We start from the raw sequence: 230,686 nt of genomic DNA on the forward strand, positions 1-230,686 counted from the left end.
GCTCTGAGGAGAGTTTTGACGATTCTATCGGCGGCGACAAGGAATATCACGATTCCCTGTATGATCGTTACGATGTGTTTTGGAACGCCCACAAACTGCATGTTGCTGGAACCCGTCCTGAGTGAAGCAATCAGGAAAGAGGCGAAAATGATTCCTATCGGATGATTCTGACCGATCAGGGCGATCGATATACCGTCGAAGCCTTTTCCCCCCGAGAGGGTTCCGAGGAATCGATGATGAAGCCCCATGACCTCAAGGGCTCCTGCAAGTCCGGCCAGTGCACCGCTTATTGCCATGGACATAACGATATTCTTCGAAATGCTTATTCCACCGTATTCAGCAGCGTATGGGTTGAATCCGGTCGCTTTCACTTCGTAACCGGTCCTGGTTTTTTCAAGGACGATGTATATGACAACGGCTGTGATGATCGAAATCACAATACCTGATGTCATCTCGAGTGCCCCAACGGTGACGATGGGAGGAAGTTTTGCAGAAGGAGCGATCTCCGGACTTTTCGGTGTACCGGAACCAACAGCCAGTGGTCCTGTGATGAGATAAGAAGAGATGTAAGTGGCTATCCAGTTCAGCATTATGGTGGTGACAACTTCATGGGCACCCGTCTTTGCCTTCAGATATCCTGCTATGGACGCCCACACTGCTCCGCCCAGCATTCCAGCGATCATCGTCAATGGAATGGCAAGTGATGGTGGAACACCCCTCATGTTCATTCCAACCACCGTAGCAAGGATGGCGCCCATTATCATCTGACCCTCTGCTCCTATGTTGAAGATGCCTGCCCTGAAACCGAATCCAACCGCAAGTCCAGTCAGTATCAGCGGAGTGGTCTTTATGATCGTGTCTGCAAGGGCCTGAAGATTTCCAAAAGCCCCTTCGATCATAGCTTTGTAGGCTATCACAGGATTTTGTCCTATTAAAACGATCACAACGGCCGCAATCAGAAGAGCTATGACAACCGAGAAGAACGGGACAAGAAATGCCCAGATTCTTCCTTTCATTTCCTGATCTCCTCCAGTCTGTGCCCCGCCATCATCAAACCAACTTCTTCTCTGGTCGTTTCCTCCGGCCTTACCTCACCCATTATCTGACCTTCGTACATCACAAGGATTCGGTCACTCAGGGAAAAGATCTCGTCCAGTTCCATGGAGATGAGAAGGATTCCAACGCCTCTGTCCCGCATAGATACGAGTGTTTTATGGATGAACTCTATAGCTCCCACATCGAGTCCCCGTGTCGGCTGAGCCACTACGAGGAGTTCTGGTGAGAAACTCAGTTCACGGGCAACTATTATCTTTTGCTGATTGCCCCCTGAAAAACTTCCGGCGAGAAGTTCGATGTTCCTTGGCCTTATATCGAACTCCTCGAAGAGTTTTCTGGAAAAAGACTTTATTTCTCTGAAGTTGAGGAAACCGTTCTTTACAAAGGGTTCTATCATGTGCCTTCCGAGGATGGTGTTGAAGTAGGCGGGGAAGTCAACTATGAGGCCTCTTTTCAAACGATCTTCGGGAACGTGATAGATACCAAGGTCTCTCAGACGTTTTGGATCGTATCCTGTTATGTCTTTTCCTTTGAAAAGCACCTTTCCCTTTTCCACTCTCCTCAAACCGGTGATTGCTTCTACCAGTTCAGACTGGCCGTTGCCAGCAACACCCGCTATGCCCACTATTTCTCCTTTTTTCACCTCGAGCGAGATACCTTTCACCGCATCAAGACCCCGGTTATCCTTGACCCACAGATCTTTCACTTCAAGGAGGGTCTCTCCAGGCTTTTTCGGTTTTTTCTCAACGGTCAGAACCACATCCCTTCCCACCATGAGTCTTGCTATTTCCTGGGGGGTCGTCTGAGAGGTGATGAGATTTCCGGTTACTTTTCCCTGTCTCATCACGGTGATTCTGTCGGAGATGGCCATGACTTCGTTCAGTTTATGTGAAATGAAGATGATCGTTTTTCCATTTTTCTTCAACCTTCTCAGAATGTCGAACAGTTCTTCTGTTTCCTGTGGCGTCAGGACCGCTGTTGGCTCGTCGAGGATGAGGATGTCCGCACCTCTGTAGAGGGTTTTTATGATCTCCACTCTCTGTTGCAGACCGACAGGCATGTCTTCTATTTTCATGTCGACATCCACCATGAGACCGTACTCTTCTGAAAGTTTCTTCACTTCATTCCTTGCCTTTTTCCTGTCCAGAATCAATCCTTTTTTTGGTTCCATGCCGATTATCACGTTTTCGTAGGCGGTCAGGTTCTCCACCAGCATGAAATGCTGATGCACCATGCCTATTCCGTGTTTTATGGCATCTGCAGGTCCGGAGAACTCCACCTTCGTCCCGTTTATGTATATCTCTCCTTCATCGGGTTTCAAAAGGCCGTAGAGTTGTTTCATCAGAGTGGTCTTTCCCGCCCCGTTTTCACCCACGATGGCATGTATCTCTCCCTTTTCCACGAAGAGATCAACATGGTTGTTCGCCAGAACCCCGGGAAATCTTTTGACGATACCTTTCATCACAACCGCGTATTCCACCGAATCACCCCTGAGAAATGGAGGGGGGAACACCCCCTCCTCAGAACGGGAATTCTATCTTTGGTACCTCGAATGCGTCGAGTTCCTCCTGTGTTTCAGGAACCTTGAGCGTACCTTCTTTCATAAGTTTTTCGAGGTACAGAAGCTCCGCTATGACTCTGTTTGGCACGATCCCCTTCGTGTACTTCATCGGACTTATTCCAACTGCGTCCTCAGAGATACCAAGGACCCTGTGTCCACCTTCGAACGTTCCTTCGTAGGCCCAGACAACACCGTAGTAAGCGGCAACATCGACCCTCTTCATCGCACTCGCAAGAACGGCACCGGGGGCCATGTAATCCTGATCCATATCAACACCTATGGCGAAGAAGCCTTTTTTGTTCTCCACGTAGTAATCTATCAGATCGACAAGATCGCTGGATCCAGCAAGAGAAGAAAATTTCTCTCTGGCGGCTTCTATGACGCCGTTTCCACAGGCACCGGAGGCATGGAACACGATGTCAGCACCCTCTGCGAACTGTGACATGGCAAGGTCCTTGCCCTTCTTGGGATCTTCGAAGTCCTGTGTGTAACCTCTCAATATCTTCACGTTTTTCCTGTGGAGGACAGAGTAGGTCTTTATTCCCGCTTCGTACCCGTACCTGAACCTTTCCACGGGTGGGATGGGGATGCCTCCAACGAAGCCAACTGTTCCCGTCTGTGTCATGGCGGCTGCAACGTATCCAACGAGGAAAGCGGCTTCCTGTTCCTTGAACGTGAAGGTGATCACGTTGGGAAGGATCTGTCCCTCAGGTGGTGTGATGTCGATTCCCACAAAGTACGTGTCCGGATACTGCTTTGCAACCTTGAAGAGGGCATCCGTCATCATGAAACCCACCGCGAAGACCAAGTCTGCTTCTTCTGCTGCCTTGCTGAGGTTTGGAACGTAGTCAGATTGTTCGTAGGACTGTATAACCTTTGCTTCGATTCCCAGTTCATCTGCTGCCTTCTTTATACCCGCCCAGGTTCCATCGTTGAAGGACTTGTCGCCGAGGCCACCGACGTCCGTCACCATGACAACTTTGAACCCAAACAACGCGATAGCAAATACCAGAAAAGCCACCATGAAAACCTTCCTCATGGTTTCACCCTCCCTTTAACAAGATTTCTGTACAGTATGATTGTGGAAAAAGCGATCAAAAGTATCTCCATGTGGAAAGTGTGTGCGGCAGAGGTTTCAAAAGATATCGGAAAGATCCCACTTTCCACGAACACTTCCAGGTGTTTCCAGTTGATCGCAGTTGAGAGAGCGGCAAACAGAGTTGCTCCGGCCGGTATCAGAACGTACTTTCCCCCCAAAAGTGCGGAAAAGAACAACAGAAAGAACCAGAAGATTTCCTTCAACCCGGAGATCGTCTGGTAGGGTTTCAGCGAGGGGTTTTTCTTCTCTCCGGTGAAAGAAAAAGTTACGTCGGTTATCAGTGGATACCTGTCTAGAGAGGCTTTCAGATCCTTTTCAAGATCCTCCACGAACCTGTTTGAGGTGTACGCCGAGATTTTCTTCACCAGATGTTCCAGGCTTTCAAGCGCATTTCTGTAACGCCTGTATCTGGACTTTTCCTTTGAGAGGTAGTCCTCCAGACTGGTGTTCATCTCTCTTGCGATTTCCAGGCGCCTTTCGAAATTTGAGGTGGAGAAGAATTGAGATCGTTCGTCGATCAGAAGAAAGATGCCGTTCGGGGTTGGCTCGAATTCCTTTAAAGCACCTTCTTTCAAAAACTTTTCTGGAGCAAGACTAAGGTGTTCCACAAGCTGCTTTGTGTGCTCTTTGCTTGCGAGTGACACCGCTGACATTTCCCTGAGCATCTCCTTCACCCTGGAGTTGCTACCTTCAAAAACTTCCGATTTCAACTGATCGTAGTAGGGAGACCTTTCGAACTCTCTGTCCATTCCAAGTTCACGAACGAAGATGTATGATGGAACAAACAGGAGTATCATGAAAACGATGGTGAACAAGGTGTATCCATACTTTCTCTTTCTGATGAGCAAAAGATTGAAGAAGATGAAAGCAAAGACCAGAACGCTTGAAAAGAGCATATTTTCAATCGTGTTCAGATGAACTGTGTTTGAACCCCATACAAACAGAATCTCGGAGGAGAGAATCAGCTGAAGGATCAGCTGATAATTCCTTCTAAAGGCAATCAAAAGGAAACCATAAATAAGGTATCTGATCCACAGAAGACGAATCTTTTTGGGGGTGGTTTTTTCAAAAAGGTCTGCGATGTTGTTTTGAATGATGGAGATTCTGTTTTCTATCTCTTTCCACAGAAGACTGGCACTTCTGTTCACGTTTCTTCTGTACTCGGATTGATCTTTCGAAATGAGAACAGCATCGATTGCGCTTTTTACCTTCTCTTCGAGATCTTCCGGAAGAAGCGCGAGGATATCCTGTGGTACGTCTTGTTTCACCTCAAAGGAAAATCCCAAGTTTTTGATTTCAAGATCGAGTTTGACGGGGGGAGGAGTGCTTGTGCCACCGGTGTAGTAGGCCAGGATCCATCTCAGCAGGTTCAGAGCGTTTGACCGAACGTACATCTTGTAATCACCGAAAAAGGAATTGAACGAAGGAGAGTTTTTCAAAGTGCTTTTGGAAGGCTCAGATCCGGACATTTCAGACTGAAGGAAAGCGAGAAAAAGAGCGTTTGCCAGTTTTTTCTCCCAGCTCTTTTCCTTCCAGTTCTGGTACATTACGAAGAGGTAATCTCCTGCCGTCTTTGCGAACTCTGTCTTCTCCACTCCACCAGCAAGAAGTCTTCGAAAGAACCTGTACTTTTGAAGCTGGAGGAGATTTTCATGGACGAACCTCACAAACGGATCCTGATAGGAACCGTTTCTGTACTCATCCAGCATCTGTTTGTACATCGAAACAACTTTCTCCACGTCGAGAGAAAAGGCAAGGAGAGGAATGATTATCAAAATCAGAACGATCTTTTTCATCCTCTCAGCTCCCTAATCGGGATTATACCAGACAGGATTATAATGTTTAGAGGGGGTGAAAAAATGAGACAGATTCCAAAAGAGGTAATAGAGGAAGTGGAAAGACTGCGCGAGGAAATAGAATACCACAACTACAGATATTACGTTTTGAACGACCCAGTTATAACCGATGAGGAATACGATAGATTGATGAGAAGACTCATAGAACTGGAAAGAATGTACCCAGAACTGGTTACTCCAGACTCGCCGACTCAGAGGGTCGGGGGGAAGGTTCTCGAGGGATTCAAAACCGTCAAACACTCCGTACCCATGTTGAGTCTGGACAACACCTACAACGAAGAGGAGATCATTGAGTTCGACAAACGTGTCAAGAAGACGCTTCAGGAGTCGGAAGTGGAATACGTTGCCGAACTGAAGATAGACGGTGTTTCGATCGCTCTCAGGTACGAAAACGGTCGCTTCGTTCTGGGAGCAACGCGTGGGGACGGAGTGGAGGGTGAAGACGTTTCCGAGAATGTGAAAACCATTCGAAGTGTTCCACTGAGGTTGAGAAAACCCCTCACCATTGAGGTGAGAGGGGAGATTTACATGCCGGTGGATGAGTTCAAAAGACTGAACGAGGAGAGAGAAGAAGAAGGACTTCCTCCCTTTGCCAACCCAAGAAACGCGGCGGCGGGGACTCTCCGTCAGCTGAACACCGCTCTCGTGGCTTCGAGAAGACTCGATTCTTTCATCTATTACGTTGTTCATCCCGAAAATTACGGCCTCAAAACTCAGTGGGAAGCGCTCCAGTTTTTGAAAGAGATAGGATTTAAAGTGAACCCGCATTCAAGACTGTGCAAGAACATACAGGAGGTGATCGAGTACTGGAGAGAGTGGAAAGAAAGAAAGAGGGAACTGGACTACTGGGTTGATGGAGTTGTGGTGAAGGTGAACAGGTTCGATTTCCAGAAAGTTCTGGGGGAGACTTCCAAGGCACCAAGGTGGGCGATCGCTTTCAAATTCCCTGCGGAGCAGGCCAGAACGAGGATCCTCGATGTCACGATACAGGTTGGTCGAACGGGTGTTCTGACACCGGTGGCAGAACTCGAACCCGTCCAACTTGCAGGAACTATCGTGAAAAGGGCCTCCCTTCACAATTTCGAGTATATAAGAGAAAAGGACATACGAATAGGTGACTACGTATTCGTTGAAAAGGCAGGGGGAATCATTCCCCAAATAGTGAAATCAATACCAGAGTTGCGAACTGGCAGCGAAAAGGAGATAAAGCCTCCCCAGAGTTGTCCGGTTTGTGGTGGAAAAGTGGGAAAACTCTCTCCTGATGAGGTTGCAATCAGATGTCTGAATCCTCACTGCCCGGCGAAGCTGAAGAGGGCACTGAGGACGTTTGTGTCCCGGGAGGCGCTGGATATCGAAGGGCTTGGTGAAAAGATCATAGACAGACTGGTGGATTCAGGTCTGGTTAAGGACATAGCGGACATCTTCTATCTCACACCCTTTGATCTTGCCCAGCTTGGCCCCGGTATTGGCCAGAGAACGATCGCGAAGATTCTGCAGGAGATAGAAGAAGCAAAGAAAAGACCCCTGCACAAGCTCATAACCGGTCTTGGAATACCGATGGTGGGGCAAAAAACGGCGAAGATTCTTGCAGAACACTTCAAATCTCTTGAAGCAATAGCCGAGGCTTCCTACGAAACGTTGAAGGACATTCCAGGAATCGGACCGGAAATAGCAAGGAGCATTGTAGAGTACTTCAGAAATCCGAAGACAAGGGAGATTATAGAAAAACTGAAAAAGGCAGGAGTGAAACTTGAAGAGAAAACCGTAAAGTACGATGTGCTGAAAGGACTGACGTTTGCCGTGACCGGCACGCTGAAAAACTTCACAAGAGAGGAGATCATCGAATTTCTGGAGAGACTGGGAGCCAGAGTGGTCAACTCGGTGAGTAAGAACACCGACTATCTCATCGTTGGGGAAAATCCAGGTTCCAAGTACGAAAAGGCAAAGGCGTTGAAGGTGAAGACGATGAGCGAGGAAGAGTTTCTGAGATTTGTGGAAAATAGAGCAAAACTGAAAGGTTACAACTTCGATGAGATCATGAGGGGATGGAAAGAATGGAGCTGATATTTGAAGGGAAACCCGCAAAAAGCTTCTGTTTCTCCCTGGTTTTTGGTGCTGGGTGGAGAAACGAACCCCCACACCTGAAAAACTCTCTTTCGAGGATGCTGGAAGAGTTGACAAAAACCGTGAAAGAGAAGGTTCCGGAGTACTTCGAGGTGTCCAGGCACATCGATGCGGAATTTTCAGAGCTCAGGATATGGGGAACTTCAGACGATGTGGAGGTCCTGCTGGATGCTGTTCAGAGTGTTCTTCTTCTTCCACATCAGACGCTTCTGGAGCTGGGAGGAGGGGTTTTGTTTGGAGTTGCGGCCGGTGCTATAAAATCGGAAGTGTTGAAAGAAATGGAGAAGATGAAAGTCCCGAAATCGCCGAAGAATCCGAAACTGTACATCAAACCAAGAAACTTCTTCAAAACCTTTGATCTGAGCAGAATTGAAGAGTTGTTTCTCTACAGCCTGCTGAAAGAATCTTCTCAGGAAATTTACCTTGAACTCTCCCCTTTTGGAGACAGAATACACTATGGCAAGAACTTTCAATTGCCATCTCTTCATTCAATTCCTGAGAACAGGAAGAAATTCGTGGCTTTGATAGCCAGAAAAGTGGAGACAACCTGTGGAACTGTGGATTTACTCGTCAAACTGAACATATTCAGGAAAGAAAGAGTCTTGATAAGGGAACTTTTCGAGAAGATTCAGGATATGGATCTTCTGAAAAAACTCGATGTGATAGAAAAGATGTTCAGGAGGGTTTTGAGTTGAACATAAAGAGTGCAGAATTTGTTGATCGTGTGAAGATCTTTGTGAAGGCAGGAGACGGCGGAAACGGTTGTGTGAGTTTCAGAAGGGAAAAATATGTCCCAAAGGGCGGGCCTGACGGTGGTGATGGAGGAGACGGAGGGTTTGTGTTCCTCAGGGCCAATCCCTCTCTTTCAACGCTGATCGAGTTTGTGAATAAAAGAAAATTTTTTGCAGAAAATGGGAAGCACGGTATGGGAAAGAAGATGAAGGGAAGAAACGGAAGAGATCTTTACATAGATGTTCCGGTTGGAACGGTGGTAAAGGATGCCTCCACCGGTCAGATCATTGCAGACCTGGACGAACCTGGAAAGGTAGTGTGTGTCGCACGCGGAGGCAGAGGAGGAAGGGGAAATGCTCACTTTTCGACTCCCACAAGACAGGCTCCTTTGATCGCAGAAAAGGGTGAAAAGGGTGAAGCCAGGTGGCTGGAACTTGAACTCAAGATCTTGGCGGATGTGGGGCTTGTGGGGTATCCGAACGTTGGAAAATCTTCTCTGATAGCACGCATCAGCAACGCAAGACCGAAGATAGCAAACTACCCCTTCACCACACTTGTTCCCAACCTGGGGGTTGTCAAATACGGTGATTTCAGTTTCGTGGTCGCTGACATTCCCGGCCTCATCGAGGGAGCGAGCGAAGGAGTAGGCCTCGGAAACGTCTTTTTGAGGCATGTTGAAAGGTGTTTTGTGATAGTTCACATGCTCGATGTGAGTGGCTTTGAAAGGGAAGATCCAGCAAGAGACTATTTCATCATAAGAGAGGAGATGAAGAAGTACTCTCCGTTCCTCCTGGAAAAGCCAGAGATAGTGGTCGCAAACAAGATAGATCTTCTGGAAAGAGAAAAACTTCCCCAGAGAATAAAGGAGATCGAAAGTTCAATAGGAAAGGAAGTTATTCCGATTTCTGCCGTAACGGGCGAAGGAGTTGATCTTCTCCTTGACAGGGTGGCTTCCATAGTTCGAAAGGAGAGAATAGAGAGGGAAGAGAGAAAAGAAAAGAAAGATCACCCAATGGAAAAACCTGCTCCCGTTTGGAGAAAACTTCCTGAGAGATTTGAAGTAGAGGTTGTGAAGGAAGAAGACGGACAATGGGTGGTCGAAGGAGAAGGCCTCAGGGTGTGGATGGAAAGGTTTGATCTGAACCAGAGAGATGCAAGGCTTCTGATTCTTCAGATTCTTGAAAAAAACGGCCTGGAAGAGAAATTGAAAGAGGCAGGGGTGAAAGAAGGGGATGTTGTCAGGATCGGAAATTTTGAGTTCGAGTACAGGGAGTAAGGTGGGAATATTCGGTGGAGCCTTCGATCCTGTGCATGTCGGTCATATCATTGTGTGTCTGTACACTCTGGAGATCCTGGAACTGGACAGACTGGTCGTGGTTCCCGCTTACAATCCTCCCCACAAAAAAACGTCCATTCCTTTTGAAAAGAGGTTCGAATGGCTGAAGAAAGTCTTCGGTGGCATCGAAAAGATAGAAGTGAGCGATTATGAAAGGCAGCGGGGAGGTGTTTCGTACTCGATCTTCACCATAGAGCATTTTTCCAATCTGTACAAGACCAAACCATTCTTCATCGTCGGAGAGGACGCTCTGTCTTATTTCGAGAAGTGGTACAGGTACCGCGATATCCTCGAAAAGGCGAACTTGGTTGTTTATCCGCGTTACTGTGGGAAGCCTTATCATGAACATGCCAGAAAAGTGCTGGGGGATCTGAGCAAGATCATCTTCCTGGATATGCCCATAATTCAGATCTCCTCCACTGAGATTCGAAAAAGGGCTCTTGCCGGAAAGACTTTGAAGGGATTTGTCCCGGAGGAAATCAGGGAAGAGGTGGAGGCCTTCTATGGTCAAAGTGGGACTTGCACCGATGGCGGGATACACTGACAGGGCTTTCCGTACGGTGTGCTTTAAATGGGGAGCAGATTTTGCGTTCTCTGAAATGGTGAGTGCAAAGGGTTTTCTCATGAATTCGGAGAAAACAAGAGAACTGCTTCCCTCTCCTGAGGAAAAGAACGTGGCCGTTCAGATATTTGGAAGCGATCCTGAGGAGCTTTCCAGAGCAGCCGATGTGCTCTCTGATGAGTACCCATGGATAGATCTGAACGCAGGGTGTCCCGTGAGAAAGGTGGTTAAAAAGGGAGCAGGCGGTGGTCTTTTGAGGGATCTGGATCTTTTCAGGGCAGTTGTGAAAGAACTCAGAAAGCATGTGAAAGGAAAATTCACAGTTAAAACGCGTCTTGGCTGGAATGAAAATCAGATTTCGAAGATATACGAGATCCTTGTGGAAGAAGGTGTTGACGAAGTGTTCATTCACACAAGAACAGTTGCTCAGGCTTTCACTGGAAAAGCCGACTGGAAGAGCCTTTCTGTTCTGGACAAGAAAATTCCCACCTTCGTGAGTGGAGACATATTCTCTCCAGAGGATGCCAAACGGGCCCTCGAAGAAAGTGGTTGTCATGGGGTCCTTGTTGCCCGTGGTGCAATTGGAAGACCCTGGCTGTTCAAACAGATAAAGGACTTCCTAGAACGTGGGAAATATTCTGAACCTTCCACGGACGAGATTTTGAGGTCTTTTGAGATGCACCTGAGTCTTCTGGTGGAAGACAAGGGAGAGGAAAAAGCCATCAAAGAGATCAAAAAATTTGTAGCGGGATACACGAAAAATCTGAAAGGAGCGAGAAGATTCAGGGATGAGATGATGAAAATAAAAAATCTTCAAACTTTGAAAGAGATGTTTTATAATTTTCTCAAGGAGGTGTAAACATGTTCTCGGCAAAGGAGCTGTTGAGCATTGCTGTAAGGGTAGAAAAGGATGGGGAAGAATTCTACAGGAAGTTGGCGGAACGTTTCGAGAAACCAGATATAAAGGAGTTCTTCTCTTACATGGCCCGTCAGGAAGCAGAGCATGCCCGAACGTTTGAGAGCATAGGAGAAGAGCTGGGAGTAGATGAGGAAACGTACCTGAATCTCGAAGACGCAGAAGAATATCTGAAGAGTTTCGTAGAAGGAAGGTTCTTCCCCGATGCTGCCACGATGGAAAAATATTTGAAAGAAAGATCCGTCGAGGAGGCGATCGATTTTTCCATATCTGTGGAAAAAGAGACCATAATCTTTTACTACGAAATCCTCGAACTTCTGAAAAACGAGAGAGCAAAGGATCTTGTCAGGAGCATAATAAATCAGGAAAAGCAACACGTGGTGAAACTCTTGAGGATAAAGGGGATGATCTCTTAGGATGCCTTTTTACAAATACGTTGCCGTGGAGGGGAGTGGAAAGAAAGTAACGGGGGTTATAGAAGCGGAAAACAAGTTGAAGGCGATCTCACTTCTCGCCGAAAGAGGTTTGATGGTCGTTCGTGTCGAAGAACGCAAAGGTCCAAAGAAGAGCACTCCATTCTTTCAGATCTCCATCAGCGAAATCGCCACCTTCTGTCGTCAGCTTTCCATAATGATATCGGCCGGTATAAGGATAAAAGAGGCGTTGAACATACTCGCTCGTCAGGAGGTCTTCTCGAAACGATTCAGAAAGATCATACTGGAAATAGCCATCAACGTGGAAACCGGTGATACTCTAGCCGATGCCTTTCGAAAGGTGGGGGTTTTCGACAACGTGTTGATCAGCATGTTGGAAGCAGGTGAAGAGGGGGGTGTCCTGGACAGAACCCTGAGGAGGGCAGCGGATTTCTACGAGAGTGTGAAGAGGCTCCAGGATGAAGTTAAATCCGCGATGGCCTATCCTCTTTTTGTCCTCTTCTTTGCCGTTGTGATCGTTCTTGTGATCAGTTTCTACATTCTTCCCAATCTCGTTCGAGCCTTTGGAACTTCTATTCCTTTATCACCCACGATCCAATCCCTTTTGAAGGTGAACGAATTCCTCAGTGAGAACTGGCCATGGTTTTCTGTCGTTATGGCGGGTGCTGTCTTTGGGTTCTTCGTCCTCATGAAATCAAGGTACGGAACTTACATAAAAGAGTACCTTTCTTTCCTGTTTCCTCCAGTCAGAAAGCTCAGACGAAACATGGGACTTGAGCGCTTCGCCAGAACTCTTGGAATCCTCGTGAGCAGTGGTGTGAGGATAACGGACGCGATCAGAATGGCAGCCCAGGCTTCCAACTCACCTTCTATCATAGGAAAGAGTGAGGAAATGGTGCAGAGAGTATCGGAAGGAAAGACGTTAAGAGATACATTTGCAGAGAGTGGTGTGTTTCCTCAACTCATTTACGAGATGATAGGGACAGGCGAAGAAACAGGAAAGGTCGACGAAGTGATGGAAAGGGTGGCAGATTTCTATGAGGACATCGTGCGAAACAGTGTGAAGCAACTGGTTTCACTGGTGGAGCCACTTTTGATAGCTGGAGTTGGCGGATTTGTGGCTTTTCTTGCGTATTCTATCTACACCACCGTCTTCCAGCTTCAAAGGAGCATTGGAGGATGAGTACAGTCGAAATCCTTGTGGTTCTTGCTGTTTCACTTATGATAATGGGCTTTTTCATCCCCATTCTCTGGAAAGAATCAGAAGAGGATGTTCAATCGATCGTTGTCAAGATAAAGGCCATGAAATCTCTAGAATTGGCTTCTAGAAATGGTATCCTAACAATAGTAGACACTGGAAGAATAACAGTTTACGATCCACTCAAAAAGGAAAAGACGGTCTATAGATTCCCGTTTTCTTTTCAATCTGAAGGATCAAACGCCGGTGAAGACGTCACTTTCATGAACGGATTTGTATCGACGGCCGGCACGGTCTACGGTGAAGGATGGAGAATAACGGTTGAGCCTGTCACCGGAAGAATGAGGATATACAGGGGGAGATAGCTTGCAGATCTTCTACAACGATATCCTGGCGTTGAATCTGTGCTCTCACTGTGTGGAGATCGTTCGTGCCAGAAAACGAGGTTCAAAGCTCAGGGTTTTAAAAAAGGTGTCCAGCGTGGTGGATACTCTCGACAGCGAAAAAAGAAAGGGAGTGGTTTCCAGCCTGATGAAGGGCATGGAGAAAGACCTTGAAGACATCGTAGTTGCGAACATGCCCATGGAGAACGTTCTGATCATGAGAATAAAGGTCCCACCATCTCTGAACAGGCAGAACGCTATAGAATACGCCACCATGGAGATATCCAGGAACCTCGGAATAGTTCCCGAACAGCTGATCGTTGCTCCCCTTGAAATACACGAGGGGGAAGGGTTGTTCTTCGTGTCGAAAGTGAACCAGGTGAAAGCGTTCGTTTCGGAGTTGATGGAAGCGGGCTTTCCTGAAACGGATGTGGTGATACCGGATGTTGTGAAGTACCTGGAATTCTTCGATTTTTATTTCAATAGGCGCTTAAAGGGCATCACCGTTCTCGTTGTGGCTTCGTTTTTCAACGACTACTACTCCATTGTGGTTCTGAAAGACGATCATTATAGATCCTGCAGGATGGTCTTTTCCATTTTCTGGGATTACATGGACGTTGTGGCAGAAAACACAGGTATACAACCGAAAGAACTGTTCGAGGGAATGGTGGAGGTTTCTCTGGACTTTCTCCAGCCGTACTTCGGAGATTTTCTTTTGGAGCTGGACAGAGAGGTGAAGATATCACTCGATGAAGTCTCGCTTGATAGGGCAGATCGGTTCTTTTACATCATAGATCCGCCTGTTTTCTTCCAGTCTTTCATGCAGGCCCTGCAGAAGTTCGAAGGCACGGTCTTGAAAGAAGGACCTGTTCCTTTCGTGAAGTCCGGTGTGTCGATGGGGGGACTGGGGTTGTTGTTGAGAGGGGGTAGGGAAATTGGAAAGGTTAAACATCTATCCGTATAAGAAACGTAAGGTGAAGTTAACCACCTTCGTTGTTCTTCTTGCTGTAATGCTGCTTCCACCTGTTTCGTTCAACGTTTATTTCAGATACGTCAAAGAACAGATGGTGGAAAATCTGGAAAACAGATACGCGGAGATCCTCAATGCTTATTCAATAGATCTTTCCATCGATTCGTCCAGGAATCTGGCAGAGATGTCCCGAATCGAGGACGTGCTGTTGAATCAGATAAGAACCCTGGAGTCTAAGGTGAATTCTTTGAATTCATATCTTGAAAAGAGAAAGAAATGGGAGGATTTTTCTGATTTGTTCACGGAGATTTTCAAAAAGCAAGGCAGGACGTTGAGTTATCTGAGCTTTTCTCCGGAGAGCGTGATCCTGGAGTTTTATGAGGTTTCCAGAGAAACTCAGGAGGTTTTGCCAGAGAGTTTTCTGAAGGACGGGAGAATAAATCTGAAACTTCTGTTCGAAGAGCATCTTCCAGAAGGATACACCATGAAAAAATACAGGCTGGAGTATGGGGTGGCGAAAAAATGAGAGGAATCAGCCGGAAGTTTGCCATCTGGTTTTCTGTTCTGACTCTCCTGGTACTGGTTTTTGGCCTGGTTGTTCCGGACTTTGTGATCTTCATGTCCAATACCAGAAAGGTTGAAAAAAAGCTTGAAAACCTTGCACCCGCATACAGAATATTCCGTGAAAAACAAAAGGAGTACATGGAGGTTCTGAAAGCTATAGAGAGTACTCCTGATTTCGATGGCATGGTGGGAAACGGAGAGATCAGCGTGATAGAAGTAGAAACCCTTCTCAGAAACCTCATATCGACAAGGAAGGTGACGGTGAAACAGATGGTGATCGATGCAAATGAAGTGATACCTGTTGACTTTCTGGGACTGTCAATATCTCAGCCGAAGGTAAAGATCTCTCTGGATGTGGAAGAGGTGAAACGGTGAGTCGGCGAACGATTGTTTTACTGGTAGTGATGGGTGCAGTCTGGGTGGTGGCGTTCTTCTATCTCTTCAGAGGAAGTTCAGGTGTGACGACTATTCAGCAGGAAAATACGGTGGACTTTGTTTCTCTTGTGAGCAGGATACACATCGATCCAGATTTGAAAAAAATGGTGATTGAAAACACCCCTGAAGATCTGCCGAGGGTCTTCAGTCCTGTCAAACTTGCTTTTGGAAAAGAAGCGGCCGATACCCTCATAGTGACTCTTCCAGCGCTGAACTACAGTTTCCTTGGTTTCATCAAAACGGATGATGGTGTGAGGATCTTTCTTTCCGACGGCAAAAAGCGCTTTGAGATATCAGGAGAAAATCCTGTTTTTGAAAAGTACGTTGTCACCTACGTTTCCAGTTTAGGAGTACTGGTACTGGATGTTGAAAATGGAAGATTTTTTTCAATAAGGTGAAAAGGGGTGTTGACCATGAAAAGAGTTTTTGCTGGTCTTTTCCTTCTAATTGTTGGTGCGCTGTTTTCCGTTGAACTTGTGGGAGTGCTGCCGCGGATAGAGGAGGATCAGGTGCTCATAGAGGTCCAGACTTCCTCCCCCGTGGAGGATGTCTCAGCAGAGATGAATTCTTCCAGGACCGTGTTCTCTGTGTTTCTGAAAGGAGTCCAAATGAAGATAAGCAGGTTCATGGTTCCAGTTGGCGTCGGTCCCGTCGAAGGTGTCCGTGTTGTGAATGTTGGAAACGGTGTTATGGTATCTGCGAGTTTATTGGTTCCTTTCCCGGGAAATTATGAAGTAGAGGGAAACAAAGTGATCATGAAATTTCCAAGAAGCAAAGAAAGAATAGACGTGTCCTTTGAGAACATGCCCTTTGAAGACATGGTGAAGTATCTTGCTGAAAGGTTGGACCTCAACGTGATAGTTTCGGAAAGTGTGAAAAACGCAACGACGAGTTTGAAATTGAACGACGTAACACCGGAGGATGCCTTGAGAGATCTTCTTGTGACCTTTGGGGAGGTTGCCTACGCTTACTTTCCCGATGGAACGATGTTCATAGGAAAGTACGAAGAGGTTTCTGGAAGGTTTCAGAGGTTTTGGGGGATATACAGAGTGGAAAACCAGAGCGTGGCAGACAGAATAAAGAGCCTAATTTCACAGGAGGCCATGATAGACTACCTTCCATCGAAATCAGTACTCTTTGTCTACGGAACATCAGAAGAGCACGATCTTGTGGCGAGTCTTCTTTCCGTCTCTCCTCCTCTTCAGCAGAAAGAAGTCTCCTTCTCGGTGGAGGTAAATAAGGTAGAAGAACTCCTGTCTGCACTGAAAAACGTCTATCAATTCGAATATCATCTTCTGAAACCTGTGTCCAGAGTGATTCTTGTGGGAGATTCGGAGACCATCGCGAAGGTTGAAAGGTATCTGAAGATTCTGGAAACTGGTGTAGAACAGATCGAGCCCCAGACCGTTCCCACGAAGAAATTCGTCTTTTACGCTTATGACCCAAAGACTGCAGCCAGTTTGATCAAGTTGATTCTCGGAATAGATGCTCAGGCCTACGAAGAGATGAACCTTGTCATCTGTCAGGTGCCTGTGGATAGAGAAAAAGATCTGGTGGACTTTATAGCACAGAACAACCTGGAACTTGGCACCACGTACTACTTCGATGTGAAAAAGAGCGAAGAGAGTTTCTTGAAAGAAGCGCTTCAGTTTCTCGGCGTTCCCGATTCTAGAATGAAACTTCTCAACATCGATGGAGAGAATGTGAAGGTGTCTCTTTCTGTTCCCAAAAGTGTGTATGAGAAGATCTCTCCTGTTCTGGAAAAACTCCTGAAACTCAGAAGGAAAAACTTCACCGCGAGAACTTTTGAGTTGAAGCAAGATGTTCAATCGGAACTGCTCGAGGCTGTCTCAAGAATGTACGGTGTCTCGGTGAACAAAGTGGGAAGGTTCGTCTTCATCGAAGGACCTCTGGGTTCTGTCGATAGCGCTGTGGAGTATCTGAACAAACTTCAGACCAGACACACTCAATTTTTGAGGATTTCTTTGAAGGAAGAAAGTCTGGAGGATTTGAAAAAGTTTGTCTCGGCAAAGTACAATGTGGAGATCGACTACTTCTCTGCATTGAAAATGCTCATGCTCAGCGGTTCGGATGAAAAGAAGCTTCAGGAAGCAGCCGAAGAACTGAAAGCCATCGTTTCGGAAGAGAAAACGGTGCGGTTTGTGAAAAAAGTTGAAACCGTTCCTCTCGACAGGTTAAAGGCGGTGCTCAGTCAACTCTACGATGTCTCTGTGGAAGAGCTGGGAAATGAGATAGCTGTTATCGGAAGCGAACTTGAAGTCAAAAGTGCCATGGATCTTCTTCAAAAGATACTGAGTTCAAAAGAGACAGTCCAGGTGTTCGTTGAACTTCCAAAATGGCTGGAAAATCCCGCAAAAGTGCTCGATGTGGTTGGAAGAAACACAGGAGTTGTTTATGAGGTGATGGATGGTGTTGTTTTGCTCGAAGGACCAGAAGAAAGTGTGAAAAAGGCCCAGGAGCAGTTCAAGGCGGTTCTGGAAAAACTGGGAGAAGTTCGGGCAGAAGAGACAGTGAAATTTCTTGAAATAGATTCTTCTTTCCCAGTCGATGAGTTTGTGGCTTTTTCAGAGAAATTGTATCCGGATGTTCTGTGTATTACCCTCAACGAGTTGAAACTTCTTGTTCTCAAAGGACCTTCAGAGTCTGTGGAGAAACTCTCAGACATATATCGTTCCTTCTATGAAAGACATAAGAAGGTGCTGGAGGAAAACGTTTTAGACCGTCTCACGTTCGAGGTACCCACCGGTTTTCCGTTCGACCAGTTCAAAACGTTCCTTGAAGTGCTCATACCGGAGGTCAAGCAGGTTGTTTACCTTGACAGGCTCAATCTGGTGCTGGTGGAAGTTCCGGTTTCTCAATCTGAGAAAGTGAAAAAGCTCCTCGATTCGTTCCTAGAAAAAGAGCAGGAAGCATCGAAAAAGAAAGCAAAAAGAAATGTGTCCATACCCTCCGATGTCGATCCCGCAGAACTCTCCGCTTATCTGAAAAGACTCTTCGATGGTCTCGAAATCACGGTCTTTCCGAAGATGGGCCAGATGGTCATTGAAGGTCCAGAAGACATCGTTGAAAAGGCAGCAGAACTCATCGAGGAAGAGAGAGAAAAATCTCTGGCAAGGACAAAGAAAGATTATGTGACCGTATCAGATGGAAAACTGAGCATAAGAGCAGAGAACGTCTCGCTTTACGATCTCATCAAAGAAGCCGCTTCTGAAATCGGTGTTTCGATGATGTTCGTGGATTCTCCTTCAGAGACGGTCACCATGAGAGTGGATGGAATCACGTGGGAGAAGTTTCTTGATCTTGTTTCTCAGAACTATGGGTATCTGTTCGACTTGAAAAACGGTGTGTACGTCGTTTCCAGGCCCAAACAGGACCTTGCAAAGCGCTACTTCTACGATATCCCTCACAACTTTGATCAGATAAAGGCACTCATAGAGTTCTACGGTGGAACAGTCTACGTGGATTCTCTAAACAACTTCATGGTGGTGACGGGAATCTCTGAGACAATAAAGAAAGAACTGGATAGGATTGTAGAAAATCTGAAGAAACCAACAAAACAGGTGGAAATTTCTGCAAAGATAGTGGACAAGTCGCTCATAGATATGGTGACCAAAGAAATGGGGCTGCAACTGAGCGGTACGGGGGTGGGCCTGAGTTCTTCTGGAGCGAGTATATCTTTCTCTGTGACAGATTATCTTGATTTTGAGAAAGTCATTAATGAAATTCTGAATTCCCCTCTGTCTCTTCAGTTTTCAGATCAGAAGAGCAACACCCTGGATGACATCCTTGCAAGCCCCAGGATCGTCACCACCAGCGGAAAAGAGGCAAAGATCCTCATAGGAGACAGAATACCGTACGTTACAGACACAAACGGTGATGGAACACCGGAAGTGCAATTCCTTGAGACCGGAATAGAACTCTCAATAACTCCGTTTGTGAGAAGCGACGATACGATAGAACTGGATCTCTTCGTCAAGGCGAGCGAACCTGGAAACTACATAAACGAGGTTCCGGGAGAAAGAACAAGAGAGGCAACGACGCACCTCATCGTAAAGAACAACAGTACCATCGTGATAGGGGGCCTCATCAGAGAGGTGACGAACATGAGCGAGAGTAAGCTACCCTTCTTTGGAGATCTTCCAGTGATAGGTCAGTTCTTCAGGACAAAATCTGAAAGCAAAGAAAAACGTGATCTCATGATATTCGTCACCGTCAGGGTGGTGGAACCATGATCAGAGAGCCTGTTGTGGCGGGTCTCTTTTATCCATCCCGCAAAGATGAGTTGATCGAGCAGATAAGAATATGCTTTCTCGACAGGAGAATAGGACCAGGTGAGTTGCCCGGTCCTGTTGAAAAGAATCTCCAGAATCCTGTTGGTCTTGTCTCTCCCCACGCAGGTTACATCTACAGCGGGCCGGTTGCAGCCTGGGGATTTCTCGAAGTGGCGAGGATTGGGAAGCCCTCACTTGTCGTCATCATCGGTCCGAACCACACAGGTCTTGGAAAGCCTGTTGGGATCTGGCCGGAAGGGTTCTGGGAGACTCCACTTGGAAGAGTTCCTGTGAACGAAGAAGCGGTAGAGATCCTGCTGAACAGTTCCAGATACGCTGAAGAGGATACCCTTTCGCACCTGAAGGAGCATTCCATTGAAGTCCAGCTTCCCTTTCTGCAGTTTGTCTTCGGTGATTTTTCCATAGTTCCAGTATGTTTGATGGATCAGAGTCCAACGGTTGCTGAAGATCTTGCCTTCGCCGTTCGTGAGTTGATGAAAAGTTTCAGAAACGTCCTGATAATAGCCTCCACCGATCTGAACCATTACGAGGATCAGAAGACCACCTTGAAGAAAGACTACCTCGTTGTAGAGGCGATAGAAAAACGTGATTCCAGGTTGCTGTACGAATACCTTGTGAAAGAGGACATAAGCATGTGCGGTTATGGAGGAGTTGCGGTTCTTCTGAACCTTGGCTTTTCCAGTGTCAGAATTTTGAAGCATGCTACGAGTGGAGATGTATCTGGGGACACGCTTGAGGTAGTGGGTTATCTCAGTGCGATCCTGTCGTGAAAATTTCCTTTATTTCCTTTATTCTCAGTATTTTTCCGGCAGCAAAATATACCGCTATTCCAAGAAGTACAAGAACAATGGTTCCTGCTCTGCCTGGAAGAAATCCTTTTGCAAAAGATAGTGTTGTTCCCATAACGGTCGACGCAGCGATTATTTTGAGGATCTGCACATCGAAAGACAACCTGGTTTTGAAAAACAAAAAGAAAAACCCTGTCATATAGGAAAGACTGGTGGCAAGTGCGATACCCTTTGCCCCCATGGTGAAACCGAGTACGATGTCCAGTACAATGTTCATGAAAGAGACAAGCAGGGTGGCTTTGAAAGGAAGTTTGACTTTTTTCTGGGCGTGGTGGGCACGTGAGAGAAGTTGAAACATTGAAACAAAGCACAGTCCCACAGCGTACATCGAGAGGATTTCGGCCGCCCTTTTTGCAGCTTCTGTGGTGAATGCTCCGTATCCGAACAGAAGGGAGATGAGTCTTTCAGAAAGTACGAAGAGACCTATAGACGATGGAAGGGTGAGAAACAGGTTCTTCATGACGAAGTCTTTCAGGTCTTTGTCGTAATCCTCTGTCTGGCTGAGTGTCGAGAGAGCAACGGTGGAGACGGCAACACCGAAGATACCCAACGGAAGCTGATAAAGACGGCTGGAAAGCTGTATCAGTGAAAGGGAACCCGGATCCAGGAAAGAGGCCACGTTAACATCCACGATCGTTGTGATCTGAGAAACTGCCATGGTCAAAAAGGTGGCAAAGAAGAGCTTGTAAAAGTACGACAGACCTTTGAAACTCGGTCTGTATCTGAACTCTTCTTTCCAAGGTAGGAGAACGATCAACCCTGTAAGGCCACCCAGTGTGAAACCAGTGGCGGCCCATTTTACACTGCCGGTGAGGCTGCCCAGGATCACACCGAGATTTGAAAACATCGGTGTCAAAGCAGGCAGAAAGTATCTGTGTGAAGAGTTGTGAATCGAGTAAAAAACCGCCCAGACGAAAACGATAGTGATGAAGGGAGATGTTATTCGGAGAAGACTCGCAGCGAGGGTTTTTGTGTTCTCTTCTGCTCCTGTTGCAAAAAGAGTTACCATGAGATAGGGGAACACTTCGGAGAAGGCGACTATTGCAACGGTGACCAGCCCTAGAGATGTGAGGACGGCGGATGCAAAGTTTTCTTTTTCTTCTTTAGTTTTCAACCGGTTATAGATCGGAAGAAAAGCAGAGCTCATCGCTCCCTCGGCGAAGGTCCTTCTCAGAAAAAAAGGGAAAATGATGGCAATATAGTAGGCATCGAGAGCAGATGAGGCACCAAAGGTTCCCGCGAGTATCATATCTCGAAACAAGCCCGTGATCCTGGATAAGAAGGTTCCCAATGAAAAAGAAAGAGTTTTTTTCAGATTGGACACTTCGATTCCTCCCGGTTCAAATCTGAAGAGAATCAACCGATAATATTATACGGAAGGGGGTGAAGATGGTGATAGATGGCGTGAACGGGCCAAGAGAAGTGAATCCTCTCGAAGGAATAAAGGGACCTTCCGTAGAAAAATCAAAGGAGAAGAAAAAGAGCGAGCAGGGAGACAGAATCGAACTTCGCCACACCTGGAGTGTGGAAGAACTTACCAAAGAAGCAAAGAACATTTCTTCCATTAGAGAAGAACTCGTAGAAGAGCTGAGAAAAGCCATAGAGAGTGGAAATTACTTCGTTGATACGGAAAGGCTTGCACGGAAGATACTGGAGGAACTGTCTGAATGAAAAAAGAAAAGCTGAAGAACGTTCTAACAGAAAAAATCAACCTTATGGAAAAACTGAGAGAGCTTCTTCAGGAAAAACTCGAAGCTATTGTGATGAAGGATTTCAAAAAACTGGAAGATGTTATTGGACGCGTTGAGGAAATGTCTTTCCAGATGGAAGCGGTTAACGAAGAGCTGAGAAAAGCCCTTGATTTGCATGGTCAAGGATTGAAACTAGTTGATCTTCTAGAGATTTACAGAGATGACGAGGAAATGATGCTGATCTTGAAGGATTTCTTCGAATCTCTGAACAGGATTACGTTCGAGGTGGAAAAACTGAAACAGGCCATAGATTTTCATCTGAAATACATAGATCTCGTTTTCGGACTTCAGAGAAACAGCGTCACGTACAGAAAGGATGGCTCTTTCGATGAGGCTGGGCCGTCCACTTTCCTTGGGAGGTCCTGAACATGCCTGATATGTCCATGTTCGGCATTCTCAACACGGCACTCACTGGAATATACACTCACAAACTGGCGATGAACGTGGTCGGCCACAATATAGCAAACGCCAACACACCGGGATATTCCAGGCAAAGACCCGTTATAGAGGCCACTCCTCCCATTCCACTGACCACTCTGACCCAGCCCTCCATTCCTCTCCAGATGGGGACTGGCTCCAGGGTCAGAACGATAGTGAGATTGAGAGATGCATTTCTCGATATTCAGTACAGACAGGTGAACAACAGGTACAACTACTGGGATACCACACTGTCCAACCTCCACTTCATAGAACAGCTTCTGTCAGAGCCAGGAGAGAACGGCATTAGAAGCCTTGTGGACAGTTTCTGGAACGCCTTTCAGGAGGTCATGTCCGATCCTTCCAACACCGCTTCCAAGGCAGAAGTTGTCTCAAGGGCACAGCAGATGGTATCCCAGATAAAGGATCTCTATGGAAGGCTGGAACAGCTCAGGGAAGACATAGACAACGAGATCGTGCAGAGGGTTTCTGAGATAAACCAGATGATAAAAAGACTCGCTGATCTGAACAACAAGATTCGAATAGGAATGACGTTGAAATCTCCTCCCAACGATCTTCTCGACGAAAGGGACAGGATCCTGGACGAACTGTCGGACCTTGTGAACATAAATTACACGGAAGCAGAGGACGGACAGATCACACTGAGAATAGGAAATCAAATCGTTCTGAACGGTTCCACCTACAACGAAGTTCGGGCCCTGGAAAGACCGTACGGGAGAGGCTACCATGAGCTCTTCGTGGGTAACGCAAAGTTGATTCTCAGCGATGGAAAATTGAAAGCGCTTTTAGATCTGAGGGACTCAACCATTGTGAAGTATATGAGAAAGCTCGATGAATTCGTTCTTTTCACAACGGATGCGATCAACCTCATTCACAGAGACGGGTTCGAGTCAGGTGGTGTGACAACAAATCTAGATTTTTTCAAAAAGATCGAGTCTTTCTCGGATGATCCTGCGATATTCAGGATCAAGGGAAACAGAAAACTTGAGATGGGACCTTACCATACGGTCACGGGAATTCATTCCGCAACCAGCGTTTCAGAAATAACTGGAAAAACATTCACTTCCGATGACCTGATCCTCTCTTTTGGAGGAGGAACATCATCAGCTCTGGCCGTTTCTTCCGGATCAACCATAAATGACCTCATTTCCTCCTGGAACTTGCTTGGGACAACCCTGAGCACAGGACAGCACGCAGGAGGGTACAGGCTGTATCTGGAGGACACTTCTGGAGATCTCAGAAACAAGATTTTCTTTTCTCTGGGAGATTCACTTTCGAAGATGGGTTTTGAGACAGAAACAAGAGGTTTTCTCACCATAAAAGAGTCCGATTTTTCTTCACTTTCTCCTGGTATCTACAAAGTGAGTGTTGAGTACACTCTCAAAGATGGATCGAAACAGAGTGAGACGATCCCTATCGATCTTTCATCCGGTGTGAGTCTGTCGAACATTGCATCTTCCATAAATTCCTCCTTACATCTGAGGGCACAGGTCTACACCGATCCAGCTACGGGAGAGAACATGTTGGTGATCGTTCCCGACGAGTTTCTGAACTTCGATCCATCGGCGGTGAACGTTCTGAGCGATGACAGTTTCTTCACAGAGGCGAACGCTTTTGTTAGGAACTACGAGGTTTTGAAGTACAGGGACACACTGGAGAACGTTTTCTATGGACAGACGGGATTCGATCCCACCAGGGCTTTCACGATCACGATAAACTCTACCGACATAGAGATCGATCCGGTTGTGGATACTCTGGAGACACTCGTTGAAAAGATCAACGAGAAGGGCACAGGGGTTCTTGCCGATCTCACACCTCACAACTCTTTTGTTCTCAGGGCCACTTCACTCTACGATTTCGATCTCAGAATGATGGAAATAAAAGGTCCACAGGGATTCTTCGAAGCTCTGGGACTCATCGATCCAGACAACGATCCAACCACGTTCGACTGGACAAATTCCTATACGCTGGTATCGAAAAATGACGATTTTGATACACTGAGAGACAGGTTCAGGGTGTCGGACATTCTGACCTTCGACAGAGCACCACACGACGAACCTCTGAACATAGTCAACCAGTTTGAAGTGAGTTCTTCTTTGGCGTCTAATCCGAACAACCTTGCTGTTGACATTGGGTACGCTCTTGAGAACTCCGACTGGAACGCTGTGGATATAAGGCCTACCGGAGCTGCCAACCCGAAGCTTCTCGAGATGGTCCAGAATCTCTACACCAGAAAGATGCTGTCGAATGGAAAGGAGAGTTTCTACGAATTCTTCGGAGGTGTTGTTGCAGAACTTGGTGTCGAAGCGGAAACTGCCAGCAGTTTGAAGACCAACACAGAAATCCTCAGGCAGGAGATAGACAACGAGCGTGAAAGAGTGAAGGGTGTCTCTCTAGACGAGGAGATGGCGAACATGATAGAGTATCAGCACGCGTTCAGCGCTGCCGCCAAGGTCATCAGCACAGTGGATGAGATGATACAGACCGTGATAAACATGGTGAGGTGATAGAATGCGTGTAACGAACAAAATGATAAGCGACAGAGTACTGTTCAATGTACAGACGAGTTTAAAAAGGATCGCAAAACTCCACGATCAGCTTTCTTCGGGTTACAGAGTAAGGTACCCGAGTGATGACGCAGTCGTTGCCAAAAGGGCGAGCGATATCATGACGAGAAGAAGGGAACTCAAGCAATTCCAGAGGAACATAGATCATGTTCAGACTTATGTGAACGCGTACGACAGTGCTTTACAGACCGTTTCTGCGATTTCTCAGAGACTGAGAGAGTTGCTTGTGAGGGCCGCAAACGGAACGCTCTCGAAGGCAGAGCGAGAGGCGATAGCGGAGGAGATCGACAGGATAAGGGACAACCTGGTTGAGATAGCAAACACCAGGATTGGAAACGAATACATCTTCTCCGGCTACGATGTTTTCAGTGAGCCTGTAAAGTACGAAAACAACGCCTGGAAGATAGTAACCTCCCCTTCTGCGAACAGAAGCCGTTCTGTGTCGGTTCTGGGACGTTCCATAGAATACGGTGTCACGGCGGGTGAGATTTTCAAACTGGGCGATGGAAGAAATGTATTCCAGGTGCTGGACGAGGTGTCTGGCCTTCTGCGCTCAAACCTCGATGACAGTGCGATATCTTCTCACATATCGAACATCTCTCTGAAGGATCTTTCCTTCTTCGAAGAGAACATCACGAAAGTGACAGGAAAGGTAGGGGGAGTGAGCAGGTTCATAGAAATGGTCGAGAAGAGGATCGAAGATCTCGATTATTTCTTTACCGAGTACCTTTCCAAGGAAAGAGATGCCGATATAACAGAACTTGTGACAGATCTTGCGATGCAGCAATCTGTTCTGGAAGCCGCTTTGAAATCGGCAAGCAGGGTTCTTCAGGCTACTCTGGTGGATTTTGTGAGGTGATATCGTGGTTTACAGCACAAAACTCGGAGAGATAGAAATAACCGATGATCAGATCTTTGTATTCGAGGAAGGAATACCAGGATTTGAGCATCTGAAAAAGTTCGCACTGATCTTTCCAGAAGAGACCTTTCCCATAGGGTGGTTGCTTTCCCTGGAAGACAGCCATGTTGGCCTTCCTGTTGTGGATCCAAAGCTTGTAAGACCCGATTACGACCCCGTGGTACCGTCTGAAGACCTTGAAAAACTCGGGGTATCGAATCAAGATGAACTGCTCTTTTTCTGCGTCCTGACAATACCTCCTGGAAAACCAGAAGAGGCAACGATAAATCTCCGTGCCCCGATCATCATCAGGCAAAACACGAAGAAAGGAATGCAGGTGATACTGGAGAATGCAGATTATCACTTGAAGCACCTTCTCTCCGAAGAGATGGAACGGGCAAAATCTATGGTATGATTCTTTGAGAAAACCTCCCTCACCGTGAGGTACCCTTTTGGGTTCAAAGGGGAAGCCGGTGAGAATCCGGCGCGGGGCCGCCACCGTGACCGGGGACGAACCCCGCACGATGCCACTGGGGCTTTTGCCCTGGGAAGGCGCGGGGAGTAGGATGATCCGGAAGCCGGGAAACCCGCCCGCGGTGAAGGGAACCACCTTCCTCGAAGCCAGGAAGGTGGGAATATTTCGTTTTGGGAGGGATAGCCGTGTTCAGGAAACTGGGAGTTCTTCTGTTCGTTCTGATGTCCACCCTCACACTCGCCGTGGTCGTTGTTGACGATGCAGGAAGGGTGGTTGAGTTTTCGGCCGTTCCAGAGAGGGTGGTCAGCCTCTCTCCTGCCGCGACAAGGTTTCTGATCTTTCTGGGGCTGGAAGATAGGATCGTCGGTGTGACGGATTACGACAGTTACGAAGCAGAAAGAGTCGGTGCGATGGTTCCGGTGAACGTCGAAAAAGTGGTGGCACTGAATCCGGATCTTGTTCTGATGTTCGGTGGGTTTCAGCTTCCTGAGGTTGCAAAACTTGAGAGGGTTGGACTGAAGGTTCTGGTGATCAACCCCACTTCTCTCGATGACATCATAAGGGACGTGGTGCTTCTTGGAACGATCTTTGGTGAAAGGAAGCTTGCAGTTGAAAAGGCAGAGGAACTGAAGAATAAGATGCTGGAGATAGGAAAAAAAGCCTACAACATTCCTCCCTCGAAGCGTCCGAAGGTTCTGTATCTGATCTCCGCTCCGGGACCCGACGTGAAGGAAATATGGACCTGTGGAGAAGGATCTTATCTGGATGAGATCATCTCCCTCGCCGGTGGAATAAACATCGCTTCGGGTATTGCAGGTCCAAACGGCTGGCCACAGCTGTCTCTCGAGTACATTGTGGCACAGAATCCCGACGTGATCATCGTGGGAGTTTACGTTCCGGGAACGGAGGACGAGGAAGTGAAAAAGATCCTCGAATTCGACCCGTTCAGAGATGTAAACGCCGTGAAAAACAAGAGAGTCTTCACTGTGGACGGCAACCTTGCTTCTCAACCATCTCCAGATGTCTTCAAACTCCTCGACATTCTGTACGACTACTTCTACGGAGGAAATAACAGGTGAAGAAATTTATTCTTCCGATTCTGATGATCAGTTTTCTTTTTGGAATACTTTTCGGTGGTGTGTCACTGGACCCCCTCGAGATACTGGGGGTCCTCTTCGGTTTAAAAGAAAACCCACTGGTCGAGAGAATACTGTCCCTGAGAATTCCCAGGGTCTTTGCAAGTTTCGTCGTGGGAGCGGGACTTTCTCTGGTGGGGAACGCCTTTCAGAATCTTCTGAAAAACCCCCTCGTTGATCCGTATCTTCTTGGAATTTCCTCGGGGGCTTCCTTCGGAACTGTTCTTTCGCTCTACCTTGCGGAAGTCATCGGTGTTTCCTGGATATACCGTATTCCGCTTCTCAGTTTTGGCTTCTCAGTGATTGCCTCACTTCTCACCCTTTTCATTGCAAGGAGGGAAGGTCGTTTCCCTGTGACCTCCATCATCCTCGCAGGGGTTGTGATCAGCACCCTTTTCAGCTCCCTCACTTACGTGACGATCGTTCTTCTCAAAAGAAACGTGACCACCATATCCCTATGGCTCTTCGGGAGTTTTTCGGGAACTGTCTGGAGAGACGTAGTTTTCTACTCTGTAGTTGTCATACCCTTTCTTCTCTACTCCATAGTTTTTTCAAAACATCTCAACGCCATGGCGCTTGGTGAGGAAGAGGCCTTCGTTCTGGGAATCAACGTGGAGGCCCTGAAAGTGATCACGTTTCTTTTTGGAAATCTCACCACCGCTTTCCTCGTTTCCAGAAGCGGTGTGATAGGTTTCGTTGGTCTCATCGTTCCTCACATCGCCAGGTACCTTGTGGGTCCTGGTTTTTTAAGATCTGCACTGGCGAGCGTGATCGTGGGTGGTGTTCTTCTTACCCTCTGCGACACAGCTTCGAGATCCTTCTTTTCTCCAACAGAACTTCCTGTTGGAGTTGTAACCGCGCTGGTGGGTGCTCCTTTTCTCGCCTTTCTCATGAAAAGGGGTGTGTGAGTTGAAGGCGGTGAAGGTGGAGAATCTGTATTTTCGATACAGGACGGGTTTTTCTCTGGAGAATATTGAATTCTCTGTAGAAGAAGGAGAGTTTTTTGGGATAATAGGTCCCAACGGATCCGGTAAGACCACCCTTTTGAAGATACTATCAGGACTTCTGAAGCCTCAGAAAGGAATGGTGCTTCTCTTCGGGAAGGTTCCCTGGGAAGTTTCCAGAAAAGAGATGGCAAAGACCGTAACCCTCGTTTCTCAGGATTTCTTTCCCTCGTACGATTTCACCGTGAAAGAGATCGTTGAAATGGGGAGACTTCCACATCAGCGTCTTCTGAATGGAGCGAGCAAAAGAGACGAGGAGATCGTTTCAAAGAGCCTGGAACTGACCGACACCTTGAAATTCTCCTCCAGAACTTTCTGGACGCTGAGTGCCGGTGAACGAAGAAAGGTTGTGCTTTCAAAGGCAATCGCCCAGGACACGAAGATTCTCCTTGTGGACGAACTTACCGCTCACCTTGATTACAACAACGTGAGTCTTGTGGGCAACGTGATGAGAAAGTTAAAAGAATCCGGAAAGACCATCGTGGCGGTTTTTCACGATATAAACATGGCATCGCTTCTGTGTGACAGACTGGCTGTGATGAAAAACGGCAGGATCATAAAAATCGGAGCACCCACCGAGGTCCTCGACGAAGGAGTGCTCCGAAATGTTTTTGAAACGGAATTTGTCGTACTGACGCATCCTGTGACAAAAAAGCCTTTAGCCTTCCTCAAATAGCCTCTTCAAGAACCTCACCTGCTCAATTGCCTGGAAAGAACCTCCACCTTCGTGGTTGTTGTACGGATAGATCCTGATCTCCTTTGGACCGGCGTAGTGATTGTAAGCGGCGAAGACCGTAGAGGGAGGACAGATGGTGTCCATGAGTCCAACGGAAAACAGAGCGGGCACCTTTGCCCTTGCTGCGAAGTTCACACCATCGAAATAGGAAAGCGTTCTGAAAACAATCTCCTCTTTGTCCCTGTGGGTTTTGAGAAAGTTGGTGATCTCCACGTATGGGTGTGTGTCGACAAGTTGCACGGCCCTTCTGAAATGGCACAGAAACGGCACATCACAGAGCAGAGCCTTCACCTTGTTTGACAGAGCGCTCACTGCAAGGGCGATTCCCCCACCCTGACTGCCTCCGGCCACCACCACCTTCCTGGAATCCACTTTCGGGAAGGAAATGGCCGCTTCCACCGCCCTGACCGCATCTGCAAAGACCCGCCTGTAGTAATAGGTTCCCGGATCCAGAATGCCCCTCGTCATGAATCCGGGGTACTGTGGATCGACTGGACCCTCAGGGTAATCCGGTGTGTCTCCCTTCATCCAGCCGCTTCCCTGCCCCCTGGTGTCCATGACAAAACAGATGTAACCCATTGACGGCCAGAACAGCCAGTCGTGTGGAAAACCCCTTCCACCATTGTAACCTATGTACTGCACGACGCATGGAAGCTTTTCTTCCGCCAACTTCGGAACAAGAAGCCAGCCCTTTATTCTCTGCCCCCTGTATCCAGAGAAAGTAACATCGTACGTTTCAACCGTTTTGAGATGAAAGTCCACCTTTTCAAAGACGGGATCCAGAGGGAATCCTTCGCTTTCTTTAAGTGTTTCCCTCCAGAACTCGTCGAAATCTTTCTCCTCGTACCTTTCAGGCCGGTACTTTTTCAGTTCCTCAAGGGGCATATCGAAGAAGGCCACTTTTCATCACTCCTCGTAGACCTCTGTGAAAAACTTTCTCTTTCCTACGACTTCTCTTTTGCTTCCGGTGACGGAGAAAGAACCGGTGAGTCTGATGTCCTCAGAGGAACTACCCACCATCACCCTGAACTCACCGGGTTCCACAACAAGCTTCATGTCCCTGTCGTAATATGCGAGAACATCCGTGTGAAGTCTGAACACAACCGTCTTCTTCTCTTTTGCCTTCAAAGAAACCCTCTTGAAGCCCTTCAACTCCTTCACAGGCCTTGTGACACTTGCAAACTCACGACCAATGTAAAGTTGGACCACCTCGTCCCCATCCATGTCTCCCACGTTTTCCACATCGACCTTTATCACGACCTCCCCTGCAGATGGTACCTCCTTCGGCTCTATCCTCAGGTTGCTGTACTCAAACCTCGTGTAGGACAGACCGTGTCCGAAAGGAAAGAGGGGCTTTGTGCTCTCATCCACATAGTCTCCATGCCAGTGAGACCTTCCTCCAGAGGGTTTGACGTAGTGAAAGACGGGGATCTGACCTGCACTCCTTGGGAAACTGATCGGGAGCTTCCCGGAGGGATTCACCTTTCCGTAGATGACATCGACGATCGCTCTTCCACCTGCCTCTCCAGGGAGCCACACCTGAAGGATGGCGTTCACTCTGTCGACCAGGTTTTTGAGTGAGTAGGGTCTTCCTGTGATGAGGACAAGAACGACAGGTTTTCCTGTTTTTGCGACTTCGAGGACGAGTTCTTCCTGTACGCCGGGGAGTTTCAGGTTTGCCATGTCTCTGGATTCACCCGTTGTGCAGTCGAGGGTGAGGCCGGATCTGTCTCCGACCACAACGATGGCAACGTCTGACCTTTTTGCAACCTCAATCGCTTCTTTGAACCCGCTTCTGTCTTCTCCTGTTACTTCGCATCCCTTCGCATACTCGAAATCAATACCCTCTTCTTTGAAGGCATCGAGAACGCTTGGAATGCTCTTCATGTGCTCTTCTATACTCTTTTTCAATCTTTCGTAGTTTTCCCTTGGAATCTGCGGATTTCCAAAGACATCGTCTATGTTGTCGAGGAGTGCCCTTATGTGGGCAAGGTACATGTAGTCGCCAAGAAGGTTCCTCACCTCACCCGCGTTCGGTCCTATCAGAGCGACTTTTTTGTTTTTCTGGAGGGGCAGCGTTCCGTCGTTTTTGAGGAGGATGATGGATTTTCTTGCGATTTCGAGGGCAAGGTCTCTGTGGCTTTCTATCTTCGCCTTTTCCACATCGACGTACGGATTCTCGAAGAGACCGAGCATGAACTTGAGTTTCAGTACCCTGGAAACGGCCTCGTCGATCAGCGATTCGGGCACAATTCCCTTTTCGACGAGATCCTTAAGGTGCTGATAACAGTCTGTCTTTGGAAGTTCAACGTCTATTCCCGCTTCGAGGGCGAGTCTTGCAGATTCAGATTTGTCTTTCGCTATCCTGTGGTATTCTCCGAGCATGTTCACCGCAAAGTAGTCGGAAACAACGATACCCTCGAATCCCCAGTCTTTTCTCAGAATATCGGTGAGAAGCCTTCTGTTTGCTGCACAGGGCACACCGTCTATTTCACTGTAGGAGTTCATCACAGAAAGCACTCTTGCTTCTTTGACCGCAGCTTCAAATGGGAAAAGAAAGACTTCTCTGAACTCTCTTTCAGGAATGTTCGTCGGTGCCCAGTTCTTTCCGCCTTCAGAAGCGCTGTATCCTGCAAAGTGTTTCACCGTAGCGACAACGCCTTCTTTTATGTTTTCACCCTGGAGTCCTCTCACGTAGGAAACACCCATCCTTGCGACAAGGTAAGGAGACTCCCCGAACGTTTCCTCCGTTCTTCCCCACCTTGGATCTCTTGCCACGTCCAGAACGGGAGCAAGTCCCTGGTGCGCTCCTACCTTCCTCATGTCCTCTCTGATGGCCGCTGTCATCTTCTCTATGAGATCTGGATCCCAGGTGCTCGCCATCGCTATTGCCTGTGGGAAGTTGGTTCCACCAAGACCCATGTATCCGGTGAGACACTCTTCGTGTATCATCGCAGGTATTCCAAGACGTGTTTCCTCCACAAGAAAGCGCTGTATTTCGTTCACAAGTTCTGCAGCTTCTTGTGGCTCAAGGTTCGTGGAGCCTCCAGGACGCGTGATCTGGCCGATGCCGTTTTTTAGAAGATCTTTTGCCTTTTCTCTTTTGAACTTTCCTCTCTCATCTATCAACTCGTATCCCCAGACAGAACCGAGTTGAGCAATTTTCTCTTCCAGAGTCATCCTCGAAAGAAGATCTTTCACCCTCACCTCGACTGGTTGTGATGGGTCCCTGTACAGTTCCATAACTTTCCCTCCTCATTCGCCGTGTTCCCATATGGATTTTTTGATTTCCTTCAGCCACAGGTTTCTGATGATGGGATTGACCTGAACCCTGCTGTCTCCCCAGTATCCGTTCGCTTGACGAACTTCCGATCTCCTAAAGGGAATGTGCTTTATTTTCTGTAAAGGAAACACTTCACCTGGACACCATCGACTTCGAAGTATGGAGGTGGTTCTTTTTTGCAGATGTCCATCACCTTCGGACATCTTCCGGCGAACTTGCAGCCCTGCCTGAGGTATTCTGTTTGTTCTGTCTCAGACAACTTTATTCTGATGTTCCATTTCTTCTTCGGATCAGGCTCAGGAACGGACTCTCTCAGAAGCTGGGTGTAAGGGTGTTTTGGCTCCATGAGAACCTTCTCTGCCGGTCCCAGTTCCACTATGTTCCCTCTGAACATGACAGCGATTCTGTCTGAGACATAATACGCTGTTGTGAGGTCGTGTGTGATGTACAGAACACTCACACCGTACTGTTCTTTGAGGTCCTTGAATAGGTTCACGATGGACATCCTCAGGGATGCGTCCACCATGGAAACGGGTTCGTCTGCCACAAGAAGCGATGGATTTGTAAGAAGCGCCCTTGCTATGGAGATCCTCTGAAGCTGCCCACCCGAGAACTCACTCGGATACTTTTCTGAGAACTCCTCAAAGGAGATTCCAACGGCGGAGAGTTTTTCCCTGATGATCTCTTCTGCCTTCTCTTTTGTATCTGCTATTCCCAGATTGAAAAGTGTCTCGTAGAAGTACCTGTCCACCTTCCTGAGGGGGTTGAACGTGGAAAACGGATTCTGGAAGACCGCCTGTATCTCCCTCAAGAGTTCTTTCCTCTCTTTTTCATGCACCCTTTCTATCCTCTTTCCTTTGTAGACGATCTCTCCGGAGGTGGGCTCTTCGAATCCAAGGATGATCTTTGCCGTGGTGGTCTTTCCACAGCCACTCTCTCCAGCCAGTGTGAAGATCTCCGCCTCTTTTATGTCGAAGTTCACCCTGTCCACGGCCACTATCTTCGTTCTGGAAAAGATGCTCCCTATGGTGAAGATCTTCGTCAGGTTTTTTATCTCAAGAAGTGGCATTCTTTCCCTCCTCTACCAGCCAGCATGCGACTTTGTGTCCTGGCAGGTACTCTTTGAGAGGTGGTATCTCCTTTTTGCACCTGTCGAACGCATGAGGACATCTTGGATGGAAACTGCATCCTGGTGGAAGGTCTGCAAGGGAAGGAGGACTTCCAGGGGCACTCTCTCTTCTTCCCTTGTCTCCGAACTTCGGAAGTGAGAATATCAGGTATTTCGTGTAGGGATGCATGGGGTTTTCAAAGATCTCTTCGGTCTTTGCTTCCTCTATGATCTTTCCAGCGTACATGATCGCTATCCTGTCTGCCACGTTTGCATGAACTCCCATGTCGTGTGTGACCAGAATGATGGTGTTCTGTCTTGAGGACTGTACCTCTTTGAGAAGCTGTATTACACCTCTCTGTGTCACAACGTCGAGGGCCGTTGTGGGCTCGTCTGCGATGATCACCTTCGGTGATAGAACGGTCGCAAGGGCGATCGTCACCCTCTGTCTCATTCCACCGGACAGCTGGTGTGGATAGGCGTTGAGAATCTCTATCGGAAGGCCAAGTTCTTTTATGTGTTCTTTTGCCATCTCGTAGGCCTCTTCCTTTGTCTTTCCAGTTGTGTGACTCTCTATGAAGTCCTTGAAGGTCTCTTTTATCTTCACCACAGGATTCAACACGCTCATCGATCCCTGTGGAACGTAAGAGATGAAACTCCACCTAAGTTTCCTTCGTTCTTCTTCACTGAGAGAGTAAACATCTATTTCTCTTCCGTTCTCTCTGTACAGTACCTTTCCTCCCACGATCCTCTGAGGTGGCTCTATCGCAGCAAAGAGTGCTTTAAGAAGCGTGCTCTTTCCACAGCCGCTCTCTCCTGCTATGCCGTATATCTCGTTCTCTCTTATCGAGATGTTCACATCGTCCACCGCTTTTACCACTCTCTTTTTGCCGAATATGTCCAGAATGTAGTAAGATTTGAGATTCTCTGTCCTCAACACTTCCACCGCTATCACCTCATGCCTGTCCTATTCTCTGTATCCTCATCCTCGGATCAAGATACTCACTGATGCTGACCGAGATGAGATACAGCGCTATGAACAGAAAGATTGATGTTATGACCGGTGTCAATACCCACCACCAGTATCCCAGAAGAAGTGCCTGGTAGTTTATCGACCACTGGAGCATGGTGCCAAGGGTTGGAATATCGAGGTTGGAAACACCCAGGATTGCGAGTGTGATCTCCATTCCGATCGCCCAGGACATGTTACCGATGAGCGTTGCGAAGATGAGAGGGATCAAAAACGGCAGATACTCTTTGAAGACGATGGCCAGCGCCTTCGAACCTGAAAGGAGGGCGGTGTAGGTGAAATCCCTCTCTCTCAGACTCAAAACCTGGGATCTTATGACCCTCGCGTCCCATGCCCAGCCGAAGACGCCAAGAAGAAGTCCCAGCATAGGTAGACTGAGTCGAGCCTTCACCATCGTGGCGATGAGAACGATTATGATGAAAAGGGGTATCACAAGGAAAGAGTCACTCAGAAACATGAGAACCCTGTCAGCAGCTCCTCCCTTGTATCCGGCGATCATTCCCACGATCATCGCTATGACCCTTGAGACAAGGCCTGCTATGAGCGACATGATGAGTGAGTTCCTCACGGCAAAGGTGAGTTTCCAGAAGATATCTTGTCCCATGGAGTTTGTACCCAGTATGTGAGGCCACTGGGGAGGAAGGTCCCTTGGAACCTGGTTCCACAGGTAAGGGTTGTAGGGTGAAAAGAAAGATAGAACAGAAAGTCCCGCAAGAACCAGAAACACTATAAAGCCGAATCTGAAGCGTGTATCTCTCAACAGATCCTTCAACACCTGCATTCTTTCCACTCCCTTTTCATCTGTATCTCACTCTCGGATCGAACAGAGGATAAAGCAGATCTATCAAAAGAATACTCGTTGTGATCAGAAGGATGGAAAGTGTGCTGACGCCCATCAAGAGGTTGTAGTCACCCGTGAATATGGCGTTGTAAAGGAGTGTTCCAATGCCGGGGTAGGAGAACACGATCTCCGTGATCAGGGCACCTCCAAAGATCTGACCTAAAGATAGAGCAAGTCCTGTTATCTGTGGCAACATGGCGTTCCTTATAACGTATCTTCGGACGATTCTCTTCTCTTCTATTCCTCCCATCTTGGCGTATTTGACGTAGTCTTCTGATTTCACACTCTGAACGACAAGTTTCATCGCCTGAAACCAGATGAACACACCGATCAGTATCAGAGACAGAGCTGGCAAAAACGCGTGCTTCAACAGGATCAGAAGATTTTCCCAGCTGAAGGTGAACTGCATTCCTATCGCAAAGCCGCCTCCAATTGGGAAAATGGGAATGATGTATGCAAGAAGTATCAGGAGCCCAAGGGCAAGGATATAGTACGGCATCGGTCTTATCACCATCGCGATGGCATCGAGTATCTTCACCCATCTTCTGTTCGAAAAGTACCCCGCAAGACCTCCAAGGATGTTTCCTATGATCCAGGAAAGAACAGTTGTCACCAGAAGAAGCCATGCAGTCCAGGGCAAAGACTGTTTTATCAGTTTTATCACGGGTGTTGGAAACTGATAGTAGGAGGGACCGAAATCTCCCTTTAAAAAGCGTTTCCAGAAGTTTATGTACTGTTCCCACAGACTTCCCTTCAGTCCATAAAGTTCTTTCAGGGTTTCTGTCATCTCTTCTATCGCCTTCGGATCCATGTACGTTCCCTGTGCCACAAGACGATTTATGAACTGCTGTACCGGATCTGTTGGCAGAAACCTTGGTATGAAAAAGATCATCGTGATTCCTACCCAGATAACAAGAAAGTACGTTACCAGTCTTGGGAGGAGATACCTTCTCACGAAGTTCAAGATCTCTGACCTCCTTTTCTCTTTAAAGGACCGGGGGTTATCCCCCCCCGGCCCCCGTTTGAAAGATATTTTACATCATTTTCTACCGGTTGGTTTCAAGAACGGGAGCATGTACTTGAAGTTGGGCCAGTGATGGTACGGCTGTGCATACATGTTCTCCGCACCAGGATAGTTCGTCCAGTAGTATTCATCCCATGCGATGACACCCGGGTAGTTGAACGTTGGTATCGTCGGCATCTCTTTGACAAGAAGCTTCAAACCTTCAACTCCAAGTTCGATGAGCCTCTTTGTGTCTCCCCAGGCTGTCTTCTGTATCTCGTCTATGATCTTGTCCATCTCAGGATTGCTCCATCTTGCGTAGTTGCCCCATGGGGCGTTTTCTCCAATGGGTCTGATGTATTTGGAGTGGAACGGCTCGAGTGTTCTGAACAGATCTGGATGTCCTCCCCATGGCTCCGCCGCTGGCCAGTCTGTTGAGACTTCGAATTCTCCTCTCTGATCAAGAGTTGCCGCTGCATCCGTTGTCTGGACCGTTACATCGATACCGAATTTCTTCCACGCCTGAGCGGCTGCAAAGGCGTTTCTGTAACCCGGGTGAGCCGGATTGGTTCCCGTGGTGATGGTAATTTTCCAGAGTTCACCGTTGGGCAGGTGCCATTTTCCATCTTTGTCTCTGTAGAATCCGTTCTTTTCAAGAAGTTTTGCTGCAACATCGGGTGCGTACTTCCACCATCCGGGTCCAAAGATCCTCTTGATCAGTTCTGGATTGTCAGGCACAGGATATCCTCTCTTCTTTGCGTATTCGGCCAGTCTGAATCCTGCTGTTGGATCATAAGGTTTGAACTTTTCTCCGTTTCCAAGGTCGAGTTCGAAGTTCTTCAGCCAGTCTTCGAGTTTTGTGAAGTACCAGTTGTAGTATGCGGTTGTGAGAGGAATGTGAATGGGACTCAGGGTGACCGCTCCATCGAACGCGTTGGCGGCATATTCAACGATGTCGATCGCAAGTGTGAGTGCCCATCTCACATCAGGATTGTTGAAGGGTTCTCTGGCTGTGTTGAAGTGAAGCCCTGTCACACATGGGTCGATGTTGACGGTCCACGGGAAGTTTCTTCTCCAGGCCCTTGCAGTTTTGACTCTGCTGAGAACGGCTTTGAGGGCTTCAAGTGTGAGGTCAGCTGCATCGAGCTGGTGCTGTGCCATGGCGAGAACCTGCTTTTCGGGACCACCATACGTGATGAAGAGCACGTATTTTGGTTGTGGCATGCCATATAGCATTCCTGTTGGTGTTCTGTCCCAGTCTTCTCTTCTTTCCCAGAGCGTCCAGTATCCTCCGGGATCGTATCCTTTGAGAACGTAAGGTCCTGTTCCAACGGGCGGATTGAAATCGAACGTGAGAGGATCTTCCACTTTCTCAAATATGTGCTTTGGAAGAGGTCTCAGAGCGCCCCATCTGTCGAGGAAGTAGGTGTGGAATCTGGAATTAGGCTCTTTAAGCTTGATCACGACCGTGTAATCGTCCACCTTCACGATCTCTTTTACCTGCTGCATCTGGGAGTTGTACCCCATTCCCGGTGTGTTTTTGACGAGCTCGATGGTATAAATTAGGTCATCTGCTGTAAACGGTACACCATCACTCCAGTAGACACCTTTTCTGAGTTTTATGGTGAGTTCTGTGAAGTCGGAGTTGTACTTTGGAGGTTCAGCGGCAAGAGCGTTGATGATCTCTCCGGTGGCGTACTCAACGCACCAGAGTGGTTCCAGAAGGAGATTCTGGATACCCCTGTCGTTCCAGACCCAAGTAGCCCAGATGTTGAAGTTACCGGGGTTGGCAGCTCTACCCGTTAGGTTGTCGGCTATGAACGTCTCGTTTCTGGGAATCCCTGGTGGAAGCTGCTGTGCAAAGAACAGGGTGAAGATGGAAACAACGAACAGGATCACAAGAAACTTCCTCATGAAAACTCACCTCCCTTGATTGTATGTATATTTTTTCCTTTCGGGAAATATTTTAATGTAAATCTCCCTGAAAAATCAAGATCCATTTTTCATGAATAACGGAAATTGTTGAGGGTTGCAAAGAATTATTTCAAAATATTGTCGTTTTTCTCCATTTTTCTCTTTTTTTCTTTCTGGTATCATATTTCCGTACACAAATGAAAAAGGAGGTTTCATGTTATGAAAGGGTTGACTGCTCTGTTGTTACTTCTGATCGGGTGTGTTTCGTCCTTTGGCTCACAGGATGTACCCTTGAGAGTGCTCGCAGAGAAGTTGAACATTCACATCGGATTTGCAGCAAGGAACAATTTCTGGTCTCTTCCCGACGCAGAAAAGTACATGGAAGTTGCAAAAAGAGAGTTCAACATCCTCACGCCCGAAAACCAGATGAAGTGGGACACCATACACCCGGAAAGAAACAGATACAACTTTGAACCTGCCGAAAGACACGTCGAATTTGCCCTGGAAAACGACATGATCGTGCACGGTCACACCTTAGTCTGGCACAACCAGCTTCCTGGATGGCTCACAGACCAGGAGTGGTCGAAGGAAGAACTCTTGAACGTTCTTGAAGATCACATAAAGACGGTGGTGTCTCACTTCAGGGGCAGAGTGAAGATCTGGGATGTTGTGAACGAAGCGGTGAGTGACTCTGGAACCTACAGAGAAAGCATATGGTACAGAACGATCGGTCCTGAGTACATTGAAAAGGCCTTCATCTGGGCAAAGGAAGCAGATCCGGATGCGATTCTCATCTACAACGATTACAACATCGAAGAGATCAACGCCAAGTCCAACTTCGTCTACAACATGATAAAGAACCTGAGGGAAAAAGGAGTTCCCATAGATGGAATAGGGTTTCAGATGCATATAGATTACAGGGGAATCAACTACGAGAGTTTCAAGAAAAACCTGGAAAGATTCGCAGAGCTTGGACTTCAGATCTACATCACGGAGATGGACGTGAGGATTCCCCTTGGTGGATCGGTAGAGTACTATCTGAAAAAACAGGCGGAAGTCTACAGGAGGATCTTCGAGATCTGTCTGGACAACCCCGCTGTCAGGGCGATCCAGTTCTGGGGATTCACGGACAAGTACTCTTGGGTTCCAGGTTTCTTCAAAGGTTACGGCAAGGCGTTGATCTTCGATGAAAACTACAACCCCAAACCATGCTATTTTGCAATAAGGGAAGTCATGGAGGAAAAGCTGAAAGAAAGATAAAAGGGGGCAGCGCCCCCTTTCTTCTCAGCAGTACCTTTCTTTCATCTTGTCTATCGCTTCCCAAAGACCGAGGATGTAGGTGGCACCGAGTGCTCTGTCGTAGAGACCGTAGCCAGGCCGTGCTTTTTCTCCCCAGATCAGCCTTCCGTGGTCCGGACGGATGTATCCTTCGTAACCTATATCATGAAACGCCTTCATCACCTCGAATAGATCGTGCGAGCCACAGAAGGATGGATGGGCCGTTTCGTAGAAGCTTTTTTCGCCGGTGAACTTCAGGTTTCTCACGTGTGCAAAGTGAATCCTTCCCATCTTTCCGAAATACCTGATCATCTCAGGGATGTTGTTTTCCGGGTTCGCACCGAGTGAGCCCATGCACAGCGTGATACCGTTGTATGGACTGTCGACTGCTTTGAGGAGTCTTTCAATGTTCTCTTTGTTGGTGATGATCCTTGGAAGGCCGAAGATGCTCCATGGTGGATCGTCCGGGTGTATGGCAAGTTTCACGTCGCATTCTTCACAGACGGGAATGACCCTCTCGAGGAAATAAACGAGGTTTTCAAAAAGCTTTTCTTCATCAACGTTTTTGTAGAGTTCAAACGTTTCTCTCAATTTTTCCAGTCTGTCCCACTCCCATCCAGGAAGGACGAATCCCTCAGATCCTTCCTTCACACGTTCTATCAGTTCGTCTGGAGTGACTCCTTCGATGAGACTGTGCTCGTACTCCATCGTTTCAGAGCCGTCCGGGAGTTTTTTGTGAAGATCCGTTCTCATCCAGTCAAAGACAGGCATGAAGTTGTAGCAAACTACCTTTACACCAGCCTTTGCCAGATTTCTGATCGTTTCCTTGTAGTTCTCTATATACCTGTCTCTTGTTGGAAGTCCCAGTTTTATGTCTTCGTGGACGTTCACACTCTCGATAACCTCCAGCTTAAGGCCAGCCCTTTCAACGGTTTCCTTGAGTTTCATGATCTCTTCAAGGGGCCAGACTTCTCCCACAGGGATGTCAAAGAGTGCACCGACCACTCCCTCCACACCCGGGATCTGGCGTATCTGTTCCAGGGTTACTGTGTCGTGTTTTTCTCCGAACCATCTGAAGACAAGTTTCATTCATCTTCCCTCCCGATGACTTCTTCGAGTGTTTTTCTCACCGCGCCAGGTCCTGTGATCATCTTTTTGAACAGTCCTTCCACCTTTTCTCCAAGTCCAACTTCGTACAGGTTCACTCTGAAAAGCTGCTGGCTGGAAAGGATCGGTTTCAGATGATCATTCACAGAGTCGGGATCACCGAACTTTATCTTCGAAACGTAAGATCTGAGGTTTTCGAGCAGAGGGTCTGGGCTCAACTGCATCTCTTTTCCTTCATCGTCGATTCCCATGAGATATCTGCACCATCCCGCTATCACAAGGGGAATGTACTTCAAATTCCTCGGATCCAAATCGGGCCTTTCGTGGTATGCCTTTATGGTTTCGCCGAATCTGATCGGCATCTTCTGAGAGGTGTCCGTTGCTATTCTCTGAGGCGTGTCTGGCAGGTAAGGATTGGGCAGTCGGATGTTTATTACCTCGTTCAGAAACTCCCTCGGGTTGATGATACCGGGATCCACCACGACCTTTATACCTTCTTCTCCCACACCTTCTACGAGTCTTCTCAGAAGAGGATCTTTCATCTCATCTGCTATCTTTTTGTAGCCCAGAAGACATCCGAATACCGCCAGTGCGGTGTGGAGTGGATTGAGACAGGTTGTCACCTTCATTCTTTCTGCCTTTTCAACGGTCTCTCTGTCTGTCAGGAAGACGTTTCTGTCTGCACCTTCGAGTTTTGGCCTGCCGTTCGGGAAGGTGTCCTCTATCACCAGATACTGTGCCCACTCCATGTTCACAAACGGTGCGATGTGTGTCTTTTTAGATGTCACAAAGATCTCCATTCCTTCGATGCCGAGTTCTTCCAGGTGCTTCTTGATGAACTCGGATGGTCCCGGAACGATCTTGTCTATCATACTCCAGGGGAAGGCAACATCTTTTTCCAGATAATCCAGAAACTCTCTCTCCACAAGATCGTTCTTCACCCACTCTTGTGAGATCTTCTTCACAGAACTGTAGAGTTTTTCACCGTTTCTGGAGAAGTTGTCAAGACTGAGAAGTGCGATGGGGAGTCTTCCTGCTTTGAACCTTTCATAGAGCAGCGCAGCGACTTTTCCCATCGATGTCTGGGGTGAGGCTGGTCCGTTTTTCATGTCTTCTATCACCTGGGGAAAGAGGTTTCCGGCCTGATCTTCGATGTTGTATCCCTTTTCGGTGATGGTGAGGGATGCAAGCTGAAGTGAAGGGCTCCTGAAGATCTCCTTTGCTCTTTCCCAGTCAGAATGCACGGGATCTCCTTTGAGGGCTTCCATTACACTCGCTATGATTCTTTTTTCAAAGTTTCCGTCTGGTTTTATGGTGACCGCTATGGAAAGGTTATCGTAGGGTGTGTAGACCCTGTCAATGACTTCGTAGTCGAAGAGTTCTATCACGTTTATGCCGGTGTCTTCCTTTCCCTCTTCCAGGAGGTTTTGAAGAACGGCGGCAACGAACCCTCTGAAGATGTTCCCCCCACCGAAATGAACCCATTTCGGTCGCTCTTTCGTGTTCTTCTCCACGCTATCAAGGTCGAAGTATGGAGGCCTGACACCTATTCTTTCCCAGGCCTGTTTTTCATTCACCGTTTCTCTACTGAGACGCACATTTTCACCTCCTCATCTTTCTACTCGGCCCGAGGTGGCTCCGGAGGCGAGTTTTTCGATCTCTTCCACACTTAGAACTGCAAAGTCACCGGGTATCGTGTGTTTGAGGCAGGATGCGGCGGCTGCAAACTCTGCCTTCTTCTGTGGCTCAAATCCCATCAGGCTTCCGTAGATGAGAGCACCGGCGAAGCTGTCTCCTGCACCGACCCTGTCGACTATGTGTATCTCATACCTTGTTGAGAAGTGCGGCTTTCCGTTTTCGTAGACCATGACGGACCAGTAATTGACAGTTGCAGAGACGCTCTCTCTCAGTGTTATTCCTACCGTTTTGAAGCTGTACTTCTTCGAGATCTCTTCGGCAACCTTTACATATGCTTCTCTGTTGAGCTTCCCCGTTTTCAGGTCAAGCCCTTCAACGGGTATTCCCAGAACTTTCTCTATATCTTCCTCGTTTGCTATCAGAACGTCCACGTACTCCATGAATGGGATCATCACCTTCTGGGCTTCCTCTTTCGACCAGAGCCTTGCCCTGTAGTTCAGATCACAGCTCACGGTCACATTTTTCTCCTTGGCAACCTTCAGAGCATCTTCGAGGATGAGAGGGAGCTCCTTTCCAAGGGGAGGAGTGATTCCGGAAAAGTGAAACCATCTGGCACCGTCCAGTATTTTCTCCCAGTCAAAATCCTCTCTTCCAGCTTCTGAAATGGCAGAGTGAGCCCTGTCATAGACGACTTTACTGGGCCTCTGGGAAGCTCCTATTTCTAGAAAGTATATACCAATTCTGTTTCCGCCCCTTGCTATGTAATCCGTTTTCACACCGAACTTTCTCAAGTGACCAATTGCGGCATCTCCCAGCGGGTTATTTGGAAGTTTCGTTACAAAGTACGCATCAACTCCCATCTGTGCAAGAAAGGCAGCCACGTTCGCTTCAGCACCGCCGTAGGTAACATCGAAGCTTTCCGCCTGAAAGATCCTCCTGTGATTTGGTGGAGAGAGTCTCAGCATGATCTCTCCGAACGTCACTACCTTCATTCTGTGCACCCCCTGATCTTCTCAACAAACGCTCTTGCCTTTTCTTTTACCTCGTCCGGGGTTCCTTTCACAAGGGCGCTTCCAACCCCCACAGCGAGAACTCCCGCCTTGAACCACTCGCACACGTTGTCCAGATTCACTCCTCCCGTCGGGACGAACTTCACATTCGGGAAGGGTCCTTTCATCGCTTTTACAAAGGTGGGGCCCAGCACTTCTCCAGGGAAGAGCTTCAAAATCGTGTGTCCAAGCTTCATGGCCCTCATGAGTTCAGTCGGTGTCATGACCCCAGGCATATAGAAAATGCCCTTTTCCTTGCAGAATCTGGAGATCTCCTCATCCAGATGAGGACTGACTATGAACTCTGCTCCGCTTTCTATGGCTTTTTTACACTGTTCTACGCTTGTGACGGTACCCGCTCCCACAACTGCTCCTTTTTCTTTCAGGAAGGAGATCTCCCTGATGACCTTGTCCGCATCCGGAACCGTGAAGGTGATTTCGATCATGCGGACTCCGCCCTCAAAAACGGCCAGTGCTTTCTCTTTTGCTTCTTCCACGCTACTTGCTCTCATCACGGCCACGATCTGGTGTTTCTTGAAGAGTTCTTCCATCTTCATCCCTCCTGATATTTGATGTTTAATTGATGGTCATAGAAAAAGATACCAGAAAAACTTCACGCTTCAATATCCAAGTTTTTTCGAGATTTTTTCTGCAATTTCCACGAGAAGATTCGCGTACTCCTCTATCTTTTCTTTTGTGAATTTCCGTGCTGCTCCTGAGATGCTCATGGCGGCGATGGGATACTCTCTGTGGTCGAAGATGGGAACACCCACACACATGATACCTATCTCGTTCTCTTCGTTGTCCACCGCGTATCCTCTCCTTCTGATCTTTTCGAGTTCTCTTTTCAACATCCTGGGATCTGTTATGGTGTTTGGGGTTTTTGGCTTCATCTCAACGAGTTTGAGATACTCTTCGAGTTCTTCATTCGGCAGAAAGGCAAGTATTGCCTTTCCAGAGGCTGTGGAGTAAAGGTCTATCTTCATTCCCACCCTTGAGACCATTGGAAGGCTGTGTTCTCCTTCCACCTTGTCGATGTACACTCCTTCGAAGCCATCTTTCAGGATGAGGTGAACGGTCTCTCCGGTTTTCTTCATCGCCTCAACCAGATGATCGTGTGCAATATCCCTCAGATCGATCCTCCTTAAAACAAGAGAACCATACTCCACCAGCTTGTATCCCGGGATGTATCTTTTGTCCCTCTTTCTGAGAACAAGACCTTTTTCTTCAAGAACGACGAGATACTTGTACGCGTTCGAAACGCTCATGCCGAATCTATCCGCCACTTCTGTGACACTCACATCACCGGGATTTTTCACGATGAAATCGAGTATTTCCAGGGCTTTCCTGAGAGTGTTCAACTTTTCGCCTCCCTGGTTTCGTTCACACAGCACAATCAATTATAATAATACCATGAAGATTTTCTTTTTGAGAAAATCATTTTCACAGTGGAGGTGGATCTATGTTCCTTGGAGAGGACTACCTTTTGACGAACAGGGCAGCGGTGAGGCTTTTCAGCGAGGTGAAAGATCTTCCCATCGTGGATCCGCACAACCATCTGGATGCAAAGGACATCGTCGAAAACAAACCCTGGAACGACATCTGGGAGGTTGAGGGTGCAACGGATCACTACGTCTGGGAACTCATGAGAAGGTGTGGGGTTCCGGAAGAGTACATAACGGGCTCCAGAAGCAACAAAGAAAAGTGGCTTGCGCTTGCAAAGGTGTTTCCAAAATTTGCGGGGAATCCAACCTACGAGTGGATTCACCTCGATCTGTGGAGAAGGTTCAACGTAAAGAAGGTGATCTCAGAAGAGACGGCAGAGGAGATCTGGGAGGAAACAAAGAGAATGCTTCCCGAAATGCCCCCCCAGAAACTTCTCAAGGATATGAAGGTGGAGATCCTCTGCACAACGGATGATCCCATCTCGACTCTGGAGTATCACAGAAAGGCCAGAGAGACGATAAAGGACGTGACGATACTTCCCACCTGGCGTCCCGACAGGGCGATGAACGTGGAAAAGAGCGACTGGAAAGATTACGTGAAGAAGATCGGTGAAATATACAACGAAGACACCTCCACACTCGAAGGTTTCCTGAGTGCTCTCTGGAAGTCGCACGAACATTTCAAAGAGCACGGATGTGTGGCGAGTGACCACGCCCTTCTGGAACCATCGATACATTTTGTTGGCGAAAAGACCGCCAGAAAAATCCACGAAAAGGTGTTCAGAGGAAAAGAACTCGATCCTGAGGAAATCAGAGACTACAAGGCGTTCATGATGGTTCAGTTCGGGAAGATGAACCAGGAGACCGGCTGGGTGACACAGCTTCACATCGGTGCACTGAGAGATTACAGGGACAGTCTCCTCAAAACGCTCGGGCCGGATTCAGGCGGAGATATCTCAACGAACTTTCTGAAGATCGCAGAAGGACTGAGGTACTTCCTGAACGAGTTCGATGGAAAACTCAAGATCGTCCTCTACGTACTTGATCCCACGCATCTTCCAACGATAGCGACCATCGCCCGTGCCTTTCCGAACGTCTACATAGGGGCTCCCTGGTGGTTCAACGACAGCCCGTTCGGTATGGAGATGCACCTGAAGTACGTTGCCTCGGTTGATCTTTTGTACAACCTGGCGGGAATGGTGACGGATTCGAGAAAACTTCTCTCTTTTGGCTCCAGAACGGAGATGTTCAGAAGGGTTCTTTCGAGTGTTGTCGGTGAGATGGTCGAAAGGGGCCAGATTCCCATCAGGGAAGCGAAGGAACTGGTGAAACACGTCTGTTACGACGGTCCGAAGGCTCTCTTCTTCGGATGAGGAGGGAAAACATGAGAAAGATCCTTAATTACGTTTTCGCCTATCTCTTCCTCGCGGTGACGGGGGCTTTTGGATTCTATGTGATCTTCCTGGAGGGAAGGAGGTTCTTCTTCACAGTTCTTGGGCTCACAAACGCTCGTGTTCAGACCATAAATGCCGTGGACAAATTCGTGGTGATCGTTCTGGGGATTGTCTTTCTGGGGGTTTTCATGTTCAGTGAGGATTATTTCAGAAAGAAGGCGAAAGACGGTGTAAGAGATCTTCTGAGGGCGTTTCTCATGGTCTCCGGGATGCTCATGCTCGTCTGGTCTGGTTTTCAGTCACCGTTCTTCTTCTCCGTTGGCTACAGACTGGGAGCATCGGAGATTATAGGTTACTTCTCAAAGCTCATTACAGGTGGTCTTCTTCTTGTCTCCTCCAGGTATCTGAGAAGTGAGCGTCTCCATACCATATAAAAACCCCCGCAGAGCGGGGGTTTTGTTCACAATCGCACACAACTAGGGGATATCACTTGATGAGCCTGAGATTTCCGAACTTTGAAGGATCTCTCCAGCTGTTGTTCGTTGGATCACTCCAGGAGATGATACCAACCCTCTGACCCTTCTCGTTCGCATCGTTCACCTGAACGTTGAAACCTATCACCGTGTTCGAACTCGCCTCGCCGCACTCGCTCCCGTCCCAAACGACTGCTCGTTCATGTAGTTCACCCTAAACTGCGCATCATCGTCTTCGTAGTAGCTTGTCTTGTGGTTGTTCTCGTCTATGAAGATCTCCACCGAATCCTGCTCCCAAGGATTGCTGTTGTCTTTGTTCAAAACCGGATCCTTCACTATCGCAAGAACGTACAGGTTCTCCTCGTCCCACAGCACCCTCACCTTAGCCGTTGCGTTCTTCTCCAGTGATCCCATCGCAACCGATTTCGTCTCTATCTCCTCCGTCGTGTTCCAAATATCGTCGATCTCTCCATCGATGACTGGTGTTCCATATTTCGCCGTTGCCACCATCACTCCCTCAAGTTTCAGCGTTCCGTAGTTCATCGTGTTCGTCTTCTGGCTGTTCGTCGTGTCGCTCCAGCTGTACCACTTCCCGTCGTCTATCACCGCTACATCGAACCCTATGTAACTGTCTTTCTTGAACTCCACACCAGGTATCGTGATCGACATCTCAAAACTGTACCTTCTGAATCCAGGCCCAACGAATTTCTTCACCTCTACGTCTTCCCTGTTGACCTCCGTCTTCCAGTTCGTCCACAGCACAACGTAGGTGTCATCCGGCTGCAGGTATGGTGTTCTTTCGTTGTTCGGGTTGATGAAGATTGCGACTCCATCCTCTGCTGGCTTCTTCGTCGCATCCTGAACTTCTCCGTATACATAGATCGTGCTGTCTTTCCATACCGCCCTGATCGTTGCCTTCACGTTCCCTTCTTCGTCAAGGATCTCTATCGGCTTCGACATCATGTAGGAATCGTCCATCATTCCCACCACCACTGCTTCTCCTTCGGAGATCTTGCTCTCTTTTGGAAGGGGTGGAAGTACTTCGGGAGCCACAATCGCCCAGTAAGCGAGTTTCGCCTGGTGATCTTTGTCGAAGATGAGCGGCCAGTCGTTTCTTCTTGTTGCTCTCCAGGAGTAATCGTCCTTGAGACCCCAGAATGTGACGTTCGTGATCACGTTGCTGTACTTCTTGAAGATCTCAAAGAGCTGCATCATTTTGTGAGCCTGTTCGATGAGTGCCGTCCTCGGTGCCTCTGGGTAGTTGGAACTGGAATCTCTGTAGACACTCATATCGAGTTCTGTGATGTGAATTTCTATACCGGGTATGGTGCTGAACTTTTTGATGGCCTCTTCGATCTGCCTGATGTCCGTTGCAAGACTGATGTGACACTGCATGCCTATTCCATCGATGAGTCCTTTCTCCTTGAGACTCTTCACAAGGTTGTAGATGATGTCTCTCTTTTTGGGTTCGAAGGTGTTGTAGTCGTTGTAGAAGAGTTTCGCATTGGGATCTGCTTCCCTTGCAAACCTGAACGCAAGTTCTATGTAGTCAGGCCCCATGATCTGATACCACGTCGATCTTCTCAGCCCATCCGGCTGGTTCGGATCGACCGCTTCGTTCACAACGTCCCATGCGTAGACCTTCCCCTTGAAGTGTCCAACAACGGTGTGTATGTATTCTCTGAGCCTTTCTGTCATCTCTTCTTTGCTCAGAAGGTTTCCATTTTCGTCTTTGAAGAACCACTCGGGTGTCTGATTGTGCCATACCAGTGTGTGGCCCCTCACAACCATGCCGTTTTGCTGTGCGAATTCGATGTACTTGTCGGCTGTCTCAAACCTGAATTTGAGTTTGCCGTTTTCGATACCTGCAAGCAAACTGTCTGGTTTCATTTCGTTCTCGGCGGTGATGCTGTTGAAGTGTTTGGAGATGAGCGCTATGTCCTTCTGGTTGATGAAGACCTTGGACGGAAGTGCAACACCCACTCTGAAGTAATCCTTGAGAACGTCCTTGAGAGCGGGTATCTCTTCTTCCGGATTCATCTCGAGCTTTATCTCGGCAGAAGTGGTGTCCACTACTTTCACATCGTCCACGTAGAACTCAAGGGTCGGATTCTGAGACTCAAAGTAGAGCGTGAGGTCTTCCACGGTCACACCGGCAGGGATTGTGTACGTTCCAGACAGTTGAACCCACTGTCTTGAAGGAACAGTTGCCGCTTTGATCCACTCATATTTTGTGCTTGAATCGGACGAGTACTTTCTCTGCATCGTCATGATGATCGTCTGATCCTGACCGGATTCCTGATAGACCCATGCTTCGAAGGCGTAAGTCTTTCCGGTTTTCAGGATTCCCTTCAAACTGATTTGAGCTCCGTGCCAGCCTTTTTGTCTGTTGGAAACGAAGAGTGATTTCTTTCCAGAGTGTGCCACTTTTGGAGAAATGGAAATCTTCACGTCACTGCCTCTTGGCTGCCAGTCTCCAATGCCCTTTTCAAAGGAGGTTTCGTAAACAACCTTCGGGCCTGCTTCCTTTGGCGTGAGGACCTGGACGTTGTCCACGTAGAAGACGAAATCTGTCTTCTTGGGTGAGGTGATGATCAGAGAGAACTTCGCTGGAGTACCTTCGAAGGTTGGCGAGAATGGAACAAGGATCTCCTTCCAGTAATTCGGTACCACGACCTTGTCGGCCAGTATCTTGTACCTTTCACCCTTTTCGTCTTCCGTTCTTGCAAGAACGCTGAAAAGTTGCGGAGAATCGGAAGTCTGATAGACATGGAAGGAAAGCAGATAATCGGTTCCTGTGTTGACCTTTCCGGTCAAATCGATCTCTACTCCATCCCATACGGAAGTTCTGTTTTCCACTTTCAGTGAGTATTCTCCATCTGCTGCAACATCCTGTGAAGCGGTGACAACCACGTCTTTTCCAAAGGGGGAAGCACCGTCTGTGTTCCCTTCAAAACTCAGGACAAGAACTGTTTCAAAAGGAGAGACTCCCTTACCGCCGAATCCCAGAGCTCCTGTGGCTGCAAGGACCACTCCGAGAAAACCTGCAAGGATACCTACCAGCACTGCGGTTGAAGCATTCAAAAATCCCCGTCTTTTCTTTCGCATGAACCCACACACCTCCTTCTTAATTGTTAAGTTATTTCTTACGGAGAAAAAATAACGTTCTCCGATGAAGAATTATACCATAATTGTGAAAAAGGCTTTCAAATTAGAAAAGCGATGATATTTTCAAATAATTGGTATTTTTCGCTGATAATCTCTGATAACCAATGATAATCGCACTTGAAATTTTTAGATGAGATGATATAGAATTTATTACAAGAAAGAAAGGATAGTGCTTGCGACTGTAATTTTTCAGTCCTGATCTTCCCCTGAGGAGGTGTACTGGGTGCTTACCTACATAGTCAAGCGAGTTCTCTACGCCATTCCGCTACTGTTCATCATCTCAATCGTTTCGTTCATCATCATCGAACTTCCTCCAGGAGACTATCTCACCACCTACGTCATGACACTCAGGCAAAGTGGAGAAACGATCGACCAGGCGGCTCTGGAAGTTCTGAAGAAAAGGTATGGTCTGGACAAACCGGTGATAGTTCGTTACTTTTACTGGATCGGTGGTATCCTGAGAGGAGATTTCGGCTATTCCTTCATGTGGGAAAAACCCGTCAGCGAACTTCTGAATCAGAGGGTCTGGTGGACAATACTGATCTCCATCCTCTCAACCGCCTTCGCCTGGGTCTTTGGATTTCTCATAGGTGTCTACTCTGGAACACATCAGTACTCCATGGGTGATTACATCTTCACGGTGTTGGGTTACATAGGGCTTGCCACACCGAACTTCCTGCTCGCTTTGATCCTCCTGTGGGTGGTGTTCGTGACAACAGGTGTGAGCCTGGGAGGTTTGTTCTCTGCTGAGTTCGCACATGCTCCCTGGTCCTGGGCAAAGTTCGTTGATCTTTTGAAGCACATATGGATCCCTGTTGTTGTCATAGGTACAGGAAGTATGGCGGGTCTCATAAGGGTTCTGAGGGCAAATCTTTTAGATGAGATAAACAAGCCCTATGTGGTTGCTGCGAGGGCCAGGGGTGTTCCTGAGAGGGAACTCGTCTGGAAGTATCCTCTGAGGGTGGCGGTTATTCCATTTGCTTCCACCGCAGGTTGGGCGCTTCCACAGATAGTCTCGGGAGCGGTGGTGACCGGTATTGTGCTGAACCTTCCCACTGTGGGGACGCTCCTTCTCGATGCGCTCACGTCCCAGGACATGTACCTTGCCGGTAGTCTCGTTCTGATTTTGAGTGTGTTCACGATCATAGGTACTCTCATATCCGACATCCTGCTTGCCTGGCTCGATCCCAGAATAAGATTCGAATGAGGTGATAGGTGTGTGGAAGAAGCGGAAGAACAAGGAAAAGGTGGAGGAGTTGTATCTTGCGTCCGAGTGGAAGTTGATGTGGTGGAGGTTCAAGAAAAATAAACTCGCGATCATTGGTCTGATCATCTTAGGGATTCTCTACGTGCTGGGAATTTTCTGTGAGTTCTTCTCCCCATACGACCCGAACAGAATCTTCGCAAGATACGTGTACGCTCCTCCTCAGAGGATACACTTTTTCCACGAGGGAAAATTCATAGGCCCGTTCGTTTATGGTTACAAGATGGAAAGAGATCCGGAGACTTTCAGAAGGATCTACAAAGAAGACAGAACGAAGATATATAGAATTAAATTCTTCGTCCATGGTGACAAGTACAAACTCTGGAACGTCTGGGAGTCAAATATTCATTTCTTCGGAGTGGAAGATGGTGTGGTCTTTCTCTTTGGAACGGACAGACTCGGAAGGGATGTTTTCTCCAGAATCCTGTACGGTGCGAGAATCTCCACCACGATCGGGCTGGTCGGGGTGTTCATCAGCATGGTTCTGGGGATCGTCATAGGGGGCATCTCCGGATACTACGGAGGCAAGGTTGACAACTTCATACAGAGGGTAATAGAGTTCATCATCAGTATTCCGACCATTCCTCTCTGGATGGCGCTCGCTGCTGCTCTTCCAAGGTACTGGTCTCAGATAAAGGTTTACTTCGCTATCACGGTGATTCTCTCGCTGATAGGCTGGACTGGACTTGCAAGGGTTGTGAGGAGTAAGTTTCTCTCTCTCAAAGAAGAGGATTTCGTTGTTGCGGCAAGACTCGCTGGAGCCTCCGAATGGAGAATCATATTCAAACACATGCTGCCATCTCTGACCAGTCATCTCATAGCATCTGCCACGCTCGCTGTTCCTGGAATGATACTGGGTGAGACGGGGCTCAGTTTCCTTGGTCTGGGGTTGAGGCCACCTGCTATTAGCTGGGGAGTTCTCCTTCAGGAAGCTCAGAACATCAGGACCGTTGCACTCTACCCGTGGCTTTTGATACCCGGTCTGTTTGTGATCGTCACCGTTTTGTGCTTCAACTTCGTCGGAGACGGGCTGAGGGACGCCGCCGATCCATACAAGACGTGAAGGGAGGAGAGTCATGGAAAAGGTTCTTGAAATAAGAAACCTGAGGGTCTACTTCTACTTGACAGAAGGAACGGTGAAGGCCGTCGATGGTGTATCGTTTGACATTCGAAGAGGAGAGATCCTGGGGTTGGTTGGAGAGAGTGGTTGTGGAAAGAGTGTCACCGCTCAGTCCATTCTGAGGATTCTTCCGGAGAGCGCTCGAATAGTATCCGGTGAAATCGTGTTCTCCAGGAATGGAAAAGCGATAGATCTGGCAAAACTGGATCCTGAGGGTGAAGAAATAAGAGACATTAGGGGAAAGAATATATCCATGATCTTTCAGGAACCAATGGCGTCCTTTTCACCGGTTTACACGGTCGGTGCTCAGATGATGGAAGCAATCCTGCTGCACGAAAACGTTTCAAAGGAAGAGGCCCGACGACGGGTTGTTGAGATGCTCAAAAAGGTGAAGATTCCAAACGCTGAAAAGGTGGTGGACATGTATCCCTTTGAACTCTCCGGTGGAATGCTCCAGCGCTGTATGATAGCGATGGCCATGTCTTTGAATCCTACTTTGCTTCTAGCTGACGAACCCACAACCGCTCTGGACGTGACCATACAGGCTCAGATACTGTATCTCATGAAAGAACTGCAGAAAGAATACAAATCTTCGATCCTTCTTATCACGCACGACATGGGTGTTGTGGCTCAGATGGCGGACAGAGTAGCTGTGATGTACCTTGGAAACATCGTGGAGACAGCTGAAGTCTTCGAACTTTTCAAGAATCCGCTTCATCCCTACACTCAGGCTCTGCTGAGATCCATTCCGAAGATCGGAGTGAGAAAGACCAGGCTCGAAACCATAAGAGGTATGGTGCCAGATCCGTATAATCTTCCAACTGGTTGTAAGTTCCACAACAGATGTGAAAGGTTCATGAAGGGTCTGTGTGATGTGAAAGAACCTCCTGAGGTAGAAGTAATGCCTGGACACAAAGTCAAGTGTTTCCTTTATGGAGGGGAAAAAGAATGAAACTACTCGAAGTGAAAGGACTGAAGAAATACTTTCCGTTGACAAAGGGGTTTTTCAAGAAGGTCGTGGGATACGTCAAAGCGGTCGATGATATCAGTTTCGATATAAAAGAGGGTGAGACCCTGGCACTCGTTGGTGAGAGTGGATGTGGAAAAACAACTACCGCCAAAAGCATACTCAGGGCGATAGATCCCACGGATGGAGATGTCATCCTCCACGTGGATGGAAAATCTGTGAACCTTGCAAAACTTCACAAGGATGAGTTGAAGCCTTACAGAAGGTACATGCAGATGATTTTCCAGAATCCGTACACTTCACTGAATCCCAGGATGAAGGTCAAAGAGATCATCGGAGAGCCACTTCTGGTGAATGGGATCGCGAAGGGAAAGGAACTGGAAGATCGGGTAGCGGAACTTCTGAAGGCAGTTGGTTTGAGACCAGAGTACATGATAAGGTACCCACACGCCTTCTCTGGTGGACAGAGACAGAGAATCGTCATAGCAAGAGCCATCGCACTGAGACCGAAACTGGTCGTCTGTGACGAGCCGACCTCTGCTCTGGACGTCTCTATCAGAGCGCAGATACTGAACCTTCTGATGGATCTTCAGGAGCAGTTCAGTCTCACCTATCTTTTCATTACACACGACCTGAGTGTGGTGGAACACATTTCCGACAGGGTTGCTGTGATGTACCTGGGAAAGATCGTGGAACTCTCGAGTACAGAAGAGGTCTTCGAAAATCCCAAACATCCTTACACGGAAACCCTTCTGAGATCTGTGCCAAAGCCCGATCCAGATTTCAGGGAAGAACTCGTACCGATAGAAGGAGAAGTACCTAATCCAGCAAATCCTCCGTCCGGCTGCTACTTCCATCCAAGGTGTCCTTACGCGAAGAGCATTTGCAAAGAAGAGTACCCGGAGTTCAGAAATCTTGGAACCGAGGAAACCCCGCATTACGTGGCGTGTCATTTTGCTGAGAGTCTGAAATTGAGAGGTGTGAAAATCACTCTGTGAGGGGGTGCTAGCTGTGAGAAGGTTTTCTGTCTTGTTGTCGCTTGTGTTCCTTGTTGTCTTCGCTCTTGCTGCCAACGACACCTGGGTCTTCTACGCAACACCGGAGGACTACTACAAGGCTACGGGAAAGAGGATCACGGAGTATCACGAAGCACCCATGTTGGCAAAACTCGTTGAGGAAGGGAAGCTCCCACCCGTTGAGCAGAGACTCCCGGAGGAACCGCTCGTGGTTCAGCCAGTGGAAAAGATCGGACAGTACGGCGGAACATGGAGAAGAGTCTGGAAAGGGCCGTCCGACAGGTGGGGTATCTCGAAACTCATCGAGGTGAAACTCGCATTCTGGGACAAAGAAGGAGGAAAACTCGTACCGGGTCTTGCGAAAAGCTGGGAGGTTCTTGAAAACGGAAGAGTCTACATCTTCCACCTGAGAAAAGGTGTGAAGTGGTCAGATGGTCAACCCTACACAGCCCACGATATCGTGTTCTGGGTAGAGGACATAATAGGAAACGACGATATCACACCTTCAAAGCCCGACTGGTACAACGTGGGTGTGAAGGTTGAAGCCCTCGACGACTACACGGTGAAGTTCGAGTTCAGCAAACCTTATGGACTCTTCCTTCTGAAGGTTCCGTACGGTGGCTTCACCGGAGCTCCCGCACACTACCTGAAACAGTTCCATCCGAAGTACACACCGATGGAAGAGATAGAAAAGAAGATGGTACCCGGTGTGCACAACACATGGGTAGATCTCTTCGACGACAAGAACGATTTCCTTGAAAACCTCGAACTTCCAACACTTTCACCGTGGAAACCGATCACCGATCCAACGAGCCAGTTCTACGTTCTCGAGAGAAATCCGTACTTCTGGGCAGTTGACACCGAAGGAAACCAGCTTCCGTACATAGACTACGTGAGGCACGAGTACGTCAAAAACGACGAGGTTATACTCCTGAAGGCAATCTCCGGTGAAATCGACATGCAGTGGAGGCACATCGGAGGACTTGCAGGTGGTGCAGGAAACTTCACACTGCTCATGGAAAATGCTCAGAGTGGAGGCTACAGAGTGCTGAAATGGATCGCTGCAAACGGTTCAGTAAGCAGAATCTCTCTGAACTACGCACACTCCGATGAGGTTCTGAGGAAAGTCTTCAACGATGTGAGATTCAGGCAGGCCCTATCGCTTGCCATCAACAGAGAAGAGATCAACGAGATACTCTTCAACGGTCTTGCAGAACCAAGACAGGCCGCTCTTGTGAGTGGATCTCCATACTTCGATCCTGAGTGGGAAAAGGCTTATGCCGAGTACGATCCAGACAGGGCGAACAAACTGCTTGATGAAATGGGACTGAAGTGGGACGACAAGCACGAGTACAGACTCCTTCCGGATGGAAGACCTCTGAGATTCACTGTGACAGTGTGTAGACAAATCGATGTTGACGTCTGGACAATGGTGAAGGAGTACTGGAAGCAGATAGGAGTCTGGATAGAAATTGAAAACGTCGAGAGGTCCCTATTCTATGAAAGAGCGGATGCTGGTGACTTCGATGCGATGGTCTGGAACATGGACAGGGCAGCCCAGCCGCTGTCCTCACCGATGGTCATCTTCCCGGGTTCTGAAAACATCGCAGACTTCTGGTACATCGGATGGAGCGGATGGATCTCCTACTACATCGAAAAGAACATAAGAGGAGAAGAGCCCGAAGAGATCCCCGAGGGACCCGAACCACCCGAGATCGTCTACAAACTCGTCGATCTATACTACCAGATAGCCGCTACACCCGATCCTGATAAGATCAAAGAACTCATGAAAGAGGCAACGAGGATCCACAGAGAGAACCTCTGGATGATAGGAACTGTCGGAGAAAATCTCTCACCTGCCATTGTGAAGAACAACTTCAGAAACGTACCGGAGTTCCTTGTCACAGACGACGTGCTGAGAACACCACTGAACGCCATGCCGATGCAGTTCTTCATCGAGCAGAAATAAGACCAGCCCCCGGCACCCGCCGGGGGTTTTCAAAACTTCCAGGGAGGGAAAGAACGTGAATTACACGATGTGCTGGCTGGAGTACAGAAAACTTCCAGAGAACACCATTTCGAATTTGAAGGACTGGTTTTCGAGTGTTTCCATCCTGGAGTCCGACGCTTCTGCCCTGAAAAACGAGATCAGAGAATTCTCTGAAAAATCACTCGACATCACTCCAAGGTTTCACTCCAGACCTCTGAAAAAGAAAAAGTACATCATGATAGGATCTTTGGACTCTCTACCCTTCGGGATCGAAGAAGATCCCGGCGAAGAAGGGTTCATTTTGAGAACACAGAACTGGAACGGATCGAAGATTCTTGTTGTGACCGGAAAGACGAAGAGATCTCTCGTGTACGCTGTTTTCGATCTGATAAGAAGGATAAGACTCGGTGAGGATATAGAGAAAATGAATGTTCTGGAAAAGCCAAAGGCAAAGTTTCGTATGCTGAATCACTGGGACAATCTCGATGGATCGGTTGAAAGAGGATATGCGGGCAACTCCATCTTCTTCAAAGACAACAGGATCATCGTAAATCAGAGAACAAGGGATTACGCGAGGCTTCTTGCATCGATCGGCATAAACGGCGTGGTCATAAACAACGTGAACGTCAAGAAACAGGAAGTTTTGCTGATAGAGCCCGTTTACTTAAAGAAGTTGAAAAGACTGGCAGACCTTTTCAGAGAGTATGGGATCAGGCTGTACCTGAGTATAAATTTTGCTTCTCCCATGTACCTGGGAGGACTGGACACGGCCGATCCTCTCGATGAACGTGTGGCTCGCTGGTGGAGAGAAAAGGCAAGAGAAATATACGACTATATCCCGGATTTCGGAGGGTTCCTCGTGAAGGCCGATTCTGAGTTCAATCCTGGCCCACACATGTTTGGAAGAGATCACGCAGAGGGAGCGAACATGCTTGCAAGAGCACTTGCTCCGTTCGGAGGTGTTGTGATATGGAGGGCGTTCGTCTACAACTGTCTTCAGGACTGGAGAGATTACAAAACAGACAGGGCCAGGGCGGCTTACGACAATTTCAAACCTCTCGATGGTAAGTTCGACGACAACGTGATCGTTCAGATAAAGTACGGGCCGATGGACTTTCAGGTGAGAGAGCCCGTCAACCCTCTTTTTGGTGGTCTGGAAAAGACGAATCAGATTCTGGAGCTTCAGATCACTCAGGAGTACACGGGTCAGCAGATCCATCTGTGTTTTCTTGGTACCCTCTGGAAGGAAATACTGGAGTTCGATACGTTCGCAAAGGGGAAGGGTTCCTATGTGAAAAGGATCGTGGATGGAACCCTCTTTGGTCGAGAGAACAACGGTTTTGCCGGTGTTTCCAACGTCGGAGACAGTGTGAACTGGACGGGTCACGATCTGGCACAGGCCAATCTCTACGCCTTTGGAAAACTCGCGTGGAACCCAGACGAAGACATAGAAAAGATCGTTGAAGACTGGATAAGGCTCACCTTTGGAGACGACAGGAAAGTTCTGGGAAACGTCTCTTACATGCTTTTGAAATCACACAGAACTTACGAGAAGTACACCACTCCCTTTGGGCTTGGCTGGATGGTGAATCCGGGGCACCACTATGGACCAAATCCGGAAGGTTACGAATACTCGAAGTGGGGTACCTATCACAGGGCGAATTGGGAGGCGATCGGTGTCGACAGAACTTCCAGGGGAACTGGTTACACCCTCCAGTACCACTCTCCCTGGAGGGAAATATTCGACGACATCAACACATGCCCCGAGGATCTTCTTCTCTTCTTCCACAGGGTGAGGTACGACCACCGGTTGAAATCGGGAAAGACGTTGATTCAGGCGATGTACGATCTCCACTTCGAAGGTGTGGAAGAAGTGGAGAAGTTCATAAGAAAGTGGGAAGAATTAAAAGATAGGGTCCCGTACGATGTTTTTGAAAGGGTACGAGAGCGTCTACACACACAACTTGAACACGCAAAAGAGTGGCGCGATGTGATCAACACGTACTTCTACAGAAGAACTGGTATTCCCGATGAGAAGGGAAGAAAGATATACCCGTGATCAGATCGCTCCGCCTTCTTGGTTGTGTACAACTTCCAATTTGAGATTGTCTATGTAAAAATCAAGTGTTGCGGGCTCGCTGGCTTTGATGCCAAGAAGGTAGCTCTGAAGCTGAAGACTATTAAGATTGGGGACGGTCGTGGACCCTTCCACGGTCGTCCATGTGTTTTTGCTCAGCAGCTCCGTTGCTATTGGTGTGAGAGAGGTGCTACCAGAAGTTTCCTCGTAGATGTTCATGGTGATGGTTGCCTGGTCTTCTTTGATCTGAAGAACATCGATGGAGAAATGTACAGTATCACCTCCAAAGGCTTTTTCACCCAGTAACTCTTTGAGATCGAACCACACGCTGATGAAACCAGTGACGTCTGTTGAGGCGGGAGAGACATAAAGGACCGTTCCGTGGATGTCTGCTTCAGGGAGATTTTCTTCTTCTGCGGAGATGGTGCTGATTGTTGATTCCGGTGATTGATTTTCCACCACACTATCCAGCAGCTCCTCTTCCTGAACTGGGCTGAAGTCAGGTGGTGTTTGAAAAACAGAGGTTAGCATACAACCCGTTAACAAAATCCCGAATAAAAAAATGGAAATCAAAGTTGTTTTCATGATGATCCCCCCTTTCGTTCAAGAAATATTTTATCACTTTTCAATGATTCTCAAAAGCAGGTAAGACAGTCCTTCAAAAATTATATCTTTCTTTTTATACAGATCCTCGTGATCGGCGTTGAAAACAAGAGTGTTTCCACCGTAGGATGCGCTGACATAAGGAACCATCCCATCCGTCTTTTTAAATTCGTCTTTCAAAACGGATACGCTATCTGCCAGCAGTTTCAAACCAACGAGTCCCAGTGTGTCCCATGCGGATGTTGTGATCATGTTCATCAGGATTTCTGGAACGCTTTCGATACTGTCGAGAGGAATGATTCCCACAAGATTCACGAATGGCACTTTTGTGAAATCTTCCGGTTTTCTTCCCCAGAGGAGGAACTTGTATCCGGGTGCGTAAGTCACACTGAATCCTGCGTAGGAAACGAGTAAAGCTGCTCTGAGATTTTCTGCTTCTTTTCTGGAGACGAAGAGTTCCTCTTCGTATCGATCTGGATCGATGAACAGGATATCGGCCAGTGGGCTTCCAAGGTGTGGGGTGCCGGAAAAGACGATTCCTTTCACATTATCAGGCTTTTTACTTGCTATGTGCTCTGCCACCAGACCTCCCATACTGTGGGCGAAAATGATGATGTTTTGCATGTTCCTGGTCAGTTCGAGAAACCTCTCGGCCGATCTTTCAGGATCCGCCACCAGGGTTGGGTACACAAAGAGAAAAACGTTCACTTTCAGCCTTTCGCCTATCTCCTTGAAGACTTTCACGATCTCCTTTTTGTACGGTGTCATCTCCCCTGTGTACTCTCTGGCATCCATTCCGTGTATCACCACAAGGTTCATTGAAGAGTCAGCTTCGTAGACTTCCAACAATTTCTCCTCAGGTATTTTCCACTTTATCACCTTTCCAACGACCGTTGCGTTCGTCTCAAGAAGTGGTGGATTGTGTGGATCTATCGTTCCATCGTAGACCATCCTGAATATACACCAGTTTCCTGCGTAGTATTCCACCACATCGTACAGAGTGGGAGTGGATTCCAGAATCAGTTCAAAACCAAGTACCGACACACCGATCAATACGATCACGACGAAAAGAGGTTTCATCTTGACTTCACCTTTCCTCTCATCACCGTGAAAAGGGCCATCGCGCCGGTGAGAAAGAGAACGTAGTTTCCAGGTGTCAGTGTGATTTTTTCCTCACCGAGGAGTGGTCTCAAAAATCCCGTCAGATACTCAAGAAGACTGACTCCGGCAAAAAATAAAACTATGAGACTTCCAACGAACAGATGTGCTCGATATTTTTCTCTGGAGGTTTCGAACGTTCCATAGAGAAAAACCATCGAGACCACTCCCAGAAAAACGCCGAATAGGATGTCACTCTTCAAGTAAAGGATACCTGAAATCAATGTCAGAATGAACATCAGAATGTTCATGCCAGCATCACCACCATCTTTCCAGCGTAGAGCACGATCAGAGACAGCACGTACGCAACCGTCAGGGAGTATCCGATCGAAAAGAGTGTCCACTTCAGACTGCCCGTCTCGGAGTATATGGTTGCGATCGTTGCAAGGCAGGGAATGTACGCCATCACAAAGACAAGAAAGGCAATGGAGGTGACGGGATCCATCTCCAGAGAAAGTGCCTCTTTCGCCCCAAGGAGCGTTTCTTCTTCAAAACCGTAAAGCATCGCCATCGTAGAGACGATCACCTCTTTGGCCACAGCACCATAGAAGAGGGAGGTCACCACCTTCCAGGAGTATCCAAAGGGTTTGAAAATCCACTCCAGAGACTTCCCTATCATTGCGGAGAAACTCTTCTCAACGTCCCCACCTGCCGGGAAATAACTCAGAACCCATATGAGGACTGCCGAAACAAAGATGATCGTTCCGGCTTTTCTCAGAAAATGCTTCCCCCTGTTCCAGGTGTATATGTAGAGATTTCTGAAGGTGGGCATTCTGTACCTTGGAAGTTCCATTATCAGTGGAGAGGTTCTTCCTCTATAGAACAGCCAGTTTATGAAGACAGACGAAAGGAGTGTGACGAGGATACTCAGAGAGTAGATCAAAAACAGCATGGCAGCGGAAGATTTGGGGAAGAAAATTCTCAGGATGAGAAGGTACACGGGAAGTCTTGCACTGCAGCTCATGAACGGAGCGATGAGGATCGTAACGAGCCTTTCTTTCGGGTCGTCTATGGATCTGGTGGCCATGATGGAAGGCACGTTGCAGCCAAACCCAAGAATGAGTGACATGAATGCCCTCCCGCTCAGTTTGAACTTCTCCATGATCCTGTCCATCACGAAGGCCGCTCTCGGGAGGTACCCGCTCTCTTCCAGAAAGCCGAGTGCAAGAAACATCGCAAAGATGTTCGGAACAAACACCAGGACACTTCCCACCCCACCCACAATGCCGTCGGCGATGAGAGAGGTTATAGCGTTTTCTCCAAAAGTTGCTATCACGAAAGATCCGAGGTGTGAGAAGGCAAGGTCGAGAAGGTCTGCAAAAACCTGTGCTATATCGAAGGTGAATTTGAACACAAGATACATCAGGGCAAAGAAGAGGGGAAAGGCCAGGAATTTGTGTGTCAGAACGTGGTCTATCGCTTCCGACAGAGACAAAGGCTTTCCTTTCGCGTTGGAATACGCTTCTTTCACAATACTTTCGATGTACTCTCGCTTTTTCTTTGAGATGAGAAGACGGTAGGCTATTCTCTCTTCCTCACTCAATTCTGGAAGTCCAAGTTTCACTCCTTCATTGTAGAACTCCGGATCGCCCGAAAGGTATTTCAAAGCGAAGTACCTTGGGTTCACTCCAATCTTTTTCCCTCTCAGAACACTTTCGATCTGCGATATTTTCGATTCTACTTTTTCCTCGTACTTTATCACTATCCTGTGAAAAACATCGTTTTCCTCGTGGTACTCAACGATCCTATCTTTGAGTTTTTCGATTCCCTCACCGGTGACGGCGGAGGTGAAAACCACAGGTACTCCAAGGTGTTTTTGAAGTTCGTACCGATCGATTTTGATACCAAGTTTTCTGGCTTCATCTATGGCGGTAAGGACAAGGATCACCTTTTTTTCCATCTCGAGGATCTCAAGCAACAGATAGAGACTCTGCTCCGGGTTGACGGAGTCTGCAACGACCACAACAAGATCCGCGTCGCCTTTCAGGATGTAATCCCGTGCTATCTTCTCATCTATCGAGGAATATCCAAGGGAATAGGTTCCGGGAAGGTCAACCAGGTTTATTCTATAACCCCTGTGGGTGAAAGAGCCTTCTTTTTTCTCTACAGTCACTCCGGGCCAGTTCGCAACGTACTGTTTTGTGCCCGTTAGTGCATTGAACAAACTCGTCTTTCCAACGTTTGGACAGCCAGCGAGTGCAACCTTTACGGTGGCAGTTTCACTTTTGCGGGTCAGACTCTTCACCGGCATCATCGACCCTCCTCACCCAGATCTTCATGGCCTCTCCTCGCCCCAGTGGTATCTCTTTTCCTTCCATGTTGTACCTTCCCCTCAAAACCGATATCTTCTTTCCCTTTTCCACTCCAAGGGCTTTCATTCTGGTCAGAAACCTTCTTCCACCTTTCAAATCTGTGATTTCATAGATTCCATCTTCTGCAAGAAGAAGCGGCAATTCCTCAGACAGCACTTCCACTTCTATGAAATCCGCCTCTTTCTTTCTCAGGGTGATGTTCCTTTCTCCAATTCTGCAAACTATGGGATCACCGAAGGGTGCCACTCGAACGATCTCTATCTCTTCTTCCGGGATAAAACCCATACCCACGAGTTTCTCATTGAGTTCTCCAGGAATTTCCAGGCGTTTGATCCTTGCTCGAACACCCGGGATGAGTTTGGAAAGTCTCATCGACCTTCCTCCTTTTTGAGAATCATTCTCAACAATCTCGGAATAATTATATCATCAAATTTCCAGTATCTTCAATATATGCGTTTCTTATATAATGCCTATCGCAGGAAATTTCTGACAAGTTTTATGGCATCGTGGGGACACACTTCGTGACAGACGTAGCACCTTATGCATTTTTGATAATCAATCCTCTGGGAGGAGATGTCTATCGCCGAGGCGGGGCATCTCTCTTCGCACAGGCGACACTTCACACATTTTCCTGTGTCTATTCTGGGATACTTTACAAAGAATCTCGAAAAAGTTCTTGAAAGTCTGTCGAGCGTGGAAACGGTGGAAGGAAGTTCTATGGAAGCCTGAAAGTGGCCGACTGTTTCGTAATCAGGCACCAGTTTCCTCTTTCTTGAGTGTTTCACCGTGTAAACGAAGTGATCTACTCCCAGTGCCCTACAAACAGCCTCATCGAGTGCAAAGGCATTTCTTGAGACACCTACAACACCGAAGAATCTCTTTTTTCCGTTTGTGGGCCCGTTTCCTTCCATACCTTCAACCCCATCGAGGATCGTAAGAATCGGTGAAACGATGCGGTGAATGTCTATCAGAAGGTTTGCAAAGTCGTCGTAGTTCTTTGCCCTCATATGCCAGGAAGACTTCTCAAGTCCCACCACGCATCCGAAGGTGTTTTTCACACCAAGCGTCATCACCATCTGGGAATGGGTCTTAAGCTTTGGAAGGTTGACAACTTTGTCCGCTTCCAGCACTTTTCTTGAGATCTTTATCTTCTGGAATATCTCACCGTTCACTTCCACAGGATCGTCCAGAGGAACGCATGGAACCTTCAGTTCTGTGCAGACATCCTCAACACCTGTGACCCTGACCACCCTTTTGAAACTGCTGAAGGCGGGGCTGTCTCCCACGAAGGGCTTTGTTCCAAGATCGATCAGAAACTCAAGCACACCTTTTAGAATGAGAGGATGTGTTGTGACGGCTTCTTCTGGTCTTCTTGCAGAGATGAGATTCGGCTTGACAAGCACGCGATCTCCTGGAGAAAAAAGGTCTGAGAAGTGCTCGCTCAGAAATTTTTTGAGTTTCGAGTATGCATCTTCGTAGTTTTCTGCTCTCAGGAACCAGACCTTTTCCAGAGAATTTCCCTCCCGTCTCTTATGCTCTCAATTCCCGGTGGAATATTCAGACTTTCTTCCTTCAAGATCTCTTTAATGAGATCCCTGGGCAGAGCCGTCTCTATCCATATCTCGGAGATGTCCACATCCTTCAAATCCCGAACGGCTATTCTCTGTAGAGCCTTTTCAATACCTTTTATATATTTTTCTTTGTCCAAACCCCATCACCTGCCCAAAACAAAGGGGGCAAACGCCCCCATATTTTCTCCGTGTTGAATGTGTATCAGAAGTTGATCTCGAAGTTGGCTCCCACAGGAACGGCTATGACACTGTTTTTACCATAGATCCTCATCTCAACACCGGCACCGAACCCTACAATGAAGTCCTCAAAGTACCTTGTGTAGTTCGCTCCTGCTCCAAAAACCCATCCGACTCTGTCAAAGGCAATTTTTTCCATTGGCCAGCTGGCACCACCGAATCCTCTTATGACGATCTTGGACTCCCTGTCGAGTTCAACGGAGTACTTGAAGACAGCGAAGAGATCAAGGGCGTTTTGGCTGGGTGTACCATCTGTCGAAATAAGAGGAGATGCTTCAGAGTTAAGAAGCCAGGCAAAGCCAAGGCCAAGCCCCAGATCCAGATTTTCTGCTACAGGATAAGTGAGGTCCAATCCAAAGTCCAGATAATTAGCGGCTGTAGCCTCAACGGTCGTTGGTGTGGAAGAAACGTTAACAGCGAAGTTATAATTTCCAAAAACCGTGACCTTCAGGTCCTCCATTGAGAAGGCGAACAACCCTGCTGCAACCACTGCCAGAAGAAACACAAGAAACTTTTTCATGCTGTCTCCCTCCCTGTAATAGATTTTTCACGTTCAATTATAGCACACGAAAGTGGTAAAATATCAAGTCAGAGGTGGTGAGTTTGAGTCCGGAGAAATTTCTGCTGAGATACGCAGGAAAATACTGGTACCTTTTTCTTGTGGGAACCGTTCTGTCGCTTGCCCTCACAGTACTGGAGATTCTTCCACCCCGTCTCATGAAAACGGCGATCGACACCTTCCTGACTGGAAAGGGTCTGACGATCACCGAGCGTTTCCAGGGAATTGTTACGACCGCTTTCATCATACTGGGAATAAGAGGGCTTTCCTTTCTCTTTGGCTTCGCCAGCACTTACGTAACAGGATACGCCGGAGCAAAGATCGTACTTCTTATGAGAAGGGATGTATTTTCCCACGTTGTTTCTCTTCCCTACTCTTTCTTCACGAAGATACCTTCCGGTGTAGTCACCACCAGAATCGTCAACGACACTCAGAACATCCAGGAGTTTTTCTCCTCTGTCGTCACGAGTGTGATCATGGATGTTCTTCTGCTCGGGGCTGTGGTTTTTTCTCTCGTTCAGATCAGCAGGGAGCTCTTTGGTCACGTTTACTACCTTCTTCCGATTATAGCCATCTCGATACTGCTTTTCAGATACTTCGATAGAAGGGCTTACAGAAAAGTCAGAACCAACCTTGCCCGCCTCAACGCCTTTCTGGCAGAACACATAGCGGGTGTGAACATCATAAAGATCCTGAATCTCGAAAAACACAAAGAAGAAGAGTTCTCTCACGTTTCGGAGGCTTATTACAGGTCCCTGATGGAGCAGCTCTATGTCTTTGGAATCTTCAGGCCTCTCATGGACTTCCTCTATTTTCTAGGAGTCAGTCTGGTCATATGGTACGGTGCCAGATACATCGCAGATCGCACCCTGGGTTTTGGGGCCCTTTATGCTTTCGTTTCTTACCTTGACATGTTCTTCAGGCCGCTCAGGGATCTCTCTGAAAAGTACGATATAATACAGAATTCCATGGCATCCTCTGAGAAGATTCTGAACCTTTTAAAGGAAGAGAAGGAAACGGTGGGAGATCCGAATGGTCCCGGCCAGATTTCAAAAGGACTTCTTCGTTTTGAAAAGGTCTGGTTCTCCTACGATGGTGAAAACTGGGTCTTGAAAGACGTTGATCTGGAGTTCCATCCTGGAAAGCTCTACGCCATTGTTGGAGAAACGGGTGCAGGAAAGTCCACTCTGATGAGTTTGATAAACGGCCTCTACATTCCTCAGAAGGGAAGGATACTCATCGATGAAATACCCTTGCTTGCGTACAATCTGAAAGTTGCCAGAAGGCAAATTGCTGCAGTTCCTCAGGATGTGATGCTTTTCAGTGGAACGATACTGGATAACATCAGGCTTTTCGACGAGAGAATACCGGAAAAAGAGGTCCTAAGAGCCCTGGAAAGGGTGCACGCAATGGATATAATCGAAAGGCTACCGGGAGGAATTCACTACGAGATCGTGGAGAGGGGAACCACTCTATCGGCTGGAGAAAGACAGCTCATAGCTCTCGCACGGGCGGTGCTGTTCGACGCGAAGATCTTCATCCTGGACGAAGCCACAAGCAACGTGGACGTGATAACGGAGATGAAGATACAGGAATCCCTGAGAGAACTCTCAAAAGAAAGAACGGTGATAATGATAGCCCACAGGCTTTCAACTGTAAGGGACGCAGACGAGATAGTGGTGATTCATAATGGCAGAGTAGTGGAAAAAGGTACTCACTCCGAACTGCTCGGAAGAAAAGGTGTGTATTACAGGCTCTATCGGATCCAGTTTGAAAACGTCTGAGGAGGGAAACAAAATGGAAAGAGCAGACAGGGCGATGGAACTGGCTATGAAAAAAGGAGCGGATGCCTTTCTGATCGTGAACGTCGAAAACTCCTCGAGGGCTTCTTCAATATACTTTTCTGGTTTCACAGGGTCCTTTTCCATCATTCTGATCTCTGAAAGCGCAAGACTCCTCATCACCGATCCGAGGTACACCAGCCAGGCCAAGCAGGAAACTGATTTTGAAGTCCGGGAGGTAAAAGACGGTGATTTCATCGGAGTTTTGAAAAACGTGGTGAAGGATCTCAACATAAAGGTGATCGCCCTTGAGGAAGAAAGGCTTTCTCTTTCCATGTTCAGAAAGATCTCAACCGCTCTCGGAAAGAGAAAGTTCATTGGTTTTGATGACGAGGTGAAGAGCCTGAGAATGATCAAAGACGAAAAAGAGATCGAAAAAATCAAGCAAGCGATAGAGATATCTGAGAGGGCCTTCCTTGAGACGATCCAGCAGATAAGAGCAGGAACGACGGAAAAGGAAATAGCCGCTCTTCTTGAGTACACGATGAAGAAAGAAGGGGCGGAGAAAACGGCGTTTGACTCCATCGTGGCTTCCGGGTGGCGTTCTGCCCTGCCTCATGGGAGGCCAACTGAAAAGGTCGTTGAAAGAGGAGACGTGATCGTCATCGACTTTGGAGCAGTTTACGAGAACTACTGTGCTGATATCACACGCGTCGTCTGCATAGGTGAACCCTCTGATCGAGTGAAAGAGATACACGGAATCGTTCTCGAGGCTCAGGAAAGAGCACTGAAGAACGCAAAGGCAGGACTGACGGGAAAACAGCTCGACTCGTTCGCAAGAGAGTTTATCGTTGAGAAAGGATATGGGGAGTTCTTTGGACACAGTCTGGGACATGGAATAGGTCTGGAGGTCCATGAAGGACCGGCGGTGAGTTTTAGAAACGAGTCTTCCCTTCCCGAAAATGCGGTCGTCACCATAGAGCCCGGAATCTATCTGGAAGGAGAGTTCGGCATAAGGATAGAGGAGGATGTGGTTCTGAAAGAACAGGGGTGCGAAATCCTCACCACTCTGCCGAGATCTATATTCGTTGTTTGAGTTCTATCAGCAGTTCTTGCACGGTCTTTTTCAAAACAGGATGAACGAGGTCCGGAGCTATTTCGCTCAGGGGTTCCAGAACGAAGAGTCTGTTGTGAGCGTCAGGATGTGGTATGATCAATCCTTCCTCGTTCACGATGAGATTTTCATAGAACACGATATCGAGGTCTATCACCCTGGGGCCCCATTTGACCGTTCTGACCCTTCCCATTTCTCTTTCTATCTCAAGAAGAGTGTTAAGAAGGGTTCGGGGTGAAAGATCTGTTTCCACAAGGCACACAGCGTTCAGAAACTTTGGCTGATCGGTGTATCCATAGGGTTCCGTTTCAACGAACGAGGAGAGTTTTTCGATATACATGCCGCGTTCTTTCATCTTCACAATGGCTGTTTTCAGGTTCATCTCTCTGTCTCCCAGGTTGCTTCCGAGTGCTATCACCACTTTCGCCAGAGTATCGCCTCCATCATTTTTACGACTCTTTTGTTCGGTAGCACATCGTGTACTCTGAGGATATCAACACCTTTCATCGTGCAGTAAGCAGTGACGGCAAGGGTGCCTTCCAGTCTTTCTTCCGGTGGAACGTTTCCCATCGTGATGCCTATAAAAGATTTTCTCGAGGCACCAACGAGCAGAGGAAAATCGAATTCTTTGAATTCGTCTATCCTGCGCAAAATTTCCAGGTTGTCCTCGTATCTCTTGCCAAATCCGATGCCAGGATCCAGCACGATCTGGTCCACACCATTTTCCTTGAGATAGTCTATCTTTTCCTGGAAGTATCCTTTTATTTCCTCCACGACATCTTCGTAGAAGGGATTTTCCTGCATCGTTTTCGGCGTTCCCTTGATGTGCATGAGAACGTACGGTACCCTGTTGTTCGATGCAACCTCCACTATCTCGGGTTCGAACTGGAAACCACTGATGTCGTTGATGATGTCGGCTCCTGAATCTATGGCTTTCAAAGCGATCCTCCATCTGTAGGTGTCCACGGATATCGGTACATCCGTTACGGATCTGATCGCTTTTATCACGGGGATGACCCTGTTCATTTCCTCTTCTTCGTCGACGGGATCCGAGCCAGGTCTGGTGGACATTCCGCCAACATCTATTATGTCGACTCCTTCTTTCACCATCTTCTTTGCCGCTTCAACGGCCTCCAACACACTCTGTTTCCTTGAACCTGCGTAGAAAGAATCCGGTGTAACGTTTATTATGCCCATGATCAGCGTTCTGTCGAATACAAGTTTTCTCTCCCATGGAGTCGTGTAAATCATGCCCATCAACCCTCCAGAACAAAATCTCCTTTCTCCACACATGCGAACGCGTTGTGATTGTGTATACTCTCCATGCTCTCCACGTAGACTCTGTACCAGGTGATTCTTGGATCCTTCTCCAGATCGAGGGCAACGTCCCTTGCCACGTCTTCCACGAACTTTGGATTCTCGTAGGCTCTCTCTGTGACGAATTTCTCATCGGGCCTTTTGAGAAGGGTGTAAAGGGGAACGCTCGCGTTCCTTTCGGCTATCTCAACCAGATCTTCGAACCATATGAACTTTCTCGTTCTCACGTGTATCTCAACGAACGCCCTCTGATTGTGGGCACCATAGTCGCTGATTTCCTTCGAACAGGGACATAGATTGTGCACCGGAACCCTGACTCCTATTTTAAAAGAGAAGTTCTTTTCCTTTTCGGCTTCAACAAAACAGTCCACTTTCAGAGGGGAAACTTTCCGTGTGACGGGAGACTCCTTCCACACGAAATAGGGAAAGCGGATCTCAAGATGTGCTCTCTTTGCTTCCATGGTGACGATGAGATCGTCCAGAACCTTTTCGAAAATGTGAGGCGTGATTTCTTCCAGTCCGTTCAGCACCTCTATGAAACGGCTCATGTGAATACCCCTTTTTTCTCTGTGAAGATCCACCGAACAACTTATCTGTGCGACGGTTGGCTGGTATCCGTCTCCTTTCAACAGTACCTTCAAGGGCCAGCTGAGATCTTTTATTCCCACCTTCTTCAGTGGCACCATCCTCGTGTCTTTCTCGTTCTGAACGTCTTTCAAACCTTCTCACCTCTGTACACAACACCGCTCGTTTCGGTCTCCCACAGTTCTATCTCCACAAGGCGAACACCACACTCTCTGAGGGGACCTGAGAGTTGTTCCCAGATCCAGATGGCGACTCTTTCAGTGGTCGGCTGCTCGAACAACTCGTTCAGATAACTGTGGTCCAGTTTCTTTATCACCCGATCTTCCACCATTTTCTTCAGTTCTGCAAAGTCCATGACCATGTCTTCCTCGTTCAGAGGGCCTTCCACCTTCACGGTGAGTCTGTAGGTGTGACCGTGCAATCTTTCGCACTTTCCGTGGTACTTCACCAGGTTGTGTGCAGCCTCGAAGGAAAACTTCTTCACCAGAACCATGTTTTCACCCCTGCTAGAGGACATAATCTCCAAACCTTTCGACGACTCTGTCCAGAAAGGACTTCATTTCTTGCCTCAACTCTTTTCCCACTTCCAATTCTTCAAAATTCAACTCCCTCACTGTTGATCCGAGTATTTCGAAGGCCTCCTTGTCCAGTTTTCCCTCCTTTACCTCGTCTCTGATGATATTCATGGCTTTCTCCACATCCATCTTAGGACGATAGGGTCGCTTTTCCATGAGAGCGCTGAACACGTCTGCCACCTGCAAGATTTTATCTTCAGGGCTCATTTCCTCTCCTTTCAACTTGAAGGGATATCCAGAACCGTCGATCCTTTCGTGGTGCCTTACAGCAGGCAGAAACCATTCTTCCTTGTTCATCGGAAGAAGTATGAGATAAGAAAAGTACACGTGTTTTCTCATCACCCGAAACTCTTCCTCATCTAGCTTTGCTGGTTTTTCCAGTATCCTGTAGTTCACACTGATTTTTCCTATGTCATGGTACAGTCCCGCTCTGAAGAGGCTTTCAGCATCCTTTCCAGATGCTTTTCCCATTTCCTTTGCGATGTTTGCAACCCTCCAGGTGTGCTCACTGGTGAACTCGCTCTTGGCGTCTATTATGAAAGAAACGATCTTTCCAAACTGAGTAACATCTTCCGCTGTGCATTCCGGACAGTTCGTCACGTATTCTTGAAGGAAATCAATTGTGGATTCGGTGAGGATGTGTTCAAGTTGCCACTGGGTGAACTCTTTCAGAAGGATTTCCCGGCATGCTTCGAAGACTTCCGGGAAGAAAAAACTCTTCATTTCTTCAAGAGGAACCAGTATCTCTTTTGGTTCGGTATCATGGTTGATCATCACGTATCTTGAGACCTGATCCGATATGAACACCACGTTTGCGTACATGTCCTCGTTCCTGGATGGGTCCAGATGAAACGCAGGAAAGTGGTGCTTCAAAACGATAGGAGACAGAAACTTGAGTCTTTCCACATAGTCCGTTATGAAACTGCCCAGTATGGAGTGAAGGTGCAGAGGTTTTCCAGGGGTGTCCTTTATGATGATGAAAGCGTTGTCCATGTCGTCCAGGATGGTCTTTTCACCATCGTATGGGAGGATCAAACCAAGATCGTGAAGCAAGCCTGAGAGGAGGGCAGTTGAGGTGTCCAGATTCAGTTTTTCGGCGATTTGAAAGGCAAGAAAAGCGACCTGAAAAGTATGTTTTCCCAGGGGTGGTATGGTCTTGAGTAAATTGAAAAGAACCCTTATCATTCTCCGACACCTCGGTTAGATTTTAACATGTCCAGTATCCTCTTCAGGAGAAGGTCTCTGTTTCTTTCGTTCAACTCAAAGATGATAACATCTTTTTTGTTTTTGATCTTCTCCACGAACGGGTCACTTGATTTTTTGATCGTTGCAATGAGATCTTTTTCGCTGTTGAAGGCCTTCTCAACAACCCTTTTGAATCTTTCGGAGAGAAGTTCCATTTTACCTATCTCGTCTATGATCACAACACTCTTTTCTTCAAGTGCTCTTTCCACCGAATCGACTCCCAGTTCTTCCAGATCTTTCAGGTTCACTCCGTACTTTCCCACCCGGTGCTGAGAGGGAAATCCCACCTTCGCGAGGATTCCCTCTCTTCCATCAAGGGTGACTATTTTGAAACCAACCCTCTTTCCCTTCTCTCTCATTTCTTCAGTGTAGAAGCCTCCTGCATTCTGCAGGAGGCTTGAGATCTTTTTGATGAGTGTGGTCTTTCCAACACCCGGCCTTCCGGTGATCAGGATTTTCATTTCAGTTCCAGACTGTTCAGGATCTTCTCAAACACACTCTCCAGTCTCTTGAAATCCTCTTCGAGGGCGTAAAAACTCATGTAGAGATACTGTCCCTCTTTCTCTGGAAACTGAACAATCCAGAAGAGAAAATTCTGCCCCGTTTCGTAATCGGGCATGGAGCTTTCTATGAAGTTGACCTCGTAATTTGGTGTTTTGACGGTTTCTCCGTTTTCAAGAGGCTCGGTTTCATAGTGGATTTCCGCGAAGGTCAGATCGGCGATGTCGAATATGAAGTAGTGAATACCTTCGGAGAGTTCGTAGTAGGTGTAACTGGGAACATCCACTTTGAAAGTATCCGTTTCAACGGTTTTCATCGAAACTTCCCTGGAGAGTTTGAAAGTCCCTTCAGCGGTTCTTTCACCGTCGATGTAGAAAGACACCTTCCAGTTTCCAAGGTCCTTTTCACCAAGGCCATCTGACGGTATCCAGCCCCACACGCTGTCGTAGTAATCGTATCCTGTCTCAACCACCGGGGCAACGATGTAGTAAACGGTTTCTCTCAGATTTCCACTGGGATCGTACCATTCCCATTTGAATATGTGGGAGTTTTCAAAGGGATCCGTATTGCTCCACATGACGATTCTTTTGTCAAAGAGGTTGAACGTGTCGTCGGTGGCGAAGGGAGTGTTTTCGTATACGCTTCTGCAGAAAAGAGACTCGGTGATGGATACTGACTCTTTTGGAAGATGTTTTATCTCACCTGAGACGTTCTCAAACACAACGGAAGTACCATCTGATATGGAGAATGGGTCTTCCACATCGGAGAACAAAAGATTTAGCCTTCCATCTTCGACTCTACCACTGAAGGCACCATCCCAGAATTTTGAAGGTCCCAGTGTTCCTGGCGAATCCACCCTCTTCCACCAGCCGAAGATGTTGTTTTCGATCATGACCCCTTCTATCATTCTTTCTCCGAGTGACCCTTCGATGTGATTTCCACTCTGAAAAATCTCAAGGATATCGTTCGATGATTTCCAGTTACTGAGACTGACGTGTTCGCTCACATTGACGGAAGAAAGAATCCTTTCCAGGCTCTGTAGATCTTCTTCTGGAGGATTTCCAGCCACGAAACTCCAGATGGCAAGATCCTTCATTCCCATTGGAAACACCCTGACGTCGAAGACAAGATCTGTTCCTTCAAACCTGTAGTAACGACCTTTGAAACCGTTCCAGGTGATCTCTTTCTGATCGACAAGGGATGCATCCTGAGACAGTCCCGAAACCAGCGACTCTTCGACACCAGCATCGTAGATGAAAAACACACCAACACCCTGCGTGAGAGTCTGTCCGTCGCTCATTCCCTTGAAGACGCCCGTCGAGTTCAAACCCAGCGAAGGGGTCTTCTGCCAGTCTGATGGTTGCTGCCACGTGATTGGCCCGAAACTTTCCGTGACCCATTCTTCCTGGGACAACCCAAAAGCTGCTAGAAGAACCATACCGATCAAAAGAAATCTTCGCACGATAAAACCTCCTTATGTGAGTTGACAACACTATTAAATCACTTTTTATTTCAAATTACAAGCCACCTTCACCAGTTCGTATTCTCTTGTCCCAAGACCTATCTCTTCTGCGTATTCAAGCTGGGTTTTCCAGGTGACGTTTGGATGAACCTCAAGGAAGGGATCCTTTCCAGTTTTCTGAAGCACAAGATCGATGCACGCTTGATCCAGGGCAACTGGATCGGTACTCACGGCAATCCCGATGTCTGGTGCCACAGGAGGTTTGTTCATGTTCCAGCAGTCACAGTCCGGAGAGACGTTCATGATGAAGGAAATGAAAACCGCTTTTTTGTCTTTCAGAACGGCTTTTGCGTATTCGGCCATCTTCTTGCTGAGAGAGTCCGTTGAACTGTCCCACTTCGGTGACATCGCACCGTAAGAACACATCGCAATGCATTGTCCACATCCGATACATTTGTCGTAGTCTATCCTTGCAACTTTCGTAACTGTGATGGCTCCGACCGGACAGAATTTCGCACATGTTCCACAGGCAACGCACTTTTCTTCCACAACGTACGGTTTCGAATCGGAGTGTTGTTCCATCTTTCCTGCCCTTGAGGCACTTCCCATTCCGACGTTCTTTATCGTGCCTCCAAATCCGGTTGCCTCGTGTCCTTTGAAGTGTGTCACCGCAACGATGACATCAGCCAGAGCGATTGCAGCACCTATCTTCGCTTCTTTCACGTATTTTCCATCGATTCGAACCTTCACCTCATCGCTTCCCCTCAGACCATCGGCTATGATCACAGGAGCTCCCGTCACTTCGTAAGTGAAACCGTTCAAATATGCGTTTATCAGATGATCGACGGCGTTCGATCTGTGACCTGTGTAAAGTGTGTTCGCATCGGTGAGAAAGGGTTTTCCACCGAGATTTCTTATCTGGTCAACGATCACCTTCACGTACTGAGGTCTGATGAAGGCAAGGTTCCCGTACTCACCAAAATGGAGTTTCACAGCCACGAACTTTCCCTTTTCGATGATCTTCTCGAGTTCCACCTTCTTCAGGAGAAGTTCCAGTTTCTGAAGCATGTTCATGTTCGGGTTTGTCGTCATGTCGGTGAAGTACACCTTTGCCGGCATGTTCATCCCTCCTTCTTCAGGAATCAAAAAGAGAGCCCAGATGGGCTCTCTCGATGTTGAGTTTTCACTTAAATTCTACCACAACTATCTACTTTGTTCAAACAACCACTCTATAACTTGCTGGTTTTCATAAGTTGGTGCCCACGACCAGTGAGGATCCCAGTTGTGAGATTCCATGAATCCTTTTTCGTACTCGGTGTACCTGACTTTTCCACCTATCTCTGAAAGTTTTTTCACCAGTGTGCGTGAATTTTCCACCGGAACAATCGGATCGTCTTCCGCATGGAACACCCAGACGGGAATATCTTTTATCCTCTCAACCTTACTGACATCTCCTCCCCCGCATATCGGTATTGCGGCTGCAAAGAGATCAGGAAAATTCATAATAGCGCTCCAGGTGCCGTATCCTCCCATAGAAAGGCCCGTGATGTAGATTCGATCCTCGTCTATGTTGTATTCATCGAGGAGTTTCCTGATGATCTTTATGACAGCAAGAAGAGGTTTCTCTGGATTGAAAGGATTTGCCCTGTCGGTGAACAGGGTGGACCAGCTGCTGTTTGGAGGACACTGCGGAGCAAGGACAAAACACGGATGTGTTACCTGGTACCTTGGCTGTGCCCAGACGATGGCACCACGATTTCCGGCGAGTTGCAGGTAGTTATCCGTTCCTCTCTCACCTGCTCCGTGCAAGAAAACCACAAGCGGGTATTTCCTGTCTGTTGTTCCCTCTGGAACGAAGAGTCTGTAAGGGATTTCTATCCCCGTTTCTGGATCTTTAAAGGTGAAAGAGAGAAAGTCATCGATGATGAGGTGTTTTTCGCCTGTCTGCTCTGCTGTAAATGGTTCCACAGTGTTTCCATTCACATCCACAACGGGAACAAGCTGTGAAACGATGTAGTTCAGTTTCACACGGGTGTTGAGGAATGTTTCTGGAATGGACACCAGAGTACCTGCATTTGGATCCTTGGGTGAGAGTTCCAGAATCACAAATTTTCCACGATTGCTGAAAATGCTGAAGGAGATATCACCGCTGTTGTTTGCGTACACCTTCGTGATCGTTCTTGAAGAGTACGTGTCACCCGTTTTTACCTTCACCGAGAACTGATCCGTTGAGAGTTTCCACCCATCGATTTCAACGGGATACTCGATTACAGCTGCACAGACTTTTTCACCTTCCGGGAAAACTTTGGTGATGAGAGAAACCTTCATAATCATCCCTCCTTTGTCTCAAAAATGATATCATCCATCGAATAGCCTCTGAAGATGAATTCAGTTGTAACTTAAAGAAAACATGAGAATTCAAACGATAATTCTAAATAATTCTACATATTTGTCTGTAAATTCTGAAAATGCCCATTAATCGTGTTTGTATTTTCTGAGACCAATCGCTATAATTTCTTTCTGAGGAAGATACAAAATTCATCGGGAGGCATTTTCGTGCACAAAAAACTCAATCCCAGATCCATGAAACAGGAAAACAAAAGAATGATCTTGAGATACCTGATAGAAAGTGGTCCACACAGTAGAGTTGAGATTGCAAAAAAGACGGGTCTTGCTCAGAGTGCGATCTGGAGAATCGTTGAGGAGTTGATTAACGAAGGTTTAATAGAAGAAAAAGGGATGGCAACGGGCCGAAGAAGACGGGCTGTGACATATGGGCCTACAAGATCGTTTGTCACAGCGATCATATACAACGTGGAAGTTCTTGAAACACTTGTGGCCGTAGGTTTCCTGGATGGAACCTGGAGAATTGTGGAAAGGTTTCCCACTCCAAGGGTATTTGAAGAATTCAAAGAAAAAGTGAAGGAATCTTACGAGAACATCCTCAGAACCCATACACTGAACGAGAGCATCTCAAAGCTGGTGTTTTCGCTTCCAGGAATAGTGAACACTGAAAAGAGACTGTTGATCCATGCACCGAACCTTGGCTGGAGAGATGTTGATTTTCAAAAGGAGTTCGAAGGTTTGGGGTTCGATGTGATGGTAGAAAACGATTCAAATCTTTCCCTTCTTGCTGAGGAGTTCTTCTCTCAGGATGTGAAAAGCTCCAGTGTTTCATTCTTTCTCTATTTTGGTGAAGGTATCGGCGGTGCGATTTCGGTGAATGGAAGTATCGTCAGAGGAAAGAACTTCGCCGCTGGGGAAATAGGGCACGTCGTTCTGGATATCTCCAGTAACAGGGAGGTGGAGGATTTTCTCTCCATATCGAAACTCATCGCCGAGGTGGAAAAAAAGGTAAATCTGCAAGGTGAGTTTCTCGAAGAGAAATTTCGCTACCTCAAAAGGTTGTGGTTTTCTGGAGAAGAACGCGCGAGAAAGATCATGGATAATTACCTTCGCTGTGTGGCAGTTGTTTTGAAGAACGTGATCTACTTTTTGAACCCGGGTGTTATTGTTCTCGGAGGCATAGTGAACGACCTCTGGGAAACGTTTGGCTCTTTCATAAAGAAAGAGCTTGAGAAGATAACAGACAGAGAGATCGCCGACGTTCTCATAAGAGACACGATCTTCAAGGAAGTAGCACCATCTCTTGTTGGCGGAAATGTACTGGTGATAGAGGAATTTTTGAAAAGTGTGGGTTAACTCACTTCATCATAAGGGAGGTGTTTTTATGAAGAAGTTTCTGGTGTTTCTACTGGTCCTCGTGGCTTTGTCCAGTTTGATGGCACAGGTTTCTCTGCCTCGTGAAGACACAGTTTACATCGGTGGAGCCATCTGGGGACCTGCCACAACCTGGAATCTCTACGCACCGCAGTCCACATGGGGTACAGATCAGTTCATGTACCTTCCAGCTTTCCAGTACGATCTTGGAAGGGACGCCTGGATTCCTGTCATCGCAGAAAGGTACGAATTTGTGGATGACAAAACACTGAGAATCTACATCAGACCCGAGGCAAGATGGAGCGACGGAGTGCCGATCACGGCGGAAGATTTTGTCTATGCACTGGAGCTGACAAAGGAACTCGGTATAGGACCCGGTGGTGGATGGGACACCTACATTGAGTACGTAAAAGCCGTTGACACCAAAGTAGTCGAGTTCAAAGCAAAAGAAGAAAACCTCAACTACTTCCAGTTCCTTTCCTACTCCCTCGGTGCACAACCGATGCCCAAACACGTCTACGAAAGGATCAGAGCACAGATGAACATAAAAGACTGGATCAACGACAAACCTGAAGAACAGGTTGTTTCTGGTCCTTACAAACTCTACTACTACGATCCCAACATTCTTGTGTATCAGAGAATCGATGACTGGTGGGGCAAGGACATATTCGGACTTCCAAGACCCAAGTACCTGGCCCACGTCATCTACAAGGACAACCCGAGTGCAAGTCTTGCCTTCGAAAGAGGTGACATCGACTGGAACGGCCTCTTCATTCCGAGTGTATGGGAACTCTGGGAAAAGAAAGGACTTCCCATTGGAACATGGTACAGCAAGGAACCGTACTTCATCCCGGACGGTGTGGGATTCGTGTACATCAACAACACCAAACCGGGTCTGAACGACCCTGCTGTGAGAAAGGCGATCGCTTACGCAATTCCATACAACGAAATGCTCAAGAAAGCATACTTCGGATATGGAAGCCAGGCTCATCCGTCGATGGTGATCGATCTGTTCGAACCGTACAAACAGTACATAGACTACGATCTTGCCAGGAAGACCTTCGGAACGGAAGATGGCAGGATACCGACCAACCTTGAGATGGCAAGCAAGATCCTGGACGAAGCGGGGTACAAAAAAGGCCCGGATGGTGTGAGAGTAGGACCGAATGGAACAAAACTTGGCCCCTACACGATCTCCGTCCCGTACGGCTGGACCGACTGGATGATGATGTGTGAGATGATCGCAAAGAACCTGAGAAGCATCGGAATCGATGTGAAAACAGAATTCCCGGACTTCTCCGTGTGGGCAGACAGGATGACCAAGGGAACTTTTGATCTCATCATATCCTGGAGTGTTGGACCAAGTTTCGATCATCCATTCAACATCTACAGATTCGTGCTCGACAAGAGGCTTTCCGCTCCTATCGGAGAGGTCACCTGGGCTGGAGACTGGGAAAGGTACGACAACGATGAGGTGCTGAAACTTCTTGACACAGCAGTTTCTACACTCGATCCTGAGGTGAGAAAACAGGCTTACTTCAGGATCCAGCAGATCATCTACAGGGATATGCCGAGCGTGCCGGCGTTCTACACGGCCCACTGGTATGAATACTCAACGAAGTACTGGATCAACTGGCCAAACGAGGACAATCCAGCATGGTTCAGGCCATCTCCGTGGCACGCAGACACCTGGCCGACTCTGTTCATAATCTCCAAGAAGAGCGATCCACAGCCTATTCCATCCTGGCTCGGAACGGTCGATGAAGGAGGAATAGAAATACCCACAGCAAAGATCTTTGAAGACCTCCAGAAGGCAGCCATGTGATATTTTCCCCGGCCCCGAGGGGCCGGGTTTCACAAAAATCGAGCGGGGAGTGAGAATTGAATGGGATCAAAGTCTATGCTCAGGTACCTTTTAAGGCGTTTCATATTCCTCCTGATCACTTACATAGTCGCAACGACAATCGTTTTCATCCTTCCAAGGGTCATACCTGGAAATCCTCTTTCCCAGATCCTTTCCAATCTCTCAAGGGTGGCTCAATCAAATCCAGAGGCTATAAGGGCAGCCGAAAAGACGTTGATGGAAGAGTTTGGGTTCGGAAAACCCTGGTATGTTCAATACTTTGAATTCATCTACAAGGCGCTTCGAGGAGATCTCGGAACGTCCATAACTTTCTACCCGAGGAAAGTGATCGACCTGATCATACCGGTTATTCCATGGACACTTGTTCTTCTTCTTCCAGCAACGGTTGTCGCATGGATTCTGGGAAACAGTCTAGGTGCTCTGGCGGCTTATAAGAGAAACACATGGATAGACAAAGGAGTGCTCACCGCGTCCCTCATTGTCTCTCAGATTCCGTACTACTGGCTTGGAATGATTTTCATCTTCTTTTTCGGCGTAAGACTTGGCTGGTTACCTGTTCAGGGGGCTTATTCTCAGGGAACGATACCGAATCTCAGCTGGTCGTTCTTCATAGATGTTTTGAAGCATTACATCATGCCCTTTGCGTCCATCGTTGTTTCTGCCATGGGCGGATGGGCGATAGGTATGAGACTCATGGTTATCTACGAACTGGGAAGCGATTATGCGATGTTTTCCGAGTATCTTGGTATGAAGGATAAAAGAATATTCAGGTACGTCTTCAGAAATTCACTTCTTCCGCAGATCACAGGACTCGCTTTGAGTTTAGGAGGAGTTCTCGGTGGTTCTTTGATCACAGAAATAGTTTTCAATTACCCCGGAACGGGGTATCTTCTCTTCAGAGCGCTGACCACCCTCGATTATCCTCTGATACAGGGAATCTTCGTGATTTTGATAGCGTCCATTTACCTTGCCAACTTTGTGGTCGATTTTGTTTATGCCTTGATAGATCCAAGAATAAGACTGGGACAGGAGGCATGAGATATGTTTTTGACGATGGTCAAGCCGCTTTTTAAGAACAAAAAATTCATAATAGGTCTGTCTGTTTTTCTGTTTTTCTTGCTTCTTGGAATACTGGGACCGGTGTTTTACAGAGTGGACCCCACCGAGATGACATGGGACTATGAGCAACCTCCTTCCGCAACTCATCCGCTTGGAACGGACACATATGGAAGAGATGTCCTTGCTCAGTTGCTCCATGGAATTCGGTCTTCTCTTTACATCGGTTTCCTTGCGGCGATCATCTCACTCGTGATAGGAACGGTCATAGGCAGTCTCTCGGCGGTGAAGAGAGGTATAGTGGATGACACTCTGATGGCGATAACCAACATCGTGCTCACAACACCGTCTATCCTGATAGCCATTCTGATAGCCAGTTACTTGAAGGTAAGAAGTGTGGAGATGGTTGCGATCATACTGGGGCTTTTCCAGTGGCCATGGTTTGCAAGGGCCATAAGAGCACAACTCATGAGTGTGATGTCGAGAGAGTACGTTTACCTCTCCATAATGGCAGGCTACTCTGACCTCAGACTCGTGATAGAAGACCTCATACCCACCATAGCAACGTACGCTTTCATGTCGTTTGTTCTGTTCATAAACGGAGGAATCATGGGAGAGGCTGGTCTGAGTTTGATCGGGCTTGGTCCAACTCAGGGAATTTCCCTTGGCATCATGCTTCAGTGGGCGGTTCTCATGGAGGCGGTGAGAAGGGGTCTCTGGTGGTGGTTTGTTCCACCTGGATTGGCCATCGTGGCAGTCACCGCTTCTTTGCTCGTGATCAGTACTGCAATGGATGAAGTCTTCAACCCACGTTTGAGGGAGGAATGAGGATGAAGGAAGTGCTTTTAAAAGCGGAAAATGTGAGGGCTTACTATAAATTGGAGAAGGCTTCTGTCAAGGCCGTAGATGGGGTTTCCTTCGAGATACTGGAAGACGAGGTCATAGGAGTTGTCGGAGAGTCAGGATGCGGTAAGACGACCCTTTCGAACGTGATCTTCATGAACATGGTGAAACCCTTGACGCTCGTGGATGGAAAGATATTTCTGAAAGCAAACGGAAAATTCGAAGAAATCTCATCGATGACAAGGGAAGAGGTGAAAAAGAGATTCTGGGGAAAAGAAATCACGATAATTCCCCAGGCTGCCATGAACGCGCTGATGCCGACGATCAAAATGGAAAAGTACGTAAGACACCTTGCCGAATCTCACGGTATAGACGAGCACGAACTTCTTGAGAAGGCGAAGAGAAGGTTCGAAGAAGTAGGATTGAAACCCATGTGGCTCAAAAGGTACCCGTTTGAACTCAGTGGAGGAATGAGGCAAAGGGCCGTGATAGCGATCGCAACAATTTTGAATCCCAGCCTACTCATAGCGGACGAACCAACTTCTGCTCTGGACGTGGTCAACCAGAAGGTCCTTCTGAAAGTCCTGATGCAGATGAAGCGACAGGGAATTGTGAAGAGCATCATATTCATCACACACGACATAGCAACTGTAAGACAGATTGCAGACAGGATGATCATCATGTACGCTGGAAAGATCGTGGAGTTTTCCCCGGTGGAGTCCATACTGGAAAAACCGCTTCACCCCTACACTCAGGGGCTCTTCAACTCCGTCTTGACACCGGAACCAGAGGTCAAAAAGAGAGGAATCACTACCATTCCTGGAGCACCTCCGAACCTTATAAACCCACCTTCTGGATGCAGGTTCCATCCAAGGTGTCCACATGTGATGGATATATGTAAGGAGAAGGAACCACCACTGACAGAAATAGAACCTTCACGGAGAGTGGCATGTTGGCTTTACACGGAGGAGAGAGCATGAGCAGATTAGAGGTAAAGAATCTCACGAAGATCTTTTCCCTTGGGTTTTTTTCAAAACGTCGTGTAGAAGCGGTGAAAAACGTCTCCTTCGAGGTGAAAGAAAAGGAAATAGTGTCCCTTGTTGGAGAAAGTGGATCCGGAAAGACAACAACTGCGAAGATGATTTTGAGGCTCCTTCCTCCCACATCTGGAGAAATACGGTTCGAGGGAAAAGACATCTGGAGGGATCTCAAAGATAAAGAATCGCTCGTTGAGTTCAGAAGAAAGGTCCATGCTGTGTTTCAGGATCCGTTTGCAAGTTACAATCCTTTCTACCCGGTCGAGAGAACCCTCTGGCAGGCGATAAACCTTCTGGAAAACAAACCTTCCAATAAAAAAGAAGCCCTTGAACTCATCAAGGAGTCTCTGTTCAGAGTGGGAATCGATCCAAAGGATGTCCTTGGAAAATATCCTCATCAGATCTCAGGTGGGCAGAAGCAGAGAATAATGATCGCAAGATGCTGGATCTTGAGGCCTCTCCTGATTGTCGCAGACGAACCCACATCCATGATAGACGCGTCTTCCAGAGGAGGTATCATAAAACTCCTCGAAGAACTCAGAGAGGAACAGGGAACTTCTATAATATTCATCACTCACGATCTCGGGCTTGCTTACTACGTTTCTGACAACATATTCGTTATGAAAGACGGCGAAATCGTTGAAAGAGGTCATCCAGACAAAGTGGTGCTGGAACCTTCTCACGAATACACAAAAGTACTCGTGGGTAGTATACCGAAACTCTACAGGAAACTGGAGGACCTGTGATGTTCACCCGGGCTATAATGACACTTTTTTCCTGGGCTCTTGTTCTCGAAATCATCGTTCTTGTGTACTACCTCTGGCGTGGTCTCAGGCCTGTGGAGTTCTATCTTAACCTTGGACTTCTTGCTTTCACGATGTTTTTTCTGATATTCCTTGCAGTCAGGGAGAAAAAGAGGAGGGATGAAGATGGAAAAGGTGAATGAAATCCTCTCTCAACTCACTCTGGAAGAAAAAGTAAAACTTGTAGTGGGGGTAGGACTTCCGGGGTTGTTTGGAAATCCCCATTCCCGGGTGGCGGGTGCCGCTGGAGAAACACACCCTGTTCCAAGAGTGGGTCTTCCTGCTTTCGTTCTGGCGGATGGTCCAGCAGGACTTAGAATAAATCCTACAAGAGAAAACGATGAGAACACCTATTACACCACCGCTTTTCCTGTTGAGATCATGCTTGCCTCCACCTGGAACAGAGAGCTTCTCGAAGAAGTGGGAAAGGCAATGGGTGAGGAGGTTAGAGAATACGGTGTGGATGTGCTCCTTGCTCCCGCGATGAACATACACAGAAATCCACTTTGTGGAAGAAACTTTGAATACTACTCGGAGGATCCTGTCCTCTCCGGTGAAATGGCCTCTTCCTTTGTGAAGGGATTCCAGTCACAGGGAGTTGGTGCGTGTATAAAGCACTTCGTGGCGAACAACCAGGAGACGAACAGAATGGTCGTGGACACGATCGTGTCCGAACGTGCTCTCAGGGAGATATACCTCAGAGGATTCGAGATCGCTGTGAAGAAATCAAAACCGTGGAGCGTGATGAGTGCTTACAACAAACTCAATGGGAAGTACTGCTCGCAGAACGAGTGGCTCCTGAAGAAGGTTCTCAGGGAAGAGTGGGGTTTCGAAGGTTTCGTTATGAGTGACTGGTACGCTGGAGACAATCCCGTGGAACAACTCAAAGCAGGCAACGATCTCATCATGCCTGGAAAGGCCTACCAGGTGAACACAGAACGAAGAGACGAAATAGAAGAGATCATGGAGGCCCTGAAAGAAGGAAAACTCAGCGAAGAAGTTCTCGATGAATGTGTAAGAAACATCTTGAAAGTCCTTGTGAACGCACCTTCTTTCAAAAACTACAGATACTCCAACAAACCCGATCTTGAGAAGCACGCAAAGGTTGCTTATGAAGCAGGAGCAGAAGGTGTTGTCCTTTTGAGGAACGAAGAGGCTCTTCCTCTTTCTGAAAACTCGAAAATAGCCCTCTTTGGAACGGGCCAGATCGAAACGATAAAAGGTGGAACAGGAAGCGGCGACACCCATCCAAGGTACGCTATTTCCATCCTTGAGGGGATAAAAGAAAGGGGTCTGAATTTCGACGAAGAACTCGCAAAAACCTACGAAGACTACATCAAGAAGATGAGAGAAACAGAAGAGTACAAACCAAGAAGGGATTCCTGGGGAACGATCATAAAACCAAAACTTCCAGAAAACTTCCTTTCGGAGAAGGAAATACACAAACTGGCGAAAAAGAACGACGTGGCGGTCATCGTGATCAGCAGGATTTCCGGAGAAGGCTATGACAGAAAGCCGGTGAAGGGAGACTTTTACCTTTCTGACGATGAGACTGATCTCATAAAGACTGTCTCCAGAGAGTTCCATGAACAGGGCAAGAAAGTGATCGTTCTTCTCAACATAGGAAGTCCTGTTGAGGTTGTTAGCTGGAGAGATCTGGCGGATGGGATTCTCCTTGTGTGGCAGGCAGGACAAGAAACCGGCAGGATCGTTGCCGATGTTCTCACTGGAAGGATCAATCCATCTGGAAAACTTCCAACCACCTTTCCGAGAGACTACTCTGATGTACCCTCCTGGACCTTTCCTGGAGAGCCAAAGGACAATCCACAGAAGGTGGTCTACGAAGAGGACATCTACGTGGGATACAGGTACTACGACACCTTCGGTGTGGAGCCGGCGTACGAGTTCGGATACGGCCTTTCTTACACGACCTTCGAGTACAGTGATCTGAACGTTTCGTTCGACGGTGAAACACTCAGAGTTCAGTACAGAATAGAAAACACGGGCGGTCGTGCAGGAAAGGAAGTCTCGCAGGTTTACATCAAGGCACCGAAAGGAAAAATCGACAAACCCTTCCAGGAACTCAAGGCGTTTCACAAAACCAGACTTTTGAATCCTGGAGAGTCTGAAGAAGTGGTGCTTGAGATACCTGTCAGAGATCTTGCAAGTTTCAACGGTGAAGAATGGGTTGTCGAAGCGGGTGAATACGAAGTAAGGGTTGGTGCGTCTTCGAGGAACATAAAACTTAAAGGAACGTTTTCCGTCGGTGAGGAGAGAAGATTCAAACCGTGAAGGAGGAGGGGGTATCATGAAAAAACTGGTTCTTGTTCTTTTGCTATTTCCTGTTTTCATCCTGGCTCAGAATATTTTACACAATGGCTCCTTCGACGCTCCCATTCTCATCGCTGGTGTCGATATCGAACCACCTGCAGCAGACGGTTCTATAAACACGCAGAACAACTGGGTGTTTTTCACCAATTCGAACGGTGAGGGCGAAGCAAGGGTGGAAAATGGCGTTCTCGTGGTTGAAATAACAAACGGAGGAGACCACACCTGGTCTGTTCAGATAATCCAGTCCCCCATACGTGTTGAGAAACTCCACAAGTACAGAGTTTCTTTCAAGGCAAAGGCCTCCGTTCAGAGAAACATAGGAGTGAAAATAGGAGGAACGGCAGGAAGGGGCTGGGCAGCTTACAATCCCGGAACGGATGAGTCGGGAGGTATGGTTTTTGAACTTGGAACAGACTGGAAGACGTACGAGTTCGAATTTGTCATGAGACAGGAAACAGATGAAAACGCACGCTTTGAGTTCCAGCTTGGAAAGTCAATGGGGACAGTCTGGATAGACGACGTAGTGATGGAGGATGTGGGAACGCTGGAAGTCAGTGGTGAGGAAAACGAGATCTACACCGAGGAGGATGAGGACAAGGTGGAAGACTGGCAACTTGTCTGGAGTCAGGAGTTCGATGATGGAGTTATCGATCCAAACGTATGGAACTTTGAGATAGGAAACGGCCATGCAAAGGGCATACCTGGCTGGGGAAACGCAGAACTCGAGTATTACACCGACAAAAACGCATTCGTTGAAAACGGCTGCCTCGTGATAGAAGCAAGGAAAGAACAGGTATCCGATGAGTACGGAACCTACGACTACACATCCGCAAGGATGACCACTGAAGGTAAATTCGAAATAAAGTACGGAAAGATCGAGATAAGGGCGAAGCTTCCCAAAGGAAAGGGCATCTGGCCGGCTCTCTGGATGCTTGGAAACAACATCGGTGAAGTTGGATGGCCCACCTGTGGTGAGATCGACATCATGGAGATGCTGGGGCACGACACAAGAACCGTTTACGGAACAGCGCACGGTCCAGGGTATTCTGGCGGTGCAAGTATAGGTGTGGCTTATCATCTTCCCGAAGGAGTTCCTGACTTCTCAGAAGACTTCCACGTCTTCTCCATCGAGTGGGACGAAGACGAAGTGGAATGGTATGTAGATGGCCAGCTGTATCACGTTCTCAGCAAGGACGAACTTGCCGAACTTGGACTCGAATGGGTCTTCGATCACCCGTTCTTCCTCATACTGAACGTTGCGGTGGGAGGTTACTGGCCGGGCTATCCTGACGAAACAACGCAGTTTCCACAGAGAATGTACATCGATTACATCAGAGTTTACAAAGATATGAATCCAGAAACTATCACAGGAGAAGTGGACGATTGTGAGTACGAACAGTCTCAGCAGCAAACAGGGCCCGAAGTGACCTATGAACAGATAAACAACGGCACATTCGATGAACCGATAGTGAACGATCAGGCCAACAACCCGGATGAGTGGTTCATATGGCAGGCCGGTGACTATGGAATCAGCGGTGCCAGAGTTTCTGACTACGGTGTCACAGATGGCTACGCGTACATCACGATAGAGGACTCCGGAACAGATACCTGGCACATACAGTTCAACCAGTGGATAGGCCTCTACAAAGGAAAGACCTACACCATTTCTTTCAGGGCTAAAGCAGATACACCAAGACCGATAAACGTGAAGATCCTTCAGAATCACGATCCATGGATCAACTACTTTGCGCAGACAGTCAATCTCACAACAGAATGGCAGACGTTTACGTTCACCTACACACATCCAGACGATGCGGACGAGGTTGTTCAGATCAGTTTCGAACTTGGAAAAGAGGCTCCAACCACGATTTACTTCGACGATGTTTCGGTGAGCCCTCAATGATTTCTCCCCGGCGGTAATGCCGGGGTTTTCAAACTGAACCGAAGAGGGGAGATCGAGAGTGAACATAAGAGCAAGGATTGTCTTCATAATGATCGTAGTTCTTTTGTCTTTTGTGTTGAGTGCTCTTTTGATCCAGAGGAACACCTCGAATCTTCTTGTAAACAGTGCAAAGGAGTACATGGAGAAGTCCGTGGTGTCTCTTTCAAAGTATGTTTCTCAAAGGTTGAATGAGGTTCAGAAGAATTTGAAAACCCTTCTTGGAAGTTCCCTCATAGGTGGTTATACGATCGCGTCGAACCTTCAAACCGTTCTTCAGGGGGCTACTGATACAGCTTCTTTGGGTCTTGTGATCGATGAAATGAGTGAATCTGCCTATCTCGTCTTGCCCGAGAAGATAGAAGAGAAGAACTATTCAGAATACGAGAAATATCTGAAACTTCTGAAAGAGAGCAACCGAACATCGCTTGTTCTGGCAGAGAAAATCGGGGAAAGTCCGATGCTGCTGTTCATGGAGGGTATCACCACTTTTGGAACGGAGCCATCGGGAGCACTCGCTCTTGGAGTATCCCTTTCTGAAAATTCAAATCTCTGGAAAACCGTAGTAGAAGAGGGGAAAGCGAGCAAAAGCGGCTACGGCATACTGGTATCCGGTGATGGGAAAGTATTGATACACAAAGACATGAAAAACTTCATGAAAGACGTGAAAGAACTTGGGGGATTTGAGAAAGCTTTCAGTGAAGCAAAGAGTGGAGGAGAAAGGTACGTGGAGTACGAAGAAAACGGAGAAAAGAAATACACCGTATGGGCGAAAGTGCCAGGATACGACTTCTACATCTTCTCGACAGGATACCTCAACGAACTACTTTCAGAAGGAAGGAAAGCGACCTTTGGGACGATCGTAACATACGTGGTATTTGGAGGCGTGATCTTTGGGGTGTTGTTCTTCTCGATGATGCCTGTAGTGAGAAGGATGAAACAGCAGGTAGAGAGAGTGAAGAGATTTGGAGAAGGGGACCTGACGGTAGAATTTGAGGCGAAAGGAAAAGACGAACTGACACAGGTAGAACAGAGTCTGAAAGAAGCGGTATCCTCACTGAAAGAGATGATCAAAAACATCATAGAGGCATCAAACGAGCTGAGCAAAGCATCAGAAGAGATAAAGGCCCTCTCAGAGGAGAGCCACAGATCGGCAGAGAACCTCCACGAAGAGGCAAAGAGGATACTGGATGAGGCGAACAACATGAGCAGTGCACTCACAGAAGTGACAAGTGGAGTAGAAGAAGTAGCGGCGAGTGCACAGAACATCTCGAAGATCACCCAGGATCTGACGGAAAGGTCAGAAGCGGTGACGAAAGCTGCAAGAGAAGGAACAGAGAGCGTAGAAGGGGTAAGCCGTGTCATAGAGAAACTGAAAGGGTCAACAGAGAAACAGAGAAACTACCTGAAGGAACTTGTGGAGTCAGCCAAGACCATAGGGGAGATAGTGAACACGATCAGCTCGATAGCAGAGCAGACGAATCTACTTGCACTGAACGCAGCGATAGAGGCGGCAAGGGCAGGAGAGGCAGGAAGGGGCTTTGCGGTGGTTGCGGATGAGATCAGAAAACTTGCAGAAGAGAGCCAGAAAGCGACAGAAGACATAGCGAAGATGCTGAGCAGTCTGAGGGGGACGATAGGGCACGTGGAAGAAGGGTCGAAAGAGGTCTTTGAGAGTGTGGACGAGATAGCGGTGAAGGGGGAAGAGATCACAAAGAGGTTCAAAGAGATCCTTGGAAGGATAGAAGAGATCAACAGCATGATAGAGAACACGGCAGCAACAGCTCAGGAGCAGGGGGCTGCAGCAGAGGAGATGGCAAGTGCGATGGACAACGTCACCAAGGTGGTGGAAGGTGTCGTGGAGAGTCTCTCAAGAATGGAGTCCCTCATAGAAAACCAGACCACCTCCTCTGCTAGGGTGAGTGAGGCGGCAGAGAGACTTTTGAAAATATCCGGGGCACTTTCTGGACTGGTATCAAGATTCAGAGTGGGGTGAATCCCCCACTCTTTTTATCCCAGAAATTTTTCTCCGATTTCTTCAGCTTTTTTGAGAAGGTCTGTTCTTTTCAAAACAGCACCGGGTTCGTTCAGACCGTTTCCACCGATGATTCCCACCTTTTCCATTCCTAAGAATTCAAAAAACCTCGAGATCTCCTTCATAATACTCTCACCGGTATTACCACCGCCCTGGGAGTGGCTTCATCAATGCGAACAACCGGTCCATGAGGATTTTTGTTTGACAGAAAAACCAGCCCCACAAGTTCTTCTTCTTGCACCTTCCAGTACCTTCTCAACCAGAATTTTCGTGTTTCCGTTCTTTCTAGGACTACCAACTATCCCTGTGACTTTCAGCATGATCTCACCCCCACGACATTCTACTGTTTCGATGTTAAAATCATCACTGGATCAAAAAAATTAGGGAGTGACACCTTGAGAATAAGAAGGCTTCCTGAAAGTCTGATCAGAAAGATAGCTGCAGGTGAGGTAATACACAATCCCTCCTTTGTTGTGAAAGAACTCGTTGAAAACAGCCTGGATGCACAGGCAAACAGGGTGGTTGTTGAGGTCGAAAACGGCGGGAAGAATCTCGTGAGAGTATCAGACAACGGAACGGGAATGACAAAGGAAGAGGTCCTTGTCGCTATAGAACCTCACACAACGAGTAAAATAGAAAGCGAAGAGGACCTTCGCAGGATCAGAACGTACGGTTTCAGAGGAGAGGCACTCGCTTCGATCGTTCAGGTGAGCAGGACCAGAATCGTGACTAAAACGAAGGAAGATGCCCTTGCAACTCAGGTTCTGATAACCGGAGGAAAGGTGGAAGAAATTTCTGAAACCCACAGAGACACCGGTACAACAGTTGAGGTGAAGGATCTTTTCTTCAATCTACCCGTTCGAAGAAAATCCCTGAAATCTTCCTCAATAGAACTCAGAATGTGTCGTGAGATGTTCGAACGGTTCGCCCTTGTGAAAAACAACGTGGACTTCACCTTCATCTCAGATGGAAAGATAATTCATTCTTTCCCAGCAACAAGCGACCTTTTCGAAAGGGCTCTTTTGATACTCGAGGATCTGAGAAAGGGATATATAACGTTCGAAGAGGAACTTTCGGATCTGAAGATAAAAGGAATCGTTTCAGCGCGTGAAATCACAAGACCGAACAGAACGGGAGAGTACTTCTATGTGAACGAACGCTTTGTCATCTCTGAGGAGCTCCACGAGGTTCTCATGAAGGTCTACGATCTTCCAAAAAGAAGGTATCCGATCGCTGTTTTATTCATAGAAACAGATCCGGAAAAACTCGATATCAACATACACCCCTCGAAGATCGTGGTGAGGTTTCTGGAGGAAGAAAAGGTCAAAGAGGCCCTGGAGGAAGTTTTGACGAAAAATCTTGCAAGGAAGTGGTACAGATCGGTTACGTACGAAGAAATCTCCTCCCGTGCGCTCAGTGTGGCAGAACCTTCTTCCTACAGGTGGTTTCTTGTGAAGAAAAAGTACGCGGTTGTGGAGACTGAAGATGCCCTTTTTTTCATCGATCTTCACGCACTTCATGAGCGGGTCATATACGAGGAAATCCTGGCAAAAAGGGTATGGAGATCGAAGAACCTGAAGAGAAGGGTCATCACCAGCCTGCCTGATGAAGAACGGGAAAAACTGGAAAAACTGGGCTTTTCCTTCCAGTTTGAAGGTGAATCCCTGGTGGTTCGGAAGGTTCCAGAGTTTCTCACAGAAGATGCCGTGGAAGAATTCTTCAAAGAGATCATCCACGGCAGCACGGAGATGTTGAGGGAAAAAATTGCCCTTGCCGCGTGTAAACTTGCCACAAGATCCGGTGAATTCGACGAAAAGACGGCTTCAAAACTCGTGGATCTTTACTTCCAGAAAAAATACGAAAGGTGTCCACACGGAAGGCCTGTTTCTTTCAGGATCAGTTACGAAGATCTGGACAGGTTCTTCGAACGCTAACCCATTTTTACAACTTCGACATCGATTAAGAGAACAAGACCATCGAAATCTATGCCATCGAGTTCTCTCAAAAACTCATTTATCCTTCCTTCTTCATCTACGATCTCCAGGACGATGGGAAGATCCGGTGAGAGACTGAAGAAGTCACTCCTGTGTATGTGCCTTTTGTGACCAAATCCCATTATTCCTCTGTAAACGGTTACTCCTTTCATTCCAAGTTCATAGGCTTGCTTCACAAGGTACTCGAAGAGGGGCTTTCCTCCATGTCTGTCCTTCTCCCCAAGGTAGATTCTCAAAAGTTTCATACCTTTCCTCTCCCCAGAATCATTCCAAAATAAGCACCTGTGAAGGAAAGGATCAGACTGGTCAGCATGTACACCACACCCCTTGCCGGGCTTTCTTCTATGAGGGAAAGCGTCTCGTACGTGAAGGTAGAAAAAGTGGTGAAGGCACCGAGAAGTCCTGTTCCAAAAAAGAGGATCGCTTCCTTCGACAGGGGAACCTTTTCAAGAGAGGCGAACATCATAAGAGAGAGAAAAAAAGATCCAGTGGTGTTCACAACGATCGTTCCAAGAGGAAGATAGGAGAATGGAAAAAGGGAGTTGACCACTCTGGAAACGAAATACCTGAAAATGGCTCCGATCGATCCGCCGATTGCCACAAGGAGGTATTCCAACCTGTCTTCACTCCTCATAGATCATCTTTATAGTCATTCCTCCATCGACGGTGAAATTCACTCCCGTTATGAAACCAGCCTTTTCATCGTCCGCAAGGAAAACACACAGGTGAGCTATATCCAGCGGGTTTCCCACTCTTCCTGCGGGGTGCTGTTCATGATCGATGGGTCTCAAGTCTGGCTTTTTTCTCAGAGATTTTTTCTTCCACTCCGATGTCTCTATCCATCCCGGACTGATACACACCACTCTTATTCTGTACTTTGAAAGACTCACAGCCAGAGAATGGGTGAGGGCAACAAGACCCCCTTTTGAGGCTGAATAAGGCTCCGTATCTGGTTCCGACTGGAAAGCTCTTGTGCTTGCAATGTTTATGATCACTCCACCGCCACGTTTTATCATCTCTTCTGCACAGTATCTGGAACAGATGTAGGGACCTGTGAGGTTCACTCTGATCACTCTTTCCCACTCTTCGAGAGATCTTTCGAATATGCTTTTCACAGAAGTGATGGCGGCGTTGTTCACAAGAACGTCTATCCCACCGTAGAGTTCCACGGTTTTCTTCACCATGTTCTTCACGGATTCTTCGTCAGAAACGTCCGTCTTCACGAAGGTGACATCCAGACCCTTTGATCTCAGAATCTCTTCTCTTTCAAAGCCGGCCTCTTCATCTATTTCCGCTATGACAACTTTCATTCCGTTTTCTGCAAAAAGTTGAGCGATCGCAGCGCCTATTCCCTGTCCTCCACCCGTGACAACGGCAACTTTACCAGAAAGCATGATACTCCCTCCAAAAAAGGGCGGGAGAACCCGCCCTTTCATCTGATCGGTTTGTCTTTTGTGGCCTCTTCCAGTGCAAGGAGCCTTTCCCATCTTCTGTCGACGTATTCCTGAAGTTCATCTATGATCTCTTTCGCGTCGGGTCTTGAAAGCAGTTTTCTGAACCTTCCTTGGGCCTTCAGAAATTCCTCCACGGGTTTGAACTGTCTCGGCTTTCTTGTGACTCTGTAAACTCCCCTTTCCACTTCGTACAGGGGCCAGTACTTTGTTTCCACAGCGAGTTTTGAGATCTCAACCGTTTTGTCGTCGTTCACCCTCCAGAACCTGACACAGGGGGAGAGCACTGCAAGGAAAGAAGGTCCGTCGAAGTTCAGTGCCTTTTCCACCTTGGCGAAGAAGTCCATTGGCTCGGACAGGGCGGCAGTTGCGGCGTAGACGTTCTCATGGGCTGCCACGATCTCGACGATGTTCTTTTTCAACTGGACTTTTCCGGGGAGTTTCTTTCCAACGGGAGCCGTTGTGGTGTCAGAACCCGGTGGTGTGGAACCGGATCTCTGGTTTCCTGTGTTCATGTAACCTTCGTTGTCGTAGAGGACATAAAGCACCTTGTGGCCTCTTTCAAGCATACCGGAGAGTGACTGAAGTCCTATATCGTACGTTCCTCCGTCTCCTCCGAACGCGATGAAAGCGTACTTTTTGTCTTCTGGAATCTTTCCTTTGTTCTTAAGAGCCCTGTAAGCGGTTTCTACACCGCTCATCGTTGCTGCTACGTTTTCGAAGGCGTTGTGGATGTAGGGAACGCTCCAGGCGGTGTAGGGATAGATGGTGGTGGAAACCTCCAGACAACCTGTCGCTAGTCCAACAACGGGTTCGTATCCAAGGTGTCTTGCGATCATCATAACGAATTTGACCGTGATTGGAGCACCACATCCGGGACAGAGTCTGTGACCCTGTGTGATACCTATTTCCTTCTTGTCGAACTCCTGTGCCAGTTGTTTTATGTTAACGGGCATTCTTCACACCTCCTTCATTCTCTGAGACCAAGGTATCTCTGTTCGTCGGCGATCAGATTTCCGTTTATGGCGTCCTCGAAGGCCTTTCTGATGTGCTCCGGTTTTATATCCCTTCCACCAAGACCGTAAACGTAGGATCCAAGGCTTGGTCTTGCGGCCACTTCGTACAGGGAGGATTTAACAGCCTCATACAGGGGAGCTTCCGCTCCAAAGGAAACTGCCCTGTCAAGGACGATGACGCTCTTTCTACCGTTGAGAAGCTCCTGAAGTTGTTCCTTCGGGAACGGTCTGAACATCCATATCTTCAATGCGCCAACTTTGTGGCCTTCTTCCCTGAGTTCGTCGACGACGTATTTTATCGTGCTGTTCGTGGAACCGAGGGCCACCATCACGTGTTCTGCATCGTCCAGTTTGTAGGGTTCGACGAACCAGTACTTTCTGCCGAACGTCTCTTCGAACTCTTTTGCGATCTCCGGAAACACTTTCTTCACGTTTTCCATGGCTTCTATTTGCTGTCTTTTGTGTTCGAAGTAGTAATCGTAGAGATCGAGGGGTCCCCACGTTACCGGGTGTTCTGTGCCCAGGAGAGGATACATGGGTTTCAGTTCACCGACGAACTTCTTCACAAGGTCGTCAGGATAAAACTCAACGGGTTCCACCCCGTGGGAGAGGATGAATCCATCGAGGTTCACCATGACGGGAAGTCTCACATCGGAGTGTTCTGCGAGTCTCACGGCAAGGATGGTGAAATCGTAAGCCTCCTGGTTTGTCTCTGCAAAGAGCTGTATCCAGCCTGAGTCTCTTTCTGCCATCGCATCACTGTGATCACAATGTATGTTTATCGGACCACTCAGGGCCCTGTTCACAACGGGCATCACTATGGGAAGTCTGTAGGACGCGGCAATGTAAACGATCTCATGCATCAGAGCAAGACCGTTCGCACTGGTTGCCGTCATCGCCCTTGCGCCTGCGGCGGCAGCTCCCACAACGGCACTCATTGCACTGTGTTCGCTCTCAACGGGTATCATCTCTGTTTTGACGATGCCGTCTGCGACGAATCTAGCAAAGTACTCCACGATGGGAGTTTGCGGAGTTATGGGGTATGCCGCGACGACGTCGGGTTCTATCTGTCTCATCGCATTGGCAACGGCTTCGGCACCGGTGACGGCCACTCTCTCAACGACCCTTTCCATCTTCATCCCTCCTCACCCAGAAACTCCGTCTCAGGTCTCATCTCTATAGCCTGCTTTGGACAGACGTTTGCACAGAGTCCGCAACCCTTGCAGTAGTCGTAGTTGAATCCCTTCATGATTCCGCCTTCCTGAACGATTGCCTGATCAGGACAGTACAGCCAGCAGAACATACAATCTATACATTTTTCTTTGTGAAGTATGGGCCTCATAACACGCCATGTTCCCGTTTTGTATTCTCTTGCCGTTCCCGGTTTGTCGATGACACCACCGATGGGGATTTCTTTCCAGCTTTTAAGGGACATTTTTACACCTCCTCACTCTGAGCATTTCACTTCTTCGTATCCACGCCTGAGGGCCCTCTTGTTTGCTTCCACCACTTCCTGAGGGAATTTCTTTCCGAACATCTTTTCAATTCTTTTCTCTATCACTTCAAGTGGCACAACTCCTGTTACTCTGACCAGTGCTCCTAGCATGGGTGTGTTCGGTATACCACGTTTTATTTCCTGAAGGGCAATGTCTGTAGCATCGACCACGCAGATCTTTCCGTTGAAGCCTGTTTTCTGTCGGACGAACTCGAAGTCTTTCACCGTGTTCACAAGGAGGATTCCGTCTTCCGAAAGACCCTCTACAATGGCAGGAGAAAGTAGCGTTTCATCGATTACCACGACAACATCTGGATTCTCTATGGCGGATCTTACTCTGATGTACTCATCGCCTATTCTGTTGAACGCCCTCATGGGAGCACCCGTTCTTTCTGCACCGTATTCTGGAAACGCCTGAACGAATTTTCCTGCTTCTAGTGCCGCCTCTGCCAGCATCTGAGAAGCGCTCTTTGCGCCCTGCCCGGCTCTACCGTGCCAGCGAATCTCAAAGTATTTCTTTGCAACGGGCATCGATTGCACCTCCTTACACAATGTGATTTAACCCACGTAATTGTATCAAATACATAGTTCATTTCATAAACGGAATACTTGAACAGATTATTAAATTTTCAGGTCCTTCAGCTTCCTCTGGGCAGAGACCACAGAGTTTATCACCCTGGTTATCGTTGTGAATCCCCTGGTTGTCTCTTCCAGCACTTTCGTGGCCGAGTTGATCTCCTCGCTTTCTTCGAACAACGTTTTACTCGAGTTGTCAAGGGTGTTTTTCACTTCCTGGAGGAGAGCCACGTTTTTTTCCATGAACTGGATCATGTTCTGAAGAGTTCTTCCCACCGTTTCGAAAAGGTTTGCCATGAACTCCAGATTTTCGAGAGAGCGCTGGGTGGATTCTATTATCTCCCTTGTTTTGGCTTCGATCTGTTTTGTCACCCTGTTCGTCTCGCTGGAGAGGTTCTGAACCTCGCTTGCAACCACTGCAAAACCTTTACCAGCTTCTCCCGCACGAGCTGCCTCTATGGTGGCGTTCAGAGCGAGGATGTTGGTCTCTCTTGCTATCTTCATGATGTTTCGAACGAGTTCTTCTATGGATTTTATGTTCTCCAGTGTTTCTGCTATCTGTGAGGATGCTTCGTTCACCCTGTCGACAATCTGGTCAACACTTGTACCCGATTTTTTTAGATCCTCGATGATCTGGCTGTTCATGTTCTCCATTTCCTGAACGGCTTCGATCAGTTTCTCACTGTTTTTCTGAAATTCCTGGGAGATCTTTTGAAACACCCCGTTGAGCTCTATGAATCTATCTTTGATGTTCACCACTTTCCGCTGGACCCTCTGGAGTTTTCTGGTCAGGGCTTCGTCGAGCTGGCTGGTGAACGATATGATGGTGTTCTCCGCAAAGAAGGCGGAAGTCAGTTTGTCCACGATTTCCCTCATGGGATCACCTCACACAGAATAGAGAGTGTCAACAAGGTCGACTCCACACTTGAGATTTCTGAACCATTCCAGGAACTTCTTCACGGACTCTCCTCTGAAAACAGCACCATGCTGTGGGGCTATCATCTCTATGGGCCTCTTTGATACCATGTCCACCCATTTTTTACAGACTGCGTTGGAAGCCATGTATCTTTTGTGAAATGCCTCCATCAGTGGAACGTGATGTTCAAAGTTGTCGACGTATCTGTACCTCTTTCCACGCTCGAACACTGCCGCTCCGATGTCACCAGAGAACAGTATCTTCGCAACAGGATCGTAAACGACGAAGTTTCCGGTTGAGTGGAGAAAGTGAGCGGGCAATATCTCGAGTTCTTTTCCGCTTGAAAGTTTTATCTTCGATCCTTTGTCCGGGATAGGAACGATCCTTTTCTGATCGAAAATTCCAAAGTGAGGAAGGAATCTGACCCAGAGAGAGGAAATGTATATCTTCGCGTTCTCGCATATGGAAAGCCACAAGAGAATTCCGGAGGTGACATCAGGGTCCTGATGCGTGTAAAATATGTGTTTTATACTGGAAAGTTCCGTTATCTCAGCGATGTTGGACATGACACGTGGAAAGACGTGTGCTCCTCCGGGATCTAGAAGGACTCCCTCGTTACCGTCCATTATCAGGTACTGGTTCGTCTGAACAATCTCTTCCTCCTTTTCTTCCCATCCCAGGAAGAAGAACCTGTGCTGTCCATCATCGTAGAGAACCTCGTTATCGAACATCGATTGATCACCTCCTCAGCCAATGTCTTCCCCTTTGATTCTATCACTTCACAAATTTTTCTTTTCTTTTCGGTGTACAGTACTCTGGGATGATATAATTGGTGTGATGAATGTGAAAAAAATATCAGATGAAAATTGTGAAAAAATTCTCGATTTAATATCAGTTAGGAGGTGGCCGTGTTGGTTAAATCAAAGGAAGAACTTTTCAAGGAACTGGATGAGTTCATAGAGAAAAACAACTACGAAGGGAAAAAGGATGTGTTGATACAGGTGCTCCACAAGGCGCAAGAGTTGTTCGGATACCTTCCTGCGGACGTTCTCGAGTTCATCTCCGACAAACTCAATGTGCCACTCTCCAAGGTCTACGGTGTGGTCACTTTTTACAACTTCTTCTCCACGAAGCCAAAAGGAAAACATCAGATCAAAGTTTGTCTTGGTACCGCATGTTATGTGAAAGGGGCGGACAGGATCTTCGAAAGATTTCTTGAGGAACTCAAGGTGAGTCCGGACGAGCCCACCAGTGACGGACTCTTCTCCGTTCATGGAGTGAGATGCCTCGGAGCGTGCAGCATGGCTCCCGTTGTCATGGTGGACGACAGCGACTTCTACGGTAGAGTGACGCCCGATATGGTACCTCAGATCATAAACAAGTACAGGCGGGAGGGATGAGGAATGGGTAAGGTGAAAAGCCTGGAAGAACTCATGAAGATAAAAGAGCAGGCTCTCAAAGATCTGCAACTGAGGGGTGAAACGGGTAAAAGAGGGAAGATAACGGTTGCCATGGGAACGTGCGGGATCGCCGCCGGTGCGAAAGAGACCCTGAAGGCGATCGTTGAGGCACTCAACGAACACGGTGTGAATGATGTGACCGTGGTTCAGTCCGGTTGCATGGGTCTCTGTGAGGTTGAACCGACGGTGGAAGTGAGACTCGAAGGGCAGGAACCCGTTGTGTACGGCAGGGTGACACCTGAGAATGCAAGGAGAATAGTGAAGATGCACATACTGGAAGGTAGAGTGGTAGAAGATCTGGTTGTCAAAAGAGGAGAAGTCTGACACTGGAGGTGAATGAAGTGCCACTCACAACGAACACGATCCTCATCTGTGCAGGAGGAGCCTGTATCTCTGCGGGTGAAAAGAGTGTCAAGGATGCCTTCGAGGAAGAACTGAAAAAGTACGGTCTTGATGAAGTCGTCAGGGTGATAGAGACAGGCTGTATGGGTGCGTGTACGCTGGGTCCGATTGCTGTGATCTACCCGGAAGGAGTGTTCTATCAGAAACTCACCCCTGACGCGGCAAAAGAAATAGTCGAGGAACACATCCTCAAGGGAAGGATCGTCGAAAAGCATCTCTACAGAGCACCGGAAGGAAAGCCCGTTCCCAGAGTTCACGAAGAGGTGCCTTTCTTCAAAAAACAGGTGAAGATCGTCACGAGAAACCTCGGAGTCATAGATCCAACGAAGATAGAAGAGTACATAGCAAGGGACGGATACTTTGCCCTTGCAAAGGCCCTTCAGATGAAGCCAGAGGATGTGATAAAAGAGATCAAAGACAGTGGTCTCAGAGGAAGAGGAGGGGCAGGTTTTCCAACGGGGCTCAAATGGGAACTCGCTGCAAAACAGAAGGCCGAGAAGAAGTTCGTTGTCTGTAACGCAGACGAAGGAGATCCAGGAGCGTTCATGGACAGGTCTGTTCTCGAAGGAGATCCCCATGCTGTCATAGAAGGTATGGCGATCGCTGCCTACGCGATAGGTGCCCAGAAGGGCTTTGTCTACGTCAGGGCTGAATATCCCCTTGCCATAGAAAGGCTCAGCATCGCTCTTGAACAGGCAAGAGAGTACGGCTTTCTTGGAGAAAACATCATGGGAACGGATTTTTCCTTCGACATAGAGATCAGAATCGGTGCGGGAGCATTCGTCTGCGGTGAGGAGACGGCACTCATGGCTTCCATAGAGGGAGAAAGGGGCCAGCCTAGGGTGAAACCCCCGTATCCCGTTGAAAAAGGTCTGTGGGGATATCCAACGGTGATCAACAACGTGGAGACACTTGCGAACGTACCCTGGATAATAAGAAACGGTGCGAAGGAATTCAGAAAGTATGGAACAGAAACCTCTCCAGGTACGAAGGTATTCGCACTCGCCGGTAAAGTGAAGAACACAGGTCTTGTGGAAGTTCCGATGGGAATCACCCTCAGAGAACTCATCTATGAGATCGGCGGAGGAATAGTGGGAGACAAGAAACTGAAAGCCGTACAGACAGGAGGACCCAGCGGGGGATGTATTCCCGCCGAGTACATAGACACTCCCGTTGACTTCGAGTCTCTACAGAAACTGGGAGCCATCATGGGTTCTGGTGGAATGATCGTGATGGACGAGGACGACTGTATGGTCGACGTTGCAAGGTTCTTCCTTGAGTTCACCGTGGAAGAGTCCTGCGGAAAGTGTACTCCCTGCAGAGAAGGAACGAAGAAAATGCTCGAAATCCTGGAAAAGATCACATCGGGAGAGGGAACCGAGGAAGACATAGAAGAACTAGAAAAACTCGCGAACGTGATAAAGGATACTTCCCTCTGTGGACTCGGCCAGACCGCACCGAACCCCGTTCTTTCAACCCTGAGGTACTTCAGGGACGAGTATCTTGCACACGTCAGGGAGAAGAAGTGCCCTGCCAAAAAGTGTAAGGCACTCATCAGTTACGTGATAGATCCAGAAAAGTGTGTCGGCTGTACCGCCTGTGCGAGGGTGTGTCCTGTTCAGTGTATAAGTGGTCAGGTGAGACAGCCACACGTGATAGATCAGGCAGAGTGTGTCAGGTGCGGTAGCTGTATCGAGGTCTGCAGGTTCGGTGCCATCAGTAAAGTCACACCGGCTCTGCCCGTGGAGGAGGCGGTAGAATGATAGGGCCAAGGGATCTTTTGAACATCGCTTTGAAGATCGAATCAACCGGGTACTCATACTACAAAAACCTGGCGGAGAAAACTGAAGGAGAAACAAAAGCACTCTTTGAAAGGCTTGCAGAACAGGAAAGAGACCATTCAAGAAGGTTCAGAGAAATTCTCGACAAGTACGAACAGGACCTCAACCCTTCCGATGAGGTACTCGGATACCTTGAATCCCTTGCTGAAATCTCCATCTTTCCAAAACTGGAAGACACTCCACCCGATGATCTGAGAGAGGCAGTGAGAAGGGCTATAGAGGTCGAAAAAGATTCCATCGTGTTCTACAGTGAGATACTGGCCTTTGTTCCTGAGAAAGAACCGATCCAGTTGATCATTGACGAAGAAAAGAAACATCTGAGGGACCTTTTGAGGCTTGATGTGTGAAACTGCCCCGCCGACCGGCGGGGTTTTTTCGAGGTGAGTGAAAATAGTTCTTTCACTTCTGATCGGATATCTTCTTGGAAGTATTCTGCCCGCTTATTTTCTTGTGAAGGCATTTGTCGGAGTGGACGTGAGGAATGTGGGAACAAAGCACGCTGGAACCACAAACGTCTACAGAATTGCCGGATTGTGTCCGGCTGTTGTGACGGCCTTTTACGATACAACGAAAGGTGTTCTTGCTGTTCAAATTTCAAAGGCGATGGGCCAGTCAGATTTTATAGCACTCCTGTCTGGCTATTTTGCTGTGATCGGACACATCTTTCCCTTCTATCTGCAGTTCAGAGGAGGAAAAGGAGCGGCAACGACTGTAGGACTTCTTCTTTTCTTTCTCTGGAACACCTGGCTGAGGTTTCCAGTATGGTGGTTTCTTTCGGATCTGTTTGTCCTTTTGTCTCTTGTGCTTGTTCTCCTCTGGAGCAGCAGGAAGGGAGACGTCGTCGGTTTGTTTGTTCTTCCTGCACTTGGTTTGCTCCTTTCTCTGAGGAAGGTTGATCACCTCTGGTTTCTCTGGGTCCTTGTGGGTACACTCTGGATGATCAATCTGAGAAACGTTCTTGAGGAAAAGGTCATCAAACTGGGGGAGGCTGGCTGGAGAGTTCTGATCAGACCCTCTGCTTTTTTGCTCCTTTTTCTTGGATTGAAGATGGAAAAGGAAAAATTTTTGCTTCTTGTGGTGATAGTTTTCTCCATTTTTCTTCTGGCAGACATCTCAAGGTTGATCAGCCGCAGAATTCACAGGTTTTTCCACGAGGAACTCGAGAACAGAATCTACAGAAGTGGTGAAAGAAAGAAGATCTCCTCCATGACACTGTTTCTACTTGGAGTACTTCTCAGTTTTCTGCTCTTTGAAAAGGAAATCTCTTTCGCAGCAGGATGTTTTCTCATCTTCGGTGATATGACCGCAAAGGTTGTCGGGGTCTCCTTTGGGAGGAAAAGACTGTTTCACAAAAGTTTCGAAGGAACGATGGCGGCCTTTGCCGTTAACCTCTTTGTTGCTTATGCGATCTTTCTTTCGGGATTGATGGATTTTCTTCCTGTCTTTCTTGGCAGCGTGGTTGCCACAACATGTGAGGTTCTTCCTCTGTCGATAGATGACAACGTATCCGTTCCTGTTTTCTCTTCTCTTGTGATGAACCTGTTTTGACTCATTCCACCTCTGCCAGCACGCTGACAGGCCCTCCATCCAGTCCCTTGAATCTCACCGGAAGTGCTATCACACGCTTTATCTTTCTTTCAACGATGGGTTCCAAGTTCACATCCTCAAAGATGATGATCGGTCTTTTTCTGCTGAACTTTTTCGAAAGAAGCCATCTGTGTGCAGGGTATCCTTCTTTTGCTCCCGAAACGATGGGATCGGCACTGAGAAAATCGAGCATGATCGCCCTGAGCGAGGGAACTTCTTCTCTCAAAAATCTTGCAAGTTCAGGAGAGATTCCAGGAAACAGGAATCTGTAAGTGGCAGGATCTTCTATTCTGAACCTAGAAAAGCCTGATCTGAACATGAGAAGATCTGCCCCGGTCAGGTCTACTCCCTTCAGATCTTCCAGCGTGAAAAGTTCCATGGGAGCTTTTTCTCTGTTCACGATCACAGGATGATCGAATATGAAGTACTCAAGTGGTATCTCATCCAGAGTCCAGCCGTCTTTGCAAAAATGATACGGTGCATCCACGTGGGTTCCCGTGTGTGAAAAATGATGAATCATCGTGGTGTTGGCGATATCTCCCTGCTCGATTCTGTCCACCACTTCAAAGCGAGTCGGAGGGTTATCTGGATAGGTCATCATTTTCTCTTCAATGGGGTAAGATAGTTCTATGAACATGTCCATCACTTCCCTTTCAGGAGGTTCAGATCATGGAGTTTCTCGTATACAGTTTACCAGAAGAGATCGCCAGGGAAGAAGCCCTGGGGAACTTTTCCACTGCTTTGAAACTGATCGATGAATTCCTGAAAAAAGACCTCCCAGAACTTCAGCGAAAAAGACTCATCTACGAAAAAGAAAGAATAGAAAGACTCATCGAAGATTATCCTTTCAGCGAAAAAGAGGCCCTCGAGAAACTCAAAGAGATGTTTGAAGATTTCTCCGAAGAAGAGTTTCACCGTCTTCTAAAGGAAGGAATTCTTGACTACATTGTTGTGAATGGAGAAAGAAGATTTGAAAGGCGCTTCTTTCACAACCTTGCCTTCGCAAAACCAGAGTACAGAGAAAGACTCAGAAAAAAAGATGAAAAAGTCGAAAAGGCACGAAAAATCCTCCATGACCGTCTTGAACGTCTCACAAAGGGTGAAAAACCAAAGGAATATCTCGTGAGGGCAAGGGTTACTCTGAGGCTGAAGAAAACTTCTTCCAGAAACCGTGTCTGGCTTCCGTTCCCGAAAGAGGGTTTTCAGATCGAAAACGTGAAACTTCTGAAAACAAGCCACAAGAACTTCTACCTGGCACCGAACAATGTTCCACAGAGAACGATATACTTCGAAGGAAAAGACTCCGTTTATTTCGTGGAGTTCGAGTACACCGTGAGGGAGTGGATAAACCGTGTTGATCCCGAAGTGGCCGAAGAACCTGGACATTTCGAAGAATTTCTGAGGGAAGAGCCACCTCACATCGTCTTCACACCGAAACTCAGATGGCTCACCAGAGAAGTTGTGGGAGACGAGGAAAATCCGTACCTCAGGGCAAAGAGAATCTACGACTGGATCACGTTCAACGTGAGGTACTCTTATGTGAAACCGTACGCTCTCTACGAGAACATCACGGATTTTGTGGTGAACAACCTGAAGGGTGATTGTGGTTTCCAGGCTTTGCTGTTCATAACGATGTGCAGGATCGCTGGGATTCCGGCAAGGTGGCAGTCTGGATGGTACATAAACCCCATCTTTGCTTCCCCACACGACTGGGCACTTTTCTACATCGAACCTTACGGGTGGCTTCCAGCGGATCTTTCCTTCGGGGGTGCAAGGAAGGAAAGGGAAGATTTCAGAAGTTTCTACTTTGGAAACCTGGATGGTTTCAGGATGGTGGCAAACGATGATTTCATGAAGAGTTTTGATCCAGAGCCACGCTACATCAGGCAGGATCCCACTGACAATCAGGTGGGAGAAGCAGAGGGAGAAGATGGAAGGCTTCCATTCGAAAGCACTCTGGAAGTTTTGAGTTTTGAGGAGGTGTGAGCATGTCGAAAATAGTGGACGTGAAGTTCACCCTCAGAAGGTACGAGTACGAAAAGCCCTTCCATATAACAGGGAGCATCTCCTCTGAGAGCAGAAACGTGGAGGTCGAGATCACACTCGAGAGCGGGATCAGGGGTTATGGAGAGGCATCTCCTTCGTTCAGGGTGAACGGAGAGAGGGTGGAGGCTCTTCTGGCAGTAGAAAATGTGGTGAAGGACATGATCACCGGCTTTGACGTTCGAAACTACGCGAGGATCTTTGAGATCACGGATAAACTATTTGCTTTCCCGAGTTTGAAAGCGGCCGTTCAGTTTGCGGTGCTCGACGCTCTGGCGCAGGAACTCGACATTCAGGTGTGTCATCTTCTTGGAGGTGCAAAGAGCAGGATAGAAACGGACAAAACGGTGGGAATAGATTCCATAGAGAAGCGAGTGGAGGAGGCAAGAAAGATCTTCGAAGAAGGCTTCAGGGTGATAAAGATCAAAGTGGGAGAAAACCTGAAGGAAGACATCGAAGCGATGATGGAGATAGCAAAGGTCACAAAAGGTGCAAAGTACATCGTAGATGCGAACATGGGCTACTCCCCGAAGGAAGCGGTGGAGTTTGTAAAGAAGATCTACCAGGCAGGGATAGACATCTCCGTTTATGAACAACCTGTGAGAAGAGAGGATATAGACGGCCTGAGGTTTGTGAGGTTTCACTCTCCGTTTCCTGTGGCGGCGGACGAATCTGCAAGAACGAAGTTTGACGTGATGAGACTGGTGAAAGAAGAGGCGGTGGACTATGTGAACATCAAACTCATGAAGTCCGGTATCTCCGATGCCCTGGCCATAGTGAAAATCGCAGAAGCATCGGGACTGAAACTCATGATAGGATGTATGGGAGAGTCCAGTCTTGGAATCAACCAGAGCGTGCACTTTGCCCTTGGAACGGGTGCGTTCGAATACCACGATCTGGACAGTCATCTTATGTTGAAGGAAGAAAAATTCAGGGGAAAGTTCATCCAGGAAGGTCCAGAAATGAGGGTGAGAGAAGAATGACGGTTCGTCAGTTTGTGAAGAGACTCATAAAACTTGTGGAACTCGAAAGAAACGCTGAGATCTCCGCCATGCTCGATGAAATAAAGCGGCTCTCCGGAGAAGAAAGAGAAAAGAAGGGCCGTGCCATTCTCGGTCTTACGGGAAAGTTCGTGGGAGAGGAACTCGGCTACTTCCTTGTGAGGTTTGGAAGAAGAAAAGAGATAGACACGGAAATCGGAGTGGGAGATCTTGTTCTCATAAGCAAGGGAACCCCCCTGAAAAGCGATTACACGGGAACGGTGGTAGAGAAGGGAACAAGATTCATCACCGTTGCAGTCGACAGACTGCCTCCCTGGAAACTCAAAAACGTCAGGATAGACCTGTTTGCAAGCGATATCACCTTCAGAAGACAGATAGAGAACCTGATGGGACTTTCACCGGAGGGTAAGAAGTGTTTGGAGTTTCTCCTCGGAAAGAGAGAGCCAGAAGAGTCGGTCGAAGAGGAGTTCGTTCCCTTCGACGAAGGTCTCAACGAGAGTCAGAGAGAGGCTGTGTCCCTTGCCCTTGGAAGTTCTGACTTTTTCCTCATCCACGGTCCCTTCGGGACGGGAAAGACAAGAACCCTTGTGGAGTACATCAGACAGGAGGCAGCGCGTGGAAGAAAACTTCTTGTCACAGCGGAGAGCAACCTCGCGGTGGACAACCTTGTGGAGAGGTTGTGGGGGAGTGTGTCCCTTGTGAGAATCGGCCATCCCTCGAGGGTGTCACCCCACCTGAAAGAATCCACCCTCGCACACCAGATAGAAACTCACGATGAATATACGAAGGTGAAGGAGATGAAGGAAAATCTTTCAAAACTGATCGAGAAAAGGGACAGATTCACAAAACCGTCTCCCCAGTGGAGAAGAGGTCTGAGTGATGAAAAGATCCTGGAATACGCCGAAAAAAACTGGAGCGCCAGGGGAGTTCCAAAGGAAAGGATAAAAGAGATGGCTGAGTGGATAAAGCTGAACAATCAGATTCAGGAAATGCGAGAGTTGATCGAAGAAAAGGAAGAGGCGATAGCGAGAAGCATCGTGAGAAAGGCACAGGTGGTGCTCTCTACCAACTCGTCCGCCGCCCTCGATATAGTCTCTGGTATTCTCTTCGACGTCGTGGTGGTGGACGAGGCATCTCAGGCAACGATTCCCAGCATTCTGATTCCCATCTCCAGAGGAAAAAAGTTCGTTCTTGCAGGAGACCACAAGCAACTTCCCCCAACGATACTTTCAGAAGAAGCAAGAGATCTGTCCAGAACACTCTTTGAAGAACTCATAAGGCTCTATCCTGAAAAGTCCGTTCTTCTCGACACCCAGTACCGGATGAATGAAATTTTGATGGAATTTCCAAGCAGGGAATTCTACGATGGAAAACTCAAAGCAGACGACAGCGTAAAAAACATCACCCTCCTCGATCTTGGTGTGGAGCCACCGAACTTCGACAAACTCTGGGATGTAATTCTCTCACCAAAGAACGTGCTTGTGTTTGTGGACACCAGAAACAGACCTGACAGGTTTGAAAGGCAAAGGAAAGACTCTCCGTCGAGGGAAAACCTTCTGGAAGCCAGGCTGGTGAAAGAAATCGTGGAAAAACTCATCTCCATGGGGGTCAAAGAAGAATGGATCGGGGTCATTACGCCCTACGATGACCAGGTGGATCTGGTAAGAACGCTTCTGGAAGAAAAGGTGGAAGTGCACAGTGTGGATGGGTTTCAGGGAAGGGAAAAAGAGGTGATCATCATATCCTTTGTGAGGTCCAACAAAAACGGTGAGATAGGTTTTCTCGAAGATCTCAGACGACTCAACGTCTCCCTCACAAGGGCCAAAAGAAAGTTGATAGCAATAGGAGATTCCAGCACGCTTTCTGTTCATCCAACATACAGAAGATTTGTGGAGTTTGCAAGGAAAAAGGGAACTTATGTGAAAATCTAAAAATCCTTCACACTGGGTTCCACGATTTATAGTACCCTTGACACTTCATCCTTTGATGCTCAGCGGATGATAAAAATCATGTTTGAATTCAAGGAAGCGATGACAGTGTGAATCTTAAGAAACTGCCATTGTTTTATGGTAATATAATAGCAAACAATGGTTGTGTAAAAATTCACATCGAAAACTGGTTGAAGGTTTCAGGAGGTATGGTATGAGGATAAGAATACACTTTCAAACCACGGAAGCCAGAATTCCTCTGAACTACAATTACTTTCTTTCATCCTTTATCTACAAAAGACTGGCCTCTCAGAACGAAAACTTTGCCAGATTTCTCCACGAAAGTGGGTACGGAAAAAGGTTCAAGTTTTTCACGTTCTCTCAGCTCTTTTTTGAGAACTCAAAAGTGGTTGGAGACAAGATAGTTATATTTCCGGGAAGGGGGTGGTGGCACATATCCTCTCCTGTCGTTGACTTTGTGAGGTATATGTTTTCTTCCCTATCCGAAGATCCCGTGATAAGGGTTGGGAAGACAGAGTTTTTTGTCCAGTCGATCACAGTCGAGGAAGCTCTTCCAGTCCTTTCAGAGTATAACTTCGTTATGATCTCTCCTCTTGTTGTGAGCGTTCCCGAAGAAAAGAATGGAAAACTAGTTCACAGGTACCTTCACCCGTGTGAAGAAGAGTTTTACGAGGCCTTCAAGAAAAACCTGTACAAGAAGTATCGCATCTTCTACGGAAAAGACCCAGAAGGCGACGTGGAAATCATACCAGATTGGAACTACATAAAATCCAGAGAACGCATAACAAAGAGAATCAAGTTGAAGGATGTCTTCGTCAGAGCAGTTGTTTTTCCATTCAGAATGAGGGGTGATAGGAAACTGGTAGAGATCGGTTATGAAACAGGCTTTGGTGAAAAGAACAGCATGGGATTTGGAATGGTGGCTTTGAAAGAGAATAAGCCCTGAGGAGGTGATGGGGTGCATGAGTTTGTCAAACTTGTGACTTTCCTCGGTGTGGGAAATTATAGAGAAAGCCTGGTTAAGATTTCTCCAGATTTCTGTGTTCGACAAAAAGTTTTTCCTTTAGCGATAGTAGATTATTTACATCATCTGGGAAAATCAGTGGAGGTTCTATTTTTTCTGACGGAGGAATCAAGACAGAGTGAAACGTGGCTTGAATGTAGAAATTACCTGGAGAACAAAAATGTGTCTTACAAGTTTTTCAGCATACCAGAAAGGGTTTCCTCAGAGGTTGTGATGAATTCTCTTGTAAGGACACTCGTGGAAAATCTTAAGGAAGATGAGAACATTATACTGGACATTACGCATTCTTTCAGAAGTTTTCCCCTGATGGCAGGTGTGGTGGCACTGTATCTTAAGGAAGCCAAACGTATCGATGTTAGAGTAATCTACGGTAAATTTGACCCGGAAACAAACACAACCGAATGTGAAGACCTAACTCCTTTGACCAGGGCTACAGAGTGGATCTACGCAGTTCGCTTGTTCAGAGAGTATGGATATGCGAAAGAGCTGGCTCATCTGATAAGAAAAAGAAACGAAGAGATCCACAGAAAAAATAGTTCGAAAAAGCCGAGAATATTGAATTCTTTATCCAGTAGTTTGCAGAATATTTCTTTCTCTCTCAGAATAGGATCAATAAAAGCTATTAGAAAGAACCTATCAAATTTCTTTGAATTTTTTGATGGAAAAAGAAATCAGATAAGATCAGAAGTGAAAGAATTTGTTCCAGAAATTGCTGCCCTTTTGGATGTTCTGGAAAAAAGTTACAGGGTTTTTCACATCGAAAGAGGAGGTTTGAAACTGAATGAAGAGGAACTGGAATCTGAAAGAAAATTGTTGAATTTTTATCTTCAAACTGGTGATCTGGGAATGGCACTTCGCCTGGCAAGAGAATATTTGATAAACGCTTATCTGATGATGAGTGGAGAAGAAACGAATTTTCTCGAAAGAGATGTCAGAGAATCTGTTAACCTTTCAAAACTGGGTTACGATATCATTCTTCAGGCAAGAAATCATGTTGCTCGTTTTGGTTTCAACAAAGTTGACCTTCCTTCTTTGAACAAAATAGAGAAAGCCATCAAATCTCTCGTTTCATCACATCCGGAGAGAATCCTGATTTCTTCAGAAAAGTCCTATCAGAGTAGAAAAGCTGCCCTCCTCACGCCTCTTGGTACAACAAAAGGGGCTCTGTATACTGTCCTAAAGCATTTTTCACCTGATTTGCTTCTGATTGTGACATCAAAACAGGGGAAGGAAATCCTTCCTGAAATTCTGGAAAAAGTGAAATATAAGAATGATTACAAAGTGATACTCCTTGAGGACCCGTTTACAGGGGTGAATGAGATAAATCGAGTTATATCCGAAGCCAGAGAATACCTTGCAGACTCCGACGAGATAATAGTCAACCTAACTGGAGGAACCACACTTCTCACTTACCTAGTGGAGTGTATAAAAAATCATCTCAGATATGGAAGAAAGATAAAAACCGTTCTCGCTGTAGACAGAAGAAGCTATGAAGAGCAGATAAAAAATCCCTTTGTGGTAGGAGAAATTCTGGAACTTGAGTGAAGAAAGGGGGTGCTTTATTCTTGAATGACAGGAAAGAGCTCGTCGTAGGTGCTCTCATTCACGATGTAGGAAAAGTTGTGAGAAGAGCAGGTGATAGCAGAGCACATCAACTGGCAGGGTACGATTTCACAAATAAGGTAAAAAAGTTTGCAAAGTTTCAAAAGTACATACACTACCATCATGAAAAGGATCTTAAAGAAAAAAATTTAGAAGATGAAAAGGTCTGGTACGTGTGCTTTGCAGACAACCTGTCCAGCAGCGAGAGAATGACTGATGGGAACGTCTTCGACGAGTATCGAAGGTTAGAGAACCTCCTCTCGAAGATTCCAGAAAAGGAACAAAAAAAGCCCACCTATTTTCCTATCAGATCCGCAGATAAAATAACAGAAGCCGTCACGGAAATGGAAGAAGAAAAGGAGAGTTACGCTTCTCTTTACGAATCGTTCGTTGAGGATGCAGAGAAGATTAGTCTCTCACCGGACGATGTGAACTTTCTTGTGTACAAGTATTTTTCCTTCATCCCACAGGAAACAAGAGTGGAAGGAGACATGGACATTTCTCTTTACGACCATCTGAAAGTCACCGCCATGCTTTCTCTGGCCCTGTACGATTACGCAAAAGAGAATCACCTTGACTTCAAAACTTACGATGAGATGAAAAGATACTTCGAAGATCCTTCCGTAAAACCCTTCCTTCTTGTTGGAGGAGACGTCTCTGGAATCCAGAACTTCATCTCCAGTGTCTCTTCGAAGGGAGCACTCAGATCCTACAGAGGAAGAAGTTTCTTCATAGAGATCCTCCAGGAAGTTGTGGTTGATGAGATTCTCAGCAGAACAGGCTTTTACAGAACAAATGTTCACTACATCGGAGGAGGACACTTCCACCTTGTTTTGTCCAACACGGAAAAGGTGAAAGAAACCATTGAAAAGATCAGAAAAGAACTGAACGCCTGGTTCAGGAAAAGAGGGCTTTCACTCCATCTTGTGATGGAGTACACGGAGTTTTCAACAGAAGATGTTGAGGACATGAAAAGCGTTTTCGAGAGCATAGCAAAGAAGGTGAATCTGAGAAAACTCAGAATGTACGCAGAAGAAGACCTTGAGGAACTCTTCCCGGATGACCTCTCTTCGATCCCGGAAAAGGGAGGTTTTACGTGCAAAGTGTGTGGAAACAGAGTCGAAAAACTCTTTGCCCTCGGTGACAGCGAAGAAGAAATAGCCTGTGATTTCTGCAGGAAAATGTACGAACTTGGAAGAGACCTTCTTAAAAAGGATGAAGAAGAAAATTATACTTACATCTATCTCGTTGAAAAGGACAATGGAAGGTTTGAAATCTTCAACAAACGCTTTGATTTCTCAAGAAAACCAGGTGAAGACTGTGTGGTGTGGGAGAGAACAGAAGACTTGGTATGGGGGATGTAGAAATCTACAGAATCGTTGAGTGAATCCCTTCCTGCTTTTTCAGGTTTTTCCCGCCGGTGAACTTTCTCTCTGTTTCATGAAAATTCTCTCCGTCACGGCAGGTGCTCCAAGATACATTATGTTGTCAAGAATTGACCTGTTTCTCTTTAAATTCAGAAGGTCGTATGCCTTCCAGATCTCGTTGATGCACATTTCAAGAACATCCTTTACAGCGTTCTTTGCTCTTTCAAAATCTCTGTACTCTTCTACGAGGGGGTTGTACACCCCCTTCTTTTTATCCTTTTCGAAATCATCGAGTGCGTCGACGATGTAGAGCCACTCTCCAAGGTGCACACCAAGATGGTAAAGGATTCTTCTCTGATCTTCTTCTTCAACGGTCGATTCCAGGATCTTTCCGAGTATTCTTCCCTGCTCTTTTGCGAGTTCTTCAAAGTTTGCTTTTTTCCTTTCCAGTGTGTAGAATCTGTCAAAGAGTTTCGATATTTTCGGGTCTTTTTTCAAAAACGATTTGACCAGAAGATAAATCGGATTTTTCGTGTCCAGATAGTTGTCCCTCATTTTCTCGGAAAGAAGGGCTACGAAGATTTCTGCAACACGGTTTATGGATTCAGACTGATAGTATTCCACTTTTTTCAGAGTGAAAAAGCAGAAGTTTCGCTTTCTCTCCACATGTTCACCCTTCAGACTAGAAAGAAGAAGAGAAAGTGAGGCAGCCTCGTAGGTGAGAAGAAGCCGGGGGACTATAGAGTACCTCTTCAGAGCACGGCAGACTCCACAATAATACCTTCTGAACTCTTCGTACTCTCTGACCTTGAGTTCACACTTCAGCGGTTTGATGTATCCAAACATCATCTTCTCTCCCTTACAATGTGAAGGAGATAATCGAGAATCCTCGCGTAGAGATAATCATAGGCCAGAAAGGCAATTTGAAGGCCCAACATGCCAGGAATGTAGAGGATGGGAGAAACCTCTGGAAGTTCTACTTTGAAGAACCTGATGGCAACGATCAGGAGAAAGAAAAATCCCGCATTTAGATAAAAAAGCCTGTAAAGGAGAGATTTTTTCCTCACAAAGGAGTAGAAAGAGAGCACCAGAAATATCGAAACATATCCTGGATTTGGAACAAGAAGAAAAGAGAGTAGATTCAAAGCAGCGATCAATGGAATTGCCCCTTTTCCGAACAGTTCCACAAGAAATCCCACAAAAACACTGCACAGGGCGGCAAAGAAAATCTTGCTCTTTGTGAAGTTTCCCGTGTAGAGCAAAAGAACGACGAGGGCGGAAATCAGCCCTCCGTAGGAGATCTTTTTCACATGCAAGGGATGCAGTCACCCCCGCATGCTTCACAGCAGGTATCCGTACACCAGGCACATCCAAGACATGCGAGTATATCTCTGCATTCGTTGTTTCTGTATCCCATGGAGTAGGAGAAAAATCTAGAATCTTCTTCAGAATAATTCTTTTCTGGTTCTTCGTTCATCAGCATCTGGTAGGCCTCGTTTATCTGTTTCATCTTTTCTTCTGCCAGATCCCTGAGTGGATGATCCTTGTAGCGATCTGGATGATACTTTTTCACAAGTTCGCGGTAAGCCCTCTCTATTTCTTCCTTCGAAGCACCAGGCTCAACACCGAGAACTTCATAGGGATTCACGGAAATCACCTCCACAGTTATATGTTATCAGATCTTCAGAGTTTGTGATATATCCCACATTTGTATGTTAGTCAAAAGATTATTTAACTATACTTTGTATATTTTATTCACTAAACCAGGGTAAGTTCCATTTGTTCACAAGGTGGGTGGTGATTGTAACTGGCTCCTGATGTGCGATGCAGAGTATGCAATTACCGGTAACGAAAAAATTCATGCGGGTTTGAGAGAGGTGATGTATGCATGGAAAAAGGAATAGTAAGTGAGAAAGTGAAAAAAGATCTGTGAATATGTCTTCATCTGTGTTCATATATCTGGCACAAATAAAGAAACCACACACTTAGTCTCTAACCTTTTAAGGAGTGCCTTTTTGAACAAATTTGTGAAAATGAGAACTAGTTGATTTTCCCATAAAACAACTCAAAATGCCCTGACCTAGGTTAGGATAATTTATCTTTTGATTTTGCCTTTCTTTAGGCTTTCTATTGACTATGTAATTATTCCATTTTTCCAAACAGTACTTGACTTGATCTTTCTGTGTGTTAGAATCACCTGTGATGAAACACCTTCTGTATGTCCTCATATATTCTTGCTTTTTGAAATGCTTTGTGGTATAATTTCTCTGAAATCCAACGGGTTTCAATACTTCCTTTGAGGTATGGAAACTTCTATCTCTTTCATGTTCCACCCCTTGAACACAAGGTTTCAATACTTCCTTTGAGGTATGGAAACAAAAAGACTGAAGGGTGATACTGAGATCAACAGGTTGCGTTTCAATACTTCCTTAGAGGTATGGAAATTGAGCCATGAGCCAGGCTTCTCTTTTACAATTAGCAGTTTCAATACATCCTCAGAGGTATGATTTACCCACCAAAAGTATCCTGTGCTCTGACCTCAAAACATCCTCATCCCTAATCCTGTTGTACCGGGGGAGGCAGGGGGATTGAATATGAGAATATTCGTTAAAATCCAGCCCGAAAGTGGTTCTGAGGGTAAATTTCCTGCTGATTACAGAAGAATCTTTATGTCTCTATTGAAGCAAGTGTATAAGCGTACACCGTTTGAAGAAATTGTTAATTCTCACGATCGAATACCAAAACCCTATGTCTTCAGTGTTGGTTTCAACAAAATAAAAGATATCTCCGGAGACTCGATAATCTTTGAGTCTCCTATTTTTTTTAATTTTTCTTCCTCTATTCCCCAGATGGTGGGTTATTTATATAACTACATCGTTTCGCAGGATTCAATCATGAACGGATTGAAGGTTGCAGGTGTGGATCTTCCTGTTCCAAAGATCATAACATCCAAAACGGTGACCTTTAAAATCATGGGAAGCGCTGTTTTAACAAGGGCAGAAAAGGATAGATACTACGTGTTACCTGAAGACAACGATTTTGAAGAGGCTTTGAATCATTCCATACAGGTTCGATTGAATCTTTCAAGGGAACTCTTTGAAACATTCGGTGTCAGAATACCGAACTTTAAACCGGTGAAAGTTGTGAATAAAAACCTAAGAAAAGTTCCTGCCAAACACTATGGAGGATATATAGAAGCTTTCTCTGGAACAATCACGCTTGATGGTGACCCCGATGTCTTGAGTTTCCTCCATGAAAATGGTCTTGGTGTTCGAACAGGACAGGGGTTTGGTATGCTTAAGGTGGTGAGAGAGTGGCACTAGTCATATATCCTCAAGGTTGGCTTCACAATGCAAACGTTTATGGTTTTCTGAAAGTTATAAATGAAAAAAGCAGGGAAAGAAAGATCTCTTTCGAATTATCGGATATTTTAAAAGACGATGGCACGATAGTTCTGGAAGACAAAATGCTGGATGAGTTGTATCTGATCGACAATTTCGATAATTTATCACTGCCTCGATTATTTGTTTTTATCCTAGAAGAGACAGCAAGAATAGAAGGTGACATAAGAAAAGCGTATAACTACTTTAAAGGCAATGTAGGATATTACGAGAATTATGTAGCACAAGTCAAAGAAAAACAATTCATGGAAAATTTATCAAAAATTGTTCACTATATATTCAGAAAACCATCGCTGGAAGGAACCGATCGATGTTTCTTCTGTGGAAATTCCTTGAAAACAGACGAAGACAGATCGATTCTTCAGAGAAAACAGTTTTCGAGGATTCTTTTTAAGGATTTTTCATCATCAGAAGGAAAGTTCCCGAATTCATTCTGGAACATGTCCAATGAATTCTATCTCTGTGACGTTTGCTCCCAAATGGCTCTGTTCAGACATTTTGTTTTTCCAAAAAGCGGTGAGAGTATTTTCGTGAACGTTCCTTCTTTCAAAGCCATATGGTATTTGAACGAAGCAATTAAAGCATACAGAGATTTGTCTCTGGAACTTTCAGTTTCAAGGGCAATATCAGAGGTTCATTTAAAACTTCAAAGACTTCTAGGGATTTGGGAAAGACAGAACGTAGAAGTTATCTACTACAACAGCAAATCCTACAGAATTTACTACATGCCACAAAGGGTGATTAATCTTTTGCTGAACACACGGATTTCTTCCATTTTGAACTCTCTGAACAGCATAAAAATCTTTGAGGCAGTGATTTATCAGGAAAGGTTGAACGAAATTCTGGAATGTGAATATTTGCTGTTGAAATACCTTTTCGATGTCTCTTCATCGGGAAGAAGTCACCTGGCAGAGAACGTGAAACAGTATGTGGGAGATGTGAAAAGAAATGCCGGATACTACATGAATACCTTGCCTGATCTTTTCCAGGAAGTAAGGAGTGTTATGGGGGTGAAGCAAATGGTACCAGTCTGGAGGATGAGGGAACTTGGGAAAGAAGCGTCTCAACTGTTTGAGCGTACCAGGTATAGACTTCTGGAATTGATAAGGCTGGCAAAAAAAGATGAAGTTTATCATCTGATCCTGAAGACATACATGGCAAACAACAAACCTTTCCCAGAAGATTTGAACAGAGTCTTTTCGGCAAAGGATGAAGATTTCAAGAACCTGATGTTCGCTTATGTGAGTGGAATGATAAGTGGGGGTGAGGAAAATGAGTAATCCAAAGGCAATCACCGCTACAATCGTTTTCGAATCTTCTGCTGTGAACAGAGATGAAAACATAGCAAACAACATTCAATCATTAAAAAAACTTCGAAGAGAAGACGGTGTCTATACCTTCTTTTCGCGAGCCAGTATGAGACACCATGTTTTCAATGCCCTCGTGAGGAAGCATGGATGGAAACCTGCTAGAGTTGCAAAAGATGGTGACGTTATTCAGTTCGACGTGTTGGAAGAAAGCATTCTAACTTCAGAAGAACTTGACTTTTTTGGATACATGAGAACATTTGAAAGTGCCTCCCTCTCAAGAAAAGCGCCTGTTGGTATGACGAAAGCGGTTTCTCTGGAAAAATGGGAAGGAGACATGGCGTTTTATGCCAATCATGACCTGGTTCAGAGGGCGCGTGAAATCGGTGAAAGTGCTGATCCAAATCCGTTCTCCAAAGAAGAACATCTTTCACTTTACAAGTACTCTGTTGTGGTCGATCTTGAAAACATTGGCAAAGAGAAAGTCATAATCAATGAAAAACAGTGCGAAAAACTGAATAGATTATTTGGAATAGATCTGAAGGAGCTGAAAGAAAAGGAAAGCATTGCCAATGATAAAGGAACCATATCACTCGAATCTGTTGGTGAAAAGAGTTACAGGATTCTTGTAACACTCAATGATCCAGAAAAACAGAAGCGCTTGAAACAGTTCTTTGACATCATAATCAACGGTTTTGAAATCCACTCTTCAACGGAAAGCTGGTGTGTATCACCAGTGTTCATAGTAATTGCCACAACAAGACTACCGGTAACACTTTTCAATCCTTATATAAAGCTGGATGATGGGAAGATAGATGTAGATTTAGTAGCAAAAATTGCAGAAGAGAATACAAACGTTATAGATTATAGAATCTGGGGCGTTCCGTTCATTCTAAAGGGTGAGGTGGATAAACTCTGCAAAGGACCAAAAGATTTAAACGATTGGGTGACTGGTGTTATTGGAGGGAAGGAGAATTCATGAAGTTGCTAAGAATAGAAATCAAAGCATCAACAGGTCATTTTGCCATTCCTTTTCTCATATTCGAAAGAAAAACATTTCCCATTCCTATGTATTCGACCATGATCGGATTTGTTTGCAACATCCTTGCTGATGAAGCAAAAATAAGTCGGTTCTTGAGTTCAAACTTTTCAATGGCAGTAGTTGGAGATCATGATGGTGTAGTGGAAGAATACACCTGGTTCAGAAACTTGTCAAAGGAGTCTCATACGAAAAAATTCATATGTTCTTTTAACAGAGAGGCAAACAACGAAATAGAGCATCCTGGGGGGCAGTCACCGGTTAAGATTCAAACTCTTATAAACCCGAAGATAAACTTGTTTCTTAAAGCAGAGGAATGGATACTTGAGATGGTAAAAGAATCTTTTGAAAACCCTCAGTGCATTTCACGGCCACACCTCGGGAGGTCGGAAGACGTTGTCGACGATATAAAAGTTGAACTGATTGATTGCGAAAAGAAACAGGTTTTCGACACAAATGGTTACACATGGATGCCTTCCCCTGAATTTGTGGATGATGTGAGTGATTCCTACGAGGAACTTTACAAAAGAATATCAGGATCTGTGTACAGGGTATCCTCTGTTTACATCATACAGAATAACAGAAGAATCTTTGAGTTTGTTCATGCCAAACTTCATCGTGGTGCCATTCCTATGGTTGGATTCAAAGTTCCAGAGGTTCTTTCCTGGAACGGAACGCCTATTTTTCTCGCTAGGATAAGATTCCCTGATAAAGGGGGATAGATATGCCAATACTTGCCAAAAGTAATGGAATAAGTCTGAGAGAGCATGTAGAGGATGTTTTAAAGGTGCTGAATAACTTCTCAATAGAGCCGGATTTGAAAGAATTTTTGAGAAAGGCTGTTTTTTACCACGACTTAGGAAAAGTATCGTACGAATTTCAAAAGAAAGTAGGAGGTAATGTTCCGGAAGATGGTATACCGGAGGTGCCACACAGTTTCCTCAGCATAGCCTTTGTACCAGAAAACACTCTTGAAGAGATGGGAGAAGATCTTTCAAAAGTTTTTCTCTCTGCGATTCTCTATCATCACTGGCGTGAAACCTATCTTGATTATCTGTTCGGGAGCAAGCAGGGGAATGTACGCGAAGCTTTCAAAAGACTCCTGGAGGTAGGGAACAATCTAATTCGCATGATCAAAGAAGAAATGAAAGATTTCCTCGAGTATGATGTGGAACTCAACAGATCGTTGTGTGAGTATTTATCGCAAAATTCAATCCTCGACAGTGGACTAATACTTCCCCCTCATCTGATTTCCCTGCTTCCAAGCATTGTTCTCAAGGAGTTGAATCTGAAAGACGATGTTTACAGGTGCTACATTCTTACTCTGGGCACACTTATGAGGGCGGATAGATTTGCTTCCTGCGCTGAAGGAGTCGGGAAGAAGGATCTTCTGGAAAGAGCGGATATAGAGTTCAAAGAAGATACATTTGAAGTGATCGAAAGTGATCTAAAACGAAGATATGAAAAAGTATGGCAATCAGACGTTGTGAAAGAAATAAGAGGAAAAAACGTTGTTCTCGTTGCTCCCACAGGTGCCGGGAAGACAGAGTTTGCCCTGATGTGGAGCAAAGGGAAGACGGTTTTCACACTTCCTCTTCAAAGTGCAACGAACATGATGTATGAGAGGGTAAAGAAGTACTTTGGGGAAGAAAACGTGGGGCTTCTCCACTCTGACGCTGCCATCCACCTGTTTCTTACGAGCCTCTACAGAAAGGATTTCGAGGATAGAGAAGGAGAGATTCTGGAAATTGCGGAGCAATCGAGGTTCTTTTCCTATCCATTTGTTGTGGCAACCGGTGACCAGGTTTTTCCGGCAACCCTGAAATACCCCGGCTATGAAATGATTTACTCAGTGATGGCAAATTCTTTTCTGGTGATAGATGAGATACAGGCCTATTCACCCGAAGCAGCTGCAATAATCGTTAAAACTGTGGAAGATGTGAACACCCTTGGTGGAAAATTCTTGATAATGACGGCTACTCTTCCTGGATTCATAAAAGATGAGATCATAAAAAGAACAGATCTGGATGAGGGCGTCAAAGACGTTTACGACAGTATTCCTCAAGGAAGATTGCGCCGAAACGTCCTGAAATTCAAAGACTCCTCTGATCCCACAGAAGAGGCAGTTAAACTCTATGAAGAAGGCTGGAAAGTTCTGGTTGTTAGAAACACTGTAAAGAAAGCGATTGAAACCTATCAGAAACTTGCGGAGAAAATCGGAAAAGAGAGGGTCTTGCTTGTTCATTCCCGTATGACCTTAGAGGATCGAAAAGAAGTCGAACGCATTCTGGAGAACTACAGACCTGGAATGAACGGAGAAAGCATCGTACTGGTATCAACCCAGGTTGTTGAGGCATCCATGGACATAGATTTCGACATACTACTGACAGATGTGGCACCGGCGGATTCTTTGGTGCAGAGAATGGGAAGAATTTTCAGAAAAAGGGAATGGACTGAGAATAATCCAAACACTTTTATTTACATAGGAAAAAGCAAAAAAGAGTTTGATAGTTTGATCAAAGGAGTATACAGTAAAGACATCGTAGAGAATACCTTGAAAGCCTTATCTGAGGTGATTTTAGGTCTGGGCGAGGAAAAAATTGACGTTCTTTTCAAAAATCTTCCCAAACAGCAACCTTTTTCTTTGAACGAATCACAGAAACGAACATGGGTTGAGAAAACCTATGAAAAGCTGGAACTTGAAAAAGGTTATATGGAGAGATTTCGAAAAACTCTCGATGTGCTAGATAGCGGCTATTCATCGGAGAAAAAACATGAAGCTCATAGGATCTTCAGAAGGATATCGTCTATGAGTATCGTTCCAGAGAACCTGAAAGAGGATCTCGTAGAAGAGTTGAAAGGAGCAAGCAATTATTTTGAATTCAAACAGATTACATCGAGATACCTTGTGGATGTTCCACTTTATGATATGGATGGGTCTTTGCTTGAACCTCTGGAAGTAGAAGCACAGGATGAAAAAGTCCTGAGATGGACAAGTTCGCTTTATGTGTTGAAGGGAAGCAAGTATGAGAAAGGAATAGGAATTTTTCTGAAGGAGAAGTAAACGTGGAGGAACTTGATATACTGAACATATCAGGTACAATGGTTTCTTATTATTTTACCTGCAAGAGAAAACTCTGGCTGTTTGCCAAGAATATAGATATGGAGCAGTCACAGCCAACCACAGACCTCATAATTGGGAAACTGTTGAATTTTAAAAGCTTTAAACAGGAAAAACACAAAGAAATAGAGATTGAGGATTGTGTCATAGATTTCATTACTTTTCGTGGAGAGATAATAATTCATGAAACGAAAAAGAGTAGAAAGTTCGAAGAAGCACATGTCTGGCAAACTAAATATTACATGTTTGTTCTGAGGAAATACGGATTGGATATTACTCATGGTGTGATTCATTACCCTAAGCTGATGAGAAAAGAGGAGATAAACTTTGAAAAGGATGATGAAGAGAAAATAAGAAATGCGTTACTTGAGATAAAACGGATTACACATGAAAAAATTCCACCTCCCGTGTTGAACAAATCCTTTTGTAAAAGGTGTTCATATTACGAACTGTGCTATGTGTAGGTGATTTTCATGGGAAAAAATTATTACGTCTTCTCCTCTGGTAGAGTTAAAAGACATGAAAACACCATCCTGATAGAGTACCAGAAGGCTGGTATGCAGCAGAGGAAATTCATACCAGTGGAAAACATTGACCAGATATTCTTCCTGGGAGAGGTTGATTTGAATTCTAAATTCCTGGATTTTGCGGCTAAGAATAATATTGTTTTACATTTCTTCAACTATTATGGATACTACACAGGATCTTTTTATCCGAGGGAAAAGTTCATCTCAGGAGAGTTGTTAGTAAGGCAGGTTGAACATTACCTAGATTCAGAAAAAAGATTAACCCTGGCAAGAAAATTCGTAGAAGGTGCTGTTCACAATTTCAAACGAAATATCGAAAAAAGAGGTTTTGATATAACTGATAAGATATCTGAATACCTGGAAAGAACAAAGTATGCGAAAACTATACCAGAACTCATGAGTTGTGAAGCCCACGCCAGAAAACTCTATTACTCCACCTGGGAAGAAATAACGGGATGGCCATTCGAAGAAAGAAGCATGCAACCCCCTTTGAATGAATTGAACGCCCTCATCTCTTTTGGAAACTCTCTCACGTACTCCATTGTTTTAAAAGAACTCTATTTTACACACCTGAACCCAACGATAAGTTACCTTCATGAACCTGGCACCAAAAGGTTTTCTCTTGCTCTTGATATAGCGGAAATATTCAAACCAATTTTTGTTGATAGAATAATATTTAAGCTCATAAATCTTAAAAAGATTGATCGAGAAAAACACTTTCTTCAGGAAGCGAGAGGCGTATTTCTAAACGAAGAAGGCAGGAGGTTGTTCATAGAGGAGTTCGAAAATATGCTTCAACAAACCATTCTTCACAGGAAATTGAAAAGGAAAATTAAATATCAATCTCTCATAAGGCTAGAAGCATACAAAATCATAAAGCATTTGCTTGGAGAGGATGAATACAGGCCTCTTAAAGTGTGGTGGTGATAGTGGTAAAGGTTATACTGGTCTATGACATTTCAACAGAGACCAAGGAAGGTGTTAAGCGTTTAAACAAGGTGAGAAAAATTGCCAGGAGGTATCTTGACCATATACAGAAATCTGTCTTTGAAGGTGAACTGACAGAAGGAGAGGTCGAGAAATTGAAATTCGAATTATCATGTGTTATAGATAAGAACGAAGATTTCGTAATAATCTATAAAATGCCGCCTTCCATTATGATGGAAAGAGACTTTCTAACGAATACAGAGGATCCCTCCTCGAATTTCATCTAGACAAAACTGGAGGTTTGACGCAAAATCTGTTCAAAAGAATGGTTGTTTCATGCTTTTTTACTAAGAAAATAACTGCGGTTTTTATCTTCCTAAGAGGAATATGAACAACCTGCTCTTTAGAGATGCCGACAGCATCAGCAATGTTTTTATCTTCCTAAGAGGAATATGAACTGCTTCGTACAGTTCATCGTAGCTCTTGAACGACCTTGTTTTTATCTTCCTAAGAGGAATATGAACGAGGGCGTTCGACGATGTGAGCAGTGCCCTCTCGAAGTTTTTATCTTCCTAAGAGGAATATGAACTAGACCTGTTCGACAAGTACGTGGCGTTCCCTGAGGAGTTTTTATCTTCCTAAGAGGAATATGAACCAGACAAGGCAAAGTACTTTGCAGGAGAGGCGTTCAGGTTTTTATCTTCCTAAGAGGAATATGAACCCTCCTCTAAGTTTTCCTAGGGATTACTTTTCCTCCGTTTTTATCTTCCTAAGAGGAATATGAACCCTCCTCTAAGTTTTCCTAGGGATTACTTTTCCTCCGTTTTTATCTTCCTAAGAGGAATATGAACCGGGACTGGGACGAGTCCCAGAAACTGCCCACGCCGTGTTTTTATCTTCCTAAGAGGAATATGAACTTCATCCTTAATCCTCATTAACTCCTCCCTGAATTCGTTTTTATCTTCCTAAGAGGAATATGAACCCCTTAAATTCGCCAGGCAGAGCAAGTATAAAATAAGTTTTTATCTTCCTAAGAGGAATATGAACGTTTGTGATTAAAATTGAAACAAGCGGCGTCTACATGTTTTTATCTTCCTAAGAGGAATATGAACGCCTAGAACACACCGTTTTTTCGCCAACGCCCCCCAGTTTTTATCTTCCTAAGAGGAATATGAACGCCGACAGAAGGCGTCGTTTTCAAACTGCGACACAAGTTTTTATCTTCCTAAGAGGAATATGAACTGTACTTGGGATCAACGCCGTAGCGTGGATCCCTGAGTTTTTATCTTCCTAAGAGGAATATGAACATAGATTTAAACGTGTAATCGATCACGCCTTTTAACGTTTTTATCTTCCTAAGAGGAATATGAACTCTTCTGTGAACGTCACAAATGCATCCCCGACACTAGGTTTTTATCTTCCTAAGAGGAATATGAACGCCCTAGTTCGTGAGCTTCTTTCTTTGCCTCTTTGATTGTTTTTATCTTCCTAAGAGGAATATGAACCACGGTCCCAAACCTGATCTCGACGAGATCTACGAGTTTTTATCTTCCTAAGAGGAATATGAACACTAACATACTCTCGCCTCCTCTAATTCGTTCTTTTCCGTTTTTATCTTCCTAAGAGGAATATGAACTCGATAACATAATTCATTCCTTTGTTTTCAATCCTCGTTTTTATCTTCCTAAGAGGAATATGAACTACAATTTCATCTTAAATCCCTCCTTCCATCTTTATGTTTTTATCTTCCTAAGAGGAATATGAACGTGATCAAGATGCAGCAAGACACCACACAGTTTGTAGTTTTTATCTTCCTAAGAGGAATATGAACGCGCACAATTGCAGGCAGTTTAGACAGCAGAGGCGCGTTTTTATCTTCCTAAGAGGAATATGAACAAGCGCAAACACGCTGAAAGTGGTGTCGCCTATCTGGTTTTTATCTTCCTAAGAGGAATATGAACCAGTGTTTTATACAACAGAACACCGGTTTGTGATTAGTTTTTATCTTCCTAAGAGGAATATGAACAAATATAAGCTGGTCGTCGTTCGTGAACAGCTGCCACGTTTTTATCTTCCTAAGAGGAATATGAACATCTCGACGAGATCTACGACGCATCAAAATATTACAGTTTTTATCTTCCTAAGAGGAATATGAACCACAATCTCATCCCCTTTCTTCAGACTCAGCAGAATGTTTTTATCTTCCTAAGAGGAATATGAACGGTTCGAGCGTGAAAGGGAACTCAATCCTCATCAAGTTTTTATCTTCCTAAGAGGAATATGAACGCGTCATTGATATCTCCTCCGATGGCGGGAGCTGCGTTTTTATCTTCCTAAGAGGAATATGAACCCTCCTTCAACTCGAGTTCATCACCGTACTTTTCCACGTTTTTATCTTCCTAAGAGGAATATGAACCAAATGCTCTTGGAATCAAAGCTATCGAAGTCGGAGTTTTTATCTTCCTAAGAGGAATATGAACACCAAATCGTCGAGGACATCCTTGTGAACAGGCTCGGGTTTTTATCTTCCTAAGAGGAATATGAACGCACAAATAGTCAACCTGTTCAAAGGGGTGTCTTCAAGTTTTTATCTTCCTAAGAGGAATATGAACTCCTCGTTTAGCGTTGCAAGAGATAGTCCTGTGGGGGTTTTTATCTTCCTAAGAGGAATATGAACCAAAAAGATGACGCTCTCGGCAATATCTTTCCGTGGTTTTTATCTTCCTAAGAGGAATATGAACTGATAAACCATCAGCGGCTCCCTGACCGCCATCCTGGTTTTTATCTTCCTAAGAGGAATATGAACATTTTCTGGGAAATGCAAGAAATTCCAGAAGAACTTGTTTTTATCTTCCTAAGAGGAATATGAACTTCACTGTGGCAGAGATGGCGCAGCAGGACGCAGACGTTTTTATCTTCCTAAGAGGAATATGAACAATGACGGCCGGCACAATCTATGCAATGGCGGCAGCAGGTTTTTATCTTCCTAAGAGGAATATGAACCAGGTTTGTCTGTGCGGTCTTCCGTGTAGAAGAAGAGTTTTTATCTTCCTAAGAGGAATATGAACGCCTGTTTCGAGTGCGGCTTGTGCAAGTGCAAGACGGTTTTTATCTTCCTAAGAGGAATATGAACAGGTGCATATTGAAAATCTATAACAGTATCGTCATAGTTTTTATCTTCCTAAGAGGAATATGAACTCGTATCACCTCAAAAAGGAGGGGGGGGAGGAGCCCCGTTTTTATCTTCCTAAGAGGAATATGAACTCCCTGTATCGTCTGCTCGATAGGGTTGCCTTGTTCGGTTTTTATCTTCCTAAGAGGAATATGAACTGTCTTCTCTCCTATCCGCCTGCCGTTTTTGGGAATGTTTTTATCTTCCTAAGAGGAATATGAACTGCTATCACTTCCTTACCTCTGTATCTCGTACTCGATCGTTTTTATCTTCCTAAGAGGAATATGAACCTTGAGAAGGCTGCTGCACAGGCTGACGCATGGATCGGTTTTTATCTTCCTAAGAGGAATATGAACATGGTCGGGTCATTCCCCTCCTTGTCTCTGAACAACGTTTTTATCTTCCTAAGAGGAATATGAACCAGAACTCCTTCCACCTGTTCACCGCTGCTTTGAACGTTTTTATCTTCCTAAGAGGAATATGAACTGCGGTGTGATAGGTCACACTCCCACCTCACACAACGTTTTTATCTTCCTAAGAGGAATATAGTAGAATGGTGGAAAAATGCCAACTGTTACTCTATTCCTCACAAACAGCATACTAAAGCAATATTTTCTGGTTCATCGTTTTTGAAGATCCAGAAAGACCGATCGGAAGTTCGGAAAAAAAGAATATAAGGGAAAGATTCATAGAAATGCTCAAAACCTATGGGCTGGGTGCGAAGACGAATTATGGATATGGCCGATTCGATGATATTTTATGATAAGATTTAAAGAAATTGTGATACAATCTCAGGTAAGGATTCCGAACTTTTTGAGATCTCGAAGAGAACGTGCCACGAGCCTGGAAGGCTCTGGCCGTTCTTTTTTTTAGGTGGGGGGAACATGAAAAACGGACGCTTCGAGTTCTTGAAGAGGGTCTTGGGTTCCATTCAGAGTATTCGAGGGTTTGTCCTTTTTGAAAGTGTGGGCGGAGAACTTTCTGTGAAGACGTCGGTTGGGAAGGTGCCCCTCTTTTTCAAAGAAGGTTTTTCTTTCACAACGGATGAAATATTTGAGCTTCTCAAGTTCCAATGTGACACTGCCGTGGTATCCGTCATGAAGGACAGGGAATGGAGTAAAATGCTGGTACTCTTTCTTGAAAAACCCCTGGAAAAAGAGACGCTCTCTCTGATACAGTCTCTGATGTCTGTTTCAGAGTGCGAGGATCTTTTCTTCGATATGAAGGAACTGGAGTACATGGCCTATCATGATCCTCTGACGGGACTTCCAAACAGGCGCTATTTCTTCGAACTTGGGGGTAAGTATCTCGATATTGCAAAACGTGAAGACAAAAAGGTTTTCATCCTCTTTCTGGATCTTTCAGGTTTTAAGAAGATAAACGACACCTATGGACACCCCTTTGGTGACGAAGTGTTGAAGACCGTATCGAAGAGAATTCTTGATAGAATAAGAAAGAGCGATGTTATATCCCGCTTTGGTGGAGATGAGTTCACTCTGCTTCTGTACGATATGAAAGAAGACTACCTGGATTCTTTCCTGAAGAGACTCTTTTCCGCTTTCAAGATGCCTGTTAAAATAGGAAACACCGAGATCAGTGTGTCTGCCAATGTGGGAGTTGCAAGATTTCCAGAGGATGGAACGAATCTAGAAGAACTTCTGAAGATGGCTGACTCGAGAATGTACGAGGCAAAGAAGATGAAGATTCCATACGTTTTTGTTTGAAAGTACCGCTACTTTTCTATCAGGACACGGCTTCCCACTCCAAATCCATGCCTTTCGAAAAAACCTCTTTTCACTTCAAGAGCGTATCTGAACGGCTTTGGTGCGTAGTAAACCTTGCAGGGTTCTTTTTCGCATGGCTCCATCTCCTGAATGGAAAATACGATGCCGTTTCTGTCTATGAAGGCGATTTCGAGGGGAACGTAGGTGTTCTTCATCCAGAAGCCGCTTCTTGTATCTTCTTCAAAAACAAAGAGCATCCCGAAGTCATCCGGGATGCTCTTTCTGTACATCAGACCGATCGAACGAAAAAAAGGAGTGTTCGCTATCTCGACACGAAGTTTCAGAGATCTTTCTCCGTCAGTTATCACAATCTCTCCTTCTGGAAATTTCACCCTGTTTTCCCGGTTGGATACGACTATGATCACTGAGATTCCAGCCGCAATCAGTGCCAGAAGAAGTAATCTTCGAAGATTCAAGAACTTCACACTCTGTTTCACCTCAGTTCCAGAATGGTCTTCACTATGTAACTGTTGATGAGGCTTTCCAGGTATTCTTGCTTTCCAGATGGAAGTTCTATCGTTTCTTTGTCTATTATATACTCTTCAAGTTTTTCAAAATCCACTTTACCTTCGACGATGTCCCTTCCAATGCCCTCCCTGAAACTTCTGTACTTTTCTTCGATGAATTTGTCCAGAACACCATCCTTCACGAGTTTGTATGCCACCTTGAAACCGAGTGCAAAGGTGTCCATTCCCGCTATGTGCCCTATGAAGAGGTCCTCCACTTTGTAAGAAGCCCTCCTCACCTTCGCATCGAAGTTGAGCCCACCTTTTGTGAAGCCTCCCGCTTTTATCACTTCGTACATTGCAAGGGTTGTATCGTAGACGTTTGTTGGGAACTGATCGGTGTCCCATCCAAGAAGAAGGTCTCCCTGGTTTGCATCGATGCTTCCGAGTTTTCCAAGGATCCTTGCCATTCTCAGTTCGTGCTGGAAGGTGTGACCGGCGAGTGTGGCGTGGTTTGCCTCGATGTTGAATTTGAAGTATTCATCGAGACCGTGGCTCTTCAGGAAGGCATAGGCGGTTGCAACGTCGAAGTCGTACTGGTGTTTGGTGGGTTCTTTCGGTTTTGGTTCGATGAGGAACTGTCCGGTGAAACCGATCCTTTTTGCATAATCCACAGCCATTCTGAGGAAGCGGGCGAGGTTTTCAAGTTCGAATCCAAGGTCCGTGTTGAGGAGTGTTTCGTATCCTTCTCTTCCACCCCAGAAGACGTACCCTTCTCCTCCAAGTTCTTTGGTGATCTCAAGGGCTTTTTTCACCTGGGCGGCCGCGTACGCAAAAACATCAGCACTGCAGGTTGTCGCTGCACCATGCATGTACCTTGGGTGGGAAAAGAGGTTTGCAGTACCCCAGAGGAGCTTCACGTTGCTGTCTTTCATTCTCTCTTTGATTCTCTCCACTACTTTGTCCAAAATTTTGTTTGTCTCCCTCAGCGTTTTTCCCTCGGGAGCGATGTCTCTGTCGTGGAAGCAGAAGTACTCGATGTTGAGTTTTTCGCAGAATTCAAAAAGGGCGTCCACCCTTGCAAAAGCCTTGTCCATGGGATCGGTGTACCTGTTCCAGGGACGATCGGCCGTTGGGTCTCCGAAGGGATCCCTTCCCTCGTTCACGAAGGTGTGCCAGAAGGCAACGGAGAACTTCAGATGGTCCTTGAGGGGTTTGCCGTCGATGATCTCTTCTGGATCGTAGAACTTGAACGCAAGTGGATTTGTGCTTTCTTTGCCTTCGAACTGCACTTTCGGGATTTCTGGAAAGAATTCAGCCATGTGAACACCTCCCTAAATTTTTTCTATCAATCAATTATATAAAATTCCCTGGGGTCATTTCAAATATTTTTTTTGGAGAGATATACTTGTACTTGGGAGGTGTTTCAGATGGAGATAACAAGAAAGATAGAAGAATTGAAAGACGAAATGGTAGATTCGCTGAAAAGGTTCATATCGATCAATTCGGTGAATCCAGTCTTCGGTGGACCTGGAGAGAAAGAGAAGGCCGACTGGCTGGAGGAACTTCTCAAAAAGATGGGATACACTGTTGAGCGTCATGACACAAAAGACCAGAACGGAATTTGGAGGTCGAATCTGCTTGCAATCATTCCCGGCAGGGACAGAAGCAAAACATTGTGGATAGTGACACACATAGACACCGTTCCACCAGGGGATCTTTCGCTGTGGGAAACGGATCCCTTCATCCCCGTTGTGAAGGATGACAGGGTGTACGGAAGGGGTGCTGAGGACAACGGCGGATCGATGATAGCTTCCATATACGCAGGAAAGGCTCTCATGGAACTTGATGTTGTTCCCGAGTATAACTTTGGTCTTGCACTCGTTGCCGATGAAGAGGCAGGAAGTGAGTATGGAATCCAGTATCTCATAGAAAAGGGTGTTTTCAGGCCAGACGACATGTTTTTGGTGCCCGATGCTGGAAACAAGAAGGGAGATTTCATAGAGATCGCAGAAAAAAGCATCCTTTGGTTCAAAGTGACGGTGAACGGAAAGCAGGGACATGCCTCAAGACCGAAGACCACGGAGAATGCCCTCAGAAAGGGAGCACAGATCATAACAGAACTGGATGAAACACTCCACAGGAAATTTTCAGAAAAGGATGAACTCTTCGATGAACCACTCAGCACCTTCGAGCCGACTCGATCGGAAAAGACCGTGGACAACGTGAACACAGTTCCGGGAAGGTTCGTTTTCTATTTCGACTGCAGAGTCCTTCCGCGCTACGATCTCGAAGACGTTCTGTCTACTGTGAAGTCTGTTCTCGATGGAAGAGGAGCAGAACTTGAAGTGGTGGTGAAGCAGCCGGCTCCGGATCCCACACCAGCCGATTCTGATCTCGTCGTGAAACTTTCGAGTGTTTTGAAAAGTCTAAGAAACCTGGAAGTCAGGGTTGGTGGTATCGGGGGAGGTACCTGTGCGGCTTTCTTCAGAAAAAAAGGCTGGCCCGCTGTGGTCTGGAGCACCATAGAGGAAACTGCGCATCAACCAAACGAGTACAGAAAGATATCCCACATGGTGGAAGACGCAAAGGTCTTTGCACTTCTTGGTGTTGAGAGGTGAAGGAATGCTAAGAACGATAGCGGACCATCTGATGGACATCGCTCAGAACTCGGTGAAAGCGGGTGCCAGGAACATAAAGATAACGATAGAAGAAACCGACGAATGGTTCACGTTCACCGTAGAGGACGATGGTCCGGGAATAGAGAATCCAGAGAAGGTGTTTGATCCGTTCTTCACAACAAGAGATCCCCGTTTGAGAAAGGTGGGGCTTGGACTTCCTTTCCTCAAGCAGGCAGCAGAACAATCTGGAGGCAAGGTCAGTCTGTGGACTCAGCCTGGGAAAGGAACGGTTGTGAAGGCCTCTTTCAACCTGAAAAGCGTTGACTGTCAGCCCATAGGGGATCTGGCAGGTACACTGGCGAGTCTGATCCTGTCTGATCCGAATGTGAACTGGTACGTGTTGAGAAAAAAAGACGGAAGAGGCTATGAAATAGACACCAGCAAGTTGAAAGAAGCCGGGTTGTGGGACCCGGAAAATCCAAGGTTTGCCTCCTTTCTTTTTGAGACACTGGAAAATCTTGAAGAGGACCTGAAGAGAGGTGAAGAAAAATGAGTGAGAAAAAGTTCGAACACTACTACACGGTGGAGCCCACATCGAAACTCAAGGTCAGAGAAGCAAAACTCGTGCTGAAGAATGGGCACGAGTATGTCTTCAAGACACCCTCAGGGGTGTACTCCTACGGTAAGATAGACAAGGCGACGAAGGTTCTCCTTGAGAACATGAAGGTTCACGGAAAAAAGGTGCTCGATCTGGGATGTGGGTACGGTGTGATAGGGATCGTTCTGAAGAAAGAATATCCAGATCTGGAAGTCTACATGAGCGATATAAACAAACGGGCGGTGGAGTTTGCCAAGATAAATGCAAAGGACCACAACGTAGAGGTCGAAGTGCGTTGGGGAAATCTTTACGAGCCATGGGAGGGTATGAAGTTCGACATGATCGTGTGCAATCCTCCCATAGTTGCCGGCAAAGAGGTATGGATGGAGATTGTGAGAAGGGCTCCTGAGTTCCTGGAAGATGGGGGAAGTCTTCAACTGGTGGCTTACCACAACAAGGGTGGAAGACGTATCAGAGAGTACATGAGAGAGATCTTTGGAAACGTAGAGGAACTTTGTAAAAGCGGTGGAATAAGGGTTTACAGATCCGTAAAAGGGCTGAAGGAAGATGAAGATATCGTTGAATGATGTTTCCTTCGGATACAACGGAAGACACGTTCTGAAAAACGTGAACATGGAATTCGAAACGGGGAAAATCTACATCGTTGTCGGAAAGAACGGTTCCGGGAAGACCACCTTACTGAAGGTGGTATCCGGTCTTTTAGAGGCAGAGGGAACCATCCTTATAGACGGAGAACCTGCCGATCCTCTCATGCTCAGAAGGAACGTTGGATACGTCTTTCAGAATCCGTCGTCGCAGATAATTGGTGCTACCGTTGAGGAAGACGTGGCCTTTTCTCTTGAAATACTCGGGATCGACAGAGATGAGATGCAAAGGAGAATAAAAAGGGTTCTCGAACTTGTGGGACTCTCTGGACTGGAAAAAGAGGATCCTTTGAACCTCTCTGGGGGTCAAAAACAGAGACTGGCCATCGCTTCCATGCTGGCACGCGATACACACTTTCTAGCAATGGATGAGCCCCTTTCTATGCTCGATCCACCCTCCCAGAGGGAGATATCAAAAGTGATAGAGGATCTCAAAAGAGAGGGAAAAGGAATCATCATTGCCACTCACGAACTTGAATACCTGGAAGATTTCGATGTGGTACTGCACATGAGAGATGGTACAATTGATTTTTGCGGAAGCTGGGAAGCGTTCATGGATAAAGGATTCGAAGATGTAGAAGTGCCGTTCAAGTGGAAACTCTGGAAAAAATTTGGAAAAGAAAGCAAATGGGAGGTAGAGGATGCGGATACTTTTGACGAACGATGACGGAATAAATTCCAAGGGAATAATACTGCTGGCGGAGTACCTTTCGAAAGAGCACGAGGTCTTCGTTGTGGCACCGGACAAAGAGCGAAGTGCGACAGGGCATAGCATCACCATACACGTTCCACTCTGGATGAAGAAGGTCTTCATAAGTGAAGACGTGGTGGCTTACTCCACAACAGGGACACCCGCAGACTGTGTCAAACTCGGCTACAACGTGATCATGGAAAAGAGAGTGGATCTTGTGGTGAGTGGGATCAATAGAGGTCCAAACATGGGTATGGACATCCTTTACTCCGGTACCGTTTCCGGAGCCATGGAGGGTGCCATGATGAACATACCATCGATAGCGATCTCCAGCGCAAGTTATGAAAGTCCTGATTTCGAAGGAGCGGCAAGATTTCTGATAAGCTTTTTGAAGGAGTTCGATCTCTCGCTCCTTGATCCCTTCACCATGCTGAACATAAACGTTCCTGTAGGTGAAATAAAGGGATGGAAGTTAACAAGACAGAGTCGAAGAAGGTGGAACGATTATTTCGAAGAGAGAATATCACCCTTTGGAGAGAAATACTACTGGATGATGGGAGAAGTGATAGAAGACGACGATCGAGAGGACGTGGATTACAGGGTGGTTCAGCAGGGATATGTCTCCGTAACACCCATACACCCGTTTCTCACCAACGAAGGTTGTCTCAGGAAACTCAGGGAGGTGTATGAATCGTGTACAGAGTGAGAGTCTTCGGAGATCCTGTTTTGAGAAAGAGGGCAAAACCCGTGACGAAGTTCGATGAGGCTTTGAAGCGAACGATAGAGAGGATGATAGAAACGATGTATCACTACGATGGAGTGGGACTTGCAGCACCCCAGGTTGGAATATCCCAGAGGTTTTTTGTGATGGATGTGGGAAACGGCCCTGTGGCGGTGATAAATCCCGAAATCCTCGAAGCCAGTCCTGAGACGGAAATAGCAGAAGAGGGTTGTCTGAGTTTTCCAGAGATCTTCGTCGAGATAGAAAGGAGCAAGAGAGTGAAGGTGAGGTATCAGAATGTTCGTGGGGAGTTCGTTGAAGAGGAACTGGAAGGATATCCTGCAAGGGTCTTTCAACACGAGTTCGATCACCTGAACGGGGTACTTATAATAGACAGGATAAAACCTGCAAAAAGGCTTCTTCTGAGAAAAAGGCTGATGGACATAGCAAAATCTGCCAGAGGATGAGGAGGGAATCACTGTGAAAAAATGGCTTCTGATTTTGGCTCTGGTCCTTCTTTTTTCCGTGGTCTTTTCCTTCTCTCCACCTGTTGATTCCCCACGTGTTTCAGCGAGTTTCGGTGAGTACAGAGGAAGTGGAAACAGAGGACCGCATTTTCACATGGGGATGGACTTCTCCACTGGTTTGAAAGAAGGCGTTCCCATCTACGCTTCTGAAAGAGGGTGGCTCGTCAGGCTCGAGATCGACAGAGACGATATATACGGCTACACGGTGGTTCTAGAACACGAAAACGGCTACAGAACGCTGTACGCTCATTTGAGTGGTTTTGCAAAGAAACTCGAAGTGATCGTGGAGTCTCTGAAAGAAGAGTTCGGAGACGTGAGGATTGTTGTGGAGTTCCCAGAAAAAGAGATCTGGTTTGAAAAGGGAGAAGTTGTGGGATACTCCGGTACTACCGGGGAAGCGCCCATACCACACGCACACTTTGAGATAAGAGACAAAAAAGAAGAAGTTTCTTACGATCCATCGAATTTCCTGAACCTTCAAAAACCCGTGGATGAAGATATCTTCCTGGAAAATCTGAAAATAGGAGACAACGTTTATGACTTCGTTGAAAACAGAACCTACCCGTTCACCGGAAACTTTCCAGTTCTTTCCATAAAGGCCTATTCTCGAGGATTCAACAACACTCTGGGGCTCAAGAAGATCTCTCTCTTGATGGAAGGAGAAGAGATCTATCAGATCTCCTTTGAACAGATTCCATGGTCTGAGTTCACAAATGTCTGGGGAGTGTACGACAGAAAGTCCGTATCGGCGGCGTACAGATTCGAACTCTGGTACAAACTCTTTCCAGAGACGTTTTCTTCGCTTGTGAAAGTCAACAAATTTCCGGAAATTGGAAAGTTCCCAGACTTTGCCAAGTACACCATCGTGCTGGAGGATATATGGGGTATGAAGAAGGAGTTTTCCTTCTATCTGCAAAGGAGGTGAAGTGGTGCTCTTTTTGTTCTTCGGGAAAAAGAAGAAGAATCTGGATAGGGATCCTTTCTACAGAGAAAAGGGGGCTCTGGTTGTTTACATAAAGTGTGATCGATGTGGAGAGGTGTTCAGAAGTCATCTGAGGCGGGGATACGACTTCATCGTGGACTATGACAATCCAGGCGTTCCTTACAAGATAGATAAACTCTACGTAGGCTCTAAATGTCCCAACAGAATCCATCTTGTTGCAACGTTCACATCTTCCTACAAACCGGTGTCGGTTTCCATCGAGGGTGGCAGTTTTATCACAAAAGAAGAGTATGAAGACGCTCAAAAACAATAATGTAATCTTCTTTTAAGGGAAGATATGATAAACTATCAAGGCTGTCATACGACCAGCGAAAGGAGGATGGGAAATGAGGAGACTTTTCACCAGTGAAAGTGTCACAGAAGGTCACCCTGACAAGGTTGCGGATCAGATCTCGGATGCCATACTGGACGCCATGCTCGAGCAGGATCCAAAGAGCAGAGTCGCCGTTGAAACGCTCGTTACCACGGGGCTCGTCATCGTAGCAGGAGAAGTTACAACGAGGGCGTACGTGGAGATACCAGATATCGTGAGAAAAACGATCCTTGAGATAGGATACACAAGGGCAAAGTACGGTTTCGATGGAGAGACGTGTGGAGTGCTCACAAGCATACACAGTCAGTCTCCAGATATAGCGCTCGGTGTGGACAAGGCACTCGAGGTGAAAAGTGGAGAAGAGGTAGCGGACGAACTGGAGGCACTGGGTGCAGGAGACCAGGGAATCATGTTCGGTTACGCCACAAACGAAACACCCGAATACATGCCGCTTCCAATCACGCTTGCTCACCGCCTGGCTATGAGACTTGCTGAAGTCAGAAAGAAGGGCATACTTCCATTTCTGAGGCCAGATGGGAAAACACAGGTGACGATAGAGTACGAGGACGACAAGCCGGTGCGTGTTGACACCGTCCTCATATCCACTCAGCACGACCCGGACATCTCCCAGGCGGATCTGAGAGAGGCGATCATCGAACACGTTATAAATCCTGTCATACCGGAAGAGTACAGAGATGATAAGATGAAAATTCTCGTCAATCCTACAGGAAGGTTCGTCCTTGGTGGTCCAATGGCGGACACGGGGCTTACCGGCAGAAAGATAATAGTTGATACCTACGGAGGATGGGTGCCCCACGGAGGAGGTGCCTTCAGCGGTAAAGACCCAACGAAGGTTGACAGATCGGCTCACTATATGGCAAGATATGTAGCGAAGAACGTGGTCGCCGCAGGTCTTGCTGACAAATTCCTCATACAGCTCTCTTATGCTATAGGTGTCGCAAAACCCGTTTCCATACTGATCGACACGTTCGGCACAGCGAAGGTTGACGAGGAAAAACTCCTCAAGGTGATCACCGAGATCTTCGATTTCAGGCCCGGGGCGATCATAAAGAAACTCAATCTACTGAGGCCCATTTACAGGAAGACAGCAGCTTACGGTCATTTCGGTAGAAACGAGGAAGAATTCACATGGGAAAAACTCGACATGGTCGATGAGTTGAAAAGAGCCTTCAACATGTGAGGGAGGGATTGAGTAGTGCCTAACACGAAATCTGCTAAAAAGAGGGTCAGGGTTTCTGAAAAAAGAAGACTGAGGAACAAAGCTTACAAGACCTTTTTCAAAAACAGAATAAAGGAAGTCATCAAGGCCATAGAAAACGGCGAGCCAAAAGAAGTGGTCCTGGAACTCGCCAGGAAAGCGCAGGCTGCCATCGATAAAGCGGTATCAAAGGGAGTCATTCACAAAAACCAGGGAGCGAGAAGAAAAGAAAGACTCTTCAAGAGAGTGAACGAGTACCTGAAGAGCCTGGAAGCAGCTGAAACGACTCAGGAGTGAATTTTTCCTCGACCTTGAAATCCAGCCCCCTCAGCGGGGCATTTCTGGTTTTAAAATTTGAGGAGGGATACCTATGGAAAGGGTGATAGGGGATTTTTTGAAACTGGTTGTCGAGAACTGGTACTTTTCCCTTCCCGCAGCCCTCTTTCTGATGTTCGCATCCAGGTACGTTGAACACGTTGCGTTTGCCGTGCTGGGATTTGTGATGGGAATCAACTTCGTTTTTCCTCTTCTGTCAAAAGTGGAATCCCTGAGTAGTTATCTTTCCAACGAGAATGTGCGAACGATCGTCATGGTGGCCGTTGGAGTTCTGACAGCGGTTGTGATATACGTTCTGTACAAGTACCTGGTCTTTCTGGCTGCTTTTGTGACCGTTTCTTTTCTTGCCTACTATGTGATAAACTTCATGGTGAATTCTTTCAACATACAGGATGTACAGTATATGAACTGGATAACGCTGGGACTGTCCGTTCTGATAGGCTTTCTTGCAGGAATCACAGCGTACAGAAAAGAAAAAGACTTTGCGAGAATGCTTTCGGTGATAGTGGGGGCCGCTGTTTTGGCCGCTCTGGTCCTTCATTATCTTTCCGGGATGTTCGGCATGGAGTTTCGCCCAGAAAGCTTTTTTGAGAACAAATCGATGGTGCTCTTCTATGTTTCGCTCTTTCTTCTGTTTCTGTTCGTTGCCTCCTGGTACACGTTCAGGAAAAGACCTTCTCCAAAATCCGAATTGTAATGTTAAAATAGTATAGAAATCACATGAAAGGAGGTGTACCCCTCTCAGGGGGATTGAAAATGGCGAAGAAGAAGATCCTGGTTGTCGACGATGACCCTGCAATTTTGGAACTGGTAGGATACAACCTGGCAAAGGAAGGCTACGACGTTCTGAAGGCGTACGATGGAGAAGAAGCGCTGAAACTTGCCAACGAAGAAGACGTGGACATGTTCATCGTGGATATTATGCTTCCGGGAATGGACGGGTTCGAACTGGTAAGAAAGATCAGATCTATGGAAAAATACAGAAACACTCCGGTTATCTTTCTGAGCGCAAAGGGTGAAGAGTTCGACAAGGTTCTTGGATTGGAACTTGGAGCCGACGACTACATAACGAAACCCTTCAGCGTGAGAGAGCTTCTTGCAAGGGTGAAGGCTATATTCAGAAGACTGTCTGCTGCCGTGCAGAGCAAGGAGGAAAGACCCAAAAAGATCACTGCAAAGGATCTCGAGATCGATGTGGAGAAATACGAAGTGAAAGTGAGAGGAAAGAAAGTGAACCTCACACCTCTGGAATTCGAACTTCTGAGGTTTCTGGCAGAAAATGAAGGAAAGGTTTTCAGCAGGGATGTGCTTCTCGACAAGCTGTGGGGGTACGACTACTACGGTGACACGAGAACGGTCGATGTGCACATCAGAAGGTTGAGAACGAAGATAGAAGAAGACCCATCGAACCCGAAATACATCATCACCGTTCGTGGAAAAGGTTACAAGTTCAGAGATCCTGGAAAGGAAGAATGATCCATGGAACTGTTTTTGATCGTCGCAGGAGTCCTGCTGTTTGCCTTGCTTGTTTTCTTTTTCAGAAGGAAGTTATCTGAGTACAGGATATTCATAAAAAAAGTGGCGGATATGCTGGGGGAAAAGGATGTTCCCCCACTTTATCTTTTCGAGCGTTTGAAAAAGTACATCGACAATCTGAAAGACAGAATCGCTCGCGTGGAAGTCAGCCGGGACAATTTTCTCACCATACTCAACAGTCTCAGTGAACCCATATTCATCCTCGACAGAGAGGGGAACATCACATTTTTGAACGAAGCTGCTCGAAGGCTCGTTCAGGATAGAATCAGTCCTGAGGGAAGACGCTACTATGAGATATTCGAGGATTACTACATAAACGAAATGGTCGAGGAAACAATAAAAAGCCTGGAACCACAGGAAGGAACACTGGTCACATACATAGAAAACGACAAGAAGTACTTTCACGTGAAGGTGATTCCCGTCGATCTGAAAAGCGGTGACAAGATCTTTGTCATTCTCTTCCACGATGTGACGAAGGAAAGGAAACTGGATGAGATGAGACGTGAGTTCATCGCAACGGTCTCTCATGAACTCAGAACACCTCTCACTTCCATCCATGGATACGCGGAAACACTGCTGGAAGACGATCTCGAAAACAAAGAACTCGTCAAAAGATTTCTCAAGATCATTGAAGAAGAATCAGCACGCATGACACACCTTATAAACGACCTGCTGGATCTTGAAAAGATGGAAGAAAGTTCTGTTGAGTTTGAGATGAAGGAACTCGATCTTTGTGAAGTGGTGGATTACGTTTACAGGATAGTTCAGCCCATCGCGGAAGAAAACGAAGTGGAACTCGAGATCGATTGCGAGAATGTTACAGTCAAAGGAAACAAAGAAAGGCTCATCCAGATGCTTCTGAACCTCGTGGACAACGCTGTCAAGTACACTTCCCTCAAGGAAAAAGGAGAAAAGAAAGTCTGGGTTAGGGCTTACGATACACCCGATTGGGCCGTTATAGAGGTGGAAGATACGGGACCCGGTATTCCAAAAGAGGCCCAGAGCAGGATCTTTGAAAAATTCTTCAGAGTGGACAAGGCAAGATCGAGGAAAATGGGAGGCACTGGCCTTGGCCTCACCATAGTGAAGACGATTGTCGACAGGCACGGTGGAAAGATAGAAGTAGAAAGCGAGGTCGGACAGGGTACACTCATGAGGGTGTATCTGCCCAAGGGTAGGTGATGACATGAGGGCTTACGATGTTATTCTGAAGAAAAGAAACGGTGAAAAATTGTCCAGAGAAGAGATAAAGTTCATGGTGGAAGGATTCGTGAGAGGGGAAATACCTGACTACCAGATGGCGGCGTTTCTGATGGCGATCTTTTTTCGCCATCTGGACGAGGAGGAGACCTACTATCTCACCGAAGTCATGATGAGATCAGGAGAGGTTCTGGATCTTTCGGAAATACCTGGAAAGAAGGTTGACAAGCACTCAACTGGAGGTGTTGGGGATAAGACCACCCTCGTCGTTGCTCCACTCGTTGCCTCCTGCGGGGTTCCCATTGCGAAGATGTCTGGGCGAGCCCTTGGACACACGGGAGGAACAATCGACAAATTGGAGTCTATACCGGGATTCAGGACGGAGCTTTCCATAGATGAATTCGTTGAAAACGTAAAAAAATACGGCATAGCGATTGTGGGACAGACGGGAAATCTTGTCCCTGCGGACAAGAAAATATACGCTCTGCGTGATGCCACAGCAACCGTTGATGAACTCTCGCTGATCGCATCGAGTATTATGAGCAAAAAACTTGCTGCTGGGAGCGATGCGTTCGTTCTGGACGTGAAGTTTGGAACGGGTGCGTTCATAAAAGACATTGAAGAATCCAGAAAACTTGCCGGCTTGATGCTGGAAATAGCAAAACGCCATGGTAGAAAAGCGGCCGCTGTTCTTTCGAACATGAACCAGCCGCTGGGACGTTTCATAGGAAACTCTCTGGAAGTGATAGAGGCTATAGAGACCCTCAAAGGACGCGGCCCAGAGGATCTGGTAGAACTTTCGATCACCCTTGGTGCTTTGATGCTCGAACTTGCGGGAGTTTCTGAATTTGAAAATGGAAAGAAGATATTGAAGAAAAAGATCGAAACGGGGGAAGCCCTCGAAAAGTTCCGTGTACTCATAAAAGCACAGGGTGGAGATGAGAGAGTGGTTGACGATCCATGGAAGTTTTTGGCCGTTTCGAAGAAGATAGAGGAGTTCAAAGCCGAAAGAGATGGATACGTATCCTTCATAGACACCGAAAAGGTGGGAACGGCTTCCATGCTTTTGGGTGCTGGAAGAAAGAAAAAAGAGGATAGAATAGATCACAGCGTGGGAATAGTTGTTGAGAAGAAACTGGGAGACTTCGTGGAAAAAGGAGAAACGATCGCAAGGCTTTATGTTTCAGAAAAGAGCGACCTGGAAAGTGCTATGAAACTTCTGAAGGAAGCATATGTGGTGTCTGATACTCCACCAGAGCCATTCAGAGTGGTAGAAGAGGTGATCAAATGAAACAACTGATGTTCATCTTTCTCCTTCTTGCCTGTCTTTCCTTTGCTTCATACGTGATTAGCGGAAAAGAAGCATTTCCTGTAAGAAGTGTTTTCAGGGACGGTGTCTACTACGTTTACGTGGAAGATCTTTCACCGGTTGGTGTTGGTTACATACACGCAAACGGTTACCACTACGTTGTCTACGATGATCATGTGCTCTTTGTGAAAGAGAAAGAAACGGTACTGGATTTTGTGAAGAAACTCTCCCCACCTCTTTTTCTGGAAGGAAAACTCCTTCTTCCAATCGATGCTGTGAAAGAGTTGATGGAAGGCTTTCAGGTTTACACAAAAGGAGAAAACGTGCTCATCTACAACTCCCTGCCGATACTTCTTTCCGCCACAAAAGAAAAAGACAGGATAGTCATCTCTTACACGGGTGTTCTCGTGCCGGACATGGTGGAAGTTGAAAAGAGCATGGGCAGGGTCGTCTTGAAGATCTCCCCTGTGGTGGAAAACATTCCCGTGGTCTCAGAAGGAATAGAGGTGAAGCCGGGGAAAAATGAGATCACCATCATCACTAGCATCGGAAACTTCTACCCAGATGTGAGGTTGACTTTTGAGAAGAATCGCCTCGTCTGCCAGCTGGCGTTGATCGAGGGGTTTTTCGGGAAACTTGAGATAGCCGATGGTGTTGTGTTCGAACGTAAGATAGAAGAATTCGGAAAAGGAGAAAAAACGGTTGTGAACTACCTGATCATGGACCCAGAAAAGGTCGAGGTGAAACCCGTCATAGCCGAAAAGGGCTTTGGTTCACTTGAAAAACTGGACGATATGGTAAAGAGGGTCGGTGGTGTGGCTGGTATAAACGGAAACTATTTTGATCCTGTGACGAAGTTTCCCATTGGCCTTGTCGTGATAGATGGGAAGCCCTATTCTACGATGTTTTCCGGAAGACCCATTTTTGCGATCACCGAAGAAGGAGACGTGTTCATAGGAAGGGTGCTTGTGGATGTCACCTTGACGGTGAACGATGTGCTCTTTCTCGTCAAGGGAATCAACACGCTCGGAGAGGGAGAAGTGCTGGTTTACACGAAGGAGTTCTCAGGCACGATTCCGAAAAAGGATGACAAGTTGTATTTCGTCGTGGAAGGAAACACGGTGAAATATCTTGGATACAAAGAAAAGGCAGAAGGCTCAGAAAGTGTGATAGCCGTTTCGAGGAAATACGAAACCTACCTTTCCAACTTGAAGATAGGAGACAGGGCTTATCTTTCGATTCAGCCGAATCTGCCGATTCGAATAAGACAGGCGGTGGAGGGAGGGCCTCTTCTGATTCAAAATGGTGCTCCGATTCCAGATGCCCAGGAAGAAAAGGCAAGATACGGTGGTGGAATCGCCTATGCAAAGGCACCGAGAACGGTCGTTGCTACAAAAAATGGAAAGCTTTGGTTTATCGTCTTCGAAGGTTATAATCATATAACGAGAGGGTTGAACTATGATGAACTTGTTGATTTTCTTCTTTCCAGAGGGTTCGAAGATGCCATGTGTGTCGATGGGGGAAGTTCTTCGGTAATGGCGGTGGGCGGAAACCTCTTTGGAAAAGCAGAAAACAGCACGGCAGCCATACCTGTGGGGATCGTTGTTTGGGAGAAAAAAAGCACGGAGGTGGGTGAGTGATGGGAGACATCCGGAATGTGAGAACAGCAGCTTTGATAGGTCACAACGGGTCTGGGAAATCTTTGCTTCTGGCTCGTATTCTCTACAAGTTGAATATGATCGACAAACCAGAAACAAAGTATGTGGACTACGATCCTGTTGAGGAAGAGAAAGGTGCGAGTTTTTCCTCCCATGTGGCATCTTTTGAATGGAAGGGCAAGAGAATGTTTTTGATAGATACTCCGGGGTTTGCAGATTTCATCTCTGAAGTCATAAATGCGATCTTCGTTGCGGAAAACGTCGTGTCAGTGGTGAACGCTGTGGCGGGTGTGGAGATACAGACGGAGAGGACCTGGAACCTGGCCGAAGAAATGAAAAAACCCATCATGGTGTTTGTGAACCAGATGGACAAGGAAAGAGCAAACTTTGACAACGTCGTTGCGGAGTTGAAGGAAAGGTTCTCAAGAAAAATACTGCCCCTTGTTGTTCCAATCGGTGCAGCAGAGAATTTTGAAGGTGTTGTTGATCTTCTCAAGAAGAAGGCCTACAGATACAACGGAGAAGAGCCGGTGGAAGAAGATATGCCATCTGAGTTCGATGAATTGAGATCAGAGATCCTCGAGGACATAGTGGAGCAGGACGAAGAGCTCATGATGAGATACCTCGATGGAGAAGAAATAGGATACGACGAACTCGTGAAAGTTCTCAAAGAAAGCTACAGAAAAGGTGAACTGGTACCTGTGATAGCAGGTTCTGCTCTGAGCGGAATCGGCGTTGATGTGCTTCTGGACTATCTGGAAAACATAGGTGTCTCTCCGGCAGAGGCGAGTCCCTACAGGGCAACGATGGAAGATGGTAAAGAAGTAGAGATACCTTTTTCTGAAGAAGAACCTTTCTGTGCCTACATCTTCAAATCTGTTGTTGACCAGTTCGTTGGAAGAATAACCTTTGCAAAAGTCATAGCGGGCACTCTGAAGAGTGGAGACACCATCGTCAACGTTCAGAAAGACACCTCGGAAAAGGTCGGACATGTTTATCTTCCTGTTCTCAAGCAGCAGAAAGAAGTCGAATCTGTTGGACCTGGCGAAATCGTGGTACTTTTGAAACTCAAAGAGGGTGCTGTTGGAGAAACACTGGCCCACAGGGATAGAAGGGTGAAGATAATCGCTCCTTCTTTCCCGGAGCCCATGTTCTCTCGTTCTGTTCATCCAAAGTCCAAGTCGGACATCGACAAGATCAGCGGTGGATTGTCCAGACTCTCCGACTCCGATCCTACTTTCGTGTGGGAGTACGATCCGGAGACTGGTGAAACGGTGATCTCTGGTCTTGGTGCGATGCACCTTGACGTTATGGTGGAAAGACTGAAGAAAATCTTCGGAGTCGATGTTGAGGTAGGAAGACCGAAGATCGCCTACAGAGAAACGATCACAGCAACAGCCATCGCAGAGCACAAACACAAGAAACAAACGGGTGGTCACGGTCAGTATGGACACGTGAAGATACAACTGGAACCTCTGCCAAGAGGTCAGGGGTATGAATTTGTTGACAAGATCGTTGGAGGTGTGATCCCCAGAAACTTCATTCCTTCCGTTGACAAAGGTGTCAGAGAAGCGATGAAGAGAGGTGTCCTTGCAGGCTATCCTGTTACGGACGTCAGGGTCATCCTCTTCGATGGTTCCTATCACGAAGTGGACTCCTCCGACATTTCGTTCCAGATAGCAGCGATACAGGCCTTCAAGAAAGGAATGGAAGCGGCAAAGCCTGTGATACTTGAGCCGATCATGGAGGTAGAGGTCTTCGTCCCAGAAGAAAACGCAGGAGACGTGATGGGTGAGATCTCCAGCAGAAGAGGAAGACCTCTTGGTATGGAACCCTCCGGCAAGGGCATGGTGAAGGTAAAAGCGGAAGTTCCCCTTGCAGAGATGCTAGACTTTTCCAACAAACTTTCTTCCATCACCAGCGGAAGAGGTTACTTCACCATGAGATTCCAGAGGTACGAGATAGTACCTCCGAACATTCAGGAAAAGATCATCGAAGAGAGAAGAAGAGAGATGCAGGAACAGGAGAAATGATATGAACCTCAAAAACCTGATAATATACGAAGCCTTCGCAAGGGCTTATCCGGGTGAAAAAGGGAAAAAGTTTCTCTCTCTCGAAAAAGATCTGGAAAGACTGAAGGGAATGGGCATCAACACGGTGTGGTTGATGCCCATTCATCCTACTGGTGTGGAAGGAAGGAAAGGGACTCTTGGCTCTCCGTATGCCATCCGTGACTACTACGAGATAGATCTTTTGATCGGGACAAAGGGAGATTTCAAAAAATTTGTGAAAAGAGCACACGAACTGAACATGTACGTTCTGATGGACATGGTGTTGAACCATGCTGCTGTCGACAATGTCCTAGTGAAGAAACACCCTGAGTGGTTTCTCAGGGATGAAAACGGAAACCCCACGAGGAAGGTTCCCGACTGGTCGGATGTCGTCGATTTTGACTATTCGAACGGAGAATTGAGAGAGTACATGATCAACATGATGAGGTACTGGGTTGAAGAGTTCGACGTGGATGGCTTTCGATGTGATGTGGCAGGCCTTGTTCCTCTGGATTTCTGGCTTCAGGCAAGAAAAAATCTCGATCCTGTGAAAAGACTCATATGGATATCCGAGACTCACGATCCGTACATGTACCAGGCGTTTGACATCACTTACGACTACGACGGTTATTACAGGTTCAGGGATTTCATAGAAGGGAAAAATAGTTTAAGGGAGTACATCGATTTTTTGAGGATGCAGGATCACATGTACCCAAGAGGATACATAAAGATGAGGTTTCTGGAAAACCACGATCAACCCAGAGTGGCGAAGTTTCTCTCTCGAGAATCACTGATGCACTGGATTGCTTTTCTCTTCACGGTGAAGGGAGTACCCCTGGTTCACAACGGGCAGGAATACGCTCTCAAGGAAGATCTTGACATATTCAACGAGTACACACTTCCCATTCCTGGAGAAGAAAACGAAATATTCTCTCTGCACAGAAAACTAGCACATTACAGATACAAAACGAACGTGTTTTCGAACGGAGAGATGATCTTCATAAGAAACGATCAGCCGGAGAGGGTGATATCCTATCTCTGGAGGCACGGAAACAGATTCATCCTCTGTGTCTTGAACCCTCTTTTGGAGAATACATCCGTTACTCTGGATTTTTCCGGCATATGGGAAAATATCTGTATTCACTCCAAAAATGTGTTCAACGACGATATTGTGAGGGTGAGTGTGAAAAATTCCAGAGCAAAAATAAAAGTCGGAAGAGAACCTCTGATACTTTCTTTCGTGCTCTACTGAGAGCAGGTGGTAGAATGAACATAGGTGTGGTGAATTTGCGCGTCAGACTCTTCGGTGTGAGATCCTTGAAAGAAAAAAGAGGCATACTGAGAAGACTCATGAATGACCTGAGAAAAAAGTACAACATATCCATTTCTGAAGTTGGGGCACACGATTCGAAGAACTTCTTCGAGATAGGAATCGCTATGGTGAACACCGACAAGGCTTTCATAGAGAAGGTTTTTGACGCCATCATAGATTATCTGGAACTCTATCCCGGTATGGAGGTAGAGGAAGCAGAGAGAGAGGTGTGGTAGAAAATGACGCTGGTCATAGATGAACTGGAAGCGATCCTGAACAGAGTCCTTTCAAAAAAAAGGATCGTTCATGTAAAGTCTGTGGTGGATTTTTCAAAAAGACTGGGAGAGATATACAACGTGGATCTGAACAGACTGGAACTTGCCGCTCTGTCACATGATATGTTCAGAGACGTGCCACCCAGAAAACTCTTGAAGATGTCCAGGGCTTACGGTCTGAAGATATCGGATCTAGAAAAGGCTCATCCTGTTTTGCTCCACGGAAAGGTGGCGGCAGAGTTTTTGAAAAGACGCTTCGGTGTGGATGACGAAGAAGTACTCATAGCCGTTGCTTATCATACTTCAGGACACGTTGGTTTCAGGGAAATAGGAAAGATCCTCTTCATAGCCGATTCTCTGGAGTTCACACGGGACTTTCCAGGGGTTGACGCTCTGAGGAAGATAGCGTTTCGAAACCTAGAGGAAGGATTCTTCCAGGTTTTGAAGAATAAAATCTTCTACGCGGTCGGAAGAGATCTTTTGCTCATACCCGAAACGGTGGAACTCTGGAACAGTATTCTCATGAGCAGAGGAGGTCATGTGGATGAAGAGGTCGAGTAAGATACTGCTCATCGTCGTCTTTGTGGTAGTGGCTGTTATCGCCGTTGGATTTCTCTACTACAGATCATTCCTTTCTTCTCCAGATTACAGAGCAAAAGAAATACACTATCTTTTCAGGGTGGAGGGCGAAAGTTACTTTGTGAGAATAGATGACACCAAAAGGATGGTGTACATCGTTTCCTTCCCAAAGGAGTCCTACGATCCGGAAAGAAAAGAGTCGCTCTTTTCTGAAAGACCCCTGAGCGATCTCGAAAAGATAGAGAACCTGCTGAAAGTAAAAGCGGAAAGGGTCTTCTACTCGGTGATGTCGAAAGAGGAGTTTTTGAAACTCTCTCAGAATCTTCTTGGAAAGCAGGTTGAAAGTTTCACGGATTTTGTCAAGGAACTTTCGAAGAGAAAGGTGAAACTCTTCGACTTTCTGTTTGTGGGAAGCTGGGTGAAGAATTTTGGGTTCAACAACCTGAACAGGTTCTCCCTGTACAAGTTCCTGGAAAAGGTATCTAGTTATGCGATCGACATCTTCGAAGCACCGACAATAACAAAAGCGCCTGTCATCGTGAAAGTTCAGGGAAAAGAGTACCGGAGGTTGTACCTTGACCCTGAGAAACTGGAGGTCATCACCGAGGAGATGAAAAGGTGAGGATAGACCCTCTCGGAGGGGAATCTCTGAAAAACCAGGAGGTCAAAGGAAAAAAATCCAAGAGAACTTCCAGAACCGGAGAAGTAGATAAAAAGGAATTCTTCGATATAATGAAGGACATCAGCGTAGAGCAATTTGAAAAACTCCTCAAAGAGGCCCTCGAGGAAGTGATCGAGTCCGGGAATGAACTTGTGAGGTCCCCCACTCCCTCTAACCTGAAAAGGTACAAGAATGCCATAAAGGAATTTCTGAAACTCGTTGAGAAAAAACTCTACAAACTGTCCGGTAGTTTCGATATGACAAGCGGGAAGGCAAAACTACACGTTGTGGTGGAGGAAGTGAACGAAAAACTGATGGACCTCGCCGAAAAGATCATGAAGAACGAATGGCAGACGATAAACCTGGCTGCCAGGATAGAAGAGATCAACGGACTCATACTCAACCTCTACCGCTGAATCTCAAGTGAAAGGTCCACAAAGACCTCACTCAAAGTCAGGCGGCTTGTTGAGATCACATCCACTGTTTCTATATCGTAATCCGATACGTTCTCCTCTGTGATGCCTCCAGACACCTCCACCACGACGTTTGGGTTCATCTCTTTGATCTTCTTCGATACCTTCTCTACCATTTCTGGCGACATGTTGTCCAGCATGACGATATCTGCTCCCATCTCAACGGCCTTCAGGGCGTCTTCCATGTTTTCGACCTCGATTTCGATCTTTCTTGTGAAGGAGGAAATTTTTTTAACTTCCTGGATCGCTTTTTCCACACTTCCGTAGAGTTTCAAATGGTTGTCCTTTATCATAACGCAGTCTCCCAGATTGAACCTGTGGGTGTCTCCGCCTCCGTGCATCACAGCAAGTTTCTGGAAAAGGGAAAAACCCGGAATCGTTTTCCTCGTGGCGGCTATCTTTGCGTGTTTGAGTTTTCTGGCAAACCTCCTTGTAACGGTGGCTGTTGAAAACATCAGTGATAGTGTGTTGAGGAGAGTTCTTTCGATCAAAAGCAGGCTGTACGTGTTGCCTTCTATTTCACCTATCGCACCTTTTTTGGGTATGAACTCACCATCCTTCACGTGGAAGATGGACTTCAGATGGTACTTTTCCAGAAATCTCTGGGCGAGTTCTATTCCGGAAGCGACCACGTTTTCTGTTTTCAGAAAAACAGTCGCTCTGGATGTCGTGTTTCGAAGGGGAAAAGAAGCGATATCCAGATTTCCTTCGTCTTCCCTCACGTGTGATGAAAGGATCTCAAGGAGTTTTTCCACATTATCACCCCATGATTTCAAACATTTTGAGAATGGGTCTTCTGGCTTTTTCGATGATGTCTTCAGGAAGAGTAACTTCGAAACTTTCTGTCTCAAGTGCCAAGAGTGTATTTTCCAGGGTGTTTTTCTTCATGTTCACACAGATGGCGCTTTCCAGTGGGATGAAGTTTCTATCCGGGAATTTCTTTTTCAATTTGTGGATCATACCCACTTCTGTTCCTATCACAAAGGTCTTTGCCGTGTCTTTCTCCGGTATCTTTTCCATCTGACCAGTGCTTCCAACGTAATCGGCTTTGTCCCTGACCGGTTTTGGACACTCTGGATGGACCACTACCCTGGCGTCAGGATGTTTTTTCTTTGCAATGTCAACGGAGTTTTCACTGAACTGATGAACAGGGCAGTGACCATCTTCGGGCATGGCGAAGATTTTCTTCCCTGTTTTCTCGGCCACGTACTCTGCCAGGTTTCTATCTGGGCCAAAGAGGATCACATCCGAGTCGATTTTTCTTATAACGTCCACAGCGTTTGCTGAAGTGCATATGACGTCCGCAAGGGTTTTACACTCGGCTGTGCTGTTCACGTAAAGAACAACAGGAGCATTCGGGTATTTTCTTTTGTATTCCTCGATTGTCTCCGGTGTCAGGCGGTTTGCCATAGGGCATGTTGCGCTTCTGTCAGGAACTATGACCTTTTTTTCTGGATTCAATATCTTGACCAGTTCTGCCATGAAATCCACACCGAGGAAAAGAATCTTTTTTTCTTCCAGATCCATGGCTTTCCTTGCAAGTTGCAGTGAGTCTCCAACAAAGTCTGCTATATCCTGAAGTTCCGGGATCTGGTAGTTGTGAGCAAGTATCACATAACCTTTTTCCTTCTTCAGTTTCAGGATTTTGTCTATCACCCTTGTCCCTCCTCATCCGAAGACGATTTTGGAGTTCAGACTTTCGATGGTTTTCAAAATGGAATAAACCGTTACCATACTCGTTTTGGGATTTTCTGGAGATGGCAGGTTTTCTATTCTGAATTCATATTTTCCAACATCGGAGATAACACTTATGATGTGTACGTTGTTTGAGAGAGAAGAATCGGCTTTTATGATCACCTTTACCTTTTCAAAGCCGGCGATGAGACCAACGGTAGAAGCGATGTTTATGTTTCTGGGAAAAAGCTTTGCTGCCTCTTCTACACTTCCTTCGAAGACGGTCGTTTCTCCTTCGATGTTTATTCCAAGACTTTTCGGGTGTTTTCTTGTTTCAATGATCACTCGATGTATATTTTTTCTTACCGCTGCCAGCAAATCAAGCCCACCGATCGCACCGGAAGGGAAAAATACCTTTGCTGGTGAAACCTTAAGTTCTTCGAAAAACGATTCTCTGAAAACTCTGTCGGCAAAAGCGCTGGTGCTGATGATCAGATAGTTCACGGGGCTTTTCAGTATCTGAGAGGAGTACTCTTTAACCGCTTCTGGGGAGGCACATTCGATTACTGTATCCACATCCTCCGGGACATGAAACTCCTCAAGCCAGTGAATATCTGGAATGTGATCTTTTCGGAATTTGTCGAAGGCATAAACTTTCTCAAAGTGAGTCATCTTCAAAATCTGCTTTCCGATGTTGCCAACACCTATGATGAGAACTCTCATTGTCTTCACCCCTAACAAATTTTACACCTGCTGTAAACAACTGACAAGAGAGGTCGTATTTATGTTAGTTACAAATTGATTGATTTACTAAAATTATATTTTATTCACTAAAGTACGGTAAGTTCCATTTATTCACAAGGTGGGTGGTGATTGTAACTGGCATTGGATGTGTGATACAGAGTATGCAATTACCGGTAACGAAAAAATTCATGCGGGTTTGAGAGAGGTGATGTATGCAGGGAAAATGGAATTGTGAGTGAGAAAGCGAAAAAAAGATCTGTGAATATGTCTTCATCTGTGTTCATGTATCTATCATGAATAAAGAAACCGCACACTTAGCCTCTAACCTTTTAAGGAGAACCTTTTTGAACAAACTTGTGAAAACAGGAACTAGACGGTTTCCCCCTGAAACACCCCAAAATGGCCCGACCTAGGTTAGAATAATTTATCTTTTGATTTTGTCTTTCTTTAGGCTTTTCATTGACTATGCAATTATTCCATTTTTCCAAACAGTACTTGACTGGATCTTTCTGTGTGTTAGAATCACCTGTGATGAAACACCCTTTGTATGTTCTCATATACTCTTGCTTTTTGAAATGCTTTGTGGTATAATTTCTCTGAAATCCAACGGGTTTCAATACTTCCTTTGAGGTATGGAAACTCGAAGTTCTCGTCTATGCTCGAAGTGCCGAGTTTATGTTTCAATACTTCCTTTGAGGTATGGAAACATCCGCCCTTAGGGTTCGTGTAAATGGCGTACTTCAGTTTCAATACTTCCTTTGAGGTATGGAAACACCTCACCCGCCACGACAAAGCATTCGCCGTGGCTAGTTTCAATACTTCCTTTGAGGTATGGAAACCCAGGGCGACGTACAGACCCTCGTATGGGAAGGCGAGTTTCAATACTTCCTTTGAGGTATGGAAACTCTTTCTCTTTGTTTCCTCTGCGATGTATCTCCTCTGTTTCAATACTTCCTTTGAGGTATGGAAACCTCTCTTCCGCATTTCGTCGTTTAAGAGAGGCAGTGTTTCAATACTTCCTTTGAGGTATGGAAACGGTTCGATCCAAACTTCCTCGTCTTTGCGGATATTGGTTTCAATACTTCCTTTGAGGTATGGAAACAAGAATTGTACAAATGGTTAGAGCACGCAGACATCGGTTTCAATACTTCCTTTGAGGTATGGAAACCCCCTTTCTTTCGAGCGCTTTGAGGTTTGCTGCCGGTTTCAATACTTCCTTTGAGGTATGGAAACGAGTGTTCTGGCAGGCGAAAGAACTTTTTGATGAGAAAGTTTCAATATTTCCTTATAGGTACAAACCCGCAGCGATTTTTCAGGCTGGAAAGCTTCTATTTTTTATTTTTATTTGACAAATATATGTAAAAAGTATATAATTTCCTCGAGGTGAAAGCTATGAGAAAAGTGTGCTGGTGCTGGTGGTGTGGTTATTAACACTCCCTCCCTATTGCAAAAAGATAAAAAACAGGATTGGGAGGGAGATTGGAATGGAATCTAAGAACACTCCGGTGATTGGAAAGGATGCCCTTGGGCGGGAGATTCGTGATCTTTCTAAAATTCCCTGGTGGGGTGTAGATAGAAAAGCAATAGAGTGGTATCCAGTCATCAACTACGATAAATGTGCAACGTGTGGTATTTGCTTTGTAACTTGTGGAAGGCGAGTATTTGACTTTGACAGAAAAGAAGGGAAAGTGATAGTAGCACGTCCTTACAATTGCATGGTCGCATGTCAGACGTGTATGAATCTTTGTCCAACAGGAGCAATAAGTTTTCCTGATGTTTCTTACATAAAGAAATTGGTCGCACAGAATAAAATTGTAAAAAAAGCTTTTGAAATAATAAAACCTCTGCTACCTGATGAACACCTATCAACAAAGGAAACAGAAACTGATCCTGAACCATAAAGGAGGTGAAACCATGATCATAGCCATTCCCGTTTCTGAAAACAAAGGAAAAGACTCTCCTATATCGGAACACTTTGGTAGAGCACCCTACTTCGCATTTGTAAAAGTGGAAAACGACAAAGTGCTGGATATCTCCGTTGAAGAAAACCCTCTTGCACAGGATCATATCGCCGGTGCTGTTCCAAATTTCGTGAAAGAAAAAGGTGCAGAATTGGTTATAGTGAGAGGCATTGGGAAGAGAGCATTTTCCATCTTCGAGACTCTAGGCATAAAAGTGATAAGAGGAGCTTCAGGAACGGTGGAAGAGGTGGTGAACCGGTACTTGGCAGGACAATTAAGAGATTTGGACTATGAAGTTCGGGAGAAATTCCATCACCATTGAAACAAAAGAGGGGCCAAAGCCCCTCTTTTTCACTCCAGATCTTTCAGTATCGACTCTAATCTTTCGAGACGCTCTCTGTTGCTTTCCAGTCTTTCTTTTGTCTCTTCGACCACTTCTTCGGGGGCTTTTTCTAAGAAGTCTTTGTTGGAAAGTTTCTTTTCGAGGCGATCGATCTCCTTTTTGATTTTCTCCATGTTCTGTTTCAGTCTCTCTTTTTCCTTTTCGAAATCGATCAGACCACCAAGATCAACGTACACTTCCACGCTCTCTTCAACATAGGCAGTTGCTGTTTTTTGAGGCTTTTCATTCACGATGGCTATCTCTTCTATGTTTCCAAGAGTTTTGAGCAGTAGTTTCATTTCATCCGTGATTTCAAGCCCTTTTACGAAAATCCTCACTCTCTGAGACTGAGGAAGGTTCATCTCTGCTCTCACGTTTCTGACACCACGGATCATGTTCATAAGTCTTGTGAACTCTTTCTCTGCTGCTTCGTCGATGTTTTCTTCTTCCACCTCGGGCCACTTTGCTATCGTTATCGATTCACCATCGACAGGGAGCTTCTGCCAGAGCTCTTCTGTGAGAAACGGCATGAACGGGTGAAGGAGTCTCAGAGAGGTATCGAGTGTTTTCACCAGAAGCGTCTGAACGAGGTGCCTCTCTTCTGTTTTGAGTCTTGGCTTTGATGCTTCTATGTACCAGTCACAGAATTCATCCCAGAAGAAGTTGTATATGGTCCTTGCCGCTATGTTGAAGTCGTAGTTCTCCAGGGCACTGGTCACCTCTTTGACCGTTTTGTTGAGTCTTGTGAGTATCCACTTGTCCACCGTCTTGAGGTTTTCAAGTGGGACTTCTTTGTAATCTTCAAGGTTCATCAGGACAAACCTTGTGGCATTCCATATCTTGTTTGCGAACTTCTTGTAGGCGTCGAAGTACCTCGGATCGAGTTTTATGTCCCTTCCCTGAGCGGCAAGAATGGCAAGGGTGAATCTCATGGGATCTGCCCCGTATTCGTCTATCACCTCAAGAGGATCGATACCGTTTCCCAGAGATTTGCTCATCTTTCTTCCGTACTTGTCCCTGACCAGTTGATGGATGTACACGTGACTGAACGGTTTTTCGTTCATGAACTCATATCCCATCATGATCATTCTTGCAACCCAGAAGAAGATGATGTCGAATCCCGTGACGAGAAGATCAGTCGGATAGTACCTCTTGAGATCTTCCGTCTCCTCGGGCCAGCCAAGTGTTGAGAAGGGCCAGAGAGCGGAAGAAAACCACGTGTCGAGCACGTCTTCGTCCTGCTTCAGGTTGGTGGAACCGCATTTTTCACACTTTTCTACATCCTCTTCGGAAACGTTGATGTGTCCACAGTCCTGGCAGTACCACACGGGAATCCTGTGACCCCACCAGAGTTGTCTGGAGATACACCAGTCTCTGATCTCGTACATCCAGTTGAGATAGATCTTTGTCCACCTTTCCGGGAAGAATTTGATCTCTCCCTTTTCAACGGCTTCGATCCCTCTCTTTGCCAGAGGCTTTGTGGCGACGAACCACTGGTCTGACAACTTCGGCTCTATCACGGTATCACACCTGTAACAGTGACCGACAGAGTGTGTGTAGTCTTCTATTTTCACAAGAAAGCCCTGCTCTTCAAGATCTTTCACAATTTTCTCTCTTGCTTCGTATCTGTCGAGTCCCCTGTATTTTCCGCCGTTTTCGTTTATTCGTGCGTTGTCATCGAAGATCTCTACCATCGGGAGATTGTGTCTTTGTGCGATGAGATAATCGTTCGGGTCGTGAGCCGGTGTTACCTTCACCGCTCCTGTTCCAAACTTCGGGTCAACGTATTTGTCCGCAACAACCGGGATCTCCCTTCCAACAAGTGGAAGAATGAGAGTTTTGCCGACGAAGTCTTTGTACCTTTCGTCCTCCGGATGGACGGCCACCGCCGTGTCTCCAAGCATCGTTTCAGGCCTTGTGGTTGCAACGACTATGTATTCATCGGAGTCTTTGACGGGGTATTTCACATAGTAGAGTTTGGACTGATGCTCTTTGTGCTCTACCTCTTCGTCCGAGAGCACGGTTTTGCACCTTGGGCACCAGTTCACGATGTACTTTCCTCTGTATATCAAACCTTTTTTGTAGAGTTCGACGAAGACCTTCCTGACTGCTCTGCTGAGGCCCTCGTCGAGGGTGAAGCGCTCCCTTGTCCAGTCCACCGATGCTCCAAGGGCCTTTATCTGCTCTCTGATCTCTCTTCTGTACTTGTTCGCCCATTCCCAGGTGATCTCAAGGAACTTCTCTCTTCCTATCTCCTCTCTGGTTTTACCCTGCGTTTGAAGAAGGAATTTCTCCACGGCGTTCTGTGTGGCAATTCCGGCATGGTCTTCACCTGGAACCCACAGAACGTCGTACCCTTTCATTCTCTTGTACCTTACCACTATATCCTGAAGCGTTATGTTGAGGGCATGGCCCATGTGGATTCTTCCTGTGATGTTCGGTGGTGGTATCACGATGGAGAACTTTTCGCCAACACCCTTGGGAGTGAAGTAACCCTTTTCTTCCCAGTACCTGTACCATTTGGTTTCTATCTCGGCTGGATTGTATCTGGTCGAAAGTTCAGCCACTCTCAGCACCTCCTTTTCCTGTGATATTTTATCAGAAACCGAGGATCGCTCCGATCACTCCACACCCAAAAATGATGAAAAGAGGGTGCACCTTGAAGAAAGAACACACAAAAGCGGCAGCAGAAAGCAGGATCAACACAGGATTCTGAACGGAACTGAGAAGCGAAAGGAGCGTCACGATCAAAAGGGTTGTGGTGGCCCCTTCGAGCGCTTTCATCAACCTCACTCTCTGAAGCTTCACGTATTTTCTGAGGAAAATAGCAGTGGTGATAACCAGAATGGGAGCCCCAAGGAAAGCGAGTGTGTTCAACACAGCACCTATCAGACCAAAGAATTTGTATCCCGTGTAAGTTGCCAGGTTTATCGCAACGGGACCTGGAGTCATTTGAGCGATCGAAACCGCCTGAGAGAACTCCTCAGGAGAGAGAAAGCCACCGGTGACGAGTTCGTTCTTGAGTATTCCAACGATCGCCCATCCACCGCCAAAAGAAAGAAAACCGATCTTCAGAAAAATGAAGGCGAGTTTCAGCAAGGTTCATACCTCCTTCAGATACAGAAGCAGAACGAGCAAAATGACCACCGGAATCACGAGGGATCCATTGAGAAGCAGAACGAAAACCGCTACTCCTATCATAATGGCTCTGTAGAGATTCCAGCGCTGGTTTCTCACAAGCCGGTACAGAACACTCCCTACAAGTCCGATTATGGAAGCGTAAGCACCTCTCAGAAAACTCCGAACGTAGCTGATTCCTGAAAGAGTGCGTATCACTTCCGCAACCGCAACTATGGCGAAAAACGGTGGTAGCACAACGGCCAATCCAGAGGCGATCGCACCGTAGATACCTGCGAGTCTCCTTCCCACAAGCACCGCAGTGTTGAAGGCGATAGGACCCGGTACCACCTGAGCTGTGCTCATGATACGAAAGAATTCTTTCTCCGTCAAAAGACCGGATCTTTCCAGTTCCCATTTCATCACAGGAATCATGGCGTATCCTCCACCTATGGTGAGGGCGGAGATCCTCAAGAAAAGGAAGAACAGTCTTCCAATCAAATTCGATCCCTCCTGAACTTCGATTTTAGAACTTTTTCCTTCAACTCAAATTTCCATTGAGTTAAATCTGAATATGATTTAATAGTATCAAAAGAAACCGGGAGGGATCGAGTTGGTACTCGTCGTGGATTACGGCTCTCAGTACTCCAGACTCATAACGAGAAGGATCAGAGAAAACGAGGTCTATTCCGAAGTGGTCTTCCCCGATGATAAGGTAGATCTTTCGAAAGTAGACGCCGTGATCCTCTCCGGTGGTCCAAGAAGCGTTTATGAAGAGGACGCCCCAAAGCTTCCAGAGTGGTTCCAAGAATACAAAGGTCCAGTACTCGCCATATGCTATGGAATGCAGCTGATCGTGAAAGAGTTCGGTGGAGAAGTGAAGAGAGGAAGAGGAGAGTACGGAAGAACCCTCGTGGAGCTCTCGAAGGACCCAATATTCGAAGGAATCCCGGAGAAGGTTCAAGTCTGGATGAGCCACGGCGATGAGGTGGTGAGACTTCCGGAAGGATTCCACCCGATCGCTGTGTCCGAAACGGGTGTGATCGCCGCTGCCACAGATGGAAAAAGGTTCTGGCTGCTCCAGTTCCACCCGGAAGTGCACCACACCGAGTACGGTGATCGTATGATTTCCAACTTCCTCTTCAATGTGTGTAAGCTTGAGAAAAACTGGAAGATAGGAGACCTCGTGGAAGAGAAAATAAGACACATCAAAGAGACCATAGGGAACAAAAAAGCGATCCTCGCGCTTTCTGGAGGGGTAGATTCTTCCGTTGCAGCGGTCCTCGTGCACAGAGCGATAGGAAAGAACCTCGTGTGTGTCTTCGTGGACCACGGCCTTCTCAGAAAGAACGAGCGAGAAGAAGTGGAGAGAGTCTTCAAGGAGCACTTCGACATGAATCTGGTGGTTGTGGATGCCAGGAAGAGATTTCTCGAAAAACTCAGAGGAGTCACGGATCCGGAGAAGAAGAGGAAGATCATAGGGGAAGAGTTCATACGAGTGTTCGAAGAGGAAGCGAAAAAACACGATGTGGAATTTCTTGTTCAGGGAACGATCTATTCAGACGTCATAGAAAGCGCCGCATCCGGAAAGACGACTGCGAAGATAAAGAGCCACCACAACGTGGGCGGTCTTCCAGAGAAGATGAACCTGAAACTGGTAGAACCCCTCAGAGACCTCTTCAAAGACGAGGTGAGAAAAGTAGGAACGTATCTCGGAATACCGGACAGGATCATAAACAGGCATCCGTTCCCTGGCCCTGGACTCGCCGTGAGGGTGCTGGGAGAGGTCACGGAAGAAAAGCTCGAAATCCTGAGAGAAGCGGACTACATATTCATAGAAACTCTCAGAAAGCATGACTACTACGATAAAGTGTGGCAGGCGTTTGCGGTTCTTCTTCCTATAAAAAGCGTAGGCGTGAAGGGTGACGCGAGGGCGTATGAGTACGTGGTGGCGCTTCGAGCCGTGAACAGCGTGGAGGGGATGACCGCAGACTGGTCCAGGATTCCGCATGATATACTGGACGAGGCAGCAAGAAGGATCACAAGAGAAGTGAAAGGTATCGGCAGAGTGGTCTACGATATAACTTCAAAACCGCCTGCAACTATAGAGTGGGAGTGAGAACTTGGAAGAACTGCTGAAAGAACTTGAAAGGATACGAGAAGAAGCAAAACCGCTCGTTGAACAGCGGTTCGAAGAGTTCAAAAGATTGGGCGAAGAAGGAACAGAAGAGGATCTCTTCTGTGAACTCTCTTTCTGTGTTCTCACAGCCAACTGGAGTGCGGAAGGTGGAATTAGAGCGCAGAAAGAAATCGGAAAGGGTTTTGTGCATCTTCCCCTTGAGGAACTCGCGGAGAAACTGAGAGAGGTTGGACACAGGTATCCTCAAAAGAGAGCCGAGTTCATAGTAGAAAACAGAAAACTGCTGGGAAAGTTGAAGAACCTTGTGAAGGGTGATCCTTTTCAATCCAGAGAGTTCCTAGTAAGAAACGCAAAGGGGATCGGCTGGAAAGAGGCAAGCCACTTTCTCAGAAACACCGGTGTGGAAGACCTCGCCATTTTGGATAAACACGTTTTGAGACTCATGAAAAGACACGGCCTGATTCAGGAGATACCAAAAGGATGGAGTAAGAAAAGATATCTCTACGTGGAAGAGATCCTCAGAAAAGTCGCCGAAGCGTTTGGAGAATCTCCCGGGAAGTTCGATCTCTACCTGTGGTACCTTGTGAAGGGAAAGGTGGATAAATAGGGGGTGATGGGGTGCGAAAATACGTGTGGATAGTCGTTTTCATTGTGCTGGGAATCTACTTTCTCACCGGTGTGTATCAGGTAGGACCCTCCGAAGTCACCCTCCTCAAGACTTTTGGAAGATTCACCTCGGTCGTTCCTTCAGGAATCCACTACCACCTGCCATATCCGATTCAGTCTCATGTGACCGTCGACGTCACAACTGTGAGAAAGATCGAAATAGGATTCAGAAGCATTCAACGAGGGGAGAGGATCTCTTACCAGTCGGTTCCTCAAGAAGCCATAATGATCACAGGAGACAACAACCTCGTGAGTGTGGAAGCGGTGGTTCAGTACAGGGTGAAAGACCCCGTCGCTTACGCCTTCAACATCACAGAAGCGGATTCCATCGTGAGATTCACAACAGAATCTGTTCTTCGTGAGAAGGTAGCGATGAGAAGCATCGACGACGTGCTCACCTCAGGAAGAGATGAAATAGGATTCGAAACTGCCCGGATGCTCCAGGAGATTCTCGATTCCTACAACTGCGGTATAAAGGTGGAAAACGTTTATCTCCAGGAAGTGGTCCCGCCAGATCCCGTTGTTGACGCCTTCGACGATGTGAACAACGCTCGTCAGGACAAAGAACGTCTCATAAACGAGGCAAGAAAATACGCCAACGACGTTGTTCCAAAAGCCCAGGGACAGGCACAAGAGATACTGAGACAGGCAGAGGCCTACGCTCAGGAAGTTTATTTGAAAGCACTCGGCGAAGCGAAAAGATTCGAAGAGGTGCTGGAAGAATACTCAAAGGCTCCTGATATCACGAGAAAACGAATGCTCCTCGACGCTCTCCAATCTTTGCTTGAAAAATCCGAAAACAAGGTTTTCTTCGTGGGAAACGGTGATTCTCTGAACATTCTCAACATTTCCGACCTTCTGAAGGGGATGGGAAAATGAAAATCTGGATGATTTCTCTTCTGATCATTCTGATCGTGGTGGGTGCGATCCTTCTTTTCTCTTCTTTTTACGTCCTGGATCAGACACAGCAAGCGGTGGTTCTGAGGTTCGGAAAGATCGTTGCAGTAGAAACGGAACCTGGGCTTCACTTCAAACAGCCGTTCGTTGATAATGTGGTGAGATTCGATAAAAGAATCCTCCTCTACGATATAGAACCAGAAAAGATCATAGCCGCCGACAAGAAAACACTCGTGATAGACACGTACGTTCTCTGGAGGATAAAAGATGCGGAAGCGTTCATAAAATCACTGAAGAGCGTGAAGCTCGCTCTTCCAAGAATCGACGATGTGGTTTACTCACACGTGAGGAACATCTTCGCAAAAGCGAACTTCGACGAGATCATCTCCGAGAAGAGAGAAGACCTTTTGAGGGAAGTCACGGCTCTTTCAAGAGAAGATCTGAAGGACTTCGGCATAGAAGTGGTCGATGTGAGGGTGAAGCACGCCGACCTCCCCGCTGAGAACGAAAAGGCCGTGTACGAAAGAATGAAAGCGGAGAGATACAGCATCGCTGCACAGATCAGGGCTGAAGGTGAGAAAGAGGCAAGAAAGATACGTGCGGAAGCCGACAAAACAGCGAAGGTTCTGATCGCGGAAGCTCAAAGCAAAGCAGAGCAAATCAAGGGAACCGGAGAAGCAAGCGCGGTGAAGATCTACGCGGAGGTGTTTTCAAAAGACAAGGACTTCTACGAATTCTGGAGAACGATGGAGGTTTACAGATCCATCGAGAAAGGAATTCTCATAATTGGAGACGAACTCGATGCACTGAAATACCTCAAAACGAAGTGAGGGAGAGTTCCCTCACTTCATTTTCAGAAAGTTACTCACGCTGAAGAGCATTCTGAACATCCATATGTTGAACTTGTTTACCCTGTTCTTTCCGGGGCCGTAACCGAAATCTTTCACCGGTCTGAGAAATCTGTACCTCCCAGCGTTGTGAACGATGGGAATGAGTTCACCATTTTCGAGATAGAACTTCGAATCTTTCACGTAGAATTTTTCTCGGGCCGTTGAAGGGATGAAGTTGTACTTCGAAGGAAGTTCCACATGAGGATTCTTGTAGATCACGTAGTTTCCAATGACAGTATCTCCACCCCAGACGTTTATGTTTTTCAGACGTCTCTCCATTGTTCTTGCGAACTCGAGGAAACCTTCCCTTGGTGCTATTATCACACCCACGTTGAAGAGCTTTTTGTTTGAAAGAAAAGACTTTATCTCCTTTCCATTCACAAGGTCTTCTTCCTTCACCACGAGATCAATGGGTGGACTCAACTGCTCCACAACCGCTCGAAAAGCATCTCTGTGTTCCTCGAATAGGTGCGAGATGTCACTCTGGAAGATGATGTCTCCGCCATCACAAAACAGGATCTGATCGTACTCAGGATGATTCTCAAGAAAAATGGCAAGATTGATGAAACGCGTGTTGTTTATGAGTCCAGAACGCTCCACAGCCGGAAAGTTGATAACCTCTTTAGGAAGTCCTGTGAGACCGTAGTTTATGACGAGAACGTCTGTGTTGCTCAGATTCACATTTTCCTTCAGAGATCTGTACCAGTCGTTCACAAGAAAGTCCCTTATTCTGTCGTTACCTGCCGTTGCTATCAGATTCAAAGATATCCCTCCTGAGTCTCTTTCTGAGATTTGCCATTTCGATCGCTACCATCGCTGCTTCAAAACCTTTGTTTCCACTCTTTGCTCCGGCTCTGTTGAGGGCCTGTTCAAGGGTGTCCGTGGTGAGAACGCCGAAAACAATAGGAATATCAGAGGTCATGTTGAACTGCGCCACTGCTTTACCTATCTCGTTCGCCACCACGTTGAAGTGGTACGTCTCTCCCCTTATCACAGCACCGAGAACGATTATAGCATCATGCACACCGAGATCGAGGAGTCTCTTGAGCGTGTATATCGCTTCCATACTTCCCGGAATTCTCACAACCGTTATGTTCTCGTCTGAGACACCGTGTCTTTTCAGCCCGTCGAGCGCTCCCTCGAGGAGTTTCGAAGTGACAAGGTCGTTGAACCTAGGAACGACTACGGCTATCTTCAAACCTTCTCCTCTGTAGTCTCCCTGAACAACCTTCATGAATTCACCTCCCTGAAGATTTCTTCGAGTTCGTGTCCGAGCTTTTTCATTTTTGTCGAAAGATAGAACCTGTTGTGAGGTGTTACTCTTCCGTACAGTCTCTTCGTTTCGACAACTTCGATCCCGTATTTTTCAAGACCAACCGTCTTTCTTTGGTTGTTGGTGAAGAGAAGAACCCTTTCGATGCCAAGGGCTTTCAAGATCTGCACCGCCGGTGCGTAATCTCTTTCGTCTTCAGAAAAACCAAGAACTCTGTTTGCCTCCACCGTGTCCAAACCTTTGTCCTGAAGAGAATAGGCTGCAATTTTGTTCGAAAGGCCGATTCCTCTCCCTTCCTGTCTCAAATAGATCAGGATACCTCCGTGAGCTGACATGTATCTGAGAAAATTCGCCAGCTGTGAACCGCAGTCACACCTCAAAGAAGAGAGAACATCCCCGGTCACGCATTCGGAGTGTATTCTCACAGCAACGGGATCTTCGAGAGGTTCCTTAACGATTGCGAAGTGTTCTTTGCCATCGAGGTGGTTTTCGAAAGAAACAACCTTGAAGACACCGAAATCCGTTGGAAGTGTTGCTTCTGCTTTTTTCTTCATGAGAAGCTTTCTCTTCACAAATTCACGCCAGACATCGTCCATCTCCAGAACGGGGAGGGAAAATTTTTCTGAGAGCTTCAAAACATAATCCAAATTGTGAGAATTTCCCTTCTCATCCAGAATTTCCACGATCACGGCGTGACGGCTGAAGCCCGCGAGCTCAGAAATTTCCAGAGATGCCTCCGTGTGTCCTTTTCGTCTCTGGAAACCGATTCCTCCTATCACCGTGACGTGACCCGGGTATCTGAACTCATGAAAATACCTGCCTTCTGCCAACTTTCTGCACGTTTCTGCCCTCTCCAACGCTGAAATCCCCGTGCCAGTGCCCCAGTCCACCGGCACGAAGTAGTTCGCTCCGTAGTTCGAGGAAAGTTTTACGAACCCTCTCTTCAAAAGATCTTCCTCGTCGGCTGTAACGCAGAAGAGTCCCTTCCCGTATGTGACGAAAAAGTTCACAACGTCTTCGGTGATCAATTGAGCGGGAAAAACGAAATCCGCTTCGTTCTCTCTATTTCTGTCGATCAAAATGACGGGCTTTCCTTCCTCAAAAGCCTCTCTCAGTTCTTCCACGGTCTATCACCCCTTTCAGGTAGCGAGCGATGATATCGATCTCGTAGTTAACGGGATCTCCGGGCACCAGATACTGGAGGTTCGTGTTCTCGAACGTGTGTGGGATCACCTGAACACTGAACGTGTCCAGAGAAGTTTCAACGACGGTGAGGCTGATACCGTTCAACGTGATAGAACCCTTTGGAACGATCGCCCATCTTTCCGACGGCATCGAAAAGAACATGAAATAGCTGTTTCCGCGCCTTTCCATTCCGACAAACCTGACGGTACCGTCCACATGGCCTGTTACCAGGTGTCCTTCAACTCTGCTGCCGAGAGCCAGAGATTTTTCAAGATTGTAAAAACGAGAAACGAAAAGATTGGTTCTCCTCCTCGTTTCCTCACCCACATCGAACCAGTATTCTTCTTCCGAAACTCCAGAGACCGTCAGACACACACCGTTCACCGCTATACTCTCTCCCAGTTTCACTTCCCACGTTCTTTTGAAGAAGATCCTCTCTCCTCTGATGTGCCCTCTTTCCACCTTCTGAACTATTCCCGTGAACACGTTCTCATCTCCACCAGAAACTCCGAATCGGAAAACTCCACGTTCACCACTTTGAACTTCGGAGGAACCGAAACATCTGACAGATAACCGGAGAAGACATCAAGCCCCTTTCCGAAAATCTTCGTCGAATAAAAACCAAAAACCACATCTGCGTGATCCAAAAATTCGCTGAACACCTTCGATCCACCCTCCACCAAGACAGAATCGATACCCCTTTCATACAGATTTCTCAATATACTCTCCACAGAACAATCGCTCAGGGCCTTCTCCACGTGTGGTGGATATTCCGCCTCTTCACTTTCTGTGAAAACGATCACCCGAGCGTTTTCTTCGAACACTCTGAACACTTTCCCACTCAAAACACCCTTTCTGTCGAGGATCACCCTCACAGGATTTCTGCCTTCTTTCAGTCTGCAGGTTAGCTGGGGATCGTCCTTCAAAACCGTTCCAGCACCGACGAGAACAGCAGAGTAGATGTTTCTCATCTCGTGAACCTTGAATCTGAACTTGCTTGTGATCCACTTGGAATCTCCCCTGTGATCAGCTATTTTCCCATCTAAGGTGGACGCGTACTTCAGCGCAACGAACGGCCTTTTCTTTGTCACATAAGTGATGAAAAACTCACACAGCTTTTTCACCTCTTCTTCCAAAACACCTTCTATCACTTCGATTCCGTGATTTCTGAGTTTTTCCACACCGTTTCCCGAAATTGGATTCGGATCCCTTGTTCCGATCACAACTGTTTTTATTCCACTTTCTATGATCAGATCCGTACATGGAGGTGTCTTTCCATGATGATCACAGGGTTCAAGGGTAACTATGAGAGTTGCACCCCGTAAATCTTCTCCATTTCTCTTTGCATTCTCTATCACTACCCTCTCAGCGTGTGGACCTCCAAAATAGAGATGAAACCCCTCCGCGATTATCCTGCCGTCTTTCACAACGACCGCACCAACCGGTGGGTTGGGGTTCACCCTTCCAAGCCCTTTCTTTGCAAGTTCTATTGCTCTTTTCATGAACCTTTCGTACACATTTTCACCCCTTTTTAAAGAGAAAAGGGACCCTCTCGGGTCCCTGATGGTCTACACTCTTCGCTCTCTCCCATCCGGACTTTCACCGTCGGCCCCGGAATTCCACCGGGTCAACCCTCCTGAGAGGGCTCGCGGGCTTTCACCGCCGGTCGGGAATTCCACCCTGCCCCGAGAGCGATCTTCGAAACTATTCAGTTTCTTCCATTGTATCGGTTTCTCTTTTCTGGAAGATGAACTTATTTTTTCAGATAATTCTTTCTCATCTCTTCGTTTTCTGGAAGAGAAAGGATTTCTTCTATCACCTTCTCTACCTGTTCGTCACTCTTTGTCCTTGGGTCTCTGTAGAGAACTTCTTTTATGATCCTTATATCACCCGTGAGGAACGCTTCGAGTGCCATCTCCATTCTCATGATCCTCGGTCTCAGATAATACTTCACCACACGTTCTGGAAGTGGTGGGTCGATCTTTTCTGGATGGATACCGTCCCTGTCCACAACTGCTGGAACTTCAACAACCACATCGTCGTCGATACCCTGTATGATACCTTTGTTTGGAATGTTTATCACAAATCTACTTCTGTTGTCGTTGAGCAGGGCATCGATGAAAGGAATGTGCTGTTCACCGCTCTTTTTTTCAGGATCGAGAATCTTTTCCACTTCAAGGACGAACTGTTTTTCCGAAAGATCCTTTCCAAGAACACTTCCAAGGTCTGAAAGTTTAGCGCCTGGATTTTCCTTGATGAACTTTGCCACTTTTTTGGTGATGTCCGTTACCTTTCCGAGCGTGTCCTGGTACCATTTCCATCCTATTTCGGAATCTGCTCCTCCCCAGGGCTCTCCGTACCATCTTTTCTTCGTTTCGAGATCTCTGTGGTATCTCCAGGAGGCGTTTCTTACGGTATCTCCTATCGGCATCACACCGTAGAATTTGTACATGTCAATCGCGGCGGGAGAAAGCTGATCGTTGAATGGGTTCTCTGGTTTCCAGTCTTTCGATTTTTCACTGATCCATCTATCTAGAAGTGGGTACGCATCCTCGCCGTTGTATCTGAACCTGTTCAACCATATTCCGTGGTTCACACCGGCAACCTGCCAGTCTACCCTGTTTTCTTCCAGACCCAGTTTCTCTATGATCTCCATCACTCCGTAGTGGCCATGGCAGAATCCGACGGCCTTTATGGGAACCGTTCTTGTCACAAGGGTTGTTCCTTCAAAGACAGGATTTGCCGCCTGCAGATACCACGCCTTTGGAGAGAGTCTCTCTATTTTCCTTGCGATATCCACGAAGTACTTGAGCTGGTTGTAGTTTGAAAACGTGTAGTAGTCGGAGACCATGTTGAACTCCTGCGCGTCTATTCCTCTGTAGTATCCGTACTTTTCGCTGATCCTTCTGACCTTTTCAAGATAGGTGTGGCCACCCACCATCGCTGTGTTTATCACAAAATCCGCATCAGCGATGGCTTCGTCTACGCTTGTTGTCTTTTCAAACTTCAGGTCGGCTCCCACTTCTTCAACGTACTTTTTTGCTATGGTCAGAACCGCATCTAGCCTTTCTTCGTCGATGTCCATGAGGGTAACGGTACTTCCGGAAAGACCGGGAGTTTTGCAAAGGTCGCTCACGAGCCTCAGTGAGAAAACGGCACTTCCTGCTCCGATGATACCGATCTTCACAGCTGGCATACCACTACCTCCCCATTCTTTGATTTCCCAATCACACTATACAACCTGTGCGAAATCTTTTCGAAAATTTATGTACTTCGTCAAGAAAAAACAAAAGCCGGCTTTCGCCGGCTGTTAAAGACCAGAATTTTTTCACACTCTCTTGTACAATCTGTACCTTCCAACTCTGAGGTCGATCGGCTTTAAGATCCTGAACGATCTTCTTCCAACGGGCACCTTCACGACTCCTCCATCCACATGGAACTTCTCACCGGTGAAGATGTCGAAAAGAGGAGTTGCGTTCATGATCTTTCCATCCGGAAGGGAGAGAACAACGTTTTTTTCCTCTTCAGGATTCACCACAACGATCGTGTCTTGAAGAGGATGCGGGGCTTTCCTCATGAAGGCAAGTGGCTTTTCTTTCAAAAGTATGAACTCGCCAAACCTCAAACCAGGATCGGTTCTCCTGAACCTGATCATCTTCTTGTAAAACTCAAACAACTCCATGTCCCACTTTTCCCTGTTCCATTCCATGGTGGCTCGACACTCCGGATCTTCTCCACCTGTGAGGCCTATCTCTGTTCCGTAATAGACGAGCGGAACGCCCGGATATGTGAACTGAAGCACTATAGCGAGTTTTCTGAGATCTTTGACTGGGACCGTCGTTGCAAGCCTTGGAGTATCGTGGCTGTCTAGCATGTTCCAGCACCCGAAGATGTTCTTTGTTTCTCTGTAAGCCCTTTCGAGTTCTGTCCCTATAGAATCCGTTTCTCCGTTCACATAGCTCAAAACAAGGCTCCTGAAATTGTAGTTCATCAATCCATCGACCATTTCCCATCCTGCCGGGTAGGTCCATATCTCGCTCACAAGATACTTTTCAGAAGAGAATTCCTTTACTTTCATGTTGATCCACAGGTTGACCAGAGGTCCAAGGTCGTGACCACAGTCGAGCCTCCAGCCGTCCACACCCACTTCCAGGTAGTGTTGAACGACTTTCAATATGTATTCTCTCACCTCTTCAACTTCCACGTTCAGTTCGGGCAAACTTCCCACGTCGAACCAAGATCTGTGCCTGTCTCTGTAAAGAAAGAAACGGTTCACGTATTCAGGATCTTTCTTCCTTGCCTTTTTGAACCAGGGATGCTGACTTCCAACGTGGTTGAACACACCGTCCAGAATGAGTTTGATGTTCCTGCTGTGAAGAACTTTCAGAAGGTGTACAAAGGCTCGTTTTCCTCCGAACTGTGGATCGATCTTGAAATAATCTATCGTATCGTATTTGTGATTTGTATCGGAAAGAAAGATAGGAGTGAGGTAAACTGCGTTAACTCCGAGTTCTTCTAAGTAATCGATCTTCTCTGCTATTCCCCACAGATCTCCTCCGTAGAAGACCTTCACGTGCTGAGCATCGGGAAGTTTACGAGGAGGAACCCCCCATTTTTCGATGGTCCCCCCTCGTTTCAGATAAAGATCTTTTTTGTCCTCGACGGTCTTTCCTTTGCCGATGAAAAACCTGTCCGGGAATATCTGGTACACAACACTGTCGTATACCCAACTTGGTATGGGATACATCATCCTTTCACCGATCCTTTCGTGAGTCCACCGACTATGTATTTCTGAAGTGACAGGAACAGAATCACCATCGGTGTCATACCGAGAAGAGCAGCTGCCGTGAAGAGTCCCCATTCTGTTTCATACGCTCCCGTTGAGAACGTCCAGAGACCGAGGGCATAGGTGTAATTCTTAACATCCTGCAGGATGATTCTTGCAAGGACGAATTCGTTGAACGTCCCTATGAAGGTCAATATCACGATAACGGATAGAATGGGGAGTGCAAGTGGGACGACTATCTTGTAAAACGTCTGAAAGCGTGTGGCACCGTCTATCATGGCGGCTTCTTCCAGAGACGAGGGTATCGTGTCGTAGAAACCTTTTATGAGATACATGTTGTACGCTATGTTACCAAGGTAAGCGAATATCAAACCACCCAGGGAATCGAGTCCCAAAAAGGGTAAGAACTGCCCGATGAGTTTCAGAAGTCCGTATATAGCGACCATGTACATGATGGCCGGGAACATCTGTATCAAAAGGAGTGCCATGATTCCGTACTGTCTTCCCCAGAACCTCATCCTGCTGAACGGATACGCTGCGAGCGCACAGACAGCCGTTGTGATTATAGAAACAAGTCCTGCGACGACGACGGAGTTTGCAACCCATCTGAGGAAGTAGTGTCTTGTCTTCTGTTCCCAGATTTGCGCTACTCTGTAAAGGTCTCCGTCAATCTTTTTGAAGTCACTTCTGAGTTCCTTCAAGGGGACACTGTCCATGAGGGATCCTGCCTTTCTTGAAGCAACGGCGGTGTTGGTGAGAACTTCCTGAACGAAGTTCATCTTCACCAGATCGTAGAGCATCTGAAGGTGTTCAGACGAGACAAAAACCCCTCTGTACGAAAGATCAAGAAGGTTTGGATAACTTCCTTTGAAATCGTAAAGCACCTTTCTGGAGTTTTCAAGGATGTCCAGAGCGTTTTTGTAACCCGTTTCCATTCTTCTGCTGAACTCTCTGTAATCCTCTATCCAGGAAAGTTCCGATACCATTTTTCTTATCGTCTGAATAAAACTGTCGTTTCCGTATTGGGAAATGTATAGACTTACAAAATTTTTTGAAGTTCTGTATATAGACAGCAGCTTTATCTGGGTTGCACTGTTGAAAGATTTTATATCTTCAACGACCCTCTTTCTGTTTTCTATTTCGTAGGAGAACACCCTCAGGTCCACATACCTTTTTGCCAGGGATATTCTGCTTTCTTTCTGAGAAGCGGTGTTTGTGAGTGTTGTCAGACTCTTCTTTAGGCCTTCCAGCCTGGAATTCAGGAAAGCCAGTTCGTTCTGCAGATCTTTCAATTCTTTCGCCTTCTGAATGAACGAATCGATGTTTTCACTCATTTGCTTCAGAACTCCATCAACAGTTGGTATAACTTCCTCGAACGACTGTAGAAAGTTCCTGTAGAGAGACTTCTTCGTTATGTTACCATCCTGAAGAAGGAGTTCCTTCATCTTCAGAAGTGACTCTTTCATTTTTGCTACACTGCCGGCAAGGTCTTTCAGGTCAGAGAAGGAGGATATCTTTTCGTGCAAAATGGACAGTTCAGAGATCGCTTTCTCGATGGAATCTTTCACAGCGCTATCGTCGGGGGTGAACATTGTTTCGATCTGGCTTTTGCTGATGCTTCTAAGCATTTCTGAAAGGTCGGCCAGTATCTCGGTCGCAAAATCAATGTCTGGTTTCAGGATCTCAAGAACTTTCTGTTTGTCCAGGATCTCTTCTTCGATGACTGCTTTTTGCTTTTCAAGTTGAGAGATCTTTTCCTGAACAGAAGAGATTTCGCTCTGGAGCTTTTCGATATTTTCCCTTACAGATCCAATTTCTTTTTGATAGATCAACTCCATATCAGAAAGGGCATTTTTGAGGTCGTCCTGTGTGTTCACGGAATAGCCGACCAGTCTTTCGAGTTCATCTTTCAGAGCAGAAAATTCTGAACTTTTTAAATTTTTTCCTTTCAGTTTCTCGTACAGAGCAATCGCAAGTTCCTGAGGTTGGGGAACAGGTGTCTTCTCCAGTTCTTTCTTTACAGCGTTTTCTATCTTTTCCAGAACACTCTCTGTATGAGCCTTCACTTCTTCTACTCTCTCTGAAAAGGTCTCTTCTGTCTTTGTGTACCTTCTATAGGAGTCCTCCAGAAGTTTCCTGGTTTCATTCAGGTATCCATCGAACCTGCTGATGCGATCTTCGATGAGTTTTTCGGCTTTTTCTCTTGTCACATCTTTGAAAGGTTCAACACGTGAGACAAGACTCTGCATCTCCTGGATCAGAACAGGAAGGTTCTTCTCCGGTGCCACAAGGTCCTTGTAGTGTTGCAGTGTGAGGCGGGAGGAGAAGAGTTTTGGTGAAAAGGCCGCTTCGTCCCTTCTGAAAGAAGTGGACACCACCCAGACTATCGGAAAGAGAACAACTATCACCAGAATGATCAAAAGGATGTGTGTCAATAGTCTGTTTCTTTTTCTCACCATCACTCGCTCACCTCTTCAAAGGCTCCGGAGAGTTTGAAGTTCACAAAGCTGATACCACCGACCAGGAAGAAGATAATGATGGATATGGCACTTGCGAATCCAAAGTCCTGACCCCTTCCACCTTCAAACGCCAGTTTATAAACGTAAGAGATGAGAATATCCGTGTGTCCAACAGGTGTTGTGGCACCTGCCATCGCAGGACCACCGCCGGTGAGAAGGTATATGTTCACAAAGTTGTTAAAGTTGAAGGCAAAACTTCCAACAAGCAGGGGTGCCACCGTTGTCATCAAAAGAGGGAAGGTGATGGTCCAGAACCTTCTCCATCTTCCAGCACCATCTATCGACGCTGCTTCGTACAACTCTTCCGGTATGCTCTGAAGTGCTCCAAGAGAGACGGCCATCATGTATGGGAAACCAAGCCACGTGTTCACAGTGAGAACGGCAACCTTTGCCCAGAAGGGATCGTTGAACCACTTTACAGGTTCCAGACCAAGAAGTGGAAGAACAAACCTGTTCAATATTCCGTAAGTCTCGTTGAACATACCATTCCTCCAGACCAGAACGGAGATGAACGCTGGAACGGCCCAGGGAATGATGAGCAATGTTCTGTAGATGTTCCTTCCACGAAGGGTTCTGTCGTTCAAAACCAGAGCCAGGGAAAGTCCAATGGCAAACGTGAAAAGAACGCTCAAAGCGGCCCAGGTGAAGGTCCAGGTGAACACTTTGAAGAAAGGACCTGAAATCTTCGGATCAGTGAATATTCTGGAGAAGTTTTTGAAGCCAATGTAATCCATGTATCCGACAACAAATATTTCTTTTCCGTTTCTGTCGTAATCGTAGAAAGCACCGTCTTTCTCAGCAAGTTTTCTTCCTGTGAGGTTGTTTTTCACCACCAGTTTTGTAACGATCTTTCCGTTTTCAAAGGATTCTTCCAGAGAGAGCGAATAGAGTCTTTTCACCGGGTAAAAATACCATTTCCCACTTTCGCTTATCCTCAACATCAGCATCTGATCATCGTACCAGAATTCTGCTCTGTTCAGATGTTTTTGAGCGATGTTCACCTTGAAAAACGGTTCGTTTTTCTTCAAAGAAGGATCATCTGGAGAGTAGAGGGGTTTGTAAACTTTCCCGTTCGAGGTGATCGCGTCCACATCTTCCAGTGAGGAAACGGGCCAGGGAACAAATTCGTAAGTGGTACCGTCCAGTTGAACTGTTCCTTCTTTGACCGGAAAGAGAGTAGATTCCCTCAGAAGAACTTCGTTTCCACTCTTTTTGGTTACAACAGGCTTTTCAGCGAGGAATATCCTTCCGCCGTCTTCGAACAGGATCAGGAAATCCTCTGTTGGTTTCAATCCTTCGTAAACACTGAAAACCATGTAATTAACAGGGGTTGAATCTTCTGGTACGTAGGTGAAGTTTGGATCGAAGAGGATCCTTTCTATCGCTTCTTGTCTTGTCATCAGGTGACCCGTTCCGTAATTTGTAAACGCAATCTTCACGGTGAAGTATATCGGATACAGTACAAGAACGAAAAGCAGAATGAGAGCAGGGATGGTGTATCTGTAAGGATAGGCTTTGGGGTTGAACACAAAAAAGTCTATGAGAACAAGAAGAGTCAGAAGGACGATCCCCAGTTCATAATAAGCATTTTGAAAAAGAAAAACACCGGCCCATACGATTCCGGCATTGAAGAGTGCAAGAAGCATTATCAGAAAAACTCTTAGAATGCTTTTCACAGCACTCAGACCTCCCTGGATTTTTAAAAGAGGGGGAGCATCCCCCTCTTTATACTGCTTGTGAGTTGACATCTTATTTTTCGATCTGTGCTCTGATCTTCTCGACTGCTTCCTTCAGGGCGTCTTCAACGGAAGCCTGGTCGTTTATTATGATGCTGAGGGCATCTCCCATAGCAGACCAAACAGGTGCCATCTCCGGAACATTTGGCATTGGCACTCCCATAGATGCGCTCTCTGTGAACGCAACTACGTCGGGATTGTCTTTTACAAGTTCAAGAACGTCTTTTCTTGCAGGAAGTCTAGGATCTGCAAGGTAGAGTTTGTACATGGTGTCTTTCTTTGCAATGAAGCTCGTGAGAAATTCGATTGCGATCAGTTTGTTCGGAGATTTTGCGTTGATCATGAATCCCTGAACACCGACGAACGGTTTTGCAGGAACACCCGGCTCAAGTTCTGGTATGGGTGCAACTGCGTAGTTGATTCCAGCATCTTTGTAAGCTTTTACTGCCCATGGACCGTTGATGATCATGGCAGCAAGACCTTCTTTGAACATGGAATCCATCGTTCCGTAGTTATCACCCGGTGTGAGAATTCCTTCGTCTATCATCCTCTTTATGAGTCTGGCACCCTTTATAGCTCCCTCGTTCGCAAGACCGATGTCTGTTACATCCAGACCTTCACCTGTCTGTTTAAACACGTACCCACCGTAACCCAAAATGAACGGAGCGGAGAAGTAGAAATTAGCAACATCGTAGATGAAGCCTCTGACCTCTCCTCCGTATTCCTCATCGATCTGCTTTGCAAGTGAGATGAGTTCCTCCATGGTTTTAGGAGGTTCGGGAACGTAGTCTTTGTTGTAAATGAGTGCAACTGCTTCCATGGCATAGGGAACACCGTAGAGTTTTCCACCGTAGGAGAAGGCATTGAGGGCTGTTTCGTAGAAGTTTTTCAGATCGGCAAAATTCGGTATGGGTTCTATCAAACCGTTGACGGCGAGTTCTCCAACCCAGTCGTGTGCACCGACGATGATGTCTGCACCCTGTCCCTGTGGAGCGGCGGTCAGGAACTTGGACTTGATGCTACCGAAATCAACGTACTGAACTTCGACAGGAACCCCGTATTTTGCCTTGAACTCTTCTCCGAGTTTCTGAAGGATGTCAACTTGCTTTTCGGAGCACCAGATGGTGAGTTTAACCTGCGCTAACATCAAAACGGACACCAGAACCAGCATCAGAACAAAGAGCCTCTTCACCGTACGCACCTCCTTTTGTTAATAAAAGTTTCACCATCACGAAATTCATACAACGTTCCACCCAGGATTTTAACACCAATTTTTTATTGTGTCAATTTGTGTCAATCCGTACTTAATAAGGATGAGTCTCTCCGAATACGCAATGTATCATGGTTTTCGATAGAACGGCCAAATTTTTGTTAACCCTCTTGACACGATGTGAATTCAGAGTTAATATAAACGATCGGAAGTGTGTTAATTTATTGACACTGTAATGTTTTGCCAAGAAGGAGGAGCTGTTGTGAGAAAATCTCTTCTTATAGTGTGTTTGACGATCTTCGTCTTTATTTCCTCCTGTGTTCAAACGAGTGGCCAGCAATTTCAGTCAACTAGTCTTTTCCCTATTTCTTCCAACGGTTCTTCTGTTAAATACCCGGTAATTTATGAAATATTCATAAGATCTTTCTACGACAGTGACGGTGACGGCGTAGGAGATTTCAATGGGGTAATACAAGAGATTGATTACCTTAAAGAGCTAGGAATAGACGCTGTTTGGTTCATGCCTTTCAACGAATCTGTTTCGTACCATGGTTACGACGTGGTCGATTATTACGATGTTGAAGATGATTATGGAACGATGGAAGATTTTGAAAACATGGTTCAAGAACTCCACAAAAACGGTATCAAAGTCATCATGGATCTTGTGATCAATCACACCTCCGACCAGCATCCCTGGTTCAGAGACGCTGTAGAGAATACAAGGAATTCACCATACTGGAACTACTACATCATGAGCCTTGAAGACCACTCCGGTCAGGATCACTGGCACTGGAAGGTGAATTCCAGGGGTCAGAAAGTCTGGTACTTTGGACTTTTTGGTTACACAATGCCCGACTTGAACCACGACAATACTTCTGTGAAAGATGAAGTGAAAAAAATAGTGGATTTTTGGCTATCCAAAGGTGTGGACGGTTTCAGAATAGACGCTGCAAAGCACATATACGGATGGTCGTGGGATGACGGTGTTGTAGCATCTGCTGAGTATTTTGAGTGGTTCAAAGATTACGTTCTTTCAAAAAAACCCGATGCAATAATCGTGGGTGAGGTATTCAGTGGAAACGTATCTGATCTTTCGATTTACCCCATTTCCGTTTTCAACTTCGCCCTCATGTATGGAATACGAAACAACCTCGAGGGAATAGATGGTCTTCTGGAGAACAACTGGGTTGAAAATTCTTTTCCTTTTCTGGAAAATCACGATCTGAACCGCTTTTTCTCACACGTTCAGGATGTATACAACTTGTTCGACGCTTCTGGCTACGAACTCATAAAAAAGCGCGTGGCTTTGTGGTATTTTCTGCTTTTCACATTGAAGGGATCTCCTGTGATCTACTATGGAGGGGAAATAGGAACAAGGGGTTTCAAGTGGTACGGTCCCATCTACGATGAACCCCTGAGAGAACCCATGCAGTGGTACGCAGAAGGTAGTGGTGAGGGACAGACTTTCTGGACCAGGGAAATATACGATGCTCGTGGTGTGACATATGGAAACGCAAATGTCGATGGATGTGTGTACGATGACCCGTTCGATGGATTCTCAGTTGAGGAACAGGAGAACGATCCTAAGAGTCTTTTGAACTTCTTCAAGTTCATGCTGGGTTTTCGAAAAGAACATGAATCCATTTTGAATGGAGATCAGAGAATCTTCAGAGACTGGAAAAATCTGATAGCGTTTTACAGATACTCTTCCAACGAAGAATTACTCGTCATCGTGAATCCAGATCCGGTCTGGCCAAACAGTTTCAGTTTCGAAAAAGATATGACCATGATCCTCGAGGTGGACTTCGAGAATTTCACCTGGAGCGAAAAAAACAATTTCTTTTCTTCAGGAGAAAACTTCGAGGTTTCCCCCATGAAGGGATACATTTTCAAAAGTGAGGAGGTGCGAAAATGAAGAAACTTCTTCTGGTTCTTCTGGTCGTTTCGTTTCTACTCTACGGATGTCTGAGAACACCGCCCGTTGTTAAGGAAATGGTTTCTGTGGATGGGAATCTGAGTGACTGGGGAGAAAAAGTAAAGTCCGATCCCACTGACGATTCAAAGTGGGGAGCAGACAACGAACTCTTGAAGGCAGGGCTTTTGTTCGATGGAGAAAATGTGTACATTTCTGGTGAATATGTTCTTGGTGGTGACGGCAATCAAAACGTATTTCTGGCTTTGATCGACCTTGTTGGTGTGAGTGGAGCACAGGAAGTTTCTTACACAGGACTGAACGGGGCAACGAGAGAGTTCAAAAATTCTCAGGGTGACATAGACATCATAGTCGAAGTAGCCCAAAATAACAGTTACAAAGTCTGGAGAGTAGCGCAAGACGGCACGCTGACAGAGATAACAGATCAGGTGAGTGCGCAGTTTGGAACAGGTTCTACAATAGTTGAGCTTTCAATACCTATCACTGAACAGGTCGATCAGGTAAAGGCTGTCTTTGCCATCAGCGGTGGAACAGGCGGAGGAAAACAGTGGGTTGGAGACTTCTATCCCAACCAGCCTGATCACGACGCAACATCGGATGGGGGGCTTACACAGCCAGCATCCGTTGTGAACTTTGTTGTGTGTGACAGCCAAGGTAATGTGACAGAAGAGATAAATCAGACAGAACCTACTCCAAGTGAAGAACAGCCCGCTCCACAACCCACAGCTACGATAACCGTAGATGGAGATTTGAGTGATCTTGGAACTCCCGTTGCAACAAGCACAAATCCTGGTGGAGGAAATGGAGCAGATCTGTACCAGCTCTATGTGACATACGATGCAACGTATCTTTACATAGGATTCGATACTCAAAACACTGCATCTTGGAATATTGCATACGGAATAGGAATCGATACAAAACCTGGTGGTTATTACACTGGAGACAGCGATGCGTGGGGAAGAAAGATAAACTTCGACGCTGGATACGCTGTGGACTACGAGATCTATTTCTGGTGGATTGGAGGATCTGGCCTGGATAGCGACAATTTCTGCATATGGACTGGATCGGGCTGGGATTACAAATCAATAAGTGATGTTTCCGGAACGTTTGCCCACACAGGGGACACAACAGACGGTCTTCAGACGATGGAGATAGCGATTCCATGGAGTGCCATAGGTGGAAAACAGGATGTGGCTTTGATCGTCTGGGTAACAGGCGGAGATGGTTCAGCTGTGGACAGCATTCCTGATGATAGTACTATTGGTGATAACAGCGATGAATGGGGTGATTCTGATACATTCACAAACTTGTACTTTCTCAATGTAAACTGAGGGGGTGAAGATCTTGAAGAAGTTGATTCCTGCTTTTTTGCTGATTGTGTTTCTTTCTGGATGTATGACTTTGCTCAACATAAAGCTTCCAGATGGGGTTTATGTCGTTGGTGACTTTTCAAACGGAGTACCGAGTCCAGAGTACAAAATGACGCTTCAGGGTGGTTTTTACACCCTGGAGCTTCCCTCCTCCGTTTTGAACTTTGAAAATGACATCGCGTGGTATCAGGTCGTGGTCGTCGAAAATGGAGAGGTGGTGAAGACCTCTTCTGGGATTCCGCTGTGGAAACAACTCGTAGGAGAGAGCGTTACAGTGTACGCAACACCGAACCTGATGGAAAACAACACGGCAAAAGGAGTGGGAGACTCAGAAAAAGAAACACCTCCCTGGTACTGTGCTGGAGATTTCAACAACTGGGCACCTGAAGAGATGACCCTTCAAGATGGAAAGTTCATACTGAACACGGGATACACCATTTCTTCCGGTGAAACGGTGAAATACAAAATCGCAAGAAGCGAGGGCTGGAAACCATACGAAGAACAGTTCGACGGGACAAGTTACAACGCTGGATACGGTATGGACGCAACCTTCACCGCCGACAAAGATGGAACGCTCGTCATAGAGTACGATCCACGAACAAGCACGCTTCAAGCACGTGTGGAGTGAGGTGAGAAAGATGAAAAAATTCTGGATACTCATCTTCAGCGTGTTGATTTTGAGTTATGCGTTCTCCTTCTCCCCGTCAGGATCCATGAAGGTTGGCTATTCCTACGATCTGGAAAATCAGACCGGGTCGAACTACACAGAACTCTATCTTTCGGGGAACAACCTCTCCGGCGAGTTCACAACGAAAGATCTGAAACTCGACTCCGGATACATAAACCTCGATACAGACTTGATAGACTTCAAGGCGTATTACAACAGGTTGTTTGGTTCTACAGGAGACTGGATGGGAATATACACCTTTGACGACGATGGAGAGCAGAGAAACGGTGTTGAGGTCACATCCTCTGGATTCAGGGGAGTGATCGCAGGCGATGTTCAGTACCTTCAGTACCGTGGCAATCTTTCTGATATTTCTTTCAGCATGATGGCAGGAAAACATTCCTCGGTCAACGACATTTACTTTGATTTCAACTGGGAGCCCAACCTGAGATACTTTGGAGAAGTCGGCGTGAGTTACGAGGAAAAAGTGGGCGCAGAGAATTTCTTCTACATGATGGGAATCTCCTCCGTTGACTGGAAACACGGTGTGAAGATAACTGGTGTTGGATCCGAAACGCGTCTGGATTACTGTGACTTCGTGAACGACAACAGCCTGAAAGGGGAGATACTCGCAAACCTCTGGACAACGCTGGGAGATTTCAAACTCTGGATGGATTACAGGTTCAAGTCAAGAACACCAAAGTACGGTTTTGAATACTCAACAAAAGATCTCTGGTTCAAGATCTGGAAAGAAGGAACGAAGTTTGACTCCGATATCCTCAACTGGGACGATTTTGGAATGGAAGTAGGAAAGAACTTCACTTTTATAGGCTTCAATGGAAAGGTCTCCTACAGGTTTGGAAAGCCTGCTCACGATTCCACAACGGCCATGGGAGAAGTTTTCTACGCAGAACTTTCCAGATCCTTTGGGAACATCAACTTCTTCGCCAAATGGCAGTACTTGAACACACTCTACACAAAGGATTACACAGCCTATTACGAGTTGAAGTTATCCCAGGGAAATTCTGAGTTCAAAATCGCCCTCGGTGATGGAGATTTCTCAAGCAAAACGACGTTTCAGAAAAAGGTTACCCTTGAATTTTCAACATGGTGGTAAGGAGGTGCTTGGGGCATGAAAAAGATCCTACTTTTTGTTGCTTTGATGATGAGTATCTTCGCGTTCTCTGATGTCTTCGTCGAAAACGGCAAGGTGGTTTTCACCTTCCAGTGGGAAGGTGCAAAAGTGGTTTATCTTGCCGGAAATTTCAACAACTGGAGTCCAACGGCTCTTCCGATGAAAGAAGTTGAACCCGGGCTCTGGAGAGCAGAACTCGAACTTGAACCTGGAACGTACCAGTACAAGTACGTGATAGATGGAACCACTTGGAAAGAGGATCCGAACGCTCCCGGATACGTGGACGACGGATTCGGGGGCTACAATGGAATATTCACACTTGTGGAAAAGGACGGAAAACTCTTCATAGTTGGTCCTCAGAAGAAGGGAGAGGAAAAGAAATATGAACCCAACCCGGAAAGGGAGGACACCATCTTCGTTGAAGATGGCGTTGTGGTAATCAGATACTACAACCCCGATGCGGAGTTTGTAACCATAGCCGGAAACTTCAACAACTGGAACGCAGAAGAGATAGAAATGTACCCAATAGAGGACGGCTGGTGGGAAGGAGTACTGGAACTCAGACCTGGTATCTACGAATACAAGTTTGTCGTCAACGGAGAAGAGTGGGTCACAGATCCGAACGCGTTTGCATTCGTTGACGATGGTTTCGGTGGAAAGAACGGAGTTTTCGAGGTCTACGAAGAGAACGGAGAGTTGAAGGTGAAATCTCCTGTTGAAGAGGAAGAGAGCATCACCGAAGAAAAAGAACCTGTCGTTCAGGAAAGCACTCTCAAAGAAGGCCTCACTGTGGAAGATGGATACGTTGTCTTTGTCGTGAAGAAACCGGAAGCCTCCGAAGCCTACGTTGCCGGAAACTTCAACAACTGGAGCACAACTGCAAATCCAATGGAAAGAAAAGGAGACCTGTGGGTGGCAAAAATTCAACTGAGCCCGGGAACCTACCAGTACAAGTACGTGTTCACAATAGCAGGAAGCCAGGTCTGGCAGGAGGATCCTTATGCTCCTTCCTATGTGCCCGATGGTTTTGGAGGGAAAAATGGTGCCTTCAGGCTCGTGGAGAAAGATGGAGAACTGGTGATAGAACCCCTTGAGGAGAAAGCAGGCGGTGAAACACCGTTCTTTGGAAAGTACTCCATCGATCTTACCTACCAGTATGCAACAGATACCTTTTTGAAGCCCCTTGAAAGTTCCCACGAACTCGTACTCGGTGTGGAAACCGATTTTCTGAAAGCAACTCTTGGTTTTAACCCTGGCGGATCTTTGCTTGAAAGCGCAAAAGTAGATGTAACAAGCGACAGTTTCAGGGTTTTTGGTCATTACAACACACCCATTCTGGGAGAGGGAACACCTTACGAAGACTGGTTCCAGAAAACTGGTTTTGGTCTTGGAATTTCCGTTCTCTCGTACGAGATCATGGCGGATGTGGGGTTCGACACCGATGCCACAAAAGAAAGATTCCTCCTTGGTGTTTCGGGAGAAAACTTCGGTGCGTATTTTGGTATCAACTACCTTCTTGGAATGGAAAAAGTGAATCTTTTAGGCTCCTTCTCCTTTGATCTTCTTGGTGCCACGACAACCATCTGGGCAGGAACGATTTTCGACAATCCGGTTCTCTACTTCGTGAATCTCTCAATCGATGCCGATGCCTACGATCTGAACTATCTCTATTACGAGAAAACCTCCACCGACGATAAAGGTCTTCTGAAGGCCAGTCTGGATATCTTCAATCTGGAACTTTATGGAGATTACAACATGAACAACAACACCTACACTGTGAGAGCTGGATACGTGTTCGATGATACGTACGTTCTTGGGCTTTCCTACAGGTACGGCGATTACAACAACTTCGAAAATGATCCTGACTGGATTTCCGTCTTTGGAGAACTCAGAAACGACGCAGCGAAGGTAAGACTCAGCGTCATATACAATGCTTACAAAAAGATCTACGTGAATTTTTACGGTGAGGTCAACTTCTGAAGGTGAGGTGATCTTTCATGAAGACCAGATTCTGGATCCTGCTTGTTCTTCTTTTCGCTGTACTGATCTTTTCCGAAACTACCATAATAGTTCACTACCATCGGTACGATGGAAAGTACGACGGATGGAACCTCTGGATATGGCCTGTAGAGCCCGTCTCTCAAGAAGGAAAAGCTTACCAATTCACGGGTAAGGACGATTTTGGTAAAGTTGCTATAGTGAAACTGCCTCTTGATCTTACAAAGGTGGGGATCATCGTGAGACTCAACGAATGGCAGGCAAAAGACGTCGCGAAGGACAGATTCATAGAGATAAAAGACGGAAAAGCAGAAGTGTGGATCCTTCAGGGAGTGGAAGAGATATTCTACGAAAAGCCAGATACTTCTCCACGAATTTTCTTCGCACAGGCAAGATCGAACAAGGTGATAGAAGCATACCTGACAAATCCCGTTGATACCAAGAAGAAAGGACTCTTCAAAGTCACAGTGGATGGAAAAGAGATACCCATCTCAAGAGTGGAGAAGGCAGATCCCACGGATGTGGACGTGACAAACTACGTGAGGGTCGTTCTCTCTGAGCCTCTGAAGGAAGAAGATCTCAGAAAAGATGTGGAACTGATCGTAGAAGGATACAAACCTGCCAGGGTCATCATGATGGAGATCCTGGACGATTACTACTACGACGGTGAACTTGGAGCCATTTACTCTCCGGAAAGAACGATCTTTAGAGTATGGTCTCCCGTTGCAAAATGGGCGAAGGTGCTTCTTTTCAGAAGCGGAGATGACACAGAGCCGTTCAAAGAAGTGGATATGGACTATAAAGGAAACGGTGTGTGGGAAGCGGTGGTGGAAGGAAATCTGGATGGTGTTTTCTATCTTTATCAACTGGAAAGTTATGGAAAGGTGAGAACAACGGTCGATCCTTACTCCAAAGCAGTTTACGCAAACAGCAAAAAGAGCGCTGTAGTGGATCTTTCCAAAACGAATCCAGAAGGCTGGGAAAGCGACAAAAGGCCACAGATCGGAGGATATGAAGATGCCATAATCTACGAAATTCACATAGCGGACATAACTGGCTTTGAAAACTCCGGAGTGAAGAACAGAGGCCTTTACCTTGGACTCACAGAAGAAGGCACAAAAGGACCTGGAGGAGTGACAACAGGCCTTTCACACCTTGTGGAACTTGGAGTTACACACGTTCACATACTGCCCTTCTTCGACTTCTACACGGGAGATGAACTGGACAAAGACTTCGAAAAGTACTACAACTGGGGCTACGATCCTTACCTTTTCATGGTACCCGAGGGAAGGTACTCAACAGATCCAAGGAATCCATACGCGAGAATCAGAGAAGTCAAAGAAATGGTGAAAGCCCTGCACAGACACGACATAGGTGTGATCATGGACATGGTGTTTCCTCACACTTACGGTATTGGAGAACTCTCCGCTTTCGATCAGACGGTACCCTACTACTTCTACAGGATCGACAAGACAGGGGCATATCTGAACGAAAGTGGATGTGGAAACGTAATCGCAAGTGAAAGGCCCATGATGAGAAAATTCATCGTGGACACAGTTACATACTGGGTGAAAGAATACCACATAGACGGCTTCAGATTCGATCAGATGGGTCTCATAGACAAAAAGACCATGCTTGAGGTGGAAAAGGCTCTCCACAAGATCGATCCAACGATCATTCTGTACGGTGAACCCTGGGGAGGCTGGGGTGCTCCCATCAGGTTTGGAAAGAACGATGTTGCCGGCACACACGTGGCCGCCTTCAACGATGAGTTCAGAGATGCAATAAGGGGCTCTGTGTTCAACCCAAGTGTCAAGGGATTCGCCATGGGTGGATACGGAAAGGAAACCAAAATCAAAAGAGGTGTTGTGGGAAGCATCAACTACGATGGAAAACTCATAAAGAGTTTTGCTTCAGATCCGGAAGAGACCATCAACTACGTTGCCTGTCATGACAACCACACCCTCTGGGACAAAAACTACCTTGCCGCAAAGGCAGACAAAAGGAAAAAATGGACCGAAGAAGAGTTGAAGAACGCTCAAAAGCTTTCCGGAGCCATAATACTCACCTCACAGGGAGTTGCTTTCCTCCATGGAGGGCAGGATTTCTGCAGGACGAAGAACTTCAACGACAACTCCTACAACGCTCCCATCTCGATAAACGGATTCGACTACGAAAGAAAGCGTCAGTTCATAGATGTGTTCAACTATTACAAGGGACTCATAAAACTCAGAAAGGAACATCCTGCTTTCAGGTTGAAAACGGCGGAGGAGATCAAAAAGCACCTGGAATTTCTGCCTGGTGGAAGAAGGATCGTTGCGTTCATCCTCAAAGATCACGCAGGTGGAGATCCGTGGAAAGACATAGTGGTGATTTACAACGGAAATCCAGAGAAGAGCACGTATAAACTTCCAGAAGGAAAGTGGAACCTCGTTGTGAACGGGCAGAAGGCGGGTACAGAGGTGATTGAAGTCGTTGAGGGAACGATCGAACTAGAACCACTTTCTGCCTACGTTCTGTACAGGGAATGAAGGAAATTATAAAATGTCGCAGGAAGCCCCAGCAGATGCTGGGGCTTTGAGATTCAATTCAGGAGGTTGATTCATGATGAAAAAACTGGTATTCGGTATCCTGGTTCTTGCAACGGTGCTTCTCTTTTCCCAGACTTTCCGCCTGGAGAAGATCCTTGGGTTCAGTGAAGTCTCCGCCATGACTTTTGAAAATGGCTACCTTGTTCTTGGAACAGGAAACGGTGAGATCGTTGTCTACAGGGATGGATCCTATTACAGGGCATTCAAAGTCCATGAAAACAGGGTAAACAGCGTCGTATACAGCGATGGTTTCGTTGTGAGCGCCTCAGACGATAAAACAGTCGGCATCACGAACATTGAAACGGGAGAATCTCACTTGCTCGAAGGTCATATGAAGGGAGTTTCCTCTGTTTCGGTTTCAAACGGAAAAATCTTCAGCGCCTCTTTCGATGGAACGGTGAGGATATGGTCCTTCCCTGACGGAAAAGAAATATCTTCTCAGAGATTCGGTCCTTCAGTTGTTCAAATTGCCGCAAGTGGAAACAGGTATGTGGTTGGTCTGGCCAACGGGCTTGCTGTGATCAGAGATCTTTCGAACCCATCTCTTTCTATCCCTCTCAAGGCTCATCCCGAGGGAATAAAGAAGATCGTCTTCTCTGAAAGCGGCAAACTCATAGCCACATGCGGGGGAAATTCAGTGAAGGTCTGGGGCGCCTCAAGCGGAAGACTCGTTCTTCAAAAAGACCATGTCATAACGGTGAACGATGTTGATTTCCTCGGCAACGATATGGTTGTTTTCGTAACAGACGACTACAAGGCCGTGATCCTGAACGTTGAAAAGGGAGAGACGGTAAAATCTGTGAACGCCCACAACAACTTTGTCCTTCTGGTCTCATCGGACGATGACACCATAGTCACCTATGGTATGGACGGCATTGTGAACGTCTGGAATGCACAACTGGAACTCAAGTACTCTCTCTTTGGACACAAACTCTCGGTGAATGCGCTGGCAATCTCAGACGATGGAAAAACACTGGTCAGTGGTGGCGACGATAGAGAGATACTCGTCTGGGATGTGGAGAAGGGAAGGGTAACACACAGAATCAAAGCGCTTGCAAGTGTGAGAAAACTTCTGATAGTTGAAAACACCATCATTTCCTGTCTGGACAGTAACACAATCAAGATGTACAGTCTGGAAAACGGAAAACTGATCAAGAGAGTGAAGGTTGGAACAACCAGTACCATGGATCTATCCCTCTTCGAAGGAAAAGTTGCTGTTGGATTCTATGATGGGAGTGTTGCACTGTTTGATTATCCTTCCTTCAACGAGATATGGAGAAAAGATACAGAACACGAGATCGTTCAAACCATCGATATGAACGAAAAGTTCGTTGCCTTTGGAGTGTCTTATTCTGATCCAAAGGGAAAAACAGGATATGTGGAGGTCCTTTCAAAGGAAACGGGTGAAAAGGTGTTTTCCTTTGATGCCCACAGCGGAAACGTGAACGCTGTGAAGTTTGCGGAAGATTACCTTGTATCCGGTGGTGAAGACGGAAAGATCGTGCTCTGGAGTTTAAGCACTGGTTCAAAGGTGAGGGAGATCTCCCTGGGTGAGGCCGTATCTTCTTTGCTTTTCAGCGAAGAAAATCTTTTTGTTGGGACATGGAACGGAAACCTTTATGTTTTCGATTTTCCGGAACTGACTTTGAAAACCAAACTGAAGGTATCGGATCAAAAGGTGGGACATTTTGTGAAAGTGGGCAGTCAACTCCTGATTCCCTGTGGAGACGGAAAGATAAGGATCTTCGAAGAGAAATGAGGGGGAGTTCCCCCTCTTTCTTTCACACCAGTCTTTCACTTATCATCATGGATGAAAGAATCGAAGTTCCAACCAGGACCACTTCTTTGTTCGAAAGACTTCCTTTCTCAACGGACACCTCTTTGTTCATAGGATGAACCTGTCTTTTTGTCTCCGAGACAATTTTCTCGAAAACACTATCAGGGAGAAACACTCCTTCTCCTCCAACGATCACGATTTCTGGACTTAAAATGTTCACAAGATTCACAATTCCATCTATCAGGATGGTTGTGAACTCGTCCAGGATCTTCTTTGCGAGGTCATCCTTTTCGTACAGGCTGCACAAAGCCTCGAATTTCTCGTACATGGTCTTTCCAGGAAGGGCTTTTTCCTTTTCGTACTGATGCACACAGTGGGATATGGAGGTGTTTGCCTCCCAGCACCCCACTCTTCCACAGAAACAGGGCCCTCTGTCGTACATCTTCATGTGACCGATCTCTCCGGCTGCGTTGAACGATCCTTTGTACAACCTTCCTTCAATGATGATTCCTCCACCTATTCCTTCCCTCACAAGGATGTACACTATGTTCTTTCGATCTCCGAAGTGTTTGTTTTTCATCGTTTCTGCGAGGGCTGCAAGGTTTGCATCGTTTTCCAGATAGACTTCGAACACCTTGAAGTACTTCTCTACATCGACGTCTCGCCATCTGTTCAGGTTCGGAGCGAACGCCAGCTTTTTGTGGGTCTTATCGACAGAACCAGGAACGCCTATCACGATGAGAGGAAACACACCGGGAAACCTGGAAACCCTCTCCGTCAGGACTCTGAAGCATTCCTCTGGTGTGTCCGGTGTATCGAATTCATCGATGACCTCTACAGAACCATCGAAGAAGGAAAGCCCAACCAGAGAGTGTGTCACACCAAGATCGACCACTATCGCTTTAGAAAACTCTTTGTTCACATAAAGTCTTTTGGAGTGTCTTCCAAGTTTAGAGGGGAGAATTCCCTTCTCGTAGATCATCTTCTTTCTCTTCATCTCGTTCACGAGTTTTGTGACGGTGCTGGGATCGAGCCCTGTTTTTTCTGAGATCATGTTTCGAGTGATCCCGGGCTCAAACCTGATCGTGTTGAGAACCCTCAATTTGTTGATGGTCCTCGTCTGCTTCAGAGAGTATATTTCCATGTTCTGCAATTTCTGAACCTCCTTCACCCACTCAAACCAGCTGCGAGTTTCATAACCTTTTCCTGGGAAGCCTCTTTGGCATCGATGATACCAGCGAGTTTTCCAAAGCTCATAACGGCTATTCTGTCACTCATTTGAAGAACCTCTGGAAGTTCTGAGGAGATCATGATGACTCCAACTCCCTCTTTTGCAAGATGCGACATGATCCTGTATATTTCTGCCTTTGCTCCAACGTCTATTCCCCGTGTTGGTTCATCCAGTATGAGAACCTTTGGTTTCAAAGCAAGCCATTTTGCCAGAACAACTTTCTGCTGGTTTCCTCCAGAAAGGTACAGAACTTTCCTGTCTGGATAGGGTGGCCTTATGTCGAACGTTTCTATCGCCCACTTTGCCAGTTCTTTTTCTTTTCTGAACGATATGAACGGTCCTTTCTTTATTCTGTCAAGGCTTGGAAGCGATACGTTGTGCATGATGCTCATGATGAGTATGAGCCCAAGTCTTTTTCTGTCCTCCGGTACAAGTCCCATACCATGTTCTATCGCATCCAGTGGATGGTTTATCTCAACTTTCTTTCCTTCTATGTATATCTCCCCACTTTTCTTCGGCCTGAAGCCAAATATCGTTTCCATCAACTCTGTCCTTCCTGCACCAACAAGTCCTGCAAATCCAAGGATTTCTCCTTTTCTCAAACTGAACGACACGTTCTCAAAGCCATCTCCAGAAAGGTTCTTCACTTCCAGTACCACTTCCCCGGGCTCGTGTTCTTCTTTTATGTAGAATTTCTCCAGTTTTCTTCCCACCATCATCTCCACGATCTTTTCTTTCGTCAGGTTCTCTATCCTGTCTGTTCCTATGTACTCTCCATCCCTCAGAACGCTCACCCTGTCACATATCTCGAAGATCTCCTCCAGTCTGTGAGATATGAAGAGTATCGCAACTCCCTTCTCCTTGAGTTTCTTCACCACCTCGAAGAGTTTCTCTGTCTCTTTCTGTGTGAGGGATGATGTGGGCTCGTCCAGTATGAGTACTTTCGCCTTCTTGTAAACTGCCCTCGCTATCTCCACCATCTGCTGGATCGCTATGGAGTATCTCCCCAGTTTCTCCTCAGGATCTATCTCTATGCCAAATTCTTCTCTCATGAATCTTTCCGTCTCCCTGTACATTTTCTTGTAGTCTACAAATATCCCTCTCTTCTCTTCATCTCCCATGAACATGTTCTCCGCCACGGACAGATTGTCCATTACCGACAACTCCTGAAACACCGTCACTATCCCCGCTTTTATCGCTTCACTCGGATGACTCCACCTCACACTTCTGCCGTCGTATATGATCTCCCCTTCATCGGGTTCATACACCCCTGCTATGATCTTCATCAACGTACTCTTTCCCGCTCCGTTCTCTCCTACTATCGCATGTACCTCCCCCGGATAAAATTCTATACTCACTCCCTTGAGTGCATGTACCCCGGGGAATCTTTTGTGTATCCCCCTTACCTCGAGTATGGGCTTCATCTCTCTTTCGCCCTCCTGATCTGGTCTATCGCTATCGCTATGATGATCACTATCCCTATCACTACTTGCTGCCAGAACGACGATACACCAAGCAGTATCATCCCGTTCCTCAATACCCCCATTATCACCGCTCCCAAAAACGCCCCCAGTATCGTCCCTTCACCACCAGACAAACTCGTTCCTCCTATCACCGTCGCCGCTATCACGTCAAGTTCGTATCCCTGACCCGCATTGGGCTGTGCCACACCAAGCCATGCCGTCAATAGAAAACCTGCAAATGCCGCCAAAAAGCCGTTTATCGTGTACACCATGATCAGTATCCTGTCCGTCTTGATCCCAACCAGCCTGGACGCCTCTTCGTTCCCACCTATCGCATAGATCCTCCGCCCCGTCACGGTGTACTTCAAAAATATGTGGCTGATCACACCTATCACTGCCATGTAGATCACCGGAACCGGTACGGGCCCTACCATCCCCTGACCGTGTACCGTGAAACTCTCAGGAAACGGTGATATGGGCCAGCCACCACTCAACACGTATGCAAGACCCCTTCCTACACTGAGCATACCAAGTGTGCTGATGAACGGTGCAAGTTTTGCCTTTGTGATCAAAAAACCGTTTGCAAGCCCAAATCCAACACCAACTAAAAGCCCCAAAACTACACTCCAGAAGGGTGATAACCCTCTTTCATTCATCAAAAGCCCCATCACCACGCTTGCTACACCCAGTACCGACCCAACCGAAAGATCTATCCCGGCTGTGATGATCACCATCGTCATCCCAAATGACATGATCGCTATGAACGATACGTTCAGTATCACCGTGAATATGTTCTCCACTGTCAAAAATTCTCTCGTCGTTATCCCCAAAAATATCACGATCGCTACCAGTATCAAAAATATTCCCGCTTCTTTAGCCTTGAACAACCTCTTCCACAACTCGACCACGCCTCCCTTGTCTTTATTCTTTAATGAAGGGGGGTTTAACCCCCCTTCTTCGTTGATTCTACATTATCAGCGCTTAGAATAGATCTTCTTTGCGTATTCGTAAAATTGATCAACGTTTTCTTCTGTTACAACGTCCACTCCTGTGTCGATGATATAGTCAACTGTTCCATCTTCTCTGACAACTTTCGGGAGTATCTTCAATGTGTTTTCTACACCAACTTTTACCATGTTGTAGAGAACAAGAACGGAGAGGTAACCCATGTCATAAGGTCTCTGACCAACAAGACCTTTGACAGCACCAGCTTTGACGAGTTCAAGTTCTGGAAGCAGAGTATCAAAGCCAACCACCAGCAGATCTTTCATTCTTTCGGGACCGCCAAGAGCGGAGATCACGGTTTCTTTTGGAGCAAAGAGAGGCCATCCACCGGACATGAACCAACCATCGAGGTCTGTGTATTTCCTGGTCACGTCCCTGATGATCTGAATAGCCTTTGCTGAATCGTCGTCACACGGGAACGGGTCAGCCACATAGACGATCTCTCTTCCACTCTGTTTGGAGTATTCTTCGAGGGCGTCTCTGAATCCTCTGATTCTCTCGTTCAGGTTGAGGGCCGCAAGACCACCGGTGAGTATGGCAAGTTTGATGGTCTTTTTCTCGGGCTTGTACTTTTCGATAAGCTGTGCCATCAACTTTCCAGCCTCGTATCCTGCATTGTAGTTGTTGGTTCCTATGTACACGTACCTTCCACTGTCTGGTGAATCAGAATCGAACATGATCACCGGTATTCCCTTGTCGAGTGCCCTTTTAACCACCACTTTTATCGCTTCTGGGTCGTTTGGAGAGATACCTATTCCGTCGACACCTTTCACAATGTAACTCAGGATCTTTTCTGCCTGCTTCGCAGCGTCTGCTTCAACGGGTGCGTCGAAGATTGCTTTGATCCCCAGTTTCTCTGCCGCGTCTCTCATCCCGTTTTCAACTGCAAACCAGTATGGATTGTTGAGAGATTTAGGAGCAAGAAGAATGGTGATGTCTTCTGCAAAGACGAACACGGAGAGCGCAAGAAACAGTCCCAGAAAAACCAGTCCCTTCTTCATGAAAACACCTCCTCAACAGAGAGTGTAATTTAAATTTAACGTAGAATTATGCTGTTTTAGGAAATTGTCTTTTTTTCAGTAAAAGAACAACACAGGTTATTAATTTCCAACGGAATCAAATTAACTCCTGCTATATTATCGCACATGGGGTCCTTTTTCTTCAAATTACTTTTTGACAAGAAAAAAGAAGATAGAAGGAGATTCCGTACCATAATCGGAAATAATTTGCTGTAAAAGTAAATAATCACCAAAAATGATTGGTTATTAGCCCTTCACCGCTCCGGCACTCAATCCCGCTATGATCCTGTTCTGGAATATCAGAACGAGGATGACAAGGGGAAGTGTGACTATGACAGCAGCTGCCATGAGTTGCCCCCAGGGTATTTCGTACTGAGATGCTCCTTTGAAGAGGGCAACTGCAACAGGGACGGTGTACAGACTCGGCTTTTGCATGAAGGTGAGTGCAAAGAGGAACTCGTTCCAAGCTGCAATGAAGGTCAAAAGACCCGTTGCCACAAGTCCCGGTGCCGACATGGGAAGAACGATGGACCAAAGTGTTCTCAGTTTTGAAGCACCATCGATGAAGGCAGATTCCTCAACTTCTTTAGGAAGTTCTCTGAAGAAACTCTGAAGTACCCAGACCGTCAGAGGAAGGTTCATGGCGGTGTAGGGTATGATGAGACCTGTGTAGGTGTTTATCAGTTTCATGCTCCTCAAGATCAGAAAGAGAGAACCGAGGATCGAAACCTGCGGGAACATGCTCACCGCAAGAATCAACGACATCACGATGACCTTTCCTCTGAACTTGAGTCTTGCGATTGCGTATCCGGCAAGCGCCCCTACAACCAATGCCAAACCCGTGGTTATCCCTGCCACTATGATACTGTTTTTGATGTTTATGTGGAACGGTCTTTCCTTGAAGACCTTCACATAATTTTCAAAGGTGACTCTCTTTGGGAAAAGAGAGGGGTTCTTTTCGAAAAGATCCTGATCCGGTTTTATCGAAGAAACAAAAGCCCAGTAGAGAGGAAAAACACACCACACGAGAATGAAGGCAACGGCAACGTAAAGAAGTATCTTCTGTGTTAAGGAACGGCTCATTTCTTTCCCTCCTCAATCGAGTCTCAATCTCAGAGACTTTATGTAGAGGATTGCAAAGATCGAAATGAGAACGAATATGAACACAGAGATCGCCGAACCGTACCCAAACCACGCACCGGTGAAAGCCCTGTCCATTAGAACATGTCTGTTGTACACGGCCAGGGTTTCCGTGTTCACCGCTCCCCTTGTCATGATGTAGACGACGTCGAACACACGCAGTGCATCGAGTGTTCTGAAAATCAAAGCCACCCCGATCGTGGGTGTTATGAGTGGAAGGGTGATCCTGAAGAATCTCTGCAGCGTACTGGCGCCATCTATCCTCGCTGCTTCGTAGATATCCTCAGGAATCACCTGAAGCCCAGCGAGTATCAGCAGAGCCATGAAAGGTGTGGTTTTCCATACGTCAACGAATATGATGGCCCACATAGCAAGCCCCGGAGTTCCAAGAATAGGAGTTCCAGGATCTATTATCCCCAGTTTTTCCCAGAGCCTTGACATTATTCCGAACTGATCATGAAACATCCATCTCCACATTTGAGAAGAAATGGCAGTTGGTATCGCCCACGGAACAAGCATCGCTGCCCTCACCATACCCCTCAGGGCGAACTTCTGGTGAACAACAAGGGCGATGAGAACCCCAAGAACAGTCTCCAGTGACACCGAAATGACAGTGAAAAAGATGGTGTTCTTCAATGCCATTAAAAAGCGTGTGTCCTGAAAGAGTCTGAAATAATTTTGAAGGCCCACAAATTTCCTTTCTATGCCGGGCCTCAATCCGAAACTGTAGAAACTGTCGTAAAAAGTCTTGAAAAGAGGAAAAAATGCCACTATCGATACAACGAGAATTGTCGGCAGTATCATCCAGAACGCTGTCCAGCCGCTTTTTTTCTCCATGTTTTTTCCTCCTCGCTTCTTCTAAAGATAAGCGAGGGGGCGCCCCCTCGCATCCATTACTGACTGAGTAAGAACTTCAGCTCTTTTGCGATGTTCTTTATCGCTTCTTCCGGTGTTGTCTGCCTCGTCAGAGCAGCGTGCACATACCTCTGAATTACATCGGACACTTCACTGTAGTTTGCAACTCTTGGTCTTGGAAGAGCGTTCAGGAAGACGCTGAGGAGTTCTACCATGAATGGAGCTGCTTCTTTGAGTCTTGGATCCTTGTAGACGGCTTTCCTTGTTGGGTTCTGACCAGCGTTTATTGCTTTGTAGAGCTGCTGCTCATAACTTGTGAGGAACTTTATGAGTTTCTTTGCCGCTTCTTTCTCTTCAGGAGAAGAGAAGCTGTTTATTCCAAGCATCCAGCCACCGAGAGTTGCCGCCCTTCTTCCGCCGGGTCCCATCGGAAGAGGTGCTACTCCAACCTTTCCTTTGATTGGAGATTCGTCGCTGTTCACAAGGGACCACGCGTACGGCCAGTTTCTCATGAAGACTGCCTCTCCGTTCTGGAAGATTCTTCTTGCGTCTTCTTCCATGTAGGTGGTGACACCCTCGGGCGTGACTTTGTGTTTGTAGATGAGATCAACCATGAATCGAAGTGCATCGACGGCCTGTGGCGAATCGATCACAACGTTTCCGTTTTCGTCCAGAACGTCTCCACCAAAAGACCAAAGGTACTCGAGGAAATCACACACGAGCCCTTCGTATCTTGCACCCTGCCAGACGAATCCGTGAATACCTTCGGCCTGAGAGATCTTCTTTGCCATCTCAACGAGTTCATCCCATGTTCTTGGAGGATGATCGTAGCCGTACTTTTCGAGAAGATCTTTTCTGTAGTAAAGAAGGCCCGCATCGGTGAACCATGGAACTGCAACGATCTTTCCGTTGACTGTAGCAGCCATCACCGTTCCGGGGAGGAACTCACCGAGTTCGAAGTAGTCTTTATCGGCCGTCAGATCCTCGAGGAACGGTGCAAACTCTGCCGGCCAGATCACATCGAGCATGAGAACATCCGGGTCACTCTCACCGGCGGCGAAGTACGTGACATAGAGGTCGTGCCTTTCGGTTGAACTGTCCGGCATGGGTATGATCTCTACTTCGATGTCTGGATACTGCTGCTGGAACATCTCGATCTGCTTCTTCAAAACCTCAAGTTCTTTTCCGACCCCTCCAGATGTCATGGTGATCTTCACGGCGAAGAGACCACCAACCAGAAGAACAGCAAGAAGCAGAGCAAGAAACTTTCTCATGATAAGAACACCTCCTTTTGATAAGGATAATGCTATTTTTCGATTTTAATCCAGAGATCATCCATCACGTATGGATCTGTCTCTTTTCCACCTCCAAATATATAAGCTTTTGGTTCTTCTTCAAGAGGCCTGAACCTGTTTTCAACACCATCATAGTCCCATGTTGTAATGTAGATTTTCCAACCAGTGAATTCTTCTGGGAAACCAAGCCATTCACCTTTTACAACGATCTTTATCCATCCATCCGTTGTCAAGACTTCGGGAGAACCAAGTTGTGTACCAAATTTCCTTTCATCTGCTCCCTTTGAAGAGAAAATAGCGGAGCTCCAGCCCGTAATGAAAATTTCATAATCCCAATCTTCTATAACGTAATTCTGAAACGGCAGGATGCTTTTACCATCTTTTCTAGGATCATCAAGAAAAATCTGAAAACTCACATGATCAAACCCAAAGGGAGGATTCCAACTTGTGGTAATTTCTCTTGGTTTTATCCAGAGAATCAAATTGGGGCCCATGCGTTCAACTTTTGCAGCAACTATGTCCATCTGACGTTTGAAGGTTATGTCCGTTGGATATTCATACTTTCCGAAGGGACCATAATCATCATTAAGAGGGTCTGTCACCTCTGACAATTTTTCAATAGGTATTGACACTTCAAACCAGAGTTCTTTAGAATAAAGAACTTCCCTCGGAGTTGATCCGTAAACTTTTAAAACAACAAAGTGTTTTCCTGGGCCTATTCTATAGGGATCCAATGTATAACTGAACTTCCCACTTTCAAGTTTTATTTTGTCTCCGATGGCTCGATACATACCATCTACGTATGCAAAAATCTTCTTACCATTCGTTTCACCAGAAATGATAACTTTCTCTTTTCCGACATTTACTTCAGCGTTTAGCTTAAGATTAAGATCCGGTGGTTGTTTTCCAGACGTTTCAGATAGAACTTTATAGACCGTCAAACTTTTTGGAGGAACTCGAAAGACAGTGGAATCCTGTTGAATAATCATCTGTGCTTTCCGGCCTGTTGAGAATACTTCTTCCACCTCAGGAAATGCGTCGGAATAGACCCTTATCCTTTCATCATTAGATGTGTTCATAACAACAATCAATGTTTCATGTTCATCTTCGATTTTGTAAACCAAAAGACCTGCTCCTTCTTTATTGGATAAAATTGTCTTTACAGTTCCGTATCTCGTTGCTGTATGGTTCTTTCTAAATCCAATTGCGCTTTTTATAAACTCATACATTGAGCCTTTTTCAAAGTGATCCCTACCACCTGACCCCCATCCACTCGCAAACATAGAAGCACGTGTTTCTTCGAAAGATTGTTCTGTCCCGTAGTAAATAACTGGTATTCCTGGTAAGGTCATTAGGAAAGCTATTGCCATTTTCAATGTCTTTTCGTCCGTCCCTCTGATAAATCGTTCCATATCGTGATTGTCGATGAAAGTAACCAAGAGTCCTTTTCTGAGCGTTTCGTTACGCCTTTCTATTCTATAAGCAAGCCAGGAAGTGGGTTTCCCACCTTTTAAAACCCGCCGTATCTCTTCACAAAGTGGAAAATCAAGCATAGCGTTGAAACCATGTTCAAAGTAACTCTCAATTTCTTTTTCTGCACTATCATCCAAAGGTGGTGAAGTAAGCCATGCTTCACCGAAAGCGATGAAATTTCTTTTCTGCTTCATTACGCCATTTTCACCATTAAAGAAGTCATCCCAAAAATCTTTAGGAACATACATAGCGGTATCTACTCTGAAACCATCCACTCCTACTTCCCTTATCCAGAAGTTGTAAGAGTCTTTCAGTGCTTCTCTAACCAGAGGGTTTTCGGTGTTTAAATCATCCAGGCCAGAAAGTTGATAGTACAGTTTCTGATGAAGATCACTGTAATTAGTGATGTCAGGTGTCCAGTGGTAAACATTCATTTCTCTCTGTTCTGGATCGTTGTAGTTATTCATATTGAATGGAAACTGTGTTGGTGCAGAAGTAGGAATACTATCCTTGTTGAGTTCAAACTTTCCATCTTTAAATCGGAAATAATTCCCAACATGGTTTACAACTATATCCTGAATAAGGACCATTCCCCTTCTTTTAAGCTCTTCTGAAAGACTCTTGTACGTTTCAAGATCTCCAAAATGTTCATCTACTTCTTTAAAATTTCTAGCCCAGTATCCATGGTAACCTCCATAATTTACCCATGGATCCCACCATTGGTTAGCAACTGGTGGGGTGATCCAAATTCCATCGACCCCTAGCCCCTTTATGTAATCTAATTTCTCTATTATCCCTTTCAAATCTCCTCCGCTATATTTTGATGGATTACTTGGATCATACTCACCATAACCTTGATCATTGTTCATAGGATCACCGTCGTAGAATCTGTCTATCATGATTTCATACAATACAACGTCATGCCAAGAAGTAGCAAATAAAACAGCAGTTAGAATCAAAAGAAACAGAACCAAACACTTTCTCATTGAAATATCCCTCCTTCAGTGGTGTGGTTGAGTTAACTGACGGTATAATCAAATTAACCTAATAGATATTTTGCCAGACTCATAGTTTCAATGCAAACGAGATATCGGGAGAAAACAGGAGATTTTTTTCGTTAAATGAAAATAATCGGGGATAATCGCCCGGGATGGACAGATAGGAAGGAAAATGAGGTATCAAAAAGAAAGGGCGGATTGCTCCGCCCTTTTCAATCTGTTAGTCCGTTGTTTTTGATCACATTCGAGTACCAGTATCCACTGTCTTTTATGATCCTCTTCTGTGTGTTGTAGTCCACGTACACTATACCGAATCTCTTCGAATATCCCTCCGCCCATTCGAAGTTATCAAGGAGTGACCACACGAAGTAACCCTTCAGTGGGACCCCATCCTGGATTGCTCTCCAGACCTGTTCGATGTGGTCTCTCAGATAATCTATCCTGTTTTGATCGTGAACTTTTCCGTCCTCACTCACCACGTCGTCGAATGCAGCTCCGTTTTCTGTGATGTACACCTCCTGTGGGTTGTACTCTTCTTTGACACCTTTGAGAATCCAGTAGATACCCTCAGGAACGATCTCCCATCCCATGGCGGTTTTGGGAAGGTTTCTTTCGACGAAGGACACCCTGGCCGGTGAGTTCGGATCGTATTTCACCATGTGACCTGAATAGTAGTTCAGCCCAACGAAGTCGATCTCCTGTTTTATCTCTTCCATGTCATCCTCATAGTTTCTGGGGAGGTACTCTCTTGCAAATTCCAGGACAAGATCCGGGTATTCTCCCCTGTAGATGGGGTTCAAAAAGAGCGGGTAGTTGTTGAACTGATGCATGAATCTGGCGGCTCTGATATCTTCTTCTCTCTCACTTGCAGGTTCGAAGTATCCGTTGTTGAAAACAATCCCTATCTTTCCGTCTTTCACCGTTTCTCTGAACACCTTCACGGATTTTGCGTGCGCTCTCAAGAGGTTGTGAACCGTATGGAATGCTACGTAGATGTCTTTCATCCCAGGGGCATGGACTCCGTACAGATGTCCCACTATAGCGACGACCCAGGGTTCGTTCAAAGTGATCCAGTGTTTGACGCGGTCACCGAAGTTTTCAAAGAGAACCCTTGAGTACTCTGCGAACCAGTCGGCTATGTCCCGATTTGCCCAGCCACCCTTCAACTGCAGAGAAAAGGGAAGGTCCCAGTGGTAGATGGTTATAAATGGTGTTATGTTCTTCTCCAGGAGGGTGTCTATGATCCTGTTGTAGAAGTCCAGACCTTTCTGGTTCACTTTTCCCGTTCCTTCCGGAAGGATCCTTGGCCAGCTGATGGAGAATCTGTAGGCCTTTGCACCGATTTTTTCGATGATCTCGATGTCCTCTTTCCATCTGTTGTAGTGATCGCAGGCCACATCTCCAGTGTCACCGTTTTTCACGTTTCCGGGTGTATGGGAGAAGGTGTGCCAGATGGACATACCTGCTCCGTCTGCAAGGGGAGAGCCTTCGATCTGGTAGGAAGCCGTCGCAACTCCCCAGAGGAACCCTTCGGGAAACTTTTTCACGATCATCACCTCGCTCTTTGCTGTAGTTTGTTTGCCGAACTATTGTACCACAAAAAAAGAAGGGGATGGCCCCTTCTTCAAAGTTTGAAACATGAGGGAAGATCATCCCATCAGAACTTCTACTCTGTGCACTTTTCCATCACTGAAAACTGGAAGGACCTGTCCCTCAATTTTCTTTCCGTCGACGGTTATCTCTTTTACACCTTTGGAAACGTGGTGGGGATTTTTTACCGTTATCTCGTAGATTGCTCCCCTGAACCTTCTTGTGATTTTGAAGCCGTCCCAATCTTCAGGTATGCACGGGTCCACCATGAGGCCATCGTAGGTGGGCCTTACTCCCAGAATGTACTGAGTTATCGCAACAAAGCTCCATGCCGCTGTTCCTGTGAGCCAGGAGTTTTTGGCTTCTCCGTGTCTTGGTGCATCTTTTCCTGCCACCATCTGTGCGTAGACGTAGGGCTCTGTTCTGTGGATTTCACTTATGTCTTCCAGATAGGCGGGAGTGATCTTTCTGTAGATCTCAAAGGCTCTGTCTCCTCTTCCAATGACAGTTTCTGCTATCGCTACCCACGGATTGTTGTGACAGAATATACCAGCGTTTTCCTTGTAGCCCGGTGGATAACTCGAGATCTCACCTAGTTCTATGTAGTATCTGCTGTAAGCGGGCTGCTGAAGAACAAGGCCGTAAGGTGTGTCGAGGTGCTCTTTCACTGAATCAAGTGCTTTCTTTGCGTATCCGTTTTCCACTCCTATTCCCGCCATCACGCACATTCCCTGTGGTTCTATGAAGATCTTCCCTTCTTCACATTCTTTACTTCCCACTTTCCTTCCAAAGGCATCGTACGCCCTGAGGAACCACTCTCCGTCCCAGCCGTACTCCAGAGTGGTCTCTATCATTTTCTTCACGTGTTTTTCTGCCTCTTTTGCTTCATCCTCGAGTCCGAGTCTTCTGCAGATCTCCACGAACTCTTTTCCAGCCAGAACGAACAGTCCTGCTATGAAGACGGATTCTGCTACCCTTCCATCGAGGGCGTTGACGGTTGTCTGGAAGGATTCATCTGGATTTTTGGAAAAACAGTTCAGGTTGAGACAGTCGTTCCAGTCCGCCCTTCCTATGAGTGGAAGACCATGTGGACCGAGGTTGTTCACGGTGAAGTAGAAAGATCTTTTCAGGTGTTCAAAAAGCGTTGCCTTTTTGTCTGGATCGTTGTCAAACGGAACCTCTTCGTTCAGAATGCTCCAGTCTCCCGTTTCCTTGATGTACGCACTGGTTGAGAGAATGAGCCAGAGGGGATCGTCGTTGAATCCTCCACCGATTTCGTTGTTTCCCTTTTTTGTGAGCGGCTGGAACTGATGATAGGTGCTTCCGTCTTCAAACTGGATGGAGGCAAGGTCGAGAATCCTCTGTCTTGCCTTTTCCGGTATCATGTGGACAAATCCAAGTATATCCTGATTTGAATCTCTGAAACCTATACCCCTGCTGATTCCGGATTCAAAGTAGGAAGCGCTCCGCGCGATGTTGAAAGTGACCATGCACTGATACTGGTTCCAGATGTTCACCATCCTGTTGAGTTTTTCATCGTGTGTTTCCACCTGTATTCTTCCAAGAAGTTCATCCCAGTATTCCTTCAGTTCCTTCAGAGCGCGTTCAACGTCTTCACCTGTTTTGAACCTTTCTATCATTTCTTTTGCACGCTTTTTGTTTATCACCCCGGGTCTTTCCCATTTTTCCTCTTCGGGATTTTCTACGTAGCCGAGTATGAAGATGAGTTCTTTTTCGCCAAGAGGTGGGATCTCAAGTTCAAGATAGTGAGATGCAATGGGTGCCCAGCCACTCGCCACGGAGTTTCTGGGATTGCCCTCCACAACCGCCTGAGGAGCCTCAAAACCGTTGTAAAGACCCATGAATGACTCCCTGTCTGTGTCGAAACCATCTATCGAATGGTTCACGGAGTAGAACGCGTAGTGGTTTCTTCTTTCTCTGTACTCTGTTTTGTGGTATATCACAGAACCTTCTATCTCCACTTCTCCGGTGCTGTAGTTTCTCTGAAAGTTCGTCATGTCATCGAGGGCGTTCCAGAGACAGAACTCTATGAAGGAAAAGAGTTTGATCCTTCTTGGTCGTTCCGTTCTGTTTTGAAGTACAAGATGATGGACCTCTCCTGTGAAATGCCTTGGAACAAAAAAGGTGATGGTCGCTCTCAGACCGTTTCTCTCCCCAGCGATCTTCGTGTACCCAAGGCCGTGTCTTGCTTCAAAGAACGAAAGATCTCTCCTCACCGGCATCCAGGTGGGAGACCAGAAATCTCCGTCTTCTTCTCTTATGTAAAAATACCTTCCTCCAGCGTCTGTTGGCACGTTGTTGTACCTGAACCTGGTGATCCTTCTGAGCCTTGCATCTTTATAGAAACAGTAGCCCCCCGCCATGTGGGAGATGATGGAAAAGAAATCTTCTGTCCCCAGGTAATTTATCCACGGATAGGGTGTCCTGGGAGTTACTATGACGTATTCTCTGTTTTTGTCATCGAAGTAGCCGAACTTCATGCTATCACCTCTCTGAGGCTTTTTATCGTGAGTATTCTAATGTGAAAATGTTTTCATTCAAAATCCAAGGAAGGAAAGCCACGAGCAAGTATCGATGAATATTGTCGAAAAGAAACCATTTTCTTCTGATTCTGCTTTGTTTTAATTTCTGGATGGTTTATACAAATTCAATGTTGTTAGTTTATTGAGATGACAAAATGTGCTTTTTAAAAAGACATTTATTCTCACAAGAAAAACATTTCGTTGCTCAAAATTGACTTTTTGCTAATCTGGAGTTAAAATACTTCAACGAAAGGAGGTGAAACCATGAAGTACGCTCTCTGGGCAGTTTTGTTTCTGGGACTGATATCTGGATGTGTGCTTTTCACCACAGGAACGAACATAACAAAAGTTCCTGTGTATCTCACAGACAACCCATCCTTTGATATTGAACAGTTGCAGGTGAAGATTTCCGATGTGACGTACCACTACTCACTGAACGGAGAGGGGTATGACGCCACTGCCACCCTGCTGGAAAACGAGTTCGATCTTCTCTCACTTGCAGGAACTGAAGTACAGTTTTTCGAAATGGAACTGCCCGAAGGTGCCGAACTCGATTGGATCAGACTCTACGTTGACGCTGCAACCGCTGTTGTAAACGGTCAGAGCGAAACCGTCAACATTCCCTCCAGGAAGATTAAGATCATAAAGCCTATCATAGTGCAAAGTGGTGATGAGATCGTTCTCGATTTCGATGTGGCAAGATCCCTTCGAGTTGTTCAGGGAAAAAATCAGTACATACTCAGACCGGTCATTGTTCCATACCACAGAGAAAGACACGAATACGAACACGGCCCAGGTGAAGGTGAAGAGTACAGATACAGGTACGAAGTTGAAGGAGAGCTTAAGGAGACACTGGCGGGAACCACATGTCTTGTTGCTCTCTTTGAAGGAGAGACAAGTTCTGCTACACTCGTTGATCTTGAAATCACAGACGACGATTTCTCCTTCGAGGAATTGAAAGAGGCAACTTACACCCTTTACGTGTGCGAGTTCACACTTCCGGAAACAACGGACACCGGTGAATCCTCCGAAGAAGAATTTGAAGTAGACGAAGACGAAGTGGAAAATGTGAACAGCGAGATCCAGAACTGGCTTTCAGATTTGACCTCGGTTGCATCTGTAGTCTTCTACCTGAACGATTCAACGATCACGTACATTCAAAACTCTGCCGATATAGAACTCAGGCTGGATGATTAAAATGGGGGAGGGACGCCTGGGAGGTCTGAGATACTGAAAGGTAGGAAATGAGAGTTTTTCAAACTTCCACTGGTTCTTTCTCTTTCCTTCTCCTCCTTCTGGAGGAGACTTTTTCTTCTTCTTTTGCTCTTTCAAGGAGTTTTTCTTCGAGTTCGATGGCTTTGAGGTTTTCAAGGGCCTTCTTTACCCTTTCTTCGTGAATCTCCCTTATAACTTCTGGTGGCAGGAACATCATCATAGTATCACCTCCTTCTCAAGTTGTCATGGTCTTATTGACATTCATTTCTTCCGTCCTGGTATTTTTATAACATAAGTGTGATACAAATTGAGAACATTTCTCAAAAGAATCCCTTAAGTTATTTTTTATGGGAGATTACGTAGAATTAGTTAGGTTAAACAAAGAGCGGGAAGAAATCCCGCTCTTTCAAAGGCAAAAGAAGCCTTCTCACTCCACAACGAACGTGTAGATTTTGAACGGTCGGTAACTCAAGGGGAAAGAGACCTCTTTCCTTTCCTCTTCCAGAAGGTTTGTCAGATAGATCTTTCCTTCCCAGGGGATCTTAATCGAGAGTTTACCGGATGTTCCGAAGATCTCGACAAGTCTTATGACGATCTTTCCTTTCACCTTTCTGAGTGAAGTGAGTTTGAAATTCTGTGGAGAAACTTCCAGAAAAGAAGAGGGAATGTTCAACCTTCCAGAAACGGCAAGAAGGGGTCTGTTCAGTTCTTCTGCTTCTCTCACAACGTCTCTCAGGTCATCACCGGGGTGAACATATATGGAGTAGGTGAACTCGTGTTTTCCTTCATCGCAGAGAAAATCCGGAAAGATCCCGGCTTTTATCAGAGAAACTGCCATAACGTTCTGATGAACACTTCCACCGTACTTTCCATCGTTTAGAATGGAAACACCAAAGTCTGTTTGCGAAAGATCCATCCACCTGTGGAAGGGCACTTCAAAGCGCGCCTTTTCAAAACTGGTGTTTCTGTGTGTGGGTCTTTCTATAAAGCCACCTGAGATGTCAAACCTTGCTCTTCTCGACAGAACGGTGGTGGGAAAGTACGCCCTCAAAAGGGCCCTTCTTGTGTGCCAGTCTATCTTTGTTTCTATATCGAGCCTTCTGCTTTTTCTGTAAAGGATGTAGTATTGTGTGATCTTGCTGCCTTCTGCCTCGTATTCGACACGTACCACCTCTCGAACAGGACCGAACTCTACTTTTTCCACGCTTTTTGCTTTCAGGGTGTATTCTGTCTTTTCCACACCCTCTGCTATGTCCCAGTTGTCCCAGTAGGGAGGAATGTTTTTGTGGAGTTTCAAGATGTTTCCTTTTTCCTCGAAGATGTACCTGTCCAGTTCTTTATCGTAGATCTGTATCGTTCCATCTTCCTTCACTTCGACCCTCATGTACTCATTTTCCATGAAAAGACTTTCGTCTTTCCTTGCGGGCTTTTCAATTGTGCTCTTCTGAACCTCCAGCTCTATCTTTGAGAAAGGAGCGATCTCTGTGTCCAGGAAGTACACGTACTTTCCATCGTGTGTTCTTTGTTTCAGAAGGACTCTGCCCTGGAAGGAAAGATAAAGATTAAGATCTTCGTTGAGTTTAAAACAGAACCTCTTCGGGAAAGACGAAGCGTTCAGAAGGGTCAGAGTGTTTTCGCCCTCGACTCGAAGAGAGTCTATGGACTCTCTGACGATCTTTTCTGCTCTTTCTTTCACGAAGGTCAGCTCTTTTTCTGCGTCCTCATAGACCTCTCTTATCGAAGAACCAGGAAGGATATCGTGAAACTCGTTTCTCAAGACAGCCTTCCAGAGATCGTCAATTTCTTCGGAAAAGTCTCTATCGGAGAAGGCAGATATCAACTCTGCAAGATAAAGACCGTCTTCTGCTTCTTTGTGGAGTTTCTTCACCCTGGACTGGGAGGTGTACGTTCCTCTGTGGACTTCAAGGTACAGCTCTCCGTCCCACACGGGAAGGTCTCCATCAACGTTCATTTTCTCAAAGAAACTTCCGACCGTTCCCATTTCAAGATGCGGAATTCCCGGGATCTGATTCATTATCCTGTAGTTTTCCAGCATCTCCTCAGTTGGTCCTCCACCACCGTCACCGTGGCCGAACGAAAGAAGAACCTTGTTTGTGAGATCCTTCTGCCTGAAGTTGTTCCAGGTTTTGTAGATGGTGTCTGGATCTATTTTTCCGTTGTATCCTTCGTTTGGATTTTTGAAACTGAAGTACAGAACCTCTGAGCCGTCTATTCCTCTCCAGCGGCACAGATCGTATGGAAACTCGTTCGTGTCGTTCCAGTTGAGTTTGGTCGTAACGAAGTACTCTATTCCCACATCTCTCAGAATCTGAGGAAGAACCCAGGAAAAGCCGAACACATCCGGCAGCCAGCAAACCTTGCTCTTTTTACCGAACTCTTTCTCAAAGAACTTCTGTCCATAGTAGAACTGCCTTATCAGGGACTCCAGCGAAGGAACGTTACAATCTGACTCCACCCACATGCCACCAACGGGTTCCCATCTTCCTTCTTCAACGAGTTTCTTAACCTCTTCGAAGAGTTCAAGCGAGTTTTTCTTGAGATCTTCATACATTTGAGCAGAAGATTGAGTGTAGACGAACTCCGGATACAATCTTGAAAGTAGAACAGAATTTGCGAAGGTGCGAAGGATCTTTCTTTTCGTCTCTTCAACCGGCCAGAGCCAGGCATAATCTATGTGGGAATGCCCTACAAGGTGGACGATTCCAGTACTCGGGTGCTCTTCTTTGAGTTTCTTCAGTTTCTCTTTGAACCTTCCAAACTCGTCTATAATGCTTTTTCTTAACTCGCCTGGAAGCTGCGCTCCGGAAAATTCTCTGAACTCAGGTGTACTCCAGGTGTTTTTAATTTCATCCTTTATTCCGGGATCCATGGGAGCGGCTTTCAAATATGTTTCTGTGTCTCTTGGAATCCATATTTTCGAGAGAAATTCTTCGGAGATGTCAAGAAGCTTTTTCGACAGCGCCCTGTCATCTACCACCTCTGCTGTTCTTATGACAAGTTCCAGTGTTTTTACCACTTTCATCAACTCTTCATCGATGATCGTGAAAAATGCTTTACTGAACACCGGCTTTTCTGGTTTTCCAAAGAGCCCCCTTGGCATTACCTGAGCCTCTATCGTGTGAGGCTTTCCATCAGCAAGAAGCGTGATGTTCAGTGTTCTGTGATACTCGTTGATTTCACCGTAGGGCTTTCCATCTACAAGAACAAGGGTCTCTCCGCCGAACCAGAGTTCCAGATAGGCCCTTTGTCCTTCAGCGACGGAGAAGGGTTCCAACTCTTTTCTGAACCACACAGGAGCGGAGTTGAAATCCCACTCAAAAGGTGGTGTGACGGTTTTTTCCTCTGAACCGTCGGAAAAAGACCAGTCTTTCAGTTTTTCTTTCCTTGAGATGGTGTAGGGAACAATTTCTGAAAGCATTCTCCACAGTTTTCCCTTCACACTGAAAGCCCCCTGTCATTCTCTACACCACTTCATCACTTTTTCCACAGGAATTGTGGCAAGAGCGATGCAGTTGTCCGCTGCACCGTAGTACACGTAGTAGTAGCCGTTGTATTCTATCATCGCATCGCTGAAGACCACGTTTGGAACGCCGCCGAATTTTTCCCAGTCTTCCTCTGGCTCAAGGATCGGCTCTTTCGATCTCTTTATCACCTTCGTGGGATCCTCCAGGTCAAGCAGCATGAAACCAAGGCGATAGATTGGCCGGGAGGTTCCCGTGTTTTGAACACCATGGTACAGGACAAGCCAGCCGTACTCGGTCTTTATCGGAGGGGCACCAACTCCTATCTTCAGGTCATCCCACATTCCCTGACGAGGAGATGCGATCTTCACGAAGTTGTCCCAGTGTACAAGATCGTCTGAGAAGGCAAGCCACATATCAGGTGGTATTCTGTGGAACATGACGTATTTTCCGTTGATTTTCTCTGGAAACAGCGCAGCATCTTTGTTGTCTATGTCCGGTATCACAACCCCATATCTTTTCCAGGTGATGAAGTTCTTCGTCGACGCCATGGCGATTCTCACACCACGCGGTGAGTAGGCAGTGTAGAGCATGTAATATTCATCACCAATTTTTGTGATCCTGGGATCTTCCACTCCGTAGAGCTCGTCGTCACTCTTTGGTGAGAAAACGGGCTTTTCGAATTTGTTGAAGTGGATTCCGTCGGTGCTCACAGCGTAGCCGATCCTTGAGACCATGTCCTCTCCCTGGGCTCTGTAGAGCATGTGGAAAAGTTCTCCGTCGTACACCACAGCCGGGTTGAAAACAAAGCGGCTTTCCCAGAGAAAGTACGGAGAAGGTTCCAGAATGGGATTCGCCGGGTGTCTTTCGAGTTTGAGTTCCATGCTCTCCCTCCTCTACTTGAAGGACATAGAGATTCCCTGCAAGAATTGTTTCCTGAAAATCAAAAAGATGAGGACCATGGGTATCGTTTGAATCACAGACCCCGCCATCAACGGTCCAACGTAGGCTGCATACTCATGGTTGAAAGTGGCCAGAAGAACAGAAAGCGGCATTTTATTGTAGTCTTTCACCACCATGAGGGGCCAGAGGAAGTTGTCCCAGATTCCTATGAATGTGAAAAGACCCACGATAGAGAGGGTGCTTCTCGAGAGGGGAATCATCACTTTAAATATTATCCACAAGGTGCTCGCACCGTCAATCTTTGCAGCTTCTATGTAATCCTGTGGAATCGTTTTGTAGGACTGCGTGATCATAAAAAGACCCCACGCACTCATGAGAAAGGGAACGATCATGGCCGGGTAAGTATTGTAAAGGCCAAGTTTTCTTATCAACACAAAGAGAGGAATGATGAACATGAACCCCGGAAAGAGCATCTGAAAGATAATGAAGTTGAATACGGCATTGCTTCCTTTGAATCTGAGTTTTGCCAGACCGTATCCAATTATTGCAGAGGTTATGACCACAGAAAGAGTCACAGTGACTGTGACAAAAACACTGTTCAGGAAAGCCCTCAAAAAGGGGCGTTCCATCTTTTCTGCCATTGTGAATATGTACTCGTAATGTTCAAGGGTGATTCTTGTTGGAAAGAACCTGGTGAAGATCTCGTCGGCTGGCTTTATCGAGGAGAGAAACAGCCAGACATATGGATAGATCCATATCAAAGCAAGGACCAGCATCACCCCGTGGAAGATGATCTCTCTAGTCTTCTTCATACTATGGTCACCTCTTTTTCAATGACCTTTCTGATGAAGATGACTATCGAGAAGTTTATGAGAGCGGTCATGACCGCTATGGTTGTCGCGTAACTGGGATTTATCCTCTGAAAGGCGGTGTTGTACATGTAAAGCATGAATGTGAGAGTTCTGTTCATGGGACCTCCACCCGTGATCATGTATGGTTCGGTGAATATACCAAAGGAGAGGTTCACAGCCAGAATCAAAACCGTCACGATGGCAGGATTCAGGAGAGGAAGTGTGATCTTCCAGAATCTGATCCATGGAGTTGCACCATCCAGCTCTGCTGCTTCGTATATGGACTTTGGAATGGCCTGAAGTCCTGAGTAAAGAATAAGACCGTAGTATCCAACGAACTTCCATGTGACCATGATGGCTATGGTTAACATTGCAAGTTGTGGATCGGTGAACCACGGTATCGTGATACCGAAGGTGTTGTACAGGAACCTGTTTATCGGTCCCACCTCTGAAAAGATCCTCTGGAACATAATGGAGTAGGCAACACCTGAAGAGACATAAGCGACTAAGAAGCTGAGAGTCACAAAGGTTTTGAAATATTTCATTCTGTTCAGAGCGAGTGCAAACAGGATAGAAGCAACGAACACCATGGGGATGAAGTAAGAAAGAAAGTTCATCGTGTTCAGAAAAACTCTCCAGAACATCTTGTCTTCAAAGATCCGGAAGAAGTTCTGAAGGCCAATGAATCTGGGAGATCCCACGAACTTCCATTTGGAAAAAGCAAGAATCAACATCCAGACGAACGGATAGCCCCAAAATATCGCCGTGTAGAGAAGATATATCGATATCAAACTCCAACCCAATCCCGCTTCCTTCTTTTTTAGCGACATTCTATCCCTCCTGATGAAAAAGGTGAGGGGATGTCCCCCTCACCAGAGAAGTGCGTTGATCTCTTCGACGGCTCTTTTCAGTGCTTCTTCGGGGGTGGCTTTCAGGTACATGAGAGGCTCAATCAGGTACGTGGTCATAGCGTTCTGAACGTCTATAGTGTTGGTGATGAGGGCAGGTGGTACCGCATAGGCAACGTACTCGGCTATCTTCGCAAAGTATGGATCCTTCATGTACTCGGCAAACACAGGATTCGTTCCAAGATCTTCTCTGGCTGGCGGCATGTGGGTGAGTTCGATCCATTTTGCATCGTTCTGGGCATTGGAGAAGACCCATTTGATGAACTCGAACGCTTCTTTCTTATATTTGCAGTGTTTGAACATCACAAGTCCCTTGGTATCGGCGAACGTGTAGACAGGTTTGTCTTCGGGATAGTTGTCTGGAACAGGAGGAGGTGTCATCACTATGTGTGGGTAGACGTCGGGATAGTGCTCTTTCGTGTAGCTCAGATGCCACGGCCCCATGATCTGACCAAGGATTGTGCCGTTTTCAAATGGATCCTGTCCCAGATCCACAGCAGTCCAGCCGTTTTTAAAGAGGGTGTAGATAAACTCAGCAACGGCCTTTCCGTACTCATTGTCGAAAACTGCTTTTCCGTTCTCGATGTAGGGCTTTCCGCCACTTGCTGCGTAGTAGAACGTGATGAAATCAAACCATCTGTCCCACCAGTTTCTTCCGGCAACGGCTCTTATAACGTACCTTTCCTTGGGAACGACCCATTTTCTGGCGAGTTCGTACACTTCAGAGTAGGTCCTGGGAGGTCTGTCGTATCCGAGTTCCTTCAAAAGATCGCCTCTCCACCAGAAGAGCATCGGGTTGGAGTAAATGGGTATCACGTAGTAGTGTCCGTTGAGTTTCCAGCCTTCGAGTATGTTCCTCATTTTCCTTGCGTCTGCAAGTTTCCAGAACTCTTCTCCGAACTCCTCATCGAAGGCAACCAGAACATCCAGTTCTTCTGCGAGTTGAGCTGCAAAACCACTGAAGATGTTGGTACAGATATCAGGAGCGTTCCCAGCAGCGATGGCGTTCAGGATAGCTTCTTCAGAACTTCCTGCCGCTGGTATGACGGACCATTCGATCTGAACATCCGGGTGCTCTGCGTTCCATTTCTCAACGAGGGCTTTCCAGAAGGCTTCCTGGTTTGGATTTGGAGCCGTCCAGAACACGATCTTTTTGACATCAGCTAGTGCAAAGACCGAAAGAGCTACCAGAGTGATGAAAAGAACCCTTTTCCACATAAAGATCCCTCCTCTATAGAAGGTTGAGGTCATTTTGTGCTTTTTCTCTTTACAAACTGAGTGAAGACAAGTGTTCGAAGAGGATGGGGATTCACCTTTGTCAACAATTCGTGTAAGCGCTTACATGCAACACACCCCATTTCGTATTTGAACACCCTCAGTGTTGTCAGCGGTGGATCGAAATTTTCTGCGTCAACAATATCGTCGAAACCTACAACGGAAACGTCATCTGGAATTTTCAAGCCATGTTCTTTGAGTCGTTTGATCACCCAGAAGGCAATGCTGTCGTTGGATGTAAAAATGGCCTCGGGTATTCCGTAAGAGTTCAGCATTATATCTACAATTTTTCTTGTACCTTCTTCTGTATCATCGCATTCATAAAAACGAGGCATCAGACCGGCTTTTTCCATGGCGTCTTTGTAACCGTCGTATCTCATCTTGAAACCATACGGTTGAAGCGGTCCGTGAATGTGTACGATCTTTTTGAACCCTCTGGATATGAGGTAATTCGTTGCGTAAACAGCACCGTCGTATCCATCACTTATCACACAATCCACTCTTTCACCGGGTATGTAATGATCCACGAGAACAAAGGGTTTCTTCTCGGATTTCGCCTCTCTTATGAACTCTCTTGTGACGTCTCCACCAACGAATATGTATCCATCTGTGTCGGTGTACTTTGAAAATTCCTCGAGAAATTTCAATTCCACTTTTATCCCCAGTTTCTCACAATTTTCCTCTATGGCTTTTATTATCACTCCGTAGAACTCACCGAGAATACCGCTGGTTTGAAGGGGCGAAAGGATTCTTTTGCTGGCGAAGATATAAGCGTGGAACAGTTTTCCCTTCGAAGCAAGGATTTTCGCCGAAATTTCTGGCCTGTATCCAAGCTCTTCTATTGCCTTCCAGACTCTGTATCTGGTTTTCTCAGAGACGTATCCTGATCCGTTTATCACCCGTGAGACGGTGGCGATGGAAACCCCTGCAAGTTTTGCAACGTCTTCTATTGTTGGCAACCCCTACACCCCCTGTAAGCGCTTACATAACCTTTATACAAAAAATGTCCATGTTAAATCAAGTCCTGTTTTTCGCGCGTATCTGCCAAATATATCCAAACAGAGGAAATTATTCTGCTTTATGTTCAAAAATCGCAGTTTTACAAAAAAATAAAAGCCCCCTTGCGGGGGCTTTTTTATTTTGCGTAAGCAACGCTTCTTTTCTCTCTTATGACTACCACTTTCAACACACCTGGGTATTCGAGCTCTTCTTCTATCTTTTTCGAGATGTCGTAAGCGAGTTTTTCGGCGAGTGCATCGTCCACCTTGTCCGGTTCCACTATCACCCTTATTTCTCTTCCCGCCTGAATAGCGTATGCTTTTTCAACATACTTGAAGCTCTTTGCAATTTCCTCGAGTTTCATGAGTCGCTTGATGTAATTTTCCAGGCTTTCTCTTCTTGCACCTGGTCTTGCGGCAGACAGTGCATCGGCGGCTGCCACGAGCACCGCTTCTGGTGTTCTTGGATCTTCTTCTCCGTGGTGACTGAGTATCATGTTGATGATGTCTTCTTTTTCACCGTATCTTCTGGCAAGTTCTGCCCCTATGGTGGTGTGTGATCCTTCGAGTTCCTGATCCACCGCTTTTCCTATGTCGTGGAGCAGTCCACCTCTTCTTGCTTTGTCGGCATTCAAACCGAGTTCCGAAGCCATGTAGCCAGCAAGAAGAGCCACCTCTATGGAATGGTTCAAAACGTTCTGACCGTAACTTGTTCTGTATTTGAGTTTTCCAAGGAGTTTCACGAGTTCCGGGTGGAGTCCCATAACTCCTGCTTTGAATGTGGCTTCCTGTCCTGCCTCCTTTATGGCCTTCTCAACTTCCTGTTTTGCCTTTTCGTACATCTCCTCTATCCTTGCAGGATGTATCCTCCCATCTGCTACGAGTTTTTCCAGAGTGATGCGGGCGATCTCCCTTCTGAGTGGATTGAAACAGGAAAGCACAACCACTTCTGGTGTGTCGTCTATTATCAGATCGACGCCTGTGATCTTCTCAAAGGTCCTGATGTTTCTTCCTTCCCTTCCTATGATTCTCCCTTTCATATCATCGGATGGAAGAGAAACGGTGGAAACGGTGATTTCTCCCACGTAATCCGGCGCGTATCTTTGTACGGCAAACGCTATGACCTTCTTTGCTTCTTTTTCGGCCTCCTCTTCTACCTGCTCTTTCATTTCTTTGTAGAGCTTTGCAAGGTCGTGTTCGTATCTCTGTCTCGCTTCTTCCAGAATCAACTCTCTTGCTTCCTCAACGGTCATACCCGCGAGTTTGTTGAGTTCTTCGTCTATTCGTTTTTCCTTTTCTTCCACTTCTTTCATCTTCTCTTCCAGTTTTGCTTTCATTTCCTCGATCTGGATTTCTCTCTTTTCCAGATTCTCTTCCTTTCTGGTGAGAAGTTCTTCCCTTTTTAGAAGCCTTTCCTCGAGTGATCTGAGTTCTTCTTCCTTTCGTGCTCTTTCTCTTTCGAACTCTTCCCTCAATCTGTGAACTTCTTCTCTACCTTCCACAATGGCCTTTTTCTTTATCTCGTTTGCTTCCTTTTCTGCTTTTTCGAGGATGGACTTTGCGTCTTTTTCTGCCTTTTTGAGTTTTTGATTTATCTGATAATTTGCGATTAGGTATCCCACCAGAAGTCCTCCGACACCTGCGAGTACATACCACAACATCATCGTTCACCTCCATCTATTTGATCGAGAATTTCCTCGATGTGAGAAATCTCGAACCCTCTTTTGTAGAGGTAGTCTTTCATTTCCTGACGACTTTTAAAACGTACTTTCAATCTCTTCAGCTCTTCAGGAAAATCTATTTCAGAGAGAGCTCTTTCTATCGCCCTTTCGGATGTTTCTTCGTCTACTCCGAGTGATCTCAGTTTCATCTTCACGATCTTTGGTCCAAAGAGTTTCAGACGCATCTCGTCCACTGCGAAAAGATAAGCAGCCTTTTCATCGTCGATGTAGCCTTGCTTTTTCAATGTGGCGATCGTGTTTTCAATCTCTTCATCAGAAAAACCCTTGCTTTTCAAACGATTTCTCAGTTCGCTTTCAAACCTGACGCGGTATTTTAAGAGTCTCAAAGCGTACTTAAGAGGATTTGTCTGCTTTCTCTGGTTCCTTCTCCGTTTGCCGTAGTAAGCCATATTTTTCCTTTATTCTCCTTTCGATTTCCTCCGCTATTTGTGGATTTTCCTTGAGGAACTGAACGACGTTGGATCCGCCCTGTCCCAAAGAGACTTCTTCTCCTTTAAGAGTGGTGTAGTAGTACCAGCTGCCCTTCCTGGTTATAACACCTTCGTCCACCCCGATATGGAACAATTCGTACTCCCTGTCGATACCTTTTCCGTAGATGATGTAGGTTTGAGCTGTCTTGAACGGAGGTGCCACTTTGTTCTTCACGATCTTTACGTTCACCACGTTGCCTATGACGTCTTTTCCTTCCTTGAGTGCTTCTCCTCTTCTGACCTCGAGTCTCATGGTTGCATAGAACTTCAGGGCAAGGCCACCGGTTGTAGTTTCAGGGCTTCCAAACATGACGCCTATCTTCATCCTTATCTGGTTTGTGAATATGACAACTGCTTTCGATTTGTTCACACTCCCTGCGATCTTCCTCAGTGCCTGTGACATGAGACGTGCCTGAAGTCCCACCTGCATGTCTCCCATGGCACCTTCTATCTCGGCTCTGGGTACCAGTGCGGCGACGGAATCAACAACGATGAGATCCACAACACCGCTTCTCACGAGTTCGTCCACTATCTCGAGTGCCTGCTCTCCGTGATCAGGCTGGGAGATGAGAAGGCTCTTCAAATCCACACCAAGATTTTTCGCGTACACGGGATCGAGGGCATGCTCTGCGTCTATGAAAGCGGCCACACCACCCATCTTCTGGGCTTCCGCTATAGCGTGAAGTGCCAGCGTGGTCTTTCCGCTGGACTCCGGTCCGAAGATTTCCACGATCCTTCCCCTTGGGTATCCTCCAACGCCGGTTGCGATGTCGATCGCGATGGAGCCCGTCGGAATGACCTCCACAGGCTGGACCTGGGTTTCGTCACCCAGTATCATTATGGAACCCTTGCCGAAGTTTTCTTCTATCCTCTTCAAGGCCTTCTCCAGTACACTCTTTTTCTGCTTTTCCTCAGCCATGTCTGATCAATCCTCCTTCGAAATGACATTCGTAAAGTGCTCTGTAAATGGGACCTGAAGGTGTCAGTGTGGAGGAATAAATCTTAAAACTGTCCACCGCCACCTCAACGGGGGAAAAATCGATGTCTTCAACCAGTTTTTCCCACTTGTCAGGATAATACTTCACTCTGCCTATGGTGATATGGGGTATGAACTTCTCTTCAAAAGAAAAACCGTGATGTGAAAGTTCATTTCTCAGCTCCTCGTACAACCTGTTGAGACGGTCTGCGTTTTCCACTCCAAGCCAGAAAACCCGGGGGGCTTTCCCCCTTCTGAAATATCCGAAACCTTTCACCGTGAAAGAAAACGAAGGAAACCCTCTCACACGCCTGCAAAGATGCTCTGCTATCTCAGAAACTTTCTGTTCAGTGACTTCTCCAAGAAAAAAGAGGGTGAGATGCAAGCTTTCTTCAGAAACCCAACTTGCACCGAAACCTCTTTTCATGAGTTTTTCGATAACTTCAGAAGCCTGTTTTTTGACCTCATCGTTCACATCGATGGCAATGAAGGTTCTCATGTGCTATCCCTCCATATTCATAAATCTTGCAAGGTCCATCGTGTACGTGATCCCGGACAGAATTGTTACTGCAAGCGATATGATCACGAGTGACTGCAGAATCGGTGGTTCAAGAAATCCCAGTTTGAGAAGAAAAACTCCTATCAGCACCACAAACTGAGATACGGTTTTCATCTTTCCTGTCCATCTGGCTGGAACGACGTTTCCCCTGCTCGCTGCCAGGATCCTGAGACCGTTCACAAAGGTGTCCCTTGCAAAAACAGTCAGAACGTACCAGATCGGAAGAATATCCATCATCGAAACGGCTGTGGATATCACAAGGATCTTGTCTGCCACCTGATCGAAGACCTTTCCGAAGTCCGTAATCTGATTTCTCCTTCTTGCGAAGAAACCATCCAGATAGTCTGTGAACGCAGCAAACAGGAAAACAAAAAAAGCCAGAGCGTACCAGCCTTCCATGTAGAACCAGACAACAGGTATCGTCAGAACTGCCCTCAGAATGGAAAAGAAGTTCGCCAGATTCATCGAGCAATCCCCCACATGTCGTACTCATCGTGTTCTTCTATGGTTACTTCGAGAAAATCTCCCATCTCACCCCTTCCTTTTATGAAAACAACTCCGTCCACCTCGGGAGCTTCTGTAAAGGTGCGCCCTATCAGATAGCCGTTTTCTCTTCCCTCAACGAGTGCCTTCATACTTTTTCCAATGAACCTATCCAGTCTTTCGTAGGAGATCTCTGCTTGAAGAAGCAAGAGTTCTTCCTGTCTTCTTCGGGCTGTTTCTGGATCGACTTTGTTTTTCAAAGAAGAAGCGACTGTTCCTTCCTCGTCCGAGTAAACAAAAACACCGAGTTTGTCGAATTTTACCTCTTCCACGAATCTCTTCAACTCTTCAAAATCTTCTTCAGTTTCTCCTGGAAAGCCCACTATTACACTGGTTCTGAGAACAGCATCCGGGGCTTTATCTCTTATTCTCAACAACATGTTTTTCAACTCTTTAGAACTTCTGATCCTTCCCATGAGGGTCAGTATCCTGTCGCTTCCATGCTGAACGGGAACGTCGAAGTAGTTCACAACCTTTTCCAGTTTCAGGATGGTGTCTATTATCTCGTCCGTCAGGTGATCGGGATGAAGGTACATGACCCTAATCCAGAAATCACCCTTTAGACTGTTCAGCCGTCTCAAAAGATCAGACAGGGCCTGTTTCCCGTAGAGATCTTCACCGTAAGAGGTCGTATCCTGGGCAACCAGGATTATTTCCTTTTTTCCCTCTGCAAGAAGATCTTCCACCTCGTGAACTATGTCTTCTATGCTTCTACTTTTCAGGTTCCCTTTGAAGGCGGGTATGGAACAAAAGGTACACTTTCTGTTGCAACCGTCGGATATTTTCACGTACGCGTAGGGCTTTTCCTCCAGATTTACCCTCTTTCTGTAGCTGTAGACAGTCTCAGGACGCTGTGGTACCAGATCCTCTCCGTTCTCGAGAAGCGAGACGATTTTTTCCGGAGCGACAACGCCTATCCACTGGTCCACCTCCGGAATTTCTTTTTTCAGTTCCCTGTAGTATCGCTGAACGAGACATCCTTTCACAACGAGTCTGTAACCGTAATCCTCTTTTGCCTCGACGAACGAGAGGATCTCATCTATCGATTCTTTCTTGGCATCCTCGATGAAGGCACAGGTGTCGAGCACAATGATGTCCGCTTCCTCAACGTTGTGGACGACTTCGTGACCTTTCTCCTTGAGAAGACCTGCCAGAACTTCACAGTCTGCTTCGTTCTTTGGACAGCCAAGCACCTTTATTCCAACTTTCACTTCAAGATTTTCCTCCTCTTCTTCAGATAGATCTCTCTGATCCTTTCCAGATGTTTTTTGTACTCTTCCTCTCTGTAGTTTGGATACGTGAACTCCATGTCTTTGAACCTTCCTCTCACGTAAGCGAGCGTCACTTCGGCGTAGATTCCCTTTCCTATGTAGATGCGGTTCCCCCAGTGCTTTGTTGACGCAAGAACGAACTGTGTATGGTGGATGTATCCTGGGTCGATGTTCACCCTTCTCTTTCCCTCTATAGAAAACATCTTCTCTATGGAGTTCGTCTCCAGTTTTATGTCCGCAAGCTGATGAGGATGTATGAGTCTTTCAAAACTCACCAGTTTTCCCTTCAGACCCTGTCCCATTTCTTCTGAATAGTAAAGGGTGTATTTTTCAAAATCGAGGCTGTCGGAAATGTAATCCATTGGTCCAAATCTTTCTTCGAGAACAGGCTTTAATTCGTTGAACCAGTAATCTATGTGAGATGCGAATATGAACATGACCAGATTCACCAGATCCGGTACCTTCACCTCTCCCACTGGACCCTCACCTCGAACTCTTTGAGTTTTATCTTCCACTCTTCAGATGCAGTTCTCAAGATGACCTCGCCCTGAGTCTCCACCGTGTACTTTCCTTCCGAAAGTGGGATTGTTCCTTTCACCGTTTTGCCGTTTAGAATCACTTCATCTGAAGTGATCAGGTACGCTGGTGGTGTTCTCTGCAGTCTGAGATTTTCAAAGATCGCAAAAGCAAGAAGCATCACTCCTATCACCAGAAATGGAATCAGAACAAGGTTGTGACTTCTGCTTTTTTCCTCCTCTTTCTTTCTCTTCTCTTTCTTTTCTTCCGGTGCTATGTCGCTTTTTCCTTCTTCGTACATTTTGAGCATCTCTTCTGGAGGGAGTTCTAAAAATTCTGCGTATCGTTTTATGTAGCTTTTGACATAGATTTCTGCGTCGAGATTTTGAAGATCTCCCTCTTCAATGCGTTTCAGTTTAGAGGGATTTATGTTTGTAAACAAAGACGCATCAAGGAGCGTGATGCCTTTTTCTTCACGCTTTTTCCTGAAAATTTCCCCCATTTTTTTCCATTTTTCGCTCAAAACAATCTCCCTCCAGACATCCGTCTGGTTCAAGGCTGAATCTATTTTATCACAGTCCGGAAAAAACTTCTCAGAAGAGACTCCTCTTCAAGCGCTGGGTGTAGATGTGTGCCATTCTGGTGGGCTCTGGAAGTCTTCTTCCAGGTAAGGTGAACGACTTGACCAGCCTGATGGAACTTTCCACATCTATAAGATGGCCGGGGGAGACAAAGATGGGGGCACTTCCTTCCCTGGTCCTCATCACACAGCCTATTATCTCTTCGTTATCGTAGAGATAACTCCAGGAACATCTTCTGTTCTCCGGTTCTCTGTAGGTTCCATAGAGCCTCGACTTTGCTACACCGATCGTTGGTATCTCTATGAAGAGTCCCATGTGCGACGCGATACCGAGTTTTCTTGGATGTGCGATACCCTGTCCATCGAAGACCACAACGTCTGGCTTCGTCTTCAGTTTTTCCCATGCTTTCAAAAACAGAGGGCCTTCTCTGAAGGCAAGAAGTCCTGGAATGTATGGAAAATCAACCTTTCCTCTCTCTGAGACGAGTTCCACTATCTTGAAGGTGGGATATTCCATCACTACGATCACAGCAAGTCCTTCTTCTCTTTTTGGAAACGAAAGATCAACCCCCGCCACGTACTTCGGTTCACCCTCAAAGGGTTTGAAGAGAATCTTCTCTCTCAGAACATTCTGGATCTTCATTGCCTCTTCTGGGGATAGATCCCACTCGTGAAGTTTTTTGTAGGTCACCTCTTCTCACTCCCTGAAATCATCTATCAATATCAGCGCTGAAACAGGAAAATCCAGGTATATCCTGTTTTCTGCCAGTTTTTCCAGAATGAAATAGTATTCTTCGAAATCTTCTTTTCTGTCGAATCGATGAACCGTGAACCTCCTCGACGGGTGTGCTTTTTTGAGAATCTCCAGGATTTCTTTTTCTTTCTCTATCTGCGCTATGAAGACCTGATCACCTTCTAATTCTCTGGATATACCAACGTCCTCCCAGACGACTCGATCTGGTTCAAATCCTACCCTTTCTTTCCAGACACCCCTTAGATTTGCCTCGAACACCCTTGAAACGAGTGAAGAAATGTTCACAACCACCAGATTCAACGAAGAGGTTTCCATGCTGTCTTCTTCAAACAATTTTTCCTTGAACATAGAAAGTTCCTTTTCGTTCACAAAGACCTCTCCGTTTTCACTCACAACGTAGGGAAGCGTGAAAAACTGCATCTTCAATCCTTCTCTTACCTTCAAAAAGAGCGTTAGAAGTTCGGAGAGTTTTATGTTCGTTTCGATGTAGGGACTCACCTTTCTGTATATGTTCGAGATCTCAAAAGGACTTTTGTTCAGAGCCTTGCTGAGGAGTTTTTTGAGCACGTCCTTCTGGCGTTCTATTCGTGCGAGATCCCCCATGGAGTCCTTTCTGTATCTAATGTACGCAAGAAGCTGTTTGCCAGACAACATGTAAGGTACACCAGGTTTGAAGTCTATGACGAGATCTTGAGAGAGGTCTTCATAGAACATCACTTCGTTCGGGATCACCTTCACCGGTCCGAGTTCATCTCCGAGAACCCTGAATGCCCTGTAGTCGAAAACCACGTAGGAATCTATCTTCATTCCGAAAATCGATTCGACGATCTGAAAGAGCTTTTCAATTCCAAAGGAGTTATAAATGGAGTTGATCTTTCTTCCCCCAATCATCAGATCACGGGGTATGGAAACAAAGGAGAGCACTCCCTTTTTCCAGTCGAGCACACCGAGCACTATCACATCGGTTCGAACGGTGTGCTCGATCTCTTCGTCTTTTCCGAGAACAAGAAAGACATAAGGATTCTTCACTTCTCCTTTGAAAAGAAAAGACACCACTCTGTTCAGGAAAAATATGGATGATATAATTAAAAAGAAGGCTAAACTAATTGATAAAAAAAGCAGTATTTTTTTCGTCATGCCATCACCCTGTCTGTATTCTATCACCACGGAGGTGATATCCATGAAGATAGGCATAGTTGGTCTTGGAAGAGTGGGTTCCAGTACCGCTTTTGCACTTCTGATGAAAGGACTGGCAAGGGAAATGGTGTTGATCGACGTCGACAGAAAGAGGGCAGAAGGAGACGCCCTCGACCTCATACACGGGACACCGTTCACAAGGCGTACAAACATATACGCAGGAGACTATAAAGACCTGAAAGGATCCGATGTGATCGTAATTGCTGCGGGTGTTCCGCAGAAACCGGGTGAGACCAGGCTCCAGCTTCTTGGAAGAAACGCCAGGGTGATGAGAGAGATAGCCCGGAACGTTTCAAAATACGCTCCTGATTCCATCGTGATAGTTGTTACAAACCCGGTTGACGTGCTGACCTACTTTTTCCTCAAGGAATCTGGAATGGACAGAAGGAAGGTTTTTGGATCGGGAACCGTTCTGGATACCGCAAGGCTTCGAACTCTGATTGCCCAGCACTGTGGTTTTTCCCCAAGAAGTGTTCACGTGTATGTGATAGGAGAGCATGGTGATTCTGAAGTTCCAGTCTGGAGCGGTGCCATGATCGGTGGTATACCCCTTCAAAACATGTGCCAGATCTGCAACAGGTGCGATTCTCATATCCTTGAAGAGTTTGCAGAGAAGACTAAAAGAGCAGCGTACGAGATCATAGAAAGAAAGGGAGCAACACATTACGCTATTGCCCTTGCGGTAACAGACATAGTGGAGACGATTTTCTTCGATGAAAAAAGAGTTCTGACACTTTCGGTGTACCTTGAGGATTACCTCGGAATACAGGACGTGTGTATCAGCGTTCCTGCGGTCCTTGGTAGGCATGGTGTGGAAAGGATCCTGAAACTTGAGTTAAGCGAAGAAGAAATGAAAGCATTCAGAGAATCCGCAAAAATATTAAAGAGTGCCATTGAAGAGATTCTGGCCGAAGAGAACAAAGAGTAAAACACACAGAGTGAACAGAATGTACAGGGTGTCGGTGAGTTTCCACTCAAGGTCTCTGTACTTCACCCTGGGTGGCTCTCCCGTGTAAAGACGAGCCTCCATTGCTGTTGCGAGTTCCTCTGCCTTTCTCAAGGCAGAGGCCAGCAGAGGAACGATGATCACAACGAGGGCTTTCAATCTATCGATGAACCTTCCTCTTTCGAAATTTGCCCCCCTGGCTATCTGGGCCTTCAGTATCCTGTCTGCTTCCAGGGCCAGAATGGGAACAAACCTCATGGCAATCGTCATAACCATGCCGATCTCATGGCCCAGTTTTCTTGCCCCAAGAAGTGAAAAGAGACTCTCTATCGCCCGCGCCGTCAGCAAGGGAGGGGTGGTGGCGGAGAAGTTCTCTGCAAGAAGAATGATCAGAAGCAGTCTCAGGAGTATGTAAACGGCCGACAGGATCGCCTTATCCGTTATAAACCAGACGATTCTTCTGCCATCCTGAGGTGAGAGAAACTGTACCACCACAGCGAAAATTATCAGAAACCACAGGCTTTTCAATCCTGCAAGATATATCCTGAACCCAGTTCTGCTGAGAAGTATAAGCAAAAAAACGACCGCACCGGGAACGATGTAAAAAACAAGATTGGGCACGATGAGAATGGAAGTTATCAGAAGAATCATGCCCAGGAGTTTCGCACGTGGATCGATTTTGTGTACAATCGAATCTGTCGGAATGTACCTTCCGATGAGAACCGTCGGTAGCCTCATTTTTTGCCCTTTTTCTTTTTGTTCCTTTCCTCGTAAGCACCGTCGAGGAGTTTTTTCATCTTTTTCAGCTCACGATAGACAAGGTAGTTCACACTGCCCCTTTCGAACTTACCCGTTCTGGTGAGTTTTCCTGCTTTCATTCCCGTTACGATCTCTATCGCGTCGTCCACCGTCTCCACGGTCCATATGTGAAAGAGCCCTTTTTTCATGGCCTGAACGATTTCATCTTTCAACACAAGATTCTTCGCGTTGGCCTTTGGTATGATCACACCCTGCTCTCCATCGAATCCCCGGCTCTTGCATGCCCTGAAAAATCCTTCGACCTTCTCGATTATTCCTCCAACCGGCTGGACTTCTCCATGCTGGTTTATAGAACCCGTTACAGCTATTCCCTGCTTTATGGGAACTTTAGAAATGGCCGAAAGAAGTGCGAGTGCTTCCGCAAGAGAAGCACTGTCCCCTTCCACTTCACTGTAGACCTGCTCGAAACTGATGGATGCACTCACAGAGAGAGGAAATTCCTGGGCGTACCTGCTTCCGAGGAACCCTTCCAGTATCAACACCGCCTTGCTGTGGATTTTTCCACTGAGATCCGCTTCTCTCTGAATGTCCACAACCCCTGGTCTTCCAAGATAAACCTTCGCCGTGATCTTCACAGGCACTCCAAAAGAGTAATCTCCAAGATCGAGTACCGTCAGGCCGTTAACCTGACCAACTTTTGATCCGGTTACCTCGATCATGAGATCGAATTTCTTTATCATTTCATCGTATTTTTCTTCAAGAAGATTCTTCCTTTTCTCCATCGCATCAAAGGCCCTGATGACGTGCGAGGATGTGGTTACCGTTGAACCATCCATCCTTGCCAGTTCACCGGATTCAACTATGAGGTTCACTATGTCTCCAAAAACTGCGGAGAGTTTGGTGCTGTCTTTTGCGTGCCTCATGGCATACCAGATGACTCTTTTCACGGCTCCCTTGTCGAAATGAGGCAGGTTCTTCTCCCGGCAAACGGCAGATATGAAGGATGTGTACTTCTGGACGTTGAGTTCATTTCTGGGAATTTCCCAGTCGAACTCTGCCTTTATCTTGAACAGTTTCCTGAAATCCGGATCCAGTTCGTAGAGAAGTTCATAAAGATAGGGTGTTCCTATGACGACAACTTTCAGGTTGAGAGGGATTTTATCGGGCTTCAACGTGATGGTATTGGAAATTCCGAGAGTGGTTTCCAGGTTTTCCACGCCGATTTGCCCTTCCAGGAGAACTCTCTTCAGGTTGTACCACACATAGGGTTGACTAAGGAGCCTTTCTGCTTCGAGGATCAAAAAACCACCGTTTGCCCTGTGAACGCTTCCGGATCTTATCATCGTGAAGTCGGTCTGAAGGAATCCTCCTCTCACGTAGTATTCAATTTTTCCAAACAGGTTGGAGTACGTGGGATTTGTCTCGTAAATCACGGGGGCACCATCCAGACCGGAGTTGTCCACGATCAGATTCAGGGAGTACTTCCTCATGTAGATTTCTTTTCTCTCTTTGGCGTCCATTTTCAAAAAATCGATCAGGTTTTCCATTATGTCCTTCTTTATATCCTCCAGGAATTTCCTTATCGTTTCTCCTTCGAATTCGCTCTCCACTTCAGAAAAGAGGGGTTCTATAGCGAAAAGGGCTGTTCTTTTGTGAAACTCTTCGAGGGATTTTCTGAACTCTATATCCAGTTTTCTGATCCTGTAGAGTGTGCCATCGACAAGGTGTTTCAGTTTTATCTGTCTTTCTTCGATCTCCCTTTTTGCACTGTCTGGCAGAGCGTTTATTGCCTCTGGTGAAAGGGGTTTGCCATCCACCACGGGGAGCATCACGACACCAGCGGGCGTCAGTTGAACCATGAAACCAAGTTCTCTTGCCTTTGCTTCAAGACTTTCCCAGAGTTCTTTTCTCATACGAGAGAATCTTTCTTCCATTTCAGAAATCCTTCTGGCGAATTCTTCGCTCTCGAAGGCTTTGTTCAGAACTTCTACCACTTCGTTTATCAGATCCTCGAGCCTTTTCTTGAAAATCCTACCCTGACCTGGTTTGAAGGATATCGCCCTTGGTTCATAGGGATTTTCGAAGTTGTAAACGTAACCCCAGTCTTCTGGAACGGGAAGGTTTTTTGCTGCATTCTGGAGCATCATCTGAACGAATGTGCGTCGTCCTGTCCCGGTAACACCGGTGACGAACACGTTGTAGCCTTTCTCTCTGATCTTTATTCCCATCTCTATGGCTTCTCTTGCTTTCTTCTGACCTATGAACCCTTCACTGGGAGGAATTTCCTCTGTGGTGCGGAAATTCATGAAGTCAAGGTCGAAATTGTTTATTTCCTCCGGTTTAAGTTTTCTGATCATAATGCCACCCCTTTTTTGCGTGATCACATTTTATTGTACAATATTCGAAGAGGAAGTGACTCAGTTGAAACGAGAAAGGGTGGGATTGATGGGAAACGTCATAGTGGTTACTTCCGGTAAAGGAGGGGTGGGTAAAACCACCGTCACCGCCAACCTCGGATGTGCCCTTGCAAAACTTGGAGAAAAGGTCTGTCTTATCGATGCGGACATAGGCTTGAAGAACCTCGATATAGTACTTGGCCTTGAGAACAGAATAGTTTACACGCTGATTGATGTGGTGAACGGAAAGGTCTCCCCCCAGGAGGCCCTGGTCAGACACAAGGTGCTGAAAAACCTCTACCTTCTTCCTGCCTCTCAGATAGCCACAAAGGAGATGGTCTCTCCTGAAGACATGAAATCGATTGTCAAAGAACTGGTGCCGAATTTCGACTACATAATCATCGACTCCCCGGCGGGTATCGAGAGGGGATTCAGAAACGCTGTAGCACCGGCTGAAAGAATCCTGGTGGTCACCACCCCGGAGGTTCCCGCTATCTCCGACGCAGACAGGGTGATAGGACTTTTGGAGAACTTCGGCTTCTCGGATGATAAGATTCATGTCGTGATCAACAGATTCAAGCCACATATGGTGAAAAAAGGAGAGATGCTCACCACGGATGACATCAAACACACCCTCTCTCTGGAGATCATAGCCGTTATACCGGATTCTGAGGAGATCATCATCGCTTCTAACACTGGAACACCCGTTTCTTTGAACGGAAATACCAGGATCTCCAAAAACTTCGAAAATCTTGCAAGGAGAATACGGGGAGATAGGGTGCCTCTGGAAGAAGATTTCGCAACCGTATCCAGGGGGTTCTTTGATTCTCTAAAGGATTTCTTCTCAAAATTCAAGAGGGGATGATACGATGAAGTTTCTGTTCTGGGAGTTTGGAAAGAAGAAAAAGAGCAGGGATACCGCCAGAAAAAGACTGGAACAAATTGTCGGACAGACGAAGAGAAAGCAAATGAACATAACGGAGATCATTCCAAAGGAGGTCCTTGATAAAAACTCCGACAAGATAAAGGAGAGGATCGCAAGTTGGCTCTCTGAGACGTTCAACGTGGAAAAGGACAAGATAAAAATAGACCTGGAAGAAAGGGAAGGCCACGTTGTTATAATCACAAACGTGTTCTTCAAGTAGGGGGTGTAAAAGATGGTGAAGAAGTTGACGTTACGATCTTCCTCCCGTACTCAGTTCATCGATATCACATCAGAGGTTATTCGGGTGATAGAGGAATCGAAGGTGAAAAGCGGCATCTGTGTGGTCTTTGTTCCGCACACGACCGCAGGTGTGACGATAAACGAAAACGCCGATCCAAGCGTAAGACACGATATAATGACCACGCTTGGAAAACTCGTTCCTGCCGCGGCAAATTATACGCACCTTGAAGGAAACGCAGATTCCCACATAAAAGCTTCTCTCGTTGGCTCATCCGTTACACTCATAATAGAGAACGGCCGGCCGCTGCTTGGAACGTGGCAGGGGATTTATTTCTGCGAGTTCGATGGTCCAAGAACAAGAAGCGTTTATGTGAAAGTTATGGAAGACTAAAGAAGACTTGCCTTCATTTTCTCTTCCAGAGAAATCTCCGTGAGTTCCTCCACGAACACCATTTTCGGTGGTTCTATTCCGTTGAAATACGTGTTGTACTCCACCGTGTATGCTCCTGCATTGACAAAACAGACAAGATCGTTCAGGGTGATGGTTTTTGGGAGGAGAATCCTATCGTATATAACGTCAACACTGTCGCAAGTTGGCCCTGCAAGATGATACTCTTCCAGTTCGTCGTTTTCTTTTCCCAGCACTCTCACTTCGTACTCGAAATTTTGCATGGTTTCGGCAAGACCATGGAACACACCGGCGTCCAGGTAGACCCACTTTTCTCCATTTCGTTCGCTTTTCAAAAGCACTTTCGTGACCAGCCAGCCGGCTTCTCCCACCATGTACCTTCCAGGTTCTGAGATGAGTTTCAATCCGTGAACGAACCATAGGTTTTCATCGATGGCTTCTTCGATGACTCTTCCTATTTCTTCCATCGTTGGAATGGGCTTTCTGTGTTGAACAGGAAATCCTCCACCGACGTTCAACAGAAAGAGATTCAATCCGGACCTCATGGCTTTTTTGAAGATCTTTCCAGCAACAGAGATTGCTTTTCTCCAGCTTTCAGGGTTCAGATTCTGAGACCCCACATGGAAACTCACTCCGGCGGGGATCAGTTTCATCTTTGCTGCATAGAAAAGGAGATCCAGAGCGTGATCCGGGTCGGTACCGAACTTTCTGGAAAGGGGCCAGTCCGCATCGGATCCATCCGTTGCTATTCTCACGAAGATCCTGCTGCCCGGTGCACTGATCGCTACTTTTTCTATCTCCATTTCACTGTCAACAGCGAAAAGTCTGATTCCGTTTTTGTACGCAAACGCTATGTCTTCTTCTTTCTTTATGGTGTTACCAAAACTCATTCGCTTGCCCGAAATTCCAAGGGCAAGGAGTTTTTCTATCTCTCCTTTCGATGCTACGTCAAAATTGCATCCCAGTTTTGCCAAAAGCGAAAGAATACGGGGATGGGAATTTGCTTTCACAGCGTAGTAAATATCGGCACCCTTCAACGCTGCTTTCATTTCTAAGAATTTCTTCTCCACAACGGAAAGGTCAAAAAGAAGAAACGGTGTTTTGGTTACCTCAAGGGCTCTTCGCACCCAGTATTCCATTTCAGATCCTCCCTGAAGAGTTTTTGCATATAAAGAATAGTGGAAGATGTCCCCTTTAAAAAGTAAATTTACGTTAAGATGATCTGACGTATAATGAACGATGGTATTACAAAATACGGTATCCTTCTTCAGGAAAGAAAAACAAACGTTTTGACAAAGCGCGTTCCGGGGTGTACACTTAGGAAGTGCCGCATTGAGCGGAAAGATTTTGAAAAGGAGTGATTTTTTCATGAGAGGTACGGTTAAGTGGTTTGACTCCAAGAAAGGCTACGGTTTCATCACCATGGAGAACGGAGAAGACATCTTCGTGCACTGGTCAGCGATCCAGATGGATGGTTTCAAGACCCTCAGGGAAAACGAACCTGTTGAGTTCGATGTCCAGCAGGGAACCAAGGGCCCTCAGGCTGTCAATGTGAGACCTGTTAGATAATCGAGGACGAAACCAATCCAGGCCCCGGTGTTCATCACCGGGGCTTTTTTTGATATATTAGAAATCGGACTCAAAAAATCGGGAGGTGCTCGATTTGGTCAGAGTTAGATTTGCACCTAGCCCAACGGGACACCTTCACGTTGGAGGAGCAAGGACTGCCCTTTTCAACTGGATGTTCGCAAGAAAAGAGGGCGGAAAATTCATTTTGAGGATAGAGGACACCGATCTGGAGAGAAGTTCCAGGGAGTTCGAAAAGCAGATCCTTGAATCTCTGAAATGGTGCGGACTTGACTGGGATGAAGGACCCGATGTAGGCGGAGATCACGGCCCGTATCGGCAGAGCGAAAGACTCGAAATCTACCGTGAACACGCAAGAAAACTGGTGGAAGAAAAGAGGGCCTATTACGTTGTATACGATAAAGAAGATCCCACCAGAGAACTGTTTTCCACGTTCGACTATCCCGAAGAGTACGCCAGAAAAGGCCATCCTGTCACGGTGAAATTCAAAGTCCTTCCAGGAAAGACCACGTTCGAAGACTTGCTGAAAGGACAGATGGAATTCGACAACTCCACCATAGAGGATTTCATCATCATGAAATCGAACGGGTTCCCCACGTACAACTTCGCCGTCGTGGTGGACGATCATTTGATGGAGATTTCCCATGTCTTCAGAGGAGAAGATCATCTTTCCAACACACCAAAGCAGATCATGATATACGAAGCGTTCGGCTGGAACCCTCCTGTCTTCATGCATATTCCCCTCATACTGGGACCGGATAGAACTCCTCTCAGCAAAAGGCACGGTGCAACCTCTGTTGAGCATTTCAGAAAAGAGGGAATTTTGAGCAGGGCTTTGATGAACTATCTTGCTCTCCTTGGTTGGAAAGTGGAAGGAGACGAGATATTCACCATAGAGGAAAGACTCCAGTCCTTCGATCCAAGGGACATTTCCAACAAGGGAGTGATATTCGACTATCATAAACTTGAGTGGGTGAACGGAAAACATATGAGAAGGATCGAACTGGACGATCTGAAGAGAGAATTCGTAGAATGGGCAGAGTACGTAGGTAAAACAATACCCGATGTTGACGATGAGTACTTCCTCAATTCTCTTCGTATATGTAGAGAGAAGGTGAACACACTCTCTCAACTGTACGATATCATGTATCCGTTCTTGAGCGAAGAGTACGAGTACGAAAAAGATTACATCGAAAAGTTCTTGAAAAAGGAGGAATCCGAAGAGGTCCTGAAAGAGGTGAAAAAAGAACTGGAAAAGCTGGACAACTGGAACATGGAGCAAATAGAAAGAGTTCTGAGAGAGGTTGCAGGAAGAGGCATTGCCTCGAAAAAGGTGGTTTTTCAGCTGGTGAGGGGAGCTGTGACGGGAAAACTGGTCACACCAGGGCTCTTTGAAACAATAGAGGTGCTTGGAAAGGAAAGGACACTGAGAAGACTCGAAAGAACTTTGCGTTTCTTAAAAGATCTGTAAAATACATATGTTAAAACAAACAAGGGTGAGAAAATGAGGTTGGCCTTTTTCGGTGATGTGCATGGTAATCTTGAGGCTCTGAACGCTGTTCTGGAAGATATACAGAGAAGAGGTGTGGACGAGATCTTTTGTCTTGGAGACCTTGTGGGATACGGACCTGACCCTGAGGCAGTCGTTCAGTTGATAAGAGAAAAAAACATCAAAACTATCATGGGAAACTACGACGATGCGGTAGGCTATTCGAAGGAAAGTTGTGGATGTTCTTACTCACCGGGAAGAGAAACTGAAGTGGGTGATATCTCACTCAACTGGTCCATTGAACGCACTTCCGAAGAGACAAAAGAATTCTTGAGATCCCTTCCAAAAAGAATGAGTTTTGAAGTCGAAGGAGTAAAATTTCTCCTCGTTCATGGAAGTCCCTTCAACGAACTTCTGGAGTATGTGAAGCCAGACACTTCCTCTGAAAGACTGAAAGAGATAGCTCATACTGTTGAAGAAAATGTTGTTGTAAACGGGCACACACATCTCCCCATGGTGAAATGGGTTTTGGGTAAACTTATCCTGAATCCTGGAAGTGCAGGCAGGCCGAAAGACGGTGATCCGAGGGCTTCATACATGATCGTAGATGTCAAAAGTGGTGTGATCTCTTTCGAAACGATCAGGGTAGTCTACGACGTGAAAACCACCGTGGAAAAGATCGCAAAGAAGGGTCTTCCGATTGAACTTGCAACGGTTCTGGCACTCGGCCAAACGTTCGATATGGGACCAGGAAAAGTCACATTCACTCTGAAATAGCAAAGGCACAGCAGCCTTTGAACTTTCCAGATCCATCGACAGGTTTTGTCACAACATCGACGAGGTCTTTCACGATGTTTTGAAGATCTCTTCTGTACAAACCCTTTGGTTGCATGCAACCGAGCACAACTGTTTTGAACAGTTTTCTTGCTTTTTCGAAGATGCGAAGGACCTCTTTCAGATCAGGTGGTGGGCTTTCACCAAACCGGGTGTTCGGTGTTGGAATAAAAACGTTCAAAACAATGGAATCTGTTTCCTTCGAGAGAATCTCCAGTGCTTTTTCTTCGTGACTGATCTGTCCTCCGAGTATTCCTATTGTGATGTGAAACACCACTTTCCTGTAGAAACGAGAAATGTTCAGAATGTCCTCAGGTGTAAGATTGAGTCGATAGATCTTCTTTAAAACAGCTGAATCTCCGAAGAAATCCATGGAAACCACATCTGCAAGATCTCTTGCCAGTTGAGACTTCTGAAAGCCCACATGAAAGTTGTAGAGAAGATCGTACTTTTTCTTGTATTCTCGCAATTCATTTTCATGGCGATCAAAGGGAATGGAGCCGTCGGGAAGCATACCACCACTTATCAGAAAACTTCTGTAGCCTTTTTCCACGTAAACTGGTATCTCCTCAACGGAGATCATGTGTTTCAGGTAATGAGCTTCGCAGTGAGGACAGTTCAGAGAGCAAAACGTTCCCGTCACACTCACAGGGATCGTGTGGGATGGATCGACCGTCACGGACAACACCTCGTTTTGTGGAAAATCGTACAAATGATACCATTATGAGGTTACAATTTGTCTGGGGGGTGATGGTATGAGAAGGTATCTGGTACTGTTTCTTGTTCTTCTGCTCAGTGTGTTTCTCCTTGGTGTAAGACTCACCATTCTTCATGTAAACGACACCCACGGACATGCCTGGACGTTCGACGAATATCAAAATCCAGGAATAGGGGGACTTGCTGCTATCGCAACGATAGTGGAAGAGGTGAAAAGAGAAGTCGAAGAGCAGGGAGGATACGTGATCTTCCTTCACGCAGGTGATTTGAACACAGGGGTTCCTGAATCCGACCTTCAGGATGCGATACCGGACATCGTGGGCTACAACATGATAGGACTTTCTGCCATGGCTGTGGGAAACCATGAATTCGACAATCCGAGGGACGTTCTTCTCAAGCAGATGAAGTTCGCTGATTTTCCGTTTCTTTCCGCAAACATCTTAAAGGAAAACGGAGAGCCGTTCTTCACACCGTACATACTCAAAGATTTTGGCAAATTAAAAGTCGCCATAATCGGTTTCACCACAGAGGAGACAACGATCCTTGAACCCCTCTATCTTGAAGGCCTGAAGTTTGAAAACGCTCTGAAGGTGGCACAGAAGATGGCACCTGAGTTGAAAAACCAGGCAGACGTTGTGATCGCCCTTGCCCACCTTGACTGGGGAGAGCCGGAAAAGGAAAACATCACCACGACGCACCAGTTGGCAGAGGTTGATGGAATAGACGTGGTTGTGGCAGGTCACAGTCATGTTCTTGGTTCAGAAGTGGTGGGCGGAAAGATAATAGTTTCAGCGGGTGAGTATGGAAAATACGTGGGAAGGCTTGATCTGGATGTAGAGGATGGAAAGATTGTGGCATGGCACTGGCAGGCCATTCCTGTCAATTTGAAGGTGTACAGAGACGGAAAGTACGAGTACGTTGGAAAGCCTTACCTTGAGAACAGATACGTCGCAAAAGCGCTCGAATATTTCAAAAAAGTCGGTGATGAAAAGCTCGACACTGTGATTGGAGAGACAAAGATCTTCCTTGACGGAGAAAGAGAACACGTGAGATCGAGAAGTACAAATCTTGCCAACCTCATAACAGATGCCATGAGATGGAAAGTGAAAGCAGACATAGCATTCACAAATGGTGGAGGAATAAGAGCCTCTATAAAACCTGGAAAGATCACTGTGAGGGACATCCTCACGGTCCTTCCTTTTGGAAACACCCTTTACGTTTTGGAACTCACCGGTGAGCAGATTATGAAAGTTCTCGAATACGCCGCCACAATACCGGAAGGAAAAGGAGCGTTCCTTCAGGTCTCTGGACTCACATGGAGAAGCAAAGACGGAAAGGTCGTAGAAGTTCTGGTGAATGGAGAACCTCTGGATCTGAAAAAAACATACAGGGTTGTGACGAACAACTACATGGCAAGTGGTGGTGACGGATACACAATGCTGAAGGAATGGGGAGGATACGACACGGGCTATCTCATGTCAGACGCCGTCGTAGAATACATACAGAGTGTGTTGAACGGTGTAATAGAAGAGTACGACGATTCACAGAGATACATCAGAGAATAAGGCGGGGAGTTCCCCGCCTTTTATTTTTTTTCTCATTCCTGAAGACTTAGTTTGAAAATTATAAGTGTACAACAACATAATTTTATTTACTAAACCAGGGTAAGTTCCATTTATTCACAAAGTGGGGGGTGGTTGTAACTGGCATGGGAAGAAGTGTACGGAGTATGCAATTACCGGTAACGAAAAAATTCATGCGGGTTTGAGAGAGGTGATGTGTGCATGGAAGATGGAATAATGAGCGAGAATGTGAAACAGGGCATGAGAATATTTCTTCATATTCTATCATGTATCTATCATGAATAAAGAAACTGCACACTTAGCCTCAAACCTTTTAAGGAGTACCTTTTTAAACAAACTTGTGAAAACAGGAACTAGTTGATTTTCCCATAAAACACCTCAAAATGGCCTGACCTAGGCTCCCTTATTCCATTTTTCCAAACAGTACTTGACTGGGTCTTTCTGTGTGTTAGAATCACCTGTGATGAAACACCTTCTGTATGTCCTCATATACTCTTGCTTTTTGATATGCTTTGTGGTATAATTTCTTTGAAATCCAACGGGTTTCAATACTTCCTTAGAGGTATGGAAACCACATTCTACGTGGATCGAATCGAGATCCTCAAGAAGTTTCAATACTTCCTTAGAGGTATGGAAACTGTGAGGTCTCCCGCCGGAAGGCCAGACAGCGTGTAGGTTTCAATACTTCCTTAGAGGTATGGAAACAACAAGTTCGAACCTCGTAAATTTTCAGGGTTCGCACCTGGTTTCAATACTTCCTTAGAGGTATGGAAACGCAGAAAGCGTGTGTACTTTGACGTTCCCGTGAAGAAGCGTTTCAATACTTCCTTAGAGGTATGGAAACAGCGGCACACCTGAGTTGAAGAACTCGGAGAACTTCAGTTTCAATACTTCCTTAGAGGTATGGAAACTAAGTATAGAAACGAGGTACAGACTCAAAGAAAAACAAGATACGGAAACAAAAAACAAAAAGCGGGGAAAGATCCCCGCTTTGATTGCTTTTTAAAAAGATCAAATGCTCCATATCTCTTCGAACGAGTGGGGAGTTTCACAGTACTCACAGATGAATCGGCCGTTTTCATCTCTCACAAATGAGGGAGACACGTTCTCACCGTGTGCAGGATTTGTGATGCAGTTTTCGTTTTTGCACCGCAGTTCTTCAAAACCGTATATGGTGGGTGGCAGTTTTATTCTGTACTTTTCCACAACGGAACTGTTCTTTATGATGTTCACAGTCGTGTTCGGAGAGATCGCTGCGAGTTTCTTTATCTCCTTTTTGGAAAGATATCGGTCGGGCAGACTGATGTATCCTTTGAAACTACCATCACTCGACCTGAAGATACCATCCGCACTGTCCACATCGTAGAGTTTCAAAATCTTCCTTATTTTGACGATCGTGGCGTAGATCTCCTCAGGTGTTTTTCCTTTGGCGATGTGATCTATCACGGTTCCATTTTCTATTGGTTTTATTCCCCTCTTTCCGTCTTTTTGAACACCCTTTGTACCGTGCACGATGGGAGCCGGTATGATGAAATCTTCCTCCTTCTCCGGTGCTTTTTTCGACGTATCGAAGGGAGCCTCAATAGCCCCACCGAACATGGAAAGAAGCACTATCCTCACCCAGTATCCGTTTCTTGCCTGCGTTTCCCAGCCGTTCAAAGGAAGAGAGTCGAGAAAGTTCGGTATGGTCGGATACAGTTTGTGTCGTGGAAGGGGATGGTAGAACTTCACACCTTCTGGTAGTTTCTCAAGAAATTCTTTTCTGAACGTGACAGCCTCCCGCAAAAGATGAACCTTTTCAAGGATGTCTTCACCCATTCGTTCGAGTTGAAGCCGTGTGAAATACCACATCTTTGCCACATCTTTCTGGTTCAAATACTCTTCGATCGAGGAAAAGGTTCTGACTTCAAAGCCGTTCTTTTTCATTCTCTCGATGTAGTGCTCCGGCATCATGAGTTCTTCAGGAGCCACAAGATCCACCTTCACGTTTTTGAAGATCTTCAAACCGTTCACCTTCGAGTGGACTGTTCTTCCATGGAGCAGATCCCCAACGAGTGCCAGGTGTATGTAAGAGTTGTCGAAGTTGTTTTGTTCTAAAAACGTGTACTCGTCCAGAAGTTCCTGTGTAGGATGCTCGTGTTTTCCATCTCCTGCGTTTATGAAAGAAGGTATCTCTATGCCGTTTCTGAGAGCAAACTCGGAGATCCTTCTTTCAAGGAGTCTGCAGACTCCCTCGAGTCTTGTCCTCACCACGAATATGGAATAATCACTGTATCCTGTGAGCATGGCGAAGGTATCGGTGTAACTTTCCTGTTTGTTGAAGGAGGAGTGTTCAGAATCGAAGATGTTCACCTTCACGTTCGGCCCGGCATGAAACTTAGCGGCGTTTATGAAAGACTCTTTCGTTCTGGTACTTGGTTCGACGAAAACGATGTATATACCAACGTTTCTCTTTCTTATCCTGAAATCTGACACATCCTCTCCGCTGTACCATCGCTTTTTCAGTTCCCTGGTTTTCTCGTAGAGAAACATCTGCTCTTCAACGCTCAGGTCCTCTATGACGGCGAGTGTTCTTCCAAGAAAGTCTCTCTTCAAAATCAACACCTCCCCTTGATAAAAAAACTCGCACCTAACGGTGCGAGTGTTCTACGGAGTATTTGAGAAACAGTGTGCCCTTTTCGTTCAATCTCGATATCTCCAGAAGTTTCAAAGTGAAAAAACCATCGAACTCGCTGAAGAAAGGCACTCCCCTTCCAAATAAGTAAGGTTCGATGGTGATGAACATTTCATCCACCAGTTTTTCTCTCAGAAACTGAGTGAACACAGTCCTTCCCCCTATGACGGCCACCTCTCTGTATCCTTTTCCTTCGAGGAATTCTACCACATCCTTTGGCGAT

Annotated in this window: 207 protein-coding genes, 1 pseudogene, 3 CRISPR repeat arrays and 2 riboswitches (2 of these 213 running past the window's edge); of the genes and pseudogenes, 107 read left to right on the forward strand and 101 right to left on the reverse strand. The window is 46.3% G+C overall.

The features are described 5' to 3' along the window. The 4 genes in view from TRQ7_RS04385 to TRQ7_RS04400 are tightly spaced (at most 40 nt apart) and all read right to left on the reverse strand, a layout consistent with a single transcriptional unit that may run on beyond the window. Nucleotides 1-1,016: the 5' portion of an ABC transporter permease gene (locus tag TRQ7_RS04385; protein ID WP_015919082.1), read on the reverse strand. The gene continues 19 nt to the left of window position 1, outside the view; only the first 1,016 of its 1,035 coding nucleotides appear in the window; its start codon is at nucleotides 1,014-1,016; its stop codon lies beyond the left edge, outside the window. After that, nucleotides 1,013-2,536 carry an ABC transporter ATP-binding protein gene (locus TRQ7_RS04390; protein WP_015919083.1) on the reverse strand — a complete coding sequence of 508 codons (1,524 nt, stop codon included), beginning with the start codon at nucleotides 2,534-2,536 and terminating at the stop codon, nucleotides 1,013-1,015. Before TRQ7_RS04390 ends, TRQ7_RS04385 begins: the two co-directional genes overlap by 4 nt. Nucleotides 2,537-2,576: 40 nt before the next feature. After that, nucleotides 2,577-3,656, reverse strand: coding sequence for a BMP family ABC transporter substrate-binding protein (locus TRQ7_RS04395; RefSeq protein WP_015919084.1), 1,080 nt, complete (start codon nucleotides 3,654-3,656; stop codon nucleotides 2,577-2,579). Beyond that, nucleotides 3,653-5,512, reverse strand: coding sequence for a hypothetical protein (locus TRQ7_RS04400; protein WP_041844095.1), 1,860 nt, complete (start codon nucleotides 5,510-5,512; stop codon nucleotides 3,653-3,655). The genes TRQ7_RS04395 and TRQ7_RS04400 overlap by 4 nt, the downstream gene beginning before the upstream one ends. 63 nt (nucleotides 5,513-5,575) lie before the next feature. Between TRQ7_RS04400 and ligA the strand changes: the two genes are divergently transcribed. The 14 genes from ligA to amrB are packed head-to-tail and all read left to right on the forward strand — an operon-like array spanning nucleotide 5,576 to nucleotide 20,309. Further along, nucleotides 5,576-7,636 carry an NAD-dependent DNA ligase LigA gene (gene ligA / locus TRQ7_RS04405; protein ID WP_038066811.1) on the forward strand — a complete coding sequence of 687 codons (2,061 nt, stop codon included), beginning with the start codon at nucleotides 5,576-5,578 and terminating at the stop codon, nucleotides 7,634-7,636. Continuing rightward, nucleotides 7,627-8,391 carry a hypothetical protein gene (locus TRQ7_RS04410; protein ID WP_041844096.1) on the forward strand — a complete coding sequence of 255 codons (765 nt, stop codon included), beginning with the start codon at nucleotides 7,627-7,629 and terminating at the stop codon, nucleotides 8,389-8,391. The genes ligA and TRQ7_RS04410 overlap by 10 nt, the downstream gene beginning before the upstream one ends. Next, nucleotides 8,388-9,704, forward strand: a complete 1,317-nt coding sequence (obgE, locus tag TRQ7_RS04415) for a GTPase ObgE (protein ID WP_015919088.1) — start codon at nucleotides 8,388-8,390, stop codon at nucleotides 9,702-9,704. The genes TRQ7_RS04410 and obgE overlap by 4 nt, the downstream gene beginning before the upstream one ends. After that, entirely contained in the window at nucleotides 9,661-10,308 is a 648-nt protein-coding gene (gene nadD, locus TRQ7_RS04420) for a nicotinate (nicotinamide) nucleotide adenylyltransferase (protein ID WP_041844097.1), read from the forward strand. The genes obgE and nadD overlap by 44 nt, the downstream gene beginning before the upstream one ends. Next, on the forward strand, nucleotides 10,268-11,185 hold the full coding sequence (locus tag TRQ7_RS04425) for a tRNA-dihydrouridine synthase (protein WP_041844098.1): 918 nt from the start codon (nucleotides 10,268-10,270) through the stop codon (nucleotides 11,183-11,185). Before nadD ends, TRQ7_RS04425 begins: the two co-directional genes overlap by 41 nt. Nucleotides 11,186-11,187: 2 nt before the next feature. After that, complete coding sequence (locus TRQ7_RS04430; protein WP_015919091.1) at nucleotides 11,188-11,658, forward strand: ferritin family protein; 471 nt, start codon at nucleotides 11,188-11,190, stop codon at nucleotides 11,656-11,658. 1 nt (nucleotide 11,659) lies between these two features. Next, nucleotides 11,660-12,859 carry a type II secretion system F family protein gene (locus TRQ7_RS04435; protein WP_041844099.1) on the forward strand — a complete coding sequence of 400 codons (1,200 nt, stop codon included), beginning with the start codon at nucleotides 11,660-11,662 and terminating at the stop codon, nucleotides 12,857-12,859. Beyond that, nucleotides 12,856-13,239, forward strand: coding sequence for a hypothetical protein (locus tag TRQ7_RS04440; protein WP_041844100.1), 384 nt, complete (start codon nucleotides 12,856-12,858; stop codon nucleotides 13,237-13,239). The genes TRQ7_RS04435 and TRQ7_RS04440 overlap by 4 nt, the downstream gene beginning before the upstream one ends. 1 nt (nucleotide 13,240) lies before the next feature. Continuing rightward, entirely contained in the window at nucleotides 13,241-14,221 is a 981-nt protein-coding gene (locus TRQ7_RS04445) for a hypothetical protein (protein WP_041844101.1), read from the forward strand. A gap of 10 nt (nucleotides 14,222-14,231) precedes the next feature. Further along, nucleotides 14,232-14,753: a hypothetical protein gene (locus TRQ7_RS04450; protein WP_236681739.1), complete on the forward strand. Its 522-nt coding sequence runs from the start codon at nucleotides 14,232-14,234 to the stop codon at nucleotides 14,751-14,753. Further along, entirely contained in the window at nucleotides 14,750-15,166 is a 417-nt protein-coding gene (locus TRQ7_RS04455) for a hypothetical protein (protein WP_041844103.1), read from the forward strand. The genes TRQ7_RS04450 and TRQ7_RS04455 overlap by 4 nt, the downstream gene beginning before the upstream one ends. Beyond that, on the forward strand, nucleotides 15,163-15,624 hold the full coding sequence (locus TRQ7_RS04460; protein WP_015919098.1) for a hypothetical protein: 462 nt from the start codon (nucleotides 15,163-15,165) through the stop codon (nucleotides 15,622-15,624). Before TRQ7_RS04455 ends, TRQ7_RS04460 begins: the two co-directional genes overlap by 4 nt. A gap of 15 nt (nucleotides 15,625-15,639) precedes the next feature. Continuing rightward, entirely contained in the window at nucleotides 15,640-19,479 is a 3,840-nt protein-coding gene (locus TRQ7_RS04465) for a type IV pilus secretin PilQ (protein WP_041844104.1), read from the forward strand. Next, entirely contained in the window at nucleotides 19,476-20,309 is an 834-nt protein-coding gene (amrB, locus tag TRQ7_RS04470; RefSeq protein WP_015919100.1) for an AmmeMemoRadiSam system protein B, read from the forward strand. The genes TRQ7_RS04465 and amrB overlap by 4 nt, the downstream gene beginning before the upstream one ends. Here amrB and murJ read toward each other — a convergent pair. Beyond that, nucleotides 20,290-21,711, reverse strand: a complete 1,422-nt coding sequence (murJ, locus tag TRQ7_RS04475) for a murein biosynthesis integral membrane protein MurJ (protein WP_041844105.1) — start codon at nucleotides 21,709-21,711, stop codon at nucleotides 20,290-20,292. The two genes, amrB and murJ, sit on opposite strands and share 20 nt — an antisense overlap. Before the next feature lie 65 nt (nucleotides 21,712-21,776). Between murJ and flgM the strand changes: the two genes are divergently transcribed. From flgM to TRQ7_RS04515, 8 genes are all read left to right on the forward strand, one after another. Beyond that, nucleotides 21,777-22,058, forward strand: a complete 282-nt coding sequence (flgM, locus tag TRQ7_RS04480) for a flagellar biosynthesis anti-sigma factor FlgM (protein ID WP_144399083.1) — start codon at nucleotides 21,777-21,779, stop codon at nucleotides 22,056-22,058. After that, nucleotides 22,055-22,504, forward strand: coding sequence for a flagellar export chaperone FlgN (gene flgN / locus TRQ7_RS04485; protein WP_041844106.1), 450 nt, complete (start codon nucleotides 22,055-22,057; stop codon nucleotides 22,502-22,504). The genes flgM and flgN overlap by 4 nt, the downstream gene beginning before the upstream one ends. A gap of 2 nt (nucleotides 22,505-22,506) precedes the next feature. After that, the gene (gene flgK / locus TRQ7_RS04490; protein ID WP_041844107.1) at nucleotides 22,507-25,083 is read left to right on the forward strand and encodes a flagellar hook-associated protein FlgK; all 2,577 of its coding nucleotides are present in this window, start codon (nucleotides 22,507-22,509) and stop codon (nucleotides 25,081-25,083) included. Nucleotides 25,084-25,087: 4 nt separating this feature from the next. Further along, the gene (gene flgL / locus TRQ7_RS04495; RefSeq protein ID WP_041844108.1) at nucleotides 25,088-26,002 is read left to right on the forward strand and encodes a flagellar hook-associated protein FlgL; all 915 of its coding nucleotides are present in this window, start codon (nucleotides 25,088-25,090) and stop codon (nucleotides 26,000-26,002) included. 4 nt (nucleotides 26,003-26,006) lie between these two features. Further along, the gene (fliW, locus tag TRQ7_RS04500) at nucleotides 26,007-26,456 is read left to right on the forward strand and encodes a flagellar assembly protein FliW (RefSeq protein WP_015919106.1); all 450 of its coding nucleotides are present in this window, start codon (nucleotides 26,007-26,009) and stop codon (nucleotides 26,454-26,456) included. A 9-nt stretch (nucleotides 26,457-26,465) separates the two neighbouring features. After that, nucleotides 26,466-26,651: riboswitch (cobalamin riboswitch) on the forward strand. Between the two features lie 50 nt (nucleotides 26,652-26,701). Next, the gene (locus TRQ7_RS04505) at nucleotides 26,702-27,595 is read left to right on the forward strand and encodes a cobalamin-binding protein (protein ID WP_041844109.1); all 894 of its coding nucleotides are present in this window, start codon (nucleotides 26,702-26,704) and stop codon (nucleotides 27,593-27,595) included. Next, nucleotides 27,592-28,560, forward strand: a complete 969-nt coding sequence (locus TRQ7_RS04510; protein ID WP_041844110.1) for an iron ABC transporter permease — start codon at nucleotides 27,592-27,594, stop codon at nucleotides 28,558-28,560. The genes TRQ7_RS04505 and TRQ7_RS04510 overlap by 4 nt, the downstream gene beginning before the upstream one ends. Before the next feature lie 10 nt (nucleotides 28,561-28,570). Next, nucleotides 28,571-29,332 carry an ABC transporter ATP-binding protein gene (locus TRQ7_RS04515; protein WP_236681757.1) on the forward strand — a complete coding sequence of 254 codons (762 nt, stop codon included), beginning with the start codon at nucleotides 28,571-28,573 and terminating at the stop codon, nucleotides 29,330-29,332. Here the strand turns inward: TRQ7_RS04515 and TRQ7_RS04520 are convergent. The 7 genes from TRQ7_RS04520 to TRQ7_RS04550 form a co-directional block, all read right to left on the reverse strand. Beyond that, nucleotides 29,315-30,292 carry an acetylxylan esterase gene (locus TRQ7_RS04520; RefSeq protein ID WP_041844112.1) on the reverse strand — a complete coding sequence of 326 codons (978 nt, stop codon included), beginning with the start codon at nucleotides 30,290-30,292 and terminating at the stop codon, nucleotides 29,315-29,317. The genes TRQ7_RS04515 and TRQ7_RS04520 overlap by 18 nt on opposite strands. A 6-nt stretch (nucleotides 30,293-30,298) precedes the next feature. Then, nucleotides 30,299-32,635, reverse strand: coding sequence for a glycoside hydrolase family 3 N-terminal domain-containing protein (locus TRQ7_RS04525; RefSeq protein WP_041844113.1), 2,337 nt, complete (start codon nucleotides 32,633-32,635; stop codon nucleotides 30,299-30,301). 149 nt (nucleotides 32,636-32,784) lie between these two features. Continuing rightward, entirely contained in the window at nucleotides 32,785-33,744 is a 960-nt protein-coding gene (locus TRQ7_RS04530; protein WP_041844114.1) for an ABC transporter ATP-binding protein, read from the reverse strand. After that, nucleotides 33,731-34,738, reverse strand: coding sequence for an ABC transporter ATP-binding protein (locus TRQ7_RS04535; RefSeq protein WP_015919114.1), 1,008 nt, complete (start codon nucleotides 34,736-34,738; stop codon nucleotides 33,731-33,733). The genes TRQ7_RS04530 and TRQ7_RS04535 overlap by 14 nt, the downstream gene beginning before the upstream one ends. A gap of 1 nt (nucleotide 34,739) precedes the next feature. Further along, nucleotides 34,740-35,594, reverse strand: coding sequence for an ABC transporter permease (locus TRQ7_RS04540; protein ID WP_038066842.1), 855 nt, complete (start codon nucleotides 35,592-35,594; stop codon nucleotides 34,740-34,742). Nucleotides 35,595-35,610: 16 nt separating this feature from the next. Further along, nucleotides 35,611-36,618 (reverse strand): ABC transporter permease, encoded by a 1,008-nt coding sequence (locus TRQ7_RS04545; protein WP_015919116.1) that lies wholly within the window; start codon nucleotides 36,616-36,618, stop codon nucleotides 35,611-35,613. A gap of 75 nt (nucleotides 36,619-36,693) precedes the next feature. Next, nucleotides 36,694-38,571: an ABC transporter substrate-binding protein gene (locus tag TRQ7_RS04550; protein WP_015919117.1), complete on the reverse strand. Its 1,878-nt coding sequence runs from the start codon at nucleotides 38,569-38,571 to the stop codon at nucleotides 36,694-36,696. 219 nt (nucleotides 38,572-38,790) lie between these two features. On the opposite strand from TRQ7_RS04550, the gene TRQ7_RS04555 reads away from it, so the two are divergent. After that, entirely contained in the window at nucleotides 38,791-39,831 is a 1,041-nt protein-coding gene (locus TRQ7_RS04555; protein ID WP_041844115.1) for an endo-1,4-beta-xylanase, read from the forward strand. Nucleotides 39,832-39,855: 24 nt separating this feature from the next. Here the strand turns inward: TRQ7_RS04555 and uxuA are convergent, their stop codons facing one another. From uxuA to TRQ7_RS04580, 5 genes are all read right to left on the reverse strand, one after another. Continuing rightward, nucleotides 39,856-40,938, reverse strand: coding sequence for a mannonate dehydratase (gene uxuA, locus TRQ7_RS04560; protein WP_041844116.1), 1,083 nt, complete (start codon nucleotides 40,936-40,938; stop codon nucleotides 39,856-39,858). Continuing rightward, nucleotides 40,935-42,554, reverse strand: coding sequence for a D-mannonate dehydrogenase UxuB (uxuB, locus tag TRQ7_RS04565; RefSeq protein ID WP_041844117.1), 1,620 nt, complete (start codon nucleotides 42,552-42,554; stop codon nucleotides 40,935-40,937). Before uxuB ends, uxuA begins: the two co-directional genes overlap by 4 nt. A 12-nt stretch (nucleotides 42,555-42,566) precedes the next feature. Next, nucleotides 42,567-43,586, reverse strand: a complete 1,020-nt coding sequence (locus TRQ7_RS04570) for a sugar kinase (protein ID WP_041844118.1) — start codon at nucleotides 43,584-43,586, stop codon at nucleotides 42,567-42,569. Further along, nucleotides 43,583-44,194 (reverse strand): bifunctional 4-hydroxy-2-oxoglutarate aldolase/2-dehydro-3-deoxy-phosphogluconate aldolase, encoded by a 612-nt coding sequence (locus TRQ7_RS04575; RefSeq protein ID WP_041844119.1) that lies wholly within the window; start codon nucleotides 44,192-44,194, stop codon nucleotides 43,583-43,585. The genes TRQ7_RS04570 and TRQ7_RS04575 overlap by 4 nt, the downstream gene beginning before the upstream one ends. Before the next feature lie 69 nt (nucleotides 44,195-44,263). Next, nucleotides 44,264-45,004, reverse strand: a complete 741-nt coding sequence (locus TRQ7_RS04580; protein ID WP_041844120.1) for an IclR family transcriptional regulator — start codon at nucleotides 45,002-45,004, stop codon at nucleotides 44,264-44,266. A gap of 101 nt (nucleotides 45,005-45,105) precedes the next feature. Between TRQ7_RS04580 and uxaC the strand changes: the two genes are divergently transcribed. Both uxaC and TRQ7_RS04590 read left to right on the forward strand, forming a co-directional pair. Next, entirely contained in the window at nucleotides 45,106-46,461 is a 1,356-nt protein-coding gene (gene uxaC, locus TRQ7_RS04585; protein WP_041844121.1) for a glucuronate isomerase, read from the forward strand. Between the two features lie 11 nt (nucleotides 46,462-46,472). Further along, the gene (locus TRQ7_RS04590; protein ID WP_038066855.1) at nucleotides 46,473-46,916 is read left to right on the forward strand and encodes a hypothetical protein; all 444 of its coding nucleotides are present in this window, start codon (nucleotides 46,473-46,475) and stop codon (nucleotides 46,914-46,916) included. Nucleotides 46,917-46,968: 52 nt separating this feature from the next. On the opposite strand, the pseudogene TRQ7_RS04595 reads toward TRQ7_RS04590, so the two are convergent. Further along, a pseudogene (locus TRQ7_RS04595) lies at nucleotides 46,969-50,063 on the reverse strand (endo-1,4-beta-xylanase). 283 nt (nucleotides 50,064-50,346) lie between these two features. On the opposite strand from TRQ7_RS04595, the gene TRQ7_RS04600 reads away from it, so the two are divergent. From TRQ7_RS04600 to aguA, 6 genes are read left to right on the forward strand one after another with little or no spacing between them, the layout of a single operon-like run. After that, complete coding sequence (locus tag TRQ7_RS04600) at nucleotides 50,347-51,330, forward strand: ABC transporter permease (RefSeq protein ID WP_038066901.1); 984 nt, start codon at nucleotides 50,347-50,349, stop codon at nucleotides 51,328-51,330. 10 nt (nucleotides 51,331-51,340) lie between these two features. Then, complete coding sequence (locus tag TRQ7_RS04605) at nucleotides 51,341-52,450, forward strand: ABC transporter permease (protein ID WP_038066903.1); 1,110 nt, start codon at nucleotides 51,341-51,343, stop codon at nucleotides 52,448-52,450. A gap of 13 nt (nucleotides 52,451-52,463) precedes the next feature. Next, complete coding sequence (locus TRQ7_RS04610; RefSeq protein ID WP_041844122.1) at nucleotides 52,464-53,459, forward strand: ABC transporter ATP-binding protein; 996 nt, start codon at nucleotides 52,464-52,466, stop codon at nucleotides 53,457-53,459. After that, on the forward strand, nucleotides 53,456-54,472 hold the full coding sequence (locus TRQ7_RS04615) for a dipeptide ABC transporter ATP-binding protein (RefSeq protein ID WP_015919132.1): 1,017 nt from the start codon (nucleotides 53,456-53,458) through the stop codon (nucleotides 54,470-54,472). Before TRQ7_RS04610 ends, TRQ7_RS04615 begins: the two co-directional genes overlap by 4 nt. Before the next feature lie 13 nt (nucleotides 54,473-54,485). Then, nucleotides 54,486-56,459: an ABC transporter substrate-binding protein gene (locus tag TRQ7_RS04620; protein WP_041437552.1), complete on the forward strand. Its 1,974-nt coding sequence runs from the start codon at nucleotides 54,486-54,488 to the stop codon at nucleotides 56,457-56,459. Between the two features lie 55 nt (nucleotides 56,460-56,514). Further along, nucleotides 56,515-58,539 carry a xylan alpha-(1->2)-glucuronosidase gene (gene aguA / locus TRQ7_RS04625; RefSeq protein WP_041844123.1) on the forward strand — a complete coding sequence of 675 codons (2,025 nt, stop codon included), beginning with the start codon at nucleotides 56,515-56,517 and terminating at the stop codon, nucleotides 58,537-58,539. Here aguA and TRQ7_RS04630 read toward each other — a convergent pair whose 3' ends face one another. From TRQ7_RS04630 to TRQ7_RS04665, 8 genes are all read right to left on the reverse strand, one after another. Then, on the reverse strand, nucleotides 58,540-59,019 hold the full coding sequence (locus TRQ7_RS04630) for a carbohydrate-binding protein (protein WP_236681740.1): 480 nt from the start codon (nucleotides 59,017-59,019) through the stop codon (nucleotides 58,540-58,542). Between the two features lie 156 nt (nucleotides 59,020-59,175). Continuing rightward, nucleotides 59,176-60,240: an alpha/beta fold hydrolase gene (locus tag TRQ7_RS04635; RefSeq protein ID WP_015919136.1), complete on the reverse strand. Its 1,065-nt coding sequence runs from the start codon at nucleotides 60,238-60,240 to the stop codon at nucleotides 59,176-59,178. Further along, the gene (locus tag TRQ7_RS04640; RefSeq protein WP_015919137.1) at nucleotides 60,237-60,569 is read right to left on the reverse strand and encodes a hypothetical protein; all 333 of its coding nucleotides are present in this window, start codon (nucleotides 60,567-60,569) and stop codon (nucleotides 60,237-60,239) included. Before TRQ7_RS04640 ends, TRQ7_RS04635 begins: the two co-directional genes overlap by 4 nt. Further along, on the reverse strand, nucleotides 60,566-62,569 hold the full coding sequence (gene feoB / locus TRQ7_RS04645; protein WP_038066907.1) for a ferrous iron transport protein B: 2,004 nt from the start codon (nucleotides 62,567-62,569) through the stop codon (nucleotides 60,566-60,568). Before feoB ends, TRQ7_RS04640 begins: the two co-directional genes overlap by 4 nt. Beyond that, entirely contained in the window at nucleotides 62,538-63,002 is a 465-nt protein-coding gene (locus TRQ7_RS04650) for a FeoA domain-containing protein (RefSeq protein ID WP_015919139.1), read from the reverse strand. The genes feoB and TRQ7_RS04650 overlap by 32 nt, the downstream gene beginning before the upstream one ends. A gap of 98 nt (nucleotides 63,003-63,100) precedes the next feature. Further along, nucleotides 63,101-64,033 (reverse strand): DUF362 domain-containing protein, encoded by a 933-nt coding sequence (locus tag TRQ7_RS04655; protein ID WP_015919140.1) that lies wholly within the window; start codon nucleotides 64,031-64,033, stop codon nucleotides 63,101-63,103. A gap of 86 nt (nucleotides 64,034-64,119) precedes the next feature. Next, nucleotides 64,120-64,338 carry a hypothetical protein gene (locus tag TRQ7_RS04660; protein ID WP_015919141.1) on the reverse strand — a complete coding sequence of 73 codons (219 nt, stop codon included), beginning with the start codon at nucleotides 64,336-64,338 and terminating at the stop codon, nucleotides 64,120-64,122. Nucleotides 64,339-64,403: 65 nt separating this feature from the next. Next, complete coding sequence (locus TRQ7_RS04665) at nucleotides 64,404-64,958, reverse strand: hypothetical protein (protein WP_041844124.1); 555 nt, start codon at nucleotides 64,956-64,958, stop codon at nucleotides 64,404-64,406. An 83-nt stretch (nucleotides 64,959-65,041) separates the two neighbouring features. On the opposite strand from TRQ7_RS04665, the gene TRQ7_RS04670 reads away from it, so the two are divergent. Both TRQ7_RS04670 and TRQ7_RS04675 read left to right on the forward strand, forming a co-directional pair. Beyond that, entirely contained in the window at nucleotides 65,042-66,781 is a 1,740-nt protein-coding gene (locus tag TRQ7_RS04670; protein WP_041844125.1) for an ABC transporter ATP-binding protein, read from the forward strand. 13 nt (nucleotides 66,782-66,794) lie between these two features. Beyond that, nucleotides 66,795-67,874: an aminopeptidase P family protein gene (locus TRQ7_RS04675; RefSeq protein WP_041844126.1), complete on the forward strand. Its 1,080-nt coding sequence runs from the start codon at nucleotides 66,795-66,797 to the stop codon at nucleotides 67,872-67,874. Here the strand turns inward: TRQ7_RS04675 and folK are convergent. The 9 genes from folK to TRQ7_RS04720 all read right to left on the reverse strand — a co-directional run bounded on the left by folK (nucleotide 67,858) and on the right by TRQ7_RS04720 (nucleotide 75,905). Further along, nucleotides 67,858-68,322: a 2-amino-4-hydroxy-6-hydroxymethyldihydropteridine diphosphokinase gene (gene folK / locus TRQ7_RS04680; RefSeq protein ID WP_041844127.1), complete on the reverse strand. Its 465-nt coding sequence runs from the start codon at nucleotides 68,320-68,322 to the stop codon at nucleotides 67,858-67,860. The two genes, TRQ7_RS04675 and folK, sit on opposite strands and share 17 nt — an antisense overlap. Next, on the reverse strand, nucleotides 68,307-69,143 hold the full coding sequence (gene folP / locus TRQ7_RS04685) for a dihydropteroate synthase (protein ID WP_038066952.1): 837 nt from the start codon (nucleotides 69,141-69,143) through the stop codon (nucleotides 68,307-68,309). Before folP ends, folK begins: the two co-directional genes overlap by 16 nt. A gap of 5 nt (nucleotides 69,144-69,148) precedes the next feature. Then, nucleotides 69,149-69,928 (reverse strand): GTP cyclohydrolase FolE2, encoded by a 780-nt coding sequence (folE2, locus tag TRQ7_RS04690; protein ID WP_041844128.1) that lies wholly within the window; start codon nucleotides 69,926-69,928, stop codon nucleotides 69,149-69,151. After that, nucleotides 69,925-70,287 carry a 6-carboxytetrahydropterin synthase QueD gene (queD, locus tag TRQ7_RS04695; RefSeq protein ID WP_038066914.1) on the reverse strand — a complete coding sequence of 121 codons (363 nt, stop codon included), beginning with the start codon at nucleotides 70,285-70,287 and terminating at the stop codon, nucleotides 69,925-69,927. Before queD ends, folE2 begins: the two co-directional genes overlap by 4 nt. Nucleotides 70,288-70,300: 13 nt before the next feature. Continuing rightward, nucleotides 70,301-71,554 carry an HD-GYP domain-containing protein gene (locus TRQ7_RS04700; protein ID WP_038066917.1) on the reverse strand — a complete coding sequence of 418 codons (1,254 nt, stop codon included), beginning with the start codon at nucleotides 71,552-71,554 and terminating at the stop codon, nucleotides 70,301-70,303. Further along, nucleotides 71,551-72,075 carry an NTPase gene (locus tag TRQ7_RS04705; protein ID WP_015919151.1) on the reverse strand — a complete coding sequence of 175 codons (525 nt, stop codon included), beginning with the start codon at nucleotides 72,073-72,075 and terminating at the stop codon, nucleotides 71,551-71,553. Before TRQ7_RS04705 ends, TRQ7_RS04700 begins: the two co-directional genes overlap by 4 nt. After that, a complete protein-coding gene (locus TRQ7_RS04710; protein WP_041844129.1) occupies nucleotides 72,072-73,577 on the reverse strand; it encodes a hypothetical protein in 1,506 nt (501 codons plus the stop codon). Before TRQ7_RS04710 ends, TRQ7_RS04705 begins: the two co-directional genes overlap by 4 nt. 45 nt (nucleotides 73,578-73,622) lie before the next feature. Beyond that, on the reverse strand, nucleotides 73,623-74,696 hold the full coding sequence (locus TRQ7_RS04715; protein ID WP_038066919.1) for a DUF362 domain-containing protein: 1,074 nt from the start codon (nucleotides 74,694-74,696) through the stop codon (nucleotides 73,623-73,625). An 84-nt stretch (nucleotides 74,697-74,780) separates the two neighbouring features. Further along, a complete protein-coding gene (locus TRQ7_RS04720; RefSeq protein WP_231555994.1) occupies nucleotides 74,781-75,905 on the reverse strand; it encodes a prolyl oligopeptidase family serine peptidase in 1,125 nt (374 codons plus the stop codon). Between the two features lie 228 nt (nucleotides 75,906-76,133). Here TRQ7_RS04720 and TRQ7_RS04725 point away from each other — a divergent pair, with 228 nt between their 5' ends. From TRQ7_RS04725 to TRQ7_RS04770, 10 genes are read left to right on the forward strand one after another with little or no spacing between them, the layout of a single operon-like run. Continuing rightward, nucleotides 76,134-77,279 (forward strand): ROK family transcriptional regulator, encoded by a 1,146-nt coding sequence (locus tag TRQ7_RS04725; RefSeq protein WP_038066958.1) that lies wholly within the window; start codon nucleotides 76,134-76,136, stop codon nucleotides 77,277-77,279. 28 nt (nucleotides 77,280-77,307) lie between these two features. Next, the gene (locus tag TRQ7_RS04730; RefSeq protein WP_041844130.1) at nucleotides 77,308-79,122 is read left to right on the forward strand and encodes an ABC transporter substrate-binding protein; all 1,815 of its coding nucleotides are present in this window, start codon (nucleotides 77,308-77,310) and stop codon (nucleotides 79,120-79,122) included. A 60-nt stretch (nucleotides 79,123-79,182) separates the two neighbouring features. Beyond that, a complete protein-coding gene (locus TRQ7_RS04735; RefSeq protein WP_041844131.1) occupies nucleotides 79,183-80,199 on the forward strand; it encodes an ABC transporter permease in 1,017 nt (338 codons plus the stop codon). Between the two features lie 3 nt (nucleotides 80,200-80,202). Continuing rightward, nucleotides 80,203-81,045 (forward strand): ABC transporter permease, encoded by an 843-nt coding sequence (locus TRQ7_RS04740; RefSeq protein WP_015919161.1) that lies wholly within the window; start codon nucleotides 80,203-80,205, stop codon nucleotides 81,043-81,045. Between the two features lie 2 nt (nucleotides 81,046-81,047). Further along, complete coding sequence (locus TRQ7_RS04745) at nucleotides 81,048-82,040, forward strand: ABC transporter ATP-binding protein (protein WP_041844132.1); 993 nt, start codon at nucleotides 81,048-81,050, stop codon at nucleotides 82,038-82,040. After that, nucleotides 82,037-82,843 (forward strand): ABC transporter ATP-binding protein, encoded by an 807-nt coding sequence (locus TRQ7_RS04750; protein ID WP_041844133.1) that lies wholly within the window; start codon nucleotides 82,037-82,039, stop codon nucleotides 82,841-82,843. The genes TRQ7_RS04745 and TRQ7_RS04750 overlap by 4 nt, the downstream gene beginning before the upstream one ends. Then, complete coding sequence (locus TRQ7_RS04755; RefSeq protein WP_038066936.1) at nucleotides 82,843-83,043, forward strand: hypothetical protein; 201 nt, start codon at nucleotides 82,843-82,845, stop codon at nucleotides 83,041-83,043. Before TRQ7_RS04750 ends, TRQ7_RS04755 begins: the two co-directional genes overlap by 1 nt. Further along, a complete protein-coding gene (locus TRQ7_RS04760) occupies nucleotides 83,027-85,192 on the forward strand; it encodes a beta-glucosidase (protein ID WP_041844134.1) in 2,166 nt (721 codons plus the stop codon). Before TRQ7_RS04755 ends, TRQ7_RS04760 begins: the two co-directional genes overlap by 17 nt. Nucleotides 85,193-85,208: 16 nt before the next feature. Next, nucleotides 85,209-87,134, forward strand: a complete 1,926-nt coding sequence (locus TRQ7_RS04765) for a carbohydrate binding domain-containing protein (protein WP_201771667.1) — start codon at nucleotides 85,209-85,211, stop codon at nucleotides 87,132-87,134. 58 nt (nucleotides 87,135-87,192) lie between these two features. Beyond that, nucleotides 87,193-89,166: a methyl-accepting chemotaxis protein gene (locus TRQ7_RS04770; RefSeq protein ID WP_041844135.1), complete on the forward strand. Its 1,974-nt coding sequence runs from the start codon at nucleotides 87,193-87,195 to the stop codon at nucleotides 89,164-89,166. Between the two features lie 14 nt (nucleotides 89,167-89,180). On the opposite strand, the gene TRQ7_RS09740 is transcribed toward TRQ7_RS04770, so the two are convergent. Continuing rightward, nucleotides 89,181-89,330, reverse strand: coding sequence for a hypothetical protein (locus tag TRQ7_RS09740; protein ID WP_201771668.1), 150 nt, complete (start codon nucleotides 89,328-89,330; stop codon nucleotides 89,181-89,183). 42 nt (nucleotides 89,331-89,372) lie between these two features. Then, nucleotides 89,373-89,525, reverse strand: a complete 153-nt coding sequence (locus TRQ7_RS09745; protein ID WP_201771669.1) for an NAD(P)H-dependent oxidoreductase — start codon at nucleotides 89,523-89,525, stop codon at nucleotides 89,373-89,375. A gap of 75 nt (nucleotides 89,526-89,600) precedes the next feature. Here TRQ7_RS09745 and mutL point away from each other — a divergent pair, with 75 nt between their 5' ends. After that, nucleotides 89,601-91,139 carry a DNA mismatch repair endonuclease MutL gene (gene mutL, locus TRQ7_RS04775; protein ID WP_041844136.1) on the forward strand — a complete coding sequence of 513 codons (1,539 nt, stop codon included), beginning with the start codon at nucleotides 89,601-89,603 and terminating at the stop codon, nucleotides 91,137-91,139. Here mutL and TRQ7_RS04780 read toward each other — a convergent pair. From TRQ7_RS04780 to TRQ7_RS04820, 9 genes are all read right to left on the reverse strand, one after another. Next, a complete protein-coding gene (locus tag TRQ7_RS04780) occupies nucleotides 91,136-91,444 on the reverse strand; it encodes a DUF190 domain-containing protein (RefSeq protein WP_015919171.1) in 309 nt (102 codons plus the stop codon). The genes mutL and TRQ7_RS04780 overlap by 4 nt on opposite strands. Further along, nucleotides 91,441-91,833, reverse strand: a complete 393-nt coding sequence (crcB, locus tag TRQ7_RS04785; RefSeq protein WP_015919172.1) for a fluoride efflux transporter CrcB — start codon at nucleotides 91,831-91,833, stop codon at nucleotides 91,441-91,443. Before crcB ends, TRQ7_RS04780 begins: the two co-directional genes overlap by 4 nt. Beyond that, nucleotides 91,823-92,593, reverse strand: a complete 771-nt coding sequence (locus TRQ7_RS04790; protein ID WP_041844137.1) for a glucose 1-dehydrogenase — start codon at nucleotides 92,591-92,593, stop codon at nucleotides 91,823-91,825. Before TRQ7_RS04790 ends, crcB begins: the two co-directional genes overlap by 11 nt. A 38-nt stretch (nucleotides 92,594-92,631) precedes the next feature. Then, nucleotides 92,632-93,606 (reverse strand): thiamine pyrophosphate-dependent enzyme, encoded by a 975-nt coding sequence (locus TRQ7_RS04795; protein WP_041844138.1) that lies wholly within the window; start codon nucleotides 93,604-93,606, stop codon nucleotides 92,632-92,634. Nucleotides 93,607-93,620: 14 nt separating this feature from the next. Next, nucleotides 93,621-94,799 (reverse strand): pyruvate synthase subunit PorA, encoded by a 1,179-nt coding sequence (gene porA / locus TRQ7_RS04800; protein WP_038066974.1) that lies wholly within the window; start codon nucleotides 94,797-94,799, stop codon nucleotides 93,621-93,623. A gap of 2 nt (nucleotides 94,800-94,801) precedes the next feature. Further along, nucleotides 94,802-95,101 carry a pyruvate synthase subunit PorD gene (gene porD, locus TRQ7_RS04805; RefSeq protein WP_015919177.1) on the reverse strand — a complete coding sequence of 100 codons (300 nt, stop codon included), beginning with the start codon at nucleotides 95,099-95,101 and terminating at the stop codon, nucleotides 94,802-94,804. Nucleotides 95,102-95,113: 12 nt separating this feature from the next. Further along, nucleotides 95,114-95,692 carry a pyruvate synthase subunit PorC gene (porC, locus tag TRQ7_RS04810; RefSeq protein ID WP_038066977.1) on the reverse strand — a complete coding sequence of 193 codons (579 nt, stop codon included), beginning with the start codon at nucleotides 95,690-95,692 and terminating at the stop codon, nucleotides 95,114-95,116. Between the two features lie 90 nt (nucleotides 95,693-95,782). Continuing rightward, the gene (locus TRQ7_RS04815; RefSeq protein WP_041844139.1) at nucleotides 95,783-96,613 is read right to left on the reverse strand and encodes a methyl-accepting chemotaxis protein; all 831 of its coding nucleotides are present in this window, start codon (nucleotides 96,611-96,613) and stop codon (nucleotides 95,783-95,785) included. A 9-nt stretch (nucleotides 96,614-96,622) separates the two neighbouring features. After that, nucleotides 96,623-97,384 (reverse strand): MBL fold metallo-hydrolase, encoded by a 762-nt coding sequence (locus tag TRQ7_RS04820; protein WP_015919180.1) that lies wholly within the window; start codon nucleotides 97,382-97,384, stop codon nucleotides 96,623-96,625. A gap of 180 nt (nucleotides 97,385-97,564) precedes the next feature. Here TRQ7_RS04820 and TRQ7_RS04825 point away from each other — a divergent pair, with 180 nt between their 5' ends. Genes TRQ7_RS04825 through TRQ7_RS09465 form a run of 5 tightly spaced genes read left to right on the forward strand, consistent with a single transcriptional unit; the run spans nucleotide 97,565 to nucleotide 101,904 of the window. Further along, on the forward strand, nucleotides 97,565-98,053 hold the full coding sequence (locus TRQ7_RS04825; RefSeq protein WP_038066981.1) for an NAD(P)H-dependent oxidoreductase subunit E: 489 nt from the start codon (nucleotides 97,565-97,567) through the stop codon (nucleotides 98,051-98,053). A 3-nt stretch (nucleotides 98,054-98,056) separates the two neighbouring features. Next, nucleotides 98,057-98,437 (forward strand): NAD(P)H-dependent oxidoreductase subunit E, encoded by a 381-nt coding sequence (locus TRQ7_RS04830; protein ID WP_041844140.1) that lies wholly within the window; start codon nucleotides 98,057-98,059, stop codon nucleotides 98,435-98,437. A gap of 17 nt (nucleotides 98,438-98,454) precedes the next feature. Next, nucleotides 98,455-100,278, forward strand: a complete 1,824-nt coding sequence (nuoF, locus tag TRQ7_RS04835) for an NADH-quinone oxidoreductase subunit NuoF (protein ID WP_038066984.1) — start codon at nucleotides 98,455-98,457, stop codon at nucleotides 100,276-100,278. Next, entirely contained in the window at nucleotides 100,275-100,703 is a 429-nt protein-coding gene (locus TRQ7_RS04840; protein WP_015919184.1) for a ferritin family protein, read from the forward strand. Before nuoF ends, TRQ7_RS04840 begins: the two co-directional genes overlap by 4 nt. A gap of 37 nt (nucleotides 100,704-100,740) precedes the next feature. Continuing rightward, entirely contained in the window at nucleotides 100,741-101,904 is a 1,164-nt protein-coding gene (locus TRQ7_RS09465) for a glycerol-3-phosphate acyltransferase (protein ID WP_052472225.1), read from the forward strand. Nucleotide 101,905: 1 nt separating this feature from the next. Here TRQ7_RS09465 and TRQ7_RS04850 read toward each other — a convergent pair whose 3' ends face one another. Further along, the gene (locus TRQ7_RS04850) at nucleotides 101,906-102,580 is read right to left on the reverse strand and encodes a cyclase family protein (RefSeq protein ID WP_038066989.1); all 675 of its coding nucleotides are present in this window, start codon (nucleotides 102,578-102,580) and stop codon (nucleotides 101,906-101,908) included. 32 nt (nucleotides 102,581-102,612) lie between these two features. Here TRQ7_RS04850 and TRQ7_RS04855 point away from each other — a divergent pair, with 32 nt between their 5' ends. The 6 genes from TRQ7_RS04855 (at nucleotide 102,613) to cas10 (ending at nucleotide 110,926) form a co-directional block, all read left to right on the forward strand. After that, a complete protein-coding gene (locus tag TRQ7_RS04855; RefSeq protein WP_041844141.1) occupies nucleotides 102,613-103,929 on the forward strand; it encodes a transglutaminase domain-containing protein in 1,317 nt (438 codons plus the stop codon). 2 nt (nucleotides 103,930-103,931) lie between these two features. Continuing rightward, nucleotides 103,932-104,969, forward strand: a complete 1,038-nt coding sequence (locus tag TRQ7_RS04860; protein ID WP_041844142.1) for an L-Ala-D/L-Glu epimerase — start codon at nucleotides 103,932-103,934, stop codon at nucleotides 104,967-104,969. Continuing rightward, the gene (locus tag TRQ7_RS04865) at nucleotides 104,966-106,918 is read left to right on the forward strand and encodes an IGHMBP2 family helicase (RefSeq protein ID WP_041844143.1); all 1,953 of its coding nucleotides are present in this window, start codon (nucleotides 104,966-104,968) and stop codon (nucleotides 106,916-106,918) included. Before TRQ7_RS04860 ends, TRQ7_RS04865 begins: the two co-directional genes overlap by 4 nt. A 211-nt stretch (nucleotides 106,919-107,129) precedes the next feature. After that, a complete protein-coding gene (cas6, locus tag TRQ7_RS04870) occupies nucleotides 107,130-107,882 on the forward strand; it encodes a CRISPR-associated endoribonuclease Cas6 (RefSeq protein WP_041844144.1) in 753 nt (250 codons plus the stop codon). A 12-nt stretch (nucleotides 107,883-107,894) separates the two neighbouring features. Next, entirely contained in the window at nucleotides 107,895-109,505 is a 1,611-nt protein-coding gene (locus tag TRQ7_RS04875) for a TM1812 family CRISPR-associated protein (RefSeq protein ID WP_015919196.1), read from the forward strand. Between the two features lie 20 nt (nucleotides 109,506-109,525). Next, nucleotides 109,526-110,926, forward strand: coding sequence for a type III-A CRISPR-associated protein Cas10/Csm1 (cas10, locus tag TRQ7_RS04880; RefSeq protein WP_083941415.1), 1,401 nt, complete (start codon nucleotides 109,526-109,528; stop codon nucleotides 110,924-110,926). Nucleotides 110,927-110,965: 39 nt separating this feature from the next. Here cas10 and TRQ7_RS04885 read toward each other — a convergent pair whose 3' ends face one another. From TRQ7_RS04885 to TRQ7_RS04895, 3 genes are read right to left on the reverse strand one after another with little or no spacing between them, the layout of a single operon-like run. Further along, nucleotides 110,966-111,775 carry a DUF5685 family protein gene (locus tag TRQ7_RS04885; RefSeq protein WP_038067003.1) on the reverse strand — a complete coding sequence of 270 codons (810 nt, stop codon included), beginning with the start codon at nucleotides 111,773-111,775 and terminating at the stop codon, nucleotides 110,966-110,968. Further along, entirely contained in the window at nucleotides 111,775-112,239 is a 465-nt protein-coding gene (locus tag TRQ7_RS04890; RefSeq protein WP_236681758.1) for a hypothetical protein, read from the reverse strand. The genes TRQ7_RS04885 and TRQ7_RS04890 overlap by 1 nt, the downstream gene beginning before the upstream one ends. Then, nucleotides 112,236-112,577, reverse strand: coding sequence for a J domain-containing protein (locus TRQ7_RS04895; RefSeq protein WP_038067006.1), 342 nt, complete (start codon nucleotides 112,575-112,577; stop codon nucleotides 112,236-112,238). Before TRQ7_RS04895 ends, TRQ7_RS04890 begins: the two co-directional genes overlap by 4 nt. A gap of 1,021 nt (nucleotides 112,578-113,598) precedes the next feature. Here TRQ7_RS04895 and cas6 (TRQ7_RS04900) point away from each other — a divergent pair. From cas6 (TRQ7_RS04900) to TRQ7_RS04940, 9 genes are all read left to right on the forward strand, one after another. After that, nucleotides 113,599-114,252 carry a CRISPR-associated endoribonuclease Cas6 gene (cas6, locus tag TRQ7_RS04900; protein WP_231556002.1) on the forward strand — a complete coding sequence of 218 codons (654 nt, stop codon included), beginning with the start codon at nucleotides 113,599-113,601 and terminating at the stop codon, nucleotides 114,250-114,252. Continuing rightward, nucleotides 114,243-115,610, forward strand: a complete 1,368-nt coding sequence (locus TRQ7_RS04905; RefSeq protein WP_015919203.1) for a Cas8a1 family CRISPR/Cas system-associated protein — start codon at nucleotides 114,243-114,245, stop codon at nucleotides 115,608-115,610. Before cas6 (TRQ7_RS04900) ends, TRQ7_RS04905 begins: the two co-directional genes overlap by 10 nt. After that, complete coding sequence (cas7i, locus tag TRQ7_RS04910; RefSeq protein ID WP_015919204.1) at nucleotides 115,603-116,619, forward strand: type I-B CRISPR-associated protein Cas7/Cst2/DevR; 1,017 nt, start codon at nucleotides 115,603-115,605, stop codon at nucleotides 116,617-116,619. The genes TRQ7_RS04905 and cas7i overlap by 8 nt, the downstream gene beginning before the upstream one ends. Further along, nucleotides 116,616-117,398: a type I-B CRISPR-associated protein Cas5b gene (gene cas5b, locus TRQ7_RS04915; protein WP_015919205.1), complete on the forward strand. Its 783-nt coding sequence runs from the start codon at nucleotides 116,616-116,618 to the stop codon at nucleotides 117,396-117,398. The genes cas7i and cas5b overlap by 4 nt, the downstream gene beginning before the upstream one ends. A gap of 2 nt (nucleotides 117,399-117,400) precedes the next feature. Then, nucleotides 117,401-119,740 (forward strand): CRISPR-associated helicase/endonuclease Cas3, encoded by a 2,340-nt coding sequence (locus TRQ7_RS04920; RefSeq protein ID WP_041844146.1) that lies wholly within the window; start codon nucleotides 117,401-117,403, stop codon nucleotides 119,738-119,740. Nucleotides 119,741-119,742: 2 nt separating this feature from the next. Beyond that, a complete protein-coding gene (gene cas4 / locus TRQ7_RS04925) occupies nucleotides 119,743-120,261 on the forward strand; it encodes a CRISPR-associated protein Cas4 (protein WP_015919208.1) in 519 nt (172 codons plus the stop codon). 9 nt (nucleotides 120,262-120,270) lie between these two features. Beyond that, nucleotides 120,271-121,251, forward strand: a complete 981-nt coding sequence (gene cas1b, locus TRQ7_RS04930; protein ID WP_038067041.1) for a type I-B CRISPR-associated endonuclease Cas1b — start codon at nucleotides 120,271-120,273, stop codon at nucleotides 121,249-121,251. Continuing rightward, entirely contained in the window at nucleotides 121,245-121,538 is a 294-nt protein-coding gene (cas2, locus tag TRQ7_RS04935) for a CRISPR-associated endonuclease Cas2 (protein ID WP_236681675.1), read from the forward strand. The genes cas1b and cas2 overlap by 7 nt, the downstream gene beginning before the upstream one ends. A gap of 77 nt (nucleotides 121,539-121,615) precedes the next feature. After that, nucleotides 121,616-124,974: a CRISPR direct-repeat array (repeat unit 29 nt; unit sequence GTTTTTATCTTCCTAAGAGGAATATGAAC). A 333-nt stretch (nucleotides 124,975-125,307) separates the two neighbouring features. Next, a complete protein-coding gene (locus TRQ7_RS04940) occupies nucleotides 125,308-126,147 on the forward strand; it encodes a GGDEF domain-containing protein (protein ID WP_015919213.1) in 840 nt (279 codons plus the stop codon). Nucleotides 126,148-126,155: 8 nt separating this feature from the next. Here TRQ7_RS04940 and TRQ7_RS04945 read toward each other — a convergent pair whose 3' ends face one another. Further along, on the reverse strand, nucleotides 126,156-126,644 hold the full coding sequence (locus TRQ7_RS04945) for a DUF192 domain-containing protein (RefSeq protein WP_015919214.1): 489 nt from the start codon (nucleotides 126,642-126,644) through the stop codon (nucleotides 126,156-126,158). Beyond that, nucleotides 126,641-127,975 carry a xylose isomerase gene (gene xylA, locus TRQ7_RS04950; RefSeq protein ID WP_015919215.1) on the reverse strand — a complete coding sequence of 445 codons (1,335 nt, stop codon included), beginning with the start codon at nucleotides 127,973-127,975 and terminating at the stop codon, nucleotides 126,641-126,643. The genes TRQ7_RS04945 and xylA overlap by 4 nt, the downstream gene beginning before the upstream one ends. Before the next feature lie 108 nt (nucleotides 127,976-128,083). On the opposite strand from xylA, the gene TRQ7_RS04955 reads away from it, so the two are divergent. The 21 genes from TRQ7_RS04955 to TRQ7_RS05055 all read left to right on the forward strand — a co-directional run bounded on the left by TRQ7_RS04955 (nucleotide 128,084) and on the right by TRQ7_RS05055 (nucleotide 146,344). Further along, nucleotides 128,084-129,274 carry a M20 family metallo-hydrolase gene (locus TRQ7_RS04955; RefSeq protein WP_038067045.1) on the forward strand — a complete coding sequence of 397 codons (1,191 nt, stop codon included), beginning with the start codon at nucleotides 128,084-128,086 and terminating at the stop codon, nucleotides 129,272-129,274. Nucleotides 129,275-129,278: 4 nt separating this feature from the next. Further along, complete coding sequence (locus TRQ7_RS04960) at nucleotides 129,279-129,827, forward strand: ATP-binding protein (RefSeq protein WP_038067049.1); 549 nt, start codon at nucleotides 129,279-129,281, stop codon at nucleotides 129,825-129,827. Then, the gene (locus tag TRQ7_RS04965) at nucleotides 129,824-130,459 is read left to right on the forward strand and encodes a class I SAM-dependent methyltransferase (RefSeq protein WP_015919218.1); all 636 of its coding nucleotides are present in this window, start codon (nucleotides 129,824-129,826) and stop codon (nucleotides 130,457-130,459) included. The genes TRQ7_RS04960 and TRQ7_RS04965 overlap by 4 nt, the downstream gene beginning before the upstream one ends. Then, nucleotides 130,440-131,204 (forward strand): energy-coupling factor ABC transporter ATP-binding protein EcfA1, encoded by a 765-nt coding sequence (gene ecfA1, locus TRQ7_RS04970; protein ID WP_015919219.1) that lies wholly within the window; start codon nucleotides 130,440-130,442, stop codon nucleotides 131,202-131,204. The genes TRQ7_RS04965 and ecfA1 overlap by 20 nt, the downstream gene beginning before the upstream one ends. Further along, entirely contained in the window at nucleotides 131,179-131,934 is a 756-nt protein-coding gene (gene surE, locus TRQ7_RS04975; protein ID WP_015919220.1) for a 5'/3'-nucleotidase SurE, read from the forward strand. The genes ecfA1 and surE overlap by 26 nt, the downstream gene beginning before the upstream one ends. Next, nucleotides 131,922-132,416, forward strand: coding sequence for a peptide deformylase (def, locus tag TRQ7_RS04980; protein WP_015919221.1), 495 nt, complete (start codon nucleotides 131,922-131,924; stop codon nucleotides 132,414-132,416). The genes surE and def overlap by 13 nt, the downstream gene beginning before the upstream one ends. 13 nt (nucleotides 132,417-132,429) lie before the next feature. Continuing rightward, nucleotides 132,430-133,401, forward strand: coding sequence for a M23 family metallopeptidase (locus TRQ7_RS04985; RefSeq protein ID WP_015919222.1), 972 nt, complete (start codon nucleotides 132,430-132,432; stop codon nucleotides 133,399-133,401). 4 nt (nucleotides 133,402-133,405) lie between these two features. Continuing rightward, on the forward strand, nucleotides 133,406-133,732 hold the full coding sequence (locus TRQ7_RS04990; RefSeq protein ID WP_038067053.1) for a hypothetical protein: 327 nt from the start codon (nucleotides 133,406-133,408) through the stop codon (nucleotides 133,730-133,732). A 73-nt stretch (nucleotides 133,733-133,805) separates the two neighbouring features. After that, nucleotides 133,806-134,993, forward strand: coding sequence for a methionine adenosyltransferase (metK, locus tag TRQ7_RS04995; protein ID WP_015919224.1), 1,188 nt, complete (start codon nucleotides 133,806-133,808; stop codon nucleotides 134,991-134,993). A gap of 15 nt (nucleotides 134,994-135,008) precedes the next feature. Next, nucleotides 135,009-135,308: a 30S ribosomal protein S20 gene (rpsT, locus tag TRQ7_RS05000; RefSeq protein WP_015919225.1), complete on the forward strand. Its 300-nt coding sequence runs from the start codon at nucleotides 135,009-135,011 to the stop codon at nucleotides 135,306-135,308. A 73-nt stretch (nucleotides 135,309-135,381) separates the two neighbouring features. Next, nucleotides 135,382-136,044 carry a hypothetical protein gene (locus tag TRQ7_RS05005; RefSeq protein ID WP_015919226.1) on the forward strand — a complete coding sequence of 221 codons (663 nt, stop codon included), beginning with the start codon at nucleotides 135,382-135,384 and terminating at the stop codon, nucleotides 136,042-136,044. 59 nt (nucleotides 136,045-136,103) lie between these two features. Next, nucleotides 136,104-136,823, forward strand: a complete 720-nt coding sequence (locus tag TRQ7_RS05010) for a response regulator transcription factor (protein WP_038067057.1) — start codon at nucleotides 136,104-136,106, stop codon at nucleotides 136,821-136,823. 3 nt (nucleotides 136,824-136,826) lie between these two features. Next, a complete protein-coding gene (locus TRQ7_RS05015) occupies nucleotides 136,827-138,065 on the forward strand; it encodes an ATP-binding protein (RefSeq protein WP_015919228.1) in 1,239 nt (412 codons plus the stop codon). Nucleotides 138,066-138,069: 4 nt separating this feature from the next. Further along, nucleotides 138,070-139,374: a pyrimidine-nucleoside phosphorylase gene (locus TRQ7_RS05020; RefSeq protein ID WP_015919229.1), complete on the forward strand. Its 1,305-nt coding sequence runs from the start codon at nucleotides 138,070-138,072 to the stop codon at nucleotides 139,372-139,374. Next, a complete protein-coding gene (locus TRQ7_RS05025; protein ID WP_015919230.1) occupies nucleotides 139,371-141,032 on the forward strand; it encodes a phosphodiester glycosidase family protein in 1,662 nt (553 codons plus the stop codon). The genes TRQ7_RS05020 and TRQ7_RS05025 overlap by 4 nt, the downstream gene beginning before the upstream one ends. Next, nucleotides 141,032-143,083, forward strand: coding sequence for an elongation factor G (fusA, locus tag TRQ7_RS05030; RefSeq protein WP_038067078.1), 2,052 nt, complete (start codon nucleotides 141,032-141,034; stop codon nucleotides 143,081-143,083). Before TRQ7_RS05025 ends, fusA begins: the two co-directional genes overlap by 1 nt. Before the next feature lies 1 nt (nucleotide 143,084). Next, the gene (locus tag TRQ7_RS05035) at nucleotides 143,085-144,353 is read left to right on the forward strand and encodes an alpha-amylase family glycosyl hydrolase (RefSeq protein WP_015919232.1); all 1,269 of its coding nucleotides are present in this window, start codon (nucleotides 143,085-143,087) and stop codon (nucleotides 144,351-144,353) included. A gap of 14 nt (nucleotides 144,354-144,367) precedes the next feature. Further along, nucleotides 144,368-144,649 carry a DUF503 family protein gene (locus tag TRQ7_RS05040; protein ID WP_015919233.1) on the forward strand — a complete coding sequence of 94 codons (282 nt, stop codon included), beginning with the start codon at nucleotides 144,368-144,370 and terminating at the stop codon, nucleotides 144,647-144,649. Between the two features lie 3 nt (nucleotides 144,650-144,652). After that, nucleotides 144,653-145,249 (forward strand): bis(5'-nucleosyl)-tetraphosphatase (symmetrical) YqeK, encoded by a 597-nt coding sequence (gene yqeK / locus TRQ7_RS05045; protein WP_015919234.1) that lies wholly within the window; start codon nucleotides 144,653-144,655, stop codon nucleotides 145,247-145,249. Continuing rightward, the gene (locus TRQ7_RS05050) at nucleotides 145,233-145,889 is read left to right on the forward strand and encodes a hypothetical protein (RefSeq protein ID WP_038067062.1); all 657 of its coding nucleotides are present in this window, start codon (nucleotides 145,233-145,235) and stop codon (nucleotides 145,887-145,889) included. The genes yqeK and TRQ7_RS05050 overlap by 17 nt, the downstream gene beginning before the upstream one ends. Beyond that, on the forward strand, nucleotides 145,886-146,344 hold the full coding sequence (locus tag TRQ7_RS05055) for a YaaR family protein (protein ID WP_015919236.1): 459 nt from the start codon (nucleotides 145,886-145,888) through the stop codon (nucleotides 146,342-146,344). The genes TRQ7_RS05050 and TRQ7_RS05055 overlap by 4 nt, the downstream gene beginning before the upstream one ends. On the opposite strand, the gene nadC is transcribed toward TRQ7_RS05055, so the two are convergent. Genes nadC through nadX form a run of 3 tightly spaced genes read right to left on the reverse strand, consistent with a single transcriptional unit; the run spans nucleotide 146,335 to nucleotide 148,798 of the window. Next, complete coding sequence (nadC, locus tag TRQ7_RS05060; RefSeq protein WP_038067065.1) at nucleotides 146,335-147,156, reverse strand: carboxylating nicotinate-nucleotide diphosphorylase; 822 nt, start codon at nucleotides 147,154-147,156, stop codon at nucleotides 146,335-146,337. The genes TRQ7_RS05055 and nadC overlap by 10 nt on opposite strands. A 4-nt stretch (nucleotides 147,157-147,160) precedes the next feature. After that, nucleotides 147,161-148,057, reverse strand: coding sequence for a quinolinate synthase NadA (nadA, locus tag TRQ7_RS05065; protein ID WP_041844147.1), 897 nt, complete (start codon nucleotides 148,055-148,057; stop codon nucleotides 147,161-147,163). Between the two features lie 12 nt (nucleotides 148,058-148,069). Continuing rightward, on the reverse strand, nucleotides 148,070-148,798 hold the full coding sequence (nadX, locus tag TRQ7_RS05070) for an aspartate dehydrogenase (protein ID WP_038067070.1): 729 nt from the start codon (nucleotides 148,796-148,798) through the stop codon (nucleotides 148,070-148,072). A gap of 631 nt (nucleotides 148,799-149,429) precedes the next feature. Continuing rightward, nucleotides 149,430-150,120: a CRISPR direct-repeat array (repeat unit 30 nt; unit sequence GTTTCAATACTTCCTTTGAGGTATGGAAAC). A 183-nt stretch (nucleotides 150,121-150,303) separates the two neighbouring features. Between nadX and TRQ7_RS05080 the strand changes: the two genes are divergently transcribed. After that, nucleotides 150,304-150,720, forward strand: a complete 417-nt coding sequence (locus TRQ7_RS05080; RefSeq protein ID WP_041844149.1) for a ferredoxin family protein — start codon at nucleotides 150,304-150,306, stop codon at nucleotides 150,718-150,720. 13 nt (nucleotides 150,721-150,733) lie between these two features. Then, nucleotides 150,734-151,102: a NifB/NifX family molybdenum-iron cluster-binding protein gene (locus tag TRQ7_RS05085; protein WP_015919243.1), complete on the forward strand. Its 369-nt coding sequence runs from the start codon at nucleotides 150,734-150,736 to the stop codon at nucleotides 151,100-151,102. Nucleotides 151,103-151,131: 29 nt separating this feature from the next. Here the strand turns inward: TRQ7_RS05085 and TRQ7_RS05090 are convergent, their stop codons facing one another. From TRQ7_RS05090 to TRQ7_RS05100, 3 genes are read right to left on the reverse strand one after another with little or no spacing between them, the layout of a single operon-like run. After that, nucleotides 151,132-153,729, reverse strand: a complete 2,598-nt coding sequence (locus TRQ7_RS05090) for a valine--tRNA ligase (protein ID WP_038067093.1) — start codon at nucleotides 153,727-153,729, stop codon at nucleotides 151,132-151,134. A gap of 31 nt (nucleotides 153,730-153,760) precedes the next feature. After that, nucleotides 153,761-154,261 (reverse strand): chromate transporter, encoded by a 501-nt coding sequence (locus TRQ7_RS05095; RefSeq protein ID WP_004082364.1) that lies wholly within the window; start codon nucleotides 154,259-154,261, stop codon nucleotides 153,761-153,763. A gap of 3 nt (nucleotides 154,262-154,264) precedes the next feature. Continuing rightward, the gene (locus TRQ7_RS05100; protein ID WP_004082365.1) at nucleotides 154,265-154,780 is read right to left on the reverse strand and encodes a chromate transporter; all 516 of its coding nucleotides are present in this window, start codon (nucleotides 154,778-154,780) and stop codon (nucleotides 154,265-154,267) included. A 112-nt stretch (nucleotides 154,781-154,892) separates the two neighbouring features. Between TRQ7_RS05100 and guaA the strand changes: the two genes are divergently transcribed. Genes guaA through TRQ7_RS05120 form a run of 4 tightly spaced genes read left to right on the forward strand, consistent with a single transcriptional unit; the run spans nucleotide 154,893 to nucleotide 158,812 of the window. Then, nucleotides 154,893-156,398: a glutamine-hydrolyzing GMP synthase gene (gene guaA / locus TRQ7_RS05105; protein WP_041844150.1), complete on the forward strand. Its 1,506-nt coding sequence runs from the start codon at nucleotides 154,893-154,895 to the stop codon at nucleotides 156,396-156,398. Nucleotides 156,399-156,402: 4 nt separating this feature from the next. Then, nucleotides 156,403-157,026: an N-glycosylase/DNA lyase gene (locus TRQ7_RS05110; protein ID WP_004082367.1), complete on the forward strand. Its 624-nt coding sequence runs from the start codon at nucleotides 156,403-156,405 to the stop codon at nucleotides 157,024-157,026. An 11-nt stretch (nucleotides 157,027-157,037) separates the two neighbouring features. Beyond that, on the forward strand, nucleotides 157,038-157,964 hold the full coding sequence (gene hflK / locus TRQ7_RS05115; RefSeq protein WP_038033138.1) for an FtsH protease activity modulator HflK: 927 nt from the start codon (nucleotides 157,038-157,040) through the stop codon (nucleotides 157,962-157,964). Further along, nucleotides 157,961-158,812 carry a protease modulator HflC gene (locus TRQ7_RS05120; RefSeq protein WP_004082369.1) on the forward strand — a complete coding sequence of 284 codons (852 nt, stop codon included), beginning with the start codon at nucleotides 157,961-157,963 and terminating at the stop codon, nucleotides 158,810-158,812. Before hflK ends, TRQ7_RS05120 begins: the two co-directional genes overlap by 4 nt. Before the next feature lie 12 nt (nucleotides 158,813-158,824). On the opposite strand, the gene TRQ7_RS05125 is transcribed toward TRQ7_RS05120, so the two are convergent. The 10 genes from TRQ7_RS05125 to malE all read right to left on the reverse strand — a co-directional run bounded on the left by TRQ7_RS05125 (nucleotide 158,825) and on the right by malE (nucleotide 171,563). Continuing rightward, a complete protein-coding gene (locus tag TRQ7_RS05125; protein WP_041844151.1) occupies nucleotides 158,825-159,634 on the reverse strand; it encodes a glycosyltransferase in 810 nt (269 codons plus the stop codon). Continuing rightward, nucleotides 159,609-160,106 (reverse strand): 6,7-dimethyl-8-ribityllumazine synthase, encoded by a 498-nt coding sequence (gene ribH, locus TRQ7_RS05130; RefSeq protein ID WP_041844152.1) that lies wholly within the window; start codon nucleotides 160,104-160,106, stop codon nucleotides 159,609-159,611. The genes TRQ7_RS05125 and ribH overlap by 26 nt, the downstream gene beginning before the upstream one ends. After that, complete coding sequence (locus tag TRQ7_RS05135; protein WP_012310870.1) at nucleotides 160,103-161,269, reverse strand: bifunctional 3,4-dihydroxy-2-butanone-4-phosphate synthase/GTP cyclohydrolase II; 1,167 nt, start codon at nucleotides 161,267-161,269, stop codon at nucleotides 160,103-160,105. Before TRQ7_RS05135 ends, ribH begins: the two co-directional genes overlap by 4 nt. Further along, nucleotides 161,244-161,816, reverse strand: a complete 573-nt coding sequence (locus tag TRQ7_RS05140) for a riboflavin synthase (protein WP_041844153.1) — start codon at nucleotides 161,814-161,816, stop codon at nucleotides 161,244-161,246. Before TRQ7_RS05140 ends, TRQ7_RS05135 begins: the two co-directional genes overlap by 26 nt. Beyond that, nucleotides 161,801-162,847 (reverse strand): bifunctional diaminohydroxyphosphoribosylaminopyrimidine deaminase/5-amino-6-(5-phosphoribosylamino)uracil reductase RibD, encoded by a 1,047-nt coding sequence (gene ribD / locus TRQ7_RS05145; protein WP_041844154.1) that lies wholly within the window; start codon nucleotides 162,845-162,847, stop codon nucleotides 161,801-161,803. The genes TRQ7_RS05140 and ribD overlap by 16 nt, the downstream gene beginning before the upstream one ends. 58 nt (nucleotides 162,848-162,905) lie before the next feature. Next, a riboswitch (FMN riboswitch) is annotated at nucleotides 162,906-163,027 on the reverse strand. A 56-nt stretch (nucleotides 163,028-163,083) separates the two neighbouring features. Further along, nucleotides 163,084-164,526 (reverse strand): alpha-glucosidase AglA, encoded by a 1,443-nt coding sequence (aglA, locus tag TRQ7_RS05150; protein ID WP_041844155.1) that lies wholly within the window; start codon nucleotides 164,524-164,526, stop codon nucleotides 163,084-163,086. Between the two features lie 132 nt (nucleotides 164,527-164,658). After that, complete coding sequence (gene aglB, locus TRQ7_RS05155) at nucleotides 164,659-166,080, reverse strand: cyclomaltodextrinase (RefSeq protein WP_041844156.1); 1,422 nt, start codon at nucleotides 166,078-166,080, stop codon at nucleotides 164,659-164,661. Then, complete coding sequence (locus TRQ7_RS05160; protein ID WP_041844555.1) at nucleotides 166,077-168,575, reverse strand: ABC transporter permease subunit; 2,499 nt, start codon at nucleotides 168,573-168,575, stop codon at nucleotides 166,077-166,079. Before TRQ7_RS05160 ends, aglB begins: the two co-directional genes overlap by 4 nt. Continuing rightward, on the reverse strand, nucleotides 168,575-170,311 hold the full coding sequence (locus tag TRQ7_RS05165; protein ID WP_041844157.1) for a DUF4896 domain-containing protein: 1,737 nt from the start codon (nucleotides 170,309-170,311) through the stop codon (nucleotides 168,575-168,577). Before TRQ7_RS05165 ends, TRQ7_RS05160 begins: the two co-directional genes overlap by 1 nt. Nucleotides 170,312-170,384: 73 nt before the next feature. Further along, nucleotides 170,385-171,563: a maltose/maltodextrin ABC transporter substrate-binding protein MalE gene (gene malE, locus TRQ7_RS05170; RefSeq protein WP_041844158.1), complete on the reverse strand. Its 1,179-nt coding sequence runs from the start codon at nucleotides 171,561-171,563 to the stop codon at nucleotides 170,385-170,387. Between the two features lie 253 nt (nucleotides 171,564-171,816). Between malE and TRQ7_RS05175 the strand changes: the two genes are divergently transcribed. The 7 genes from TRQ7_RS05175 (at nucleotide 171,817) to TRQ7_RS05205 (ending at nucleotide 183,034) form a co-directional block, all read left to right on the forward strand. After that, nucleotides 171,817-173,496, forward strand: coding sequence for an alpha-amylase family glycosyl hydrolase (locus tag TRQ7_RS05175; RefSeq protein ID WP_144399091.1), 1,680 nt, complete (start codon nucleotides 171,817-171,819; stop codon nucleotides 173,494-173,496). Further along, nucleotides 173,493-174,845, forward strand: a complete 1,353-nt coding sequence (locus tag TRQ7_RS05180) for a hypothetical protein (RefSeq protein ID WP_041844160.1) — start codon at nucleotides 173,493-173,495, stop codon at nucleotides 174,843-174,845. The genes TRQ7_RS05175 and TRQ7_RS05180 overlap by 4 nt, the downstream gene beginning before the upstream one ends. A 13-nt stretch (nucleotides 174,846-174,858) precedes the next feature. Next, nucleotides 174,859-175,512 (forward strand): hypothetical protein, encoded by a 654-nt coding sequence (locus TRQ7_RS05185; protein WP_041844161.1) that lies wholly within the window; start codon nucleotides 174,859-174,861, stop codon nucleotides 175,510-175,512. Between the two features lie 10 nt (nucleotides 175,513-175,522). Then, a complete protein-coding gene (locus TRQ7_RS05190) occupies nucleotides 175,523-176,668 on the forward strand; it encodes a hypothetical protein (RefSeq protein ID WP_041844162.1) in 1,146 nt (381 codons plus the stop codon). Between the two features lie 15 nt (nucleotides 176,669-176,683). Beyond that, nucleotides 176,684-178,666 carry a glycoside hydrolase family 13 gene (locus TRQ7_RS05195; RefSeq protein ID WP_041844163.1) on the forward strand — a complete coding sequence of 661 codons (1,983 nt, stop codon included), beginning with the start codon at nucleotides 176,684-176,686 and terminating at the stop codon, nucleotides 178,664-178,666. A 17-nt stretch (nucleotides 178,667-178,683) separates the two neighbouring features. Beyond that, a complete protein-coding gene (gene pulA, locus TRQ7_RS05200) occupies nucleotides 178,684-181,215 on the forward strand; it encodes a type I pullulanase (protein WP_041844164.1) in 2,532 nt (843 codons plus the stop codon). Nucleotides 181,216-181,288: 73 nt separating this feature from the next. After that, nucleotides 181,289-183,034 (forward strand): WD40 repeat domain-containing protein, encoded by a 1,746-nt coding sequence (locus TRQ7_RS05205; protein ID WP_236681678.1) that lies wholly within the window; start codon nucleotides 181,289-181,291, stop codon nucleotides 183,032-183,034. A gap of 22 nt (nucleotides 183,035-183,056) precedes the next feature. Here the strand turns inward: TRQ7_RS05205 and TRQ7_RS05210 are convergent, their stop codons facing one another. The 10 genes from TRQ7_RS05210 to TRQ7_RS05255 all read right to left on the reverse strand — a co-directional run bounded on the left by TRQ7_RS05210 (nucleotide 183,057) and on the right by TRQ7_RS05255 (nucleotide 197,622). Further along, nucleotides 183,057-184,196 carry an ROK family transcriptional regulator gene (locus tag TRQ7_RS05210; protein ID WP_236681759.1) on the reverse strand — a complete coding sequence of 380 codons (1,140 nt, stop codon included), beginning with the start codon at nucleotides 184,194-184,196 and terminating at the stop codon, nucleotides 183,057-183,059. A gap of 23 nt (nucleotides 184,197-184,219) precedes the next feature. Next, nucleotides 184,220-185,707 carry a sugar ABC transporter ATP-binding protein gene (locus tag TRQ7_RS05215; protein ID WP_015919268.1) on the reverse strand — a complete coding sequence of 496 codons (1,488 nt, stop codon included), beginning with the start codon at nucleotides 185,705-185,707 and terminating at the stop codon, nucleotides 184,220-184,222. After that, entirely contained in the window at nucleotides 185,704-186,645 is a 942-nt protein-coding gene (locus tag TRQ7_RS05220) for an ABC transporter permease (protein ID WP_041844165.1), read from the reverse strand. The genes TRQ7_RS05215 and TRQ7_RS05220 overlap by 4 nt, the downstream gene beginning before the upstream one ends. Nucleotides 186,646-186,720: 75 nt before the next feature. After that, nucleotides 186,721-187,752 carry a sugar-binding protein gene (locus TRQ7_RS05225; protein ID WP_015919270.1) on the reverse strand — a complete coding sequence of 344 codons (1,032 nt, stop codon included), beginning with the start codon at nucleotides 187,750-187,752 and terminating at the stop codon, nucleotides 186,721-186,723. Between the two features lie 264 nt (nucleotides 187,753-188,016). Further along, nucleotides 188,017-188,853 (reverse strand): carbohydrate ABC transporter permease, encoded by an 837-nt coding sequence (locus tag TRQ7_RS05230; protein ID WP_041844166.1) that lies wholly within the window; start codon nucleotides 188,851-188,853, stop codon nucleotides 188,017-188,019. Nucleotides 188,854-188,865: 12 nt separating this feature from the next. Beyond that, nucleotides 188,866-189,747: a sugar ABC transporter permease gene (locus tag TRQ7_RS05235; protein WP_041844167.1), complete on the reverse strand. Its 882-nt coding sequence runs from the start codon at nucleotides 189,745-189,747 to the stop codon at nucleotides 188,866-188,868. A 56-nt stretch (nucleotides 189,748-189,803) separates the two neighbouring features. Beyond that, a complete protein-coding gene (locus TRQ7_RS05240; protein WP_041844168.1) occupies nucleotides 189,804-191,039 on the reverse strand; it encodes an ABC transporter substrate-binding protein in 1,236 nt (411 codons plus the stop codon). A gap of 32 nt (nucleotides 191,040-191,071) precedes the next feature. Next, nucleotides 191,072-193,519: an alpha-amylase family glycosyl hydrolase gene (locus TRQ7_RS05245; protein WP_038067137.1), complete on the reverse strand. Its 2,448-nt coding sequence runs from the start codon at nucleotides 193,517-193,519 to the stop codon at nucleotides 191,072-191,074. 224 nt (nucleotides 193,520-193,743) lie between these two features. Further along, nucleotides 193,744-195,084, reverse strand: a complete 1,341-nt coding sequence (locus TRQ7_RS05250; protein WP_041844169.1) for a GH1 family beta-glucosidase — start codon at nucleotides 195,082-195,084, stop codon at nucleotides 193,744-193,746. Nucleotides 195,085-195,180: 96 nt separating this feature from the next. After that, nucleotides 195,181-197,622, reverse strand: a complete 2,442-nt coding sequence (locus tag TRQ7_RS05255; RefSeq protein WP_041844170.1) for a glycosyl hydrolase family 65 protein — start codon at nucleotides 197,620-197,622, stop codon at nucleotides 195,181-195,183. A 306-nt stretch (nucleotides 197,623-197,928) separates the two neighbouring features. On the opposite strand from TRQ7_RS05255, the gene TRQ7_RS05260 reads away from it, so the two are divergent. Then, complete coding sequence (locus TRQ7_RS05260) at nucleotides 197,929-198,861, forward strand: DUF4382 domain-containing protein (protein WP_015919277.1); 933 nt, start codon at nucleotides 197,929-197,931, stop codon at nucleotides 198,859-198,861. Between the two features lie 58 nt (nucleotides 198,862-198,919). Here the strand turns inward: TRQ7_RS05260 and TRQ7_RS05265 are convergent, their stop codons facing one another. From TRQ7_RS05265 to TRQ7_RS05345, 17 genes are all read right to left on the reverse strand, one after another. Further along, the gene (locus TRQ7_RS05265) at nucleotides 198,920-199,099 is read right to left on the reverse strand and encodes a hypothetical protein (protein ID WP_015919278.1); all 180 of its coding nucleotides are present in this window, start codon (nucleotides 199,097-199,099) and stop codon (nucleotides 198,920-198,922) included. Nucleotides 199,100-199,306: 207 nt separating this feature from the next. After that, on the reverse strand, nucleotides 199,307-202,339 hold the full coding sequence (locus TRQ7_RS05270) for an alpha-mannosidase (protein ID WP_041844171.1): 3,033 nt from the start codon (nucleotides 202,337-202,339) through the stop codon (nucleotides 199,307-199,309). Nucleotides 202,340-202,354: 15 nt separating this feature from the next. Beyond that, a complete protein-coding gene (locus tag TRQ7_RS05275; RefSeq protein WP_041844172.1) occupies nucleotides 202,355-203,245 on the reverse strand; it encodes a glycosidase in 891 nt (296 codons plus the stop codon). A gap of 12 nt (nucleotides 203,246-203,257) precedes the next feature. Beyond that, entirely contained in the window at nucleotides 203,258-204,076 is an 819-nt protein-coding gene (locus TRQ7_RS05280) for a carbohydrate ABC transporter permease (RefSeq protein ID WP_041844173.1), read from the reverse strand. Next, nucleotides 204,073-204,945, reverse strand: coding sequence for a sugar ABC transporter permease (locus TRQ7_RS05285; protein ID WP_015919282.1), 873 nt, complete (start codon nucleotides 204,943-204,945; stop codon nucleotides 204,073-204,075). Before TRQ7_RS05285 ends, TRQ7_RS05280 begins: the two co-directional genes overlap by 4 nt. Before the next feature lie 39 nt (nucleotides 204,946-204,984). Further along, nucleotides 204,985-206,241: an extracellular solute-binding protein gene (locus TRQ7_RS05290; RefSeq protein ID WP_041844174.1), complete on the reverse strand. Its 1,257-nt coding sequence runs from the start codon at nucleotides 206,239-206,241 to the stop codon at nucleotides 204,985-204,987. Between the two features lie 29 nt (nucleotides 206,242-206,270). Further along, complete coding sequence (locus tag TRQ7_RS05295; protein WP_041844175.1) at nucleotides 206,271-207,257, reverse strand: LacI family DNA-binding transcriptional regulator; 987 nt, start codon at nucleotides 207,255-207,257, stop codon at nucleotides 206,271-206,273. A gap of 176 nt (nucleotides 207,258-207,433) precedes the next feature. Beyond that, on the reverse strand, nucleotides 207,434-208,957 hold the full coding sequence (gene rny, locus TRQ7_RS05300; RefSeq protein WP_201771674.1) for a ribonuclease Y: 1,524 nt from the start codon (nucleotides 208,955-208,957) through the stop codon (nucleotides 207,434-207,436). Then, entirely contained in the window at nucleotides 208,957-209,427 is a 471-nt protein-coding gene (locus TRQ7_RS05305) for a RecX family transcriptional regulator (protein ID WP_041844177.1), read from the reverse strand. The genes rny and TRQ7_RS05305 overlap by 1 nt, the downstream gene beginning before the upstream one ends. Further along, the gene (gene recA / locus TRQ7_RS05310) at nucleotides 209,372-210,427 is read right to left on the reverse strand and encodes a recombinase RecA (RefSeq protein ID WP_015919287.1); all 1,056 of its coding nucleotides are present in this window, start codon (nucleotides 210,425-210,427) and stop codon (nucleotides 209,372-209,374) included. The genes TRQ7_RS05305 and recA overlap by 56 nt, the downstream gene beginning before the upstream one ends. After that, a complete protein-coding gene (gene thpR / locus TRQ7_RS05315) occupies nucleotides 210,420-210,983 on the reverse strand; it encodes an RNA 2',3'-cyclic phosphodiesterase (RefSeq protein ID WP_041844178.1) in 564 nt (187 codons plus the stop codon). Before thpR ends, recA begins: the two co-directional genes overlap by 8 nt. A 3-nt stretch (nucleotides 210,984-210,986) precedes the next feature. Further along, a complete protein-coding gene (pgsA, locus tag TRQ7_RS05320; RefSeq protein WP_041844179.1) occupies nucleotides 210,987-211,508 on the reverse strand; it encodes a CDP-diacylglycerol--glycerol-3-phosphate 3-phosphatidyltransferase in 522 nt (173 codons plus the stop codon). Beyond that, nucleotides 211,505-212,797, reverse strand: coding sequence for a 30S ribosomal protein S12 methylthiotransferase RimO (gene rimO / locus TRQ7_RS05325; protein WP_041844180.1), 1,293 nt, complete (start codon nucleotides 212,795-212,797; stop codon nucleotides 211,505-211,507). Before rimO ends, pgsA begins: the two co-directional genes overlap by 4 nt. Further along, entirely contained in the window at nucleotides 212,794-213,333 is a 540-nt protein-coding gene (locus TRQ7_RS05330; RefSeq protein WP_041844181.1) for a DUF4416 family protein, read from the reverse strand. The genes rimO and TRQ7_RS05330 overlap by 4 nt, the downstream gene beginning before the upstream one ends. Continuing rightward, nucleotides 213,321-213,896: a helix-turn-helix domain-containing protein gene (locus TRQ7_RS05335; RefSeq protein WP_041844182.1), complete on the reverse strand. Its 576-nt coding sequence runs from the start codon at nucleotides 213,894-213,896 to the stop codon at nucleotides 213,321-213,323. Before TRQ7_RS05335 ends, TRQ7_RS05330 begins: the two co-directional genes overlap by 13 nt. Nucleotides 213,897-213,966: 70 nt before the next feature. Beyond that, entirely contained in the window at nucleotides 213,967-214,644 is a 678-nt protein-coding gene (gene nfi / locus TRQ7_RS05340) for an endonuclease V (protein WP_041844183.1), read from the reverse strand. Nucleotides 214,645-214,650: 6 nt separating this feature from the next. Beyond that, nucleotides 214,651-215,844, reverse strand: coding sequence for an LCP family protein (locus TRQ7_RS05345; protein ID WP_041844557.1), 1,194 nt, complete (start codon nucleotides 215,842-215,844; stop codon nucleotides 214,651-214,653). A 43-nt stretch (nucleotides 215,845-215,887) separates the two neighbouring features. On the opposite strand from TRQ7_RS05345, the gene TRQ7_RS05350 reads away from it, so the two are divergent. Next, on the forward strand, nucleotides 215,888-216,832 hold the full coding sequence (locus tag TRQ7_RS05350) for an L-lactate dehydrogenase (RefSeq protein WP_038067175.1): 945 nt from the start codon (nucleotides 215,888-215,890) through the stop codon (nucleotides 216,830-216,832). Here the strand turns inward: TRQ7_RS05350 and ecfT are convergent. Next, complete coding sequence (gene ecfT, locus TRQ7_RS05355) at nucleotides 216,785-217,588, reverse strand: energy-coupling factor transporter transmembrane protein EcfT (protein ID WP_015919296.1); 804 nt, start codon at nucleotides 217,586-217,588, stop codon at nucleotides 216,785-216,787. The genes TRQ7_RS05350 and ecfT overlap by 48 nt on opposite strands. Further along, nucleotides 217,585-219,966, reverse strand: a complete 2,382-nt coding sequence (locus TRQ7_RS05360; RefSeq protein WP_041844184.1) for an ATP-binding protein — start codon at nucleotides 219,964-219,966, stop codon at nucleotides 217,585-217,587. The genes ecfT and TRQ7_RS05360 overlap by 4 nt, the downstream gene beginning before the upstream one ends. 88 nt (nucleotides 219,967-220,054) lie before the next feature. Between TRQ7_RS05360 and minD the strand changes: the two genes are divergently transcribed. The 3 genes from minD to TRQ7_RS05375 are packed head-to-tail and all read left to right on the forward strand — an operon-like array spanning nucleotide 220,055 to nucleotide 221,561. After that, nucleotides 220,055-220,870 (forward strand): septum site-determining protein MinD, encoded by an 816-nt coding sequence (gene minD, locus TRQ7_RS05365; RefSeq protein ID WP_038067349.1) that lies wholly within the window; start codon nucleotides 220,055-220,057, stop codon nucleotides 220,868-220,870. Nucleotides 220,871-220,874: 4 nt separating this feature from the next. Beyond that, on the forward strand, nucleotides 220,875-221,150 hold the full coding sequence (locus TRQ7_RS05370) for a hypothetical protein (protein ID WP_015919299.1): 276 nt from the start codon (nucleotides 220,875-220,877) through the stop codon (nucleotides 221,148-221,150). A gap of 12 nt (nucleotides 221,151-221,162) precedes the next feature. Next, nucleotides 221,163-221,561 (forward strand): secondary thiamine-phosphate synthase enzyme YjbQ, encoded by a 399-nt coding sequence (locus TRQ7_RS05375; RefSeq protein WP_041844185.1) that lies wholly within the window; start codon nucleotides 221,163-221,165, stop codon nucleotides 221,559-221,561. Here TRQ7_RS05375 and TRQ7_RS05380 read toward each other — a convergent pair. Next, nucleotides 221,558-222,718, reverse strand: coding sequence for a type III PLP-dependent enzyme (locus tag TRQ7_RS05380; protein WP_015919301.1), 1,161 nt, complete (start codon nucleotides 222,716-222,718; stop codon nucleotides 221,558-221,560). The two genes, TRQ7_RS05375 and TRQ7_RS05380, sit on opposite strands and share 4 nt — an antisense overlap. 229 nt (nucleotides 222,719-222,947) lie before the next feature. Between TRQ7_RS05380 and TRQ7_RS05385 the strand changes: the two genes are divergently transcribed. The 3 genes from TRQ7_RS05385 to TRQ7_RS05395 all read left to right on the forward strand — a co-directional run bounded on the left by TRQ7_RS05385 (nucleotide 222,948) and on the right by TRQ7_RS05395 (nucleotide 225,432). After that, nucleotides 222,948-223,148 carry a cold-shock protein gene (locus TRQ7_RS05385; protein WP_038067352.1) on the forward strand — a complete coding sequence of 67 codons (201 nt, stop codon included), beginning with the start codon at nucleotides 222,948-222,950 and terminating at the stop codon, nucleotides 223,146-223,148. 94 nt (nucleotides 223,149-223,242) lie between these two features. Beyond that, the gene (gene gltX, locus TRQ7_RS05390; protein ID WP_041844186.1) at nucleotides 223,243-224,637 is read left to right on the forward strand and encodes a glutamate--tRNA ligase; all 1,395 of its coding nucleotides are present in this window, start codon (nucleotides 223,243-223,245) and stop codon (nucleotides 224,635-224,637) included. 33 nt (nucleotides 224,638-224,670) lie between these two features. Then, nucleotides 224,671-225,432 (forward strand): metallophosphoesterase family protein, encoded by a 762-nt coding sequence (locus TRQ7_RS05395; protein ID WP_041844187.1) that lies wholly within the window; start codon nucleotides 224,671-224,673, stop codon nucleotides 225,430-225,432. On the opposite strand, the gene TRQ7_RS05400 is transcribed toward TRQ7_RS05395, so the two are convergent. Then, nucleotides 225,419-226,168 carry a radical SAM protein gene (locus TRQ7_RS05400; protein ID WP_041844188.1) on the reverse strand — a complete coding sequence of 250 codons (750 nt, stop codon included), beginning with the start codon at nucleotides 226,166-226,168 and terminating at the stop codon, nucleotides 225,419-225,421. The two genes, TRQ7_RS05395 and TRQ7_RS05400, sit on opposite strands and share 14 nt — an antisense overlap. Nucleotides 226,169-226,244: 76 nt before the next feature. Between TRQ7_RS05400 and TRQ7_RS05405 the strand changes: the two genes are divergently transcribed. Beyond that, nucleotides 226,245-227,771: a bifunctional UDP-sugar hydrolase/5'-nucleotidase gene (locus TRQ7_RS05405; RefSeq protein WP_041844189.1), complete on the forward strand. Its 1,527-nt coding sequence runs from the start codon at nucleotides 226,245-226,247 to the stop codon at nucleotides 227,769-227,771. A 560-nt stretch (nucleotides 227,772-228,331) separates the two neighbouring features. Further along, nucleotides 228,332-228,700: a CRISPR direct-repeat array (repeat unit 30 nt; unit sequence GTTTCAATACTTCCTTAGAGGTATGGAAAC). Nucleotides 228,701-228,800: 100 nt separating this feature from the next. On the opposite strand, the gene TRQ7_RS05410 is transcribed toward TRQ7_RS05405, so the two are convergent. Continuing rightward, nucleotides 228,801-230,384 carry a bifunctional aspartate carbamoyltransferase catalytic subunit/aspartate carbamoyltransferase regulatory subunit gene (locus tag TRQ7_RS05410; protein WP_041844190.1) on the reverse strand — a complete coding sequence of 528 codons (1,584 nt, stop codon included), beginning with the start codon at nucleotides 230,382-230,384 and terminating at the stop codon, nucleotides 228,801-228,803. 34 nt (nucleotides 230,385-230,418) lie between these two features. After that, nucleotides 230,419-230,686: the 3' portion of a dihydrofolate reductase gene (gene folA, locus TRQ7_RS05415; protein WP_144399096.1), read on the reverse strand. 251 nt of this gene lie beyond the right edge of the window; only the last 268 of its 519 coding nucleotides appear in the window; its start codon lies off the right edge, out of view; its stop codon occupies nucleotides 230,419-230,421.

Origin of the sequence: Thermotoga sp. RQ7, assembly GCF_000832145.1 — a bacterium.
In the GTDB taxonomy this organism is placed as follows: Bacteria; Thermotogota; Thermotogae; order Thermotogales; family Thermotogaceae; genus Thermotoga; species Thermotoga neapolitana.

Bases quoted from the DNA above. Each gene is read 5' to 3' on its own strand.
- TRQ7_RS04395 (WP_015919084.1), bottom strand. From the start codon at position 3,656: ATGAGGAAGGTTTTCATGGTGGCTTTTCTGGTATTTGCTATCGCGTTG.
- TRQ7_RS04400 (WP_041844095.1), bottom strand. From the start codon at position 5,512: ATGAAAAAGATCGTTCTGATTTTGATAATCATTCCTCTCCTTGCCTTT.
- ligA (WP_038066811.1), top strand. From the start codon at position 5,576: ATGAGACAGATTCCAAAAGAGGTAATAGAGGAAGTGGAAAGACTGCGC.
- TRQ7_RS04410 (WP_041844096.1), top strand. From the start codon at position 7,627: ATGGAGCTGATATTTGAAGGGAAACCCGCAAAAAGCTTCTGTTTCTCC.
- nadD (WP_041844097.1), top strand. From the start codon at position 9,661: ATGTTGTCAGGATCGGAAATTTTGAGTTCGAGTACAGGGAGTAAGGTG.
- TRQ7_RS04425 (WP_041844098.1), top strand. From the start codon at position 10,268: ATGGTCAAAGTGGGACTTGCACCGATGGCGGGATACACTGACAGGGCT.
- TRQ7_RS04430 (WP_015919091.1), top strand. From the start codon at position 11,188: ATGTTCTCGGCAAAGGAGCTGTTGAGCATTGCTGTAAGGGTAGAAAAG.
- TRQ7_RS04435 (WP_041844099.1), top strand. From the start codon at position 11,660: ATGCCTTTTTACAAATACGTTGCCGTGGAGGGGAGTGGAAAGAAAGTA.
- TRQ7_RS04440 (WP_041844100.1), top strand. From the start codon at position 12,856: ATGAGTACAGTCGAAATCCTTGTGGTTCTTGCTGTTTCACTTATGATA.
- TRQ7_RS04455 (WP_041844103.1), top strand. From the start codon at position 14,750: ATGAGAGGAATCAGCCGGAAGTTTGCCATCTGGTTTTCTGTTCTGACT.
- TRQ7_RS04465 (WP_041844104.1), top strand. From the start codon at position 15,640: ATGAAAAGAGTTTTTGCTGGTCTTTTCCTTCTAATTGTTGGTGCGCTG.
- amrB (WP_015919100.1), top strand. From the start codon at position 19,476: ATGATCAGAGAGCCTGTTGTGGCGGGTCTCTTTTATCCATCCCGCAAA.
- flgM (WP_144399083.1), top strand. From the start codon at position 21,777: ATGGTGATAGATGGCGTGAACGGGCCAAGAGAAGTGAATCCTCTCGAA.
- flgN (WP_041844106.1), top strand. From the start codon at position 22,055: ATGAAAAAAGAAAAGCTGAAGAACGTTCTAACAGAAAAAATCAACCTT.
- flgK (WP_041844107.1), top strand. From the start codon at position 22,507: ATGCCTGATATGTCCATGTTCGGCATTCTCAACACGGCACTCACTGGA.
- flgL (WP_041844108.1), top strand. From the start codon at position 25,088: ATGCGTGTAACGAACAAAATGATAAGCGACAGAGTACTGTTCAATGTA.
- TRQ7_RS04525 (WP_041844113.1), bottom strand. From the start codon at position 32,635: ATGGAACTGTACAGGGACCCATCACAACCAGTCGAGGTGAGGGTGAAA.
- TRQ7_RS04530 (WP_041844114.1), bottom strand. From the start codon at position 33,744: ATGCCACTTCTTGAGATAAAAAACCTGACGAAGATCTTCACCATAGGG.
- TRQ7_RS04540 (WP_038066842.1), bottom strand. From the start codon at position 35,594: ATGCAGGTGTTGAAGGATCTGTTGAGAGATACACGCTTCAGATTCGGC.
- TRQ7_RS04550 (WP_015919117.1), bottom strand. From the start codon at position 38,571: ATGAGGAAGTTTCTTGTGATCCTGTTCGTTGTTTCCATCTTCACCCTG.
- TRQ7_RS04555 (WP_041844115.1), top strand. From the start codon at position 38,791: ATGAAAGGGTTGACTGCTCTGTTGTTACTTCTGATCGGGTGTGTTTCG.
- uxuA (WP_041844116.1), bottom strand. From the start codon at position 40,938: ATGAAACTTGTCTTCAGATGGTTCGGAGAAAAACACGACACAGTAACC.
- TRQ7_RS04570 (WP_041844118.1), bottom strand. From the start codon at position 43,586: ATGAAGGTAGTGACGTTCGGAGAGATCATGCTGAGACTCTCTCCACCA.
- TRQ7_RS04575 (WP_041844119.1), bottom strand. From the start codon at position 44,194: ATGGAAGAACTCTTCAAGAAACACCAGATCGTGGCCGTGATGAGAGCA.
- uxaC (WP_041844121.1), top strand. From the start codon at position 45,106: ATGTTCCTTGGAGAGGACTACCTTTTGACGAACAGGGCAGCGGTGAGG.
- TRQ7_RS04590 (WP_038066855.1), top strand. From the start codon at position 46,473: ATGAGAAAGATCCTTAATTACGTTTTCGCCTATCTCTTCCTCGCGGTG.
- TRQ7_RS04610 (WP_041844122.1), top strand. From the start codon at position 52,464: ATGGAAAAGGTTCTTGAAATAAGAAACCTGAGGGTCTACTTCTACTTG.
- TRQ7_RS04615 (WP_015919132.1), top strand. From the start codon at position 53,456: ATGAAACTACTCGAAGTGAAAGGACTGAAGAAATACTTTCCGTTGACA.
- TRQ7_RS04635 (WP_015919136.1), bottom strand. From the start codon at position 60,240: ATGAAACCTCTTTTCGTCGTGATCGTATTGATCGGTGTGTCGGTACTT.
- TRQ7_RS04640 (WP_015919137.1), bottom strand. From the start codon at position 60,569: ATGAACATTCTGATGTTCATTCTGACATTGATTTCAGGTATCCTTTAC.
- feoB (WP_038066907.1), bottom strand. From the start codon at position 62,569: ATGCCGGTGAAGAGTCTGACCCGCAAAAGTGAAACTGCCACCGTAAAG.
- TRQ7_RS04650 (WP_015919139.1), bottom strand. From the start codon at position 63,002: ATGAGACTTTCCAAACTCATCCCGGGTGTTCGAGCAAGGATCAAACGC.
- TRQ7_RS04665 (WP_041844124.1), bottom strand. From the start codon at position 64,958: ATGAAAAAGTTTCTTGTGTTTCTTCTGGCAGTGGTTGCAGCAGGGTTG.
- TRQ7_RS04675 (WP_041844126.1), top strand. From the start codon at position 66,795: ATGGAAAGAGCAGACAGGGCGATGGAACTGGCTATGAAAAAAGGAGCG.
- folP (WP_038066952.1), bottom strand. From the start codon at position 69,143: ATGATTTACACGACTCCATGGGAGAGAAAACTTGTATTCGACAGAACG.
- queD (WP_038066914.1), bottom strand. From the start codon at position 70,287: ATGGTTCTGGTGAAGAAGTTTTCCTTCGAGGCTGCACACAACCTGGTG.
- TRQ7_RS04700 (WP_038066917.1), bottom strand. From the start codon at position 71,554: ATGATAAGGGTTCTTTTCAATTTACTCAAGACCATACCACCCCTGGGA.
- TRQ7_RS04705 (WP_015919151.1), bottom strand. From the start codon at position 72,075: ATGAAAATCCTGATCACCGGAAGGCCGGGTGTTGGAAAGACCACACTC.
- TRQ7_RS04715 (WP_038066919.1), bottom strand. From the start codon at position 74,696: ATGCCGGCAAAGGTGTACTTCACCGACATGACGACAAACCCGAACATG.
- TRQ7_RS04720 (WP_231555994.1), bottom strand. From the start codon at position 75,905: ATGAAGGTTTCTCTCATCACCAAAGTTTTCCCGGAAGGTGAAAAAGTC.
- TRQ7_RS04730 (WP_041844130.1), top strand. From the start codon at position 77,308: ATGAAGAAGTTTCTGGTGTTTCTACTGGTCCTCGTGGCTTTGTCCAGT.
- TRQ7_RS04735 (WP_041844131.1), top strand. From the start codon at position 79,183: ATGGGATCAAAGTCTATGCTCAGGTACCTTTTAAGGCGTTTCATATTC.
- TRQ7_RS04740 (WP_015919161.1), top strand. From the start codon at position 80,203: ATGTTTTTGACGATGGTCAAGCCGCTTTTTAAGAACAAAAAATTCATA.
- TRQ7_RS04745 (WP_041844132.1), top strand. From the start codon at position 81,048: ATGAAGGAAGTGCTTTTAAAAGCGGAAAATGTGAGGGCTTACTATAAA.
- TRQ7_RS04750 (WP_041844133.1), top strand. From the start codon at position 82,037: ATGAGCAGATTAGAGGTAAAGAATCTCACGAAGATCTTTTCCCTTGGG.
- TRQ7_RS04755 (WP_038066936.1), top strand. From the start codon at position 82,843: ATGTTCACCCGGGCTATAATGACACTTTTTTCCTGGGCTCTTGTTCTC.
- TRQ7_RS04760 (WP_041844134.1), top strand. From the start codon at position 83,027: ATGGAAAAGGTGAATGAAATCCTCTCTCAACTCACTCTGGAAGAAAAA.
- TRQ7_RS04765 (WP_201771667.1), top strand. From the start codon at position 85,209: ATGAAAAAACTGGTTCTTGTTCTTTTGCTATTTCCTGTTTTCATCCTG.
- TRQ7_RS09740 (WP_201771668.1), bottom strand. From the start codon at position 89,330: ATGAAGGAGATCTCGAGGTTTTTTGAATTCTTAGGAATGGAAAAGGTG.
- TRQ7_RS09745 (WP_201771669.1), bottom strand. From the start codon at position 89,525: ATGCTGAAAGTCACAGGGATAGTTGGTAGTCCTAGAAAGAACGGAAAC.
- TRQ7_RS04780 (WP_015919171.1), bottom strand. From the start codon at position 91,444: ATGAAACTTTTGAGAATCTACCTTGGGGAGAAGGACAGACATGGAGGA.
- crcB (WP_015919172.1), bottom strand. From the start codon at position 91,833: ATGAGGAGTGAAGACAGGTTGGAATACCTCCTTGTGGCAATCGGCGGA.
- TRQ7_RS04790 (WP_041844137.1), bottom strand. From the start codon at position 92,593: ATGCTTTCTGGTAAAGTTGCCGTTGTCACGGGTGGAGGACAGGGAATA.
- TRQ7_RS04795 (WP_041844138.1), bottom strand. From the start codon at position 93,606: ATGCCCGTTAACATAAAACAACTGGCACAGGAGTTCGACAAGAAGGAA.
- porA (WP_038066974.1), bottom strand. From the start codon at position 94,799: ATGGAAAGGGTCGTTGAGAGAGTGGCCGTCACCGGTGCCGAAGCCGTT.
- porD (WP_015919177.1), bottom strand. From the start codon at position 95,101: ATGTCCCTTAAAAGCTGGAAAGAAATCCCCATCGGTGGTGTCATCGAC.
- porC (WP_038066977.1), bottom strand. From the start codon at position 95,692: ATGCCCGTTGCAAAGAAATACTTTGAGATTCGCTGGCACGGTAGAGCC.
- TRQ7_RS04815 (WP_041844139.1), bottom strand. From the start codon at position 96,613: ATGAGGGAAATCGTGGACAAACTGACTTCCGCCTTCTTTGCGGAGAAC.
- TRQ7_RS04820 (WP_015919180.1), bottom strand. From the start codon at position 97,384: ATGTTCGATAACGAGGTTCTCTACGATGATGGACAGCACAGGTTCTTC.
- TRQ7_RS04830 (WP_041844140.1), top strand. From the start codon at position 98,057: ATGGGTAAGGTGAAAAGCCTGGAAGAACTCATGAAGATAAAAGAGCAG.
- TRQ7_RS04840 (WP_015919184.1), top strand. From the start codon at position 100,275: ATGATAGGGCCAAGGGATCTTTTGAACATCGCTTTGAAGATCGAATCA.
- TRQ7_RS04850 (WP_038066989.1), bottom strand. From the start codon at position 102,580: ATGTTCATAGAACTATCTTACCCCATTGAAGAGAAAATGATGACCTAT.
- TRQ7_RS04855 (WP_041844141.1), top strand. From the start codon at position 102,613: ATGGAGTTTCTCGTATACAGTTTACCAGAAGAGATCGCCAGGGAAGAA.
- TRQ7_RS04860 (WP_041844142.1), top strand. From the start codon at position 103,932: ATGTCGAAAATAGTGGACGTGAAGTTCACCCTCAGAAGGTACGAGTAC.
- TRQ7_RS04865 (WP_041844143.1), top strand. From the start codon at position 104,966: ATGACGGTTCGTCAGTTTGTGAAGAGACTCATAAAACTTGTGGAACTC.
- cas6 (WP_041844144.1), top strand. From the start codon at position 107,130: ATGAGGATAAGAATACACTTTCAAACCACGGAAGCCAGAATTCCTCTG.
- TRQ7_RS04885 (WP_038067003.1), bottom strand. From the start codon at position 111,775: ATGTTTGGATACATCAAACCGCTGAAGTGTGAACTCAAGGTCAGAGAG.
- cas6 (WP_231556002.1), top strand. From the start codon at position 113,599: ATGTCTCTATTGAAGCAAGTGTATAAGCGTACACCGTTTGAAGAAATT.
- cas7i (WP_015919204.1), top strand. From the start codon at position 115,603: ATGAGTAATCCAAAGGCAATCACCGCTACAATCGTTTTCGAATCTTCT.
- cas5b (WP_015919205.1), top strand. From the start codon at position 116,616: ATGAAGTTGCTAAGAATAGAAATCAAAGCATCAACAGGTCATTTTGCC.
- TRQ7_RS04920 (WP_041844146.1), top strand. From the start codon at position 117,401: ATGCCAATACTTGCCAAAAGTAATGGAATAAGTCTGAGAGAGCATGTA.
- cas1b (WP_038067041.1), top strand. From the start codon at position 120,271: ATGGGAAAAAATTATTACGTCTTCTCCTCTGGTAGAGTTAAAAGACAT.
- TRQ7_RS04940 (WP_015919213.1), top strand. From the start codon at position 125,308: ATGAAAAACGGACGCTTCGAGTTCTTGAAGAGGGTCTTGGGTTCCATT.
- xylA (WP_015919215.1), bottom strand. From the start codon at position 127,975: ATGGCTGAATTCTTTCCAGAAATCCCGAAAGTGCAGTTCGAAGGCAAA.
- TRQ7_RS04955 (WP_038067045.1), top strand. From the start codon at position 128,084: ATGGAGATAACAAGAAAGATAGAAGAATTGAAAGACGAAATGGTAGAT.
- TRQ7_RS04960 (WP_038067049.1), top strand. From the start codon at position 129,279: ATGCTAAGAACGATAGCGGACCATCTGATGGACATCGCTCAGAACTCG.
- TRQ7_RS04965 (WP_015919218.1), top strand. From the start codon at position 129,824: ATGAGTGAGAAAAAGTTCGAACACTACTACACGGTGGAGCCCACATCG.
- ecfA1 (WP_015919219.1), top strand. From the start codon at position 130,440: ATGAAGATATCGTTGAATGATGTTTCCTTCGGATACAACGGAAGACAC.
- surE (WP_015919220.1), top strand. From the start codon at position 131,179: ATGCGGATACTTTTGACGAACGATGACGGAATAAATTCCAAGGGAATA.
- metK (WP_015919224.1), top strand. From the start codon at position 133,806: ATGAGGAGACTTTTCACCAGTGAAAGTGTCACAGAAGGTCACCCTGAC.
- TRQ7_RS05005 (WP_015919226.1), top strand. From the start codon at position 135,382: ATGGAAAGGGTGATAGGGGATTTTTTGAAACTGGTTGTCGAGAACTGG.
- TRQ7_RS05010 (WP_038067057.1), top strand. From the start codon at position 136,104: ATGGCGAAGAAGAAGATCCTGGTTGTCGACGATGACCCTGCAATTTTG.
- TRQ7_RS05015 (WP_015919228.1), top strand. From the start codon at position 136,827: ATGGAACTGTTTTTGATCGTCGCAGGAGTCCTGCTGTTTGCCTTGCTT.
- TRQ7_RS05020 (WP_015919229.1), top strand. From the start codon at position 138,070: ATGAGGGCTTACGATGTTATTCTGAAGAAAAGAAACGGTGAAAAATTG.
- TRQ7_RS05025 (WP_015919230.1), top strand. From the start codon at position 139,371: ATGAAACAACTGATGTTCATCTTTCTCCTTCTTGCCTGTCTTTCCTTT.
- fusA (WP_038067078.1), top strand. From the start codon at position 141,032: ATGGGAGACATCCGGAATGTGAGAACAGCAGCTTTGATAGGTCACAAC.
- TRQ7_RS05035 (WP_015919232.1), top strand. From the start codon at position 143,085: ATGAACCTCAAAAACCTGATAATATACGAAGCCTTCGCAAGGGCTTAT.
- TRQ7_RS05040 (WP_015919233.1), top strand. From the start codon at position 144,368: ATGAACATAGGTGTGGTGAATTTGCGCGTCAGACTCTTCGGTGTGAGA.
- yqeK (WP_015919234.1), top strand. From the start codon at position 144,653: ATGACGCTGGTCATAGATGAACTGGAAGCGATCCTGAACAGAGTCCTT.
- TRQ7_RS05050 (WP_038067062.1), top strand. From the start codon at position 145,233: ATGAAGAGGTCGAGTAAGATACTGCTCATCGTCGTCTTTGTGGTAGTG.
- nadX (WP_038067070.1), bottom strand. From the start codon at position 148,798: ATGAGAGTTCTCATCATAGGTGTTGGCAACATCGGAAAGCAGATTTTG.
- TRQ7_RS05080 (WP_041844149.1), top strand. From the start codon at position 150,304: ATGGAATCTAAGAACACTCCGGTGATTGGAAAGGATGCCCTTGGGCGG.
- TRQ7_RS05085 (WP_015919243.1), top strand. From the start codon at position 150,734: ATGATCATAGCCATTCCCGTTTCTGAAAACAAAGGAAAAGACTCTCCT.
- TRQ7_RS05120 (WP_004082369.1), top strand. From the start codon at position 157,961: ATGAAAATCTGGATGATTTCTCTTCTGATCATTCTGATCGTGGTGGGT.
- ribH (WP_041844152.1), bottom strand. From the start codon at position 160,106: ATGAAGGTTGTTCAGGGAGACTACAGAGGAGAAGGTTTGAAGATAGCC.
- aglA (WP_041844155.1), bottom strand. From the start codon at position 164,526: ATGCCAGCTGTGAAGATCGGTATCATCGGAGCAGGAAGTGCCGTTTTC.
- aglB (WP_041844156.1), bottom strand. From the start codon at position 166,080: ATGATGTATCCCATACCAAGTTGGGTATACGACAGTGTTGTGTACCAG.
- TRQ7_RS05160 (WP_041844555.1), bottom strand. From the start codon at position 168,575: ATGGTGAGAAAAAGAAACAGACTATTGACACACATCCTTTTGATCATT.
- TRQ7_RS05175 (WP_144399091.1), top strand. From the start codon at position 171,817: ATGTTTTGCCAAGAAGGAGGAGCTGTTGTGAGAAAATCTCTTCTTATA.
- TRQ7_RS05180 (WP_041844160.1), top strand. From the start codon at position 173,493: ATGAAGAAACTTCTTCTGGTTCTTCTGGTCGTTTCGTTTCTACTCTAC.
- TRQ7_RS05190 (WP_041844162.1), top strand. From the start codon at position 175,523: ATGAAAAAATTCTGGATACTCATCTTCAGCGTGTTGATTTTGAGTTAT.
- TRQ7_RS05195 (WP_041844163.1), top strand. From the start codon at position 176,684: ATGAAAAAGATCCTACTTTTTGTTGCTTTGATGATGAGTATCTTCGCG.
- pulA (WP_041844164.1), top strand. From the start codon at position 178,684: ATGAAGACCAGATTCTGGATCCTGCTTGTTCTTCTTTTCGCTGTACTG.
- TRQ7_RS05205 (WP_236681678.1), top strand. From the start codon at position 181,289: ATGATGAAAAAACTGGTATTCGGTATCCTGGTTCTTGCAACGGTGCTT.
- TRQ7_RS05210 (WP_236681759.1), bottom strand. From the start codon at position 184,196: ATGGAAATATACTCTCTGAAGCAGACGAGGACCATCAACAAATTGAGG.
- TRQ7_RS05215 (WP_015919268.1), bottom strand. From the start codon at position 185,707: ATGAAGCCCATACTCGAGGTAAGGGGGATACACAAAAGATTCCCCGGG.
- TRQ7_RS05225 (WP_015919270.1), bottom strand. From the start codon at position 187,752: ATGAAGAAGGGACTGGTTTTTCTGGGACTGTTTCTTGCGCTCTCCGTG.
- TRQ7_RS05230 (WP_041844166.1), bottom strand. From the start codon at position 188,853: ATGAGCCGTTCCTTAACACAGAAGATACTTCTTTACGTTGCCGTTGCC.
- TRQ7_RS05235 (WP_041844167.1), bottom strand. From the start codon at position 189,747: ATGGAGAAAAAAAGCGGCTGGACAGCGTTCTGGATGATACTGCCGACA.
- TRQ7_RS05240 (WP_041844168.1), bottom strand. From the start codon at position 191,039: ATGAGAAAGTTTCTTGCTCTGCTTCTTGCTGTTCTTCTGGTTGGTGGT.
- TRQ7_RS05245 (WP_038067137.1), bottom strand. From the start codon at position 193,519: ATGAGAAAGTGTTTGGTTCTGTTTCTTTTGATTCTAACTGCTGTTTTA.
- TRQ7_RS05250 (WP_041844169.1), bottom strand. From the start codon at position 195,084: ATGATCGTGAAAAAGTTTCCCGAAGGGTTCCTCTGGGGAGTTGCGACG.
- TRQ7_RS05255 (WP_041844170.1), bottom strand. From the start codon at position 197,622: ATGAAGTTCGGCTACTTCGATGACAAAAACAGAGAATACGTCATAGTA.
- TRQ7_RS05260 (WP_015919277.1), top strand. From the start codon at position 197,929: ATGAAGTACGCTCTCTGGGCAGTTTTGTTTCTGGGACTGATATCTGGA.
- TRQ7_RS05265 (WP_015919278.1), bottom strand. From the start codon at position 199,099: ATGATGATGTTCCTGCCACCAGAAGTTATAAGGGAGATTCACGAAGAA.
- TRQ7_RS05275 (WP_041844172.1), bottom strand. From the start codon at position 203,245: ATGGAACTCAAACTCGAAAGACACCCGGCGAATCCCATTCTGGAACCT.
- TRQ7_RS05280 (WP_041844173.1), bottom strand. From the start codon at position 204,076: ATGAAGAAGACTAGAGAGATCATCTTCCACGGGGTGATGCTGGTCCTT.
- TRQ7_RS05285 (WP_015919282.1), bottom strand. From the start codon at position 204,945: ATGTCGCTAAAAAAGAAGGAAGCGGGATTGGGTTGGAGTTTGATATCG.
- TRQ7_RS05290 (WP_041844174.1), bottom strand. From the start codon at position 206,241: ATGTGGAAAAGGGTTCTTTTCATCACTCTGGTAGCTCTTTCGGTCTTT.
- rny (WP_201771674.1), bottom strand. From the start codon at position 208,957: ATGTTGTGGTATGTACTCGCAGGTGTCGGAGGACTTCTGGTGGGATAC.
- TRQ7_RS05305 (WP_041844177.1), bottom strand. From the start codon at position 209,427: ATGGCTTACTACGGCAAACGGAGAAGGAACCAGAGAAAGCAGACAAAT.
- recA (WP_015919287.1), bottom strand. From the start codon at position 210,427: ATGGCTGAGGAAAAGCAGAAAAAGAGTGTACTGGAGAAGGCCTTGAAG.
- thpR (WP_041844178.1), bottom strand. From the start codon at position 210,983: ATGAGAACCTTCATTGCCATCGATGTGAACGATGAGGTCAAAAAACAG.
- pgsA (WP_041844179.1), bottom strand. From the start codon at position 211,508: ATGAATCTGGCGAACTTCTTTTCCATTCTGAGGGCAGTTCTGACGATA.
- TRQ7_RS05345 (WP_041844557.1), bottom strand. From the start codon at position 215,844: ATGACGAAAAAAATACTGCTTTTTTTATCAATTAGTTTAGCCTTCTTT.
- TRQ7_RS05350 (WP_038067175.1), top strand. From the start codon at position 215,888: ATGAAGATAGGCATAGTTGGTCTTGGAAGAGTGGGTTCCAGTACCGCT.
- ecfT (WP_015919296.1), bottom strand. From the start codon at position 217,588: ATGAGGCTACCGACGGTTCTCATCGGAAGGTACATTCCGACAGATTCG.
- TRQ7_RS05360 (WP_041844184.1), bottom strand. From the start codon at position 219,966: ATGATCAGAAAACTTAAACCGGAGGAAATAAACAATTTCGACCTTGAC.
- minD (WP_038067349.1), top strand. From the start codon at position 220,055: ATGGGAAACGTCATAGTGGTTACTTCCGGTAAAGGAGGGGTGGGTAAA.
- TRQ7_RS05370 (WP_015919299.1), top strand. From the start codon at position 220,875: ATGAAGTTTCTGTTCTGGGAGTTTGGAAAGAAGAAAAAGAGCAGGGAT.
- TRQ7_RS05375 (WP_041844185.1), top strand. From the start codon at position 221,163: ATGGTGAAGAAGTTGACGTTACGATCTTCCTCCCGTACTCAGTTCATC.
- TRQ7_RS05380 (WP_015919301.1), bottom strand. From the start codon at position 222,718: ATGGAATACTGGGTGCGAAGAGCCCTTGAGGTAACCAAAACACCGTTT.
- TRQ7_RS05385 (WP_038067352.1), top strand. From the start codon at position 222,948: ATGAGAGGTACGGTTAAGTGGTTTGACTCCAAGAAAGGCTACGGTTTC.
- TRQ7_RS05395 (WP_041844187.1), top strand. From the start codon at position 224,671: ATGAGGTTGGCCTTTTTCGGTGATGTGCATGGTAATCTTGAGGCTCTG.
- TRQ7_RS05405 (WP_041844189.1), top strand. From the start codon at position 226,245: ATGAGAAGGTATCTGGTACTGTTTCTTGTTCTTCTGCTCAGTGTGTTT.